Source organism: Eisenbergiella sp. OF01-20 (genome assembly GCF_003478085.1).
In the GTDB taxonomy this organism is placed as follows: domain Bacteria; phylum Bacillota; class Clostridia; order Lachnospirales; family Lachnospiraceae; genus Eisenbergiella.
Window position 1 is genome coordinate 115343 of sequence record NZ_QUES01000001.1, and the last position, 230686, is coordinate 346028.

224 protein-coding genes, 2 tRNA genes, 1 other RNA gene, 3 pseudogenes, 1 riboswitch and 1 other annotated feature (2 of these 232 cut by a window edge) are annotated in these 230686 nt (G+C 47.2%); of the genes and pseudogenes, 196 read left to right on the plus strand and 34 right to left on the minus strand.

The window, feature by feature from the left end; translation table 11 throughout:
- Positions 1 to 1610 carry the 3' portion of an alpha-N-arabinofuranosidase gene (locus tag DXA36_RS00555; protein WP_118675747.1) on the plus strand. 19 nt of this gene lie to the left of the window's left edge, so 1610 of the gene's 1629 nt are visible here — the last part of the coding sequence; its start codon lies off the left edge, out of view; it ends in the stop codon at positions 1608 to 1610.
- A gap of 16 nt (positions 1611 to 1626) precedes the next feature.
- Entirely contained in the window at positions 1627 to 3150 is a 1524-nt protein-coding gene (locus tag DXA36_RS00560) for an alpha-N-arabinofuranosidase (protein ID WP_118675748.1), read from the plus strand.
- A 113-nt stretch (positions 3151 to 3263) separates the two neighbouring features.
- On the opposite strand, the gene DXA36_RS32770 is transcribed toward DXA36_RS00560, so the two are convergent.
- Complete coding sequence (locus DXA36_RS32770) at positions 3264 to 3407, minus strand: hypothetical protein (protein ID WP_182478854.1); 144 nt, start codon at positions 3405 to 3407, stop codon at positions 3264 to 3266.
- Between the two features lie 237 nt (positions 3408 to 3644).
- On the opposite strand from DXA36_RS32770, the gene DXA36_RS00565 reads away from it, so the two are divergent.
- From DXA36_RS00565 to DXA36_RS00600, 7 genes are all read left to right on the plus strand, one after another.
- On the plus strand, positions 3645 to 4640 hold the full coding sequence (locus DXA36_RS00565) for an NYN domain-containing protein (RefSeq protein ID WP_118675749.1): 996 nt from the start codon (positions 3645 to 3647) through the stop codon (positions 4638 to 4640).
- A gap of 192 nt (positions 4641 to 4832) precedes the next feature.
- Entirely contained in the window at positions 4833 to 5792 is a 960-nt protein-coding gene (locus tag DXA36_RS00570) for a MurR/RpiR family transcriptional regulator (RefSeq protein ID WP_118675750.1), read from the plus strand.
- Positions 5789 to 7117, plus strand: a complete 1329-nt coding sequence (locus DXA36_RS00575; RefSeq protein WP_118675751.1) for an NAD(P)/FAD-dependent oxidoreductase — start codon at positions 5789 to 5791, stop codon at positions 7115 to 7117. Before DXA36_RS00570 ends, DXA36_RS00575 begins: the two co-directional genes overlap by 4 nt.
- A 55-nt stretch (positions 7118 to 7172) precedes the next feature.
- Positions 7173 to 7844: a (d)CMP kinase gene (cmk, locus tag DXA36_RS00580; protein WP_118675752.1), complete on the plus strand. Its 672-nt coding sequence runs from the start codon at positions 7173 to 7175 to the stop codon at positions 7842 to 7844.
- Between the two features lies 1 nt (position 7845).
- Complete coding sequence (ispH, locus tag DXA36_RS00585; RefSeq protein WP_118675753.1) at positions 7846 to 8694, plus strand: 4-hydroxy-3-methylbut-2-enyl diphosphate reductase; 849 nt, start codon at positions 7846 to 7848, stop codon at positions 8692 to 8694.
- Positions 8675 to 9862 carry a 30S ribosomal protein S1 gene (rpsA, locus tag DXA36_RS00590; RefSeq protein ID WP_118675754.1) on the plus strand — a complete coding sequence of 396 codons (1188 nt, stop codon included), beginning with the start codon at positions 8675 to 8677 and terminating at the stop codon, positions 9860 to 9862. The genes ispH and rpsA overlap by 20 nt, the downstream gene beginning before the upstream one ends.
- Positions 9863 to 10135: 273 nt before the next feature.
- Positions 10136 to 12361: a hypothetical protein gene (locus DXA36_RS00600; protein ID WP_118675755.1), complete on the plus strand. Its 2226-nt coding sequence runs from the start codon at positions 10136 to 10138 to the stop codon at positions 12359 to 12361.
- Here DXA36_RS00600 and DXA36_RS00605 read toward each other — a convergent pair.
- A complete protein-coding gene (locus tag DXA36_RS00605) occupies positions 12358 to 13467 on the minus strand; it encodes a ribonuclease H-like domain-containing protein (protein ID WP_118675756.1) in 1110 nt (369 codons plus the stop codon). The genes DXA36_RS00600 and DXA36_RS00605 overlap by 4 nt on opposite strands.
- Before the next feature lie 159 nt (positions 13468 to 13626).
- Between DXA36_RS00605 and rsxC the strand changes: the two genes are divergently transcribed.
- The 11 genes from rsxC to DXA36_RS00660 all read left to right on the plus strand — a co-directional run bounded on the left by rsxC (position 13627) and on the right by DXA36_RS00660 (position 23540).
- Positions 13627 to 14964, plus strand: a complete 1338-nt coding sequence (rsxC, locus tag DXA36_RS00610; protein ID WP_118676351.1) for an electron transport complex subunit RsxC — start codon at positions 13627 to 13629, stop codon at positions 14962 to 14964.
- Between the two features lie 12 nt (positions 14965 to 14976).
- Positions 14977 to 15909, plus strand: coding sequence for an RnfABCDGE type electron transport complex subunit D (locus tag DXA36_RS00615; RefSeq protein WP_118675757.1), 933 nt, complete (start codon positions 14977 to 14979; stop codon positions 15907 to 15909).
- On the plus strand, positions 15906 to 16520 hold the full coding sequence (locus DXA36_RS00620) for an RnfABCDGE type electron transport complex subunit G (protein WP_118675758.1): 615 nt from the start codon (positions 15906 to 15908) through the stop codon (positions 16518 to 16520). The genes DXA36_RS00615 and DXA36_RS00620 overlap by 4 nt, the downstream gene beginning before the upstream one ends.
- On the plus strand, positions 16513 to 17292 hold the full coding sequence (rsxE, locus tag DXA36_RS00625) for an electron transport complex subunit RsxE (RefSeq protein WP_118675759.1): 780 nt from the start codon (positions 16513 to 16515) through the stop codon (positions 17290 to 17292). Before DXA36_RS00620 ends, rsxE begins: the two co-directional genes overlap by 8 nt.
- Before the next feature lie 12 nt (positions 17293 to 17304).
- On the plus strand, positions 17305 to 17886 hold the full coding sequence (gene rsxA / locus DXA36_RS00630; protein WP_118676353.1) for an electron transport complex subunit RsxA: 582 nt from the start codon (positions 17305 to 17307) through the stop codon (positions 17884 to 17886).
- Positions 17887 to 17898: 12 nt separating this feature from the next.
- A complete protein-coding gene (locus DXA36_RS00635; RefSeq protein WP_118675760.1) occupies positions 17899 to 18756 on the plus strand; it encodes an RnfABCDGE type electron transport complex subunit B in 858 nt (285 codons plus the stop codon).
- Between the two features lie 2 nt (positions 18757 to 18758).
- Positions 18759 to 19781, plus strand: coding sequence for an aldo/keto reductase (locus DXA36_RS00640; RefSeq protein WP_118675761.1), 1023 nt, complete (start codon positions 18759 to 18761; stop codon positions 19779 to 19781).
- A 219-nt stretch (positions 19782 to 20000) separates the two neighbouring features.
- Positions 20001 to 20162, plus strand: a complete 162-nt coding sequence (locus DXA36_RS32775) for a hypothetical protein (RefSeq protein WP_182478855.1) — start codon at positions 20001 to 20003, stop codon at positions 20160 to 20162.
- 472 nt (positions 20163 to 20634) lie between these two features.
- Positions 20635 to 21927, plus strand: coding sequence for a TrkH family potassium uptake protein (locus DXA36_RS00650; RefSeq protein ID WP_334295091.1), 1293 nt, complete (start codon positions 20635 to 20637; stop codon positions 21925 to 21927).
- Between the two features lie 42 nt (positions 21928 to 21969).
- Positions 21970 to 22659 carry a potassium channel family protein gene (locus DXA36_RS00655; RefSeq protein WP_118675763.1) on the plus strand — a complete coding sequence of 230 codons (690 nt, stop codon included), beginning with the start codon at positions 21970 to 21972 and terminating at the stop codon, positions 22657 to 22659.
- Positions 22660 to 22694: 35 nt separating this feature from the next.
- Positions 22695 to 23540 (plus strand): DUF368 domain-containing protein, encoded by an 846-nt coding sequence (locus DXA36_RS00660; RefSeq protein WP_118676357.1) that lies wholly within the window; start codon positions 22695 to 22697, stop codon positions 23538 to 23540.
- Here DXA36_RS00660 and DXA36_RS00665 read toward each other — a convergent pair.
- Positions 23509 to 24588, minus strand: coding sequence for an FAD:protein FMN transferase (locus tag DXA36_RS00665; RefSeq protein ID WP_118675764.1), 1080 nt, complete (start codon positions 24586 to 24588; stop codon positions 23509 to 23511). The two genes, DXA36_RS00660 and DXA36_RS00665, sit on opposite strands and share 32 nt — an antisense overlap.
- Positions 24589 to 24905: 317 nt before the next feature.
- Between DXA36_RS00665 and DXA36_RS00670 the strand changes: the two genes are divergently transcribed.
- The 21 genes from DXA36_RS00670 (at position 24906) to DXA36_RS00760 (ending at position 52451) form a co-directional block, all read left to right on the plus strand.
- A complete protein-coding gene (locus DXA36_RS00670; RefSeq protein WP_118675765.1) occupies positions 24906 to 25529 on the plus strand; it encodes a cell wall hydrolase in 624 nt (207 codons plus the stop codon).
- Between the two features lie 78 nt (positions 25530 to 25607).
- A complete protein-coding gene (locus DXA36_RS00675; RefSeq protein WP_118675766.1) occupies positions 25608 to 26390 on the plus strand; it encodes a hypothetical protein in 783 nt (260 codons plus the stop codon).
- Positions 26375 to 26728 carry a hypothetical protein gene (locus DXA36_RS00680; protein WP_118675767.1) on the plus strand — a complete coding sequence of 118 codons (354 nt, stop codon included), beginning with the start codon at positions 26375 to 26377 and terminating at the stop codon, positions 26726 to 26728. Before DXA36_RS00675 ends, DXA36_RS00680 begins: the two co-directional genes overlap by 16 nt.
- A 130-nt stretch (positions 26729 to 26858) precedes the next feature.
- Positions 26859 to 27575 carry a LytR/AlgR family response regulator transcription factor gene (locus DXA36_RS00685; RefSeq protein ID WP_118675768.1) on the plus strand — a complete coding sequence of 239 codons (717 nt, stop codon included), beginning with the start codon at positions 26859 to 26861 and terminating at the stop codon, positions 27573 to 27575.
- Positions 27572 to 28882: a sensor histidine kinase gene (locus tag DXA36_RS00690; protein ID WP_118675769.1), complete on the plus strand. Its 1311-nt coding sequence runs from the start codon at positions 27572 to 27574 to the stop codon at positions 28880 to 28882. The genes DXA36_RS00685 and DXA36_RS00690 overlap by 4 nt, the downstream gene beginning before the upstream one ends.
- Before the next feature lie 14 nt (positions 28883 to 28896).
- Entirely contained in the window at positions 28897 to 29040 is a 144-nt protein-coding gene (locus tag DXA36_RS32780) for a hypothetical protein (protein WP_182478857.1), read from the plus strand.
- 272 nt (positions 29041 to 29312) lie between these two features.
- Positions 29313 to 30029, plus strand: a complete 717-nt coding sequence (locus DXA36_RS00695) for a LytR/AlgR family response regulator transcription factor (protein ID WP_118675770.1) — start codon at positions 29313 to 29315, stop codon at positions 30027 to 30029.
- The gene (locus tag DXA36_RS00700) at positions 30029 to 31336 is read left to right on the plus strand and encodes a sensor histidine kinase (RefSeq protein WP_118675771.1); all 1308 of its coding nucleotides are present in this window, start codon (positions 30029 to 30031) and stop codon (positions 31334 to 31336) included. Before DXA36_RS00695 ends, DXA36_RS00700 begins: the two co-directional genes overlap by 1 nt.
- Before the next feature lie 14 nt (positions 31337 to 31350).
- Positions 31351 to 31497 carry a hypothetical protein gene (locus DXA36_RS32785; protein ID WP_182478858.1) on the plus strand — a complete coding sequence of 49 codons (147 nt, stop codon included), beginning with the start codon at positions 31351 to 31353 and terminating at the stop codon, positions 31495 to 31497.
- Between the two features lie 91 nt (positions 31498 to 31588).
- Positions 31589 to 34465 (plus strand): type 2 lanthipeptide synthetase LanM, encoded by a 2877-nt coding sequence (gene lanM, locus DXA36_RS00705; protein ID WP_118675772.1) that lies wholly within the window; start codon positions 31589 to 31591, stop codon positions 34463 to 34465.
- Positions 34466 to 34745: 280 nt separating this feature from the next.
- The gene (thrC, locus tag DXA36_RS00710; RefSeq protein ID WP_118675773.1) at positions 34746 to 36239 is read left to right on the plus strand and encodes a threonine synthase; all 1494 of its coding nucleotides are present in this window, start codon (positions 34746 to 34748) and stop codon (positions 36237 to 36239) included.
- 348 nt (positions 36240 to 36587) lie between these two features.
- Entirely contained in the window at positions 36588 to 37853 is a 1266-nt protein-coding gene (locus DXA36_RS00715; protein WP_243114531.1) for an MFS transporter, read from the plus strand.
- 244 nt (positions 37854 to 38097) lie between these two features.
- On the plus strand, positions 38098 to 39630 hold the full coding sequence (locus tag DXA36_RS00720) for a DUF5605 domain-containing protein (RefSeq protein WP_118675775.1): 1533 nt from the start codon (positions 38098 to 38100) through the stop codon (positions 39628 to 39630).
- Between the two features lie 172 nt (positions 39631 to 39802).
- On the plus strand, positions 39803 to 41545 hold the full coding sequence (locus DXA36_RS00725) for a sensor histidine kinase (RefSeq protein ID WP_118675776.1): 1743 nt from the start codon (positions 39803 to 39805) through the stop codon (positions 41543 to 41545).
- A 74-nt stretch (positions 41546 to 41619) separates the two neighbouring features.
- Positions 41620 to 43974 carry an alpha-L-rhamnosidase-related protein gene (locus DXA36_RS00730; RefSeq protein WP_118675777.1) on the plus strand — a complete coding sequence of 785 codons (2355 nt, stop codon included), beginning with the start codon at positions 41620 to 41622 and terminating at the stop codon, positions 43972 to 43974.
- Between the two features lie 47 nt (positions 43975 to 44021).
- Positions 44022 to 45464, plus strand: a complete 1443-nt coding sequence (locus tag DXA36_RS00735; RefSeq protein ID WP_118675778.1) for an FAD-dependent oxidoreductase — start codon at positions 44022 to 44024, stop codon at positions 45462 to 45464.
- Positions 45465 to 45645: 181 nt separating this feature from the next.
- A complete protein-coding gene (locus DXA36_RS00740) occupies positions 45646 to 47331 on the plus strand; it encodes an extracellular solute-binding protein (protein WP_118675779.1) in 1686 nt (561 codons plus the stop codon).
- 98 nt (positions 47332 to 47429) lie between these two features.
- A complete protein-coding gene (locus tag DXA36_RS00745; RefSeq protein ID WP_118675780.1) occupies positions 47430 to 48353 on the plus strand; it encodes an ABC transporter permease in 924 nt (307 codons plus the stop codon).
- A 9-nt stretch (positions 48354 to 48362) separates the two neighbouring features.
- On the plus strand, positions 48363 to 49247 hold the full coding sequence (locus DXA36_RS00750; protein WP_118675781.1) for a carbohydrate ABC transporter permease: 885 nt from the start codon (positions 48363 to 48365) through the stop codon (positions 49245 to 49247).
- A 43-nt stretch (positions 49248 to 49290) separates the two neighbouring features.
- Positions 49291 to 50916, plus strand: a complete 1626-nt coding sequence (locus DXA36_RS00755; RefSeq protein ID WP_118675782.1) for a response regulator transcription factor — start codon at positions 49291 to 49293, stop codon at positions 50914 to 50916.
- A 29-nt stretch (positions 50917 to 50945) separates the two neighbouring features.
- Positions 50946 to 52451 (plus strand): carboxylesterase/lipase family protein, encoded by a 1506-nt coding sequence (locus tag DXA36_RS00760; protein WP_118676359.1) that lies wholly within the window; start codon positions 50946 to 50948, stop codon positions 52449 to 52451.
- A 181-nt stretch (positions 52452 to 52632) separates the two neighbouring features.
- Here the strand turns inward: DXA36_RS00760 and DXA36_RS00765 are convergent, their stop codons facing one another.
- On the minus strand, positions 52633 to 54003 hold the full coding sequence (locus tag DXA36_RS00765) for a citrate/2-methylcitrate synthase (protein ID WP_118675783.1): 1371 nt from the start codon (positions 54001 to 54003) through the stop codon (positions 52633 to 52635).
- Between the two features lie 319 nt (positions 54004 to 54322).
- On the opposite strand from DXA36_RS00765, the gene deoC reads away from it, so the two are divergent.
- The 33 genes and pseudogenes from deoC (at position 54323) to DXA36_RS00940 (ending at position 96366) form a co-directional block, all read left to right on the plus strand.
- On the plus strand, positions 54323 to 54985 hold the full coding sequence (gene deoC / locus DXA36_RS00770) for a deoxyribose-phosphate aldolase (RefSeq protein ID WP_118676361.1): 663 nt from the start codon (positions 54323 to 54325) through the stop codon (positions 54983 to 54985).
- 72 nt (positions 54986 to 55057) lie between these two features.
- On the plus strand, positions 55058 to 56854 hold the full coding sequence (locus tag DXA36_RS00775) for an aminopeptidase P family protein (RefSeq protein ID WP_118675784.1): 1797 nt from the start codon (positions 55058 to 55060) through the stop codon (positions 56852 to 56854).
- A 324-nt stretch (positions 56855 to 57178) separates the two neighbouring features.
- Complete coding sequence (pckA, locus tag DXA36_RS00780; RefSeq protein ID WP_118675785.1) at positions 57179 to 58783, plus strand: phosphoenolpyruvate carboxykinase (ATP); 1605 nt, start codon at positions 57179 to 57181, stop codon at positions 58781 to 58783.
- Between the two features lie 151 nt (positions 58784 to 58934).
- Positions 58935 to 59119: non-coding RNA, 6S RNA (ssrS, locus tag DXA36_RS00785), on the plus strand.
- Positions 59120 to 59270: 151 nt separating this feature from the next.
- On the plus strand, positions 59271 to 61919 hold the full coding sequence (locus DXA36_RS00790) for a SpoIID/LytB domain-containing protein (RefSeq protein WP_118675786.1): 2649 nt from the start codon (positions 59271 to 59273) through the stop codon (positions 61917 to 61919).
- A gap of 90 nt (positions 61920 to 62009) precedes the next feature.
- Entirely contained in the window at positions 62010 to 62837 is an 828-nt protein-coding gene (locus tag DXA36_RS00795) for a YihY/virulence factor BrkB family protein (RefSeq protein WP_243114532.1), read from the plus strand.
- Positions 62838 to 62920: 83 nt separating this feature from the next.
- Positions 62921 to 63203 (plus strand) — a binding site (T-box leader).
- Between the two features lie 87 nt (positions 63204 to 63290).
- Entirely contained in the window at positions 63291 to 64514 is a 1224-nt protein-coding gene (gene tyrS, locus DXA36_RS00800) for a tyrosine--tRNA ligase (RefSeq protein WP_118675787.1), read from the plus strand.
- 269 nt (positions 64515 to 64783) lie between these two features.
- On the plus strand, positions 64784 to 66805 hold the full coding sequence (locus DXA36_RS00805) for a helix-turn-helix domain-containing protein (protein WP_118675788.1): 2022 nt from the start codon (positions 64784 to 64786) through the stop codon (positions 66803 to 66805).
- Between the two features lie 221 nt (positions 66806 to 67026).
- Entirely contained in the window at positions 67027 to 68712 is a 1686-nt protein-coding gene (locus DXA36_RS00810) for an extracellular solute-binding protein (protein WP_243114533.1), read from the plus strand.
- A 179-nt stretch (positions 68713 to 68891) separates the two neighbouring features.
- Positions 68892 to 69845 carry an ABC transporter permease gene (locus tag DXA36_RS00815; protein ID WP_118675789.1) on the plus strand — a complete coding sequence of 318 codons (954 nt, stop codon included), beginning with the start codon at positions 68892 to 68894 and terminating at the stop codon, positions 69843 to 69845.
- A 13-nt stretch (positions 69846 to 69858) separates the two neighbouring features.
- On the plus strand, positions 69859 to 70752 hold the full coding sequence (locus DXA36_RS00820) for a carbohydrate ABC transporter permease (protein ID WP_118675790.1): 894 nt from the start codon (positions 69859 to 69861) through the stop codon (positions 70750 to 70752).
- Positions 70753 to 70764: 12 nt separating this feature from the next.
- Positions 70765 to 72198 (plus strand): sulfatase-like hydrolase/transferase, encoded by a 1434-nt coding sequence (locus tag DXA36_RS00825; RefSeq protein WP_118675791.1) that lies wholly within the window; start codon positions 70765 to 70767, stop codon positions 72196 to 72198.
- Positions 72199 to 72236: 38 nt separating this feature from the next.
- Complete coding sequence (locus tag DXA36_RS00830; protein ID WP_118675792.1) at positions 72237 to 73616, plus strand: sulfatase-like hydrolase/transferase; 1380 nt, start codon at positions 72237 to 72239, stop codon at positions 73614 to 73616.
- 100 nt (positions 73617 to 73716) lie between these two features.
- Positions 73717 to 75189, plus strand: a complete 1473-nt coding sequence (gene spoIVA, locus DXA36_RS00835; protein WP_118676367.1) for a stage IV sporulation protein A — start codon at positions 73717 to 73719, stop codon at positions 75187 to 75189.
- Between the two features lie 270 nt (positions 75190 to 75459).
- Positions 75460 to 76299: a purine-nucleoside phosphorylase gene (locus tag DXA36_RS00845; RefSeq protein ID WP_118675794.1), complete on the plus strand. Its 840-nt coding sequence runs from the start codon at positions 75460 to 75462 to the stop codon at positions 76297 to 76299.
- 42 nt (positions 76300 to 76341) lie between these two features.
- Positions 76342 to 76767 carry a cytidine deaminase gene (locus tag DXA36_RS00850; protein ID WP_118675795.1) on the plus strand — a complete coding sequence of 142 codons (426 nt, stop codon included), beginning with the start codon at positions 76342 to 76344 and terminating at the stop codon, positions 76765 to 76767.
- Positions 76768 to 76857: 90 nt separating this feature from the next.
- Positions 76858 to 78162 carry an amidohydrolase family protein gene (locus DXA36_RS00855; protein ID WP_118675796.1) on the plus strand — a complete coding sequence of 435 codons (1305 nt, stop codon included), beginning with the start codon at positions 76858 to 76860 and terminating at the stop codon, positions 78160 to 78162.
- Positions 78163 to 78261: 99 nt separating this feature from the next.
- Positions 78262 to 78930, plus strand: a complete 669-nt coding sequence (locus DXA36_RS00860; protein ID WP_118676369.1) for a response regulator transcription factor — start codon at positions 78262 to 78264, stop codon at positions 78928 to 78930.
- The gene (locus DXA36_RS00865) at positions 78927 to 79943 is read left to right on the plus strand and encodes a sensor histidine kinase (protein WP_118675797.1); all 1017 of its coding nucleotides are present in this window, start codon (positions 78927 to 78929) and stop codon (positions 79941 to 79943) included. The genes DXA36_RS00860 and DXA36_RS00865 overlap by 4 nt, the downstream gene beginning before the upstream one ends.
- 208 nt (positions 79944 to 80151) lie before the next feature.
- The gene (locus DXA36_RS00870; RefSeq protein WP_118675798.1) at positions 80152 to 80919 is read left to right on the plus strand and encodes an ABC transporter ATP-binding protein; all 768 of its coding nucleotides are present in this window, start codon (positions 80152 to 80154) and stop codon (positions 80917 to 80919) included.
- Positions 80909 to 83128 (plus strand): FtsX-like permease family protein, encoded by a 2220-nt coding sequence (locus tag DXA36_RS00875; RefSeq protein ID WP_118675799.1) that lies wholly within the window; start codon positions 80909 to 80911, stop codon positions 83126 to 83128. The genes DXA36_RS00870 and DXA36_RS00875 overlap by 11 nt, the downstream gene beginning before the upstream one ends.
- A 114-nt stretch (positions 83129 to 83242) precedes the next feature.
- Positions 83243 to 84613, plus strand: coding sequence for an NCS2 family permease (locus tag DXA36_RS00880; RefSeq protein WP_118675800.1), 1371 nt, complete (start codon positions 83243 to 83245; stop codon positions 84611 to 84613).
- A 238-nt stretch (positions 84614 to 84851) separates the two neighbouring features.
- Positions 84852 to 85355, plus strand: a complete 504-nt coding sequence (locus tag DXA36_RS00885; RefSeq protein ID WP_118675801.1) for a GreA/GreB family elongation factor — start codon at positions 84852 to 84854, stop codon at positions 85353 to 85355.
- A 31-nt stretch (positions 85356 to 85386) separates the two neighbouring features.
- Positions 85387 to 86169: an MBL fold metallo-hydrolase gene (locus DXA36_RS00890; RefSeq protein ID WP_118675802.1), complete on the plus strand. Its 783-nt coding sequence runs from the start codon at positions 85387 to 85389 to the stop codon at positions 86167 to 86169.
- A gap of 21 nt (positions 86170 to 86190) precedes the next feature.
- Positions 86191 to 87927: a MutS-related protein gene (locus tag DXA36_RS00895; protein ID WP_118675803.1), complete on the plus strand. Its 1737-nt coding sequence runs from the start codon at positions 86191 to 86193 to the stop codon at positions 87925 to 87927.
- A 15-nt stretch (positions 87928 to 87942) separates the two neighbouring features.
- Positions 87943 to 88416: a ribonuclease HI gene (gene rnhA / locus DXA36_RS00900; RefSeq protein WP_118675804.1), complete on the plus strand. Its 474-nt coding sequence runs from the start codon at positions 87943 to 87945 to the stop codon at positions 88414 to 88416.
- Between the two features lie 156 nt (positions 88417 to 88572).
- The gene (locus DXA36_RS00905; protein ID WP_118675805.1) at positions 88573 to 88752 is read left to right on the plus strand and encodes a hypothetical protein; all 180 of its coding nucleotides are present in this window, start codon (positions 88573 to 88575) and stop codon (positions 88750 to 88752) included.
- 196 nt (positions 88753 to 88948) lie between these two features.
- On the plus strand, positions 88949 to 89956 hold the full coding sequence (locus DXA36_RS00910) for a helix-turn-helix transcriptional regulator (protein WP_118675806.1): 1008 nt from the start codon (positions 88949 to 88951) through the stop codon (positions 89954 to 89956).
- Positions 89957 to 89984: 28 nt separating this feature from the next.
- Complete coding sequence (locus tag DXA36_RS00915) at positions 89985 to 91151, plus strand: pyridoxal phosphate-dependent aminotransferase (RefSeq protein ID WP_118676371.1); 1167 nt, start codon at positions 89985 to 89987, stop codon at positions 91149 to 91151.
- A gap of 426 nt (positions 91152 to 91577) precedes the next feature.
- A complete protein-coding gene (gene nrdD / locus DXA36_RS00925; RefSeq protein WP_118676373.1) occupies positions 91578 to 93749 on the plus strand; it encodes an anaerobic ribonucleoside-triphosphate reductase in 2172 nt (723 codons plus the stop codon).
- 1 nt (position 93750) lies between these two features.
- Positions 93751 to 94218 (plus strand): annotated as a pseudogene (nrdG, locus tag DXA36_RS00930) (anaerobic ribonucleoside-triphosphate reductase activating protein); the annotation flags it as partial.
- A 95-nt stretch (positions 94219 to 94313) separates the two neighbouring features.
- Positions 94314 to 94832, plus strand: a complete 519-nt coding sequence (locus DXA36_RS00935; RefSeq protein WP_118675809.1) for a deoxyuridine 5'-triphosphate nucleotidohydrolase — start codon at positions 94314 to 94316, stop codon at positions 94830 to 94832.
- Between the two features lie 55 nt (positions 94833 to 94887).
- The gene (locus DXA36_RS00940) at positions 94888 to 96366 is read left to right on the plus strand and encodes a spore germination protein (RefSeq protein ID WP_243114535.1); all 1479 of its coding nucleotides are present in this window, start codon (positions 94888 to 94890) and stop codon (positions 96364 to 96366) included.
- Positions 96367 to 96829: 463 nt separating this feature from the next.
- Here DXA36_RS00940 and DXA36_RS00950 read toward each other — a convergent pair whose 3' ends face one another.
- The 4 genes from DXA36_RS00950 to DXA36_RS00965 form a co-directional block, all read right to left on the minus strand.
- Positions 96830 to 97435 (minus strand): manganese catalase family protein, encoded by a 606-nt coding sequence (locus DXA36_RS00950; RefSeq protein ID WP_118675810.1) that lies wholly within the window; start codon positions 97433 to 97435, stop codon positions 96830 to 96832.
- Positions 97436 to 97442: 7 nt separating this feature from the next.
- Positions 97443 to 97724 (minus strand): spore coat protein CotJB, encoded by a 282-nt coding sequence (locus tag DXA36_RS00955; RefSeq protein ID WP_118675811.1) that lies wholly within the window; start codon positions 97722 to 97724, stop codon positions 97443 to 97445.
- Entirely contained in the window at positions 97721 to 97891 is a 171-nt protein-coding gene (locus DXA36_RS00960) for a spore coat associated protein CotJA (RefSeq protein WP_118675812.1), read from the minus strand. The genes DXA36_RS00955 and DXA36_RS00960 overlap by 4 nt, the downstream gene beginning before the upstream one ends.
- A 67-nt stretch (positions 97892 to 97958) precedes the next feature.
- Entirely contained in the window at positions 97959 to 98207 is a 249-nt protein-coding gene (locus tag DXA36_RS00965) for a GNAT family acetyltransferase (protein WP_118675813.1), read from the minus strand.
- A 194-nt stretch (positions 98208 to 98401) separates the two neighbouring features.
- Here DXA36_RS00965 and DXA36_RS00970 point away from each other — a divergent pair, with 194 nt between their 5' ends.
- The 5 genes from DXA36_RS00970 (at position 98402) to DXA36_RS00990 (ending at position 105614) form a co-directional block, all read left to right on the plus strand.
- The gene (locus tag DXA36_RS00970; RefSeq protein WP_118675814.1) at positions 98402 to 98641 is read left to right on the plus strand and encodes a FeoA family protein; all 240 of its coding nucleotides are present in this window, start codon (positions 98402 to 98404) and stop codon (positions 98639 to 98641) included.
- Positions 98628 to 100628, plus strand: coding sequence for a ferrous iron transport protein B (gene feoB / locus DXA36_RS00975; protein ID WP_118675815.1), 2001 nt, complete (start codon positions 98628 to 98630; stop codon positions 100626 to 100628). Before DXA36_RS00970 ends, feoB begins: the two co-directional genes overlap by 14 nt.
- Before the next feature lie 122 nt (positions 100629 to 100750).
- Positions 100751 to 102265 (plus strand): 4Fe-4S dicluster domain-containing protein, encoded by a 1515-nt coding sequence (locus DXA36_RS00980; RefSeq protein WP_118675816.1) that lies wholly within the window; start codon positions 100751 to 100753, stop codon positions 102263 to 102265.
- 39 nt (positions 102266 to 102304) lie between these two features.
- Entirely contained in the window at positions 102305 to 103765 is a 1461-nt protein-coding gene (gene gltX / locus DXA36_RS00985) for a glutamate--tRNA ligase (RefSeq protein ID WP_118675817.1), read from the plus strand.
- Positions 103752 to 105614: an ATP-dependent helicase gene (locus DXA36_RS00990; RefSeq protein ID WP_118675818.1), complete on the plus strand. Its 1863-nt coding sequence runs from the start codon at positions 103752 to 103754 to the stop codon at positions 105612 to 105614. The genes gltX and DXA36_RS00990 overlap by 14 nt, the downstream gene beginning before the upstream one ends.
- Positions 105615 to 105622: 8 nt before the next feature.
- Here DXA36_RS00990 and DXA36_RS00995 read toward each other — a convergent pair whose 3' ends face one another.
- Positions 105623 to 105964, minus strand: coding sequence for a DUF1292 domain-containing protein (locus DXA36_RS00995; RefSeq protein ID WP_118675819.1), 342 nt, complete (start codon positions 105962 to 105964; stop codon positions 105623 to 105625).
- Positions 105965 to 106367: 403 nt separating this feature from the next.
- Between DXA36_RS00995 and DXA36_RS01000 the strand changes: the two genes are divergently transcribed.
- Genes DXA36_RS01000 through DXA36_RS32790 form a run of 4 tightly spaced genes read left to right on the plus strand, consistent with a single transcriptional unit; the run spans position 106368 to position 110237 of the window.
- Complete coding sequence (locus DXA36_RS01000; RefSeq protein WP_118675820.1) at positions 106368 to 108272, plus strand: alpha-amylase family glycosyl hydrolase; 1905 nt, start codon at positions 106368 to 106370, stop codon at positions 108270 to 108272.
- Positions 108269 to 108844 (plus strand): DUF5662 family protein, encoded by a 576-nt coding sequence (locus DXA36_RS01005; RefSeq protein ID WP_279221531.1) that lies wholly within the window; start codon positions 108269 to 108271, stop codon positions 108842 to 108844. Before DXA36_RS01000 ends, DXA36_RS01005 begins: the two co-directional genes overlap by 4 nt.
- On the plus strand, positions 108837 to 109838 hold the full coding sequence (locus DXA36_RS01010; RefSeq protein ID WP_118675821.1) for a GGDEF domain-containing protein: 1002 nt from the start codon (positions 108837 to 108839) through the stop codon (positions 109836 to 109838). Before DXA36_RS01005 ends, DXA36_RS01010 begins: the two co-directional genes overlap by 8 nt.
- A 60-nt stretch (positions 109839 to 109898) precedes the next feature.
- Positions 109899 to 110237, plus strand: coding sequence for a hypothetical protein (locus tag DXA36_RS32790; RefSeq protein WP_182478859.1), 339 nt, complete (start codon positions 109899 to 109901; stop codon positions 110235 to 110237).
- A 116-nt stretch (positions 110238 to 110353) separates the two neighbouring features.
- On the opposite strand, the gene DXA36_RS01020 is transcribed toward DXA36_RS32790, so the two are convergent.
- The 3 genes from DXA36_RS01020 to DXA36_RS01030 form a co-directional block, all read right to left on the minus strand.
- A complete protein-coding gene (locus DXA36_RS01020) occupies positions 110354 to 112168 on the minus strand; it encodes a DUF6320 domain-containing protein (RefSeq protein ID WP_118676379.1) in 1815 nt (604 codons plus the stop codon).
- Between the two features lies 1 nt (position 112169).
- Complete coding sequence (locus tag DXA36_RS01025) at positions 112170 to 113111, minus strand: alpha/beta hydrolase (RefSeq protein ID WP_182478860.1); 942 nt, start codon at positions 113109 to 113111, stop codon at positions 112170 to 112172.
- A gap of 88 nt (positions 113112 to 113199) precedes the next feature.
- Entirely contained in the window at positions 113200 to 114108 is a 909-nt protein-coding gene (locus DXA36_RS01030; protein WP_118675822.1) for an RluA family pseudouridine synthase, read from the minus strand.
- A 258-nt stretch (positions 114109 to 114366) separates the two neighbouring features.
- Here DXA36_RS01030 and DXA36_RS01035 point away from each other — a divergent pair, with 258 nt between their 5' ends.
- The 7 genes from DXA36_RS01035 to DXA36_RS01065 all read left to right on the plus strand — a co-directional run bounded on the left by DXA36_RS01035 (position 114367) and on the right by DXA36_RS01065 (position 122802).
- Positions 114367 to 115956 carry an HlyD family efflux transporter periplasmic adaptor subunit gene (locus DXA36_RS01035; protein ID WP_182478861.1) on the plus strand — a complete coding sequence of 530 codons (1590 nt, stop codon included), beginning with the start codon at positions 114367 to 114369 and terminating at the stop codon, positions 115954 to 115956.
- Entirely contained in the window at positions 115934 to 117718 is a 1785-nt protein-coding gene (locus DXA36_RS01040) for an HlyD family efflux transporter periplasmic adaptor subunit (protein ID WP_118675824.1), read from the plus strand. Before DXA36_RS01035 ends, DXA36_RS01040 begins: the two co-directional genes overlap by 23 nt.
- 15 nt (positions 117719 to 117733) lie before the next feature.
- Complete coding sequence (locus DXA36_RS01045) at positions 117734 to 119389, plus strand: efflux RND transporter periplasmic adaptor subunit (RefSeq protein WP_118675825.1); 1656 nt, start codon at positions 117734 to 117736, stop codon at positions 119387 to 119389.
- Positions 119386 to 120714 (plus strand): ABC transporter permease, encoded by a 1329-nt coding sequence (locus DXA36_RS01050; RefSeq protein WP_118675826.1) that lies wholly within the window; start codon positions 119386 to 119388, stop codon positions 120712 to 120714. Before DXA36_RS01045 ends, DXA36_RS01050 begins: the two co-directional genes overlap by 4 nt.
- Before the next feature lie 13 nt (positions 120715 to 120727).
- Positions 120728 to 121303 (plus strand): hypothetical protein, encoded by a 576-nt coding sequence (locus DXA36_RS01055; RefSeq protein WP_118675827.1) that lies wholly within the window; start codon positions 120728 to 120730, stop codon positions 121301 to 121303.
- Positions 121304 to 121352: 49 nt separating this feature from the next.
- Positions 121353 to 122057: an ABC transporter ATP-binding protein gene (locus tag DXA36_RS01060; RefSeq protein WP_118675828.1), complete on the plus strand. Its 705-nt coding sequence runs from the start codon at positions 121353 to 121355 to the stop codon at positions 122055 to 122057.
- Between the two features lie 91 nt (positions 122058 to 122148).
- The gene (locus DXA36_RS01065) at positions 122149 to 122802 is read left to right on the plus strand and encodes a peptidoglycan-binding domain-containing protein (RefSeq protein ID WP_118675829.1); all 654 of its coding nucleotides are present in this window, start codon (positions 122149 to 122151) and stop codon (positions 122800 to 122802) included.
- A gap of 98 nt (positions 122803 to 122900) precedes the next feature.
- Here the strand turns inward: DXA36_RS01065 and DXA36_RS33940 are convergent, their stop codons facing one another.
- From DXA36_RS33940 to DXA36_RS01090, 5 genes are all read right to left on the minus strand, one after another.
- Positions 122901 to 123962 carry an ABC transporter substrate-binding protein gene (locus tag DXA36_RS33940; RefSeq protein WP_118675830.1) on the minus strand — a complete coding sequence of 354 codons (1062 nt, stop codon included), beginning with the start codon at positions 123960 to 123962 and terminating at the stop codon, positions 122901 to 122903.
- 35 nt (positions 123963 to 123997) lie between these two features.
- The gene (locus DXA36_RS33945) at positions 123998 to 124795 is read right to left on the minus strand and encodes an ABC transporter permease (RefSeq protein WP_118675831.1); all 798 of its coding nucleotides are present in this window, start codon (positions 124793 to 124795) and stop codon (positions 123998 to 124000) included.
- Positions 124792 to 125616 carry an ABC transporter permease gene (locus DXA36_RS01080; RefSeq protein WP_182478862.1) on the minus strand — a complete coding sequence of 275 codons (825 nt, stop codon included), beginning with the start codon at positions 125614 to 125616 and terminating at the stop codon, positions 124792 to 124794. Before DXA36_RS01080 ends, DXA36_RS33945 begins: the two co-directional genes overlap by 4 nt.
- Positions 125609 to 126682, minus strand: a complete 1074-nt coding sequence (locus DXA36_RS01085; protein ID WP_118675833.1) for an ABC transporter ATP-binding protein — start codon at positions 126680 to 126682, stop codon at positions 125609 to 125611. The genes DXA36_RS01080 and DXA36_RS01085 overlap by 8 nt, the downstream gene beginning before the upstream one ends.
- 64 nt (positions 126683 to 126746) lie before the next feature.
- Complete coding sequence (locus DXA36_RS01090; RefSeq protein ID WP_118675834.1) at positions 126747 to 127286, minus strand: helix-turn-helix domain-containing protein; 540 nt, start codon at positions 127284 to 127286, stop codon at positions 126747 to 126749.
- Between the two features lie 233 nt (positions 127287 to 127519).
- Here DXA36_RS01090 and DXA36_RS01095 point away from each other — a divergent pair, with 233 nt between their 5' ends.
- Positions 127520 to 128584 (plus strand): lactonase family protein, encoded by a 1065-nt coding sequence (locus tag DXA36_RS01095; RefSeq protein WP_118675835.1) that lies wholly within the window; start codon positions 127520 to 127522, stop codon positions 128582 to 128584.
- A gap of 50 nt (positions 128585 to 128634) precedes the next feature.
- Positions 128635 to 131001: a glycoside hydrolase family 3 protein gene (locus DXA36_RS01100; protein WP_118675836.1), complete on the plus strand. Its 2367-nt coding sequence runs from the start codon at positions 128635 to 128637 to the stop codon at positions 130999 to 131001.
- 77 nt (positions 131002 to 131078) lie between these two features.
- On the opposite strand, the gene DXA36_RS01105 is transcribed toward DXA36_RS01100, so the two are convergent.
- A complete protein-coding gene (locus DXA36_RS01105; protein WP_118675837.1) occupies positions 131079 to 131903 on the minus strand; it encodes a hypothetical protein in 825 nt (274 codons plus the stop codon).
- Positions 131904 to 132019: 116 nt separating this feature from the next.
- Positions 132020 to 133129: a chorismate synthase gene (gene aroC / locus DXA36_RS01110; RefSeq protein WP_118676383.1), complete on the minus strand. Its 1110-nt coding sequence runs from the start codon at positions 133127 to 133129 to the stop codon at positions 132020 to 132022.
- A gap of 201 nt (positions 133130 to 133330) precedes the next feature.
- Between aroC and DXA36_RS01115 the strand changes: the two genes are divergently transcribed.
- From DXA36_RS01115 to DXA36_RS01165, 11 genes are all read left to right on the plus strand, one after another.
- The gene (locus DXA36_RS01115; RefSeq protein ID WP_118675838.1) at positions 133331 to 134485 is read left to right on the plus strand and encodes an acyltransferase; all 1155 of its coding nucleotides are present in this window, start codon (positions 133331 to 133333) and stop codon (positions 134483 to 134485) included.
- Positions 134486 to 134584: 99 nt separating this feature from the next.
- Positions 134585 to 135736 carry a tRNA guanosine(34) transglycosylase Tgt gene (tgt, locus tag DXA36_RS01120; protein ID WP_118675839.1) on the plus strand — a complete coding sequence of 384 codons (1152 nt, stop codon included), beginning with the start codon at positions 134585 to 134587 and terminating at the stop codon, positions 135734 to 135736.
- Positions 135737 to 135884: 148 nt separating this feature from the next.
- Entirely contained in the window at positions 135885 to 136205 is a 321-nt protein-coding gene (gene yajC / locus DXA36_RS01125) for a preprotein translocase subunit YajC (RefSeq protein WP_182478863.1), read from the plus strand.
- A 364-nt stretch (positions 136206 to 136569) separates the two neighbouring features.
- Positions 136570 to 137667, plus strand: coding sequence for a 3-isopropylmalate dehydrogenase (gene leuB, locus DXA36_RS01130; protein ID WP_118675840.1), 1098 nt, complete (start codon positions 136570 to 136572; stop codon positions 137665 to 137667).
- Positions 137668 to 137695: 28 nt separating this feature from the next.
- Positions 137696 to 139360, plus strand: a complete 1665-nt coding sequence (gene ilvD, locus DXA36_RS01135; RefSeq protein WP_118676387.1) for a dihydroxy-acid dehydratase — start codon at positions 137696 to 137698, stop codon at positions 139358 to 139360.
- A 42-nt stretch (positions 139361 to 139402) separates the two neighbouring features.
- Positions 139403 to 141091 carry a biosynthetic-type acetolactate synthase large subunit gene (gene ilvB, locus DXA36_RS01140; RefSeq protein ID WP_118675841.1) on the plus strand — a complete coding sequence of 563 codons (1689 nt, stop codon included), beginning with the start codon at positions 139403 to 139405 and terminating at the stop codon, positions 141089 to 141091.
- 314 nt (positions 141092 to 141405) lie between these two features.
- A complete protein-coding gene (gene serC / locus DXA36_RS01145; RefSeq protein WP_118675842.1) occupies positions 141406 to 142488 on the plus strand; it encodes a 3-phosphoserine/phosphohydroxythreonine transaminase in 1083 nt (360 codons plus the stop codon).
- Positions 142489 to 142587: 99 nt separating this feature from the next.
- Positions 142588 to 143751, plus strand: a complete 1164-nt coding sequence (locus DXA36_RS01150; protein ID WP_118675843.1) for a phosphoglycerate dehydrogenase — start codon at positions 142588 to 142590, stop codon at positions 143749 to 143751.
- A gap of 218 nt (positions 143752 to 143969) precedes the next feature.
- The gene (locus DXA36_RS01155) at positions 143970 to 145211 is read left to right on the plus strand and encodes a DUF1015 domain-containing protein (RefSeq protein ID WP_118675844.1); all 1242 of its coding nucleotides are present in this window, start codon (positions 143970 to 143972) and stop codon (positions 145209 to 145211) included.
- 28 nt (positions 145212 to 145239) lie between these two features.
- A complete protein-coding gene (gene glgB / locus DXA36_RS01160) occupies positions 145240 to 147666 on the plus strand; it encodes a 1,4-alpha-glucan branching protein GlgB (protein WP_118675845.1) in 2427 nt (808 codons plus the stop codon).
- Positions 147663 to 148535, plus strand: coding sequence for a mechanosensitive ion channel family protein (locus DXA36_RS01165; protein ID WP_118675846.1), 873 nt, complete (start codon positions 147663 to 147665; stop codon positions 148533 to 148535). Before glgB ends, DXA36_RS01165 begins: the two co-directional genes overlap by 4 nt.
- A 162-nt stretch (positions 148536 to 148697) precedes the next feature.
- Here DXA36_RS01165 and DXA36_RS01170 read toward each other — a convergent pair whose 3' ends face one another.
- Positions 148698 to 149144: a GNAT family N-acetyltransferase gene (locus DXA36_RS01170; protein WP_118676389.1), complete on the minus strand. Its 447-nt coding sequence runs from the start codon at positions 149142 to 149144 to the stop codon at positions 148698 to 148700.
- Between the two features lie 338 nt (positions 149145 to 149482).
- Between DXA36_RS01170 and DXA36_RS01175 the strand changes: the two genes are divergently transcribed.
- Positions 149483 to 149555 (plus strand) — tRNA-Thr (locus tag DXA36_RS01175).
- A gap of 100 nt (positions 149556 to 149655) precedes the next feature.
- On the opposite strand, the gene DXA36_RS01180 is transcribed toward DXA36_RS01175, so the two are convergent.
- Positions 149656 to 150447 (minus strand): class I SAM-dependent methyltransferase, encoded by a 792-nt coding sequence (locus DXA36_RS01180; RefSeq protein ID WP_118675847.1) that lies wholly within the window; start codon positions 150445 to 150447, stop codon positions 149656 to 149658.
- Positions 150448 to 150476: 29 nt separating this feature from the next.
- On the minus strand, positions 150477 to 151061 hold the full coding sequence (locus DXA36_RS01185; protein WP_118675848.1) for a TetR/AcrR family transcriptional regulator: 585 nt from the start codon (positions 151059 to 151061) through the stop codon (positions 150477 to 150479).
- A 206-nt stretch (positions 151062 to 151267) separates the two neighbouring features.
- Positions 151268 to 151384: riboswitch (FMN riboswitch) on the plus strand.
- 157 nt (positions 151385 to 151541) lie between these two features.
- Between DXA36_RS01185 and DXA36_RS01190 the strand changes: the two genes are divergently transcribed.
- From DXA36_RS01190 to DXA36_RS01270, 15 genes are all read left to right on the plus strand, one after another.
- Complete coding sequence (locus DXA36_RS01190; RefSeq protein ID WP_118675849.1) at positions 151542 to 152123, plus strand: ECF transporter S component; 582 nt, start codon at positions 151542 to 151544, stop codon at positions 152121 to 152123.
- Positions 152124 to 152148: 25 nt separating this feature from the next.
- Positions 152149 to 152574 (plus strand): winged helix-turn-helix domain-containing protein, encoded by a 426-nt coding sequence (locus DXA36_RS01195; RefSeq protein ID WP_118675850.1) that lies wholly within the window; start codon positions 152149 to 152151, stop codon positions 152572 to 152574.
- A 245-nt stretch (positions 152575 to 152819) separates the two neighbouring features.
- A complete protein-coding gene (locus DXA36_RS01200; protein WP_118675851.1) occupies positions 152820 to 153086 on the plus strand; it encodes a DUF2589 domain-containing protein in 267 nt (88 codons plus the stop codon).
- A gap of 420 nt (positions 153087 to 153506) precedes the next feature.
- A complete protein-coding gene (locus tag DXA36_RS01215) occupies positions 153507 to 154292 on the plus strand; it encodes a PhzF family phenazine biosynthesis protein (RefSeq protein WP_118675853.1) in 786 nt (261 codons plus the stop codon).
- Between the two features lie 32 nt (positions 154293 to 154324).
- On the plus strand, positions 154325 to 154951 hold the full coding sequence (locus tag DXA36_RS01220) for an HD domain-containing protein (RefSeq protein WP_118675854.1): 627 nt from the start codon (positions 154325 to 154327) through the stop codon (positions 154949 to 154951).
- A 76-nt stretch (positions 154952 to 155027) separates the two neighbouring features.
- Positions 155028 to 155267 carry a hypothetical protein gene (locus tag DXA36_RS01225; protein ID WP_243114536.1) on the plus strand — a complete coding sequence of 80 codons (240 nt, stop codon included), beginning with the start codon at positions 155028 to 155030 and terminating at the stop codon, positions 155265 to 155267.
- Between the two features lie 31 nt (positions 155268 to 155298).
- Entirely contained in the window at positions 155299 to 155904 is a 606-nt protein-coding gene (locus tag DXA36_RS01230; RefSeq protein WP_118675855.1) for a histidine phosphatase family protein, read from the plus strand.
- A 189-nt stretch (positions 155905 to 156093) separates the two neighbouring features.
- Positions 156094 to 156435: an SdpI family protein gene (locus DXA36_RS01235; RefSeq protein ID WP_330424958.1), complete on the plus strand. Its 342-nt coding sequence runs from the start codon at positions 156094 to 156096 to the stop codon at positions 156433 to 156435.
- A 107-nt stretch (positions 156436 to 156542) separates the two neighbouring features.
- Positions 156543 to 156704 carry a hypothetical protein gene (locus DXA36_RS32795; protein ID WP_182478864.1) on the plus strand — a complete coding sequence of 54 codons (162 nt, stop codon included), beginning with the start codon at positions 156543 to 156545 and terminating at the stop codon, positions 156702 to 156704.
- Between the two features lie 42 nt (positions 156705 to 156746).
- On the plus strand, positions 156747 to 157268 hold the full coding sequence (locus DXA36_RS01245; RefSeq protein ID WP_118675858.1) for an NUDIX hydrolase: 522 nt from the start codon (positions 156747 to 156749) through the stop codon (positions 157266 to 157268).
- The gene (locus tag DXA36_RS01250; RefSeq protein ID WP_118675859.1) at positions 157256 to 157630 is read left to right on the plus strand and encodes a nuclear transport factor 2 family protein; all 375 of its coding nucleotides are present in this window, start codon (positions 157256 to 157258) and stop codon (positions 157628 to 157630) included. The genes DXA36_RS01245 and DXA36_RS01250 overlap by 13 nt, the downstream gene beginning before the upstream one ends.
- A gap of 271 nt (positions 157631 to 157901) precedes the next feature.
- Positions 157902 to 158153, plus strand: a complete 252-nt coding sequence (locus DXA36_RS01255; protein WP_147366528.1) for a hypothetical protein — start codon at positions 157902 to 157904, stop codon at positions 158151 to 158153.
- A gap of 77 nt (positions 158154 to 158230) precedes the next feature.
- A complete protein-coding gene (locus DXA36_RS01260) occupies positions 158231 to 158596 on the plus strand; it encodes a GNAT family N-acetyltransferase (RefSeq protein ID WP_182478865.1) in 366 nt (121 codons plus the stop codon).
- Positions 158597 to 158653: 57 nt separating this feature from the next.
- Entirely contained in the window at positions 158654 to 158854 is a 201-nt protein-coding gene (locus DXA36_RS01265; protein ID WP_118675862.1) for a hypothetical protein, read from the plus strand.
- A 2-nt stretch (positions 158855 to 158856) separates the two neighbouring features.
- Positions 158857 to 159351 carry a GNAT family N-acetyltransferase gene (locus tag DXA36_RS01270; protein WP_118675863.1) on the plus strand — a complete coding sequence of 165 codons (495 nt, stop codon included), beginning with the start codon at positions 158857 to 158859 and terminating at the stop codon, positions 159349 to 159351.
- 74 nt (positions 159352 to 159425) lie between these two features.
- Here DXA36_RS01270 and DXA36_RS01275 read toward each other — a convergent pair whose 3' ends face one another.
- Both DXA36_RS01275 and DXA36_RS01280 read right to left on the minus strand, forming a co-directional pair.
- Positions 159426 to 159905, minus strand: coding sequence for a hypothetical protein (locus DXA36_RS01275; protein ID WP_330424959.1), 480 nt, complete (start codon positions 159903 to 159905; stop codon positions 159426 to 159428).
- Positions 159892 to 160770 (minus strand): AraC family transcriptional regulator, encoded by an 879-nt coding sequence (locus DXA36_RS01280; RefSeq protein ID WP_118675865.1) that lies wholly within the window; start codon positions 160768 to 160770, stop codon positions 159892 to 159894. Before DXA36_RS01280 ends, DXA36_RS01275 begins: the two co-directional genes overlap by 14 nt.
- A gap of 408 nt (positions 160771 to 161178) precedes the next feature.
- Here DXA36_RS01280 and DXA36_RS01285 point away from each other — a divergent pair, with 408 nt between their 5' ends.
- Positions 161179 to 162465, plus strand: coding sequence for an aminotransferase class I/II-fold pyridoxal phosphate-dependent enzyme (locus DXA36_RS01285; RefSeq protein ID WP_118675866.1), 1287 nt, complete (start codon positions 161179 to 161181; stop codon positions 162463 to 162465).
- Positions 162466 to 162534: 69 nt separating this feature from the next.
- Here DXA36_RS01285 and DXA36_RS01290 read toward each other — a convergent pair whose 3' ends face one another.
- The 3 genes from DXA36_RS01290 to DXA36_RS01300 all read right to left on the minus strand — a co-directional run bounded on the left by DXA36_RS01290 (position 162535) and on the right by DXA36_RS01300 (position 166401).
- Positions 162535 to 164982 (minus strand): ABC transporter permease, encoded by a 2448-nt coding sequence (locus tag DXA36_RS01290; protein ID WP_182478866.1) that lies wholly within the window; start codon positions 164980 to 164982, stop codon positions 162535 to 162537.
- A 10-nt stretch (positions 164983 to 164992) separates the two neighbouring features.
- The gene (locus tag DXA36_RS01295; protein WP_118675868.1) at positions 164993 to 165691 is read right to left on the minus strand and encodes an ABC transporter ATP-binding protein; all 699 of its coding nucleotides are present in this window, start codon (positions 165689 to 165691) and stop codon (positions 164993 to 164995) included.
- A gap of 68 nt (positions 165692 to 165759) precedes the next feature.
- Entirely contained in the window at positions 165760 to 166401 is a 642-nt protein-coding gene (locus DXA36_RS01300) for a TetR/AcrR family transcriptional regulator (protein WP_118675869.1), read from the minus strand.
- A 341-nt stretch (positions 166402 to 166742) separates the two neighbouring features.
- Between DXA36_RS01300 and DXA36_RS01305 the strand changes: the two genes are divergently transcribed.
- Genes DXA36_RS01305 through DXA36_RS01325 form a run of 5 tightly spaced genes read left to right on the plus strand, consistent with a single transcriptional unit; the run spans position 166743 to position 170643 of the window.
- Entirely contained in the window at positions 166743 to 168350 is a 1608-nt protein-coding gene (locus DXA36_RS01305) for an amidohydrolase (RefSeq protein ID WP_118676393.1), read from the plus strand.
- A complete protein-coding gene (locus DXA36_RS01310; protein ID WP_118675870.1) occupies positions 168338 to 169120 on the plus strand; it encodes a nitroreductase family protein in 783 nt (260 codons plus the stop codon). The genes DXA36_RS01305 and DXA36_RS01310 overlap by 13 nt, the downstream gene beginning before the upstream one ends.
- Before the next feature lie 35 nt (positions 169121 to 169155).
- Positions 169156 to 169335: a DUF6472 family protein gene (locus DXA36_RS01315; protein ID WP_118675871.1), complete on the plus strand. Its 180-nt coding sequence runs from the start codon at positions 169156 to 169158 to the stop codon at positions 169333 to 169335.
- 16 nt (positions 169336 to 169351) lie between these two features.
- A complete protein-coding gene (locus DXA36_RS01320) occupies positions 169352 to 170176 on the plus strand; it encodes a threonine/serine ThrE exporter family protein (protein ID WP_243114537.1) in 825 nt (274 codons plus the stop codon).
- Entirely contained in the window at positions 170176 to 170643 is a 468-nt protein-coding gene (locus DXA36_RS01325; protein WP_182478909.1) for a threonine/serine exporter family protein, read from the plus strand. The genes DXA36_RS01320 and DXA36_RS01325 overlap by 1 nt, the downstream gene beginning before the upstream one ends.
- 101 nt (positions 170644 to 170744) lie before the next feature.
- Here DXA36_RS01325 and DXA36_RS01330 read toward each other — a convergent pair whose 3' ends face one another.
- A complete protein-coding gene (locus DXA36_RS01330) occupies positions 170745 to 171539 on the minus strand; it encodes a PHP-associated domain-containing protein (protein ID WP_118676397.1) in 795 nt (264 codons plus the stop codon).
- Between the two features lie 170 nt (positions 171540 to 171709).
- Between DXA36_RS01330 and DXA36_RS01335 the strand changes: the two genes are divergently transcribed.
- From DXA36_RS01335 to mutM, 24 genes and pseudogenes are all read left to right on the plus strand, one after another.
- Positions 171710 to 172672 (plus strand): phospho-N-acetylmuramoyl-pentapeptide-transferase, encoded by a 963-nt coding sequence (locus DXA36_RS01335; protein WP_118675873.1) that lies wholly within the window; start codon positions 171710 to 171712, stop codon positions 172670 to 172672.
- A gap of 176 nt (positions 172673 to 172848) precedes the next feature.
- The gene (locus tag DXA36_RS01340) at positions 172849 to 173811 is read left to right on the plus strand and encodes a prolipoprotein diacylglyceryl transferase (RefSeq protein ID WP_118675874.1); all 963 of its coding nucleotides are present in this window, start codon (positions 172849 to 172851) and stop codon (positions 173809 to 173811) included.
- 100 nt (positions 173812 to 173911) lie between these two features.
- A complete protein-coding gene (locus DXA36_RS01345) occupies positions 173912 to 174940 on the plus strand; it encodes a dipeptidase (protein ID WP_118676399.1) in 1029 nt (342 codons plus the stop codon).
- 26 nt (positions 174941 to 174966) lie between these two features.
- The gene (locus DXA36_RS01350) at positions 174967 to 175401 is read left to right on the plus strand and encodes a LytTR family DNA-binding domain-containing protein (RefSeq protein ID WP_118675875.1); all 435 of its coding nucleotides are present in this window, start codon (positions 174967 to 174969) and stop codon (positions 175399 to 175401) included.
- Positions 175402 to 175413: 12 nt separating this feature from the next.
- Positions 175414 to 175845 carry a DUF3021 domain-containing protein gene (locus DXA36_RS01355; RefSeq protein WP_118675876.1) on the plus strand — a complete coding sequence of 144 codons (432 nt, stop codon included), beginning with the start codon at positions 175414 to 175416 and terminating at the stop codon, positions 175843 to 175845.
- 165 nt (positions 175846 to 176010) lie between these two features.
- The gene (locus tag DXA36_RS01360; RefSeq protein ID WP_118675877.1) at positions 176011 to 177084 is read left to right on the plus strand and encodes a linear amide C-N hydrolase; all 1074 of its coding nucleotides are present in this window, start codon (positions 176011 to 176013) and stop codon (positions 177082 to 177084) included.
- Positions 177085 to 177334: 250 nt separating this feature from the next.
- Entirely contained in the window at positions 177335 to 177805 is a 471-nt protein-coding gene (locus DXA36_RS01365; protein ID WP_118675878.1) for a pyridoxamine 5'-phosphate oxidase family protein, read from the plus strand.
- 128 nt (positions 177806 to 177933) lie between these two features.
- A complete protein-coding gene (locus tag DXA36_RS33410) occupies positions 177934 to 178209 on the plus strand; it encodes a hypothetical protein (protein ID WP_243114538.1) in 276 nt (91 codons plus the stop codon).
- Positions 178210 to 178275: 66 nt separating this feature from the next.
- On the plus strand, positions 178276 to 178470 hold the full coding sequence (locus DXA36_RS33415) for a hypothetical protein (protein WP_243114539.1): 195 nt from the start codon (positions 178276 to 178278) through the stop codon (positions 178468 to 178470).
- Between the two features lie 51 nt (positions 178471 to 178521).
- Entirely contained in the window at positions 178522 to 178992 is a 471-nt protein-coding gene (locus DXA36_RS01375; RefSeq protein WP_243114540.1) for an HIT family protein, read from the plus strand.
- Between the two features lie 43 nt (positions 178993 to 179035).
- Positions 179036 to 179458 (plus strand): NUDIX domain-containing protein, encoded by a 423-nt coding sequence (locus DXA36_RS01380; RefSeq protein WP_118675880.1) that lies wholly within the window; start codon positions 179036 to 179038, stop codon positions 179456 to 179458.
- A 73-nt stretch (positions 179459 to 179531) separates the two neighbouring features.
- Positions 179532 to 179684, plus strand: a complete 153-nt coding sequence (locus DXA36_RS32800) for a hypothetical protein (protein ID WP_182478867.1) — start codon at positions 179532 to 179534, stop codon at positions 179682 to 179684.
- A complete protein-coding gene (locus DXA36_RS01385; RefSeq protein WP_118675881.1) occupies positions 179685 to 180203 on the plus strand; it encodes an HAD family hydrolase in 519 nt (172 codons plus the stop codon).
- Positions 180204 to 180368: 165 nt separating this feature from the next.
- Positions 180369 to 180800: a GNAT family N-acetyltransferase gene (locus DXA36_RS01390; protein ID WP_118675882.1), complete on the plus strand. Its 432-nt coding sequence runs from the start codon at positions 180369 to 180371 to the stop codon at positions 180798 to 180800.
- A gap of 31 nt (positions 180801 to 180831) precedes the next feature.
- On the plus strand, positions 180832 to 181350 hold the full coding sequence (locus DXA36_RS01395) for a GNAT family N-acetyltransferase (protein ID WP_118675883.1): 519 nt from the start codon (positions 180832 to 180834) through the stop codon (positions 181348 to 181350).
- Positions 181351 to 181423: 73 nt separating this feature from the next.
- Positions 181424 to 181705 carry a hypothetical protein gene (locus tag DXA36_RS34365; protein WP_182478869.1) on the plus strand — a complete coding sequence of 94 codons (282 nt, stop codon included), beginning with the start codon at positions 181424 to 181426 and terminating at the stop codon, positions 181703 to 181705.
- A 2-nt stretch (positions 181706 to 181707) separates the two neighbouring features.
- Positions 181708 to 181923 carry a hypothetical protein gene (locus DXA36_RS34370; protein WP_182478870.1) on the plus strand — a complete coding sequence of 72 codons (216 nt, stop codon included), beginning with the start codon at positions 181708 to 181710 and terminating at the stop codon, positions 181921 to 181923.
- 507 nt (positions 181924 to 182430) lie between these two features.
- Positions 182431 to 183246, plus strand: a pseudogene (gene mobP3, locus DXA36_RS32815) (MobP3 family relaxase); the annotation flags it as partial.
- Positions 183247 to 183478: 232 nt separating this feature from the next.
- Positions 183479 to 183934, plus strand: a complete 456-nt coding sequence (locus DXA36_RS01410; RefSeq protein WP_118675884.1) for a MarR family winged helix-turn-helix transcriptional regulator — start codon at positions 183479 to 183481, stop codon at positions 183932 to 183934.
- Positions 183931 to 184878, plus strand: coding sequence for a DUF1848 domain-containing protein (locus tag DXA36_RS01415; RefSeq protein WP_118675885.1), 948 nt, complete (start codon positions 183931 to 183933; stop codon positions 184876 to 184878). Before DXA36_RS01410 ends, DXA36_RS01415 begins: the two co-directional genes overlap by 4 nt.
- Positions 184879 to 184899: 21 nt before the next feature.
- On the plus strand, positions 184900 to 185031 hold the full coding sequence (locus DXA36_RS33820) for a hypothetical protein (RefSeq protein WP_279221533.1): 132 nt from the start codon (positions 184900 to 184902) through the stop codon (positions 185029 to 185031).
- A gap of 127 nt (positions 185032 to 185158) precedes the next feature.
- Positions 185159 to 185299: a hypothetical protein gene (locus tag DXA36_RS32820; RefSeq protein ID WP_182478871.1), complete on the plus strand. Its 141-nt coding sequence runs from the start codon at positions 185159 to 185161 to the stop codon at positions 185297 to 185299.
- A 1-nt stretch (position 185300) separates the two neighbouring features.
- On the plus strand, positions 185301 to 186188 hold the full coding sequence (locus tag DXA36_RS01420; protein ID WP_118675886.1) for a radical SAM mobile pair protein B: 888 nt from the start codon (positions 185301 to 185303) through the stop codon (positions 186186 to 186188).
- On the plus strand, positions 186151 to 187023 hold the full coding sequence (mutM, locus tag DXA36_RS01425) for a bifunctional DNA-formamidopyrimidine glycosylase/DNA-(apurinic or apyrimidinic site) lyase (RefSeq protein WP_243114541.1): 873 nt from the start codon (positions 186151 to 186153) through the stop codon (positions 187021 to 187023). Before DXA36_RS01420 ends, mutM begins: the two co-directional genes overlap by 38 nt.
- Positions 187024 to 187056: 33 nt before the next feature.
- On the opposite strand, the gene DXA36_RS01430 is transcribed toward mutM, so the two are convergent.
- The gene (locus DXA36_RS01430) at positions 187057 to 187944 is read right to left on the minus strand and encodes a LysR family transcriptional regulator (RefSeq protein WP_118675888.1); all 888 of its coding nucleotides are present in this window, start codon (positions 187942 to 187944) and stop codon (positions 187057 to 187059) included.
- A 125-nt stretch (positions 187945 to 188069) separates the two neighbouring features.
- Between DXA36_RS01430 and DXA36_RS01435 the strand changes: the two genes are divergently transcribed.
- The 8 genes and pseudogenes from DXA36_RS01435 to DXA36_RS01475 all read left to right on the plus strand — a co-directional run bounded on the left by DXA36_RS01435 (position 188070) and on the right by DXA36_RS01475 (position 197717).
- Positions 188070 to 189062 carry an alpha/beta hydrolase gene (locus DXA36_RS01435; RefSeq protein ID WP_118675889.1) on the plus strand — a complete coding sequence of 331 codons (993 nt, stop codon included), beginning with the start codon at positions 188070 to 188072 and terminating at the stop codon, positions 189060 to 189062.
- Between the two features lie 4 nt (positions 189063 to 189066).
- On the plus strand, positions 189067 to 189432 hold the full coding sequence (locus tag DXA36_RS01440; RefSeq protein ID WP_118675890.1) for a flavodoxin family protein: 366 nt from the start codon (positions 189067 to 189069) through the stop codon (positions 189430 to 189432).
- Positions 189433 to 189519: 87 nt separating this feature from the next.
- The gene (locus DXA36_RS01445; RefSeq protein ID WP_243114542.1) at positions 189520 to 191037 is read left to right on the plus strand and encodes an aldo/keto reductase; all 1518 of its coding nucleotides are present in this window, start codon (positions 189520 to 189522) and stop codon (positions 191035 to 191037) included.
- A gap of 258 nt (positions 191038 to 191295) precedes the next feature.
- The gene (locus tag DXA36_RS01450; protein WP_118675891.1) at positions 191296 to 192390 is read left to right on the plus strand and encodes an aldo/keto reductase; all 1095 of its coding nucleotides are present in this window, start codon (positions 191296 to 191298) and stop codon (positions 192388 to 192390) included.
- A 141-nt stretch (positions 192391 to 192531) separates the two neighbouring features.
- Complete coding sequence (locus tag DXA36_RS01455) at positions 192532 to 193149, plus strand: HAD family hydrolase (RefSeq protein ID WP_118675892.1); 618 nt, start codon at positions 192532 to 192534, stop codon at positions 193147 to 193149.
- Positions 193150 to 194108: 959 nt separating this feature from the next.
- A complete protein-coding gene (gene ltrA / locus DXA36_RS01460; RefSeq protein WP_118675893.1) occupies positions 194109 to 195572 on the plus strand; it encodes a group II intron reverse transcriptase/maturase in 1464 nt (487 codons plus the stop codon).
- 150 nt (positions 195573 to 195722) lie between these two features.
- A pseudogene (locus tag DXA36_RS01465) lies at positions 195723 to 196057 on the plus strand (group II intron reverse transcriptase/maturase); the annotation flags it as partial.
- Positions 196058 to 196610: 553 nt separating this feature from the next.
- Complete coding sequence (locus DXA36_RS01475) at positions 196611 to 197717, plus strand: SH3 domain-containing protein (protein WP_118675894.1); 1107 nt, start codon at positions 196611 to 196613, stop codon at positions 197715 to 197717.
- Between the two features lie 105 nt (positions 197718 to 197822).
- On the opposite strand, the gene DXA36_RS01480 is transcribed toward DXA36_RS01475, so the two are convergent.
- Positions 197823 to 198068, minus strand: a complete 246-nt coding sequence (locus tag DXA36_RS01480; protein WP_118675895.1) for a GlsB/YeaQ/YmgE family stress response membrane protein — start codon at positions 198066 to 198068, stop codon at positions 197823 to 197825.
- 76 nt (positions 198069 to 198144) lie between these two features.
- Positions 198145 to 199863 carry a glycoside hydrolase domain-containing protein gene (locus DXA36_RS01485; RefSeq protein WP_118675896.1) on the minus strand — a complete coding sequence of 573 codons (1719 nt, stop codon included), beginning with the start codon at positions 199861 to 199863 and terminating at the stop codon, positions 198145 to 198147.
- A 398-nt stretch (positions 199864 to 200261) separates the two neighbouring features.
- Between DXA36_RS01485 and DXA36_RS01490 the strand changes: the two genes are divergently transcribed.
- Positions 200262 to 201101, plus strand: a complete 840-nt coding sequence (locus DXA36_RS01490) for an HAD hydrolase-like protein (protein ID WP_118675897.1) — start codon at positions 200262 to 200264, stop codon at positions 201099 to 201101.
- Positions 201102 to 201109: 8 nt separating this feature from the next.
- Entirely contained in the window at positions 201110 to 202807 is a 1698-nt protein-coding gene (locus tag DXA36_RS01495) for a glycoside hydrolase family 3 protein (RefSeq protein WP_118675898.1), read from the plus strand.
- A gap of 66 nt (positions 202808 to 202873) precedes the next feature.
- Here the strand turns inward: DXA36_RS01495 and DXA36_RS01500 are convergent, their stop codons facing one another.
- On the minus strand, positions 202874 to 203707 hold the full coding sequence (locus DXA36_RS01500) for an ABC transporter permease (RefSeq protein ID WP_118675899.1): 834 nt from the start codon (positions 203705 to 203707) through the stop codon (positions 202874 to 202876).
- Entirely contained in the window at positions 203697 to 204467 is a 771-nt protein-coding gene (locus tag DXA36_RS01505; RefSeq protein ID WP_118675900.1) for an ABC transporter ATP-binding protein, read from the minus strand. The genes DXA36_RS01500 and DXA36_RS01505 overlap by 11 nt, the downstream gene beginning before the upstream one ends.
- A 320-nt stretch (positions 204468 to 204787) precedes the next feature.
- Between DXA36_RS01505 and DXA36_RS01510 the strand changes: the two genes are divergently transcribed.
- From DXA36_RS01510 to DXA36_RS01555, 10 genes are all read left to right on the plus strand, one after another.
- Positions 204788 to 205540 (plus strand): CPBP family intramembrane glutamic endopeptidase, encoded by a 753-nt coding sequence (locus DXA36_RS01510; protein WP_182478872.1) that lies wholly within the window; start codon positions 204788 to 204790, stop codon positions 205538 to 205540.
- A gap of 218 nt (positions 205541 to 205758) precedes the next feature.
- The gene (argH, locus tag DXA36_RS01515) at positions 205759 to 207189 is read left to right on the plus strand and encodes an argininosuccinate lyase (RefSeq protein WP_118675902.1); all 1431 of its coding nucleotides are present in this window, start codon (positions 205759 to 205761) and stop codon (positions 207187 to 207189) included.
- A gap of 97 nt (positions 207190 to 207286) precedes the next feature.
- The gene (asd, locus tag DXA36_RS01520) at positions 207287 to 208372 is read left to right on the plus strand and encodes an aspartate-semialdehyde dehydrogenase (RefSeq protein WP_118675903.1); all 1086 of its coding nucleotides are present in this window, start codon (positions 207287 to 207289) and stop codon (positions 208370 to 208372) included.
- A gap of 22 nt (positions 208373 to 208394) precedes the next feature.
- Positions 208395 to 210578, plus strand: a complete 2184-nt coding sequence (locus DXA36_RS01525; RefSeq protein WP_118675904.1) for a DNA topoisomerase — start codon at positions 208395 to 208397, stop codon at positions 210576 to 210578.
- 43 nt (positions 210579 to 210621) lie between these two features.
- A complete protein-coding gene (locus tag DXA36_RS01530) occupies positions 210622 to 211308 on the plus strand; it encodes a UDP-N-acetylglucosamine pyrophosphorylase (RefSeq protein WP_118675905.1) in 687 nt (228 codons plus the stop codon).
- 242 nt (positions 211309 to 211550) lie between these two features.
- Entirely contained in the window at positions 211551 to 212636 is a 1086-nt protein-coding gene (locus DXA36_RS01535) for an ABC transporter substrate-binding protein (RefSeq protein WP_118675906.1), read from the plus strand.
- A gap of 211 nt (positions 212637 to 212847) precedes the next feature.
- Positions 212848 to 213768: an ABC transporter permease subunit gene (locus DXA36_RS01540; protein ID WP_330424972.1), complete on the plus strand. Its 921-nt coding sequence runs from the start codon at positions 212848 to 212850 to the stop codon at positions 213766 to 213768.
- Positions 213761 to 214555, plus strand: a complete 795-nt coding sequence (locus tag DXA36_RS01545) for an ABC transporter ATP-binding protein (RefSeq protein ID WP_118675908.1) — start codon at positions 213761 to 213763, stop codon at positions 214553 to 214555. Before DXA36_RS01540 ends, DXA36_RS01545 begins: the two co-directional genes overlap by 8 nt.
- A 315-nt stretch (positions 214556 to 214870) precedes the next feature.
- On the plus strand, positions 214871 to 215563 hold the full coding sequence (locus tag DXA36_RS01550; RefSeq protein WP_118675909.1) for an iron-sulfur cluster assembly scaffold protein: 693 nt from the start codon (positions 214871 to 214873) through the stop codon (positions 215561 to 215563).
- Between the two features lie 15 nt (positions 215564 to 215578).
- Entirely contained in the window at positions 215579 to 216589 is a 1011-nt protein-coding gene (locus DXA36_RS01555; RefSeq protein WP_118675910.1) for a GGGtGRT protein, read from the plus strand.
- 122 nt (positions 216590 to 216711) lie between these two features.
- On the opposite strand, the gene DXA36_RS01560 is transcribed toward DXA36_RS01555, so the two are convergent.
- Positions 216712 to 217962, minus strand: a complete 1251-nt coding sequence (locus DXA36_RS01560; protein ID WP_006781060.1) for a tyrosine-type recombinase/integrase — start codon at positions 217960 to 217962, stop codon at positions 216712 to 216714.
- Positions 217963 to 218093: 131 nt separating this feature from the next.
- Between DXA36_RS01560 and DXA36_RS34160 the strand changes: the two genes are divergently transcribed.
- From DXA36_RS34160 to DXA36_RS01695, 27 genes are all read left to right on the plus strand, one after another.
- Positions 218094 to 218411 (plus strand): DUF6431 domain-containing protein, encoded by a 318-nt coding sequence (locus DXA36_RS34160; RefSeq protein ID WP_118020341.1) that lies wholly within the window; start codon positions 218094 to 218096, stop codon positions 218409 to 218411.
- Positions 218412 to 218997: 586 nt separating this feature from the next.
- The gene (locus DXA36_RS01570; protein WP_006781058.1) at positions 218998 to 219249 is read left to right on the plus strand and encodes a hypothetical protein; all 252 of its coding nucleotides are present in this window, start codon (positions 218998 to 219000) and stop codon (positions 219247 to 219249) included.
- 1 nt (position 219250) lies between these two features.
- Positions 219251 to 219670, plus strand: a complete 420-nt coding sequence (locus DXA36_RS01575) for a hypothetical protein (protein ID WP_054346215.1) — start codon at positions 219251 to 219253, stop codon at positions 219668 to 219670.
- Positions 219671 to 219911: 241 nt separating this feature from the next.
- A complete protein-coding gene (locus DXA36_RS01585; protein ID WP_054346217.1) occupies positions 219912 to 220139 on the plus strand; it encodes a hypothetical protein in 228 nt (75 codons plus the stop codon).
- Between the two features lie 150 nt (positions 220140 to 220289).
- Positions 220290 to 220514: a hypothetical protein gene (locus tag DXA36_RS01590; RefSeq protein WP_006781054.1), complete on the plus strand. Its 225-nt coding sequence runs from the start codon at positions 220290 to 220292 to the stop codon at positions 220512 to 220514.
- Positions 220515 to 220562: 48 nt separating this feature from the next.
- A complete protein-coding gene (locus DXA36_RS01595) occupies positions 220563 to 221030 on the plus strand; it encodes a hypothetical protein (RefSeq protein WP_054346218.1) in 468 nt (155 codons plus the stop codon).
- A gap of 180 nt (positions 221031 to 221210) precedes the next feature.
- Complete coding sequence (locus tag DXA36_RS01600) at positions 221211 to 221525, plus strand: hypothetical protein (RefSeq protein WP_006781052.1); 315 nt, start codon at positions 221211 to 221213, stop codon at positions 221523 to 221525.
- A gap of 58 nt (positions 221526 to 221583) precedes the next feature.
- The gene (locus DXA36_RS01605; protein ID WP_330424961.1) at positions 221584 to 221946 is read left to right on the plus strand and encodes a hypothetical protein; all 363 of its coding nucleotides are present in this window, start codon (positions 221584 to 221586) and stop codon (positions 221944 to 221946) included.
- A 60-nt stretch (positions 221947 to 222006) separates the two neighbouring features.
- Positions 222007 to 222240 (plus strand): hypothetical protein, encoded by a 234-nt coding sequence (locus tag DXA36_RS01610; RefSeq protein WP_054346219.1) that lies wholly within the window; start codon positions 222007 to 222009, stop codon positions 222238 to 222240.
- Between the two features lie 82 nt (positions 222241 to 222322).
- Positions 222323 to 222541, plus strand: a complete 219-nt coding sequence (locus DXA36_RS01615; RefSeq protein ID WP_054346220.1) for a hypothetical protein — start codon at positions 222323 to 222325, stop codon at positions 222539 to 222541.
- A gap of 63 nt (positions 222542 to 222604) precedes the next feature.
- Positions 222605 to 222675, plus strand: a tRNA-OTHER gene (locus DXA36_RS01620).
- Between the two features lie 55 nt (positions 222676 to 222730).
- The gene (locus DXA36_RS01625; RefSeq protein WP_054346221.1) at positions 222731 to 223048 is read left to right on the plus strand and encodes a hypothetical protein; all 318 of its coding nucleotides are present in this window, start codon (positions 222731 to 222733) and stop codon (positions 223046 to 223048) included.
- A gap of 22 nt (positions 223049 to 223070) precedes the next feature.
- A complete protein-coding gene (locus DXA36_RS01630) occupies positions 223071 to 223850 on the plus strand; it encodes a DUF6353 family protein (protein WP_054346222.1) in 780 nt (259 codons plus the stop codon).
- 46 nt (positions 223851 to 223896) lie between these two features.
- Positions 223897 to 224067, plus strand: coding sequence for a hypothetical protein (locus DXA36_RS32825; protein WP_006781047.1), 171 nt, complete (start codon positions 223897 to 223899; stop codon positions 224065 to 224067).
- A 36-nt stretch (positions 224068 to 224103) separates the two neighbouring features.
- Complete coding sequence (locus DXA36_RS01635) at positions 224104 to 224394, plus strand: hypothetical protein (RefSeq protein WP_007868850.1); 291 nt, start codon at positions 224104 to 224106, stop codon at positions 224392 to 224394.
- Positions 224395 to 224426: 32 nt separating this feature from the next.
- Positions 224427 to 225305: a DUF6273 domain-containing protein gene (locus tag DXA36_RS01640; protein ID WP_118675911.1), complete on the plus strand. Its 879-nt coding sequence runs from the start codon at positions 224427 to 224429 to the stop codon at positions 225303 to 225305.
- Positions 225305 to 226078 carry a DUF6353 family protein gene (locus DXA36_RS01645; RefSeq protein ID WP_054346224.1) on the plus strand — a complete coding sequence of 258 codons (774 nt, stop codon included), beginning with the start codon at positions 225305 to 225307 and terminating at the stop codon, positions 226076 to 226078. Before DXA36_RS01640 ends, DXA36_RS01645 begins: the two co-directional genes overlap by 1 nt.
- A 70-nt stretch (positions 226079 to 226148) precedes the next feature.
- Positions 226149 to 226415 (plus strand): hypothetical protein, encoded by a 267-nt coding sequence (locus DXA36_RS01650; RefSeq protein ID WP_054346225.1) that lies wholly within the window; start codon positions 226149 to 226151, stop codon positions 226413 to 226415.
- Positions 226416 to 226498: 83 nt separating this feature from the next.
- Positions 226499 to 226705: a hypothetical protein gene (locus DXA36_RS01655; RefSeq protein ID WP_007868844.1), complete on the plus strand. Its 207-nt coding sequence runs from the start codon at positions 226499 to 226501 to the stop codon at positions 226703 to 226705.
- Positions 226705 to 227307 (plus strand): hypothetical protein, encoded by a 603-nt coding sequence (locus DXA36_RS01660; RefSeq protein WP_054346226.1) that lies wholly within the window; start codon positions 226705 to 226707, stop codon positions 227305 to 227307. Before DXA36_RS01655 ends, DXA36_RS01660 begins: the two co-directional genes overlap by 1 nt.
- A 14-nt stretch (positions 227308 to 227321) precedes the next feature.
- Positions 227322 to 227582, plus strand: coding sequence for a DUF3310 domain-containing protein (locus tag DXA36_RS01665; RefSeq protein WP_054346227.1), 261 nt, complete (start codon positions 227322 to 227324; stop codon positions 227580 to 227582).
- Positions 227583 to 227584: 2 nt separating this feature from the next.
- A complete protein-coding gene (locus DXA36_RS01670; protein WP_054346228.1) occupies positions 227585 to 228544 on the plus strand; it encodes a DUF6353 family protein in 960 nt (319 codons plus the stop codon).
- A 70-nt stretch (positions 228545 to 228614) separates the two neighbouring features.
- The gene (locus DXA36_RS01675; protein WP_054346229.1) at positions 228615 to 229184 is read left to right on the plus strand and encodes a cell wall hydrolase; all 570 of its coding nucleotides are present in this window, start codon (positions 228615 to 228617) and stop codon (positions 229182 to 229184) included.
- A 119-nt stretch (positions 229185 to 229303) separates the two neighbouring features.
- Positions 229304 to 229468 carry a hypothetical protein gene (locus DXA36_RS01680; protein WP_007868827.1) on the plus strand — a complete coding sequence of 55 codons (165 nt, stop codon included), beginning with the start codon at positions 229304 to 229306 and terminating at the stop codon, positions 229466 to 229468.
- Positions 229458 to 230072 carry a hypothetical protein gene (locus tag DXA36_RS01685; protein WP_054346230.1) on the plus strand — a complete coding sequence of 205 codons (615 nt, stop codon included), beginning with the start codon at positions 229458 to 229460 and terminating at the stop codon, positions 230070 to 230072. The genes DXA36_RS01680 and DXA36_RS01685 overlap by 11 nt, the downstream gene beginning before the upstream one ends.
- Entirely contained in the window at positions 230072 to 230620 is a 549-nt protein-coding gene (locus DXA36_RS01690) for a hypothetical protein (RefSeq protein WP_054346231.1), read from the plus strand. Before DXA36_RS01685 ends, DXA36_RS01690 begins: the two co-directional genes overlap by 1 nt.
- A gap of 14 nt (positions 230621 to 230634) precedes the next feature.
- A protein-coding gene (locus DXA36_RS01695; protein WP_054346232.1) for a hypothetical protein crosses the window boundary here: on the plus strand, positions 230635 to 230686 show its start. The gene runs 161 nt beyond the window's last position; 52 of the gene's 213 nt are visible here — the first part of the coding sequence; its start codon is at positions 230635 to 230637; its stop codon lies beyond the right edge, outside the window.

A 230686-nucleotide genomic window follows, 5' to 3' on the forward strand; every position in this document is an offset into this window, starting at 1 on the left:
CTGTGCATCCGGATTACCGGATTGGAGAAATTGACAGGCGTCTGTTCGGCGCGTTTCTGGAACCCATCGGGAGCTGGGTATATGGCGGGATATGGAACCCGAAGCATCCCCTTGCCGATGATTACGGCTTCCGGAAGGATATATTGGAAATGACAAAAGAACTGGGTATTCCTGCGGTAAGGATGCCCGGAGGCAATTTTACCTCCGGATGGGAATGGAAGGATTCCATAGGACCCAAAGAAGAAAGAAAAAAGCATCTTGATCTGGCCTGGCGCCAATATGAAACAAATGAAATAGGTCATGATGAATATCTGGAATGGGCCAGACGGGTGAATACCGACCCTCTGTATACGCTGAACATGGGAACCGGGAGCATCGAAGATGCCCTGCACTGTGTGGAATATACCAATCATGAAGGAGGGACCTACTGGTCGGATTTGAGAAAAAAGAATGGTTATGAAAAGCCCCATAAAGTAAAGACCTGGTGCTTGGGAAATGAAATGGACGGTCCGTGGCAGATACGATCCTGGGAAAAGGATCCGAAGGGTTACGGCATAAAGGTTCATGAAACATCAAAAATTATCAAATGGATCGACCCTTCCTGCGAGACCGTTGTGGCAGGTTCATCCACGCCCAACAACAGAACCTATCCGGACTGGGATTTGAAGGTGCTGGGCGAATGCTACGACAGTGTGGATTATTTGTCCCTGCATTATTACCACAGTGCGCCGGAGGGGGATATAGGCGCGTATCTGAATGCTTCCAGTGTATTTGAGGATTTCATTAATACGGAAATAGCAGCGTGCGATTTGATGCAGGCCCATTTCCGTTCGCCCAGGAAAATGATGATTTCCTTTGATGAATACGGCTGTAATTTCAGCCCGCAGAGGCAGACGACCGTAGGCAGGTATGGTGCGGTTGACCGCAGTGCCTATCCCGAATTTTCCGCTCATATCAGCCGGCCCTTCCGTGTAAATGACCCGGCTTCCCCGGAACCGCCGGCACGGGGGGATTTCCTGGAAGCGCTTGCGCTGTCCTCCATATTGATGACTCTTGTACGGCATGCGGATCGTGTCAAAATCGGATGTATGACAGGAGGGCTGTTTGTAATCGGCAGTGATGAAGGACATGTGTGGAAGCAGGCAGGCTATTACCTGTTCGAATCGTTTATCCGGTATGCCAGAGGGATCTCCCTGCGTCCGGCGGTGGAATCTCCTGTGTACTCTGTAAATGGCTTTAACCTGAATGATTTCAACCAGACACCTGCATATACGGGAGTTCCTTTTATCGAATGCTGTGCTTCCCTGGAGGAAGCAAATGGCAGGGCGGCTATATTTCTCCTTAACCGTAACTGGGAAGAAGATATGGAAATAGAACTGGACATCAGCGGTTTTGCCGGGTATTGCATGGAAGGGCATACGGTGATCCATGCGCAGGATCCGCATGCGTATAACAGCTGTGACAACCAGAATGCAGTGATACCGGCGGAAGCGGCGGGTGACAGGCTGAAGGACGGGAAAATCTTTCTGCATGCCCCGGCCCTGTCCCTGCATATCATCCGTTTGGTGAAAGAAAATCTTTGCCCCGCAGGGCGTAATCGTAAAGCTTAGGAGGAAAACAGACATTTTGAAGAACGCAGAGGTTATTTATAACAGAAATTATACAATCGGGGAAGTGGACCGGAGAATGTATGGATCCTTCGTGGAACATCTGGGCCGCTGTGTTTATGACGGGATTTACCAGCCCGGTCATCCCGCGGCAGATGAATACGGTTTCCGCAATGATGTAAAGGAACTGATACGGGAACTGGGAGTAACGGCTATCCGTTATCCGGGAGGAAATTTTGTTTCCGGTTATGACTGGAAGGATGGGATCGGGCCAAAAGAAAATCGGCCGGTAAAAAAAGAAATGGCATGGAACGTCCTGGAAACCAATCAGGTCGGCACGGATGAATTCGCCCGTTTTGCCCGGGAATGCAGCGCCGAAGTACTGATGGCTGTAAATCTGGGAACCGGGACGCCTAAGGAAGCGGCCGAACTGGTGGATTACTGCAATACCGGAAAAGGTACCTTCTGGAGTGACTTACGCCGCAGCAACGGGACAGAAAACCCCCATGGCTTTAAGGTATGGTGCCTGGGAAACGAGATGGACGGAGAATGGCAGATAAACATGCTGAAGGCAGGGGAATATGCCAGAAAAGCAAAGGAAACGGCAAAAATGCTGAAATGGACAGATCCTTCTGCTGAGCTTGTTGCCTGCGGCACCTGTACGAATGAGGTAGGCCATAGTTCTTACGGGGATTGGGATCTGGCTGTTTTAGAGGAAACTTATGAGTATATCGATTACCTGTCCCTGCACCGGTATTATAATTACGACCCCCATAAACAGTTGTTTTACCCCATGCATGACGACGAATCGGATATCCCCTTCTTCTTCCGGGATTTAAAAGATTTTATCCGCACGATAATCAGCGCCTGTGATTTTGTAAAAGGGAAAAAACGCTCGGATAAGACCATTCATATTTCCTTTGACGAATGGGGAGTAATTACCGAAGCCGGAGCGGTGCCAGGGGGCGTGAGCCAGGAATTTGGTTTTGCCAACTTCCGGCAGCTGGATGCGGTGATATACGGCGGCCTCCTCTGCACCTTTTTAAATTATGCCGACAGGGTTAAAATCGCATGCCAGTCCCTGCTGGTAAATGAAGGCGGTATGATAACCACGGATCCCAACGGCAAAGCCATCCGTCAGGCCACCTATTACCCCTTTCAGGATGCAGCGGCATACGGCAGAGGAACTGCGCTTAAGGGAATTGCCAGGATGCCGGTAACAGAAACCGGTCATCACGGAGAACAGGAAACGGTCACGGCAGCCTGTGTGTACAACCAGGAAAAGAAGGAAATCACCGTATTTGCCATAAACTGTGAAATGCAGGAGGAAGTATCCCTGCAGCTTGCTTTTGAACAGTTCGGGGAACTGGAAGGGATAGAATGGCGCGAACTCTATGATAAGGATCCTTATGCAAAAAACACCTTTGACGAGGAGTTCCGTATAGTACCTGCGATAAAAGAACTGCCAGGCACCCAGGACGGCCGCATAACGGTAACATTGAAGGAACATTCCTGGAATGTACTGCGGTTTTGCGCGAAATGACCGTTCAAAGAATCTACAAAAAAGCGGAAGCCTTTTCTGGAAAGGTTTCCGCTTTTTTCAGAGTGTGTCAGCCGGTGATAAAGAATGCAGGGCATATTGTCATCTTAATATCATTATTTCATTAGCGGCGTTCCGAAACGCACTCTCCGGTAAATTTTCTGGATGATAACAACAGGAAGACTGACAACCAGATATACAGTGGAAAGGATTCCTGCAAGGCCACCCACAATCATGATGATAAGCATTCCGATATTCATATATATGTTCCCCTTTTTATTCAGACTTATTAATATCAGACCTATTTTAGCAATGTGCCCGGACAGTGAAAAGGTTTTTGACGGATGCTTAACACAATTCTAGCATCTTATTAGCAGTATCTTAGCGGGGCGCCGCGATAACTTCCTGCCGGTTTGGAAGCCAGCCTCGTGACTTTCCCGAAAAGCTGTGCTATACTTGTTAAGAAAACAAATACCGTGGGTGGGAACGGAGGAACTATGGAACGAGAAGAGGAAGAAAAGAAGCATTTTGCGGTCCTTATAGACGCGGATAATATCAGTGAAAAATATGCTTCAAGTATTTTTAATGAAATTGCGGATTACGGATATGCGTCCTATCGCCGTATTTACGGCAACTGGGCGAAAGGAAACGGCTGGAAGGAGGACACTCTCCTGGAGAATTCCATCAATCCAATCCAGCAGTTCAATTACACAATCGGAAAAAATGCCACGGATATGGCTATGGTCATTGACGCCATGGATATCCTTTATTCCGGCAAGGTGGACGGCTTCTGCCTGGTCACCAGTGACAGTGATTTTACCAAGCTGGCCATGCGTCTGCGGGAAGAACAGATGTATGTAATCGGGATGGGGGAATCCAAAACCCCGCTGGCGCTGACTAAGGCATGCAATAAGTTTATCCATCTGGATTTGATCTCCGGAGAGGTGGAGGACAAGAGCACGGAGAGCATCAAGACAACCGGAAGCGGAAGAAAGCAGAAAACACTGGCTGTTGAGGAGAAGCAGGACAGCACCGTTACTCCTATCAGCGAAATCGAAGAATCTATCATTACCTTTGTGCAGAACAACGAAAATAAAGGAAAGCCGACCTACCTGGGCGAGGTGGGAAGCAGGCTCTGCGATAAGTTCATTGAATTTGATGCCAGAAACTACGGCTACACCAAGCTGGTAACCCTGTTGAAGGACAAGTGTCCCAAGCTTGTTATTAAGCAGGAAGGGACCTCCTATCAGATAGAACTGAAAGAGCAGACGGAGCCGGAAAACCTGGAAAAGGAAATTATTGCTTTCCTGAAACGGAACGACGGGAAGGTGGACAACCTGTCTCTGGTGCTGGAGCAGCTTAAGAAAAAGCATCCGAATTTCAATCTTAACGATTATGGTTACAGCAGGATATCCAGTTTTTTACGCAGTTTTGATAAGATTACGGTACATGGAAATGCACTTATGCTGAAGGAAACGGCGCACAAGAAGTAAGAGAGAAGGAACGATAAGAAAGCCGGGAAGAAAGGAAAATCCCGGCTTTTTATAGTTGTCTCTCTTTTCGTTTGCTATCTTGACACCAATACAAGCAGTCTGTACAATGAATCTGTATGTTTGTCAATGGAAAACCAAATATCCGGCAGGTCACCTGCGGATATCTGGTACGCGGATAAAGAGTAAACAGGAATGGATAATAACTATGATATCATCACCAGAATAAACAAGGCATATTCCGGGATGAGCAAAGGGCATAAAAAAATTGCTTCTTATATAATGGAGCACTATGATCAGGCGGCCTTTATGACAGCGGCGGCTCTGGGAAAGGAGCTGCGCATCAGTGAATCCACAGTAGTCCGTTTTGCTGCCGGAATCGGCTATGACGGCTATCCGGGGATGCAGGCGGCGCTTGCCGCCTGGATAAAGAGTAAGCTGAATACGGTGGGGCAGGTGGGCGCCAGGTATGCCGGAAGCACCCAGTCGGAGGTGATCAGCAGCGTGCTGGAAAATGACAGGGAGAATATCCGGGTTACAATGGAAAATCTGGATTCGGCGGCTTTTCAGACTGCGGTGGATATCATCCTTGAAGCCAGGACCGTCTATATCGCAGGGATCCGAAGCTGTGCCCCTCTGGCCGAATTCCTCAGCTTTTACCTGAATATGATACGCGGTAACATCGTGCTGCTTAAGACTACAAGCTTGAGTGAGGTTTTTGAACAGATGCTGCGGATTGGGAAAGAGGATGCCATTATCGGAATCAGCTTTCCCCGGTATTCCATGCGTACACTGAAAGCTATGGAATTTGCCAATGACCGAAATGCCAAGGTGATTACCATAACCGACAGTGTGCATTCGCCCATGAACCTGTATTCCTCCTGTAATCTGCTGGCAAGGAGTGAAATGGTCTCTATCGTGGATTCCCTGGCAGCGCCCCTGAGCCTGATTAACGCTCTTGTGGTGGCCCTTTGCCTGAAACGGCCGGAAACCGTAAAGGAGAGCCTGGAAACACTGGAGGGGGCATGGAATAACTACCAGGTCTATTTCAATGACGAGATTAATTTTATCGATGAAGATACGGTCCTGTCCATCCCTTCCGTGAAAAAAAGCGGTAAAGAGACGGATGCGTCCATAACGGGAGAGCATATATGAGCAGGGTTTTGGTAGTGGGCGGAGGCGCCGCAGGAATGATGGCAGCGTTTGCGGCAGCAGGAAAAGGCCATAGGGTTATTTTATTTGAAAAAAATGAAAAGCTTGGCAAGAAAATTTATATTACGGGCAAGGGACGATGCAATGTTACCAATGCCTGTGACCTACAGGAGTTGTTTGACAATGTGGTCAGCAATTCCAAGTTTTTGTACAGTGCTTTTTATGGTTTTGATAACCATGCGGTGCAGCAGTTTTTTGAGAAAAGAGGCTGCCCGTTGAAAATTGAAAGAGGAAACCGGGTTTTCCCCGTATCGGATCATTCCTCGGATGTGATCCGGGCCTTGGCGGGAGAACTGGAGAAGGCGGGCGTGCAGGTACGGCTTCATACGCCGGTTAAAAGGCTTCTCATAGATAAGACGCAAGATGATGGTCCCGGCAGGATAAAAGGCATAACGCTTTTGTCCGGAGAAGAGGTATCGGGGGACGCGGTAGTTCTCGCCTGCGGCGGCCTTTCTTATCAGGCTACCGGATCTACCGGAGACGGCTACCGCATGGCACAGGAGGCAGGCCATTCCCTTGTCCCCTGCCTTCCTTCCCTTGTCCCTTTCCATATCAAAGAGGAGTGGTGCAGACAGCTGCAGGGGCTGGCATTGAAAAATGTAGCCGCCTCATTATATATAGAAGGAAAAGAAATATACGAAGGCTTTGGAGAAATGCTGTTCACCCATTTCGGAGTGAGCGGGCCGCTGATTCTGAGCGCCAGCAGCTATTATCAGACCGCGGCGGAAAAGCGGAGAAAGAAGAAAGAAAAGAAAGCAGAGAAAGCAGAGAAAGCAGAGAAAGCTGCATCTGCCGGAAGCGGAGAGAATGGTGCGCAGGCGGTTCTCAAGCTGGATTTAAAACCGGCCCTTTCCATGGAACAGCTGGATAAGAGAATCCTCCGGGATTTTGAGGATAATAAAAACAAACAGTTTAAAAATGCGGTGGACGGTTTGTTTCCCGCCCGGCTTGTCCCGGTGATGATTCAGCTTTCCGGTATTGATCCGGAAAAGAAGGTTCATGAGATAACGAGGGAAGAACGAAAATATTTCGCGGAATGTATCAAGGGACTGTCATTGACCGTAACGGGGACAAGAGGTTTTGAAGAAGCCATTATTACCCGGGGCGGTATTAAGGTTAAGGAAGTGAATCCCTCCACAATGGAATCGAAACTGGTATCCGGCCTGTACATGGCAGGGGAAATGCTGGACCTGGACGCACTGACAGGGGGCTTTAACCTGCAGATAGCCTGGTCAACCGGACATTTGGCGGGAGTGAGCATTCCCTGACGGAAAACACAAGAGGAAGCAGCCGAAAAGGCGGGTTGCACAGATAGGAGCAGATATGAGTTATAATATAGCTATTGACGGACCGGCAGGGGCCGGAAAAAGTACGATTGCCAAATTGCTTGCAAAGAAGCTGGGTTATGTATATGTGGATACCGGAGCTATGTACCGGGCGATTGCCCTGTATCTGCTCCGTGAAAAAGTACGGCCCGGGGACACGGAGGCTATCAGCCGCACCTGTATGGAGGCGGAGGTTACGCTGCTTTATCAGGATGGGGAACAGATGGTGCTTTTGAACGGGGAAAATGTAAATGGGCTTATCCGTACCGAGGAGGTGGGGAATATGGCCTCCAATGCATCCGCCGTTCCGGCGGTACGGGCAAGGCTGCTGCAGCTTCAAAGGGATTTGGCGGCCAGCGAAAATGTGATTATGGATGGCAGGGATATCGGCACCTGCGTTCTTCCGGATGCCGACGTGAAACTATTCCTGACAGCGGGCAGCGCCGTACGGGCCAGGCGCAGATACGAGGAGCTTCTGGCAAAAGGGATGCCTGGGAGCTTTGAACAGATAGAAAAGGATATTATTGAAAGGGATGCCAGGGACAGGAACCGGGAAATTTCCCCGCTGCGCCAGGCGGAGGATGCCTGTCTGGTAGATACCTCCGATATGGATATCCCGCAGGTGGTGGATACCATCCTGGAAATCTGCCGTCAGAAAGGGTGCATATAATATGGAAGTGATACTTGCGGAAAGTGCCGGCTTCTGCTTTGGCGTAAAGCGGGCTGTTGACAAGGTCTACGAACAGATTGCAGCCGGTAAGAAAATTTATACCTGCGGACCTATCATCCATAATGAATTTGTCGTACAGGATTTGGCAAAAAGAGGGGTGCAGGTGATCGAATCCGAAGAGGAACTGGAAGCGCTTAAAGAGGGGACGGTGGTGATCCGATCCCATGGAGTATCCAAAGCAATCTGCGAAAAAATAGAAAAACAGGGACTGGAATGCGTGGATGCCACCTGCCCCTTCGTAAAACGGATTCATAAAATCGTGGAAAAAGAAAGTGCGGCAGGCTGCCAGATAGTTATCATCGGAAATGCCGGACACCCTGAAGTAGAGGGGATCCGCGGCTGGTCACTCACGCCTGCAGCCGTTGTGGAGTCGGAAAAAGAGGCGCGGGAATTTGTCCCGGAAGCAGGGAAAAAACTATGTATTGTGTCACAGACGACATTTAACTACAATAAATTTCAAGAATTAGTTGAAATTTTTCTAAAAAAAGGTTATGATATTAGTGTTGTGAATACTATCTGTAACGCAACTGAGGAGAGACAAACTGAGGCAAAGGATATTGCAGCGAAGGTCGATGCAATGATTGTTATCGGTGGAAAGCACAGTTCCAATACAAGAAAACTGTATGAAATATGCTGCAGGGAATGTGCTCACACCTGTTTGATACAGACACTGGATGACTTGCATTTAGAACTACCCAAAGCTGTCCGCCTGGTGGGTATTACAGCCGGAGCGTCTACCCCGAATAAATTAATCGAGGAGGTTCAAAATTATGTCAGAATTAACTTTTGAACAAATGTTGGAGGAATCATTAAAAACTATACACGCGGGAGAGGTAGTCGAAGGTACGGTTATCGATGTTAAGCCTGAAGAAGTGATTCTTAACATCGGATACAAGTCGGACGGTGTTCTCACAAGGAACGAATATACCAACGATCCCGGCGTGGATATGACAGCGGTCGTAAAGCCTGGCGACAAGATGGAAGTTAAGGTTCTGAAGGTAAATGACGGAGAAGGACAGGTTATCTTATCCTACAAACGTCTTGCTGCCGACAGAGGAAACAAGAGAATAGAAGAAGCTTATAACAACCATGAGGTACTCACCGCAAAAGTGACCCAGGTATTGGACGGCGGTTTGAGCGTAGTAGTAGAAGAAGTCAGAATTTTTATCCCTGCAAGCCTTGTATCCGATACGTACGAAAAGGATCTGAACAAGTATGCAGGACAGGATATTGAATTCGTTATCAGTGAATACAATCCCAAGAGAAGAAGATATATCGGTGACCGCAAACAGCTCATCGTTGCCAAGAAAGCGGAAATGCAGAAGGAACTTCTGGAAAGAATCCATGAAGGAGATGTTGTGGAAGGAACCGTTAAGAATGTGACAGACTTCGGCGCTTTCATCGATTTGGGCGGAGCGGACGGACTGCTTCATATATCCGAGATGTCCTGGGGAAGAGTGGAACATCCCAAGAAAGTATTTAAGGTTGGGGATCAGGTTACCGTTCAGATCAAAGAGATCAACGGTAATAAGATCGCACTCAGCATGAAATTTGATGATGCGAATCCCTGGAAGAATGCTGCTGAGAAATATGCAGTTGGAAATGTGGTAACCGGCAGAGTGGCAAGAATGACTGATTTCGGCGCTTTTGTTGAACTGGAACCCGGAATTGATGCACTGCTTCATGTTTCCCAGATTGCAAAAGAGCATGTGGACAAACCTTCCGATGTTCTTAAGACAGGGGAAGAAATCACGGCTAAGGTAGTTGATTTCAATGAAGAAGATAAGAAAATCAGCCTGAGCATCAAAGCAATGCTTGCTCCCGAACCCAAGGAAGTAAAGGATGAGGAGTCTGTACAGGAAGAATCCGATGATGATGTGGTTTCTGTTGATATTGATGCCGTAATTGCTAAGCAAAAAGCGGAAGAAGAAGCTCCTGCAGAAGGTTCTGCTGAATAATCAAGAAGTTTTGTGGGCGGCATATGATGCTGTTTATGGGATGCGGTATATTCCGCGTCCCTTTTTTTGAATATAAGGATGGTTCGCGCAGTGCGGTGACAGAGGCATTGGTGAGGCATACGGCTGCAGCCTGGAGCTGCCGGAAACCATTGCGAATGGGGATAATATCTGCCATTTGCGGTATTATAGAAATAAATAAAAGTCCGAAGCCGGCAGAGGGGGACGGCTGCGCGGCAGAGATTAGCTTCTTAACTAACAATTCGGAGGATGACCATGAAAAAGAAGGTTCTGTATGTTGCAGCAGTACTGACTGCTTTGCTTTTTATCTGGCTGGGAAAGGAAGATAACAAGCCGCTGGTGCTAAAGGGCACGGATTTGAATCAGACGGCGGGAATCAGCGATTATACCGGTCTGATTGCTATTGATGAGTCGGCGGCGTATTTTGGCATGTTCGCCTACACGGATGATTATGTGCTGAATAAGGGGACTTATACCATACGTCCCGAATATTCCAATACTTCATCCGATAATATCATTGAAGTATGGGATAACGGCACCAAGGTGGCCCAATGGAGCCTGGAGAGCACGGACGGTGAGAAGACCACCAGGGATTACACCTTTACTCTCGATAAAGATTCCCAGCAGCTTCATATCCGCATTTACTATCAGGGCGTGGGAAGCCTGATATTGAATACCATGTCACTGGTGCCTCATGGGGCATTTTACCAGGACGCCCCGTATCTTATGGTTTTGGTAATCCTGCTGGCTGTTTCCGGGATTTTCCTTGCTTCCTACGAAAAAAAACATCCTTCCAGCAGGGAAAGAAAGGTTACCTTCCTGATTCTGGCAGGTCTTTGCCTGTATTCTTCCATGCCGCTTTTTATCCAGTCCTTTGCCCAGGCGGATGATGTATGCTATCATCTGCTGCGTATTGAAGGGCTGAAGGACGGTATGCTGGACGGCCAGTTTCCAGTGGTTATCTTTCCGGAGGCTCTGGCGGGAAACGGTTATCTGAACAGTATGTATCCCTACCTATTCCTGTATATCCCTGCTTTTTTACGGCTGTTGGGGGTATCGCTCGCCCTGTCCTATAAAACGCTGATTTTCCTTGCCAATATCGCTACGGTTGCGGTTATATATAAGGTGCTCAAATCCATGACCCCTTCCCGTTATGCCTGTATTCTGGGGACGGCCCTATATATCCTTCTGCCTTACCGGTTTACCAACATTTATGCCAGGGGGGCATTGGGCGAAACGCTGGCGCTGACTTTCCTTCCGCTCATTATCGGAGGCTTTTATCATGTTCTTATGGCGGATAAGAAAAAGTGGCCCTGGCTTGTCATAGGCTTTACCGGGGTGATTGAAAGCCATGTGCTGAGTACGGCGGCTATGGCTGTCATATTCAGCGTATGCTGTCTTTTATTTATCCGGGATCTCCTTCGGGACAAGAGATGGCTGGAAATGGTGAAGGCGGCCGGGCTTACCGTGCTTTTGAACCTGTGGTTCCTGGTTCCTTTCCTTTATTTCTTCCTGAAGGAAAACCTGTACCAGAAGGCCCTGGACTGGAGCGGCTTTTCGGAATACTCCATCAATGCTTCCTTTCTGGCGGATACCTTCCATACCAATGATTACCGTTTCCTCTCACTGGGACTGCCGGTTCTGGGCTGTGCAGGCGTGTGTGTGCTGAAACTGGTCTGCGAGAAAACGGAAGAAAAAAACGGGAAAAGAGATAAATTCCTGACATATCTTTTTGGCGGCGCCTGTGTGCTGACTTTCCTGGTAACCGGATATTTTGGAAGCAAGACGCTGAAAGAACTTATACCCGCCATAGAACCGGTCCTGCGCACCATACAGTTCCCCTGGAGACTGCTTGCGCCGGCCGGAATCCTGTTTATTTTCGCGGGTGTTATCTGGCTGTCGGAATCTGTGGTGTTAAAGCCGTACCGGAATCTGGTATTCGCATTCCTGGTGGGGGTCAATCTTCTGACCTGCCTGAACCAGCCCTATAACCAGAATAATTTTGCTTATAAGGATTATGATGATACCACAACCGTCGGGCACCAGGATAAGATAATCGGCATCCCCAAATCCGACGCAACGGTGATATACCCGTATGAATGGCGGATTGATGCACTTATGGATGATAAGCTGACCTCTGATTTGCAGCTTTCCGATGCCGAAAAGGTGACGGTGGAAACCTATGTGAAAGAGGGAACCCACGCAACCTTTACCTACCGGACTTCGGAGGAAGGGCAGTATGTGGATTTCCCTCTGCAGAAATATCTGGGGTTTGCGGCAGCGGATGAAAATGGGAAGGAGCTGGAAATCACCTATGGAAATAATTACCGGATACGGGCTATGCTTACCGGTGACGGACAAAGCCATACCGTAAGCGTGAGATACCGTCAGCCGGTGATATTCCGCCTGTCCCAGGCAGTTTCCCTGCTCACGCTTCTGTTCTGCATTGCTCTTGCAGCAAAGAAGAGGAGAAGGCGTTAACGCATCCCGTTCAGAATATGATGGGCATACAGGGACAGCCGGCTGCTGTCACCTAGGAAAGCTTCTTCCAGAAGGAAAAAGCTTTCCTTTTCTTTTGCCTCCCGGCGGAAAGCGGGCGTAAAAAGATCCTCCTGGGCGGGAAGCAGACGCTGGGGAAGGAAATCCCCTGTCTTTTTCGTGTAACAGGTTGCCGGCGTGGCCGGAATCCGGTGTGCTTTGTCCACAAAGACAGCAACGGATTTATGGATGGCTTCGTCCTCCTCCGGAAGATAGGAATAATTCTTGTAATCCGGATAAAAAAATTTCAATTCACCGGTAAATACCGGTATTTTTAAGGTTCCTGAATCCCTGCTCCCTGAAAAGAAGCAGCCTCCGCCATGAATGGAAAGCGGAACGGGAAGAAGAACCGGGAGCTGAAGGCGGACAAGAAGTTCTTTTTGGCGGTTCCCTGCATAATCTGTATCAATATCCAAATCGGCTCCTGCCGTCGTTGCAGGTGCGGAAAATAAAGCGGGGTAGGAAAGGATGGGGACTACGGAAAGCATGCCTCTGATATCGTCCGCATTGTGCAGCAGCAGTACCTCCAGAAGCCGATGGTCCCTTTCCTGGCGGTAAACCTTGTACAGCTCTATGAGCTGCCCGCCGTTAAAGGGATCCTCCCGGTTAAGCCCCAGGAATTCTTCCAGGGTTTTCTGCTTACAGTTGGAAAGCTTCAGCAAGTTCTTGAAGGGCGAAATCTGCCGGTAAATATCCGCCTGCTCCTTTTCTGTAAAAGGGACGGATTTCCCGTATTTTTTGCATTTGGCCTGAAGAAAGGGAACGTCAAAAGTCGTTCCGTTAAAATGTACCAGTTTTTTATAAGGAACCGAAAATTGCAGGAAAGCGTCCAGAATGGCTTCCTCCTCAGCCGTATTTTCTGCAAACCATTGATGCAGGGTCCACTTTTTATCCTGAATGACAGCGGCTCCGATCAGATAAATGGAAGCGCTTTTTGAGGAAAGCCCTGTGGTTTCAATATCAAAAAACAGGATATTTTCTTCCTTCCCCAGAAATTGCCCGATGGCCTTTTCACCGGCCGTATGTAAGGTTTGGATTCGTGTTTTCATACAATTAATATACCATATTTTTTGATTTTTATGTAGTAATTTGATGAAAATTAAGGTATGATTATGTTATGCTGTTACTGTTCCCGGGGTTAACGGGCAGGAAAACGCTATTTGGTTAACCGCGGGAAAAACATATTACAGAAAAGAGGGATAGCTAAAATGGCTAAGGCGAAGTTAACATTTATGGGCGGTATCCATCCTTATGACGGTAAGGAGCTTTCCAAGGATAAACCCATGAAAGCGGTTTTGCCAAAGGGGGATCTGGTGTATCCGTTGTCCCAGCATATCGGTGCGCCCGCCAAGCCTGTTGTGGCAAAAGGGGATCATATTCTGGCCGGTCAGAAAATCGGAGAAGCGGCAGGATTTGTTTCCGCGGCGGTTTTCAGTACGGTATCCGGTACGGTGAAGGCGATTGAGCCGAGACGGATTGTTACCGGCGACAACGTGATGAGTATTGTAGTGGAGAATGACCGCCTGTACGAAGAGGTGGAATACCCTCCGGTCAGACCATTGGAAGATCTGACAAAGGAAGAAATTATTAATCTGGTGAAGGAAGCGGGCGTTGTAGGTATGGGCGGCGCAGGATTTCCCACTCATGTAAAGCTTTCACCAAAGGAGCCGGAGAAAATAGAATATGTGATCGCAAACTGTGCGGAGTGTGAACCTTACCTCACTTCGGATTACAGAAGGATGCTGGAGGAACCCGATAAGCTGATCGGAGGCCTGCAGGTTATTCTGCGCCTTTTTCCTCAAGCGAAGGGAATCCTGGCGGTGGAGGATAACAAACCGGACTGCATTAAGCTGCTGGAGGAGATGACGGGGACACAACCGCGGATCACGGTTAAGAAGCTGAAAACCAAATATCCGCAGGGCTCGGAGCGCCAGCTGATCTATGCGGTGACGGGACGTGCCATCAATTCCTCCATGCTGCCTGCGGATGTGGGCTGTATCGTGGACAACGTGGACACGGTGGTGGCTGTTAACCGGGCTGTGCGGGAAGGCAAACCCCTCATGAACCGTATCGTCACCGTTACGGGGGATGCCATTGCCAATCCTCAGAATTTTATTGTGCGTATTGGAACGAACTATCATGAATTAATAGACGAGGCGGGCGGCTTTTGCAAGGAGCCGGTAAAGATCGTGTCCGGCGGCCCCATGATGGGCTTCGGGATTTTTGATCTGGATGTGCCTACCACCAAGACGGCGTCCGCCCTTCTCTGCCTGTCTAAAGATGAGGTGGGGGAACCTTCCGCCTGCATCAACTGCGGCAGATGTGTGGAGGCCTGTCCTTCCAGGCTGGTGCCCACGCTGCTTTCCACCTGTTCGGAGCACTATGATATGGAAGCTTTTGAAAAGTATGACGGCATGGAATGCTGTGAGTGCGGATGCTGCAGCTATGTATGCCCCGCCAAGAGACAGCTCACCCAGGCTATCAAATCCATGCGCAAGATGGTTCTTGCACAGCGGAAAAAAGCAAGTGCGGCAAACAGGAAATAGGAGGAAAGAGCAATGAGCGACTTGATGAAGGTATCATCCAATCCGCATATCAGATCCAAAGACTCCACAAGCAGAATAATGCTGGCAGTAATCATCGCCCTGCTGCCCACCACGATCTTTGGCATCTATAATTTCGGAATCAAAGCGCTGCTGATTGTTGCGATAACCGTGGCATCCACAGTGCTGACAGAATTTATTTATGAGAAACTGACCAAAAAGAAAAATACCATAGGTGACCTTTCCGCAGTGGTGACGGGACTTCTGCTGGCTCTTAACCTGCCGGTGAGCGTGCCCTGGTGGATCGGCATTATCGGCGGTGTGTTCGCTATTCTTGTGGTGAAGATGCTTTTCGGCGGCCTGGGACAAAACTTTATGAACCCTGCCCTGGGAGCCAGATGCTTCCTGCTGATATCCTTTGCCTCCATCATGACAAATTTCAACTGTGACGCCTATACCGGCGCAACGCCGCTGGCTGCGGTTAAGGCAGGGGAAAATGTGAATGTGCTGGATATGGTTATCGGACGGACGGCGGGAACCATCGGTGAGACTTCCATGCTGTGTATCGTTCTGGGGGCATGTCTGTTGATTTGGCTGGAAATTATCGATCTGCGGATTCCCGGCACCTATATCGTATCCTTTGTGATATTTATGGTTCTGTTCGGCGGCCATGGACCGGACCGGTATTATATCTCTTCCCAGCTCGCCGGCGGCGGACTGATGCTGGGTGCTTTTTTCATGGCGACGGATTATGTGACCAGGCCGGTCACCAAGAAGGGGCAGTACATATACGGTATTTTCCTGGGAATCCTCACAGGGATATTCCGGGTCTGCAGTGCCAGTGCGGAGGGTGTTTCCTATGCCATCATTCTGGGGAACCTGCTGGTGCCTCTTATTGAGAGGTTTACTCTTCCCAAAGCTTTTGGTAAAGGAGGAGAGCGGTCATGAAAAGTATGCTGAAGGATGCAGGGATTTTATTCCTGATTACGTTGATTTCCGGTCTTTTTCTGGGCCTTGTGTACCAGGTGACGAAGGATCCGATAGCCATACAGGAAGAAAAGGCCAGGATGGCGGCCCGTAAGGAAGTGTTCCAGGATGCCGACCATTTTGAGGACGGGCAGGGCTTCACGGAGGAATCTGCCCGGGAAGTGCTTGACGGCGGAGGTTTTACGGAGGCAGGCATCAATGAGTATGCCGCTGCTCTGGATAAGGACGGCAAGGTACTCGGCTATGTGATCACGGTAACGACGTATGAAGGCTATGGCGGGGATATTAAGTTTACCATCGGCGTGCGGGAGGACGGCACCCTGAACGGAATGTCCATCCTGTCCATTTCCGAGACTCCCGGTCTGGGAATGAAAGCAGAGGAGGTACTAAAGCCTCAGTTTGAAGGGAAGAAGGCGGAAAGCTATGTCTATACAAAGGACGGCGCTTCTGCAGAAAATCAAATCGATGCCATTACCAGCGCCACCATTACGACCAATGCGGTCACTAACGGCGTAAACGCCGGACTGTATTATTTTCAGACAGAACTGAAAGGAGGCAGCGGCAATGAATAAAGCGACCGAACGTCTCTATAACGGGATTATAAAAGAAAACCCCACCTTTGTGCTGACTCTGGGGATGTGCCCTACGCTGGCAGTCACCACATCGGCTGTTAACGGGCTTGGCATGGGCTTATCCACCATGGTGGTGCTGGCCTTAAGTAACCTGATGATCTCCATGCTGCGCAAAGTCATTCCCGATAAGGTCAGAATACCTGCCTTTATCGTAATCGTTGCCAGTTTCGTAACCATTGTACAGCTTCTTTTAAAAGCTTATGTACCGTTTCTGGACAGCGCCCTGGGCATTTACATCCCTCTGATCGTGGTAAACTGTATCATCCTGGGCCGTGCGGAAAGCTATGCCTCCAAAAATCCGCCTGTTCCGTCCTTGTTTGACGGCATAGGTATGGGACTTGGCTTCTCCCTTGCGCTTACCTGCATCGGGCTGGTGCGTGAGATTCTGGGGGCCGGCGAATTTTTCGGCTTCCCCATTCTGGGAGAAAAGGCACCGGTAATTTTCGGTTCCCATATCCTGCAGCATTATGTCCCCATCAACATTTTTGTCCTGGCACCGGGAGCTTTCTTCGTGCTGGCTGCCCTTACTGCCATCCAGAACAAGGTGAAGATTAACGGGGAGAAAAAAGGCAGGGATATGTCCAAAATCCAGTCCGGCTGCAGTGAGGACTGTATGTCCTGCAAGGATTCCGGCTGTTCCCGCCGCTTCTATGATACCTCTGCGGGGGAAGCGAAAGACGGACTGGCCGGAAAGAAAGAGGAGGGAAAATAAATGTTGGATCAACTGCAGGATTTATTGCTCATATTAATCGGTTCCTCTCTGGTAAGTAATGTTGTTTTGAGCCAGTTCCTCGGCCTTTGCCCTTTCCTGGGAGTGTCCAAGAAGGTGGAGACCGCAGCAGGAATGGGAACAGCGGTTATTTTTGTCATCACACTTTCCAGTGCGGTGGCGGGTGTGATTTACAAATATGCCCTGGTTCCCCTGAACATTACCTATCTGCAGACCATCGTATTCATACTGGTAATCGCGGCGCTGGTACAGTTTGTGGAAATGGTGCTGAAAAAATATATGGTTTCCCTTTATAATGCATTGGGTGTATACCTGCCTCTGATTACTACAAACTGTGCGGTGCTGGGCGTGGCCCTGACTAATGTGCAGAAAAAATACGGGATTCTGGCAGGGACTGTCAATGGGTTTGCAACCGCGCTCGGCTTTACGATTGCCATTATCATACTGGCCGGGATCCGTGAAAAAATGGCGTATAATGATGTTCCGGAGTCCTTTAAGGGGATGCCTGTTGTCCTGATTACCGCGGGGCTTATGGCGATTGCCTTCTGCGGCTTTTCCGGGCTGTCATTGAAATAGGAGGTGGTGTCTGTGAGTATATCGGGAATTCTGATTGCGACGGCAATCGTAGGCGGTATAGGGCTGTTTATCGGCCTTTTCCTGGGAGGCGCCGCAATCCTGTTTAAAGTAAAAGTCAATGAAAAAGAAGAAGCTGTCCTGGCACAGCTGCCGGGAAACAACTGCGGCGGCTGCGGTTATCCCGGCTGTGCGGGACTGGCGGCGGCTATAGCTGCGGGGGAAGCCCCCGTAAACGCCTGCCCGGTAGGCGGAGCGGCTGCAGGGAAGAAAATAGGAGCCATCATGGGCGTGGAAGCGGAGGATGGGGAGCGTAAGGTCGCTTTTGTCCAGTGCCGCGGAACCCGTGATAAAATAAAGGTGGACTATGATTATGTAGGTCTGCATGACTGCCGGATGCTTTCCTTCGTGCCGAATGGCGGGGCGAAATCCTGTAATTTCGGCTGCCTTGGCTATGGAAGCTGTGTGGAAGTCTGCCCCTTTGACGCCATCCATGTATTTAACGGCGTGGCGCAGGTGGACAGGGAGGCCTGCATGGCCTGCGGGAAATGTGTTTCCGTATGCCCTAAGAATCTGATAACCCTCATTCCGTATTCCGCCAAATATGTGGCGGCCTGCAGCTCCGGAGATAAAGGGCCTATCACCATGAAGGACTGCCGCGCCGGCTGTATCGGCTGCGGAATCTGTGCCAAAAACTGCCCGGAGGGCGCTGTCAGGGTGGAAAATTTCAATGCCACCATCGATCAGAGCAAATGTGTGGGCTGCGGTATCTGTGCGGATAAATGTCCCAAAAAGGTTATTGTGATGCTTTCCGGCAGACCGGTCTGTGCCGAAGCAGCAGAAGAAAACAGCCGGAAGAAAGAGGAGGTTTGATAATGGAAAAGGTGACTCTCGGGAAAACCGGGATAAATGTGAATAAAAATGGGTTTGGCGCTCTTCCTATCCAGAGGATAAGCGATGAGGATGCAGTTTTTCTACTCCGGAAGGCCCACGATAATGGAATCACTTTCTTTGATACGGCCCGTGCTTATACGGACAGTGAACATAAACTGGGTCTGGCGTTCCACGGCTGCTGGGATGGGATTTATGTATCCTCGAAAACGGCATCGGTTACCCCGGAGGGCTTCTGGAAGGATCTGGAGATTTCCCTTGCGCAGCTGCAGAGAGATTATCTGGATGTGTACCAGTTCCATAACCCGGCCTTCTGCCCCAAACCGGGAGATGGCAGCGGTCTGTACGAATGTATGCTGGAAGCGAAGGAACAAGGGAAAATAAAACACATCGGCATTACCAACCACCGGCTGGCAGTGGCGGAGGAAGCGGTGGAAAGCGGGCTGTACGATACCCTGCAGTTCCCTTTCAGCTATCTTTCCTCGGATAAGGAGCTGGAGCTGGTGGAAAAGTGCAGGAAATCAGAGATGGGATTTATTGCTATGAAAGCGCTTTCCGGCGGCCTGATCAATAATTCCGCCGCGGCTTATGCATACCTTTCCCAGTTTCCCCATGTGCTTCCTATCTGGGGGGTACAGCGGGAAAAGGAACTGGACGAATTCATAAGTTATGTGGATAATCCGCCTGCCCTGACACAGGAGCTTAACGATGTGATAACCCATGACAGGCAGGAGCTTCAGGGCGAGTTCTGCCGCGGCTGCGGATACTGCATGCCTTGTCCGGCCGGCATAGAAATTAATAACTGTGCCAGAATGTCTCTGCTGATCCGACGGTCGCCGTCGGCGGCACAGCTCACAGCCCAAATGCAGGAAAAGATGATGCAGATTGAAAAATGCCTCCATTGCGGTAAATGCAAAAGCAAATGCCCGTATAATCTGGATACACCGGCGCTGCTGGAACGTAACCTGAAGGACTATAAGGAAATTCTGGCCGGAAAGGCCTATTAAAAGGACGGGTTAAAATCTGCCTACTCTGTTGCTGACAGGGTGGGCATTTTTTATTTCCGCGGGCAACGAGCCAAACGAACGCGTGAGTGGGAAAACGAAGGTCTCCTTATATGCTTACCGGCAGCGAAAGACTACAGTTAAGTGGTAAATGGAAGAATTCTGCCCGGAATGTATAAAAATTTCATGGGGCAGGCTGCCGATCCAATGGAGGTAGCCAAAATGGATAAGGAAGAGGCATTGAAAATTATTGTAGCAAATGCTTGCTGTACACTGGAGAATTATTGTCATTTATGTCCGTTTTATGCGGATCCGCCTTCCAGGGAGTGTGAAGAGATGACAAGAGAAGATATTAAAAAAGCGATAGAAACCATACAAAAATAGTTACAGATAACTGATTATATCGGCAGCCTGTTTCCGCGACATCAACTAATTGTATGGGAATTATACCGGCCGGCCCCTGTAGCGATACAGGGGCTTATCTTTTAAGCTGAATAGTATTAGTTACCTGGCTGATGCGTTAAGAAAGCATTAAGCTTTCACGTATCTTATTGACCATCCGTAAACCTTTTCCTATAATTGATTCACGCTTCGGCATTCTTTCCGGCATAATTTCCGGAAAAGGATATTACAATAGAAGCAGGATAGTAACTGTGCAGGGACTGGACAGTTACGCAGGAAATAATGATTGCACATGCAGAAGGAGAAGACAGATATGGAGGAAGAGCCGGATACAGGACAAATTACAACGAAAGAAGGGAGCAGCAGGGGAAAAATAAATAGTAAGGAGGGGCATAACCTGCATGACGGGCACAATGGCAGGCTATGTTTTTTTATGCCGTTTTTCAGAAAAAGCCTGAATTACATAAAGGGGCAGCCGCCGGGCCGGATTATAGCGATGGGCTTTGCTTTTGTGATTCTGACAGGGGCGTTGCTGCTCATGCTACCCTGTTCCGTCAGGGAAGGCGCGCAGGTGACCTTTATAGATGCCCTTTTTACATCCACCAGCGCCGTATGTGTGACCGGGCTGATTGCCATTGACACGGCAGAGCATTTTACGGTATTTGGAAGAACCGTGGTGGCACTGCTCATCCAGATCGGCGGCCTGGGGGTAACCTCGGTGGGGGTCGGCTTCATTTTGGTGGCGGGAAAGCGGATTGGGCTGAAGGGGCGGACCCTGGTAAGGGAAGCCATGAATGTGAATACCTCCAAAGGGATGGTACGGCTGGTAAAAAATATACTGCTGATGACGCTTTGTTTTGAAGGTGCGGGTGCCGTCCTCAGTTTTCTTGTATTTGTCCGGGATTATCCGCCGCTGGAAGCGCTGGGCATCAGCCTGTTCCATTCGGTGGCCGCGTTTAATAATTCCGGCTTTGATATCCTGGGAGGGCTCAGGAACCTGATACCCTATCAAAGCAATGTGCTTTTGAATCTGACAACGAGCGGCCTTATTATATTCGGCGGTCTGGGATTTCTCGTTATCCTGGATATCCTCAGGAACCGCTCCTTCCGGAAACTGACGCTGCATTCCAAAATAGTAATTACCATGAGTCTGATTCTCCTTGCGGTGGGAACGCTGTCCCTGAAGGCGACGGAGGATATCACCTGGCTTGGCGCTTTTTTCCAGAGCGTTTCCGCGAGAACTGCGGGATTTTCCACGTATCCTATCGGAAGCTTTACGGATGACGGCCTGTTTATCCTGATTCTTCTCATGTTTGTGGGCGCATCTCCCGGATCAACCGGCGGAGGAATCAAAACGAGCACGCTTTTTGTTATGATCCAGGCAGCCCGCGGAGCGGCGGCAAATCAATATGCCGGAGCCTTTAAACGGAAAATACCGGAAGTGGTTATCAGTAAGGCTTTTATTATCACATTTCTCTCCTGTACCGTGGTTTGCATGGGAACCTTTGTCATGTGCCTGCTGGAACCGCACTATTCTTTTTTACAGCTGCTGTTTGAAGTGACCTCCGCATTCGGCACCGTGGGACTTTCGACCGGAATTACACCGGATTTGGGTATCCCCGGAAAGCTTGTGATTATACTGATAATGTTTATAGGCCGCTTAGGCCCGCTGACCATTGCGTCCCTATGGGCATTTAAGACCACGGCAAATGCCAGGTTTACGGAAGAAAGTGTAACAATCGGGTAGAGGGGCGGCATATCGCTGCAGAAAATATAGGAGACAATTAATATGAAATTGACAGGAAAGAATAAAAAAGCGGGAGAAACGGCATCCTATGGAGTTATAGGCCTGGGCCGCTTCGGTTCCGCGCTGGCCCTGCGGCTGGCGGAAGCCGGTAAAGAAGTCATTGTAGTGGACAGCTGCGAAAGCAAGGTAAAGGAACTGAGACAGTATACGGAAAATGCGTATGTGGCGGATGAACTCAGTACGGAGGTCCTGGAGGAAATCGGGATCCAGAACTGTGATACGGTAATTGTGGGCATCGGAGAAAAAATAGATACCTGTATCCTTACGACGCTTCATGTGGTTAACCTGGGAGTCCCTCGCGTGATCGCCAAAGCTATCAGCCGGGATCAGGGGGAAATTCTGGAAAAGCTGGGGGCGGAGGTTATCTATCCGGAACGGGATATGGCATTGCGGCTTGCCAAACGGCTGCTTACAGGAAGCGTGCTGGATAATATATCCCTGAACAGCGATGTGGAGATTGCGGAAGTGCGCCTTCCGGCTGTTTATGAAGGCAGAAGCGTGCTGGACATGGATCTTCGCAGACGCTTCGGCCTGAATATCATTGCGCTGCAGCATGACGGAAAGACGGAAATTGAAGTGGATCCGGAATACATTTTCCGGGAGGATGATATCCTTGTCATTATCGGCAAGGGTGAAAACATCCGCAAATTTGAAAAGGAAAAAGAAGAATAATGGAAACCGGCAAACGGCATGGAATGGAGGAATGTATGCAGGAAAAAAAAGATAACGGCATAAGCACGATTTTAAAAGGTTTGTGTGTGGGAGGGACCATGCTGGTACCGGGATGCAGCGGCGGAAGCATGGCTATGATTCTGGGCGTTTACGACAGGCTGGTTTCCTCAGTCAGCTCATTTATGAAGCATAAGAAAGAAAGCCTCTGCTTTCTGACGCTGTTTAGTCTGGGCGGAGGCCTTGGTATGTTACTTTTTGCAAGACCCATGCTCAGCCTGATGGAACGGTTTGAAATGCCTATGCTCTACTTTTTTATCGGGGCGGTTGCAGGAAGCGTTCCCATGATACTGAAAAAAGCAAGCTGGGAAAAGGGGGGCCTGGGAAAGCTTCTGTTCTTTTTGGTGGGAGCGGCGGTAGTGGGACTTTTTGCCCTTCTTCCCGCGGATACCTTTCAGGCGGATATGAGCGCCGGCCTGACCTCTTACCTGCTTCTCATACTTGCGGGAGTGATAGCGGCCATCGCCCTTGTACTGCCGGGAATCAGCGTTTCCTATATGCTTCTTCTCATGGGAATGTATGATACGGTCATGAAAGCTATCACACAGCTCCATTTACCCTACCTGATTCCCATCGGGCTTGGCCTTGCCCTGGGAGTGGTGGCGACGACCAAGCTGCTGGAAGGGGCGATGGAAAAATTCCCCGGTCCTGCTTATCTGTGTATCCTTGGATTTATGGCCGCTTCCATGGCCCAGGTGTTTCCCGGCCTTCCCACAGGAAGCGAATGGCTTGTATGCCTGCTGATGCTCGCCGCCGGATTCTTTCTCATCCGTTTCCTGGCGGAAGGGGAAATCAGGAAGTCCCTTCAGACAGCTTCCCGCTGAGACCGCTGCTGGGATGGAGCTGGTAATCTTCCGTAATAAAAACCGCTTCCGTGTCAGGGATTGCTTCTATCAGCTCCATACCCTCCGTCAGCCCCAGGACAAAACAGGTGGTGCTCAGGGCATCCCCTTCCATGGAGGAGCCGGAGAGTATGGTAACGCCAAGAAGTCCGTTTTCCACAGGATACCCGGTTTTGGTGTCCAGGATATGATGATATAGTCTGCCGCCCTGCCGGAAATACCGTTCGTAGACCCCGGAGGACACCAGGGAATGATCGGAAAGGGAAAGGGTGGCGATAGCTTTTCCCTGTTCATCAAAGGGCTTCTGCATGCCTATCGTAAAGGCGGAACCGTCCGGCTTATTTCCCAGGGCAAGCACGTTGCCCCCCAGATTGATCAGGGCGCTTTTTACCCCTTTTTCCAGTAAAAGCTCCTTCACTTTATCGGCGATATATCCTTTGGCAATAAAACCCAAATCGATCTGCGATAAAGGATCGGCCAGGGAAACCGTATTATTTTCAATATGAATATTCTCATAAGTAATATGAGGGAGAACAGATTGGATATCGGCATCAGCCGGTATCTTTTTTGGTTGCAGGACGGATCCGCCGGACGAAGCTTCCGTTTCCTGCGCATCTTCGTTTCCTGCCTGCCCGCTGAAGTTCCAAAGGTCGTCCAGCAAAGCTACGGTGGGATCGATCCTTCCCCCGCTTAACCGGGCATAATAACAGGCCTGTTCCAGAAGATAAACGGTTTCCCCGGACACCGTTACCGGCTCGCCCTGGCTGTGGTTGATGCGATAGATATCGCTTCCCTCCAGCGTACGGCTAAACAGCTTTTCATAGGTTTCACAGAGAGAAAAACAATCCTCCAGATAACCCGCATCCTCAGCACGGTAAACCGTAATAGATATCACCGTATTAAAATAAAACCCGGTCTTGGTCTGCGGCTCCCTTATCTGTCCGCAGCCGGTTAAAAAAATGTCTGAAAGCAGAAAAAACAAAATAAGGAAGGAACATGCTGTTTTATGTCGTATCATGCGATGCTTCATTGAGAACCTCTTTTTCCTGTGGAATAAAATAAGGATGTCCTGGAAATGGCGTAAATCCGGGCATTTTCCTCATGACGCTTATTATAACATGTTTTCATAAGAGGGACAAATCCTTCGTTAACCTGAAAACTTGTCTGAAAACAGATATATTTTGCGTACCCACTGTATAAAATATGAATATACTATTGAATAAGTATTACAAAATGATTACGTTTTGTAATTAGGACTTCACATATGCGGAAATCCGTTCTGTGATTTCCCCATGTGAGACAGCCAGGTTGTAACAAAAGCAACAGAAAGGTATGGTGTATTGATATATGCAGTATAAAAAATACGGACTGATTTTACTGGTTTCCAATTTGCTTGTTATCACGGCATGGATGTGCGCCCGTGGTGTGCAGATCAACAAAATCGTCTCCCAGGAGGCCTTCCGGGCTTCTTTTATGGAGGATATTGCCGAATACCAGGAGACAAGCTTCTGTTCCGTAGTCCCCGCCGCCGCTTCGGACCAGCGTGTCCTGGAATGCGGCGTGCTGGAAAAAAAGCCGGTATATCAATTGAGTGATACGGATTATAATGCACTGCTGAAAATAGTGGAAGCCGAAGCCGGCGGGGAAGACGAAAACGGAAAGCTGCTGGTAGCCAATGTAGTATTGAACCGGGTAAAGAGCGGTATCTTCCCCGACACGGTTACGGAGGTGGTCTACCAGAGAGAATTCGGCGTCTGCCAGTTCTCCCCGGTCAGCGACGGGAGAATCAACCGGGTAAAGGTGAGCGAGGAAACGAAAAGGGCCGTGGACAGAGCCGTATATGGAGAAGATATTTCCCAGGGCGCTTTGTACTTTGTGGCCCGTAAAGCGGTGGCCGCGGATAAAATGCAGTGGTTCGACAATCATCTCACCTGGCTTTTTGCATATGGGGGACATGAATTTTTCGGATAGAGGGAATAGCAGTTCATTGACGCGCTTTTTGTGGTATCGTATAATAAGATAATATACAAAAGGAAGCGGGTGGTGTGTATGCAAAAACGAAAATTAAGGGATGTTAAAGAAGAGTTGAATGTTGTACATGTGAGCCGCAGGGAAAGATTGGTTTCCAGATTTTCTTCCAAAGGAAATCAAATAAAATGGAGGTCTGGGGATAAATTTGTGAAGTTGAATTGTCTTGGATATGAGAATATAGCTGAGACATTGGTCTCATGGTTCCTGCATTTTACTAATATTAAGGAAGAGGATTATGTAGATTACTTTTCCTGCATGATTTATGAGGATGGAAAGCGTTTGGGTATAGGCTGCTATTCCTATGATTTTGTAAAAGAATATGAAGAGATAACTATAAAAGATTTGTTAAATGCAGGACTTCGATCTTTTTCGATTAGTTATGATGATCTGCGGGAATTTCTTATTGATGAAATAAAGCTGGATATTAAAAATTATATAGACCGTATTTTGTGTGTGGACTCGATTGTACGCAACGATGATCGGCACTTTGATAATATCTCTTTTTTATACAAAGATGGGGTTTATAAACCAGCTCCGATTTTTGACAATGGATCCTCTTGTATGTCAGATACTTTCAGTTATCCCTTTGAGGTTGACTTTGATATCAACTACACAAGTATCCAGGCAAAACCATTCCGGGCAGACTTTAAGTCTCAGATAGGATACGTAGACAGATTGATAGTGGATTATGACGGTTTTATAAACAGTATCCAATTTGACGCACAGGAGAGTATAAGGGCTTTAGAAGTAATAAAAAGAGGGCTTGCAGAAATGGAGGGTATATCATGGGAGAGAAGTTGATCTTTGATTTAATGTATAAGGATGAGGTTTGTTCCCATGTGGAAGTAGATTTGCGGACAAAAGAAATCGTCTGCAAGGAATATTCATCGGTTCCCCATCATGTTGTTTTTGGTAAAAGGCCTCATACAGTTGAAAATTTAAACCTGTTTTTTGAGCGCAGGTGTTTTCCGAAAGAAAGAGCAGACTGTCAGGAGCAATTAACCGCATTGGGGCTGATGCATTATAATCCATTGGATATTGTAAAGAAAACACATGGTGCCATGTACCAGGATTATATGTGGATTCGTTTTGAAGGGGAAAATCTCTCGTATAAGGATGTTGGCCAAAAAAATTTATAGAGGCGTTTTAAATAAAAACTATCATATCGTGCCATTTGAGGTCAAAAAAGTGCAGTTGAAGGACAAAAGGATTGATTTTCCAAAATTTCTGCTATGATAATGATGAAAAGCAGATAGGAGGAAAGAAGAATTGTTGAAAATAGCTTTGGTTGATGACAATACAGACTTTCTTCTGCTCCTGCGCAAAAAAGTGCATGCGTTCTTTGATGGCAGAAATGTTTTGTGCGAGGTCAGACTTTTCCCTAACCCGGAGGTTTTTTATTTTGATCTGGAAGAAGGATTTCATTACGATATCTGTATTCTGGACATAGAAATGCCTCAAATGAACGGCCTGGAGCTTGCAAGAAAAATCCGGGCCACTGCGCAGGCCACCTATCTGGTTTTCACTACCTCATATCTACAATATGCCGTGGAAGGGTATGAGGTAAGAGCTTTTTCCTATATCCCAAAGAATCTCCTGGAAGAGAAGCTGGATGCGGCTCTTCTGGGGATTTTTTGTGAAATGCAGAAAAATACAGAGAAATATTATTTTGTGGAAACGAATTCCCGTTTTGAGAGAATAGAATATAAAGAGATCATTTATGTATATAAGAACAATAAGAATGCCGTTTTTGTGCTGACGGACCGGGAGGTACCGGTACGCAAGACCCTGCAGGAGGTTTATCTGCAGCTTGATGCTGAAGAGTTTATGTGCATAGAAAGAGGCTATATCGTAAATGTCCAGCATATTGTTAAAATTGAAAGCAAGGAACTCACACTCAGAAACGGAAAGAAGCTTCAAATAGGCAGAACACATATCAGGGAAGTGAAAGAAGCTATTCACGGATATTGGAGGGATAGAATGTGATCTGGCTTAGAATAGCGCAGGGAGTGCTTTGTGCTGTTGAGGTATGCGGATTATATTTTTTGCTTCAGATTTTCTTTGATAAAAGATGGGATAACACCTGCAGTAATATTTTATGGATGATATCCGGGGCGGTACTGTTTGGATTGATATTTTACCAAAGAGATCAGGCATCTATGTATTCGCGGTATTTTATGCTCCTGTGTATTGTCTTGTCCGGGGCGGTCACCATGTTATGGTTTCAAATATCATGGGTAAAAGCTGTTCTGGTTACTGTTTTATATTTCGAGTCCTTATACTTTTCAGATATTTTTCTTGGTTTTATCGGACAGGCTCTGTACAGTCATGATTATTTTTTTGAGTATATCCAATTTGAATTAAGCAGTAAAAGAATCATTGTCATGCTGATCAGCAGAATGCTGTTATGCGCGGTAATATCCCTGTTTATCAGGCACAGAGCACTCGTGAGCAGAATATTTTCCAAATACATATTGATATTTGCGGGATTTGCCTTGCTGGAATACTTTGGATTATACTTCTGCGATCGGGTTTTTGTACCGGCCTTCGGCTTGCAGGAAAAGATTTATATTTATTTTGCATTTTTCCCTTTACTTATAACATTTACATTGATTATTATTCTTTTTTATATTGTATATATTGAAAAAAGAAATGAAATACGGTTGGTAAACAGCCAGAACGAAATGTTGGAAAAGAATTATCATGAGATGATAACTCTCTATCAAAATCGTGATAGAATTTTTCATGATATGAAAAATCATCTATCGGTTCTTTCCATGCTGATCGCTGAGCAGGATATAAATAAGGCTGAAAATTACATCAGTAAAATAAATGAACCCATTTTGGAACTGGAACATAAGAATTTTACAGGCAATCGTATTGTTGATATCATATTGAATGATAAACTGGAAAAAGCCAGGGCAATTGGTATTCATTTGAATATAAAAGTAGATAAACTTAATGAAGATAAAATCCAGGATATAGATTGGTGTGCGATACTGGCAAATCTTTTAGATAATGCAATAGAAGCATGCAGCAGGGTAATAAAAAAAGAGAAATGGATTGATTTAAGTATAATGCAGAATGATTATACTACCTTTATTGAAATCAAGAATACATATGAAGATAAGATAAAGACTTTAAATAATAAATTAGTGAGTAATAAAAATGATAAAAATCTGCACGGCATTGGAATGGAAAGCGTTCAGAATGCTGTAGAGAAATACAACGGTATATTTGATTATGGTTGGTGTGATGATATATTTACAATAAATATATCTCTATTTTATTAAAGGAGGAGTATCAAATGTTTAAGGAACGAGAACGTTTTATGTCTAAGGCAGGAGATGTAGATTTTGAACTGATGGAAATGAGCCATGAAGAAGATTTCAATTCGGACATTCCTGTGACTACTGAAAACACACCGGTTCTTACCTTCTACTGTTGCTAAGATCAAAGGAAAGGCAGGATGCCCAGCCGGGCATCCTGCCTTTCCTTTGGTAGTTCTGCCTATCTTTTGAGATAGCGTCGGAAAGTATAGCACACAGTTAAAAAATCAAGACTTGGAAATTTAAGGAAAATTTTATTTTTCTTCTTGGCACAATTATATTATAATTAAAAGTGCCGTTTGAGGTCAAAAACGTGCAGTTGGAGGACAAATGGATTAAAATTCCTTTTAACCTGATATGATTGGTTCGGAAAGCAGATAGGAGTGGGAAAGAGTTGGTTAAAATTGCTTTGGTTGATGACGATACAGACTTTCTTTTACTCCTGCGTAAAAAAGTGCATACGTTCTTTGATGGCAAAAGCATTTTGTGCGAGGTCAGACTTTTCCCTAACCCGGAGGTTTTTTATTTTGATCTGGAAGAAGGATTTCATTACGATATCTGTTTTCTGGACATAGAAATGCCACAAATGAACGGCCTGGAACTTGCAAAAAAGATCCGGGCGACTGCACAAACAACCTATCTGGTTTTCACTACTTCATATCTACAATATGCCGTGGAAGGATATGAAGTAAAAGCTTTTTCCTATATCCCAAAGAATCTCCTGGAAGAGAAGCTTGAGGCAGCTCTTCTGGGGATTTTTTGCGAATTACAGAAGAAAGATGAAAAGTACTATTTCGTTGAAACTAATTCACGCTTTGAGCGGATAGAATATAAAGAGATCATATATGTTTATAAAAATAATAAAAATGCCGTCTTTGTTTTAAACGATAGAGAAGTCCCGGTACGTAAAACACTTCAGGAGGTTTACGATCAGCTAGATTCGGACGAGTTTCTCTGTATAGAAAGAGGTTATATTGTAAATATAGAACATATTATCAAGCTTGAAAGCAAAGAGATTACTCTTAGAAACGGAAAAAAGCTTCAGATTGGCAGGACACATATCAGGGATGTAAAGGAAGCTATCCATGGTTATTGGAGGGATAGGATGTGATGTGGCTAAGAATAGCTCAAGGTATATTGTGTACCATTGAGATATGTGGTCTGTATTATTTGTATAATCTTTTCTTTGAACAAAAATGGGGCAGCATCTGGAGACGTATTAGTTATTTTATTACGCTCATATTATTTTGTGGCTTGACTATTTATCAAAGAGAAGTCGGTGGTATGTACTCTCGATATTTTATGTTTCTGTGTATTTTTTTTGCAGTATGTATCGGTAAGTTTTTTTATAAAGATAATTTAACAAGATGCTTATTAGTATCGGTGTTATACTTTGAATCTATTTATTTTTCTGATATATTTTTAGGATATATAGGACAAGCGTTATTAGACTCTATAGATTTTGTGAATTATGTTCAATTTGATTTAAATATAGAAAGAATTATAGTTTTAGCTATAAGTAGAATTTTTTTATTAATTGTAGTACTTATATTGAGAAGATATAAAAACCATTTTAATAATTTAATTACAAATTATCGAATGATTTTAGTTGGATTTACTATATTAGAATATTTAGGTTTATATTGTTGTGAACAGGTATTTTTTTCTGCATTTAGGGAAGCTGGAAAGATTTATGTGTACTTTGCTTTATTTCCTATTATTTTAGTATTGACTTTTATAATAGTTATTGTTTATTTAATGTATATAGAAAAGAATAATGAAATACAGTTGGTTAATAATCAAAATGAAATGTTAGAAAAGAATTATCATGAAATGCTTTTATTATATCAAAAAAGAGATAGAATATTTCATGATATGAAAAATCATTTATCTGTGCTTTCATTGCTAATCTCTGATAGAAATTTAGATAGGGCGGAAGAATATATTAAGAAAATTAGCGAACCTATTCTGGAATTGGAGCATAAAAAGTATACAGGCAATCGTATTGTTGATATTATTCTAAATGATAAATTTGAAAAGGCACGCAATAATGGTATTAGATTCATTATTAGCGCAAGTGATATAAAAGAAGGCATAATACAAGACATTGATTGGTGTGCAATACTTGCGAATATTTTAGATAATGCAATTGAAGCTTGTATAAACGTACAGAATATAGAAAAGTGGATTGAAATATCAATGAGTCAAAATGATTGTTCGACCATGATTAACGTATCAAATGTTTATAGTGGTGAAATAAAAATATCAAATAATAAACTTGAAAGTACTAAAAAAAATAAAATGCTTCGTGGTATTGGGTTAGAAAGTGTAAGAACTGCTGTAAACAATTATAATGGAATTTTTGAATACAATTGGCAAGCGGATATATTCTATGTTAATATATCATTATTTAATTAAAGGAGGAAAAACCAATGGGAAACGAAAGAGCAAAGTTTATGGAAAAAGCAGGAGATGTATTTTTCGAAATTGAGGAGTCATGTAAGAGTGAGATGGTAGACATACCTGAATTACTCTATAATACAGAATCAACTCCATTCCTTTCAATTTTCTGCTGCTAGGTAATTCGGAAAAAGGCAAGATGATCATTCGACATCTTGCCTTTTCTCTGCTTATAATAAAGCATAAATATACAATAAATTAGGTAAATATATGAAAAATAATGAAGTAAATAAAGAATCAAAAGTTGAGAGTTCAGTTACTGATTATTTAGAGGATAATATTGTTTCAAACCAAACCTATGGTGTGTTTTATCGCCCTTTTCTTGTAGAAACAAAGAGTAAATTTATAAAAGAATTAGGAACCTTCTATCGTTCCCATATGTTCTGCAAAGGGACTATAGAGCTTATACTCTCTCGTATCCATGCAATATGTGTAAGAACTCTTATTGTGGAAATGAGTATGTATAAGGCGGCTGGTCGGCTTGAAGGAAGTGACAGTTCTGAGGAATATGAATATTTCCAGACGAAGTTTCTTGGAAAAACGGAGTTGAGAGAAGAGCTTTTTGACGTATATCCTGTGCTGAAGCAAAATATTGAAAAGACGATAGGGCAAACTGCTGTTTTCTTAAGTACTATGTGGAAGCGCTTGATTGCTGATAAAAACGAAATAGAGAAAACAATTCTTAGAGGCGTACAATTAGGAAAGATAGTATCTGTTTGCACTATGGACTCTGATCTTCATTGTGGTGGGCAATGTGTGTTAAAAATAGAAACCGACAAAGGACAGAAATTTCTATATAAACCCCGCCCTGTTCAAACAGAAAAAGCTTTTCAGGTTTTATTAAATTATCTGTATAACGGGATTGGGATGGAAGGATATTCATATGAATGTATTCTGCGTGATAATTATGGGTGGGTGGAATTTGTGGAGGCCAGGGGCTGTACGGCACCGGAACAAATTAAAAACTATTTTTGTCGGCTGGGTGTGGGGGTATGCCTGAGTTATTTTTTGGGAACTGGAGATCTGCATTATGAAAACCTGATTGCTCATGGAGAATATCCGGTTCCGGTTGATGTAGAGGTGCTTAGTACGTTGGCGGGAGGTAAGGACAACTCAAAAGGAGGATATTCGGTTCTGTTCAGTGGTATTTTACCTGATCCTGCTAGAAAAACGCAGGTAAATGTACTCAATGGAGGGGAAGGGCAAAAAGCTGCAATTAAGGTTGCAAGAGTAATCAATGATAAGACTTCCGACATGAAAATTTCTTATGATTATCCGGAAATGCCTATCGCTAACAATCAGGTTATGATGCATGATGACAGAATTTCAGCGGTTGCATATGAATCCGATATCAGAGCAGGCTTCTGTAAGGCTTATTATTTTATTGTAGAGAATAAGAATGATTTTATTAGATTGTTTAAGAAGGAAAGCGCCGAATGCAGGGTAAGGGTGCTGCTGGAAAATACACAAAGATATACAATGCTTCTGTTTGGAAGCTATCATCCTATGATATTACAAAATGATAAAAAAAGAAGAGAATTGATGGAACATTTGTATGAAGGAAAGAAGAGTATTACCCCCAATGAAAAACAAGCTATAGAATATGGAATAAGGGATATGGAAGAAGGTGATATCCCTTATTATTATACAAAAATGGACAGTCATTCTCTATTTTCTTCCAGAGGTGAAGAAATAGAGAAATACTATACGGTATCACTGGATGATTGCGTCCGGTTTCGGCTGGAAAGATCAGTAGATTTGGATTGCCGAAGACAAGAGGGTATTATCCGGATGGTAATGGAATTATCCGGATACGGCAGTAATGAGTTTATTAATAGCCATTTTCCAATGATAAGGCCGAAGGAAGTAAAAAAAGAGAATAATAAGGTTCATTTCTTTCATAAGGCAATGGAAATTGCGGATCATATAGAAAAAGAAGCCCTTTGGGATAAAGAAAAACAGACAGTCAGCTGGATAGAACCGTTGCTGGCAGGAGTCAATGAGGAAAGAATATATATAGCAGAAGGAGATATGTATTTTTACAATGGTATGTCAGGTATTGCTGTATTCCTTTTTGGGATACAGCAAGCATGTGGAAGGCTGTCGGAGATCTGTAATGCTGTAAAAAATACACTGTTTCAATATACGGATAATTGCCTGATGGACAGAAATATGCTTTTAACTGAAAGTACGGGGATTTACTGCGGAGAAGCTTCATTATGTTATGCTTATCAGCTTTTGTTCCGTATGACCGGAGAGCAGACTTTTTTGGAATATGCCTGTAAACATACAGTACTGTTAACAGAACTTTTGGAAAAGGACACGTCCTACGATTTGGTTTACGGAAATGCAGGAGCTATTGTTGCACTATGTGAGATGTATTCTTTGACTCAGAACATGCAGTATCTCAAAGCAGCAGAAAAAGCTGGCGATATATTGGCTGATCATGCTGAAAGACAGAGCCATGGTGTTGGTTGGTTAAATAAATCTTCTCAGAAAGTATTAGCGGGAATGTCCCATGGCAACAGTGGTATGTTGCCTGGATTGGTAAAGCTTGGCTTTTTATTAAAAACGGATAAATATCAGAATTTAATCATAGGCTGTTTGAATTATGAAAGCAGTTTATATGAGGAAAAATATAATAACTGGGCAGATTTGCGTCAGGATGAGGCCGAAAGGTATCAGTCATATGCCTGGTGCCATGGCTTTGGAGGGATTACGGCGGCAAGGCTTGCCTGTTTGCCTTATGCAGGAAAGGCTTTGGAGCAACTTTTAAAGGAAGATCTTGTCCGTGCGAAGAAATGTTTCCTTTCTTTACAGATGAGAAAGGGAATGTGTCTTTGCCATGGAAACATGGGGATGTTGCTGCTTTTGGACAAATATCTGGAATATAATAACAGCAGTGATTTGGAAGCTGTAAAATCTCTTCTTGTATCCGCTTCTCTGAAGGAGCTGGAGTGTGATCATGTCATGCCACAGGAAAAATACGCAAAAGGATTGATGAACGGAATGGCTGGAATCGGTTATGCTTGTCTCAAGTTGGCTGGATTTTCTTCTTTACCTGATATTATGTTATGCAATATTTGATGAAAAAGGCAGTAGATTTGGGAATTACCTAAAATGAGATCACATGCAATTTCTTTTTATGAATATACAGATGGTGATAGTTTTATTTACTTTTGTCTTTGCAGGAAATACAAAAGTGTGTCAGAAACGGATTGCATCATGAAAGAATGTATGCTATACTGATGAACTGACGGGTAAAAAAGCAATATCTGCCATAGACACGCTTTGAAGTAGCCGGTTTACAGGATGGATATCATAGGAGAAAATAAGCCTGCCAGGCAGGCGGTGAGGAGATTGTGAAATGGAAATCTTATACAGGAGTACCAGAAGTAATGCGGCGGCAAGTGCTTCCCAGGCAATTCTGAAAGGACTTTCAGACGATGGGGGGCTTTTTGTACCGGAAAGAATTCCCGCATTGGATAAGACGCCGGAAGAATTAAGCGCTATGACCTATCAGGAAGTGGCTTATGAAGTGATGAAGCTGTTTCTGACCGATTTTACGGAAGAGGAACTGAAGAGTTGCATTGCCAGCGCTTATGACAGCAAATTTGACACAGAGGTAATCGCACCTCTTGCAGAAGCGGGCGGAGCATATTATCTGGAGCTTTTCCATGGCAAAACAATCGCTTTTAAGGATATGGCATTGTCTATTCTTCCTCATTTAATGATAACGTCGGCTAAGAAAAACCATGCCGATAAGGAGATTGTCATTTTGACAGCAACCTCCGGTGATACAGGTAAGGCGGCTCTGGCCGGCTTTGCCGATGTGCCGGGAACGAAAATCATTGTTTTCTATCCGAAGAACGGGGTAAGCCCCATCCAGGAGAAGCAGATGGTTACCCAGAAGGGGGACAATACCCTTGTAGTAGGTATCCACGGTAATTTTGATGATGCACAGACTGGCGTGAAACGGCTGTTTTCGGATAAAGAACTGGAAAAAGAAATGGCGGATGGGGGCTATCAGTTTTCTTCAGCCAATTCCATTAATATCGGGCGTCTGGTTCCTCAGATTGTTTACTATGTGTATGCCTATGCGCAGCTGTTGGCGGAAGGCAAGATTACTGCAGGAGAGAAGATTAACGTTGCGGTGCCCACCGGTAATTTCGGAAATATCCTTGCGGCCTTCTATGCGAAGAACATGGGGCTTCCCATAAATAAGCTGATATGTGCTTCTAATGAGAATAAAGTGCTGTATGATTTCTTTTCCACAGGGGAATATGACCGTAACCGTGAATTTGTGCTCACCAGTTCCCCTTCCATGGATATTCTGATTTCCAGTAACCTGGAGCGCCTTATTTACAGGATTGCCGGGGATGATCCGGTGAAAACACAAGCCCTGATGAAGGCTCTCAGCGGGGAAGGAAAATATGAGATCACTCCAAAGATGAAAGAGAAGCTGGGGGATTTCTATGGGAATTTTGCGAAAGAGGATGAGGCCTTTGGCAGGATTAAGGCTTTATATGAGGATACCGGTTATGTAATCGATACCCATACGGCGGTTGCTTCCGCAGTTTATGATAAATATAAAGAGGCGTCAGGGGATAGGGATACACTGACTGTAATCGCGTCCACAGCCAGTCCGTTTAAGTTCACAAGAAGTGTTATGCAGGCGATTGATCCGAAATACGGGGAGCTGACGTGGGGGGATTTTGCGCTTGTTGACGAGCTGTCGGCACTGGCGAATGTGGAAGTCCCTGAAGCAATTGAAGAAATCAGGACGGCGCCGGTGCTGCATACGACTATATGTGATAAAGACAAAATGAAGGATGCGGTAAAGGACTTCCTGAAGCTGTAAAATATGTATTTCGGTTAAACGGCGCAGTGCCGCGCAGGAACTGTGCAGCGTTTTACCTCAATCTGCAAAAAGCTGCGACTGCGGCGGATGAGGTTCGGACTACAGGAAAATTGATAATTGATATTATGTATAGAACATCCGGCAGCCGTTCTTTTTGCCGGGGAAGGTCAAGGCTATTACATTATTGATCTTTCCCGGCTGTTTTACTCTTTGCGAAAGGCGTAAATCAGCCTGAATTGTTATTTATATAGTAATGACAGTACAGCAGAAGCCGTTCAAAGTTTCTGAATCGAATGCGGAAGTTCAGCCGGTATATAGATTAAAAAAAGCAGCAGAATGGAGAGAGCAGTGAGTGCAGAACAAAAGACAAATAAAATACTAAACCATCCTTTACTGGAATTGCTGAAGCATAACAAAGGAAATCCAAGAACATTGATACTGATGGAGCCTCTATGGGGCATTCCATATAATTTAATCGCACCATTCGCCACACTGTACATGTATTCACAGGGAGTAACGGATGTTCAAATCGGACTGATTCTGTCGATTACTATGGTGTTTCAGGTGCTTTTTTCTTTCTTTGGCGGGATCTTAACGGATAAGCTGGGACGGAAATTTACAACTATGATGGGCGATTTCTTCGGATGGAGTATCGCCTGCCTGATATGGAGCATATCCAATAACTTCTGGCTCTTTTTGATTGCCATGTTATTTAACTGTTTTGAACAGATTAACCAGACCGCATGGTATTGTTTGCTGATTGAAGATGCGGAACCCAAAGATTTGCTGGGGATATATACCTGGGTAAATATAGGCGGTTTGATTGCAATCTTTTTTGCGCCGCTTTCAGGTTTGCTGATCAATTCCTTTACCGTAATTCCGGTCATCCGGGTTTTATATCTGGTTTTTGCGGTGAATATGTTAATTAAGGTAGCAGTTACTTTTCGTTATTGTAAAGAAACCCGGCAGGGAAAGATCCGGATGGCTGAGACGAAAGATACCTCTTTGTTACATATGTTATATGAATACAAGGAACTGATTCCTAAAGTATTGAAGGATAAGGAGGTTATGAAGGTACTGGCTGTCACCGTCATATTATATATCACGAATATGGTCAGCACTAACTTTTTCAGCTTATATGTGACGCAATGGCTGGACATAGAATCCCGTTATCTGGCTTTTTTCCCGATTCTGAACGCGGCCGTAATGTTGATTTTTATGATTGGTATACAGCACCGGCTGGAATTGGTAAAATTCCGGATACCCATGTGGATTGGTTTGGTATTGTATGCCGCAGCAGGAATTCTTCTGATACTGGCTCCAACAGGGAATATGCTGTTTGTTATTGTTTATGTCTTTGTTGCTGCAGTGGCCGGTTCACTTGTCATGCCCCGTAAAGATACATTGATTCAGCTGACTATTAATGCGGAGGAGCGCGCCAGAATTAATGCATTAATTATGTCCTTTACCATTGCATTTTCTTCCCCGTTTGGTTATTTTGCCGGATGGTTATCAAGCATTGACCGTCGGCTGCCATTTGTGTTTACATTTGTTTTATTCCTTGCGGCGATGATTATCGTGGGCCGAATCCGCGATCCTGAGTTCTCTAAGTAGCTGTTCGGCATCTGCCCGGGGTTCTATGGCAGTGCCCTGGGTTTTTTACCGAAAGATTATAAATAACCTGCCGCATATCATCCTGCCCCGCCGGGAGCGCCCTGATATGCAGCAGGTCAATTTTTGCCGGAGCAGGTCAAGAATGTCACATTGTTGATCTGCCCCGGCTGTTTTATACTTTATGAAAGATTTTAATTAGCTGGAAAATTCAATAAACCACAAAAACGGAGGAGAAAGAATAAAAATGTATCAATACGAAATGTTTGAATTACGCTTTACCGGAGAACCGCCCGGAGGTTCCCATGCGCTGTTCACTTTTCATACCATATTCTATCTGGGCAGCGAAGAAAAGGCCGCAAAAGGATTTTATGCAGGGGAAAATATCTACAAAGTACGTTTCCTCCCTCAAAAAACCGGCCGGTATTCCTGGAAAACCGAAAGTGTCATTCCTCTGAAAGGCTCCTTAACAGGGGAAGAGGAATGCCTGCCGGCAAGGACCGGAAGACATGGTATGGTAAAAGCGGAAGGCCTTCATTTTGTTTATCAAGACGGTACGAAGTATATTCCATTCGGAACCACTGTCTACGCGCTTGCCCACCAGAGTGAAGCGATAATTGAACAGACCATGCATACCCTGGAGCATACCCCTTTTAATAAGGTGCGCCATTGTATATTCCCAAAGCATTACAGATATAATCACAATGAGCCGCAGTATTTCCCTTTTGAGAGAAATGAGGAAGGGAAGTGGGACGTTCATAGCCCTTGTATGGACTATTGGGATCATTTTGAAAAAATTCTTGTTCGGCTCGGAGAAATGGGTATGGAAACGGATTTGATTTTGTTCCACCCTTATGATCGCTGGGGCTTTTCCCTTTTGCGCATGGAGGAATGGAAGATTTACCTGGATTATCTGCTCCGCAGGCTATCCGCTTATCCTTTTATCTGGTGGAGCCTTGCCAACGAATATGATCTGATGTTCAACCGTACAATGGAGGAATGGCATGAAATAGAGGAATTTGTCGCTGCTAACGACTGCGTCGGGCATTTGCTGAGCAGTCATAACTGTGTTCATTTTTATGATTTCACACGCCCTAACGTGACGCACTGTAGTATTCAGACGGATGGCATACATAAAGCGGCGGAATGGCAGGAACGGTATAAAAAACCAGTAGTTTTTGACGAGTGCTGCTATGAGGGCAATATAAATATGGCCTGGGGGAATATTTCCGCATTTGAGATGGTGAACCGTTTTTGGCGCGGCTGCATCCAGGGATCCTTTGTGACCCATGGGGAAACTTATGTTTCGGAGGATGAGGTGCTCTGGTGGGCCAGGGGCGGCCGGTTAAAGGGGCAGAGCGTGCCGCGGATTGCTTTCCTGAAGAACATTCTGTATAGCCTGCCGTCCCACCTTAGCCTCTGGAAAGAACCTGCTGTCATGGGGCCGGATGACAGGAATATCACGGCCACTGTTTTTGAAAGGCCTGAGGAGGCATATGAACGGTTCCACGCCTTGATAAATAAAGAGGAACGGGAGCTGTCCCAGGCCAAGGATGCCTGCTATTACGGTCAATGCGGGGAACAGGCCTACATTAAATATTTTGCGAGGCAGTGTGCAGCCCTGTGTTCCCTTACTCTGCCGGAGGACAAGAAGTATGAGGTTGAAATCATCGATGTCTGGGAAATGACAAGGACAACGGTGCTGGAAGAGGCCTGCGGGTGGGTTGAAGTCAGACTGCCGGGAAAAGAAGGAATTGCCGTAATGGCAAAACAGCTGTAGTAAGAGTCTCAAACCGCACAGTTGCCAAATGGCCCGCGGCACTTTCGGGAACGAAAAGGAGTGCATCTTGAATGCATAATCCGCTTCCTGTATACTGGATAGTATAGGATAAAAAAATGCCGTCCGGTTTCCCGGAGGGTATCGAAAAGGCTTCTGATATGGGGGAAGGGGCATGAAAAAGCAGGGTATGGTAAGTGTTTTCAAAAGGCTTTACATTCTTTTTGTAATTATCATAGTAATCATCTATGTGAGCACAATCCTAATTTTCCTGAAGTATGCGCAGCAGCAGCGGGATGTGGAAATCAACAGAATGCAGACCGCCGTTGTCCACAACGTATCGGCACTGGAGCAGCAGCTGGAAATTATTTATAATCTGGAACGTAATCTTGTCAGTGACGGAAGGATTTCGTCCCTGGCCTATGACATATCCCTGAACGGATATGAAAGGTCCCAGCTGATGCTGGGGCTGCGGAGCAATATCCAGGGCTATCAGTCTCTGAACAATATCATTAAGGATATCACCGTGATTTTTCCCAAACAGGAGATGGAACTAAGTGCGGCGGAGGGGCATGGCAGGAAGGAATATGTACCCACGCCCCGAAGCAGCGAAAATACGGCCCGGAGCCTGGTTTATGCGGACAGCCAGGTCCGGATGGAACTGCTGTATCCTCTGACCTATTCGACGGAAGAGGATTACGTTCCCGATTTCGGTGTGAGTATTACGCTGGCGGAGGACTATCTGCAGGGGCTTTTGGAGTTGTTTGGCAGTTCGGAACAGGCTGGCGCCTTTTTTGTATTGGATGGAGGGGAAGTGCTTGGTCAGCTGCCTGCGGGAAAGGAAGCCAAAGTACAGCTGATGGACTGCTGGTATCGGGCATGGGAAAAACAGGGCAGCGGGGAAAGCTTTCTCGGGAAGGGAAGGTGTCTGGGGACCAGCTATCTGTTTATGTCGGAAAGTATTCCCGGTTACGGGATTACCGTGGTTGCCTACCGCAGCGGCAGAGGAATAGGCAGTTCGGCAATGGTGGCTTTGTTTATGATGGGGGTGGTGCTCCTGGTCATCAGTATATTGTTTTTTGAAATCCTTTATCAGACCAATACTGCCGTGAATAAGCCGCTGAAAAAGGTGGTGCATGCGTTCGAACAGGTACAGGAGGGCAGTCTGGAAATCCGCATTTTCCATAAGCCCCAGGATGAGTTTCAATATATTTATTCGTCTTTCAACCGAATGGTGGAACGTATTCAGGAATTGATAGAAAATGTGAAGGAACAGGGAAGGCTTTTACAGAATGCGGAACTGATGCAGCTGCAGTCCCAAATCAATCCGCACTTTTTGTACAACAGCTTCTATCTAATCCGGATTATGGCCAAAAATGAATCCTACGAACAGATTATACAGTTCGTCACTTCCCTGGCAAAGTATTACCGTTTCCTGAATAAGGAGGTTGAGCAGAATATTCCGCTTGGCCGTGAGGTGGAGCACATGGAAAATTATATTGATATCCAGCAGATGCGGTTTGGGGATAAAATTACCGTAAATAAAGAACAGCTGCCGGAAAGCGCGGTCAGCTTCCTTGTTCCTAAGCTGATACTGCAGCCGGTCATTGAGAACGCCTATAACTACGGAATGGCCGATATTTTAAAGGACGGGCGGATCGCAGTTGCCTATTCCCTGGAGGGGCCTTATCTGTCCGTCATAATGGAAGACAACGGAGGCGGCGGGAGTGCGGAGAATATTGAGCGGATGCAGGAATATATCCGGGATTACCAGGGCCGTGCCGCCGGACATGCGCTGTCCAATATAGAACGCAGGCTGAAGCTGGCTTATGGAGAGACAAGCGGTATCCTGCTGGAACAAAGTGAACTTGGAGGCCTGAAGGTAATTCTGCGGATTGACATGAGGGTAAAACTGTAAACTGCACAATGCAGCCTTATGCGCCGTAACGGACAGCAGCTGGTCAACATGAGGTCAAAGGAGGAGGTACAATTATGTGGAACGAAGCGTTATGGCTGGGAGTGCCAAGGGTTGAGATTGAGGAAAAGAAAATATACCAGGGGGATATGAACGGGCGGTTCGCCTATTACCGTCTGGATTTTATGTTGGATCGGAAAGCGGAGCTGAAGGTGGATATTTCCGCCAATTCCCGCTACCGGCTGTGGGTGAACGAGCAGCCGGTGCTGTCGGGGCCTTGCCGCGGCGATCAGTTCAGACATTATTATGAAACGGTGGAGCTGGGCGGTTATCTGCGTACCGGGAAAAATGTGCTTGCCGTGCAGGTGCTTCTGTGCGACAGCATGTATGTAAAAGACGGCCCCACGGACAAACGGGCGCCGTTAAACAGCGTGGCAACCCTGCCGGCAGGCCACAGGCTCGCTGTGGAAGGAGTGCTGAAGGATGAGGAAGGAAATGTGCTGGGGGAGGTGACAACGGGAAAAGCATCCTGGAAGGTATGGCTGGACAATACTTTTTTTCTTACCAAGGAACCGGTGGTGAACGGGAATATGGGTGCGCTGACGGAGACTATTGATTTTAATACGGTTCCCGGAGGCTGGAGACAACGGGACTTTGACGACGGCAGCTGGCGTACGGGCGATGCGCTGGAGCCGGTAAAATGTGGCTTTGAGATGATGTTTGGTATTCTCAAGACCTTTATGATGGAGGAACGTCCGATCCCGCTGTTGTATGAGCGTCCGGCTGCTTTGGAGAAAGAACTGGGAGAAGGCGTGATGAAAGGGGCACCGTATGTGACAGTGCGGCCCGGAGAATGTCTGACTCTCCTGTTTGACGGAGAAGGCCTTTTCAACGCTTATTTCCGGTATCGGATGGAAGGAGGCGCAGGTGCGGAGATTTCCTTTACCTATTTTGAGAAGTTTACGAAGGGGATTGACCAGGTAAAAAGAGATGACTACATCAATGGAGAAATCGGGCAAAACGGGCAGCGGGACACAATCATACTGGACGGCGGCAGCTTGCTTTATGAACCTTTCTGGTACCGGACCATGCGTTTTTTGAAGATTGAAATCCAGGCGGCGGGGGAGGAAGTTCGTTTTTACAGGCCTGTGCTTTTAAAGACCGGTTATCCTCTGAATCCGGGCTCTTATGTTAAATCGGATGCTCCCTGGGTGGAGAAGGTTTATGACATGTGTGTGCACACTCTCCAGGGCTGCATGATGGAAACCTATATGGACTGCCCTTTCTGGGAACAGATGCAGTATCCTATGGATACCAGACTGCAGGCGTTGTTTACCTATGTGTGCAGCGAGGATACGAAGCTGGCAAGGAAGGCCCTTCGGGATTTCCATGATTCCATGCTGCCCATGGGACTGATTCAGGGCAGGGCGCCCAGCAATCCGAAGCAGGTTATTTCCACATTTTCCCTGTATTATATTTTTATGCTTCTGGAGTATTACAAGCGTACGGGAGATACGGATATACTGAAGCGTTACAGGACGGATGTGGATAACATCCTGGAATATTATGACAGGCATATCGGTCCGCAGGGACTGGTGGAAAAGCTGGGCTATTGGGATTTTGTGGACTGGCAGGAAAGCTGGCATAATACCATGGGACGTCCCGCCGCGGTACGAAAAGGCCCTTCCACTATTATCAACCTGATGTATGGACTGGCCCTGCTTGACGGAGCGGAAATTAATGAAGCCACAGGTAGGAGCGGCATTGCGCAGGAGTACAGAGAACGGCAGAAAAAAATCGTGGATTCGATCCGGTCCCTGTGCTGGGATACGGAGCGGGGAATGTACCGGGAAGGTCCCTCCTGCCAGGAGTTTTCCCAGCACGCCCAGAGCTGGGCGGTGTTGAACGGCATGCTTTCCGGAGAGGAGGCGCGTAAAGTGATGCGTATGACCTTTGAGGAAAAGGATGTGCTGCGCTGCTATTTTTCCACCTGCTATGAGCTGTTCCGCGCCTGTGAGAAGGCGGGCTGCTATGAGCTTACCGCCAGACAGATGGACTGGTGGATAGGACTGCTTGAGGAACACTGCCTCACCTGTCCGGAAACACCCTCCAATTCCAGAAGCGAGTGCCACGCATGGAGCGCGCTGCCTATGTATGAGCTGATCAGTGTCATGGGAGGCATCCGCAGGGAAGCGGGTAGACCGGCGCGAGTGGAGGTCTGTCCCCATTTGGACTATGTTCCCAATCTGGAGGGAGGTATGCTCACCGAGTACGGCCTGCTTACATTCCGCTATTATCCGAAGGAAGGCGGCACACAGTATGAGTTGACGCTGCCGGAAGGAATGGAAGGAACGTTCCGGGGATCCTGCGGACAAATCACTATGCTGAGGCACGGTAAAAATGAAATTTGGGAGCCTGCTTGCCTTGCATGAAAATATAGGATAGCGCCAGATTTGGTTCCGGCGGTGAGGAGGTATTTATGAATCAGACGGATGTGGTGATTATCGGTGCTGGAGGAGCGGGCATGATGGCCGCGCTTACGCTGGCGAAGGCCGGCGGCAGCTGTGTGGTGTTGGAGAAGGGAAAGCATTTGTCCGTGAGCAATGCTGCCAGGGCGGGAGGCCCTTCCCTGGCGGGTACCTTGCTGCAGGAGGAGGAAAACTGTATCGTTCCGGCGGAGACACTGTTTGGACATATGTATAAATTTTCCAGAGGCACCGTGGACGGCAGCCTGCTGTATCGGTGTATCAGAAACGGAAGGAAGGCGGAGGCTCTGTTAAGGGAAAGCGGCATTAAACTGCGGCTGACGGAGGATTTATACAGCGTGGGCTTCAGGGCCAGGCATTTTTTTGATACGCCTGCGCCGCAGCGGTGGGAGTTGCTTGCAAAGAAGCTTACGGAATATGGCGGCAGAGTAGTCCTGAATGCCTGTGTGGAGGATCTTTTGACGGAAAACGGCAGGATATGCGGCGTTTCGGCCGTTGACAGGCAGCGCGGGGAGCGGACGGAATATCATGGAAAAGCGGTCATTATCGCCAGCGGCGGCTATCTGGGAAATAAAGAGATGCTGTGTAAGCATTTCGGCGAAATCACCGTAGGCCCGCTGGGCAGCCGCCTCAGCGACGGGGCGGGGATCAACATGGCGCTGAAGGCCGGGGGCATGGAGGATCGCAGCTGGGGAATCTGTGCCGGGGAGTTCGGCGGCTATCACAGCAGGATGAAAGGACGCTTCCCCGGAAATATGCGCTGGGCTATGGCCGGAGGGCTGCTGGTGGACCGGGAGGGCCGTCGTTTTATGGATGAGCAGCTGCTGGCGGATCAGCCGCTGTCCGTGGGAGGAGAAGTGACCTTGCGCGCCGGAAACTATTATGCGGTGCTGGATGAAGCTTTTTACCAGGGCATACGTTCTGCCGGGTCGGTATACGGCTTTTATGGCCGGCCGGAGGAATGGAAGACTGGAAGGTCTGCCCTTGACAGGGGACCGTGGCCTTTCCCGGAAAATCTGGAAAGGGATATCAAAGAGGGCTGGGCCTTTCGCTGTGAAAGCCTTCAGGAAGCTGCACAGCATTTTTCCCTTCCTTTTCTGGAAGAAACGGTTACGCGCTACAACGCCATGTGCGAAGCAGGAGCGGATACGGAATTCGGGAAAAGCAGCTGGCTGCTGAGGCCGGTAACAAAGGCGCCTTTTTATGTATTTGCCTACGAACCAAGCGCCTGGTGCACCATAGGCGGCGTAAAGACGGATGCCTTCTGCAGAGTGCTTGACAGAAAGCAGAAGCCCATCCCCGGGCTTTATGCGGCGGGGGTGGATAACGGAAGCTGCTACTGCGTCCCTTACTATGATACGGAAGGGGCCTGCCTGGGGCTGGCTTTTACCAGCGGAATCACTGCGGCGGAGCACATTTTGGAATATAACAGTTAAGACAGATGAACCATCACTCGGCAACAGGTCAATTTTTGAACCGGGATATCAAGAAAGTTGCATTGTTGGATTCCGTTTTCCTTTTTATACTGGCCTTAGATGAAAAACACAGCTGTATAGGCAACGGACAGCTAAAGGAAAATCAACTTCGCAGGGCGGAGGAACACAAGGAGGAAAACAGATGAAGAAGAAAATTGCGTTATTACTGGCAGCGGTGATGACCGTGAGTCTGATGACGGGCTGCGGAGGAGATTCCGGCAGTGCACAGACAGCGGGGAACAGCGAATCAGTCAGTGCTGTTTCTGTACAAGAGGCGGATCCCAGATTCAAGTATGAGGAACCGGTCACCCTGACATCTTATTTTGAAATCTCACCGGCTTTGGGAGAGTTCAATAAGGAAGACATGCTTAATAGTGTTTACTACACCAGGATGACCGAAGAAACCAACATTTCCATAGACTGGCTTTGGTATGCGGCAAACACGCCGGATGATTCCCAGCAGAAGAAGAGCGTGGCCATTGCCTCCGGCGAAATCCCGGATTTCATGATTGTCAACAGTTCCCAGCTTTCCCTGCTTGCCAAGAGCGACCTGATTAATCGGAATATCGGTGAAGTATTTAAAAAGTATGCTTCCGATGAACTGATGGCATGGACGACCGGGGAGGGACAGGCCGCGTTGGAATCCGCAACGGATAAGGGGGAAATCATTGCGATTCCGCTGGTGGATTCCTCCATTGATAAATCGCCGTTGCTGTGGATCAGAAGAGACTGGATTAAGAAGCTGGGCCTGGAAATGCCGAAGAATCTGGATGACCTGTACAACGTCATGGTTGCCTTCCGGGATCAGGATCCGGATGGAAATGGAAAAGACGATACCATTGGCATGGTATTCCACAATAATTTCCTCAGTGCCGGACTGGGTGACGGCGTAGGCGTTTTCAATGGCTTCGGCGCTTATCCCACCGCCTGGATTGAGGACGGGAACGGCGGCCTGGTATATGGCTCCGTGAAGGAGGAAAATAAGGATGCGTTAAATTTCCTGGCGAAAATGTATCAGGAAGGGCTGATTGAACAGGATTTTTCCTCCAATGATGAGGTAAAGGCTTCCGAAGCGGCGGCTTCCGGACGGGCAGGAATCCAGTACGGCCTGATGTGGAATGCAAACTGGCCTCTGAATTCCACTGTGCAGAATGACAGTGAAGCCGACTGGGTAACCCTTCCTATACCCACGGCTTTGACCGAGGAAGCAAAGCCGCAGATTTCCCTTGCTATTACAGGGTACGTTGTGGTAAACAAAAAATGTGAGCATCCGGAAGCCGTGGTGAGAATGCTGAACTTCTGGGTTGACAAGTACGGATATTCAGGAGAAGAATATAACGATTATCTGGTGAAGGATGCCAACGATGTCCTGAATTTCCCTCTCCACTGGGTAATGCTTAAAACCTGGTTCCCTTTAAAGAATCTGACAATTCATAACAATATTGCGGCGGCGCTGGAGAGCGGCGACAGCTCATCCCTGAATGCCGAGGAACTGGTAAGTTATAATGACATCCAGAATTATCTGTCGGGTGATACCGTGACCAGCTACGGCGGTATGAAGACCTTCGGCAACGACATGTCGGCTTATGATACTATGAACGAATATTATGAGAAGGATATGTTCATGTGGGATAAGTTCACCACCGGCCCCACACCGACTATGGGCCAGAAGATGTCCACCGTGACGGATAAGGTGATGGAGTATTACACCAAGGTTATCATGGGCATTGAGACTACTGACAGCTTTGATGATTTTGTTAAGGAGCTGAATTCTCTTGGGCTTGATAAAATAACGGAAGAAGTAAATGAGTGGTACGCCAACAAGTAGTCGTTTAAGGGAGTGAGGCATAAAAAGGCGTGATAGTCCGGACAACGGAACTGCTGCCAAAAGGCTTCGCTCCCTTTTTCAGAGAGAAGGGGAATTCAATGAAACAGAAAAAAAGCCTGGGTACAATTATGAAGAGGGAATGGCCTCTGCATGTGATGCTGCTGCCCGCAATCATTTTATTACTTATATTTGCCTATCTTCCTATGGTAGGTATTGTAATCGCCTTTCAGGACTTTGTCCCGTCGGGAGGGATGAAAGGGTTTTTTACCTCCGAATGGGTAGGGCTTGATAATTTCAAATATATTTTCGGCATGAAGGATTTCCGGCAGGTATTGGTGAATACACTGGTCATTGCGCTTTTGAAAATTATTGCGGGCATTGTCGTGCCTCTGATTCTGGCCCTTATGTTAAATGAAGTAAATAACAAAGTGTTCAAGAAAGCAACACAGACGATCATTTATGTTCCGTATTTCCTTTCCTGGGTGGTTCTGGGCGGTATCCTGGTGGATATTCTTTCACCTACCGGCGGTATTGTAAATACTGCGATTACGGCGCTTGGCCATGAACCTGTCTTTTTTCTGGGAAGCCTGGAGACTATCCGGGGAACCCTGGTGGCTTCCGATGTATGGAAAGGCTGTGGTTATAATATGGTCATCTTCCTGGCTGCTCTGACAGCTATCGATCAGAGCCAGTATGAGGCGGCTAAGGTGGATGGTGCAGGTTATTTGAAACAGATGCTTTATATTACTCTGCCCGGCATCCTGCCGCAGATCATTTTGGTAACGGTCCTGGGCATGGGCAATATCTTAAACGCGGGTTTTGATCAGGTATTTAATCTATACAGCCCTATCGTTTATCAGAAGGCCGATATACTGGATACCTATGTGTACCGCCTGGGTATGCTGAATCTGCAGTACAGCGTTTCCACCGCAGTGGGGCTGTTCAAATCTGTGATTTCCTTTATCCTGATCGCCACATCCTTCACCCTTGCAAAGAAATTTGCAAACTACAGAATTTTTTAGGAGGCCGTTATGAAAATAAAATCATCTCCTGCAAGAAAGTCATTTCTGGTGGTCAACTATCTTCTACTGACGCTGGTAATGTGTATCTCCCTGTTTCCGCTGATCCATGTGTTCGCTCTGTCTTTAAGCTCCAACTCCGCGGCGCAGGCGGGCTGGGTTACTATATTCCCGGTGGATTTCACGCTGGATTCCTACCAGTATATTCTGGCAAAGCCGGAATTTTTCATATCCTTCGGTGTGTCGTTGGTCAGAGTGGTGCTGGGGACCCTGCTCAGCATAGGGCTGACAATCCTGTGCGCCTATGCCATGGCCCAGCCGGATGAAAGATTTCATGCAAGAAAATACTATGTCTGGGTGTTTCTGGTGACCATGGTATTCTCCGGCGGGCTGATCCCTTTGTTTATCGTAGTGAAATCCGTGGGAATTTACAACAGCATCTGGGCGCTGATACTGCCCGGTGCAGTACAGACCTTCAACATCATTCTGATGCTGAACTTTTTCAGGGGCCTTCCCTATGCGCTGACAGAATCCGCGCTCATCGACGGGGCAAGTCACTTCCAGATCATGACGAAAATAATTGTACCGGTATCCAAGCCCTCTCTGGCGACCGTGGGCCTGTTCACCATGGTGAATCACTGGAATTCCTGGTTTGACGGCATGATATACATAAGCGATACCGCCAAGTATCCGCTGCAGACCTACCTGCGCAATGTCATCCAGTCGGTGGATATCGCCAGCATCGACCTGACCAGTGTTGGTGCCATGACAAATGTTTCCCAGAAAACCGTGACGGCGGCGCAGATTTTCGTGGCGATTATCCCTATCCTTCTTGTTTATCCGCTGCTCCAGAAATACTTTATTACCGGTATGACACTGGGAAGCGTGAAGGAGTAACCAGGCGATATTGACCAAAATACAGCAGGAGTGAGAAGAGACGATGTACAGTGTATTGATTGTTGATGATGAAAAAATGATCCGGGATGACGTATATGGCCTGCTTTCCATGGAAGAATCCCTGGAGCTTGATCTGACGACGGCGGCCAGCGGTATAGAGGCGCAGGCTTTACTGGAAAAAAGAAAAATAGATATCGTGATCATGGATATCAACATGCCGCAGATGTCAGGTCTGGAGCTGTACGATATCGTCCGGGAAAGATGGCCTTTCTGTAAGGTCATCTTTCTCACGGGCTATTCTGACTTTGACTATGTATATAAGGTACATAAGCACGCAAAGTATGTGCTGAAGGCGGAAGAAGATGAAAAGATACTGGAGGCCCTGCGGGAGTCCGTGGAAGAAATCGAGAACAGCCTTCTGCTGGAACGGCTTACGGATCTGCAGCGGGAACAGCAGAAAAAACCGCTGATCCATGAAAGAAGCATGTTTTTGCGGGAGCTTTTTGACGGCTACAGGGGGCTGTCCCAGCTGACCGGGGAGCTGTCGGTACAGCTTGGGATCGCTCTGGATCCGGAAAAAGAAGTGTACTATATCCTTCTCAGGCATGAAGCCTGGTATTGTGAGAATTACCAGGAGCAGCAGAATGCGACTCAGGACTGCTACCAGCTGCTGGAACGGTATTTTCTTGACTTCATGCACGGCGCCTTTTTTGAATATAACAAGAACTATATTGTGCTTCTTATGCAGCCTGAAAAGCTTCTTCAGGAGGGCACTATTGTAAAAATGCTGGCGGGCGCGGGAGAATTGTTTCAAAAGGCGTTGAAAAAGAACCTGGGCAGGACAGCATCTATCCTGGTGGGGGAAAGGCCTGTCACCCTGTCCCAGCTTCTGCAGGAATTTATCGGCATATGTGATCGTATGATCTGGCTGTCTGAGGAAGAGCTGGTGCAGGAGGGGCTGCAGAAGGAGGCCCTGGCCAGGGAGACACTGCCCGACAGCAAAAAGCAGGAACTTATGCAGATGCTCTGGCGGCTGGAATATTATCTGGAGGGAATGGAAGAGGAAAATACCCTGGATGTGCTGCGCCAGCTGCAGACAGAGCTTCAGAGCGTTAAGAGCATGCATGATATGTTCGCCCTGGAGGTTTACTGTACCATCAGTTCCCGGCTGATCGGGTGGATCAAGCGCCTGGATCTGCATGAGGAGCTGGCGTTTCAGATTGGCACCATGAACCTGTATAACGTGTCGCTGCATGCCAACTGGCAGGATGCCTTCGGCTACCTGCGGCATGTGGCGGAGAGCATTTTTTCCCTGAAAAACCAGAGCGTGGAAAAGCAGACAGAAGATGTGGTGAATCATGTAAAGAAGTACATTGTGGAGCATCTGGACGGAGACACATCCCTGTACAATCTGGCGGAGCAGGTACATTTCAGCCAGGAATATCTGCTGCGGATATTCAAGAAAAAAGAAGGGGTTACCATCCTTTCATATATCAATGACTTAAAGCTGGCTGCTGCCAGGCAGCTGCTTACGGATTCGCAGCTGCAGGTAAAAGAGATTGCGGATCGGCTGGGCTTTGCCAGCCAGGGCTATTTCGGGCGTTTTTTCCGCAATAAGACGGGCCTTACACCCAATGCCTACCGGGAAGCGGAAAAGAGAAAAAATTAATTATGCAAGACAATACAAGGAGAGAGGATATGGACGATTATATAGCAGAGACAGTCTCAGGAAAAGTCAGGGGGTTTGCAGAGGACGGCCAGGTTGCTTTTCTTGGAATCCCTTATGCAAAACCTCCTGTGGGAGAACTGCGTTTTAAACGGGCGGTTCCGGCGGATGCCTGGGAGGGCGTGTTGGACGCTGCAGCATACGGCCCTAAAGCGGTACAGTATAATAACGGTGTATGTGAAGGCGCGGAGGATTGCCTGACTTTAAATATCAGAAAACCCATACAGGGAGATAACCTTCCCGTGCTGGTTTATATCCACGGCGGCGGCTATAACTCCGGCTGTGCTTCCGATGAGCTGTATCACGGAAAATCCTTTGTCAGCCACGGAATTGTGTATGTCAGCTTCCAATACCGTCTGAATGTATTTGGCTTTTATGATTTTACAGGCTATCCTGGCTGTGCGGATTTTGACAGCAACTGCGGCCTTTCGGATCATATTGCCGCTATGCAGTGGATTCATGAAAATATCCGCTCTTTTGGCGGCGATCCGGAAAGGGTGACGATAGCAGGGGAGTCTGCCGGAGGAACTTCCATGATAGCGCTGATGGCCGCGCCGGGGGCAGCGGGTACTTTCAGTCAGGTAATCGCTTCCAGCGCGCTTCCGGAATGCTTTTTCACCAAAGATACGGCAAAGAAGAACATAGACCTTTTTCTGGAGGGAATGGGCTGGACGGTTAAGGATCTGCCGAAGCTGAAAGAGATCGATGCCTTTGAGGTATTGAAGGGAAATGAATATGTGGCAAAAGAACATCAGTACCGCAATCCCGGTATTTTCCTGCCTACCGTTTCCATTGACGATCTTTTGCCGGAAAGGCCACTGGAGGCGATTGCACGGGGGAGTGCGGAAGGAATCCGGCTGATGATTGGCACCAATCTTCATGAAGGGACCATGTTTGTCCGCCCGGAGCAGACGAACTTTCCCAATTCCTGGGATATGATAAAGGAAATGTTTGCGAAGAACCAAAATGAAGCGGGTTTTGAACGGATACGGGAATATTATGAAAAAGAAAATGACGGCAGCGTCAATGGAGTGGAGATGGCTTTTATCAATTTTGCCACGGATTATGCGTTTCAGATGCCTGCGGTCAGGACGGCGCAGGCTCAGAAGGGGCATGGCCCGGTATGGATGTACCGTTACGAGTTCCTTTCACAGATGGCGCGCAAAACGGGAATGCTTTGTTCCCATGCCATGGATCTGCCGTGTGATTTCAACTGTCCGGAATTCGGCTTCAGCGCATTTGTCTTTCAGGAGGAGCCGAAGGATACGGTGGATAAAATCGTCAATGATGTGCATATGCGCTGGGTGGACTTTATAAGGACAGGTGATCCCGGAAAGGACTGGCCTCAGTATGCAGGCTATGATTCCCCGGTAATGATTTATGACCGGACATCGGGAACGAGGCAGTTGGACAGGACGGAGCTGATGGACGTGTGGGGCGATATGAGGTTTTATTCCCGGGGGCAACAAGCCAGGTAGCCATGCTTGCATGGATATTTGGCGGCGGCTGTGAGGCCCCGTGTTAAACAACGGATGCCGCGCTGCACGAACCATCCTTATGTCCAATAAAAAAGCCGGCGCTTTGATAGGCGCCGGCTTTTTATCATACCGGAGTACCGCAGGGTGCGGAAAAAGGAACCGGTTTTGTTCAGGCCTGCTTTCAGGTCCTGTCCGCGAGATTGATATAATCTCTTTCTTGACATATGGTTTTGTAGGCGGGACGGATGATTTTTCCGTTGTTTGCCAGTTCTTCCATACGATGTGCGCTCCAGCCAACCATTCTGGCAATGGCAAAAATAGGAGTGTACAGTTCGGTAGGCAGTCCCAGCATGTTGTAAACAAAGCCGGAATAAAAGTCCACGTTCACGCTTACGCCCTTGTACATCTGCCTCTCCCCGGATATAACCGTGGGGGCTAGCTTTTCCACCAGATTATAAAGCTCAAATTCTTTATGAAGCCCTTTCTCTTCGGACAGCTTTTCCACGAAGCTCTTGAGTATGATAGCTCTCGGATCGGATTTGGAATAAACCGCATGGCCGACACCATAAATAAGTCCTGCATGATCAAAAGCATCTCTGCTCAGCAGGCGTTCCAGATAACGGGATACCTCTTCTTCATCGGCCCAGTCGTTCACATTCTTTTTCATGTCCTCAAACATCTGCATAACCTTGATGTTGGCACCGCCGTGACGGGGACCCTTAAGAGAACCGATGGCAGCAGCCATTACGGAGTAAGTGTCTGTCAGGGAGGATGTAACTACATGAGTGGTAAAGGAGGAGTTGTTTCCGCCGCCGTGCTCCATATGAAGAATCATGCAGATATCAAGAATTCTGGCTTCCAGTGGAGTATAAGAGCTGTCGGGGCGAAGAATGTGCAGAATGTTTTCCGCCATGGAACCTTCCGTCATGGGCTGATGGATGAAAAGGCTGTTGCCGTCGTGATAATGGCTGTAAGCCTGATAACCATAGATGGATAACATAGGGCAGAGGCTGATGAGCTGCAGGCACTGTCTGAGTACGTTAGGGAGGGAAACGTCATCCGCCCTGTCGTCATAGGAATAAAGAGTGAGAATACTCCGGGCCAGTGTGTTCATCATATCCTTGCTTGGCGCCTTCATGATAATATCCCTCACAAAGCTTGTGGGGAGGCTTCTGTAATAGATGAGCAGCTTTTCAAATTCAGCCAGTTCCTGTTTATCGGGCAGCTTGTTGAAGAGCAGCAGATATGTAACTTCCTCAAATCCGAACCGATGATCCTTGTGGAACCCTTCTACCAGGTCGTTAACCTCATAACCTCTGTAAAAAAGGTGACCGTCGCAGGGGACCGATTTTCCATCCACCATTTTCGAAGCGCGTACATCGGAAATGTTGGTAAGTCCTGCCAGGACGCCTTTTCCGTTCAGGTCGCGAAGTCCTCTTTTGACATCGTATTTTGTGAAAAGCTCGGAGTCGATGACACCTGCTTCTCTGCTTAATTCAGCCAATCGTACGATTTCAGGAGTAACATCAGAATAGCTGTTGTGTTCTTCCATTCAATCAACCACCTTTCCTCATAATTTTAGTATGCCTGCTTTCCTTTCCATCCGGTCTTTTTATGGTTTGACACGTTAAAAAAGGAAAGTAGATAATTTACATAATAACATGGATACCAATTCGAAACAAGAAAAAATGTATTTATTTAGAAATATTTAACATTTTGTTCACGATTCGGGATAGCTTTTTTGTGCGTATTGTATTACAATAATAGGCGGCTTACAGCATATTTTCAGTGCGGCAGGCCGGAGGGTGCGGAATGCATTCTCAGGATAAAAAAGGAAAGGAAGGTATATGTAAATGGATAACAGGCATTCCATGGATAAAAAAGAAATAGTAAGACATATTGACCACACCCTTTTAAAACCCTATGCTGTATGGGAGGATATCCAGACACTCTGCCAGGAGGCAGTGGAATATCAAACGGCATCGGTATGCATCCCTCCCTGCTATGTGGAACGGGTGCACGATAAATTTAAAAATCTGAATATCTGTACGGTGGTGGGTTTCCCCCTGGGATACAGCGTGACCGCCGCAAAGCTTGCGGAGGTGGAAAAGGCTCTGAAGGACGGCGCCAACGAGATTGATATGGTAGTCAATATCAGTGATGTCAAGAACCGGCAGTTCGGAAAGGTCGAAGCGGAAATACGCACACTGAAGGAGGCCTGCGGCAGCCATGTGCTGAAGGTGATAATTGAAACCTGTTTTCTTACGGAGGAAGAGAAAATCGCCATGTGCCAAGCTGTGACGAAAGCCGGGGCGGATTATATCAAGACTTCAACCGGATTCGGCACCGGCGGCGCCACCCTTGCCGACGTAAAGCTTTTCAGGGAACATATCGGGCCTTTGGTTAAGATAAAAGCGGCCGGCGGCGTAAAGAGCAGAGAGGATCTGGAAATGTTCCTGAAGGCAGGCTGTGACAGAATAGGGACATCCTCTGCGGTAGGGCTTCTGAAAGGGGAAGAAGCGGGCGATTATTAGTCATAAACCCCGCCCGCGCGAAAAGAAGCGGGGGATTCCCCGTATAAGGAAACAGAAAAGGAGAAACAGATTATGAATCAGATAATCCGAAATCGGATAGCCGCACTCCGGGAGGCGATGGAACAGGCGGGCATGGATTTTTATATGGTGCCTACCGCGGATTTCCACAATTCCGAATATGTGGATCAGTATTTTAAGGTAAGAGAGTATCTTTCCGGTTTTACCGGCTCTAACGGAACGCTGGTGGTGAGCCGGGAAGAAGCGGGGCTTTGGACGGACGGCCGCTATTTTATCCAGGCTGAAAATGAACTGGAAGGAACGGGGATCACTCTTTTCCGGATGTTGGATGAAGGGGTTCCCACAATTAAGGAATATCTTCGTGATCGGATGAAAGAGGGACAGACCCTGGGTTTTGACGGCAGGGTGGTGGATACGGCCTTTGGCGTCGGCCTGGAAAAAGTCCTGGAAGAAAAGAAGATCGTTTTTGCATACGGAAAGGATCTGGCGGATGCGGTATGGACGGACAGGCCAGCCCTTCCCAGCCATCCGGTCATGGTACTGGACGAGGACATTTGCGGCAAGAGCGCAGGGGAGAAGCTGGAAGATGTGCGCAGGGCTATGGAGAAGGAGGGGGCGGATGCCTTTCTTCTGAGCAAGCTGGATGATTTGATGTGGCTTTTCAACGTCCGCGGCGGCGATGTGGAATGTAATCCGGTGGCTCTTTCTTATGCGTATATTACCGGGAAGGAATGCTTTTTCTTTCTCCAGGAAACGGAAGTGACGGAAGCGCTCAGGGCACATGCGGTTAAATACGGTATAACGCTGAAAGGCTATGAGGAGATCGTTCCCTTCCTGCAGGACAGGAAGGATAAGGAATGTGTCCTTTACGACGGGCGCAATACCAGCTATGCGCTATACCGTACCCTCCGGGAAAAAGGGGAATGCAGGGACGGCAAGAATCCCACGGAGCTGATGAAGGCTGTTAAAAACGAAGTGGAGCTGGCCCACATGGAGCAGGTCTATCTGAAGGACAGCGCGGCGGTATGCAAGTTTATATATTGGCTGAAGAAGAACATCGGGAAAATGAAAATTACGGAGGTTACCGCAGCGCAGTATCTGGATCATCTGCGGAGTGAAATCGACGGCTTTCTGGATCTTTCCTTCCCGACCATAAGCGGATACAAAGAAAATGCGGCAATGATGCATTATGAAGCAACGGAGGATAACTGCAAGGAACTGGCGCCGGAGGGTATGCTGCTGGTGGATTCCGGCGGACAGTACATGGGCGGGACGACGGATGTGACAAGGACGATAGTACTCGGCCCCGTTTCCCCGGAAATAAAGGAACACTTTACCGCGGTTGCGGTGGGAATGCTGCAGCTGACCAATGCCAGATTCCTGTACGGCTGTACGGGAAGAAATCTGGATATCCTGGCAAGACAGCCTATGTGGGACAGGAATATCGATTATAAATGCGGTACGGGCCACGGCGTGGGTTATATCCTGAATGTTCATGAAGGCCCTCAGGGAATCCGCTGGCGCTTTACGGAGTCCCAGACGGAAGCGGTTATCGAGGCGGGGATGGATGTGACTAACGAACCCGGCGTATATATGGAAGGAAGCCACGGTATACGGACGGAAAATGTAATGGTTGCGCGCAACGGGGTGAAGAACGGTGACGGACAGTTCATGTATTTCGATACCCTGACCTATGTGCCTATCGATAGAGAGGCCATTGACGTTTCTTGTATGCAGCCGGTGGATATTGAAAGGCTGAACCGTTATCATAGGGAAGTATATGAAAAAATAGAAAAATACCTGACGGAAGAGGAACGGGAATGGTTGGCGGATGTGACCTCGCCATTATAAAGTTTTAAGATATACATCAAGAAGGAAAAGTGCACCATAAAAGTAACAATTCAGACCGATCTGAACGGTTATCTTTTGTAAACGATTGCCCTGGATCAGAGCGTGGCAAATATTGACTTTTCATTTTTTATCTTGTATAATGTACATTGATTAAAAAAGCATAACATAGTCCTTTGCCCAAAGAAAACAATACGGCATGAAAAGTTCGGCTTATTACCGATTTTAAAATTTTCAGACTTGAGTGATGTACGGATATGGGATTGTATTTTGTTTGTTTAATCGTTCCTTACTATAATATAATAAAAGAAAGAGGATGAGTGCAAAATGTCAAACATTAATTTAAGTAAGTATGGTATTAGCGGAACAACAGAGATCGTATATAATCCTTCTTATGATGATTTATTTGTAGAAGAGACAAAATCCGATTTAACTGGGTATGAAAAAGGACAGGTTAGCGAACTTGGGGCAGTCAATGTTATGACCGGTATTTATACAGGGCGTTCACCTAAAGACAAATTCATTGTTATGGATGACAATTCAAAGGACACCGTATGGTGGACCTCTGATGAGTATAAGAATGATAATCATCCTGCAAGCAAGGAAGCATGGGATACCGTTAAGAAAATTGCTCTGGATGAACTTTCCGGAAAAAGACTTTTTGTTGTAGATGCATTCTGCGGTGCGAATAAAGATACAAGAATGGCTATTCGTTTTATTGTTGAGGTTGCATGGCAGGCTCATTTCGTAAAAAATATGTTTATCCAGCCTACAGCAGAAGAACTTGTAGACTTTGAACCGGATTTTGTTGTATATAATGCTTCGAAAGCGAAAGTTGAAAATTACAAAGAACTTGGTCTTAATTCCGAGACGGCTGTAATGTTCAATATCAGCAGCCGTGAGCAGGTTATTGTAAATACATGGTATGGTGGAGAAATGAAAAAAGGAATGTTCTCCATGATGAACTATTATTTACCTCTTAAAGGTATTGCTTCCATGCATTGTTCTGCAAATACAGATATGGACGGCAAAAATACCGCTATCTTCTTTGGACTTTCAGGAACAGGAAAGACTACCCTGTCAACGGATCCTAAGCGTCTTCTTGTTGGAGATGACGAGCATGGCTGGGATGACAACGGCATATTTAATTTCGAAGGCGGCTGCTATGCCAAAGTTATTAACCTGGACAAGGAATCAGAGCCGGATATTTATAAGGCAATTAAACGTGACGCACTGTTAGAAAATGTTACGTTGAATGAAGATGGAATAATTGACTTTGATGATAAGAGCGTTACTGAGAATACACGTGTTTCTTATCCTATTGACCATATTGATAATATTGTACGTCCTGTTTCTTCCGCTCCGGCAGCGAAGGATGTTATCTTCCTGTCAGCTGATGCTTTCGGCGTTCTTCCTCCGGTATCTATTTTGACTCCGGAACAGACAAAATATTATTTCCTGTCTGGATTTACAGCAAAACTTGCAGGTACGGAGCGTGGTATAACAGAGCCTACACCGACTTTCTCCGCTTGCTTTGGACAGGCCTTTTTGGAACTGCATCCGACAAAGTATGCTGAAGAACTGGTTAAGAAAATGGAAAAGAGTGGAGCAAAGGCATATTTAGTTAATACCGGATGGAACGGCAGCGGCAAGCGTATTTCTATTCGTGACACACGTGGTATCATCGATGCCATTCTTGATGGTTCCATTGCTAAGGCATCTACCAAGACATTACCTTTCTTCAATTTTGAAATTCCTACAGAACTTCCGGGAGTGGATCCTAAGATTCTTGATCCTCGTGATACATATGCAGATGCTTCCGAATGGGAAGTTAAGGCTAAGGATCTTTCACAGCGGTTTATAAAGAATTTTGCAAAATATGAAGGCAATGAGACTGGTAAAGCTCTGGTATCCGCAGGCCCTCAGCTGTAAAACATGGATAATGATTTCCCCGGCAGTTTCTGCCGGGGTTTTTCCTTGTTTTATTATGCAGCTTACTGGTCTGAGTGAACAGTAACTGCTTTTGTGCTAGATAAGACATAAAATTACAGTTGTATTTTTCCTACAGGTTGGATATAATATAACTAACCTGAAATGTTCGATAACTCTTGTTGTTTTGAACCTACAGTTACTTTAAACGGGACTCCTACATTGCCGCGTGGATGTCAGGCCCTCATTGCGCAGGGGAAGGCAGAAGCGTCGGTTGCGGTAACCCACCTAGCAGTCAGCTAGGAGTCAAAAGACAAGAGCCGGCATTTTGGGGATACAAAAGATAAGAGCAGCCGGTATTGGCTGCTTTTTTTCAAGTGTGCCCGCAGTCGCATGTAACAGTGTGTGAAATATACGGGTATCCGTTTGCGGGCGGTGCATTTGGATATAAGCTGGAAACGGATAGGATTCAGGGATGTAAGGGGAGTATATGGAAAGAGGCGGAAGACAGGGAAGCAGCAGGAGAACCGGTCGGGAAACAAGGCCGTCAAATGAGAACACCCATAATTCGGAGGTGCCGGGACATAACAAATTCCTGGATGCGAAGAAGGAAGCGGACAAAAGAGAAGCGGAGCGCAGGCGTAAGAGCCGTATAGCAGGAAGCCGTTCCATGCGTATGGCCGCAGGCGGCAGATCCTATCGTCCGCCGGTCATGAGAAATCCCCGCAGCTATGCAAACCGGTCCGGCGGTTATGGAAATGCTACATACCGGAAGAATACCTCAGGAGGCCGCTGGATGAAGCTGGCAGTCATTGTTTTGGGTGCGGCACTGTTAATCCTCCTGTTAATCCGGGGAATCATGGAAATAACAATCCCCCGTACGGAAGGGGAGTATCTGTCCCTGCAGGAGGCCGGAAATATGGCCTGGCTGCTGGCGGACACCGGAGGAATATCCGACAGCAGGGCGCTGGCGGCTGTTTTTACGGAAGATGCGGCGGCTAAAAGTGACGGCATGCTGACCTTTGCCCAGTGGAAACAGATTGCGGCGCTCTTTCCTGACTGCAGCTATGAATTACCCGGGGGCTACCGGAATAAGGATAAGGTCCTTCAGGAGGACTGGTATTCCTATTTTGATGCGGCGAGGGCTGTTTATGATACGCAGGGAAGAATCCGGGATATCGATCTGACTCCTATCGGCATGGGGAGTTCCGTTACAGACAGCGAAGGGAACCCATTGGAAGAGAATGCTCTGATTTCCATGGAAAGTGCATATACTTATATGACCGACCGGATCCGGGACTGTTTATTCCAGCCTGTAGTTGCTGTGGAACGGGAGGGCGTTCTGTATGCGCTGCGGGATAAGACGGGCACGCAGACGGAAATCCCCAATATCTGGATTATGGAGGTGGAAGAGGATTCCCTCCGGTGCTTCTGGAATGATTATGAAATAGCAATTGCAGCACCCGGCGGGAAGGCGGCCGGGCTGGGGGCCTCCCGCGAGCAGGTGGCGGATCTGCGCTTTTCCGGCGGGCAGCTTTCCGGTGTGGCTATGCATACGGATAAGGTATCCGGCAAGCTTCTGAAAATCCGTGACAACGGGGCGGAAGTGGAAGGCCAGGGCTTTTATCCGTTTGCGGATAATTTAAAAATATATCGGCTGTATGGTAAACTGAAACGATACTATACAACAGATCTGTGCATCGGTTATGATTTTACTGATTTCGTTATAGAAAACGGAGAGATACAGGCCTGTCTGGTGGTGAAAGAAGAGGCCATGGAAAATATCCGTGTGCTTGTAAAAACCTCGAATTTCGGAAGTGCTTTCCATGATACGCTGGAGCTGAAGGCGGATTGCGATCTCACGGTAATTACGGGGCCTTATGACTCGCAGCAGACCACGGTCGTACCCGCCGGTGAAACACTCACTATCGGCAGGGACAGTGCGCTTTTTACAGCGGAACGGATCCGGATTGAGCCTGCGGTCCTGACCGGGCATATCAGTCTTTTGAATGTGGGAAGAAGCCAGGGGGTGCCGTCCTACCGGGGAAGCCTGGAGCTGGAAAAGCAGCAGGATGGGATTGTGGTCATTAATGAGGTCCTGCTGGAGGAATATCTGTATGCAGTGGTTCCCAGTGAGATGCCGTCCTCATATCCGCTGGAAGCGCTGAAGGCCCAGGCGGTATGTGCCAGGACCTACGCCTATGCAAAGATGCTGCACGCCGGGCTGCCGGCTTACGGCGCCCATGTGGACGACAGCGCCGGATTCCAGGTTTATAATAATATTACGGAAAATGTAGAAACAACAAAAGCGGTCAAGGAAACTAAGGGGCAGCTGCTCTATTATGGCGATCAGCTGGCGGAAGCCTATTATTATTCCACATCCTGCGGTTATGGAACGAACACGGGAATCTGGCTGAATTCCGTGCCGGATAATTTCCCCTATCTGCAGGGGAAAGCGGTTAATGTAGCGGGGGTTACGGATGCCCAGGGGGATGCCATTGATGAGACCATAAGGGAAGATGATATCCAGACGGCGGAGGCCATGACCGAAGAAACCAGCTTTGAAGCGTTTATCCGCGGAACCAGGGATTCTGATTTTGAGCGGGAAGAGGCCTGGTACCGCTGGACCTATCAGGTGGAACAGCTGGACAGCACTCTTTTGTATGCCAATGTAGTCAAACGCTATGACGCAAGCCCGGGAGCGGTTTTTGTGAGGCAGGCAGACGGCAGCTTCGTGAATCAGGCGCCTGTGGATCCGGGGAGGATAACCGATATCCGCATCGCGGCCAGAAATGACGGGGGCGTGGCGGAGGAACTTGTGATTGAAGGGGAGAACGGCGCTCTGATGATAAAATCAGAACATAATATCCGTTATGTTCTGAGTGACGGCACGAGCAAGGTAATCCGGCAGGATGGCAGCGAATACAATACGACCACGCTGCTTCCCAGCGCGTTTATCGTGCTGGAAACCGTGAAAGAAGATGGTTATGTGACAGGATATAGCCTGATTGGCGGAGGATTCGGCCACGGAGTTGGCCTGAGCCAGAACGGTGCGCGCAGCATGGCTTCGGATGGCTGTGACAGCGAATCCATATTGGGATTCTTTTATGAAGGAAGCAGCGTAAGGGCGGTCTATTGACCGCCCGCCTGCGGAGGAAGCAAGTCCTGCCGGGATGGAAAGGAAACAATTCAGGCTTGTCTGAACGGTTACAAGGAAAGGAAAAACAGGATGATAAGGATTTATAGAATTCTGAAAGGGTTCGGAAGGCAGATGACCCGTGCGAATGTAAATGCATATGCGGCAAGTACGGCATTTTTCCTTTTTTTGTCCCTTATACCCATGCTTCTGCTGATTTGTTCCATTTTGCCCTATACGCCGATTAAAAAATCGGATTTGATAACAGCCATGACACTTTTGCCCCAGACGCTTTCCCCGCTTCTGACCTCCCTGATCCAAAGTATTTATGACAGTACCTTTGGGGTAATCAGTATAGCGGCTATTGTGACGGTCTGGTCCGCGGGGAAGGGTGTTCTGGCCCTGATGAGAGGTCTGAATGCCATGAACGGTGTGGTGGAGGACAGAAACTATGTACTGCAGAGGATTATCGCTTCTTTTTACCTGATTATATTTCTGATAACTATTATCTTTCTGCTGATTGTAATGGTGTTCGGAAATCTGTTTGCGGACACCATAGTCAGGCATGTGCCACAGATGGAAGAGCTTTTTGCCCTGCTCCTGCATTTCAGGGGGTTGTTTTCCTGGTGTATGATGACTCTTATTTTTGCAGTGATGTATACCTACATTCCCAACTGCAGGCTGAAATATTCCCACCAGATACCGGGCGCGGTCTTTTCCTCTACCACATGGAATATTTTTTCCTGGGGATTTTCCGTGTACATCCAGCATTTTAACGCCTTTGATATGTACGGGAGCCTGACGACCATCATTATCGTAATGCTCTGGCTCTATTTCTGCTTTTACCTGTTCCTGATTGGGGCGCATATTAACAGATTCCTGACGCCCTTCCGCCGGATACGCGAAAAGGAAAAAAGATAAAGGATGCAGATAAAAAAGGGCTATTGACAGGAACAGGGGATTGTGTTACATTAACGGTAGTTTATAGTGAAATGAATCATTTTCTAAAAACTGTGATGGGAAGAAGTAAGGAAAAGAGGAACCTACAGAAAGCGGCCGGCAGATGAGAGGCGCAGGAGAGGCTTTCCCGAATACATCCCGGAGTTTCGCACCCAAATCATGTGAGAGTAGGCTGTGACGGAGAGCAACCGTTATTTTGCGAAGAGTATCACTGGTATATGAACGGACTGCAGGCCGGATATAGAACAGTCGTACTTGAAGAGGCAGACGGCGTGAGCCGGCTGTGAACAAAGGTGGTAACACGGGTATCTGACACTCGTCCTTTTTTCCGGATCATTCCGGGAAGAAGGATTTTTTTGTTTTCAGGTATTCGGGAAAGTACTGAACCGCTGCAAAGAAAAGGAGAAAAGAAAAATGCAGGTATTTGAAGAATTAAGAGCCCGCGGCTTATTGGCGCAGCTCACGGACGAAGAAGAGATACGGGAGCTGGTGAATGCAGGCAAAGCAACCTTTTATATTGGTTTTGATCCCACGGCGGACAGCCTTCACGTGGGACATTTCATGGCTTTATGCCTGATGAAAAGACTGCAGATGGCGGGGAACAAGCCCATTGCCCTTTTGGGGGGCGGAACCGGGATGATCGGGGACCCTTCCGGCAGAAGCGATATGCGTACCATGATGACTAAGGAAACTATTGATCATAACTGTGAGTGCTTCCGGAAGCAGATGAGCAAATTTATTGATTTTTCCGAAGGAAAGGCTATTTTGGCCAATAACGCAGACTGGCTTTTGGATCTGAATTATGTGGAACTGCTGCGTGAAGTGGGCGCATGTTTTTCCGTTAACCGCATGCTGACTGCAGAATGCTACAAGCAGCGTATGGAAAAGGGATTAAGCTTCCTGGAATTCAACTACATGATCATGCAGAGCTATGATTTCCTTATGCTTTACAAAAAATACGGCTGCAACATGCAGTTTGGAGGGGATGACCAGTGGAGCAATATGCTGGGCGGAACGGAGCTGATCCGCAGAAAGCTGGGCAAGGATGCTTATGCTATGACGATTACCCTGCTTTTGAATTCCGAAGGAAATAAGATGGGCAAGACCCAGAAGGGTGCCGTATGGCTGGATCCCAACAAGACCTCTCCCTTTGAATTCTACCAGTACTGGAGAAATATTTCTGATGCGGACGTACTCAAATGTCTCCGTATGCTCACGTTCCTTCCGATTGAACAGATTGACGAGATGGATAAATGGGAAGGCAGCCAGCTTAACCGGGCAAAGGAAATCCTTGCTTTTGAACTGACCAAGCTGGTGCATGATGAAGAGGAAGCGGGTAAAGCACAGGAAAGCGCAAGAGCCCTCTTCGGCGGCGGAAATACGGCGGAAATGCCTACCGCACAGCTGTCGGAAGCGGATCTTACGGACGGCAGTATCGATATCCTGGATCTGCTGGTGAAATCCGGTCTGGTGGCCTCCCGTTCCGAAGGACGCCGTGCGGTGGAGCAGGGCGGTGTGACTATGGAAGGGGAAAAGGTTGCGGATTTCCGTGCTGTGTTTGCGGGAGAGGACTTCCATGGTGAGGGTAAGATCCTTAAGCGCGGCAAGAAGAACTTCAAACGTATTGTAATTCAATAACAAGGGTTCATACAGATCTGTGCATGTACGGCGCAGATTGTAAGAAGCCAAGCGGAAACAGGTAACCGGCCTTTTCTTCCGCCGGCCATAAATGTATTTATGGCGGCGGAAGGGAAGGTTTTTTTGTGCCTTTATGTATGCGGAGGTCCCCTATCGTTCAAATGCATGAGGTTATGTTCAAAAAACAAAGGTAGAGGGGGAAAAGGGATTCCGGTATAATAAATTATGGGGAAATAGAAGAGTTTATATAAAGACCGGGGAGTGGGGAAATGGAAAAAAGAAATAAAAATGTCAGTTATCTGCGGTTTGTAATCACCTATAATATCGTGCTGCTGATTCCGCTTCTGCTTGTGAGCTTCAGTGTATTTTACATGGTGCACACACAGCATTATAAGAAAATCATGGATGAGACCGCCCTGTCGGCGGAGCGGCAGGCGGATTATTTCAAGCAGCAGATAGCGGTAATCAGTGCCTATAATGCGGACTGCCGCTACAGCAAAATCTACAACCGGCAGTATTCCGAGAAACCGCCGGTATCCTATCTGGAAATGGCGGAGGATCTGAAAAAGAAGGAAAGCACCTTCCCTTTTGCGGACAGTATGTATTATTACATCTGTGACGGGGAGAAGAAGATCATTTCATCCGGAGGGACCCTTACGGAGGAGCTGTTCTTTTCGCGGATTTGCCGTTTGGACAGAAATCTGTTCAGCCGCATGGAGGACAGGGGATTGTATGCGGTGAAAGCGGAGCTTTACGGAGGCAGCAGTACGGGAATTGTGATTATCTGCCCTTTGGTAACCTGGGTGGAAAAAGGGAAATCCGATACCCAGTATCTTTTATATGTGATCCGGGACAGCAGGCTGATGGAACAGTTCGGCGGCACCGGGCTGCCCTACGAGGATATTACTTTGATCTCTTTTCAGGATCAGGTGCTTTTTTCTTCCAGGGAAGGCGATAACCGTATGCTTCTGGAAGGGGAGAGGGGCTGGGAAACCCTTCTGGATGGGGAAGAGTACTACACGAATGTCACGGATATGGGTTCTGGTTTTGCCGCCATGACCTTTGTGTCCAAAGCGGAAATATCCAGAAGCGCCGTAAGCTATTTTAAAGGCTACGGAATCTGGATACTCTGTTCCGTTTTTGTGGGGCTTTTCCTGGCATTTTATTATTCCGGGAAAAAGTACCGGTCGTTCCGAAGTCTGCTGGACAATAATGAAATGCTGGAGGAGGAAAGGAACCTGCTGCGGACGGAAAACTGTCTTTATGAGCTGCTTACAAAGGAAGTGAAACCCGGGGACGAGCTTTGGGAGCGCTGTCTGAGAAGCTGTATCCATATTAACAGAAGGCATTTGTTTTTTGCCGTGTTCCCGCAGATAGAAGAAAACAGGGAGCTTTATGAACTGTTCGGCAGCCAGATGAATGAATACAGCGCTTCCACGGCCTACCGTGTCGTGCTGTTTGAAGAAATGTATGTGTACCTGGTCTGTTCCGATGAATCCATCGGGGAGATCACCCGCAGGCTGGAAAAGCTTTCCGGGAACGGCGTGAAGCTGGGAGTGGGAAGGATTACATCGGATGTGAGCAAAATCCGCCTTTCTTATGAGGAAGCGAGAAAGGAGCTGCGCCGGGAACAGCATCAGGAGCAGCAGTTCCCGGAGCAGGAACTGAAGGCGCTTAAGGAAGCGGCGGGGCTTTCCGATACGGTGCGTACGGTCATCCTTCTTTCCGAACTGAAGGATATCGTTTCCGAGGTCAAGGAAAGCATGGCCCTGTGCATTGCCTGGGAGGTGATGCATATTCTGAACCGGGAGCCCGGCGAGTTTTTTTCCGGGAAAGAGGACGCTGAGCTGACTAAAGAGGGGATGGATCGTTTTTTTGACCGGATGATTGGGGAGCAGGCCGACCTTTCCCGGGAAGAGGATGGGAATGGCAGCGATGCCTTCCAGGGGAATTACAGGAAAAAAAATATCGCGGATATCCTGGACTATATCCATGCACATTATCTGGATGATAATTTTACTGTGAAATATATGGCGGCCTATTTTGATACGTCCGTTTCCAATCTCAGTCATTTCTTTAAAAAAAATATGCAGGTCAGCATTTCCCAGTATGTGGATAAGATAAAGCTGGATCGGGCCAAAGAGCTGCTGGCCGGCAGTGATAAAAAGATTTCGGAAATAGCCCGGCTCCTCCGGTACGGGAACAGTACCGTATTTATAGAGATGTTTAAGAAATATGAAGGGATAACACCGGGAGGGTACCGTGAAAATGTATGGAAAAGCAGGATGTAGGTATATCGGTTTGGTGAATCGATACAAGAGAAAAGGATAATGGTAAGCAGGACTGTATGATATGCATGAGAGAAGGATAAAGTGCAACAGCAGGAGATAGCCGGAATGCGTAAACAGGGGTATGCTACAGACATCTTCCGAAAGGGCCGGCGGTGAGGCCGTCCGGTTCTGTGTCGGAAAGGGATGTAACAGATGTCGGTGTATTTATAGGAGGGATTGTTTTGAAAAGAAAAACAATGACAAAAACAGGAGCCATAGTAATGAGTGCGGTGCTTCTGGGCAGTACCCTGATGGGATGCGCAGGAAAGGCAGGAACGTCGGGAGAGGCCCAGGGGGATCCAAAAAAGGAAACGCAGGCACAGTCCCGGGGGGAAGCGGAAAGCAGTGCGGACAGCAACTTCAATGCAGAAGGGCTTCCCATTTTAAAAGAAAAGGAAACCTTCACCATTGCGGTTCCTCAGAGAAGCACTTTGAAGGCGGCCGCGGATAAGGCTTGTGTGATAGCAGCGGAGGAAGCGACGAACATACATATTGAATGGGTGGAAATCCCTCAGTCGGGCTGGCAGGAAAAAATCAACATCATGTTCAGTACGGACAGCCTGCCGGACGCGGTGCTGGGCGATGTGGACATGGCGAGGAATTACGAACAGCTGGCGCCCCTGGACGACTATCTGGAAAGCTATGCACCTGCCGTTACCGCCTTTTTTGACAGCAGGGACGATTATCCGGCAAGCCTGGTTGCGCCGGATGGTAAAATCCACTGCCTGCCCATAGGGGACGAATCCACCCAAAATATCATTGATTCCCAGTTCTGGATCAATACGGACTGGCTGGAAGCGCTGGGGAAGGAAATGCCGCAGACACCGGAGGAGTTCAGGGATGTGCTGGTGGCTTTCCGGGACGGAGATCCCAATGGCAACGGCGCGAAAGACGAAATTCCTCTTACCTTTGCAAAAGCCTGGGGCTGGGGAACGGCAATGGAAAACCTGTTCGGGCCTTTCGGCGTTGTGGAGAATGAATACCATGTATTCACCAAGGACGGAAAGGTGACCTTCAGCGCAGGAGAACAGGGATATTATGATGCTCTTGTATGGATGCACGATTTATACAAGGAAGGTCTGATAGACAAGGATGTTTTTACCATGAGCGATGAGCAGTACAGCGCAAGAGGGGCCTCCGGGGATATTATCGGAGTGATGGCCGGTTATTCCGGAGATGAATGCAGCGTGGACAATGGGGCCGCGGGGGAAGGCCGTTATCAGGCAGTTCCCGTCCTTAAAGGAAAAGACGGAACCCAGATGGTGGGAATCAATAATGTGACCAAAATAGGCGGCTTTGCCATCAGCAGAAACTGTAAGAATCCGGAAGCGCTGGTACGCTGGTATGATTATATCAATTCCACATTGGAAATGGCCCTTACCTGGGGCAGGGGCGCGGAAGGCGTATGGTGGGAAATCCTGGAGGAAAACGGAAAAGAGGTTCCCCAGTTCCTGACCATGACACCCGAGGTCCTGGAGGCCAACGGCGGCTACAAATCGGTTCCCGAGTACCGGAATGCGGAGAGCTTTGCGGGATCCACCCCTTCCCTTTGGAGAAATGAATACGATCAGGCGCTGCAGTATGATGATAAATGGCCTCATGACTGGAAGCTTCAGGCGGTTAAGGAACAGATACCCTTCGGTGTAATCGGCCTGCCCGCAGGGACGGCAAGCCTGGAAAATGCGGAAAGAAGGGCGATTCTGATTGCCGATATTGATACCTATCTGGAGAAGTTTATTGCGGATTCCGTGATTAACGGTATTGATGAAGAAAAGTGGAACGCTCATCTCAAAAACCTGGAAAACCTGAAAGCAGAGGAATATACCGCGCTTTGCCAGGAATATGTGGATTCCTATTCCGGGAAGTAACCTTTCATGCCCGGTTCACCGGGCATCACCATGCATGAAAGCTGCAAGGCGGACAGGAAGTGCGCGCAGTTGCGTCCTTCCTGTCCGCCGGCAGGTGAAATGGTACACGGGAGGCCGGAGTGATATGCACAGGAGCATATGACCCGGCCTTTCCCGGTTTTAGATAGAGGAGGAGCAGTATGACAGGCAGTAAGTCCTTGAAACGATCCGGCAGAAGAAGAAAAGGCGCCGGAAGAAGCAGTATGCGGCTGTTGAAAAAAAGCTGGGTGTGTTATTTATTTATCCTGCCCATGCTTATTTATATTATTTTATTTAATTATCTTCCCATGTACGGGATCCAGCTGGCCTTTAAGGATTACCGGGCCTTAGACGGAATCTGGGGAAGCCCCTGGGTGGGCTGGAAACATTTCCAGACCTTTTTCGGCTCTTACCAGTTCAAGGATTTATTATGGAACACGCTGGCGCTGAGTATTTATTCCCTGGCGGCAGGATTTCCCCTTCCCATCCTGTTTGCGTTGTTTTTAAATTATGTGACCAATGCCAAAGGAAAGAAAGCGGCACAGATGATCACCTATGCGCCGCATTTTATTTCCACCGTTGTTTTCTGCGGTATGATCCTGATTTTCCTGGCAAGCGACGGGATCGTGAACCAGATCCTGGCCCTGCTGGGGCTCGATCCGGTGGCGTTCCTGTCCAATCCCAGGAATTTCCGGCATATTTATGTATGGTCCGGCGTGCTGCAGAGTATAGGCTGGGGGTCCATCATGTACATATCCGTGCTGACCTCCGTGGGGCCTGAGCTGCATGAGGCGGCCAGGGTGGACGGGGCCACCAAATTCCAGCGCATGCTTTATATTGACATCCCTTCCATTGTACCCACCATGGTTATCATGCTCATAATGAGGGCCGGGGAAATCATGGATGTGGGGTTTGAAAAGGCTTTCCTTTTGCAGAACAGCGTCAACCTGGATTATTCGGAAATCATATCCACCTATGTATATAAAATTGGTATCCAGAGCGGCCAGTTCAGCTATTCTGCGGCCATCGGCCTGTTTAACAATGTAATCAACCTGATTCTTCTGCTGGCGGTGAACCGGATTGCCCGCAGGACGTCGGATGTGAGCTTATGGTAAGGGAGGAAGAGCGATGCTTTTAAAATGGAAGAACAACCGATCGGATTATTTGTTTACCTTTATCGTTTATGCCAGTGTAACCCTCATATCCCTGCTGATTCTATATCCCCTGCTGTTCGTTGTGATTGCGTCCGTCAGTGATCCCGATTTGGTGGCATCGGGGCAGGTGCTGTTCTGGCCCAAGGGTATTACGCTGGAAGGCTACCGTTATATTTTCCGGGATCAGAGGATTTGGAGCGGTTACTATAATACCATCCGCTATACCTTTTTCGGTACGCTGGTCGCGCTGACGATTACCATCCCGGCTGGTTATGCCCTGTCCAGAACCGATATGGCGGGGCGGGGATTCGTGATGAAAATGCTGATTGTGACCAAATATTTCTCCGGGGGCCTGATTCCCACCTATCTGGTGGTAAAAGGGCTGCATCTTGTTAATACGCCCTATGTACTCATGATTCTCGGATCCTTTTCTGTGTTTAACCTGATTCTGTGCCGTACCTTTTTCCTGAATACGATGCCGCCGGAACTACAGGAAGCGGCGGAAATAGACGGCTGCAGTATTTTCCAGTACTTTATAAAAATTGTCCTTCCCTTATCCAAAGCCATTATAGCAATCATGGTTCTCTACTATGCGGTAGGGCACTGGAATTCTTTTTTTAACGGTTTGATTTATGTGAGCGATGCCAAATTATATCCGCTGCAGCTTATTCTGCGTGATATCCTAATCAGCGGCCAATCGGTGGATCCGTCGGTGACCGATCCGGAAGCCGTCGAGCTGATGAAGCAGATTGCAAGGACGATCAAATATGGCGTGATTATTGTTTCTTCCCTGCCGGTGCTGGTTTTATACCCTTTTGTGCAGAAGCATTTCGTGAAGGGCGTTATGATAGGTTCCCTGAAGGGATAGGAGGAAGAGAGGATGAAGAAACAGCCTAATATTGTATTTATTCTTACCGATGACCAGGGGGCCTGGGCGATGCACTGTGCCGGAAATGAGGAGATCGTAACGCCTTCCCTGGACCGCCTTGCTTCACAGGGAATCCGGTTCTCCCATTTTTTCTGCAGCTCACCCGTCTGTTCACCGGCGAGGGCTTCCGTGATGACGGGAAAAATGCCCTCCGCCCACGGGGTGCATGACTGGATTGCAGGCGGTAATATGGATACTGCGGCGTATCCCGAAGCCGCGGGGCATGCGCATTTCCGGAAACCGGATCAGGGGATCGATTATTTGGAAGGGCAGAAAACCTATGTGGAATACCTGGCGGAGGCCGGATACCGGTGCGCCTTAAGCGGAAAATGGCATCTGGGTAACAATCCCTGCAGGAAACAGGGATTTTCCCGGTGGTTTACCATCGGGACGGGAGGCTGCAGGTATTTTCATGGAGATACCTTTGAAAACGGTCATTTTACCAATGAAAATCAATATATAACGGATGTGATTACGGACAAGGCGCTGCAATATCTGGAAGAGCTGGGGCAGGGGGATGCCCCTTTTTATCTGAGTGTCCATTACACGGCGCCCCATTCCCCCTGGGAGGCGCAGGAGCATAAACCCGAATACCTGAAGCTTTATGAAAACTGCAGATTTTCCTCCGTGCCGGAGGAACCTCTTCACCCGTGGCAGATAAATACCTGTCCCATTGGGGATACGCCGGATAAGCGCAGGGAGAACCTGACCGGATATTTTGCCGCGATAACCGCCATGGATGCCGGAGTGGGGAGAATTCTGGATTATCTGGATAATACGGGGCTTTCGAAGGATACGGTGGTTATTTTCACCTCCGACAATGGAATGAATATGGGGCATCACGGCGTTTGGGGAAAGGGCAACGGAACTTATCCTCCCAATATGTATGATTCTTCCGTTAAGGTGCCGTTTCTGCTGTCTGCCCCTTTCCTGGAACACAGAGGGATTGTGACGGAACGGATCGCCGTGCAGTGTGATATTTTCCCCACCCTGCTGGAGCTTGCGGGCTGCTGTTATCGGCCGGCGGACCAGCAGCCGGGCAGAAGCCTGGTCCCTTTTCTGAAGGGAGAGGAAGGGGAAGAAGAAGATATCTTTATCTGTGATGAGTATGGCTTTGTGCGTATGCTCCGTACCAGGAAGGAAAAGCTGGTGCTCCGTTATCCCCAGGGGCCGGATGCCTTTTATGATCTGGAAACGGATCCGGAGGAACGGGACAACCGTATAGGGGACAAACGATATGAAGAACGGATCGGTGAAATGAGAGGGCGGCTGGAGGAATGGTTTGCCGCATACAGCCGGGATCCTTATTGCGGAAAAGAGCTGCCGGTAACCGGCAGGGGGCAGAGAAAGCGCTGCTGGGAGCAGGACGCATTTCTTCCCCTTTAAAATGGCGGGCCTGACGGTAACAGATTAGGAGATGACGGATGAAAAATGTGTTGATTCTTATGACCGACCAGCTCAGAAGGGATGTTCTGGGCTGTTACGGGGGAAAAGAGGTGGAAACGCCTTATATCGATTCCCTGGCGGAGGAAGGAATCCTGCTGGAGAACTGCTATACCCCCAGCGCGGTATGTACCCCTTCCCGGGGATGTTTTATGACCGGAAGATATCCCCATAACAACGGGGCGCTATCCAACGGGCGGCCTGTGGGAGCGGGGGAGCATGGCTTTGCGGAGGCATTTTGCAGCGCCGGCTATAGGACCGGCTATGCGGGAAAATGGCATCTGGGGGATCACCGGGAGCGGGGGGAGAGTCTGGAGGGCTGTAACCGGCTGGGTTTTGAATGCTGGGATTACCAGGTGGAATTCGGACACTGCAAATCGGTGGAACGCAAAGACGGCCGGCTTATTCTGTCCGGTCAGGTGGGGGATGAACGTTCCTATACCACGGACTGGCTGGCGGATGAAACCATACGCTTCCTGAAAGAGCAGCGAAAAGAGCAGCCTTTCCTTTTTATGGTGAGCATGCCGGATCCCCACCAGCCCTTCCGGGTCCGTAAACCTTATGATACCATGTTCGATCCGCTGGATATGGAAATCCCGGAAACTTTTTATGAGGAAAAGCTCCCCGACTGGGCGGAGGAGGACGAATGGGGCCGGCACCATTATTTTCCCGCCGGCCTTTTTGAACGGGAGGACCACTTCCGGCGGCTGAAGGCCCAGTATCTGGGAGCGGTGAAATGTATTGACGATAATGTGGGGAAAATTCTGCATGCGCTGCGGAAAGAAAACCTGCTGGAAAAGACCGTGGTGATTTTTACCACGGATCATGGGGATTATCTGGGCGAGCACGGGCTGATGGAAAAAAACAACCTGTATGAGAGCGTATACCATATCCCCATGCTGGTCCGTCTGCCGGAATGCAAAAAGGCGGGTTTTCGCAGTCCCGCCTGGCTTCGGATGACGGATTTTGCCCCCACACTTGCCGGGCTGCTGGGTATTCCTTACAGCTATCCCTGTGACGGGGAGGATTTGTCCGGGGAACTGCTGGCAGGAAAAGAAGGGAGGAAGGAGGTCTGCATCTTTCCCAGCGACGTGCCGAGAACAGGGATCATTACGGAGGAATATGAACTGGCCTATGTGGGCAGAGGCTACCGGGGCGGTATGTTTCATGATCATATCCTGTTTGACAGGAAGCGGGATCCCCTGCAGCGGGAGAACCTGTACGGAAGGCCGGAATATGCGGGCATTACGGAGGTTCTGAAGGAAAAAATCAAAGAATACCATAGAAGGTACCATACCCCCGATACCCTGCTTCCCCGGGAGGTGTGGAGCAGCGGCGGTTCCGACAGAGCTGTGCAGTAAATTCACAGTAAGATTACGCTTTTTTTGCATAATCATTCCCTTTCCCTGCATATATTGGTAACAGCTAGGCAAGCGGAAGGGGATTTATATTATGGACACTTTGCATACACAAAATTTATACAAAGACATTCAGCTTCGTACCGGCGGAGAAATCTACATCGGCGTGGTAGGACCCGTGAGAACCGGGAAATCTACCTTCATCAAACGCTTTATGGATCTGATGGTACTGCCATACATTGCCGACGAATCGGAAAAAGTACGCGCACAGGATGAACTTCCCCAGAGTTCGGGAGGAAAAACCATAACTACTACGGAACCCAAATTCATACCCAAGGAGGCGGCCCAGATCACCCTGAGCGGCGATGTGAATGTCAAGGTGCGTCTGGTGGACTGTGTGGGCTTTATGGTGGACGGCGCTGCCGGGCACATGGAGGATGAGGAAGAGCGTCTGGTGAAAACGCCCTGGTTTGACTATGAGATCCCCTTTACCCAGGCGGCGGAAATCGGAACCAAAAAGGTTATCAACGACCATTCCACGATAGGGATTGTGGTGACCACGGACGGCAGCTTCGGGGAATTGAAACGGGAAAACTACATAGCGCCGGAGGAGAAAACCATCCAGGAGCTGAAAAAGCTGCATAAACCCTTCCTGGTGCTGGTGAATTCGGAGCGCCCCTACGGAGAGGATGCTATCCATACGGCTGCCGCGATCCAGGAAAAATATCAGGTGACGGCGATACCGGTCAATTGTGAACAGCTGAAACGGGATGACATCAACCAGATTATGGAAAAGGTGCTGTACGAGTTCCCGGTGACCATGATAGAATTTTACATGCCGAAATGGGTGGAAATGCTGCCGAACACCCATAAGCTGAAAGCGGATTTAATAGAGAAGATCCGGACGCTTATGGATGGCATTGACACGGTAAAGGATGTCATCAATACCCAGGTGGCGGTAGACAGCGATTACATCAAACGGTGTATTGTTGAAAAAATCAATATGGCGGACGGGAGCATCCGGGTCGTTCTGGATGTGGATGACAAGTATTATTATGAGATGCTCAGCGAACTGATCGGCGAAAATGTATCCAGTGAATACCAGCTCATTTCCGTATTGAAGGAAATGTCCAAGATGCGCAGGGAATACACCAAGGTACTCCATGCCATGGAATCCGTGCGGCTCAAGGGCTATGGGGTGGTCACGCCGGAACGGGCGGAGATCAAGCTGGATAAGCCGGAGGTCATCAAGCACGGAAACAAATTCGGCGTGAAAATCAAAGCGGAAAGCCCCTCTATCCATATGATAAAAGCAAACGTGATTACAGAAATCGCCCCTATCGTGGGAACCCAGGAACAGGCGGAGGATCTGATCAGCTATATTGCGGATGCGGAAAAGGATTCCGAGGGTATCTGGGAAACCAATATTTTCGGGAAAACGGTGGAACAGCTGGTTAACGACGGAATCACCGGCAAGATTTCCATGATTGGTGACGAAAGCCAGGTGAAGCTCCAGGAAACCATGCAGAAGATCGTAAACGACAGCAATGGCGGAATGGTCTGCATTATCATTTGACGGCTACGGCAGCAGTCCGGACTTGTCTGAACTGTTACCGGCATAATACGGGACGGACCGGAAGGCGGATGCCTTCCGGTTTTCTGCGTGTATCCGGCGGACACGCACCCAACCGGTATTTGCAGGGGAGGCGGGAAAACAGCGGGCAGTTGTTTTTTGGGGGAAGTCTGCTTTTTTATCTAGGAATCCTGACGGGATTCTGCTATACTGGTTGCAGAAACGGATTTGCATCTGAAAAACTGTTTTTAATTCTATGTAAGGAGGTCATATATGAATCCTGTATATGATAAACTGGTAAAATGCTACGAAAGTGTAAAGCAGAAAATCGATTTACAGCCGGAGGTGGCAATTGTACTCGGATCCGGCCTGGGCGATTATGCCGATGATATCCGCGTGGAGGCGGAGCTGGATTACCATGATATTGAAGGCTTTCCGGTTTCCACCGTACCGGGACACGCAGGAAAGTTTATTTTCGGTTACGTGGGCGGGGTACCGGTAGTGTGTATGAAGGGAAGAGTGCATTACTATGAAGGCTATCCCATTTCCGACGTGGTCCTGCCCACCCGGCTGATGAAGCTGATGGGAGCCAAAGTGTTGTTTTTGACCAACGCCTCCGGCGGCATCAATCCGTCCTTTACGGCAGGGGATTTTATGATGCTGACCGATCATGTTTCCCTCTGGGCGCCGAATCCGCTGATTGGTGCCAACCCGGACGAGCTGGGCGTGCGTTTCCCGGATATGACGCATGTATATGACGAGGATCTCCGGGCGCTCATCCGTGAAGCGGCCGCAGAACAGGGAATTAGCCTGAAAGAAGGCATTTATGCCCAGCTTACGGGGCCTTCCTTTGAGTCGCCTGCGGAAATCAGGCTGCTGCACAAACTGGATGTGGATGCGGTGGGGATGTCTACCGTTGTGGAGGCCATTGCCGCAAACCATATGGGAATGAAAATCTGCTGCATATCCTGTGTATGCAATCTGGCGGCAGGGATGACCGATAACCCGCTCACCCATGAAGAGGTACAGGAGGCGGCCAACGCAGCGGCACCTGCGTTCAAGACGCTGGTAACGGAATCGGTAAAGAAATTCGGGGCTGCGCTGAAGGGCTGAAGAAAGACGGAAACGGGATTCTGCCGGAAGAAAGGAAAGGGCATGACGGATTACAGAAGGCTGATAAAGGAAGCGATAAGGGCCAGGGAAAATTCCTATGCGCCTTATTCCGGTTTTTTTGTGGGCGCCGCCCTGCTGGCCGCCTATGAAAAAGACGGAGAGCCGCTTATATTCACGGGCTGCAATGTGGAAAACGCGGCATATACCCCTACCAACTGCGCGGAAAGGACCGCTTTTTTCAAGGCGGTCAGTGAAGGCGTGCGCGCTTTCCGGGCGATAGCGGTGGTGGGAGGAAAGCAGGGGGCATTAACGGATTACACCACGCCCTGCGGGGTATGCCGGCAGGTGATGATGGAATTCTGCAGCCCGGATACCTTTGAAGTGATTGTGGCGGTATCGGAGGATGACTACAGGGTTTATACGCTGAAGGAACTTCTGCCGGAGGGGTTCGGCCCGGCTGATCTGTAGGCCAAAGAACAGCCGCCGTAAATTGTCCGGTAAAATAACGAACTGTGAGTAACAGGTAAGGATAATGGATAAAAAGGAGACTGACCGAATATGAAAATACGCTTGTACAACGCCCGGATTATGACAATGGATGGAGACTGCGGGCTATTGCAGGGGGAACTTTGGGTGGAGGATGACAGGATCCTCTATATCGGGGACGGCACGGATTTGGATGAATTCTGTAAGAGGACAGGGAGCATCGGGCTGATTGCGGACAAGGAAATTGACTGTGACGGAAATGTGCTGATGCCGGGCTTCAAGGATGCCCATACCCATTCCGCCATGGTGGCCATGCGTTCCTTTGCGGATGACATGCCGCTTCAGGAATGGCTGAATACCAAGATTTTCCCGCTGGAAGCCAAAATGACGGAGCAGGATAACTACGACCTCACACAGCTCGCCATCCTGGAATACCTCACCACCGGCGTGACCTCGATATTTGATATGTATTTATCCCCGAAGGATATTGCCCGGGCCTGTGTGGATATGGGAATGCGCTGTGTGCTGGTGAGCGGGCTGAATAAGTTCGGGCCGGCCCTTGAGGTGATGGAGGAACGTTACCGCACCCTGAACGGGATGCACCCCCTGATTTCCTATATGCTTGGCGTCCATGCGGAATATACCTGTTCCAGGGAGCTTTTGGAGCAGGTGTCGGAAATGGTTCACAAATATAAGGCGCCGCTTTTCACCCATCTGTCGGAAACCAGGACGGAAACGGATGAATGCCTGGAGCGTTATGGGATGACCCCGCCGCAGTTCCTGGATTCCCTGGGATTGTTCGATTACGGCGGAGGCGGCTACCATTGTGTCTACTTCACGGAAGAGGATATGGACCTTTTTGCCCGGAAGGGCCTTCATATCATCACCAACCCCGGATCCAACACCAAGCTGGCAAGCGGAGTGGCGCCTATTACCCGCTTCATGGAAAAAGGAATTCATGTGGGAATCGGAACGGACGGCGCTTCCAGCAACAACTGTCTGGATATGTTCCGGGAAATGTTCCTGACGACAGGGCTTGCCAAGCTGCGGGAAAAGGATGCATCCGCCGTGGATGCGCAGGAGGTGCTCCGCATGGCTACGGTAAACGGGGCAAGGGCTATGGGCCTTCCTGACTGTGATATCCTGGCGGAGGGCAAGAAGGCGGATATTATTATGATTGATCTGCATCAGCCCAATATGCAGCCCCTGAACAATATCCAAAAGAACATTGTTTACAGCGGCAGCAAACAGAATGTGAAGATGACTATGATTGACGGGCAGATCCTCTACTATGACGGCAAATTCCTCTGCTGCGATGATGTGGAGGGCCTGTATGCAAAAGCTAACGAAATCATAAACCGGCTCAGTGCGCAGTAACCTGCCATGCCCGATCCAACGGGCGGCACTATGTATGAAAACAGCCGGGCCGGCCGATGCCTGCGATACAGAGCCGACAGGGGAAGAGAGGAGGAGCGGATGAATTACAGGATAATGTTGGTGGAGGATGATCCTGTTATCCGGAAGGAATTAGGTACGCTTCTGCGGGGGAACGGCTATGAAGTGGGGATGGTGACGGATTTTTCGGATACCCTGGGGCAGATTCGGGAATGGCAGCCTCATCTGCTTCTTCTGGATATCAATCTGCCCGGGGAGGACGGGTTTAAAATCTGTTCGGGATTCCGCACCTTTTCTACGGCGCCGATTATTTTTGTCACCAGCAGAAATACGGATATGGATGAACTAAACAGTATTATGCTGGGCGGTGACGCTTTTATTACCAAACCCTATCATGTGGCGATCCTCCTTGCCAGGATCGCTTCCCTTTTAAAAAGATCCGTTCCCTCCGGGAAGGCGGAGAGCCTTGAACACCGGGGGCTGTGTCTCTGCCCGGAGAGCGGCAGGATGGCCTGTGCGGGAAAGCAGGAGGAGCTGACGAAAAACGAAATGAAAATTCTGGTTTATCTGTTCCGCCATGCGGGAAAGATCTGTTCGCGGGCCGATATCGTGGAATATCTGTGGGATAACCGGATATACGTGGATGACAACGCGCTGAGTGTGAACATATCCCGGATACGGGAAAAGCTCGCCAGGCTGGGGCTTACGGATTATATCCGCACGAAGCACCGTCAGGGGTATCTGATATGAAGGGAACGGATTATATAAAAGACCATCTGTTCCTTCTTATATTCCAGGCGCTTGCGATGATCCTGCTGGCCCTTTTTCTTTCCGCAGTGGGAAATGGGGCGGGTACGGTGGGATTTATCACAGCCTGCTGGCTGCTGCTGATCACCGCCTGGCTGTCAGCGGATTACCGGCTGCGGAAAAAGAGGCTGGAGCGGCTGTTGAAGCTGGCAGATGCTCTGGAAGAACGGTACCTGATAGCGGAAGTTATGGATAAGCCGGCACGGGCGGATGACCGTGTTTATTACCGGATCTTGTCCATGGCGGGGAAGTCCATGCTGGAGCAGGTAACCGCGGCAAAAAGGGAGCGCAGGGAGTACCGGGAATACATTGAACAATGGATCCATGAGATTAAAACGCCTCTGACGGCCCTGAAGCTTCTTTGCGGCAATAATAAATCCGAAGTGACACGCACCATGCTGCTGGAACTGGAGAAGCTGAATCATTTCGCGGGCCAGGCCCTTTATTATGCCCGCAGCGAAACCGTGGAAAAGGATTATCTGATAAGGGAAATCCTGCTTTCGGATATCATCCATCAGGCAGTATCGGATAACAAACAGCTTCTTATGAGCAATGGGGTGCGGATCCGTCTGGAGGTCTGCGGCCATACGGTTTTTACCGATGAAAAATGGGCGGTTTTTATTCTGAATCAGATCATCGGTAATGCGGTGCGGTACCGTCGGGAAAATCCGGAGCTTTTGTTTGACGCCGTCCGCACGGAGGAAGGAACGGCATTAAGGGTACATGATAACGGGATAGGAATCCCGCCCGAAGATCTGCCGCGCATTTTTGAAAAAGGGTTTACCGGTACAAACGGACGGCTCGGCAATTCCTCCACCGGGCTGGGGCTTTATCTGTGCAGGAGGTTATGTGCCAAGCTGGGAATCGGCCTTTCCGCCGAATCGGATGGAAACGGTACCGCAATAACGCTTGCGTTTACCCGAAATTCTTTCTGCCGGCTGACGGAGGAGGGATAGTATCCCGCCCGAAGTACGGCGTTCCGCTTGGAAAGCCTTTCCCGCATATGTAAGCACGGACACCGGAAGCGCAGTGATACTGCGCTTCTTACATTTTTGTAAGAACAAGGAAAGAAAAATAGATACCAACCCGCCCGCCCTGCTGCTACAATAAGGTCGTTTCCCAAAAAACAGGCAAAGGCCGCCCGGGCGGCAGAAGAGAGGCAAGATGGAGGATATATTAAAAATCTGCAATATCGAGAAGTATTACGGTAATTCGGGAAGTCTGACAAAAGCGCTTTCCGACGTGAGCTTTCAGGTCAGGGAAGGAGAGTTTATAGGGATTATGGGCGCGTCCGGTTCGGGAAAGACCACGCTGCTCAATTGTATATCAACCATTGATACGGTTAGTGCAGGCCATATATTCCTGGACGGCAGAGACGTGACCGAAATCGGGGAACGGGATATAGCAAGGTTCCGCAGGGAGAACCTGGGATTTATCTTTCAGGAGTTCAATCTGCTGGATACCCTCACCATACGGGAAAATATAACCCTGGCCCTCACCATCAACCGGGTGCCGGCCGGGGAAATTGACGGGCGGGTTGAAAAAATGGCGGATAAACTGCATATCCGGGATATTCTGGATAAATACCCTTATCAGGTTTCCGGTGGCCAGAAGCAGCGCTGTGCCTGTGCCAGGGCTATGATTAACCGTCCCAGGCTTATTCTGGCGGATGAACCGACGGGCGCACTGGACAGCCATTCCTCCCGGATGCTGCTGGATACCATGCGGGATCTGAACGAGAGTCTTTCGGCAACTATTTTAATGGTGACCCATGATGCTTTTACCGCCAGCTATGCCGGCCGTATTCTGTTTTTAAAGGACGGACGGATATTTACGGAAATTTTGCGGGGGAATGACAGCCGCCGCCGATTTTTCGGTAAAATCCTGGATGTCGTAACTATGCTGGGAGGTGATCTGGCAGATGTACGTTAAACTGATTCTCAGGAATGCCAGACGTTCCATCGGTGATTATCTGATTTATATCGTGACGCTGACCCTGTGCGTCGCTATGTTTTATGCTTTTTTATCCATATCGAGCAGTTATTACAAGCCGGAAATCGGGGCACAGTTTGATCTGAGCCTGCTGGGGAATAATATGAAAGCGGCCATATGTGTCATAACGCTGCTGCTTCTTTTTTTGATCAGATATGTCAACCAGTTTATGATTTACCGGAAACAGAAGGAATTTGCCATACAGACCATTATGGGGATGGAACAAAAGCTTACCGCCAGGCTGTTTTTCTTCGAAACCCTCATTATGGGAGGGGCGGCCCTGCTGATAGGCTGCCTTCTGGGAGGCCTGCTGGCACAGCTCATCACGGCGATGCAGCTTTCTTCCATGGGCTATCCCTACCGGATTATCTGGACACTGTACCCGGATACCCTGCTCCTGACGGCAGTTTTCTTCCTGGTAAGCTTTGTGGGAATCGGGCTTTTTAATATAAGGACGATCCGTAAAATTAAGGTCATCGATATGCTGCAGGCGGATAAAGTGAACGAAACGCTGAAGAAGAGCAGATGGATGCACGGCATTATTTACCTGTTTGCCCTTTTTCTTTTGATGGTGCTGGCGGCAGGTATCAGCAAGAGGTATTTCTATTTTGATCCCAGGCTGCCGGGCTTGGTCCATGTGATGTTTGCCGCCAATATAGGGGCGCCGGCCCTGGGGCTTATGCTTGTTGTCCTTTTCCCCGCAGGAAGGCTGCTGCGCAAGAAGATGGATATTACCGTCCTTACCGGCTGTCTGCTTGCGGCAGATCTGCTGCTTATTGTGAGCGCAGCCAGTGTACCGATCCTGCAGCAGAAATATTCGCTCGCCCTGGGGAAGGGGACAATAAACCTTTATGCCATGTTCATCCTCGCGGAAATCGGCTTTGCCGTCTGCGCTTTCATGTACCTGACAGGAAACCTTGTGGAGAGGAAAAAGAAAAACAGGCAGTGGGCCTGCCGGGAGGAAAATCTGTTTTTCCTGGGACAGATACAGACGAAGCTGAGAACCACCACCAAAACTATGACACTCATCTGTCTGACCCTTATGGTATCCATCGGGCTTTTCCTGTCCATTCCCGCCCTTGTGGGCTGGGCATCGGGCTATCTGGAGGAAAGAGCGGTATTCGATATCCGTATGGCGTCAACCTATAACCGAACCGAAAAGGTGGAGGAACTTCCGGATACCGGGTATGGGTTTGTGACGGATTTCCTGGAGGAAGAAGGAATCGCTGTCGCGGATGATTGTACCTTGTCCGTTTATTTCCCAAGGGAAGAGCTTTTTTACAACCGGCTGAAAAGTGATTTCCCGGTACTTGCGGTATCCCTTTCCGACTACAACCATCTGCGCCGCATGGTGGGGCTTGATGCTGTCTCGCTGGAAGAAGGGACATTCACCACACAGTGGCGTTCCACCGCGTCGGAGGAAGAGGTGGAAGCCTTTCTTGACGGACATCCGTCTGTGGAAACGGATGCAGGGACGCTTCGTCCCGCACCGGATAACGCGCATCATGCAGGGATTAGTGAGAATGTTTATAATCTGTATACAGATGTTATATATGTATTCCCGGACAGTGTGTGCGGGAAGCTGCTGGCAGCGGAAAGACAGAGATACATAAATACCGCAGAGCCTGTCCCTTATGAGACCTGCGCCAGGCTGGAGGCTTTGTTTGGAGAGACACTGCCTACAGATATAAACAGGGATGGGGTTATCTATCTGATACGGACCCGTTCCATGGAGGTGAGCGATACCACCACAGGTATTTTCATCCTGAAAACGAGTATGACCTATGCCGCCGTGGTGCTTTTTATCATTTGTTTTACCATTTTAGCACTGCAGCAGCTTCTGGATGGTTCCCGGTATTCTTACCGGTTCGGCGTCCTGCGGAAGCTGGGGGTGGAGGATACTCGTATCAACCGCCTGATTTTCAGGCAGCTGGCTTTCTGGTTCGGCCTGCCTGTATGTATGGCAGCAGCAGGTGCGGCTATATTTGCCGTGTATTTTTTCCGGACGATTTCCGTCCAGATCAGCGCCTATGTGGGGACGGGAAAGCTGATGGTGCAGGTGGGGGCGGTGGTTGTGATCCTGTCGGTTCTCCTGGCCTGTTACTTCATCAGTACCTGGATACTGTTCCGGCGGCAGGTTTTTGAATAAAATGACAAAATCCGGCAATTTAATCGTGGACATTCTGCATCTTTCAGTATACAATTAATAACGTGTTCTTTCTTTATATTACATAACTTCAACACAATCTTAGGAGGTAGGGAGATGTTAGAAAAGTTCTTCAAACTGAAGGAAAACAAAACCGATGTCAAGACAGAAATCATGGCCGGTATTACCACGTTCATGACCATGGCTTACATCCTTGCAGTGAACCCCAACATCCTTTCCGCGACAGGAATGGATGCCAATGCGGTGTTGATTGCAACAGCACTTGCAGCTTTTGTGGGCACGGCCATGATGGCTCTGTTTGCAAATTATCCGTTTGCTTTGGCTCCCGGTATGGGGCTGAATGCCTATTTCGCTTATACCGTAGTCCTGAATATGGGATATTCCTGGCAGATTGCTTTGATGGCCGTGTTTGTGGAAGGTCTTGTTTTTATAGTCCTTTCCCTGACCAATGTCAGAGAAGCTATCTTTAATGCCATTCCCATGACCCTGAAATCTGCAGTCAGTGTTGGTATTGGTTTATTTATCGCTTTTATCGGCCTGCAGAATGCGAAAATCGTTATTAACAGCGATGCCACTCTGCTTACCTATCAGTCCTTTAAGGGAGATACCTTCCCTTCCGTTGGTATCGGCGCCCTTCTTGCCCTGATCGGCGTTCTTGTAACCGCAATCCTTCTTGTCAAGAAGGTAAAAGGCGGAATCCTGTTCGGTATTATTATCACATGGGTGCTTGGGATCCTCTGCGAACTGGTTGGCATTTATGTTCCCAATCCGGATGCGGGAATGTATTCCGTTATCCCCTCCGCAATAGTGAGCTTTGATTTCAGTTCCTTCGGACAGACCTTCGGACAGGTGTTCAAGGCAGATTTCGGCGGCATAAAAATCCTGGATTTCATTGTGGTTATGTTCGCGTTCCTGTTTGTTGACCTGTTTGATACCCTGGGAACCCTGATCGGTGTGGCTTCCAAAGCGGACATGCTGGACAAAGACGGCAAACTCCCCAGAATCAAAGGCGCTCTGATGGCGGATGCGGTTGCAACCAGCGTTGGTGCAGTTTTCGGTACTTCCACCACCACGACCTATGTGGAAAGTGCATCCGGGGTAACCGAAGGCGGACGTACCGGCCTTACGGCGATTACCACAGGTATCCTGTTCCTGCTCGCCCTGATTTTCTCACCGCTGTTTCTGACCATTCCTTCCTTTGCGACGGCCCCGGCCCTGATCATCGTAGGTTTCTATATGATGGGCGCAGTTGTGAAGATTAACTTTGACGATATGGCGGAAGCCATTCCGGCATTCCTCTGCATCATTGCTATGCCTCTTGCTTACAGCATTTCCGAAGGTATCGCCATCGGTGTTATTTCCTGGACACTGCTGAACCTTCTGACAGGAAAGGCAAAGGACAAGAAGATCAGTGTGCTGATGTATGTCCTTACCGTATTATTTATCCTGAAATATATTTTCCTGTAAGTATTAGGGCAGGAAAGATATAACAATAGTAATAAAAAGGATCCGCTGCGGGAATATGGCAGGGATCCTTTTTTTGCCTGTAATCCGGAAGGGGAAGCGGAAAGGGAACGGTTCGGACCTGTCTGAGCGCTGACTGAAAAACATAAATTTTTATAAATTTTCAGGGAAGGATAAACAGAAGGAAAAATGTGTGGTACAATATCCCCGAAACCATAGGTACAGGCAAAGGGGTGGCAGAATGCATAACCAATTAACCGAAAATGATATAAAACGAATGAAAGAAGAGATAGAACACCGGAAGCTGATAGTGCGCAAGGAGGCGCTGGAGGCGGTAAAGGAAGCCAGGGCGCAGGGAGATCTGAGTGAAAATTTTGAATATTATGCGGCAAAAAGGGAAAAGAACAGGAATGAAAGCCGGATCCGTTTCCTGGAACGTATGATTAAGACCGCGGAGATCATCCCGGAGGATTCCAAAGAGGATGAAGTGGGTGTGAACAATACGGTGGAACTTTTTTTTGAAGAGGATGAGGCGGTGGAAAAGATGAAAATCGTCACCACGATGCGGGGAAATTCCCTGGAAGGCCTGGTCAGCACGGAATCCCCAATCGGCAAGGCGCTTCTCGGGCATAAGGTGGGAGAGCGGGTCTATGTGGAAGTAAACAGCAGCTATGGCTATTATGTGGTAATCCGTTCCATTGAAAAAACGGTGGATGACGGTTCGGATAAAATCAGAAGCTTTTAATAAGACAGGGGAGAAACAGAAGGGCAGAATTATGAAAATTACGTATATCGCACACAGCGGTTTTTCCGTGGAACTGGAAAAGCATGTTCTGCTGTTTGACTATTTTACAGGAGAGCTTCCCGTATGGGATAAACAGAAAACCATATTGGTATTCGTTTCCCACAGGCATCAGGATCATTTTAATATGAAAATTTTCGGCCTGCGGGAACAATATCCCCATATCCATTTCTTCCTGGGCGGGGATAGTAAGCTGAGCCGTTCCCAGATGGAACGCAAAAAAGCGGATCCGGATGCGCTTACGGATGCGGCCTTCATGAAGGCCCATACACAGTTGGTTTACGGGGAAGGGGATGCGGCTGCGGAAGTCCGCACCCTGAAGTCCACGGATGAAGGGGTGGCTTTTCTCGTGGAAGCGGAAGGGAAAACCTTTTATCATGCCGGGGACTTAAACTGGTGGCATTGGGAGGGGGAAGCGCTTTCCTGGAACCGGAACATGGAAGTGAACTATAAAAGGGAAATCGACAGCATTTCCGATATCATGCCGGTGGGAAAACAGTTCCCTCCTGAAAAACCATGTGGCCATGGAAGGCCTCATTTCCATGTGGCATTTGTGCCCCTGGATCCCAGGCTGGAAGCGGCATACGGTTATGGCATGGACTATTTCCTCCAGAAAACGGATGCCGAACATGTATTCCCTATGCATATGTGGGAGGAATACGGTTATATTTCCAAATACAAGGAAACGGAAACGGGCCGGCTTTATGCGGACCGGATTATGGAAATAAACGGGCGCGGAGACGTGTTTGAATTATAGGAGGCAGGAAGGAGACGAGGTATGGGATGGCTGACAGTGCTGGCAATAGGAATCGGAGTGGTCCTGGCCGTGTTCCTCAAAGGGGCGGCCGATGAAAAAAATAAGACGAAACGCCTGAAAAGGCTGATACATGACGGATTCGGCAGGGAGCCGGACCGAGATTACGGGGAAGAGGAACTTTCCAGTATTCCCGGTTATTACTCCGCGCATAGCAAGAGCGGGCAGATTGATGATATTACCTGGAATGATTTGAGCATGGATACGCTTTATTTCCGGATGAACCACACGTATTCCTCCGCAGGGCAGGAGTATCTGTATTATATGCTGCGGACACCTGAAATGCAGGAGGGGGAAATGGAAACCGCGGAAAGCGGCGGAATATCCATGGAAGAGAAAATCCAATATTTTTCCGATAATGAGAAAAAACGGGAGGAACTGCAGTATGCCTACATGCAGCTTGGCAGAAGCGGCAAGTATTCCGTATATGATTATCTGGCGTATCTGGACAACCTGGGAGAGCGCAGCAGCCTGTTTCCTGTTATCATTGACCTGCTTTTTATTCCTGCTATTGTGACTATGGTGGCGTCGCCGCCCTTTGGCATGCTTTTCCTGTTCACCTTATTTACCATAAATATTTATGGATATATGAAACAAAAAGGGGAAATTGAACCTTATCTGACCAGCTTCGCTTATGTGCGCCGTATCCTGGACTTTTCCAAACGGCTGTCCTCCATAGATATTCCGGTGCTGAAGGCGGAATGGGCCGAGCTGAAGGAGCTGGAAGGCAGATTTGGCAAATTCCGTTACAGCGCCATGCTGGGAATGCGCGGGAGCAGTATGGCGGGAGATCCGCTTTCCCTCATTTTGGATTATATCAATATGCTTCTGCATCTGGATATCATCTGCTTTAATTCCATGCTGCGCGAGGTGAAAAAGCACGGACAGGATATCGACAGGATGATAACGATTGCAGGAAGGGCGGAATGCTATATTGCCATCGCTTCCTATCGTGCCGGCCTGCTTCAGGGCTGGTGCGCCCCCCGGCTGGCGGAAGCCCGGAGAAGGGAACCGGGTGCGGGAACGGACGGATCCTGCGGTTTCCTGGAAATGAAGGGCCTGTACCATCCGCTTCTGGAGGAGGCGGTCAAAAACGATATCAGCGTACACCAGGGAGTCTTGCTTACCGGTTCCAACGCCTCCGGCAAATCAACCTTCCTGAAGGCGGTTGCCGTAAACGCTCTCCTTGCCCAGACGATCCATACCTGTGCCGCCGATTCCTATCAGGGGGATCGGTACCGGATTATGACTTCCATGGCCCTGCGGGACGATCTGGAGGGAGGAGAAAGCTATTATATCGTGGAAATCAAGTCTCTGAAACGGATTCTGGATGCTGCCAGGGAACCGGAGAGTAATCCGATCCTTTGTTTTGTGGATGAGGTGCTGCGGGGAACCAATACGGTGGAACGTATTGCGGCCTCCACCAAGATCCTCCAGAGCCTTCACCGGCCCGGCGTACTTTGCTTTGCCGCCACCCATGATATCGAGTTGACGGAACTGCTGGCAAAATGGTATGATAACTATCATTTTGAAGAAGAAATTGCGGAAGGAGATATCCTGTTCAATTATGTGCTGCGGACCGGTAAAGCGGTGAGCCGCAATGCTATCCGCCTGCTGGGGATTATCGGATATGAAGAGGCTATTATTAAAGAGGCGGAAAGCCTGGCGGGTCATTTCCTGGAAACGGGAAACTGGACATAAAAAGGGAGAAAACCTATGAATGTGACGATTTATACGGACGGGGCCGCGCGGGGGAACCCGGAGGGACCCGGAGGCTACGGCACCATCCTGCAGTATGTGGATCCGAAGGGGATGCTTCACGAAAAGGAGCTTTCCGGAGGATATGTGAAAACCACCAATAACCGCATGGAGCTTATGGCGGTTATCGCTGGCCTGGAAGCGCTCAACCGCCCCTGCCGGGTGGAGGTGATATCCGATTCCAAATATGTGACGGATGCCTTTAACAAGCATTGGATAGACGGCTGGCTGAAAAAAAACTGGAAGGGCGCATCAGGCCCGGTGAAAAATGTGGATCTTTGGAAACGGCTCCTGAAGGCGGCCGAACCGCATGAAATCACTTTTACCTGGGTAAAAGGCCATGACGGCCACCCGGAAAACGAACGCTGCGACGGCCTGGCAACCTCCGCAGCGGACGGGGACGGCCTGGCGCAGGATACCGGCATTATTTAGCTGGTTACAGGTGTTACCTTTGGGGAGCGAAAAGGTAATTTTGGATACTTGACGCTTCCATCTGTTCAATGGTATGATAGACCTAGTTGTAAAGGAACCGGACAAGTTCCGGTCTATAAATCTACAGTCCTGTAAGTCAGGCAAGGGGTTTGAAATATGACAAATTTTACGTTGTTTTTTAATTCGTTTTTATCTTATCTGCTTCTTTTTGTGCTGATTGCGGTATTGGCTGTCATTGCCTGTTTTATTGGTATCAGCTTCCGGAAGAAGAAGGATGCCAGGGATGCCGCAACGTCCGCAATGTCTCAGGCGGATACCCAGGACGGGCAGTCCTGACGGAAGAAGATTTTTTGTAACTGCACAGACCGTAAGAGAGTGATTCAAAAGTGCAAAAATCCCCGTCGCCGGAATCGGTTTGGGATGGATTTCTGCAGGAACGGTATAGATACGGAACAGTTATGATTTATTACGTTTGTATTAACCAGAAGAGTGGGGTGTCCCGCTCTTTTTTGTGAGTAGTGCGGAGAAAACCATGCCAAAATCATCTAATCAGAAGCTGAAGCTGCTTTACCTGCTGAAAATACTGCGGGAAGAGACGGATGAGGAGCATTTCCTCAACTCCCAGCAGCTGATCGACCGTCTGGGACAGTTTGATATCAGTGCGGAACGGAAAAGCATTTACGATGATATTGCCCGTCTGATGGATTTCGGGTATGATATTGTACATGTGAAAAACAAAGGCGGAAGCGGCTATTATCTGGGAAACCGCGAATTTGAACTGCCGGAACTGAAGCTTCTGGTGGATGTGGTACAGGCGTCCCGTTTTATTACCCTGCGCAAATCCAGGGAGCTGATACGTAAGCTGGAACAGTTTGTAAGCAGTAAAGAAGCCCTGCAGCTGCAGAGGCAGGTTTATGTGGCGGGCCGTGTGAAAACCGATAATGAAAGCATTTATTATAATGTGGATTTTATCCATCGGGCGATACAGGAAAACCGGAAGATCTCTTTCCAGTATATGGAATGGACCCTGGATAAGAAGCTGGTCCCCAGAAAAGGCGGGGGCAGGTACATAATCAGCCCGTGGGCGCTGTCCTGGAACGATGAAAATTATTATCTGATCGGTTATGACGGGGAAGCCGGCCTGATGAAGCATTACCGGGTGGATAAGATGGGAACGATACAGCTTACCCATGAGGAAAGAGAAGGCGGCAGTGCCTTCGGGAACTTTGATATCGCCGCCTATACCAATAAAACCTTCGGCATGTACGGCGGCAGGGAGGAAACAGTAGCCCTTGTTTTTTCAGACCGGCTGATCGGGGTGGTCATGGATCGGTTCGGCAGGGATACCGATATCAGAAGGCTGCAGGAAGGAACCTTCCGGGTCCGGGTAAAGGTGGCTGTGAGCGGCCAGTTTTTTGGCTGGCTGACCGGCCTGGGAACCGAAGCGAGGCTCGCGGGACCAGGAAATGTGGTGGAAGAATACAGAGACTATCTGAAAAAAATATATGACCGATATGAGGAAGGCCGTCCGGGGCAGTGAAATGCCGGACGGCAGAATGGAGGAGAGAATGGAGCTTCGTTTTGCATCCAGAATGAAGGACTATGAAGAAGGCATTTTCCAGGTGCTGAATGAGAAGAAGGAGGAACTGGTGCGGCAGGGGCGGACTGTGTATAATCTTTCCGTCGGCACACCGGATTTCCAGCCCCGGCAGGATATTATGGACGCGGTGGCAGAGGCGGCCCGCAGGCCGGAGAATTACAAATATGCGCTGCGTGATCTGCCGGAACTGACGGAAGCGGTTATCGGCCGCTACCGGAAACGGTATGGCGTAAAGCTGGAGCCGGAGGAAATCATGTCGGTATATGGTTCCCAGGAGGGGATTGCGCACATCGGCCTGTCTCTGTGTGACAAGGATGATATTGTGCTTGTACCGGATCCCGGTTATCCTATTTTTGCAATAGGACCTTCCCTGGCAGGAGCCAGGCTCATGACCTATGATTTGACGGAAGAAAACCATTATCTGCCGGATCTGGAGGCGTTGGGAGAGCTGGCAGACAAAGCCAAATTTATGATTGTATCCTATCCCATGAACCCTATCTGCAAGTGCGCACCCCGCAGCTTTTATGAAGCGCTGATTCCCTGGGCAAGGAAGCATGAACTGCTTATCATTCATGACAATGCGTATTCGGATATCATCTATGACGGGCGGAAGGGGATTTCTATTTTGTCTGTCCCGGGGGCAAAAGAGGTGTGTGTGGAATTTTATTCCCTCTCCAAATCCTTTAACTATACAGGGGCCAGGATGGGCTTTCTGACAGGAAATAAAGAACTCGTACAGAATTTTAAAAAACTCCGTTCCCAGATTGATTACGGAACCTTCCTTCCCGTGCAGTACGGGGCCATTGCGGCCCTGACAGGGCCGGACGAGCCGGTGCTGGAGCAGTGTGAAGAATATAGAAAACGGCGGGATGCGCTTTGCGGGGGATTCCGTTCCATCGGCTGGAATGTGCCGGACAGTGAAGGGACCATGTTCGCCTGGGCGCCGATACCGGAAGGTTTTGAAGACGATACGGCATTTGTCATGGAGCTTATGGAAAGGACAGGTGTCCTGTGTACGCCGGGCAGCAGTTTCGGTAAACTGGGGAAAGGACATGTGCGTTTTGCGCTGACCCTCCCGGTGGAAACCATCACCCAGGCGGTACAGGCTGTTAAGGAAAGCGGTATTCTTCCGTAACGGTTACCTGTTGTCCGACAGAAAAAGGGAAATGCTTCCCCAGGTGTTGACACAGGGAGCTGATTCTATTATACTTATATCTGCATACAAGATATAGTATATGAAGTGCTGCAGACGACAGGATATGGTATTATCCTGTCGGCAAAAACAGCCGGAACCTGCATTCCGCAGGGATTGCAGGATACGGATGACAATACAAAAGGTAACGTATGACCGGATGAGGGAAACTATGCCGGGGTGCTCCGGACGAAGGAGACACTTCCCGAAGCTGCTTCCAGCAGGCCGGATTTTTTGCCCGTTTTGTGTGACTGTGCAAGCAAGCCGGTGAATCATCGGAAGTCATGGATCTCAGGACAGACCGGCAGTCAGGAATACGTGCCAAAAGAGCGCAGATAGGAGAGAAAGATGGATACTACGGTGCAGGGAATGAAAGAAAAGGAAGGTCAGGATTACGGCAGCGAATATAAGACCAGGCTGGATGTGAAGGTGGTCAAGAAGGATGGGACCAGAGAATCCTTTAATGTGCAGAAGGTGGTTAACGCGGTGGGCAAGAGCGCATACCGTGCCCTTACCAAGTTTACGGATGAAGACAAAAGAAAAATATGCCGTTATGTGATTGAAAAGGTGGACGAGCTGGAATGCCGTGAAATCCCCATCCCTGTTATGCATAATATTGTGGAAAGCGCACTGGAGGAGGTAAAACCCATTGTAGCCAAGAGCTACCGGGATTACCGGAACTACAAACAGGATTTTGTCCGCATGCTGGACGATGTTTATAAGAAGAGCCAGTCCATTATGTATATCGGGGACAAGGAAAACGCCAATACTGACTCCGCCCTGGTTTCCACGAAAAGAAGCCTGATTTTCAATCAGCTGAACAAGGAGCTGTACCAGAAGTTTTTTATGACCACGGAAGAGATACAGGCCTGCAGGGACGGCTATATTTATGTCCATGACATGTCCGCCAGAAGAGATACCATGAACTGCTGTCTGTTTGATGTGCGCAATGTCCTTTCGGGCGGTTTTGAAATGGGCAATATCTGGTATAATGAACCCAAGACCCTGGACGTGGCCTTTGACGTAATCGGCGATATCGTGCTCAGTGCGGCGAGCCAGCAGTACGGCGGCTTTACCGTACCCAGCGTGGATCTGATTCTGGAGCCGTATGCGCAGAAATCTTATGAAAGAGATTTGAATAAATACCTCGCCCTGGGTGTTCCCGCAGAAAAGGCAGAGGAAGTGGCCTACCGGGATGTGGTGAAGGAAATGGAGCAGGGCTTCCAGGGCTGGGAGTACAAGTTCAATACCGTAGCCAGCAGCCGCGGGGATTATCCGTTTATCACGGTAACGGCAGGAACCGGGACCGGCCGTTTTGCCAAGCTGGCGACCATGTCCATGCTGAATGTGCGCCGGGAAGGGCAGGGGAAGGACGGCTTCAAAAAGCCGGTGTTGTTCCCCAAGATCGTATTCCTGTATGATGAAAACCTGCACGGCGCCGGAAAGCCGCTGGAGGATGTGTTTGAAGCCGGCGTAAGATGCTCCGCCCGGACGATGTATCCGGACTGGCTGAGCCTGACCGGTGAAGGTTATGTGGCGAGTATGTATAAAAAATACGGGAAAATCATTTCCCCTATGGGATGCCGCGCTTTCCTGTCCCCCTGGTATGAAAGGGGAGGAATGCATCCCGCGGATGAAAAGGACGTTCCGGTATTCGTGGGCCGCTTCAACATCGGAGCCGTTTCCCTCCATCTGCCCATGATCCTGGCTAAGGCCAGACAGGAGAGCAGGGATTTTTATGAGGTGCTGGATTATTACCTGAACCTTATCAGGCAGCTGCATATCCGTACCTATGCTTATCTGGGTGAAATGCGCGCTTCCACCAATCCCCTTGCCTACTGTGAAGGCGGTTTCCTGGGTGGAAACCTGAAGCTTTCCGACAAGATCAAACCCCTCCTGAAATCCGCAACCGCATCCTTCGGCATTACGGCGCTGAATGAAATGCAGATGCTCTATAATGGTAAATCCCTGGTGGAGGACGGCCAGTTCGCCCTGGAGGTAATGGAGCATATCAACAGCAAAATCAATGAGTACAAGGAACAGGACGGCAACCTTTACGCCATTTACGGAACCCCTGCGGAGAATCTGTGCGGGCTTCAGGTGAAACAGTTCCGGAACAAATACGGGATCATAGAAGGTGTTTCCGACAGGGAATATGTGAGCAACAGCTTTCACTGCCATGTGACGGAAGAAATTACCCCTATTGAAAAGCAGGATAAGGAAGGACGTTTCTGGAATCTGTGCAACGGCGGCAAGATCCAGTACGTGAAATATCCCATAGACTATAATACGGAGGCGGTAAAGACCCTCATCCGCAGAGCTATGGAAAAAGGGTTTTATGAAGGAGTAAACCTTTCCCTGGCTTACTGTGACGACTGCGGCCATCAGGAGCTGGAAATGGATGTGTGCCCCAAATGCGGAAGCCATAACCTTACAAAGATTGACAGAATGAACGGCTATCTGTCCTACTCCAGAGTCCATGGGGATACCAGGCTGAATGATGCCAAAATGGCCGAAATCGCGGAAAGGAAATCGATGTAACATGCGCTACCACAACATTACAAAGGATGATATGCTCAACGGCGACGGCCTCCGCGTGGTTCTTTGGGTATCCGGCTGCGAGCATTGCTGCAAAGAATGCCAGAATCCCATTACCTGGGATCCGGAGGGCGGCCTGCCCTTTGACGAAGCTGCCAGAAAGGAAATCTTCGGACAGTTGGATAAATCATATATTTCCGGTATCACTTTTTCCGGCGGAGATCCCCTTCATCCTGCAAATAAAGGGGATGTGCGCAGTCTGATGAAGGAAATTAAGGAAAAATATCCCGATAAAACCATCTGGCTGTATACCGGGGATGTATGGGAGCATTTATACCGGGATTCCCTCATGCAGTATGTAGATGTGCTGGTGGACGGGGAATTTGAGATTGCAAAGAGAGATGTGAAACTGATGTGGAAGGGCAGCTCCAACCAGAGGGTGGTCGATGTGCAGGCGTCCCTGAAACAGGAAAACCCGGCGGTGCCGGTCCTTCACAGCCCGGATTATCCATGCACGGAGGATACTTTACAGATGACGGCGGACGGACAGAAGGAGAGGAGATCAGGATGCGGAGAATAGCAAAATTTATGAAGGTGAGCAGGGAACAGTTTTTCTCTGATTTTAAGGATTCCTTTCCGGCTTATACGCAGGAACAGATCGACGGTATCTACGAGGCTTTAAGGCTGCCTGCCAGGGCAACCAGCGGCAGTGCGGGCTACGACTTTTTTACTCCGGTTTCGCTGGAACTCAAGCCTGGGGAGACGGTTAAAATCCCCACGGGCATCCGCGCTTCCATGCAGCCGGAATGGGTGCTTCATTTGTATCCCAGAAGCGGGCTTGGATTTAAGTTCAGGCTGCAGCTGAATAACACGGTGGGGATTATAGACAGCGATTATTTCAACAGTGATAACGAAGGCCATATTTTTGCAAAGATAACCAATGATTCCAACGAAGGGAAGGTGCTGAAGCTGCAGGCCGGCGAAGGTTTCATGCAGGGTATTTTCCTGGAATATGGAATAACCGAGGATGATGATGCCGGCGGCGTGAGAAACGGCGGCTTCGGAAGCACGACACAGAGCGTATAACCAGACTCCTTTCCGGACAAACTATATCTATATGTCCGGAAAGGAGTTTTTATATATGGTAATGGAAAAGAAGCATTCCATGGAAGAGAAACATTCCACGGAAGAAAAGATGTCCACAAGCCTGGAAACAAATATGGCTTACCTGAATAAAGTCATTAAGGCGGATAAGAATTTTGACGTGATCTACCGGGTGATACAGATTGGCGGAAAAAACGCCTGTATTTATCTGATTGACGGTTTCTGCAAGGATGAAATGATGCAGAAGCTGCTGCAGCATTTTATGGATATGACAGAGGAAAATATGCCGGAAAATGCCCATGAAATGTCAAAGAGCTTCGTGCCTTACGTGGAGGTGGATCTGAAGGATACCTGGGAAGAACTTCTTTACAGCCTGATGTCCGGCGTCTTTCTGCTGTTTGTGGACGGTTTTGACAAATGTATCCTGATAGATTCCAGAACTTATCCCGCGAGAGGGGTGGAGGAGCCGGAAAAAGATAAGGTGCTCAGAGGATCCAAGGATGGCTTTGTGGAGACTATTGTTTTTAATACCGCCCTTATCCGCAGACGAATCCGTTCCACCGATCTGGTGATGGAAATGATGCATGCCGGGAAAAGCTCCAAGACGGATATTGTGCTTTGTTACATGGATACCCGTGTTGATCACGCTTTTCTGGAAAAAATCAGGGATAAAATTAAGAATATCCAGGTGGATGCGCTGACCATGAACCAGGAAAGCCTGGCAGAATGCCTTTATGACAGAAGGTGGTATAACCCTTTTCCTAAATTCAAATTTACAGAACGCCCGGATACGGCATCCGCCCAGGTTCTGGAGGGTAATATCATAATTCTGGTGGATAATTCCCCTTCGGTGCTGATTATGCCAACCTCTATTTTTGATGTGGTGGAGGAGGCGGATGATTATTATTTTCCGCCCATAACCGGTACGTATTTAAGGCTTTCCCGCTTTATTATCGCCATACTGACCTATCTGATGACTCCTACCTTTCTGCTTCTGATGAAATATCCGGATTTGATACCGAAAGGCTTTGAATTCATTATGGTGAGGGATACGGTAAATATTCCCCTTATCTGGCAGTTCCTCATTTTGGAGCTGGCTATCGACGGCCTCCGCCTGGCGGCAGTCAACACGCCGAATATGCTGAGTACCCCCCTGAGTGTCATGGCGGCGCTGGTGCTGGGTGAATTTTCCGTAAACAGCGGCTGGTTTAATTCCGAAGTCATGCTGTACATGGCGTTTGTGGCTATAGCCAACTATACCCAGTCAAGCTATGAGCTGGGTTACGCCCTGAAATTCATGCGTATTATTAACCTGATACTCACGGCTGTTTTCGGGGTTTGGGGCTACGGGGCAGGCATCCTTCTTGCCGTCGTATTTATGGTTACAAACCGTACCGTGTCCAACCAGAGCTATATTTATCCCGTCGTACCTTTCAATGCCAGACAGCTTGCCAAAAGGCTTTTCCGGCTGCGGCTTCCGGGAGCGCTGGATCCGGTGGATAAAAAGGGAAACTAACAAGAACAAAATAAAAATGGACCCGATGCCGTGCAGCAAGTGCGCGGCATGATCGGAACACTAATAAATACAGGTGCCCGCTTTTCCGGTGCCTGTATTTTATTTTGTGGGAACAGCCCGTCCCATGCTAAAACAGGAAGAATGTACAAAAGTTATAGTAGGAGAGGATGGCGCAGGGCACAAAGGACCGTCTGAACTATAACCCGCGATTTGGTAAAAGGAAGATTCAGTATCCGGGAGTGTATGAGAAACACAATAGGCCCCACGATTGGCGCCCGTTCCGGTCCGGGGACGGTGGCGCTGTTCTTCCTGGGGGATAACAGGTAGGGAGTTCAGGGGTGGTATAGATAATGAAACAAAGACAAGACCCGGGCTGATAGGCCCGGGCTGCTGTATGAAGATAGGTTAACTCTTGCATTTGTCGAATTCAGGGTTAGAAGGCAACGCCTTCAACCCGCCAAGGTTAACTCTTGCATCTGTCGAATTCAGGGTTGAAGGCGTAGAAGTTTTTGCTGTCGAGTTTATCCTGGACGATGCGGAGAGCTTCTCCGAAACGCTGGAAATGTACGACTTCACGCTGACGCAGGAATCGGATGGGGGCGGCAACCTCTGGATCCTTTACGGTTCTTAAGATATTGTCGTAGGTGGTACGGGCCTTCTGCTCCGCAGCCATATCCTCGGTCAAGTCGGAGATGATATCTCCTTTTGACTGGAATTCACAGGCGTTGAAAGGAATTCCGCCAGCGGCCTGAGGCCAGAGAGCGGTGGTATGGTCGATATAATAAGGTCCGAAGCCGGAATTTTCAATTTCTTCCATGGACAGATTTTTGGTCAGCTGGTATACGATGGATCCGATCATCTCGAAGTGCGCCAGCTCTTCTGTCCCTATGTCGGTAAGCAGTCCGGCAACTTCTCTGTACGGCATGGTATAACGCTGGGAGAGATAACGCATGGAAGCGCTCAGTTCTCCGTCCGGTCCACCGTATTGGGAGATAATAAACTGTGCCAATTTTGCGTTGGGCTCCTTGATATTTATCGGAAACTGCAGTCTTTTTTCATAATTCCACATTTACGTTTCACACCCCTTCCCATGGCAGAGGCGCAAGGCCCCAATTCCATTCCCTGTTATTCGGATCCGCAGTTGCAAGGTTAAGCGGAAAATATTTGGTGGCAAATTCCGCAGACATCTTATTCAGCATCCGATTGTAATAGTTGAAATAATTCAGCGCTTCTCTGTCAAAGGGATGGGTATCCAGATATTCGGTGAGCTCTACCACTACAAAGCTTACGATGCTGATGTTGTGCAGGCTGCGTTCCTGCTCCGGGTTCGCGCAAGGCGGGCAATTCTGACAACTCATTTCACACATCTCCTTCCAGTAAAAGGTTTGATTAATTCAGGAAAGATTGTGCCGCATGTAAAGGCTTCGTCCAGATCCTCACAGATGTTGGTCATATGCTGCCAGGGAACATAAGCCATAGCTATGGGAAACTGTTCGAAACATTCGTCATAGTTATAATCCTGCATAAAACTCCTCTCATATACTACATATTTATTTAATATTATGATATGTGGAGAGTTTGCCTTTTGCTACTTAATAACGCCCTTTTTCATGCTGTTCATTCAGCCAGCGGATCAGTTCCGGCATGGATTCCGGGGTATTCGGAAACTCCCTGGTGACCTTCTGTTCCTCCGGTGTTTTCACATAACAGAACTTATCCGGGTATACTGTGGCGGAAAGCTGGTCCCCTTTTTTCGTGAGATAATACCGCATTCCCTGATAACTTCCTGTCTGCGGCTCCTTCTGGATGAAGTTATACGATATTTCTTCTTTTCTGATCATGAAACGTCCTTCCTTTCCCTACATGCAGAACAGTATAGCATTTTTTAAATGGAAAGAAAAGCTGTGGTGAAAACGGCAGCGCAAAAATCTGTAACAGTTCTCTGCGTAAGGTGGTTGACATTTCCATAAGGGGAGAATATAATCCTAATTGAGAATGATTATCAAATAACTTACAGAGGAAGGACGAAGCTACCATGACACTCTATGAAGGGCAGGTAGGAGGCCAGTATTTTGTGGAAGATATCGGGATAGAACAGGGTATCTCCAGAAGGCTTCAGGCATTGGGTTTAATCGAAGGAACGAAGGTAAAAATGCTGAACCGGAAAAGGAACGGTTCGCTGATTATTTATGTGAGAGGAACACGGCTTGCCCTGGGAAAGCATATCACCTCCGGTATTGTTGTGAAGGGGGTGGAAACAGATGAGAAAGGATAATCATGTACATGTAGCGTTTGTGGGGAATCCTAACTGCGGAAAAACCACATTGTTTAATGCGATCACGGGATCCAAGCTGAAGGTGGCTAACTGGCCGGGGGTCACCGTGGAAAAATATGAAGGGAATCTCCAGTATGAAGGGTATGATCTGAAGCTGGTGGATACCCCTGGTATATATTCCCTGACTTCTTATACCATTGAAGAAAAGGTAACCCGCAGATGCGTGCTGGACGACGACATCGAGGTAATTGTCAATGTGGTTGACGCTTCGTGTCTGGAAAGAAATCTGTATCTTACCTTACAGCTGCTGGAGTTGGGAAAGCCTGTGATACTGGCTTTAAATATGATGGATATTGTGAAGGAACGGGGGATGGAGATTGACATGCACCGTCTGCCGGAGATGCTGGGGGATATCCCTGTAGTCCCTGTTTCCGCCGCGAAGCGGACAGGTCTTGACATTCTGATGCATGCGGTGGTGCATCATTACGAGGAAGGACCCAAAAAGGATATTCTGGATTATGGGGAAGAGGTGGAAGCGAAGCTTTCTGCCCTGGAGGAGCGAATGAAATCCAGCTATCCCAATCATTCTTCCGTACGCTGGCATGCGATAAAGCTTCTGGAAAACGACGAGGAGGTTAAGAAGGATCATCCTCTGGAGGTGGAAGCCATAGCGGATCACAGCTATGAAAAAGAGATTACGGCAAAAAAATATGAATATATTGAGAAAATAATCGAAGAGGTACTTTTTTACAGAGACAGGAAAGCGGCAAGTACGGATCGGATCGATAAGGTGCTGACCCATCCCATATGGGGTGTCCCGGTTTTCCTGTGTATTATGGCCCTTGTATTTTTCCTGACCTTTTTTGTAGGGGATTTCCTTAAGGGCGGACTGGAATATGCCCTTGCTGTTTTTTCTGATTTGATGCGGGCCGGACTGGAAGGGCTTCATGTGGCCGGCTGGATGGTTTCCCTTGTAGTAGATGGCGTGATTGCAGGCGTAGGCGGCATTCTGACCTTTGTTCCCAACATTTTCATTTTGTTTCTGGCGCTGGCGGTTCTGGAGGACAGTGGTTACATGGCCAGGGTCGCTTATGTCATGGACGGCATTATGGGTAAAGTGGGATTATCCGGGAGAGCTTTCCTTCCTATGGTTCTTGGCTTCGGCTGTACGGTTCCGGCTATCATGGCCACAAGGGCCCTGGAAACGGAGCATGACAGAAGAAGAACGATGATTGTGACTCCCTTTATGTCCTGTTCGGCCAGGCTCCCTATTTACGTGCTGTTTTCGGAAATGTTCTTCCCCCAGTGTGCCATGCTGGTGGCTTTCTCCATGTATGTCATCGGAATGGTAATGGGTATCCTGGTGGCGCTTGTGCAGCATAAGCTGGAAAAAGGAAAGGTCAACCAGTCTCTGATGATTGAACTTCCGGAATATAAAAGGCCCAATGCGAGGACCATACGTACCTATGTATGGAACAAGCTGAAGGATTATCTGACGAAAGCGGGAACTACCATATTCATCGCTTCCATAATTATCTGGTTCATCCTGAATTTTGGAGGAAAAGGTATGGTGGCGGATCCTTCCGAAAGCTTCGGCGCCGCCCTGGGCAGGCTCCTGGTTCCGGTTTTGAAGCCCGCAGGGCTTGGGTTATGGCAGATTGCGGTCGCCCTGATATCCGGAATATCTGCCAAAGAGGTTGTGGTTTCCTCCTTCTCCGTATTATTCGGTGTATCCAATGCCAATTCCGCGGCGGGTATGGCATCCATTATTGAAAATATCAGGCAGTTTGACCCTTCCTTCGGCGGGCTGAACGCGTTCTGTCTGATGCTTTTCTGCCTGCTTTATGTTCCCTGTGTGGCTACCATAGCAACCATTAGAAAAGAAAGCGGTTCCTGGAAATTCACTTCGGCGGTAATGGTTTTTCAAATCGGACTTGCCTGGCTGGTAAGTGTGCTTGTATTCCAAATCGGCAGTTTTTTTCTGTGATAAATTCTTGATTTAGTGGCCGGTTTGTGTAAAAATAGGAAAAGATGGAAATGCTTAAACATGGAAATGCTTAAATATGACAGCAAATACAGCCATTACAAATACAGGAATGGAGGACGCAGGTGAGAGGAATTGACACACAGGTAAGGCAGATCCGCAGGCGTGTCTTTAAGGAGATTGCCAATCTGGCGTATACTTCCGAGAATCTTAAGGATGATGCGGAAGAACTGCCTTATAAAATTGTAGGAGCGCAGGCTCCGGCTTACAGAGACAGTATTTACAGGGAGAGGGCCGTGGTGACGGAACGGATCCGTATGGCAATGGGGCTTTCCCTCAGACCGGAAAATGTGCCGGTGCACCTGACACAGGGTCTGGATGAGAGTGATATTGATCAGAAATATTACGAACCGCCGCTGGTGCAGGTTATTCCGTCCGCGTGTAATGCCTGTCCGGTGAACCGTTATATAGTGACGGATAAATGTATGGGCTGTATGGCCCATCCCTGCCGGGAGGTATGCCCCAAGGAAGCGGTTTCCATGATAAACGGAAAATCCCATATTGATCCGGAAAAATGCATCCGGTGCGGAAAATGCAAGGCTATCTGCCCTTATGACGCTATCAGCCATCAGGTGCGCCCCTGTGCCCTGGCCTGCGGCGTAGGAGCCATTGAAAGCGACGATCAGGGCCGTGCAGTCATAAATGAAGAAAAATGTGTTTCCTGCGGACAGTGTATGGTGAACTGCCCGTTTGGAGCCATCGCGGATAAGTCACAGATTTTCCAGCTCATCCGGGCTATCCAGTCCGGCAGGAAAATCATAGCCCAGGTTGCGCCTGCTTTTGTAGGGCAGTTCGGCCCGGGAGTAACGCCGGATATGCTGAAAACCGCCTTGAAACAGCTGGGCTTTGCAGATGTCTATGAGACTGCCATCGGAGCCGACATCGGGGCTGCTGCGGAAGCGGAACATTATGTCCATGCGGTGGCAACCGGGGAACTGCCATTTCTGCTCACCTCCTGCTGTCCGTCCTGGTCCATGCTGGCTAAGAAGTTCTTCCCGGAAACCATCGATAATATTTCGCATGCCCTGACTCCTATGGTGGCAACGGCGCGCAGGATCAAAGCAGAGCACCCGGAGGCCCGCGTGGTGTTTATCGGCCCCTGTGCGTCCAAAAAGCTGGAGGCTTCCAGAAAGAGCGTCCGTTCCGATGTGGATTTTGTGATTACCTTTGAAGAATTAGCAGGTATGTTTGATGCCAAAGGGATTGAACTGAAGGGGGTACGGGCGGAGGATAAGCTGGAAGATGCAACAGGAGCGGGCCGCGGCTACGGTGTGGCGGGAGGCGTTGCCAGCGCTATAGAAGCCTGTATCCGGGAATATTACCCGGATGTGGAGGTGAATATCGAGCATGCGGAAAGCCTGGCCGAATGCCGGAAAATGCTGATGCTGGCAAAGGCAGGAAAGAAAAACGGCTGCCTGATAGAAGGCATGGCATGTCCGGGAGGCTGTATTGCGGGAGCCGGAACCAATATTGCGATTCCCCAGGCCATGAAGGAGGTAAATGCCTTTAAGTCTGCGGCGGAGAAGAGGATTCCCGATATTTCTGCGGCGGAAGAAGAGAAAGCACTGATGAATAAATAAGTAACAGTTCAGAAACTGGGAAAGCGAAGGATAAGACAAGTGACAAAAATAAGAACCCGTTTTGCACCAAGCCCCACAGGACGTATGCATGTGGGAAATCTGCGTACTGCTTTGTATGCCTATTTAATCGCCAAGCATGAGGGCGGCGATTTCATTCTGCGTATTGAAGATACGGATCAGGAACGGTTTGTGGAGGGGGCTGTGGACATCATTTACAGAACCCTGGAAAAGACAGGCCTCAGACATGACGAAGGCCCGGATAAGGACGGAGGCGTCGGCCCTTATGTCCAGAGTGAACGCCAGGCCTGCGGACTCTATCTGGAATATGCGAAAAAGCTTGTGGAAAAAGGGGAAGCCTATTACTGTTTCTGCGACAAGGACAGGCTGGCTACCCTGACCCGTACGGTAGCGGGGAAGGAAATTAATATCTATGACAAACACTGCCTCAGCCTCACCAAGGAAGAGGTGGAAGAGAAGCTGGCAGCAGGCGTTCCCTATGTCATCCGTCAGAATAATCCCACGGAAGGCACCACTACCTTCCATGATGAAATCTATGGGGACATCACTGTGGACAACGCGGAGCTGGACGATATGATCCTGATTAAATCCGATGGCTATCCCACCTATAATTTTGCCAATGTCGTGGACGATCACCTTATGGGGATCACACATGTGGTGAGGGGAAATGAGTATTTGTCCTCTTCTCCCAAATATAACAGGCTTTATGATGCTTTCGGATGGGAGGTGCCTGTTTATGTGCATTGCCCGCTGATTACGGATGAGGAGCATCATAAGCTTTCCAAGCGCTGCGGCCATTCCTCCTATGAGGATCTGGTGGAGCAGGGTTTTTTGACGGAAGCTATTGTTAACTTTGTGGCGCTTCTTGGCTGGAGCCCGGAAAATAATGAAGAGATCTTTTCCCTGGAGGAACTGACCCGGGAATTTGATTACCGTCATATGTCAAAATCCCCGGCGGTATTTGACTATACCAAATTGAAATGGATGAATGGGGAATACATCAAGGCTATGGATTTCGACCGGTTTTATGAGATGGCGGAGCCGTACCTGAAAAAAGCGCTGCCGGGGAACATAGATTATAAGGCTGTTGCGGAAATGGTAAAGACCAGAATCGAAGTATTCCCGGATATCGAGGAAATGGTGGATTTTTTCGCGGCGCTGCCGGCATATGATGTGGCAATGTACACTCATAAAAAGATGAAAACCAACAGTGAAAGCTCCCTGGAGGTGCTGACCGAGCTGCTGCCCATCCTGGAGGCCCAGGAGGATTACAGCAATGACGCACTGTACCAGGCGCTGGTTTCCTATGTGGAGAAAAAAGGCTGTAAAAACGGCTACGTGATGTGGCCCGTCCGTACTGCGGTTTCCGGAAAGCAGATGACGCCCGCAGGAGCTACGGAAATTATGGCTGTTCTTGGAAAAGAAGAATCTCTCGCCCGTATCCGTACGGCAATTGAGATGCTGCGGAATGCCTGTGCATAAACCCACAGAAACCCAGGACAATAACCGCGGCCAGATAGAAGCAATAAAGCACGGAACCGGTCCCCTGCTCGTCCTGGCAGGGCCCGGTTCCGGAAAAACCTTCACGATCATCCAGAGAATTCTGCATCTGGTGGAAAACAGGGGCGTGGATCCATCCTCCATCCTTGTGATAACCTTTACCAAGGCCGCGGCAAAGGAAATGAAGGAACGCTTTCGGGCAAAAACGCAGGGGAAGCAGTATCCGGTAAACTTCGGAACCTTCCATGCAGTCTATTATCACATTCTTAAAACCTCTTATCATTACCGTTCCGGTACTGTTATCTCCGATTATGAAAAAAAAGAAATCCTGAAAACCATATTATCCGACCCCTCCTGTACCTGTCAAAATCCAGACGGCCCCGCTTCCGCGGACGAAGCGATAGAAAACCTGCTGGCTGAAATAAGCCGGTTTAAAAATAACGGGTGCTGTGCACAGGCGGGAGAAAGGCAGATGGAAGAATTCACTTCGGTTTTCCGGGCATATGAAGAAGAACTGCGGGGGAGGGGGAAGCTGGATTTTGACGATATGGTGCTGAAATGTCACAGCCTTCTTACAGACAGACCTGCTATCCGTAAAGCCTGGCAGGATAAATTCCGTTATATTCTGGTGGATGAATTCCAGGATATTAACCCGGTCCAGTATGCAGTGCTGCGTATTCTGGCATTGCCGGAAAACAATCTGTTCATTGTTGGGGATGACGATCAGTCGATTTATGCATTCCGGGGAGCCAGGCCGGAAATCATGCTGGGTTTTCTGAAGGATTATCCGGATGCGGGGAAGGTACAGCTGGAAAAAAACTACCGCAGCACACCCGAAATTATAAAGAGCGCGGGACAGCTGATTGCTGTTAACCATAATAGATATGCGAAAAAAACCGAGGCGGCAGCCGAAGGAGGGCAGCCGGTAATTTACCGCAGCTTTGCTTCCAGGGAGGAGGAAAACGAAGAAATTGCCGGAGAAATCGCAAAAGAGAATAACGCTTCCATGCAGGCGCTGCGGGAAACGGCTATTATATACAGGACCAATCAGGATGCCTGCGCGATGGCCGGAAAACTGGCGGAGAAAGGGATTCCCTTCCGCATGAAAGAAAAAATCAAAAACCCATACAGGCAAAGGGTGCCTCAGGATATTCTGGCCTATTTGGAATTCGCCCTGGGAGGGCAGTACCGAAAAGATTTTTACCGGATCATGAATAAGCCCGTGCGCTATATCAGCCGGAATGCCGTTCCCGGAGAGCGGGTGGATTTCGGAGAACTTCTTATCTTTTACAGGGAAAAACCGTATATGAAGGATACGCTGCGCCGGCTTCAGCTGGATACGGAACGTATCAGGCGGATGGATCTGTTTGCAGCGGTAAATTATATACGCAAGGGAATGGGCTACGACGATTATCTCCGGAAAATGGAGAGGGAGGAAGGGAAAGAAAAGGGAGCCTTATTGGGGGAAGCGGAATGGATGCAGCGGCAGATGAGAAATTTCGCCTCTCTGGAAGACCTTGTGAACCATATTCTGATCTGTGAAAAAGAACTGGAAAAGGCAGGGCGGGATCCGGATATGCGGGACGGCGTATATATCCTTACCATGCATGCCTCCAAAGGTCTGGAATTCAACACCGTATACATACCCGACTGCAATGAGGGAGTCATTCCCCATAAAAAAAGCATGAAGGGAGAATCGGTGGAGGAAGAGCGGCGCATGCTTTATGTGGCGATGACCCGGGCCCGGCATAAGCTCACCCTGTCCTATGTGTCCGGAACAAAAGAAGAACCGGGATTTCCCTCCCGGTTCCTCACTGAGCTTGGCAGATAAACGCCGGCTTATTCATCCTCAGGATCAATCAGTTCATCGAATTCACAGCTGTCCAGATATTCATCGAACGCATCAGCCACCATTTCGTATTCCTCGTCATCCTCAATAAAACGCAGCTCCGGCTCTTCGTTAGGATCCTCTTCGTTCTCCGTATAGCCGTAGAACCAAACCTCCCCATCCTCATTCTGACCGTTTTCATTCAGCGGAAGAAGTACGATATAGCTCTTTTCGGCCACATCCAGAATTGTAATAACCGCACAGTTGACAAGTGTGCCGTCTTCAAGCTCCAGCTCCACGCTCATTTCTTCTTCAGGTTCGCCTGAAGGCATATTAATATTATCCTCGCTCATGAATAATCCTCCATATATAATTATCAGCAGCACCTTCATTCTAACCGATGTTTGTCCCGGATGCAAGATAAACTGGTAAGAGATGGTGATGTATGATATAATGTCCACAGAGTGGACATTATATCATTGCGCATCCGGTTTCTGCGACTGCAGCAGAAAACCGGGCGCTAAAATCCCCCGGAGGGCATGTCCGCGCAGCGGACATGGTATAATGTCCACAGAGTGGACATTATATCATTGCGCATCCGGTTTCTGCGACCGCAGCAGAAAACCGGGCGCTAAAATCCCCCGGAGGGCATGTCCGCGCAGCGGACATGATATGATGTCCACAGAGTGAACTGGTATTTCCACGGACGGCGGTCTGCCGCCGGAATTTGTATGATAAAGACAGGAGAGTACCCATATGACAGCAAGACATAACTTTAAAATTCTCCCCGGGACACCATACCCTATGGGGGTATCCCTTACCGCTGATGGAAAAGTCAACTTTGCCGCCGCACTCCATACCAAAGAAGAATGCGGTGTGCTTTTATATCTGCATGCGGCGGGCAAGCCGGTGCATCTGCCTTTTACGGAAAAAAACCGTGTGGGGAATATTTACTGTATGCAGCTGGAAGGGCTTGCCGATGTCAGCTTCCAGTATAATTTTTATGCGGGCGGGGAGATTATAACCGACCCGTATGCGGAGGTCATATATGGAAATGAACGCTGGGGCAGGCAGGCGGAGCCCAGGCTTCGCGGCGGGATAAGCCGCCGCGGCTATGACTGGGAGAATGATGCGCCCCTGATGACCCCACTGTCGGATACCATCCTCTATCTGATCCATCCCAGAGGCTTTACGCGCCATACCTCTTCCGGGGTAGAGCAGAAGGGAACCTTTGCAGGGCTGGCGGAGAAGATACCTTATCTGAAAGAGCTGGGGATAACGGCTGCCGAACTGATGCCTTCCTATGAATTCCTGGAGCTGGAAAAGCCGGAACACCGGGAAAGAAGTATGGCGGAAGCCAGGACTCATTATATGGATCCGCCCGCAGAAGAGGACGAGCCTCCCCGGATTAATTACTGGGGCTATAAAAAGGGTTATTATTTTGCACCCAAAATGTCTTATTCCGCATCGGACTGCCCGGCGGAGGAATTCAAGGATATGATCAAGCAATTCCACCAGAACGGTATTGAGGTCATAATGCAGTTCTATTTTCCCGCCGATGTAAAGAGGGCCTATATCCTGGAAGTGATCAAGCACTGGGTATTTACTTTCCATGTGGATGGTTTCCATCTTTTGGGGATCCATATGCCTACAGCCCTTCTTGCCACGGAACCTATGCTTGGAAATACCAAGCTCTTTTACACGGAAATCCCCTGTCAGGAAATCTATGACAACAATGATATTCCGGTATATAAAAATCTGGCGGCCTATAATGATGATTTTATGTATGCCGCACGGCATTTCCTGAAAAGCGACGAAGGTTCTCTGCAGCCTATGCTGGGCCTGCTTAAGAAAAACCCTAAGCAGACCGGTGTCATCAACTATATTACAAATTATTCCGGATTTACACTGGCGGATCTTGTAGCCTATGACAGAAAGCATAATGAGGCAAACGGAGAGGAGAACCGGGACGGGGAAACCTATAATGTGAGCTGGAACTGCGGCGCTGAAGGGAAAACAAGAAAGAAATCCATACTGGATTTACGCTGGAAGCAGATGAGAAATGCCATGCTGATGCTGCTTACGGCGCAGGGAACGCCCATGATAGTGAGCGGGGATGAATTCGGCTTCAGCCATGGGGGAAATAACAATCCATACTGTCAGGACAATAGCGTATGCTGGCTGAACTGGAAGCTCACGGAGTTAAACCGGGAATTCCTTGCTTTTGTCAGAGAGGCGATTGCCTTCCGGAAGAGCCATCCTGTGCTTCACCGGCCGGAAGAGCCGACAATGATGGATTATATTGCCTGCGGCTACCCGGATCTGTCCTTCCACGGAGAAGAAGCCTGGAAGCTGGACGCTGATAATCTGAGCCGTCAGGCGGGCCTGATGTACTGCGGCTGTTATGCCAAGGTGGACAGGAGGAACGATGACCATTTCCTGTATCTTGCATATAATATGCATTGGGAAGAACACGATTTTGCTCTGCCCGCCCTTCCTCCCGGAATGAAATGGGCCAAGGTGCTGGATACGGCTTCCGGGGCACAGGAAGAGGGAGAAAACGGGAAAACGGCCGCCGTATCAGGGCGCTCCATACAGATATTTGAAAGCAGAGAAAAAACGGGTAAAGAAAAGCAGAAGGCAGGACAGAAAAAGAAGTGACAACAGGAAAGAAGGCTTGGAAGCATTTTAAGACAATCACCCACCATAAATATCTGGTAATGAAGGGGTGTTTTGCGGTGGGATTGTATAAACAGGGGCTTACCCATGACCTCTCCAAATATTCCCCATCGGAATTCCTGGTGGGGGCCAGGTATTTTCAGGGGGACAGGAGTCCCAATAATGCGGAGCGTGAGGAAAAAGGCTATTCCAGCGCATGGCTCCATCATAAAGGAAGAAATAAGCATCATTATGAATATTGGATAGATTACAGCATAAGGGAGGTACCGGGAGGTATTGCTCCGGTGGAGATGCCGGTTCCTTATGTGGCGGAAATGCTGATGGACCGGATAGCGGCATCCAAAGTGTACAAAGGGAATAAGTATACGGATGCGGATCCCCTCTTATATTTCCAGTCGGCTAAAGAGATCCCCATAATGCATGAACATACAAGGAAGCTGCTTCTTCGGCTTCTTACCATGCTGGCTAAACAGGGGGAAGAGAAGACCTTTGCCTATGTGAGGGGAATGCTTCTTAAAAGGAAAAACAGGGAGACGACGGACAGGAATGGATAATTTTAAAACGCCGGAAGAGTTTTGTAGATTTTTATGGCATTGTTATCTGGAGCAGCGGGATATGCGGGATCTTAAGGAGGTGGCGGATGAGCGCCTCACCGTTATCGGAACCGGATCCCATGAAATAAGCAGGAACAGGGCGGAATTCCTGGAAGCGATGGACAGGGAACTGGAGAAATGGGATGGTGTATTTCTGATAGAGGACGAGTGGTATCAGGCCACCGAAATCCGGGAAAACCTGTACAGTGTCATCGGAGAGCTGAAAGCAAAGGAAAATGCGGAAGACAGGATTATCTATGACTTCAGCTTCCGCTTTTCCGTTCTCGTGGAAAAAAAGGAGGGAAACTGGTTTTTGCTGCAGATCCATCAGTCTATGCCCGATGTCAGCCAGGGTGATGATGAATTTTTCCCTCACAGGCTGATAGAACAGGAGAACCGTATCTTTCAGGAGAAGCTTACGGAAAAGACCCGGGAACTGGAAATGACAAACCGGCGTTTCCTTTATGAACTGCGTCATGATGAGCTGACAGGCCTTCTGAAGAGATATTGTCTCGAGGAAATGGTGGAAAAGTCCATGAAGGAGTGCGGACAGGGAACTCTTCTGATGATTGACATAGATGATTTTAAAAAAGTAAACGATACCTTCGGACATCCTATGGGCGACAAGGTGCTGGTAGCTTTGGGGGAATGTCTCAGAAAGAATTTTTCACAGGATCTGGCGGGACGGATCGGCGGTGATGAGTTTATCCTGTATCTGGCCTGTGACGGAAAAAGCCAGGAAACCCTGCGGGACAAGCTTTCCCGGCTGCGGGAGGACTGGGACGGGGTGATAGGAAAGCTGAAGCTGTCCTTCCCGGTGACCTTCAGTGTCGGTGTGGCCCATTACCCTTCTGACGGTGATAATTACCGCGTGCTTTGGCCGGTGGCGGATAAGGCCCTGTATGAAGCCAAGAAAAGCGGTAAGGATAAAGTGTGCTTCGCTTCGGAAAGTTAGGAAAAACAGTGGAACCAATGTGTCTCCTTTTACATATAGTACTGTAAAGGAGATGAGAATATGAACTGTTTATACTTATTATTACTTTTATGCTGCTGCGGCCAGTCCGGTAACTGCGGCTGCCAGAACAACAACTGCTGCCACGATCATTGTGGCTGCAACTGCGGACATCAGTGCGGCTGCGGCTGTCAGAACAACAATTCCTGCGGCTGCCAGGGCAATAACAACTGCGGTTGTGTTTCCCCCTGCATGGATACCCCTGCAAGGCCCTCATGTCCCTGTGCGGATGTAAGACCTGAGCCTATTATTCCCAGGCCTGAACCCAGACCCAGGCCGGAGCCTATGCCCAGACCTTACCCTACATTCAGCGATGGAAAGACCTGCGGCTGTGAAGAATAACAAAAAGGCATCGGTTTAGAATGCCATAATAGGGAAACAGAAAGCGGCGGCTGTACAATTAGTGCAGACGCCGCTTTCTGTTATTTACGCAAACTTCGCAGCTGCCAAATGGCTTTTTAAAAATGCAGTTTTTTGTATAATTCAGAGAACATGTCTTTCCCTTTGAATATAAGAAGCCCGGTCAACAGAAGGAAGCTGATTCCGCTGCAGAGCACGCACAGGTACTTTACGTGGGCTGCTCCCAAAATCAGGAGCAGTGCAGGAAGAAGGCCGTACAAGCCTGCCAAAATGTAGTAAATCATATATTCCTGCACCTTCAGCCGCTGAACCCTGGTAATAATCAGCATGGATAACTGGATGAGCAGACAGACGGAAGGCAGCACGTAGTCTACAGACCAGCCATGCCGTCCTGTGGCATAATCCCAGATCAGACACACGCCGGAGATGAGAAGCATCTGCCAGATGGCGTTTTTCAGAAGATTATGCCTTTTGAAAAAGCCAAGGGCCAGAGCGAGCCACATGCTTAAGGAGCCGCCGATGACATAGGCGGACCAGCGCAGGGAAGGCGTGAAAATCAGATTCACCATAACCGCCGCGCAGGCGGCTGCGATACAGCCAAAGGAAAACCATTGGAAAAAGCGCAGCCCCTTATACTCCACGGTTTTCCTGGCAGGAAAGCGATCTTCCAGGATAGTGGACTCCACGCCGAAGCTCTTCAGGAGCCGGAAAAAGTTCCGTTCCACATTCTGGTTCTGGAAGCCGGAAGCAAAGCTGAGAACCAAATCATCCGCAAAGGAGCACATGCTCAGTTCTATTTTAGGCGTGCTGGTAAAGACACCGAACCGGCTGATATAAGAAGCATATTCTCCGGGCATGGATACCACGCCGAGGTTGGAAAAAACAGCTGTCACATCTTTTTTAGCAAATTGGACACCCAGCTGCATGCCCAGATTTTTCAGTTCCAGGGGGAAAATACGCAGAAAAGGGTTTTGCTCCAGGCTCATAAGGCTGCTCATCCTCCGCCCCAGCCTGTCTTTCGTCAGCTCTTCACGGAAATAGAAGGCAGTTGCTTTTACCACATCCGCAAAAGAGAAATTTTCCTCAGCAAACAGATAACCCGGTTCGATCCATCCGAAGAAATTCAGCATGGAGGAGGACGGGAAATATTTCCGAAGATTGACAGGAACCATGAGGATGACGGGCTTTCTGCGCTGCCGCCTGCTGCATTCCTCATGAATCGCACACAGAAAGACCGCTGTCAGGAAAACGGTCATGGAAACGCCGTACTCTTTTGCTTTCTGTAACAGTGCATGGCAGGAAACCAGCCCTTCTGTGACGTTCAGGTGTCCATAACCTGTCCGCACACCGGATATCTGATAGGCGTGCGCCTTTTTTTCCTTCTTTCCGCCTGCTTTGGTATAATATTTGGAAAATCCGTCGGATTCCTGGTCCTCCGGGGTCATATCTTCCTCTGTAAATGAGATATCGGGCAGGTTTGCATCTTGGTACTTCAGAAGCAGATAGTTTTTTACCAGCTCCTTCAGGAACTGTATGGCGCCGGTGCCGTCCGTGAGGGCATGGAACACTTCAAAATTAATGCGGTTTTTATAATAGGTAACCTGGAAGAGCAGGGTTTTTCTGTCCCTGATATACAGATTCAGACAGGGAGGCTCCGTCTCTTCCTTTACCTCCGGTTTCAGTTCGCTCTTTTCCAGGTAATACCAGAAAAGTCCCTTGCGCATGACGGAAAGGAAAACGGGATATTTGTCAATCGTTTTATCCAGGGCAGCCTGAAGCCTGCCGCCGTCTGCAGGCTCCTTAAGCTCACAGTAGAAGCGGAATACCCGGGTATCCTTTTTGCTGCTGGTAGCCGGGAAGATTTTTGCGGCGTTGTCCAGTTTTCTCCAATACGATCCTTTGGTGCCAAACACTTTATTCATTCTCCTTCAGAAATTGATTGATAATCGTGTAGCTTTCCTGTACATGGAAATATTTGATGCCCAGGGCAAAAAAGCCGTGGAGGGCATCCTGGATTCTGTGGATTTCCACCTCATTACCGGCATCCTTCAGCCTTTTTCCATACCATTCCCCTTCGTCCCGCAGGGGATCGAACTGGGCCGTGAGAATCAGGGTACGGGGCTGGCCGGACAAATCCGGTTCCAGGATCGGGGCAAAATAAGGATTCTGCCGATCCGCCCCGTCACTTTGGTAATAATCCAGGTACTGGCACAGCTTCTGCCTGGTGAGCAGAAAATCACTGCCGTTTTCCCGGACGGAGGAAAAAGGGGAGGCTTCTGAATAATCATTGCTCACAGCCGGATAGATGAGGATTTGCTGACGGGGCATGAACTCGCCCCGATCCCTTGCCATCAGAGAAAGGGCGGCAGCCAGGTTCCCTCCGGCGCTGTCTCCGATTAGGGTGATACGGGAGGGATCCACATTCAGCAGAAACCGGTTGGTATAGATGGCTCTGGCCACTGCATAGCAGTCCTCCAGCCCCGCGGGGAACCGGAATTCCGGAGCCAGCCGATAACCGACGGAGACCACCACATGACCGGTATCCTTAGCCAGTCCCGCGCATACTCTCGTATAGGTATCCACGCTTTCCGTAATCCAGCCTCCTCCATGGAGAAACAGAAGTACCGGCAGTGTATTTCCCTCCATCCCGTTCTGTACGGGAAGTTCTTCCCCCGGAAGATAGATCCGGGTAGGGACCTCAAAGGATCCGTTATAGATTCTGGTATCTATGGTTTTGTAAAAACGCCTGAGCGGATCGATAGCCTTGATATTGGCAAAGGCCCGCGAGGACTGCACATTTATATCCCCGTAGGAAAGAGCCTTCAGGACGGTACGCATTGCTCTGTTTATTGCCATCTGTTAGTTTACCCATATTCTGCGGCGCAGAATTCCTTTTCATAAAAAAGCATAGCACTATCTGGAAAAAAAGTAAATGGACACTGTGTCAGACTTCTCTGCCCAAGTAACAATTCAAAGCCTGTTTCATATCCTCCGGCAGGGGAGAAGAAAAATCCAAAGGCTTTCCTGTAATGGGGTGGGAGAATTCCAGACGGCAGGAATGCAGCGCCTGGCGGCGTATGAGGGCGGTATCCGGATTGTATAGGAAATCGCCGATGATGGGATAGCCGATGTACTTCATATGAACCCGGATCTGGTGGGTACGGCCCGTTTCCAGATGAAGCGACAGCAGGGAACAGCCATTTGCTTCCTCCAGCACCCTGTAATGGGTCACGGAAGGCTCCCCGTTCCGGAAATCTGCCATCCGCCGGATGGCGGAGTCCGGATCCCTTCCCAAAGGGACGTTTATTGTGCCGCAGGAGGGGAGGCCGGTGCCGCTTACAATAGCCAGATATTCCCGTCTTATTTCCCTCCCTGCAGCCATGGCCGACAGAATCCCGCCGCTTACCATATGCTTGGCAATAATAGTCAGGCCGGTGGTGTCCCGATCCAGCCGGTTGATGCAGCGAAAGACAAAAGGGATATCCTGTGCGGAAAAATACCAGGCCAGACCGTTTGCCAGGGAATTTTCATAATTATTCAGAGACGGATGGATTGGCATATCCGCCTCTTTATCCAGGATCATGAGATCCTCATCCTCATAGACAATATGGAGAGGAAGAGGAACGGGAGGGATTTTTTCGGAGACCCTGTCCTCAAGGATATTCACAGTAAGAAAGTCTCCTGCCTTCAGCGGCTGGATTACATAAACAGGCCTGTTGTTCAGCAGGATCCCCTGTTCATATTTCTTCAGATGCACCAGATTCTGGCCGGAGTAGCGTCTGCGTTTCAGAAATTGCTTTATAGTAAGGCCTTCTTCCTCGGCCCCGATTTCATATTGGATTGTCCGGTTCATTTTTTCTTTTTCCTGTCTGCTGTTGTGCGCCCTAAGCGTGCCTGTACCCAGTATATAGTATTTGGACCAAAGCTGCACTCTTAAAACCTGATGAACACAGAATTTTCACATTTTAAACAAATATTAGAAACATTTTCCCGTTAAAATCAAATAAGCTTAACATGTAAATTATTAACATGTATATGGTTAGCTTGTTAACAAAATTGTTTCAAGAACGGATCATCTGAAGAAATGAGAATACCATTGAGGAGGAGACGGATGAAGATGACGGATAGGCTGAAATGCCTGGACAGAAAAAAGAAGATTGCCTTAGGGGTAATCCCTATACTGACACTGATGCTGTTGGGCGGTGTTATTTTTTGGCTTATGCGAAAGGACGGGCAAAACCAGGCAGGGCCGGCGGGCGGGCCGGAGATGGCGGCGGGATTTGGCGAAAATGTGATATCGGCAAGCGGCAGTACCTCTGTAGGGATGCAGGAAGAAACCTTCGATTTGGATTACATAGAAACGGAACTGAAAATTGAGGAGGTATTCCTGTCCGGCGGTGATGAAGCGGAAGCGGGGACCCCGATTCTGAAGCTGTCGGAGGAAAGCGTGGAAGCGGCCCGGAGAGAACTGGAACAGAAAGCGGTGGAGGCAGCCCTGAATTACAGGCAGCAGCTTCTGGACAGTGAAGAGGAAACGATAACTGCAAAGCAGACCTATGATACCAGTGTTACAAATGGGAAATATGCTTCTTATACCTATGAAGAATCCCTGAAGGAGTATGCGGATAAAATCAGTGATCTGCAGGAACAGGTGGAAGAAGCACAGGAGCTGGTGGACGAATATACCGACTCCGTGGAAAACGATTATTATTATACCTATTATGAAGTGGCTGAAAAAAAGGAGGAATTTGAAAAAAGCTTTTCCGCCCTGATGCAGCTTTATGAAGAATGGGATGTGGCGGGGCTGGAGGATCATTACAGAACCGTTTCGGGAAGTGCGGGAAACAGCGCTTCTTCATCAGACCAGTCTTCTTCCGGCCAGTCCGCTGCTTCCGGGCAGCAGGTATCCGGCGGGGGGCAGATGGGAGGAGGGAATAACCCTGCCTCGGAAAATAACTACACCAAGCTTACGGTATACAATATGCTGGATGAAGAGGTCCAGGAAAATGAGAAGCTATATGACCAGGCCGTAGAAGAGTATGAAGCCGCAAAGAAAAAAGCGGCAAGCTCCCTGTCCCAGGCGCAGACGAACCTCAAGCTGCTTAACACCCAGCTGGAGGAAGCACAGATTGCATACGATAAACAGCAGGTCAGCAGTCAGAGCGATTATGATGCCGCAGCCGCAGAGAGCAGTTCGGCGCAGGAGGTCTATGAAGCCGAACTGAGCCGGATAGAGGAAGAGACCAGTGTGGCTTTGAATGAAAAAGAAGAAGCGGAGGAAAACCTTCAGGAATTTGAAGAACAAATAGGGGATGGTTATTTGTACACACAGAATGCCGGGACCATTATGATGGTGGGAGTAAGAAAGGAATCCGCACTTTCCGGGAGCAGTATGGTGCTTGCCTACAGCAACCCGGAATCCGTAACCGTGACAGCATCCGTAGATCAGTCATCGATTGCATCCATTGCCATCGGTGAAAGCGCTGTGGTGGAAATTTCCGATTATGGTACCTTTCAGGGAAGAGTGGGGAAAATCAATCCCGTTTCCCAGTCCGACAGCAAATCCAGCATCTATTACTCCGTTACCATAGAACTGTCCGGAGATATAAGCGGGCTTTCCCAGAACCTGTCGGCTGCCGTATATTTCGGAATCCAGGAATCGGAAGAGGAGACTGTAAATGAAACACAAACACAGGAATAAAAAAGTTGTCGTAAAGCTGGTTCTGGCCGGAACCGCATTTCTTGCGCTGGCCGCGGTATGCGTCTATACGGTTTTCATACGCCCGAACCTTACCGCAGAAACCGTAATTTATATGGAAAGCCAGGTACAATCCGGCAGTCTTGTCCAGGGAATCATAGAGAGCGGAAGTATAACGCTTCAGGAAAGCTATATCCGCTATGATCTGGATATTAATTATTCGGAAGATGAGGAAGAGGACGACGAGGAGGAAGAAGCGAGCCGTTATCTGCAGATAGAGGAGGTATATGCCGTACAGGGCCAGCGTATGCAGGAAGGGGATCCGCTGTTTAAGCTTTCCCAGGACAGTATTGCTGCGGTAAGGCGGAAGCTGCAGAAAGCCAAATCGGAGGCACAGCTGGATCTGGCTGATGCCAGAAGTGAATACAGTTCCCAGGCCAGAAGTGCCAAGAGCACCTACAGCACTTCCAAAGCGGAAGCGGATACCGCGTCCCGTACCTATGAGACTTCTGTAAACCGCCTGCAGCAGGAAATAGAATTACTTTATGGGGATATCCAGGTATTGGAGGCGGAAATCAATGATTATAACGAAAAGCTGACAGATGAGGATACCCTGGAGGAATACAGTGACTTGAAATACGCTTATGAAAAAGCGGAGAAGAAACTGGAAGAAACGGATGCCTCCAGTGTTGCCGCCTACACCGCTAATTATTCCAGCTTTCAGAGTGCAAAAACAGCGTTTGAAGCATTGGACGATACCCTGCAGGGCTATCGGGACAGTATAGAAGAAAACCAGGAGCAGATTCTGGAAAAACTGGAGCAGATAAATACCTCCCAGAGCAGCCTTGCCCAGGAAGAAATGACCGCGCAGCAGACCTATGACAGCGCGGTGCTGGGAGGAAACCTGGCGGGGGATATCTATGGCTATACCCTGGATTCCCTCCAGGATACCGTGGATGAGGCGCAGGCGGCTGTGGATGAGGCCGGGGAACTGCTGGAGGAGTTCGAAGCCTTTGTGGGGGACGATGGGATCCTTTACGCGGACGGAACCGGCCTGGTTACGGATATTGCTTATGAAGCCGGCGATAAGCTGATGAATACAGGGGTCATGCTCTCCTATGCGGCCCGGGATGCCTATACCATAACCATTGATGTATCGGAAGAGGACATTTCCTATATCAAGGTAGGTGACACGGTAGATATTATATGCAATGCCTATCCGGATGAAACGTACGAGGGGACAGTGGCAGCGGTAACCACTTCCGCGGACAGCGGCTATTCATCCACAGTCAACTACCCGGTAACCATACAGGTAGAGGGGGATACCGGCAAGCTGTACGGAGGAATGACGGCGGATATTACCTTTGTCACGGACAGCGTGGAAGACGTACTCTATATTTCGGCAAAAGCAGTTGTCACGGCAGAAGATGGAAGTACCGGTGTTTATGTGAAAAACAGCGAAGGGGAAATGGAACTGAAGCCGGTGGAAACCGGATTTTCCAATGGCTCCGAGGTGGAAATAACAAGCGGTCTGTCAGAAAGAGATACGGTTTACATTGCCAGTACAGTGAGTGCGGGACAGAACGAAGAAAGCCTGAAGCAGTCCGGATCCGGCCGGACGGATGGAAATGCGGGAAGCGTGCCGGAGGGAGAAGAAAGCGGGCTGCAGGGATTTCCGGCCGGCATGGAGGCGCCGGGGAGTAATTCCCTGGGAAATTCCCCGCAGGGGGGCGCTCCGGATTTCAGCGGCCCGGGAATGCCATAAGGGAGGAGGACATATATGAAGAAGATAAATAAGAAAACGCTATGGATTGGATCCGGCCTCTGCCTGGTATTGGCTCTTGGCTGCGGAATCGGTTATTGGGTAGCATCCGGTGATGACGAGATCACCTACCGGGAAGTCCTGGTGGAATATGGAGAACTGACCGTAGGGCTGGAAGAAAGCGGCAATGTGACGGTGGGGACAACGGAACAGACCTTTGATCTGGATCTGAGTGCATATACAGGAGGAAGCACAGACAGCTTTTCCTGGGGACAGGGCGGAAATATTTTTCAGGGGATGGGAGGAAACAGCAGTTCCGGCTCCCCTTCCTCCTCTTCCTCTTCCCGGAATCTGGTGGTGGAAGAGGTGCTTATAAAGGAAGGACAGGAGATTACAAAGGGGGATCCGGTTTACCGGATTACGGAAGAGAGTATCCATACTATACGGGAAGAGCTGCGCAGCGATGTCTCTGATGCGGAGGTTACTCTGGCAAAGACCGGCACCCAGAAACAGATGACGGAACTGGAAGCCAGGCAGGATTATGAAACCAATGTGGCCTATGGGACCCTTGCGGATGCGGAATACCAGAACGCGGTGACAGCGCTTGCCGATGCCGTTGCGGATAAGGAAGAGCAGATCGCGGATAGCAGGGAAGAACTGGAGGAGCTGAATACCCTTCTGGCGGAAAAGCAGGCCGATCTGGAAATGGAGAAAAAGGTTCTGGAAAATGGGGAATATGTGGTGGACACTACGGAAATCGTTTTCGATGCCTATGGATGGATCACGGCGGAAAACGCCAGGGAAGAGGCGGCGGCAGTGGTGGAGGAGCTGGAAGCTACGATAGAGGAAACCACGGACTCTATCCGGGATAAGGAGAAGGAACTGGCGGAACTGGAAGAAAGCCTTACAGGCGCTAAACGGGATCTGGAGCTGGGGCAGATAGAAGCCCGGGCCCAGCTGGATAAGCGGAACCTGGCATACCAGACAGCAACAGAGGCTTATAATGTGAGTGTGGAACGCAGCGATTTCGATGCGCAGACAGCCCAAGCGGACTATGACGATGCAAAGGGCAAGCTGGATGAATTCGATGGTTATCTTACCGATAATGTGATTGCGTCCGGCTACAGCGGTGTTGTTACGGAGGTCTCCCTGGAAGCAGGGGATACGGTGAACGCAGGGAATACGCTGTTGATTCTGAATGATTATGATGAGGTTACCGTAACGGTTTCTGTTGAGGAATCGGAACTTGCCAATATCAGGGAAGGGGATTCCGTGAATGTTTCCATCGCTTCCTATCCGGATGACGAATTTACCGGGGTTGTGGAGGATATCGGCGAATCCGCCTATAACAGCTCCACCGGGACCACCTATGTGGAAATCAGTGTGAAGCTGGGAGGAGAAACATCCAAGCTTTACGAGGGGATGACGGCACAAATCACATTTATAACGAAAGAAACGGAAACCGTAACCTATGTATCCAACCGGGCCATAATCCGGGAAAATGGGAAATCTTATGTAAAACGCAGATTACCCGCGTCCGAAAAGGAGCCGGACGGCGCCATTATCAAACAGGAGGTAACCACGGGATTCTCAGATGGTATTAACGTGGAAATCAAGGAAGGACTTTCCGAGGGAGATACGGTCCTGATAGAAAGTAAGGTGAGCGATTCATGAAAGTGACAGAAATACTGCGGCTCGTCTGGCTGAATTTATCGGCTAACAAATCTAAGGTCATTCTTACCTCAACAGGAATTATTGTAGGCGCAGCCACCATTATGCTGGTAATTGCCATTGGGACAGGAGGAAAGGAAGAGGTTGCGGAACAGTTTAAAAACCTGAATGCCGGCGCTATTGATATTTCCTATGAATACCAGGGAAACAGCGGGGGCGGAATGCCCGGAGGAGGCGGCGCAGGAATGCCCGGCGGGGGAGGCGGGGGAATGCCCGGCGGCGGTTTCGCAGGAGGAGGCGGTTTCAGCTTCGGAGGCGGCATGTTCATGATGGAGCAGAGTCGGAGCAATACGGAACGGATAACCCTTTCGGAGGCCGATATGGAAGACCTGGAAACCTTTGTGCCGGGGATTGCCCAGACTACCATGAGCTTTTCTATGACATCCGCCGTGGATGGAGGAGAGCTGGAAAGCAGTATGAATTACACGATAGCGGGCGTACAGAGCAATTATGCGGGTATCAGCAATCTGCAAATGGCTTTGGGCGATTTCCTTACAGACGACAACAATACCTATAAGGAAAAAGTCTGTGTCCTGGGATACAATGTGGCAAAAGCGGTATTCGGAAGCGTATATGATGCGTATGACGGCACGGTTTATATTGATAACCGGCCCTATCAGGTGAGCGGGATCATCAGCGAGATGGGAACCGTAGCGTCCGGAATCAGTCCGGATGACGCCATATTCATTCCTTATAATACCGGGGTTAAATATTTATCCAGCACCAGTGTCAGTCCCACCATAACGGTTATAGCTGAGAATGTAAATGATGTGGATGCGGTAATAACCAACATAGAACAGGTGCTGGCGGAAAGCTATCCCAACGCGGAATTCACAATTTCCGATGCAGGAAGTAAAATGGAGGCGGCGTCCAAATCCAATGATACGCTGACCATGCTGCTCATCTGTATGGCGGTAATCGTATTTATTGTAGGCGGCCTTGGTATCATGAACGTCCTGTTTGTTTCCGTAAAGGAAAGGACGAATGAGATCGGCATCCTGAAAGCTATCGGCTGCTGTAAAAAGGATATCCTGGTGGAATTTTTGATGGAGGCCAGCTGTATCAGCCTGGTGGGAGCGGTTTTGGGAGTCATGCTGGCACTTGGGATAACACCTGCTCTGGAATATTTCGGTGTGAGAGTGGAGCTTTCCGTTCTGGGTGCGGTGCTGTCCCTTATATTCGGGGTCCTTACCGGTACGGTCTTTGGGTTCTATCCGGCTTACCAGGCATCCAATCTGATTCCGGTAGTGGCTCTTAACCATGAATAGAGGAGGGAAACAGATGGAGCAGAAAAAGGGCAAAAAGAAGAAAAAAGGGAAAAAGAGGATCGTTATTGGTGCGGTATTCTTCTGCCTTATCACAGCCGCCGGAGGGGCTCTTTTCTGGCAGAAGCAGGAAGCGGATGCTTCGGAAAGCGAAACTGTGATCGCCGCAGGGGAAAAAGAAGAAATCATGTATGCCCGGATCGACAGCATTGTGGGAAATGAGCTGGAGCTTTCCCTGGCGGAACAAGCGGCAGCGGATACCGGGGAAAAAGAAAGCGGCCCGGATGGGGCGGCCCGGAAAGAAGAAAGCGGCATGCCGGAAGCCGGCGTACAGCCCCCAGCCTTCGGGCAGGATAGCATGGCAGCGGGAAACCAGCCTGCCGGCTTCCCGGAAGATATAGGAGGAGCCATGAACGCGGCTGCCTATACGCTCACGGGAGAAACCAAAAGCCTTGAGGTACCGGTAGGTACACAAGTGATTACCAAGCTGGGGGTGGCCACTACTTTTTCCCGGCTGTCCTCCGGTAATATCATCGCTGTTTTACTGGAAGAAGGAACCGATAATATTCTGAAAATATGGATTGTATCATAGCGTGTACGCAAGGAAGCGTAAAGCAGCAGATACATGGCAGGGAGCCTAAATGGAAAAAGACAGGGAATTCATGATTTTAATAAACAATATCAACAAAGGCTACATGCTGGGAGAAGAAAAAGTGCCGGTTCTGAAGAATGTATGCTTTCAGGTGAAGAAAGGGGAGTTTGTGGCAATACTCGGTCCCTCCGGATCGGGAAAAACAACGCTCATGAACATTATCGGCTGTATGGATATCGCCGATTCCGGGGAATATTACCTGGACGGAAATGCCATCCACGAAATGGAAGAGAGTGAATTAAACGATGTAAGAAACAAAGAAATCGGGTTTATTTTCCAGAATTATCAGCTGATACCCACTTATAATATTCTCCAGAATATCATAATGCCCCTGGTGGTAAGGGGGATGTCCTCCGGCGAAGCGGAAGAAAAGTGTATGGATACCATCCGCCTTTTAGGGCTGGATCACAGGCTGCGCCATAAGCCCTCCGAACTGTCCGGAGGGCAGAAGCAGCGTGTCTCCATTGCCAGAGCCCTGGTGGGAGAACCCGCCATCCTTCTGGCGGATGAACCTACGGGCGCCCTGGACAGTGTAAGCGGACAGGAAGTGCTGAAGCTGTTCGGAAAGCTGAATGCTATGGGGCATACCATTGTCATGATTACCCATGACCTGAACGTAGCCAAAGCGGCAGGGCGTATCGTGCACATTATTGACGGGGAACTGAGCGAGGAGGAAAGCCGGGAGGGGGAATGAGAACCCGGGCAGGTGAAAACACGGGGAGCAAATTTCGTTTACTTCACAGGGATTATCCTTTATAATTAGGTACAAGAGGAGGACTTGGCCTATGAATAAAAAGATAGTTCTGACATGTCTGGCAGCAGGCATTCTTATGTGTATGCTGCCGGCCCAAAAGGTAAACGCGGCAGAGAACCAGACTGCGGAGGATTATTATTATCAGCTGCTTATAAGCGGGTCGTATCCTTATAATACGCCGGCGAATACAGGAAATGCAGGAGCCGGTGTTCCGGTTATGCCGGCAGGGGGATGGGAGCAAATGGTATCGCTGGCGAACCAGCAGCTGACACAGGCTGTGGCGCGGCAGCAGGCTTTGGAGGCCACCCGCCAGAATCTGGACGGACAGCTTCAGGCGGCGGCCCAGGCGGTAGTTCAGGCCCAGGCGGCTTTGACGGCGGCCCAGCAGGCCTATGCATCCGCGCTTCAGGCAGCGGCCTACAGCCAGCAGGCGGCGCTTTTAAACCAGCAGGCCGCACTTGGCAATCCGGGTGCGGGAAATACGCAGCTGACGGCAGCGGCCCTGCCGGCGGAAACGATTCTGCAGGTACAGAATCTGCTCACTTTTTATGGCTGCGCCTGCAGCCCTACCGGGGTGTACGATGTTCAGACACAGGCGGCCCTGATTGCGTTCCAGACTAAGTATGGGCTTGTGGTGGACGGTACGATCAATGCCCAGGTATTACAGCTGTTCGGATTAGGATAGAAAGAAGGAGCCAAAAAGAGCGTAAGCTGTCCGGTTGAACCGGAAGCTTGCGCTCTTCTTGGTTTCTGTTCTTTGGATGCCGGGGCAGCCGGGCGGGGTCAGCTGGATTTCACTTCCTTCCACAGCTCATTATAAAGGGAATCCGCATCATCTCCCAGATAAGTAAAGGTCTCCAGATTATGGTATTCACTCAGATTGGGGAAGGCAATTTTGGAATTCCGGATGTCTTCGTCCTCAATCAAATCCCTGGCGGCATCGTTGGGAGTGGAGTAGGTGATATACTCAAAATTTTTCAGGGCAATATCGGGGCGGCACATAAAATCAATGAATTTTTCTGCATTTTCCATATTGGGAGCATCTTTGGTAATTACCCAGGAATCGATCCAGACATTGGTGCCTTCCTTGGGAACCACATATTCCAGATCCGGGTTTTCCCTTTGTGTATAAATTGCTTCACCGGAATAAATAACGCCGATAGCAGCCTCATTGCCAATCATTTTATCCCTGACCTGATCGATGACATAGGCCTGTACAAGGGGTTTCTGGGCAATGAGGGAATCTCTTGCCGTATTCAGCTCATCCGGATTGGTGGAATTCATGGAATAGCCGTTCAGCTTCAGGGCTACCATGAACGCATCGCGTACGGAATCCTGCATCAGAATATTGTCCTGATACTTTTCATCCCATAGAATGGCCCAGCTGTCTACCGGATCCTCCACCATGGTTTTGTTGTACAGGATACCTACGGTTCCCCAGCAATAGGGCACGGAATATTTATTTTCCGGGTCAAACTGGCGGGACTGTTCCCAGTATTGGTCCCCGATATTTTTTTTCGCATTGGGAATGTTGTCAAAATTCAGTTCTGCCAGCAGGTCGTTTTCAATCATCTTCTGAATCATGTAATCGGACGGGCAGACCACATCATATTTGGAAGCACCTGCTTCTATTTTAGGATACATGATTTCATTGGTTTCGAATTCATCATAGATGACCTTTATCCCTGTTTCCTCTTCAAACATGGTGATGGTATCCGGATCGATATACTCGCCCCAGTTATAGACCACCACCTCCCCGCCGTCGGCGGCGGAAGCAGAACCGCAGGCTGTAAGGGGAAAAACAGCCAGAGACAGCGCCAACAATAACGATAGACCTTTTTTCATTTGCTTTCCTCCTGGTACGGAACCTCAGACGGTTCCTAATTGGTGCCGGCCGCCTCTTTTTCCTGTTTGGCCGGGGCTTTGTTTACAAGTAAAAGTAATAGGAGCACAGTTACAAAAATCAAAGTGGACAGTGCGTACATCTCCGGTTTTATCCCTTTCTTGACCTCCGTATAGATTTTGGTGGAAAGGGTATCAATCCCGGGGCCTTTGGTGAAATGGGTGATGATAAAATCATCAAGGGACATGGTAAAGGCCATGAGGAAGCCGGAAAGGATGCCGGGCAGCAGATCCGGAAAAACCACCTTAAAAAAAGCCTTTATCCGGGAAGCCCCCAAATCCATAGCCGCCTCATAGGTGCTTGGATTGAGCTGTTTCATACGGGGCATGACGCTCAAAATGACATAAGGGATATTGAAGGTAATATGGGACAGCAGGATTGTGCCGAACCCAAACCGTACGCCCAGGCTGATAAACAGCAGCATCAGTGAAATACCCGTAACAATTTCCGCATTCAGCATGGGAATATTGGTGATTCCCATCATAATGGCCCGGTTCCTTTTCTTCATTCCATGGATGGCGATACATGCAATGGTCCCGATCACGGCAGCGATTGCGGCGGAAAAAAACGCAATGAGCAGCGTGTTAGAAAGCGCTTCCAGTATGATGCTGTTCCGGAACAGCTGAAAGTACCATTTCAGGGTGAACCCTCCCCATTTGGCCCTGGTGCGGCTCGCATTGAAGGAGAGAACCATCAGGGTGACAATGGGGGCATAAAGAAATAGGAAAATAAGGGCGATATAAATTTTGCGCAGTACATTTCTTTTTGTTTTCATAAGGTCTGGCCCTCCCCTTCCTTATCAAAGACAGAGGTGATAATCATATTCAGGATAATGAATATCATTAACACAATAGAAAGACCGCTTCCCAGATGCCAGTTGCTTGCCTGGGTGAATTCCTGTTCGATCACATTGCCGATGAGCAGGATTTTGCTTCCACCAAGCAGATTGCTGATGACGAAGGTGGTCAGCGCGGGGACGAACACCATGGTGATACCGCTGATAACTCCGGGCAGGCTCAGGGGAAACGTCACGCGCAGAAAGGTCTGTATCCCGCTGGCCCCCAAATCCCTTGCTGCATTCAGCACATTCGGATCGATTTTTATAAGCATATTATAAATAGGAAGCACCATAAAGGGCAGGAAATTGTATACCATACCCAGCACAATGGCCGACGGTGTGTTGATGATATTCAGGGAAGGCAGATGCAAAAAGGAGAGGATGGAGTTAATGACACCCGTTTTCTCCAGCAGGGTCTGCCATGCCAAAGTCCTGAGAAGAAAATTCATCCACATGGGAAGAATGAATATCAGAACGATGAAGCTGTGCTGGTTCACGTTCATGTTTGCCAGAATCATGGCAAGGGGGTAGGCCAGCAGAAAGCAAACAAAAGTGCTGATCAGGGACAGGGCGATAGAAAGCCACAGGGCCTTGGAATGCTCCGCACTTGCGATTGCCGTTACATTGGCCAGCGTAAAAGCTCCGGTTTTATCGGTCAGCCCGTAATAAAAAACCATACACAAAGGGATGATGATAAAAGCAACGGACCAGAGGAGATACGGCCCCGATAACAGATGCTTATACTTTTTATTATTCATCAACTGCCGCGGCCTCCTCATCCTCAGATTCCGGTTTGTGCATGATCTGGATATTAAACGGATCCACTTTGATTCCCACCGGTGTGCCTACCGGATACATGCCGGTGGAATGTACCAGCCATTCAAAGCCATTGGCGGTGACCTCCATCTCGTAATGGACGCCTTTGAAGATCAAGTGGGTGACCACACCCTGGATAATGCCGTTTTCCGGAGCCGTCAGTTCCACATCCTCCGGACGGATTACCGCGTCAACCGGTTTATTTGTCCCAAAGCCCGTATCCACGCAGGGAAATTTGGCGCCGAGTATCCGCACCAGCTTATCCTGGAGCATTACCGCGTCAAAAATATTGCTGTCGCCGATAAAATCCGCCACAAAGGCGTTCTCCGGCTCATTATAGATATCCTCCGGCGTGCCGATCTGCTGGATGTATCCCTGGTTCATGACGACGATGGTATCCGACATGGTCAGGGCTTCCTCCTGATCATGGGTAACGTATATAAATGTGATGCCAAGTTCATTTTTCAGGCGGATAAGTTCATACTGCATATCCTGGCGGAGTTTCAGATCCAGGGCGCCCAGCGGCTCATCCAGAAGAAGGACCTTAGGCTCGTTTACAATAGCTCTGGCGATGGCAACACGCTGCTGCTGCCCGCCGCTCAGGGAGTCGGGCATACGGTTTTCATAACCGTCCAGATTCACCAGCTTCAGGGCATACTTTATTTTATCCTTGATGTATGACTTGCTCTTTCCTTTGATTTTCAGGCCAAATGCTATGTTTTCCGCAATATTCATATGGGTGAAAAGAGCATATTTCTGAAAGACGGTATTCAGCTGCCGTTTATTCGGGGGAAGATTGGTAATATCTTTTCCGTCAAAAAGAACCTGCCCCTTGTCCGGCGATTCAAAACCTCCGATAATCCGAAGGGTAGTGGTTTTGCCGCATCCGCTTGGACCCAGCAGGGTCAGAAACTCATTTTCCCGGATATAAAGACTCATATCGTCCAGAATAATGGAAGAACCAAAAGATTTTGTGATATGCTGCAAATCAATCAGTCTGTTGCTCATATGTATGCTCCGTTTCTCCGCTCTGCGGTGGTATCTAAGGGTCTGAAGTACCAGGGAATCTGCCTTAAAAACTGGGAGGGCTGCTTACCCATATGAGGGAAGCGCCGGTTTTCTCACTGGCGGTGAGATAATGGGTGGAATTGGGGGTAAAATAAAAGGATTCCCCCTTTTTGGCGCGGATGGCCCGCTTTCCTATATGGATGGTTACGCTGCCGCTCAGGATATATCCGAATTCCTCCCCTTCATGGGGATTATCGGGATATGTGGATCCTCCGGGCTCCAGAGTGAGCCGGATTGGCTCCATGATATTCTTCTGGGCATTGGGTATGATCCACTCCGTTTTATTTTTGCAGGATTCATCCGTTTTTTCGAAATAATCGGAAGAGGAGAAAACGATCTGTTCCTCTGTCTTTTCGCTGAAAAATTCATTGAGGTCCGTCCCGAGCACCTGAAGGATATCCACCAGCGTGGCAATGGACGGGGAAGTGAGATCCCTTTCCAGCTGGGAGATAAATCCCTTGGAAAGCTCAGCCCTGTCGGCAAGTTCCTCCTGAGTGAGGCCCTTCTGGACCCGAAGCTCCTTTAATTTGTTTCCTATTTTCATAATCGGCTACCGGCCTTTCCTGAAAAGAACATATAATAAACTAAAAGTTTACTGACACTAAACAAGACGCTGATCCCCATTATACTGAATTCCTGTTAAATGTCAATGCCGTAAATAAAAATTTGGACAAAAAAGATTAACAAAATCAATGGGTTATGATAAGATGAATTTAGCAAAATGACCTGCAAAGGGATGCCGATTAGCAAGGTAAATCACAACAGGAGGCTGAAGAGATGGGACAGGACAAATATGTGGCTTATGTATCCTCGTATACGACCGGTGACCGGAAGGAACATGGGATCACGGTATATGATGTGGATATGGCGAAAGGAAGATTCTCCGAAAAGGAGAAGATTAAAATTACAAATTCTTCTTATGTTACGATTTCCCATAATAAGAAGTATCTGTATTCCATTACTGACTTTGGTGTGGAATCGTATAGGATAAAGGAAGACGGCGGGCTTCAGGTCATCAATATGGGCTCCATCAATGGGATGAGAGGCTGTTATGTTTCCACGGATTACGAAGATAAATATATTTTTGTGGCTGGTTATCATGACGGCAAACTTACGGTGCTGCGTATCAATGATGACGGCAGCGTGGGAGAGATAACGGAAGAGATTTATTATAAGGGGCTGGGAATTGTGGCTGAGCGGAATTTCCGCCCTCATATAAGCTGTGCAAAAATGACCAGGGACAACCATTATCTGTGTGTTGCGGATCTGGGAATGGATCATACGAATGTATACCGTCTGGATCACGTCAACGGAAAGCTGAAGCTGGTGGACGTCATCCGCAGTGATCTGGAGAGCGCTCCCAGACATCTGAAATTCAGCAAGGACGGGAAGTTTCTCTATATTGTCCACGAACTGAAAAACTGTATTGATGTGTATACGTACCGGGAGGAAAGAGATAATCCCTTTTTTGAGAAAATACAGTCCGTCAGCACCCTGAACAATTATCATGCGGGAGGTTCCACTGCCAGCGCACTGAACCTTTCGGACGATTACAGATATCTGTGCAGCTCCAATGCGGGTGACAACAGCGCTGCTGTTTATAAAATTGAACCCAAGACAGGGATTTTAACCAAGCTTCTGTGTCTGCCGGTGAGCGGGGAATATCCCAAGGACGTAGCTCTGTTCCCGGATAATAAGCATCTGGTTTCCCTGAATCAGGATTCGGGTACCCTCACCTTTTTTACAACGGATTTGGAAAAAGGGCTGCTCGTTATGAACGGCCCGGAAATGAAGATTGCGCAGCCGAACTGTGTGATTTTCCATAAGGTTTCCGGGAACTGAGACAAGCAGGCTTTTTATAGACTAAATATAGTAGGGAGGAATTAAAGTTCATGGAAAAATGGACAAGGATCGCACATCAGCCCTGTCTGCCGATGGGTAAAAACGGCACTTTGGTGACAGCCTGTGAGGAGCATATCCAGCTGTCGAGACGGGCGGCCACGGAGGGCATGGTGCTGCTGAAAAATGAAAACGGGGTATTGCCGCTGAAAAAAGGATGCAAAGTAGCGCTTTTTGGAAAAGGGCAGATTGATTATGTCAGGGGAGGCGGCGGAAGCGGAGAGGTTACGACCTCTTATACCCGGAATATCTATGAGGGCCTAAAATGTAAGGAAGAAGAGGGTAAGCTTCAGGTATTTGAGGCGCTTTCCCGTTTTTACGAAGAAAATGTGAAGCAGCAGTATGCGGAAGGGACAGAAAACGGCAAGACCGCAGAACCTGCAGTTCCGAAAGAATTGCTTCAGGCGGCAAGGAGATTTACGGATATCGCCGTGATCACGATCTGCCGTTTTTCCGGGGAAGGCTGGGACAGAAAAGGGATTCCGGGAGACGGTGATTTTTACTTATCGCCCCAGGAACAGCAGATGGTAGACACTGTGACGGCGGCATTCCCCAAAGTGGCGGTAATATTGGACGTCGGCGGTATGGTGGATTCCTCCTGGTTCAGGGATAATGCCGGCATACAGGGTGTCCTGCTGGCATGGCAGGCAGGGATAGAAGGCGGGCTTGCCATTGCGGATATCCTTTGCGCGGACGCCAATCCTTCCGGTAAGCTGGTGGATACCTTTGCCGGATCCTTTGACGATTACCCGTCCTCTGCCGGTTTTAATGATTCCGAGGATTATGTGGATTATACAGAAGATATTTATGTGGGATACCGGTATTTTGAAACCATTCCCAACGCTGCAAAGAAGGTGAACTATCCTTTCGGCTACGGGCTGTCCTACACCTCTTTTTCCATAAAGAATTGCTGCGGCCGTCTGGAAAACGGGACAGAAGGGGTACAGATCGTTGTGGAAGCCAGTGTGACCAATATCGGAGATCGTGCGGGCAAGGAAGTGGTACAGCTTTATTACAGCGCTCCCCAGGGAAAGCTGGGTAAGCCGGCCAGAGTGCTGGGGGCTTTTGCTAAAACCCGCTGCCTGCAGCCGGGGGAAACGCAGCAGATTACGCTGCGGCTGGCAGCAGATTCCATGGCCAGCTATGACGATACCGGTAAAAGCAGGAAATCCGCATATGTTTTAGAAGCTGGGGAATATTCCTTCTATTTGGGCAATTCTGTGAGAAATACGGAAAAAGTTCCTTATGTATATAACGAAGACACGGACAGAGTGGTCCTTACGCTCCGGGAACGTGTGGCCCCCCGCCAGCTTGCCAGAAGAATGCTGGCAGACGGCAGTTTTGAAGAACTTCCGGTGCAGAAGGAACACACAAGGGAAACCTTCCCCGGTTTTGTGGAAGGCAATCCTCCCCGCAAGGGGCAATGGGCAGGTGATGCAGCTGCCGCGGTGCGCGGAACCGGCGCGCCGGATAAGAAAGCGATGCTCATTGATGTGGTGAACGGGGAAGTAACCATGGAAGAATTCCTGGCACAGCTCACAAACGGAGAGCTTATCGACCTGCTTTGCGGCCAGCCTAATACCGGCGTGGCGAATACCTTTGGTATGGGAAATCTTCCCGAGTACGGAGTGCCCGCCCTGATGACGGCAGACGGCCCTGCCGGTGTGCGGATCAAACCGGGTATGGGGGTATGCACCACCGCATGGCCCTGCGCAACCCTGCTGGCATGTACCTGGAATCCGGATTTGGTATATGAAATAGGCGCCGCGGGAGCAAGGGAAATGAAAGAAAATAACCTTGGCGTATGGCTTACCCCTGCCATGAATATCCACAGAAGCCCTCTGTGCGGAAGAAACTTTGAATATTATTCCGAAGATCCTCTGATAGCGGGAAAGATGGCCGCCGCCAAGGTGAACGGAATCCAATCCGAACATATCGGTGCCAGCGTGAAGCACTTCGCCTGCAACAATAAGGAAACGAACCGCAAGGCCAGTGATTCCCGCGTATCGGAGAGAGCCCTTCGTGAAATCTACCTGAAAGGCTTTGAAATCGCTGTTAAAGAAGCGCAGCCCTGGACGCTCATGACCTGCTATAACCTGGTGAACGGCCAATATGCATCGGAAAGGGAAGACCTGCTCACAGGCATTCTCAGAGAGGAATGGGGATTTCAGGGCATGGTTACCACAGACTGGTGGAACAAAGCTTACCAGTACAAAGAAATCAAGGCCGGAAATGACTTGAAAATGGGATCCGGTGATCCGGATGAAGTGCTTGAGGCATTAAAGGAAGGCAAGGTATCCCGTAAAGAAATCGAGACCTGTGCCGCAAGGATACTGGAAACGATAATGAAACTGGATTAATGGTGCGCAGAAAACGGGAGCCGTAAAAGGCTCCCGTTTCCTGCGGCCGTCCGTGAGATCCCGCGCGTAGCATATCGTTATATTTTGCTCCTGCGCCGGTCGGCTATGTAGTTTATGAGGAATAATATTAGTACCGGGATCCCGTTGATCACCAGGGTAAGCCAGGTTGCAAACGGTGAATCCGTTATATAATTATAGACAGTCGGAAGAAGCCCCATCACCAGATAACAACACACAGGTAAAATAAAATTCTTTGCGTCAGAGGCTGTGGACAGATACCATTTACTGACTGCGAATATAACTAAGACGGCAGCGAACATCACACCAAATGCGCCCATATCTGTCACTGCTGCATTTATATCCGTACCGAGAATCAGGGTGAGTATCATACCGGAAACAGAAAACATGACACCCCCGGACAATGCGGAAATGAGCGGAATTTTATATTTATGCAGGAACGGACATTTGAACTTTGACGGATTAGCTACCATAAATGAGAAAAGCAGGGTTTGGATCAGAATCTCAGGAGCCCCCTTTATATGAAAGGCAAGGGGCAGCTGTGTATAAATTATTCCCTCAATGGAACAGGGCGCCGGCCCGGGGGTATTAATAATACCAATAACAGCGATGATTCCCCACAGCTTCAGCCAGCCGTACGTTGTCTCAATAACGCTTTTCTTCAGAAGCAGCAAAACAAAACCAAACAGAAGTCCCCGGATAATCTGGAACACAGGGCCTGCCAGACTGGAAGCGCTGTCAACGGGCCGCATAAAATATTTGGTGTTCCCATACTGATACAGCTCGTCATAATGGAATAATGTCATAAAAACAATTCCGCACAGGATATAAGTTACGACATGAGTGACCGTTACCCGCAAAACAAATCTTGTATTTTCTTTCATTCATAAACCTCCCGCAGATTTTTCTCTTGTATTACGAGTATACTACATGACGCTGCGTCACATACAAGCCGTTTCTGCGGAAAAAAGAAAAGAAAACGGAATCACTGGAAATTCTTTTATTCTCTCCGGCTTCCATAAAATTGGCGGAGACTGTCCATACGGGAGGGAATCCCGGCGAAAAGCAAATCCACAAGTGTAAGGGCGATCATGGATTCCACCACCACCACAGCCCTGGGAACAATAACTGGATCATGGCGCCCCTTAATCTGTACCACAATATTTTCCCCATTCTTATTTATCGTCTCCTGCGGAGAAAAAACAGAAGGCGTCGGTTTAATATGAGCCCGTACAATAATAGGGGAACCGTCACTCATACCGCCGAGGATCCCCCCGGCATGATTTGTCTTTTTACCTGGCATACCATTTTCCATATGGAAAGCATCGTTGTTTTCCGTGCCTGTGGAACCTGCGGCAGCACAGCCGTCACCTATCTCCACCGCTTTTACCGCCCCAATGGACATGACCGCCTTGGCAAGACAGGCATCCAGCTTATCAAATACCGGTTCCCCTATACCTGCCGGCATTCCGTCCACCCGGCATTCCACCACACCCCCTGCGGAATTATGATTTGCCATACATTCTTCCAGATAAGCTTCCGCCTTTGCAGAGCTTTCCTCATCCGGCATACAGGTAGGAGTCATGCGGACTGCCTCGGCCCGGAATTTGTCCATAGCAGCAGATACCGGCCCGATGCTCTTCGTATAAGCGCACAGGCGGATACCCAGTTCCTTCAATATAAGAGAAGCAACGGCCCCTCCTGCCACACGCCCCGCCGTTTCACGCCCGGAAGAACGTCCGCCGCCCCGGTAATCCCGGAAGCCGTATTTGGCGTCAAAAGTAAAATCCGCGTGCCCCGGCCGATAATAAGATGCGATTTCGCTGTAATCACCGGAGCGCTGGGATGTATTCGGAATCATCAGACAGACAGGGGTTCCCGTTGTCTTACCTTCAAAAACACCGGAAAGGATACTCACCTCATCCCCCTCCTTCCGGGGCGTGGAATACCGGCTTCCTCCCGGCTTGCGCCGGTCGAGATATTCCTGGATATCCCCTTCACACAAAGAAAGCCCCGCCGGGCACCCATCAATAACAACGCCGAGCGCCTTTCCGTGGGACTCCCCCCATGTAGTAATCTTAAAATACGTACCCAATGTATTTCCTGCCATAAAAGTATCCTCCAAACAGCTATAGCTGCCTATAAATTCCTGATATACGCGTTCCTGTAAAACATTGCCTAAATTATAGCGTATTATTAACAGCCAGACAAGTGTACACTTAAAAATCTTGAACCATAACATCCGATATGGTATCATAAAAAACAATGTACCTGCGCCCCCATGCAGGATAGGAAACAGAAAGGATAAGCAATGGAAAAACAGAAAAACACAGGAAAAGAAAGATTGCCTAACGTGGAGCTTTTGCGTATTTGTTCCATGCTGATGATAGTAGCAATGCACGTAATTAACCATGGAAACGTGCTGGATACCTTGCAAAGGGGAAGCGTTTCCTATTTCCTCATATGGATCCTGTTCGGGATATCCTTTGTCTCCATCAGCAGCTATATCCTCATCAGCGGTTATTTCCTGTGTGAAACCTCTTTTTCCTTTAAACGCCTTTTTCGTCTGGAAGGGCAGGTATGGTTTTATTCGGCAGCCCTTTACATAGCGGCAGTGCTGATACTGCGTCAGCCTATGGATATGTCGTCCCTGATAGCCGCTGTTTTTCCGGTGTTATCCTGCGAATATTGGTTTGTCACTATGTATGCCGGCATGCTTTGTCTGTCCCCTTTTTTGAATAAACTTCTGCTGGGGCTGTCCCGGAAACAGTTTCGTCTGCTGCTGGGCTTTTTGTTTGTCCTGTTTTCCCTGTGGCCCAATGTGTTTTTCTTTTCCCCGGCCCTGAATTTCGGCGGAGGAAGCGGTGTGGTGTGGTTTGTGACCGTTTATCTTTTCGGCGCATACCTGAAACGGTTTTATGTTCCAGACGGGAGGACAGGCAGACATTTCCTCCATTTCTCCGCGGCAGCCCTCCTGATACCGGCAAGCCGGTTTGCAATCGAACTGCTGCTGGCCACCCCTTTGGGAAAAATAGGCTTTCTTCAGGATCTCATGTGGGGGTTCAGCCTGTTTTATCAATACAATTCCGTCCTTGTGTTTGCGGCGGCCCTTTTGCTTTTCGTGGCGTTTTTGAATTTGGAAATAAAAACGGGATGGCTGCGGCGGCTGATTCTGGCCGCCGCCCCATTAAGCTTCGGTGTATATCTGATTCATGACAATCCTAACTGGAGAGGCGCTCTGTGGGAGTGGATCAATCCCTCCCGGATGGCGGGAAAGTGGTATCTTGTGCCGGGAGTGCTGGCGCTTGCGGCAGGGATTTTCCTGTTATGTGCCCTTCTGGAAAAGCTGCGCAAAACGGCGGCTTTGCTGCCGGGACGGCTGAGAAAAAAGAAAGAGGACATCGGGTGGCTGGGACGGCAGGTTCGGAAACTGGATGAAAAGCTGCTCCGTGATAACGGGATGTAGCTGAGAAAACAACGGATGCCTCCTTCACGGGGCGTGTTTATGTTCACGACGGCCTTATGCTTTGTATACCGGCCGCAGATTTATAAAAGGAGAATATCAATGTATCGTTTGCTGAAACAGGAAGGAAGAGCCAAAAGAGGGGAACTGGTAACCGTTCACGGGACGGTTCAGACCCCTGTATTTATGAATGTGGGAACCGTTGCTGCTATCAAGGGAGCGGTTTCTACCGGGGATTTGGAACAAATCAAGACCCAGGTACAGCTGTCCAATACCTATCATCTTCATGTCAGACCGGGGGATAAAATAGTAAAACAGCTGGGGGGACTTCATAAATTTATGTCCTGGGACAAGCCTATCCTGACGGATTCCGGCGGATTCCAAGTGTTTTCCCTGTCCACCCTCCGCAAAATTAAGGAAGAAGGCGTTTATTTTAATTCCCATATAGATGGAAGGAAGATATTTATGGGGCCGGAAGAAAGCATGCAGATCCAGTCCAATCTGGCATCCACTATCGCCATGGCTTTTGATGAATGCGCGCCGGCCAAAGCGGAGAGGGGTTACGTGGAAAATTCGGTGGCCTGCACTACCCGGTGGCTGGAACGCTGCAAAACGGAAATGAGCCGTCTGAACGGGCTGGCGGACACGATTAATAAGAAGCAGCTGCTGTTCGGGATCAACCAGGGAGCTATATATGCGGATATCCGGATAGAACATGCCAAACGAATCCGGGAACTGGATCTGGACGGCTATGCCGTAGGAGGGCTGGCTGTTGGAGAGACCCATGAAGAAATGTACCACATCCTGGATGAAACCGTGCCCTATCTGCCTGCAGATAAGCCCACCTATCTGATGGGGGTGGGAACACCCGCCAATATCCTGGAGGGCGTGGAACGGGGGATTGACTTCTTCGATTGTGTATACCCATCCCGAAACGGCCGCCATGGGCATTTATACACCAATCAGGGTAAGATAAACCTTTTCAATGCCAAATTTGAACTGGACGACAGGCCGATAGAGGAAGGGTGCGGATGTCCTGCCTGCAGCAGGTATTCCAGAGCCTATATCCGCCATCTGCTGAAGGCTAAAGAAATGCTGGGGATGCGCCTCTGCGTTCTCCATAACCTGTATTTTTACAATACCATGATGGAAGAAATCCGGGATTCCCTTGACCGGGGGGAGTTTTCCTCCTACAAAAAAGCGAAGCTGGAAGGTATGAGCCGCCGGCAGAGTGATTCTGGACTGTTACCGTAATATTCTAAAATTTTTTTAAACTGGATAAAAGGGCTTGCCCCTTGTCCATTTTTTGTGTATGATGTCTTTTAGAAATGTATGCGGTTATGTAGTATACAGTTAAATTTACAGGGCGTATCCAGCCTGACGTAGGAGGAATTAAGAAGAAATGGGAATTTTAGCGAGTGAAGCTGCAACAGCAGGAACAGGAAGCATGATTGGCGTTATCTTGATGTACGTTGTTATTTTTGGTGTATTCTTTTATTTTGTAATGTACCGCCCTCAGAAGAAAGAACAGAAAAAGATGAATACCATGCTTTCTTCCCTTGAAATCGGGGACAGTATTCTGACCAGCAGCGGGTTCTACGGAGTCGTTATCGATATAACAGATGATACCGTTATTGTGGAATTCGGAAACAACAAGAACTGCCGTATCCCTATGCAGAAATCATCAATTTCTCAGGTTGAGAAGGCAAATGCGGACGAATAACCATATATTCCTCTGCTGAGAAGGAGAAGCGGCCTTTGGCAGCAGATGGCGGGACAGGTTTGTTATGTCGGCAGCTCTCAGGTCTAAGGCGGAAATGCTTTGTCCCAGGACAAGCTTTTCCGTTTTTTGCAATCCGGATGGATCGGGAGAGGATAGGGCAGGGGATATACATTGTGGCTATGAAAGAAAGCATTTCTATTCCTGCAGGTTATTACAGCTATATCGAAAGGGTATGGCTGTTTTTTAATGCCCCCGGTTCTTTTTGTTGAAATTCTGCATATTTTGGTCTATGATTATAAAAAGACTGAAAGCGCAGGCGTAAGAACGTGCTGAACGCGCCAGGAAGAAGGGATGGAGGAACGTTATGGAATTACATATCGGATGTATACCGGGCGATGGAATCGGACCGGAAATTGTGAAGGAAGCGAAAAAGGTGCTGGACAAGGTGGCGGTAAGGTTCGGCCACACGATACAATATACGGAAATTCTTCTGGGGGGAGCCTCCATTGACGTACACGGCGTGCCCCTGACTATGGAGGCGGTTGATGCGGCGAAAAAGAGTGATGCTGTGCTGATGGGTTCCATCGGCGGGGATGCCAATACCTCGCCCTGGTATAAGCTGCCGCCCCAGAAGCGCCCGGAGGCGGGGCTTCTTGCCATAAGGAAGGAACTCGGGCTGTTTGCCAATCTGCGTCCGGCCGTTTTGTATGAAGAACTGGCAGAGGCCTGTCCTCTGAAAGAAGAAATCAGCAGGGCCGGATTTGATATGATGATCATGAGAGAACTGACCGGGGGCCTGTATTTCGGGGAAAGAAGGACTACGGTGGAAAACGGCGTGCGCACGGCGGTGGATACCCTTACCTATAATGAAAAGGAAATACGCCGTATTGCCGTAAAAGCCTTTGATATAGCTATGAAACGCAGAAAGAAAGTAACCAGCGTCGATAAGGCCAATGTCCTGGATTCTTCCAGACTTTGGCGGGATGTGGTCAATGAAGTGGCAAAGGATTACCCGCAGGTGGCGCTTTCCCATATGCTGGTGGATAACTGTGCCATGCAGCTGGTTAAGGATCCGGCCCAGTTTGATGTGATACTGACGGAAAACATGTTCGGTGATATCCTTTCCGATGAAGCGAGTATGGTGACGGGTTCCATCGGTATGCTGGCGAGCGCCAGCCTGAACGATACCAGCTTCGGCCTGTATGAGCCAAGCCATGGAAGCGCACCGGATATCGCCGGAATGGACATTGCCAATCCTATTGCCACTGTTCTGAGCGCGTCCATGATGCTTCGGTACAGCTTTAATCTGACGAGCGAAGCGGATGCGGTGGACAAGGCGGTGAAGCAGGTGCTGAAAAGCGGATACCGCACGTCGGATATTATGTCCGCGGACTGTAAAAAGGCAGGCTGCAGGCAGGTGACCTGTTCCGAAATGGGTACACTGCTTGCGGACAGAATATAAGGAATTCCTGAAAGGAGAAGAGGACCCTATGAGAAGTGATTCAGTCAAGGCGGGAGTGCAGCAGGCACCCCACAGAAGTTTATTCAACGCGCTGGGTATTACGGAGGAGGAGAGACAGCGTCCCCTTATCGGAATTGTCAGCTCTTATAATGAAATTGTTCCCGGACATATGAATCTGGATAAGATTGTGGAAGCCGTTAAAATGGGTGTGGCCATGGCGGGCGGGACTCCTGTTGTGTTCCCGGCCATCGCTGTATGCGACGGTATTTCCATGGGACATATCGGGATGAAATATTCCCTGGTTACCAGGGATCTGATTTGTGACAGTACGGAATGTATGGCTATGGCCCACGGTTTCGACGGACTGGTTATGATTCCCAACTGTGATAAAAATGTTCCCGGCCTTCTGATGGCGGCGGCAAGAATCAATATCCCCGCTATCTTTGTTTCCGGAGGCCCGATGCTGGCAGGACACGTATGCGGCCATAAAACCAGCCTTTCGTCCATGTTTGAAGCGGTCGGCAGTGTGGCGGCAGGTACCATGTCCATGGAGGAACTTCAGGAATTTGAAGAGAAAGCCTGTCCTACCTGCGGCTCCTGCTCCGGCATGTATACCGCAAACTCCATGAACTGTCTGACAGAAGCTCTTGGTATGGGACTTAAAGGGAATGGCACCATTCCTGCGGTTTATTCTGAGAGAATACGTCTGGCAAAGCATGCCGGCATGCAGATCATGCAGCTGGTGGAAAAGGACATCAGGCCCAAGGATATCATGACGGAAAAGGCGTTTATGAATGCTTTGACCATGGATATGGCTCTTGGCTGCTCCACCAATTCCATGCTTCACCTTCCTGCCATTGCACATGAAGCAGGGGTAGAGCTTAATATGGAAATTGCCAATGAACTTTCTTCCAGGACGCCGAACCTGTGCCATCTGGCTCCGGCAGGCCCTACTTATATGGAGGATCTGAATGAAGCGGGCGGCGTTTACGCGGTCATGAATGAATTAAATAAAAAGAACCTGTTATATACGGATTTAATTACTGTGACAGGAAAAACCGTAGCAGAAAACATTGCGGGCTGTATGAATAAGAACCCGGAGGTAATCCGCCCGATAGAGAATCCTTATTCCCAGACCGGCGGCATAGCCGTACTGAAAGGAAATCTGGCTCCGGAAACTGCTGTGGTTAAGCGTTCGGCGGTTGCGCCTGAAATGATGGTCCATGAAGGGCCTGCCAGGGTATTTGACTGTGAAGAGGATGCCATTGCCGCTATCAAGGATGGAAAGATCGTCCCCGGAGATGTAGTGGTAATCCGCTATGAAGGCCCCAAGGGAGGCCCGGGTATGCGGGAGATGCTTAATCCTACCTCGGCGATAGCCGGAATGGGAATGGGATCCACAGTGGCCCTTATTACCGACGGACGTTTCAGCGGTGCTTCCCGCGGGGCCTCTATAGGCCATGTTTGTCCGGAAGCCGCTGTGGGCGGACCTATTGCACTGGTTGAGGAAGGGGATATCATCAGCATTAATATTCCCGAAAACCGTTTGGATGTGAAGGTTTCCCGGGAGGAAATGGATAAAAGGCGTGCGAAATGGCAGCCCAGGCAGCCTCAGGTAACTACCGGGTATCTGGCAAGATACCAGAAGATGGTTACAAGTGCCAACCGGGGAGCTATCCTGGAAATCAAATAAATAAGAAGCACAGGCCGCGGAAGCGGCGGAACGGAGGAATGCATGCAGCTGACTGGAGCGGAAATCATTGTCGAATGTCTGAAAGAACAGGGTGTGGATACGGTATTCGGTTACCCCGGAGGAACGATTCTCAACGTCTATGACGCCCTGTATAAACATCAGAAAGAAATCTTTCATGTGCTGACCTCTCATGAACAGGGAGCGGCCCATGCTGCGGACGGCTATGCGAGAGCTACGGGAAAGGTGGGTGTTTGTCTGGCTACCAGCGGCCCCGGCGCCACCAATCTGGTCACAGGGATTGCCACTGCTTATATGGATTCCATTCCCATGGTGGCGATTACCGCCAACGTAACGCTTCCTATGCTTGGGAAAGACTCATTCCAGGAGGTGGATATTGCAGGTGTCACCATGCCGATTACCAAACACGGCTATATTGTAAAGGATATCAGTATCCTGGCAGATACCCTGCGCAAGGCGTTCCGTATTGCGGCATCCGGCCGTCCCGGTCCGGTGCTGGTGGACGTTACCAAGGATGTCACCGCCGCTTTGTATGAATATATCCCCAGAAAGCCGGAGAAACCGGAGTGGGTAAATAAATATACCGAAGAAGATGTGGAAAATGCGCTGAAGCTGCTCACCAGAGCGAAAAAACCTTATATCCTTGTGGGCGGAGGCTCCGTATTATCAGGGGCAGCCGATCAGGTCAGGGAATTTGTCGCTAAGATGGATGCACCTGTCTGTGATACCCTGATGGGAAAGGGCGCTTTTGACGGGCATAATCCGCTGTATACCGGCATGATAGGCATGCATGGAACCAAGACGTCCAATCTGGGTGTCAGCGAATGTGATCTTCTTATCGCTCTGGGAGCCCGTTTCTCCGACCGCGTGGTGGGTAATGTCAATAAGTTTGCCTCCCATGCCAGGATCCTGCATATTGATATCGATGCGGCGGAAATCAACAAAAATGTGCATGCGGATGCATCGCTTGTCGGGGATCTTAAAGGTATCCTGGATATGGTAAACAGCCGCCTTCCCCAGCTTTCCCATGAGGAATGGACATCCCATATAAAAGGATATATGGATAAATATCCGTTGAAATATGATAAAAGTGCACTCAGCTGCCCTTATGTAATGGAAGAGCTGGATCGGATAACAGGCGGAAATGCGGTAATCACTACGGATGTGGGGCAGCATCAGATGTGGGCGTCACAGTATTACCGCTATTCAAAACCCCGTACTTTTATTTCATCAGGCGGCCTGGGTACCATGGGGTATGGGCTGGGAGCCTGTATCGGTGCCAAGATGGGAAGGCCGGATAAAATCTGTGTGAACGTAGCGGGCGACGGCTGTTTCCGAATGAATATGAACGAACTTGCCACGGCAAGCAGATACAATATCCCTGTAATCCAGGTGGTGATCAACAACCATGTACTGGGGATGGTGCGGCAATGGCAGACCCTTTTCTATGACCACAGATATTCCCAGACCATCCTCGCGGATAAGGTGGATTTCTGTAAGGTTGCGGAGGGCCTTGGCTGTATGGCAATCCGGGTGACACAGAAGGAGGAAGTGGCTCCCGCTATTGAGAAGGCAATCGCCGCAGACGGACCGGTGCTTATCGAGTGCGTAATACCGGAGGATGATAAGGTATTTCCTATGGTTTCTCCCGGCGAAGCCATCAGTAAGGTTTTTGACGGGGATGATCTGGCTTCCGGAAATGCGGTACAGTAGCGCCGGAAGAAAGCCGAAGCCTTTAGGGAAGAAACAGCCATGCCGGGCACAGTATTGCTGAGCCCGGCATACTTATACATAAGGTACCCTTACCGGTATTGTTTTCCCGAATGGTAAAATTCACGGTCTTTTTTGCAGAAAATACGCATAAATTGTTTAACGTAGTAGTTGACTAAAGTGATGGTACTATGTAAAATAGACGGTATCGGGCCGCAGGAATACAGCCGGCGGCTGGAGATTGAATATGGGGAGGAGAATTCCTCTGCTCACCAGAGGATTCGCATTTTGCTCCGCAAAACAAGGAGGAATAAGAAGTGGGAAGAGTTTACAATTTTTCAGCGGGACCGGCAGTCCTGCCTGAGGAAGTATTGAAAGAAGCTGCAGAAGAAATGATGGATTACAGAGGGTGCGGCATGTCCGTTATGGAGATGAGCCACCGTTCCAAAACCTATCAGACGATCATTGATGAAGCGGAAGCGGATTTGAGGGAGCTGATCGGTATTCCTGATAATTATAAGGTACTTTTCCTGCAGGGCGGAGCGAGTCAGCAATTCGCCATGATTCCTATGAATCTTATGAAAAATAAGGTGGCGGATTACATTGTTACCGGTCAGTGGGCGAAGAAAGCATGGCAGGAAGCTTCCAAATACGGTAAAGCTAATAAAATTGCCTCTTCCGAAGACAAAACCTTCTCATACATACCGGATTGTTCCGATCTCCCTGTTTCAGAGGATGCGGATTACGTATATATTTGTGAAAACAACACCATCTACGGAACCAAATTCAAAACACTGCCTGATACCAAGGGAAAGACACTGGTGGCGGATGTGTCCTCCTGCTTCCTTTCCGAACCGGTGGATATCACCAAATACGGAGTCATGTACGGCGGTGTGCAGAAAAATATCGGTCCTGCCGGTGTTGTGATCGTCATCATCCGGGAAGACCTGATTACGGAAGATGTGCTTCCGGGGACCCCTACCATGCTCCAGTACAAAACCCATTCGGATGCGGGTTCTCTGTATAATACGCCTCCCGCTTACGGGATTTATATCTGCGGCAAGGTGTTCAAGTGGCTGAAGAAAATGGGCGGTCTGGCAGCTGTAAAAGAGTTAAATGAGAAAAAAGCGGCTATCCTGTATGATTATCTGGATGAAAGCAGGCTTTTCAAGGGTACCGTGCGCAGGGAAGACCGCTCCCTTATGAACGTTCCCTTTATCACCGGCAGCGAGGAGCTGGATGCCAAATTCGTGAAAGAGGCGAAGGAAGCCGGCCTGGAAAGCCTGAAGGGCCATCGAAGCGTTGGCGGTATGCGTGCCAGCATATATAATGCGATGCCTGTTGCCGGCGTGGAGAAGCTGGTGGAATTCATGAAAAAATTTGAAGCCGAAAACGTCTGATCAGGCGGCGGTTTCATTCCTACAGGGAGCGAACCGGACGGATGTGCGGACACATCTGTCTGGCTGACAGAATAACTGGAAAATAGAGGAGAGTCCCTTATGTTTAAATATCTTTGTCTTAATCCCATTGCTAAAGTGGGGCTTGATGTGTTTACGGAAGAATATGTAAAGACAGAAAATGTGGAGGAAGCGGACGGCATTTTGGTAAGAAGCGCCTCCATGCATGATATGGATCTGCCGGAGAATCTCCTGGCCGTAGCCAGGGCAGGAGCCGGTGTGAACAATATTCCGCTGGAAAAATACGCGTCCAAGGGTATTGTTGTTTTCAATACGCCGGGAGCCAATGCCAATGGGGTGAAGGAAATCGTGATCGCGGCCATGCTGCTGGCTTCCCGTGATATCGTTAGCGGGATCAACTGGGTGGAGGCCAATAAGGATAACCCGGATATCGCCAAAGAAGCGGAAAAAGTAAAAAAGAACTTTGCCGGAACGGAAGTACAGGATAAGAAGCTGGGAATTATCGGCCTGGGCGCCATAGGTGTGAAGGTTGCCAATGTGGCAAAGCATATGGGCATGGAGGTATATGGCTATGATCCTTATGTTTCCGTTGACGCCGCCTGGAATTTAAGCCGTGATGTAAAACATGTTATCAATGTGGATGAGATTTATGAAAACTGCGATATCATTACCATCCATGTTCCGCTTCTGGATTCCACAAGGGAAATGATCAATAAAGAAGCTATCGCCAAAATGAAGAAGGGTGTGATTCTGCTGAATTTCGCCAGAGACCTTCTGGTGGATGAAGAAGCTGTCCTGGCCGGAATTGAAGAAGGAAAGGTGCGCAAGTATGTGACGGATTTCCCCAATCCTACCACGGCAGGCAAACCGGGCTGTATCGTAATCCCCCATCTCGGAGCCTCCACAGAGGAATCGGAAGATAACTGCGCGGTAATGGCGGTCAGGGAACTGAAAAACTTCCTGGAAAACGGAAATATCAATAACAGCGTAAACTATCCCTCCTGTGATATGGGAATCTGTAACCAGGCCGGCAGAATTGCTATTTTCCATTTGAATGTGGCGAATATGATTACCAAATTTACCGCATTGTTCGGAGATAACGGCATTAATATTTCCGATATGACCAACAAGTCCAAAGGAGACGTTGCCTATACCATGCTGGATGTGGAGATGCAGCCAAGCGGGGAAATTATCAACACGCTCCGTTCCATACCGGGTGTTATCCGAGTGCGGGTTGTAAAATAGTATACATGTTATTCCTGAGTACAGGCGTGAACTGGATCTAAATTTTTCAGTTTCCATTTATACGTCCGAAGCGGCCATTTTATGCCGCTTCGGGCGTTTTTTTCGTTTACAGCCTCTTTGTGACCCCTTGTAACGGAAAAGAGAATAAGTTATACTTATTTATGAAAACCTGACATATGCATTGCCGGGTAAAATAACGAAATAACGGAGGTACGAGGATGGCAGAAATCAGACCGTTCCGGGCATACAGGCCGAAAAAAGGCCTGGAGCAGCGGATTGCAGCGCTGCCTTATGACGTATATAACAGAGAAGAAGCCAAGATTGAGGTAACCAGGGAACCGCTTTCCTTTTTGTCAATAGACAGGGCGGAAACCCAATGCGGTGACGACGTGGATATTTATGCGGACTGTGTATATGAGAAAGCGTCAAAGCTGCTGTGGGATAGGGTGCAAGACGGCAGCTTCGTGCAGGAGGAAATACCGGTTTACTACATATATGAACTGGTGATGGACGCCCGTTCCCAGACTGGAATCACGGCCTGTGCAGGTGTGGATGATTACCTGAACCAGGTGATAAAGAAACATGAGAATACCAGGGCGGATAAAGAAGCCGACCGTATCCGCCATGTGGATGCCTGCGGCGCACAGACCGGCCCGATTTTTCTGGCATACCGTTCCCAGCCGGCTATTAATGCGGTGGTGGAGCAATATAAGGCGGGAGAGCCGCTGTATGATTTTGTTTCCCCGGACGGAGTTGCCCACCGGGTATGGGTGATAGACCGGCCGGATGACGTGGCATTGATAAGGAGTACTTTTTCCGGGGTGGGAGAAATCTATATTGCAGACGGCCATCACCGCTGTGCTTCAGCGGTAAAGGTATCCGAAAAGCGCAGGCTGGAAAACCCGGATTTTACCGGAGAGGAAGAATTTAATTTCTTTTTGTCCGTGTTGTTTCCCGACGATCAGCTTATGATTATGGATTATAACCGGGTGGTAAAAGATCTGAATGATTTGACAAAAGAGGATTTTCTTGGAAAAATCGGGGAATCCTTCCTGATAGAGGAATTACAGACCGGCATGGACGGCAGGCCGGAACGGAAAGGCACCTTCGGCATGTATCTGGATGGAAACTGGTACCGCTTAACGGCAAAGAAGGAAATCCTCTCAAAAGATCCGGTGAAGGGACTGGATGTATCTATCCTGCAGGATCATCTGCTGGGGCCGGTTCTGGGGATCCGGGATCCTAAAACGGATAAACGGATTGATTTCGTGGGAGGAATACGCGGAATGCAGGAACTGGTAAGAAGAGTGTCAGAGGACTGCAGGGTGGCGTTTGCCATGTATCCCACGTCTATCGGGGAGCTGTTTGCGGTTGCGGATGCCGGTCTTTTGATGCCGCCGAAGTCCACATGGTTTGAACCTAAATTAAGAAGCGGGCTTTTCATTCACAGCCTGCGGTAAATATAGCAAGAAAGTTGAGGAGAACGGGATGAAGGATAAATTGTATAAGCTGATGAACTGGCCCGAAATCGAAGCCGTTATCTATTCGGAGGAGGATAATCCGCACAGGCTGCTGGGACCTCATACGGCAGGAAGCTCTATACTGCTCCAGACCTTTCAGCCGGGCGCGCAGCAGGTCACAGTGGTGATTGCGGAGAACGGAAAGGAAGTTCAGATGGAGCTTGCCGATGAAGCGGGTTATTTTGCGGCGCTGATTCCGGGAAAGAAGCTTGGAGATTACACCTACAGGGTGGAATATCCGGACGGACGCACGGAGGAAATCACTGACCCTTACCGGTTCGGCCCGATCATATCCAAAAAAGACACAGATCTTTTTGCCGCAGGTACCCATTATGAAGCTTACAAAATGCTGGGAGCCCATATATGCAGTGTGGATGGGATAAAAGGCGTACATTTTGCCCTCTGGGCACCGAACGCGCTCCGGGTGAGTGTTGCGGGAGACTTTAACAACTGGGACGGCAGAGTGCACCAGATGCGCAGGCTGTGGGATTCCGGCATATTTGAGATTTTTATCCCGGGGGATCTGGAAGGACAGAACTATAAATATGAATTAAAGGTGAAGGGAGGCCTTACCTATCTGAAAGCGGATCCCTATGCTTTTGCACAGCAGCTGCGCCCTGAGACGGCATCCGTTATCCGGGAAATTTCCGGCTTTGCCTGGGAGGATGAGGATTGGATCGCCCGGAGGGCAAAAACAGATTTTGCAGAGGAACCGGTTAGCGTTTATGAGCTTTACCTGGGTTCCTTCTGTAAGCCGGAAGAGGGGAGAACCTACTGCAATTACAGAGAACTGGCCCCGGAAATAATCACTTATGTGAAGAAAATGGGATATACACACATTGAGCTGATGCCTATCATGGAGCACCCCTTTGACGGCTCCTGGGGATATCAGGTAATCGGTTATTATGCGCCGACGGCCAGGTATGGCACGCCGGAGGATTTCATGTATTTCATGAATGAAATGCATAAAGCGGGAATCGGTGTGATTCTTGACTGGGTGCCGGCACATTTTCCCAGGGATACCTATGGCTTGTCTGCGTTTGACGGAACCTGTCTTTATGAGCACCAGGATCCCAGGCAGGGTTCGCATCCCCACTGGGGCACGCTGATCTATAACTATGGAAGACCCCAGGTCTGCAATTACCTGATTGCCAATGCCCTGTTCTGGATCGAACAGTATCATGCGGATGGGATCCGGATGGATGCGGTGGCCTCCATGCTGTATCTGGATTACGGTAAAAAAGACGGGGAATGGGTAGCCAATATCTATGGCGGAAACCAGAACCTGGAAGCTATGGAGTTCCTCAAGCATGTGAACAGTATGATTCATAAGCGCGGGAAAGGGGCTTTATCCATAGCCGAAGAATCCACAGCCTGGCCAAAGGTGACAGGAAGCCTGGAAGAGGACGGCCTGGGTTTTGATATGAAGTGGAATATGGGCTGGATGAATGATTTCCTGAGTTATATCAGGCAGGATCCCTATTTCCGTTCCGGATGCCACAATGAGCTCACCTTCAGCATGGTTTATGCCTACAGTGAACATTTTATGCTGGTGCTTTCCCATGATGAGGTAGTGCATGGGAAGGCTTCCATGATCGGGAAAATGCCGGGCAGCAAAGAGGAACAGTTTGAAAACCTGAAGGCCAGCTATGGCTTTATGATGTGCCATCCCGGGAAAAAACTGCTTTTTATGGGCCAGGATATCGGGGAATACGACGAATGGAACGAAGACCGCAGCGTGGAATGGGAGCTTCTGGAGAAACCGGAGCATAAAGGGCTGAATGAATTTGTGAAGGAGCTGAATAACCTGTACAGGACACAGCCTGCCTTATACCGTAAGGATACCAGCTGGGACGGATTTGAATGGGTGAACTGCATCAATGCAAATGACTGTATCCTCTCCTTTGTGAGAAAGGCGGACAAGCCGGAGCAGCAGCTTCTGGTGGTGCTGAACTTTGCCAATGTGGAAAGAAAGAATTTCCAGGTGGGAGTGCCCCTTAACGGAAAATATAAGGAAATCCTGAACTCGGACGCCAAAGCTTACGGAGGCGAAGGAAGAGTGAACCCCAGGATGAAGCCCGCTCTGGAGGAACCTTTTGACGGCAAGGATTATTCCATTAAAATGAATCAGGCTCCTCTGAGCATAAGTATTTTTTCCTACCAGCCCTACACAAAAGAGGAACTGAAGGAAATAGCTAAAAAGAAAGCGGAAAAAGAAAAAAAAGCAAAAGAAGCGGCAAGAAAGAAACAGGGCGCCAAAAAAGCCGCTCCTAAATCCCTGAAGGAAGAACTGGCTGACAAGGTTTTTAAGGCCGATGCGGCCATTTCCGAGAAGGGGGAGGTAGAAAAGCCGGTCAAGGTGGTTAAAACCCGTAAAAAGGCGGAGAAAGAATGAATAAGTTCATAGTATTGACAGCAGATATCACGGAAGAACTGGCCCTGGGGCAGAAACTGCTAAAAGCGGCGCCCCAGACCATGCTTGACTTGTTAATCCGCGTGGTGATCTGTGTAATAGTTTTCCTGATCGGATCCCGCATTATCAACCTGATACGGAAATTGACATCCAATGCGCTGAAAAGGGCAAACGCAAGTAAAGAAGCAAAGCAGTTCCTGGATTCCACACTAAAGGTGGGGCTGTATGCTTTTCTGATTTTCCAGATAGCCGTTAAGCTGGGGATTGATGCCACCACAATAGCCACGGTCCTGGGATCCGCCACCGTCACCATCGGACTGGCTTTCCAGGGCAGCCTGAAAAACTGCATAGGCGGTATTCTTATCATGCTTCTCCACCCCTTCCGCGTGGGGGACTATATTATTGAGGACAACCACAGGAATGAAGGCACGGTTTCCGAAATCACCATTTTCTACACCAAGCTGGCGACTATCGATAATAAAATTATCCTTCTGCCAAATGGGGCTTTAGCGGATACCAGTATCACCAATGTAACCAATGAGGATAACAGGAGGGTGGAACTGAAGGTGGGGATTTCTTATCAGTCGGACATCCGCAGGGCGAAGGCGGTTATCAACTCCCTGATAGAAGCCAACGACAGAATCATGAAGGATAAGGAGTACCGGATCTTTGTGGATGATCTGGGAGACAGCTCCGTGGTAATCGGCATGCGGTTCTGGACCAAAACAGAGGATTACTGGCCGGTGCGGTGGGATATGCTGGAAGATATTAAATATGCCTTTGACGAAAATGGCATTGGGATACCCTTTCCTCAGATGGATGTGCATCTGGATGAGTTGGAGAGGGTATGAAAATGTGCCGGTTATGATAATTTGGAATGGGGAAACGAAGCTGCCGGCAATAAGGATGCCGGGGAATGGTTAGCAGCCGGTTCCTTTGCAGGACGGGTCCGATACCGCTTTCGCATCGGACCCGTCTGCCCGCTGCGGCAGGCTTTTGATAAGTGTCATATTTTATAGAATTTTACTCAAATACACCATATCTGTTAAGGGGATACCATCTTCAATCATTGGATGGTCGTAGTTATCTGTGAAGAAGTTCTTAATTCTATGGGAAATACAGAAACCATTTTTCCGGTAAAACTCTATAATCCATGGGACGTCGCCTGTTCCCACAAGCATTGTCGAATACCTGCCCTTGTAATACAAAAATATATGGTTTAAAAGTTTACTTCCATATCCTTTTCCATGCCATTTTTCATAAGTGGCTATATTTTTCAGTTCACAGACGCCATCGCTCTCCTGTGTAACCACGCAGACACTTTTCAGTCCATTATCATCTAAGGCAAACATTTCTCCCCGATGTAAATATTTCCCTATCATATTTATATCTTCATCGGCAAGCAAGAGAAGTTCTATATAATTATTTTTATCGCTTTCTTCGATTTTAGTTATCTTCATGTTATCCTCTATTCTGTTCTGATTGATTATATAACTATCAGTAATGTGCATTCGCTTTTAGCTGCCTGTCCTGCTTTCCCTTATTGGTCATTCCCCCTTTCGTTGTATATAATTATATGAAAGGCTATCGGTATTGGCAAGTTTAATGCGAATAAAACAAGATTTTCTGAAGGAAATTATTGCTTGATTTTATGGAAGCAGACGGGAATGGTTTAATCCTTCTTCGGTTGTAAACAAAAAAACTAAGATTTGTTTAAAAAGAAAAAATTAGTATAAAAAGAAAAAAGGTACTTGTCAAAAAGGGAAATAACATTTATAATAAAGAGCGTCGGTGATTTGCTGGAATAGCGCAGTTGGTAGCGCAACTGATTCGTAATCAGTAGGTCGAGGGTTCGAGTCCCTTTTCCAGCTTTACCAAATCAGTCAAAATAAAAAAGCTTAGTTATGGCAGTTTTGCTGTCACAACTAAGCTTTTTTAGCTTCCCGGATGATGTATTACGGAAGCTATAACTTATTTTCTGAATATGTCAATCGTGTGACTTGAAATTCCCATAAGATCTTCCCGTTCACAAGTAGCATAGTGATATTTCAGATATAATTCAAATGTGTCATCGTCCATCGCATCAACTGCTTCACGCATACACAGGGCAAAACCATCGGAAGCGACATAATGAAGCCGGGTTACCGGGAATACAGACATCAGATCATCAATGTTTTCTTTACGGACAAGTTCAAACAGATCCTTTGGTTCGGATTTTGTGTCAAAGGATAGGGGATCAATAAGACCTTTCCTGATATAGCCGGCGACGTTAAACTGCCCGCGCTGGAAGCCTTCGTCCAGGATACAGCTGTCAGATATCACATAGGCAGCAAAAATTACACCTCCTGGCCTGGTAACACGTATGGCTTCACGAAGAGCCTGCTGTTTATCTTTTTTATTGTAAAGATGATACAGTGGGCCCAGTAACAGTGTTATATCATATGTATTGTCCGGAAAAGCAGATAAGTCCAATGCATTTCCCTGAGTGATGGTTATGTTTTCCTTTGGCTGGGTATGACTGCGGAAGACTTCTATATTGTGTTCCACCAGTTCCACTGCATCAACCTCATATCCCCTGCGGGCCAGGGCATGGGAATACCGGCCGGTTGCGGCACCGATTTCAAGGAGCCGGTCATCCGGTTTGATGTACTTTTCAATATAATGCATAGTAGTCAGAAATTCAACGGATCCATGCTTGAATGCCAGCCGGTTATCCTCGTCGTAATGACTGTAAAAGTCTGTCAGATATTGATTGGTGGTCATGATATACTCCTTATCTTATTGAAATAACCTCAAAAGGAAATGTTCCTGTCCTTTTCCTGTCTTATAAAAGCACTTAATACATTGTCTATCATTTTTTCGGTATTTTCCCGGTTCAATTTTATTTTATCCCCTGCTATTAAAACAGCGATACCATGTGTGTACAGATATAAATCAAGAAATATGATTTTGGCACGTTCTAATTCTACTCCGATGGTTTCTGAAAAAAGGCGGGCTTTATTTTCGTTGCCGATCTCCTGATAAAAATCCTTCGCCTCCGTCATTTTTAAATCAATATCATTAATAAACAGCAGCTTAAACAAATGCGTTTCCTCCTGCGCAAAAGCAATGTATGAAAGAGGAAGTATTAAATAAGGCTTTACTTTTTGGGAATTCCTGTAAGTGATGACATACTGTTCATAATATTCATATGCAAAGGCGAGGAAATCAGTTTTTAGTTCTTCCATGTTTTTATAGCAGGTAAAGATCGGCCGGGTAGAGCACTGGAGCTTACCCGCAATACTCCGCGCATTAATAGTCTCAAATCCGGACTCCCTTGTCATATCCAAAACAATGTCCAGAATCATTTCCTTTGTTATTTTTGCTTTAGGCGGCATATATGTTTTATCCTCCCTGGTATGTTCGTATACAACATATGTTACATAACTATTGTTACATATAAATATGCATTATGTCAAGAAGAGATTTTGTATTTGGGTACTGGGAGAATATCTGTAATTGTCCCGGTTTCATCCCGGTTTTCTTGAAAGTATTGTACTACTTTGGAGGGCATGTTATATTGATACAAACAAATGAATATTAATAATGTCTTCAGGGCAGGGTGAAATTCCCGATCGGCGGTAAAGTCCGCGAGCGTGAAAGCGCAGGATTTGGTGAAACTCCAGAACCGACAGTATAGTCTGGATTGAAGAAGGTGTGTTGAATGTCAGGGGCGAGTCTGGCTATTTTTACACTCTTTTTCCGTCTGCTTTGCATGGGGTAACCCCGTTCTGACGGCATTATCAATACACCTGGAAAAGTAACGCCTGAAAGATATTATTATGCTTTCAGGCGTTACTTATTTTAGGAGGTATCATATGAACAGTAAAACAAGGAAGCTGACAACAACAGGTATGCTTTGTGCCCTCGCTTATACGGCGGCGGCCGTAGGGCGCATACCTATCGTACTTTTTTTAAAGTACGATCCGAAAGACATTATTATAGCAATTGGGGGGCTGCTTTTCGGTCCGCTCACCTCATTCGTAATTACACTTCTTGTGTCTTTTGCTGAGATGTTAACGATCAGCGAAAACGGGGTGTTAGGATTCCTTATGAATGTTGTTTCCAGCTGCTCCTTTGCGTGTACGTCTGCTGTTATTTACAGGAAATGGCGCAGACCGTCCTCTGTTGTTAAGGGACTTCTGTGCGGCTGGGGAGCGATGGTTGGAATAATGCTGTTGTGGAATTATTTTATTGCACCTGTTTATATGGGGTATCCAAGAGAAACCGTAGCGAAATTGCTGCTTCCTGCCTTTCTGCCTTTTAACCTGATAAAAGGCGGGCTGAATACGGCAGCTACGATGCTGTTGTATAGGCCTGTTGCTTCGGCGCTCCGTCGCTGCCATCTTACAGAACTTCCTGTCCCCGAAGAAACGGCACGAAATACCAGGAACGGTTGAAACAGGAAAGAACAGGAGATAATTTATGAAAGTATTAATTTATAAAACCGATGATACCGATGAAATATTGTATCGGAAATTGATGGAACTGGCTTCAGAACATAAGGGGAGAATAGAAGTCATATCTTCTATCACCACACCTTCCCTGTCATTTCCGGAATTGACAATAGACTGTGAAAAGCGTCGGGTGTATCATAAGGGAAAAGAAGTCCGTCTGACCCGGCTTGAATATGATGTACTTTATCTTCTTGCTCTGCATACGGGGCGAAGCGTAACAAAAAAACTGATTTTTGACACTGTCTGGGGAATGGAAAGTGAAAATACGGGTAAGGTGGTAGCGAATACGGTTTCCAATCTGAGAGGGAAACTGGAAGAAGACCGGCAGAATCCGGTTTATATCCATTCTGTTTTCGGAGGATACCTCTTTTGTGATCAAAGTCAACATTCATAACCTGCAGCGGATAATAGTAATACAGAGAAAATAGAGAGAAGCGTATAATCACAGATGATTTTATGGTAGAATAGAAAAGGTAAGTCATAAAGAAGACGCCCGTGCATAAAAAGAAGGAGCAGAAACGGCATTGCGGAGGCGGCATGAGGAAAGGAACCGGGAAAAGGATATAGGATGAGGCAGTAACTGTTACATAGTATCTCAGAAAACGGATAAAAGCATAATAAGATTCAAAGGAGAGAGAAATGGAAAAAAATATGGATAGTATAATTCCTGTCCCTAATTTACAGATTGATGAGGTTAATGTTTTATTTGATATGGAAATAAAGGAAACGGAACGGGTGACGGAAGAACGGGGATGTGAGTGTTGTGAAGGTAATAATCCTCTTTTTTATGACGATTCAGATAATTGTATGTTTGTTAACAGCGTAGGTGAGCTTTTTATTATTGTGAAAGGAAACAGTATTAAGACAAGAGTGAAATACTGTCCTAATTGCGGAAGAGTATTATAGAACAGGGTTGGGAAATGAGTTGAGGTGATGAGATGGCTAAAGACAGAGAAACACCGTGTAAATACTATATTTGTGCGGGAAAATGTGAAAAAGGAAGGGAAGCGGATCACAAAGGTTATTGCCAGAGATGTGATAAGTATTTTCCGCGTGCAAAGGTCAGGCATCTAAACCTGAAAAAGCAAAAGTTAGATAAGATGAGAAGGAATGAAAAAGATGAATGATAGAACTTTAAGGAAAATATAATACTGTGGATTAAGCATCTATCGTTCAGGTAATGCTGCTGTTGAATCAGGAGTTCGTTACAGGAAGCAAAATAGGACTGATGCCGGATATCCATGCGGGAACCGGCAGATTAATGAGCCGTTCCCAGGCCAAAGTAACTTAAGGCCGGCGGAGAATGACCGGAAAGATGGAGGAATTATGAAATACTATATCGTAGATGCTTTTACGGATGAGCTGTTCCGGGGAAATCCGGCTGGTGTCTGTCTGTTGGAAAAGGAACTGCCGGATCAGATAATGCAGAAAATTGCATACGAAAATAATCTGGCAGAGACCGCCTTCCTGTTAAAAAAGGAAAATACGTATTATCTGCGATGGTTTACCCCTGAAGTGGAAATAGATTTATGCGGACATGCTACGCTGGCAACGGCGTTTGTTGTCATGAATTATGTGGAACCGGGCCTGATGAACCTGGATTTTGAGACCCAGAGCGGGAAATTATCGGTAGAAAGGGCAAATGATTGGTATACAATGAATTTCCCTGCCAGGATGCCGGTAGAAACCAAGATAAATCCATTGTTGGAAGAGGCACTTGGCTGCAGAGTCCTGGAAACATATTTATCAAGAGATCTCCTCGTTCTGGCGGAAAGTGAGAAAGTTGTTGAAAATTTGCAGGTAAATAGTAATAAACTTGCAGATATCAGTAAAGATATTGCTTTTGCTGTCATAGTTACAGCAAAAGGAACGAGCTGCGATTTTGTATCACGTTTTTTTGCTCCAAATGCAGGAGTCAGTGAAGATCCGGTCACCGGTTCTGCGCACAGCACATTAATACCCTTTTGGAGCCGCAGGCTGGGCAAAACCAATATGACAGCGAAGCAGCTATCTCCCAGAGGCGGAATCCTGATATGCGAAGATTTGGGCGAAAGGGTAAATATCAGCGGAAAAGCGATCTGTTATCTGGAAGGTGATATTGTGCTTTACTGAAGAAGCTGCTGAACAAAAAGGAGATAAATGCGATGCTGCCAGATAAAAAAACTGCGGAAGAAGAATTGCAGATAGCAGAGGCATTAAATCCCGGTCCATGGACGAAGCATTCTATTAATGTAGGGATTGCTGCACGCAATATTGCCGGAAAGATACCAACAATGGACGCGGAAAAAGCATATGTTTTAGGTGCGCTGCATGATATTGGACGGAGAGTGGGAGTAGTTGATACAACTACTCATGTATACGAAGGATACCGGTATTCCAGTGCCAGACATTGGGACGAAGTTGCCAAAATATGTATGACGCACTCTTATCCGTTGATGGCACAGGAATTTGATGATGTACCGGATACCGGGGAAGAAAAAGAAATAAAGGAATTTATTGAGACCTGCAGCTGTGATGATTATGATTTGCTGATTCAATTGTGTGACAGTCTTGCCGTTGATTATGGCTTTTGTATTCTGGAAAAACGGTTTGTAGATGTTGCGCGCAGGTATGGTATTTGGAAAAATTCAGTCGAAAGATGGAATGCTACATTTGCTATAAAAGAGTATTTCGAAAGCAAAATGCACGGTTCCGTTTACGACGTATTGCCCGATATTGGTAAGACAACATTAATCTGTCTGCCCCCCTGGAAACCGCCGGCCGGTACATAACATATGATCCTCAGATTATGTTCCGTCTGGAGTCAGAACAGCAGGATTAAAACAGTGGCTTAGAAATGAGGAGAAAATGAAAAATTTTATTATAGCAGCATTGCCATGGATAACAATAGGGATAGCCGTTGCGGTTATCTTTGCATTCAAAAGCCGCAGGACAGGGGAGGAAGACCAAAACTGCATGACTGAGGGAATGTGTATTGGTATGTGCCTGGGTGTGGCAATAGGAAGCACAGGGATTATCAGCATGGCATTAGGTATCAGCTTAGGTATGCTGATAGGAGAAGTGATCGGATATAAGATAAAGAAATAGGGTACTTACTGTCCGGAAAGCGGGTGTAAATATGAATATTTATCTGCTGCGGCATGGTGAAACCGATTGGAATTGCGAGGGACGGCTGCAGGGACATGAAGATGTTTGGATGAACCGAAAGGGAATAGCCCAGATTGAAAATGCCGCAGAAGCATTGGCGGGATTAGCTGTTACTTTAGATGCCATTATTACAAGCCCTTTGGTGAGAGCAAGAAAAAGCGCAGAAATAGTTGCTGATAAAACAGGATATCAAAAAGATAAGATTGTGATTGATCCTCTGTATATCGAACGCAGCTTCGGCCTGGGGGAAGGGCTGACGGTAGAAGAGCGGCGGCAAAAATACATGGATGATACCTATCCTGAAATGGAATCCATGATATTGCTTTTAGAACGGGCCAAGGCAGCTTTCCATAACACAATAAATAGGTATCATAAGGAAAATAATATTCTGATTGCCGCGCACGGGGCTATTCTGAAAGCTGTAATTACATCATTTACAGAAGGGAAAATTGTATATAAAGCGGATAATGTACAAATAGAACCGGGAAGTATTCATATGATACAATATCAAAAAAATACAATCGGCTTATTTAAATACAGCTTTACCGAACAAACCTTTTTTGAGATTCATTTCTGATAACGATGCAAGTTTATATAATAATACTTTTGTCCGGGATATAATATCCACATGCGGAAACTACAGGATGCGTTGCTTTTCCTGATAAGCACCATCCTTACAGAAAGGACAATGAATATGTGGTTTTGGTTTTTTATGTTTGTTTGCAATCTTTTAGTCCCCATAACTTTGATAGCAGGAGGTAAAATTATGCAGCGGCATCCTCCAAAGTCTGTTAACTGCATCTGCGGTTATCGCACCTCCATGTCGATGAAGAATGAGGATACCTGGATTTTTGCACAGAAAACTTGTGGGAAATTGTGGTGGAAACTGGGCTGGATCGTCCTTGTCCCATCGGTTATCATCCAATTCCCTTTTTATAAAAGTGACGAGGATGTAATAGGTCTGGTGGGAGGCATACTCTGTACGGTTCAGTGTGTCATATTGGTTGCATCGGTCTACCCTGTTGAAAAAGCATTAAAAAAATATTTTAATAAGGATGGAACCAGGAGAGGGGCATATCCGCCCGATACTGCCGGAAAAATTCGATAGCTATTATACATGTAAAACGGTATAATGTAGAAACGGAGGAATTCAGGATATCCTGCTATTTTCAGCAGCGGAGGATGAGTATTAACATATGTGAGGAGGAGATAAAGATGCACAAAGAGTATATGCTTAGTTGTTTCAATTTAAGTAAAATGGAAGATGAAGAAGACTTTTTTGAGTCTATCGATGAGATGAAAACCTATATTGAACAGGGCGGGGAAGATATAATCGTTGAAGGAACCTATCATTTGGATGAAATCAGCATTAATTAATTGTAGTAGTTTACTGCCCTACATATAGTAAAGGGATAAAAAATGAGTATATTATATGCATTTGGGGAAAGAAAACAAAAATATGTTATAGAAAAGGAAAGTGTTCGGGGAATTTTAATTGATAAAGAGGGCCGCCTTCTTATGTTGACTTCCCTAAAGTATGGTGATTATTGTTTACCTGGTGGAACAAAAGAAAAGGGCGAAAATGATGTAGACACCTTGGTAAGAGAAATACGAGAGGAAACAGGATATGAAGTCGACATTTCTACGTTAAAAGAGTTTGGGCAAGGAGAACTTTGGAAAACTGATGATAAAAGGAAGAATACGGATTTTCATCAGATCAACTGGTATTATTTTTTTCAGGGTAAACCCCAATGGAACCAGAAATTAACAGATAATGAAAAAAGTCAGGGGATTAATGTTATTCTTATTTATCCGCAGGATGCAATAGTGAGGAACAGAGAATTGCTTCCTCTGGGATATCATTGGATTCCCAGAGAATTAGCAGTATTGGAACAGATAAATGGAGTATTAACGACGCAGGGGGAATTGTGGAAAAAGTGACAACGCAGGTGATTCAGTTGGAGCATGATATGTGGGAGGCGGCGCTGCATAAAGATGCGGAGGCCTTCAGTAAGCTGGTTTTGCCGGAAGCTGTGATGGTATGCGGGGGATATAGATGTTCAGGAAGTGAATATGCAGGTTTCATCCGGGATTTTGATATCAGCAGATATTCGATTTGTGATATGGAGGTTATCAGCGCTTCTGATAAAGAGGTAACGCTTCATTATGTACTGAGAGTGGAGGCTGATAATGCGGATGCTAAGGATTTGGAAGGACTGTTTCATGTTGTATCTATATGGAAGAGATGCGGGGACACCTGGAATTTGATGTTTAATATGGATTCAAGGATAGCCCCGGTATGACTTGCCGTTACTGTTCACGGCTGTGCGCCCGGGGAGATTCCTCCCGGAATGGAATGAACGTAACCGTTAACCTTTGGCAGATAGTGTTAACTTATTTAGTTGACTTTAAATAATGAAACGTATGTTCTTGAAATCTCCGGACATTTGTGTTAGCATGAATACAAACAAATGTTCGGATTTTTGCTGAAAGGGATGGCTGGGAACTGTTGTATGAAGGGTGCGTCTATCAGGCAGCATGGAAATCTGATACAAGAAAAAGGAGTCACTGCATTTGATGGAAAACAACATAATGAATCCTCCGGTAGAGCTTGAATGGGGACCTGCTGAAATCGTTCTCGCTTATAATGACAGCCGGAATACGAAAAAGGTAGCTAAAACGTACTGCATTACAGATAAGGAGGTAAAGGAAATACTAAAAAAAGCCAAAATAAAAATCCTTCCTGTAAAAGAAAAAATAGTTTCTGATGCGGAACAGGCACTAAATGATATCGGTATGAGTCAGAAGGATTTTTACAAAAGTTAGTTTGCGGCAAGAATTGCGGCATGGTAAAGAGCTGTTATATATATGGAAGGATGTATGGTAGAGTAAAGGGAGAAAATATGAATATAATTGTGAGGTTGGAACAGGAGGGGGATTACAGAAGGGTAGAAGAAATAACGCGGGAAGCTTTTGACGATCCCTTTTACCCGGGGCGGGATAAAAGGAATGATATCGGGTGCCCGTTTGAGCATTGGATGGTGCATACCCTGCGGGAAAAGGATGGGATTAAGGAATTGAGTTATGTGGCGGTAGCTGATGGTAAAATAGCCGGGCATGTGATTTACAGCCATGCTTATATTGAGACACCGGACGGACAGCGGGTTCCGGTGCTTAATTTCGGCCCGCTTAGTGTTCACCCATCTTATCAGCGCAAGGGGATAGGTAAGGCACTGATGAGATCAACAATTGAACAGGCAAAGGACTAGGGGTACGGCGCAATTGTTTTTTTCGGACGGCCTGAATATTACCCGAAGCTAGGGTTTGTGGAAGCGGCGGTATTCGGTATTACCGACTGCAGCGGAAATAACTATCCGGAACTTATGGCGATGGAGTTAAAGAAGGGATATCTTGATTCTGTGGAAGGGAAATATCAGGAATCATCCATATATGATGATTCTCTGAATAAAGAAGCTGTCAGGGAGTACGATAAGCAGTTTCGTTCCGGGGAAGCCGGGAAGGAGTAGCTATGGAGTTGGTAAATGTTAAGGAAGATAACAGGGAACTTGTAAATTCATTTATCAGGGATCATTGGTGTACCACTGAAATGGCATTGCGGGGAAAGCTTATAGACATGACCCTGGTAGATGGAATCATGGCATTGGACGGGAAACGGAATATTACCGGGCTTGTAACATATATGATAAGGAACGCTATATGTGAAATCACATCGCTCGACAGCCTGGAAGAAAACAGGGGAACGGGAACAACTCTGGTACAGGAGGTAATCCGTATTGCGAAAGAACAGAAATGTGGGAAAATTGAAGTGATTACTACCAATGATAATATAAACGCCCTGCGATTTTATCAGAAGAGAGGTTTTGACATGGCGGGCTTTTATTATAATTCCCTGGAGGTATCCCGTAGGCTGAAGCCGGAAATCCCCCTGATTGGAGAGAATGGGATTCCATTAAAGCATGAAATACTATTTGAAATGCTGCTTGATGGGCAGGAGACAAGATAAGCAGGAGCGATGGCGGAAGCAAAGAAAAACGGGAGATTTCCGCGCAATTCTGCGGTCTCTCCCGGTATAGACAGCTAAAATCTGGATTTTTCATAATTGTAAGCAATGCTTGTCCCTACTAGAACATCTTCGATCTTTTCGATAATAAGCCAATCATCCATATTTCCCTGATGATCAAACATAAGGGGGGAAATTTCCTGAACCTTTTCAAATTCAACAAGACACAGGCATTTTTTGTGCCATCGTTCTTTTTGTTTCTCTGATAAGTTTAGTTTTGCCTGATTTTCTTCCAGTATCCGGCAGATTTCTTCTTCTGTTAGTTTAACATAGTTCTGTACATCCTTAACCTTCGCTTTGGCAGTAATCATCATGCTCCCTTTTTCCATAAAATAGAGCTCTTCACCCTGAAAGACCCGGCTGTGAGGAATTTTTCTACCGGCGGCGCCTCGGATTACCATTGTTTTTGTACCGGACAGTATCTTATCCAGAACCTTTTCCCCTTTTTTTCCTGTATTATCGCAATAAACTAAATGTACCATTTCATCTCTCCTCAATAATAGGTATCCATATTTGACTTAAGTAGTTGTCATCATAACTGTTGCCGGCACTGTACCATTCCAGCTCCGGGCAGTCTGCATGCTCGAAGGGATAATTAAGCAGCCATTCTTCCGTAAGAAATTTCCAGCCGTTTTGAATGGCCTGCGGGACTGCGCCTTTGCAGTCGAAGACCGCCCAGGTGGCAGCCGGCAGAATAATTTCCGTATCCTCATTCCCGGCCCGGTGCGAGGATTCCACTGCGATCATGTAATCAATTGCATCAGAAGTAATCTCATAGCTGCCGAATATACCATAAAGGCCCCCGGGATTACCGTTATCTATGGCAAGCAATTGAGCTATGGAGCCGTTTTGCTGGCACTTGTTCCAGAATTCCGGAATGCCGGTGGATTGCTGTCCATTACCGTTTATTCCCGCCGTTTTTTTGACTTTTGTATGCCTGCCTATGAGCCGGAAGGATGGTCTGTCCACTAATTTCCAGGAATACTGCCGGGGCAGTGTAACCTGCATTTTGGGGAATACCCGTAATTGGGCATCTGCTTTACGTGACTGTGCAGGAGAAATACCATGAAACTGCTGAAAGGCCTTGGTAAAGGATGTCGGTGATTCATAGCCGTATTTGTAGCTGATATCCACCACTTTACACTTGGTACTTTTTAAGTCATAGCCGGCCAGGGTTAATTTGCGGAAACGTATATAATCGGCAAAGCTGATTCCGTTCATATAGGAAAAAACCTTCTGGAAAAAAGAATAGGAACAGCCGGCAAGCCGGGATATTTCATCCGGCAGAATCGGTTCTTCCGTTCGCTGAAGGTGATGTTCCACATAATCAATGATGGATTGTAGTTTTTCCGTCCATTCCATTCTGCTGTCTCCTTTCGTAAATAGTGTATCCATTTTACCATTAATAATGAGCGGGCGCATCTCATTTTACGTACCCGCAGGATAGATAGGCTGGCGGACGGAAGATTCCTAACCATGTCTTTTTTCATAACAGTCCAGACAGGCCTGAACTGTTCCTTTTTTTCTGCGGGGAAAGAAGGGGAAAAACGGAAATACTTGACAATGGCTGCAAAGTGTGCATAATATTATAAGAAAAAAACCTGTAAGTAGTTATCAACCATGAATCGCGCAAAACAGCATAAAAACTGGATGGAAAATTTGTCCGGAAGGAAGTGTCCTTTCCGGCGCTATCAATTGTGTGGAAGGGGCTGATTTCAAGTAAAATCAGCTCTTTTTTCTATAATTATGAGGAAAAGAAGGAGAAGTGGAATGAAGGCGTACAAAGACAGAAGCAAGGAAGAACTGCTCACTCTCAAAAATGAACTGGAAGCGGAATACAAGAAGTTTCAGGAATTAGGCTTGAAGCTGGATATGTCCAGAGGAAAGCCGTCGGCAGAACAGCTTGATATTTCCATGGGAATGATGGATGTTTTAAACAGCTCTACCGATTTGAAGTGCCGTGAAGGAATTGACTGCAGAAACTACGGTGTAATCGATGGTATTCAGGAAGCAAAGGAATTGCTGGCGGATCTCATTGAGGTACCTGCAGATAAGATTATCATTTACGGGAATTCCAGTTTGAACGTGATGTACGATACGGTAGCCCGTTCCATGACTCATGGCGTAATGGGAAGTACGCCCTGGTGTAAGCTGGATAAGGTAAAATTCTTATGTCCTGTTCCCGGCTATGACCGGCATTTTGCCATTACCGAATATTTTGGAATTGAAATGGTGAATGTGCCTATGACTCCGGAAGGTCCGGATATGGATATGGTTGAAAAACTGGTAAGCGAGGATGCGGCAATCAAAGGAATCTGGTGTGTGCCCAAATATTCCAATCCGCAGGGAATTACTTATTCGGACGAAACTGTACGCCGTTTTGCCGGGTTGAAGCCTGCTGCTGAAGATTTCCGTATTTACTGGGATAATGCTTATAATGTACATCACCTTTATGAAGATGATCAGGACAATATTCTGGAAATCCTGTCAGAGTGTGAGAAGGCAGGCAATCCGGATATGGTTTACAAATTCAGCTCCACCTCCAAAATCAGCTTTCCTGGTTCCGGTGTGGCGGCAATTTCCGCTTCTTATAATAACCTGAAGGATATCAAGAAGCAGATGTCTATCCAGACCATTGGCCATGATAAACTGAACCAGCTGCGTCATGTCAGATATTTCAGGAATCTGGACGGAATCAAAGTTCATATGATGAAGCATGCAGCAATTATGCGTCCCAAATTCGAAACAGTGCTGGATATTCTTGAGACAGAGCTGAGCGGACTGGAAATCGGTTCCTGGCTGAAGCCCAAGGGAGGGTATTTTATTTCCTTTGATGCGCTGGACGGCTGTGCCAAGGCTATTGTAGCAAAAGCCAAAGAGGCCGGTGTGGTTATGACCGGTGCCGGGGCTACCTACCCATATGGCAAGGATCCGCATGACAGCAATATCCGTATTGCTCCTTCTTTCCCTCCTATGGAAGAACTGCTTCAGGCAACCAAACTGTTTGTACTCTGCGTGAAGCTGGTAAGTGTTGATAAGCTTCTGGAAAGTAAATAAAAAATGGATTACACCGGGCCGCGTTTTATGTGCCCGGTGTTTTTGGCTGCTATTTTTCGGGAAGCTTCCTTATTCTCTGTCTTTCAAAACCTGGGCAGGATTCATTGCCTTAAGTTTTTTCAGCAGAAGGGTACGGATTATTGCGTAGCATAACAGGATTCCGCCATAAACAAGGGGATAAAGGGCAAAGGGCCATGTTAAATCAATTCCGCAGGCAATGTTGGCAATAAATGTGGGATATACGGTATCCATGAGCAGCTTGGTAAGGGGAAGCATGACCAGGGCAGCCGCCGCAATGAGGAGGAAGCTTCCGTCCAGATACAGCTTTCGAAGTTCTTTGCTGCGGTAACCGAAAATTTTCATGAGGGAGATACTGTAGCCGGAACGGTCGGTCATTACCTTCATCATCTGATACAGGACAATCAGGAACACCAGTGTGGAAACCGCAATAAGCATGGTCATAAGCGGTTTCATGATTTCCATGAAAATTTCGGAGCTTTTTTCCACATCTTCTTTTGTGGAAACCGCATATAAGCGGCCCGGTTCAATATCCAGGGCGGTATCGGAGTATACTGCATTATAATAGTTTTCATCCCGGCGGAACAGGGAACGCATACTGCCGATATCCATAAAACAGCATAAACCGGTGGAATAAGGGACGATTTCCGTTACGGTAAAGCCATACAGCCATTCATTTACATCATCCTTCAGTATCAGTTCGTCACCCGGTGACAGTCCGTATTTGGACGCAACGGAAGAAGAAATACAGATCTCATTTTTTCTTGTTTCGGAAAAGGATGGAAAAAAAGGATTGTCATCCGACAGACCTATAATACGGATTTCCATGGGAACCCCCATGACATTCTTTTTCAAACCTTCAATATACGCCGGATATCCTCCTTCCGGAACCGTTTCGGACGGATACTTGTATTGATATAGAAAGGTATAAAGGGTATCGGCGGTATTTTGGAGCTTTACGTTGCGGCATAACGAATAGCAGTTCAGGCCCAGGATTAAAATCAGCAGGGAAACAAACATTCCTGCCAGTATGGCAAAGCTGCTGCGCCGTTCCCGCATAAGCTGTTGTATCTGAAAGGTTCTGAAATAAGACAGACGACGGACGGGGACAGGTTTTCCCTTTCCTCCGGCAGGTTCTTTACGAAGAAGGGAGAGAGCGCTCCTGCCCAGCCTTTTTTGAATCAGAACCCGGGTTACGGCAAAAGCGGTTACAGGAGGCAGCAGGAGGCCATAAGCAAGAAGCCAAAGGCTATAGCAGGTATCTGCAGCCGGGGTGGAGTAATAAGTGTAGGATTCTCCGGTCATCATGGAGATTCCTATCCGGGAGTAGCCCAGAGCCGTACCGGCAGCTCCGCCGAGAAGACACAGCAATACCGGAAGCATGGTATAATGCCGGAGCAGCAGTTCCTTTTTCAGCCCCAGTGCATAGAGGGCGCCGATGATCGTACTTTCCTGGTCAATGGAATGTATGATAAAAACGGAAATACAAAAGGTAATCAGGAGGAGCACGATGATTCCGGCCATCATCCCGATTTTTATATTGGTTTCCAGATCCCGTTCCGCCGCTTTTATACGCGGATTATCCTCTTGTCTTACAAAATCCGTGAGATTTTCTATTTCTTCGGGAAAGGTTCGGCTTAAGAGCGCATCCGCCTCTGCCCGGAGTTCTGCCGCTGCGCAGCCGAACGCTTCCGGGCTGCCTGAAAGGGTACCTGCTTCCTTAAGAAGCCCTTCCAGGCCATCGGACAGGGCATCCCGATCTTTCCTTTCTCTGTGTACCAGTTCCTGGAAATAAGGATCTTTTACTTCATCAGGATCGATCTTAATATCCATAAGAATATCCTTCAGCTGCATGTGGGTCATGTTTTTGCCGAGAAGATAGCTGTAACGGTATTCTTCCGCCTGAATGGCTTTCCCTCCGGCAAGCAGGTCATCATAGGCGTCGGGAATAACAAAGGCGGTTCCGAAAACCTTGCCGTCGGATGACATATCGGACATATTCTGCAGACAGTATTCATAATCGGCACTGGTACCGATGCCGGTAACAGCAAAATCGGATCCGCCTATTTGCAAGGTGTCGCCGAGAGAAAGATCATGAGCGGCAGCATAAAGCCGTTCCACAACGATTTCTCCCGGTGCATGAGCCAGGGAACCCTCCGACAGTTCCGCCAGATTGATGGTTTCCCGGTTTTTCATGATCCGGAGTGTGGAACCGTCCTCCATCAGAAAATCAAGATGGAAGCATTCCTCCAAGAGGATTCCCTTATTCTCCAGGTTGCGGAGACTGGTTTCTGTCAGCGGTACAAATACACGGAACTGTCCATCCTCCAGGCGGGCGGCTTCTGCCTTATTATTTACAGTTTTAATTACGCTTACTGCGGAGCCAATGGTACCCACCACGATGAACATGCAGAGGATAATGAGTAAAAGCAGGGCCATATAGCGGAAAAAATTAGTTTTCATATCCCGCAAAGTACGTCTGAACAATAGTTTCTGCATCGTAATCCTCCTACCAGGTGAGAGAGGAAGCCGGCATCCGGACCTCATTGTCATATTCTTTGAAAATCTGCCCGTCCTTTATCTGAATCACCTTATCGGCCATACCCCGGAGGGCATCGTTGTGGGTGACAAGCAGCATCGTGGTGCCGTACCTTTGATTGATTTTCTCCAGGAGTATCAGGATTTCCTTGGCTGTTTTGGTATCCAGCGCACCGGTGGGTTCGTCACACAGCAGCAGCCCCGGATTTTTAATCAGTGCCCTGGCGATGGCGCAGCGCTGCTGTTGACCGCCGGATAGCTGGGATGGGAATTTGTTCCTGTGCTCCGTAAGCCCCAGCGTATCCAGAAGCTCCTGCATGGCAAGCGGCGATTGTGACAGGTAGCTGCATACCTGGATGTTTTCCTCTGTCGTGAGATCGGGGATCAAATTATAAAACTGGAACACAAAACCCAGGGTATCCCTCCTGTAATCGGCCAGTTCCTCCGGATTCAGACGGGTGATTTCTTTCCCGTCAATACAGATCCGTCCGCTGTCCACCGTGTCAAGGCCGCCCAAAGCGTGTAAAAGGGTGGATTTACCGGAACCGGATGGACCAAGTATCACACAGATACGGCCCCGGCCTATCCGGGTGCTTACTCCGTTCAGCACCTGGACAAAACTGCCTCCCTGGCCGTAGCTTTTCCTTACATCACTAACTTCTACAAACATAAAAGACCTCCTCTGATAAATAACAGTGTTATGTAAATGTTATTTAAAAAGGACCATTGCGGCCCTTTTTATAATTGAATACCGGTATCCGGAAGGACGGAGAGAAATCCGCCCCGGAGAATGCGTATCATAATTTTCAGCTGTTCTTTTGCCTGCATTTTATCCAGATTATGGGAGAGGATATGCAGCACAGCGTCTATCTGAAGATGGGAAAACCAATGAATGGTACATTCATTAAAAATCCGGCTTTCCGGAAGCTTCGGATGGGCAAGGGTGAGAAGAAGCAGCATTTGCTCATCCATCATCCGTATTAGGCGGTCGAAAAAGGACGTCACAAGGGGATGTTCCCGGTTGCTTAAAACAATCCGGCAGATTTCCTGATTGGCAAAGTAGAGATCAAAGAATTCATCCGCTATCCGGAAATCCTCCGATTCCCCCTTGACGATATTCACATCGGGACTATTCTGTTCCACTTCATAGTGCATTTTCATAAGCTTCAGAAGGCGGTCGGTAACAGGGGCGATCACATTCCTGAACAGATCCTCCTTATCCCGGAAGAAAAAATAAAGTGCCCCGGTAGTTACATCCGCCCTGGCACATATCCGGCGCAGTGAAGCCTTCTCAAATCCATATTCCCCGAATTCACAGACTGCGGACTGCAGCAGCCTTGATTTGGTTTCCTCTGGTACCGTACCTGAACGTCTGGTCATCTATCCTCCTGTCCGCCCGCCTTCGGACATTTCTTTTATCCGCGGAAGAAGCTGGTTGTAGTAAAATAACACTGTTATTTTAACTTTATTCCCGGATTTTGTCAACTCCATTGTTTATTTTTCTGTAAAAAGAAGTATAATGGTTACTGTCCTCAGTACTGTGCATTTACTGCACAGTATGTGAGAAAGTGATTCAAGGGTGTATAAATCCTATCGCCGAAGGCGATTTTAAATGGATTTATGCATGTTACTGGTCACGGAGTAAACAGTAACGTATAATGAAGGCAATGAGTTGTCCATGAGGGGAAATGAATCTGCCAGTGAGCAGAACGGAGGCATATATGGAAAAAAAATTGTATTACGGCGGACCTGTCCTTACAATGAAAGCGGAAAACGATTATGCAGAGGCCCTGGTGACGGAAAACGGGCGGATTGCGTATGTGGGAAGTCTGGAAAAGGCAAACGAACTATGTGATGAGAGTACCTGTAAAGTAAACCTGCAGGGGCATACGCTTATGCCTGCCTTTATAGATCCTCATGGACATATTTCCATGGTGGCCCAGTTTGCGGCCTTTGCGGATTTGTCCGAGTGTACGGATTTCGCCCAGATCCTGCAGAAACTGAAGGCGTATCTGCAGGAAAAGAAAACGGGACCGGAGGGGATCCTTATGGGCTTCGGCTATGACCATAATTTCCTGAAGGAGCAGAGACATCCGGATAAAACATTGCTGGATCAGGTATCCTCACAGATTCCTATTTACATCATGCATACGTCCAGCCATATGGGAGTTGGCAATTCGGCCATGCTCGCCCTGGCGGGAATTGACAGCAGTACACCTGATCCGAAAGGGGCCAGGTTTGGCCGTATGCCGGGGAGTATGGAACCGGACGGTTATGCGGAGGAAGCGGAAGCAATCGGCCGTATGCTTATGACCGCCGCACCAAGGATAAAACTTGACATGCAGGCCCAGATTGCGGCGGCCCAGGAAACCTATCTGAAAAATGGAATTACAACCTGCCAGGACGGGGCAGCGGGAGCCGGCGATGTGAAGAATTTTGCAGAAGCAGCAGAAAATGGCAGTCTGGTTATCGATGTGGTTTCCTATCCGGTTATGGGCGGAGATACCGGAGAGCTGCTGAAAAAATACGCCGCTTATGACAAGACCTACCAGAACCGTTTCAAAATCGGCGGGCTGAAAATTGTTCTGGATGGATCACCCCAGGGAAAAACGGCCTGGCTGACGCAGCCCTATGAAGGGGAAGGGGAGTACAGAGGCTATCCGGCGAAAACCGATGAAGAGGTATATGGATATGCGAAAGAGGCCATTGACAGGGGGGAGCAGCTGCTCGCCCATTGCAATGGGGACGCGGCATCGGATCAGTTTCTGGATGCCTATGAAAAAGCGCGGATGGACAGCCAAAATCCGGATAAACAGGAGCTGCGTCCAGTGATGATCCATTGTCAGACGGTAAGGGATGACCAGTTGGACCGGATGGCGCTGCTTGGAATGATACCGTCCATTTTCGTGGCGCATACCTATTATTGGGGGGATATTCATCTGAAAAATCTGGGAAAAGAAAGAGGAAGCCGGATCAGTCCGGCCCGCTCTGCCTTTGATCGGGGGCTGAAAGTAAATTTTCATCAGGATCCTCTTGTCGTACAGCCCAAAATGCTGCATACTGTATGGTGCGCCGTAAACCGGATTACCAGAAGCGAAGTCCCGATAGGGCCGCAGCAGCGGGTAAGCGTATATGAGGCGTTGGAAGCGGTAACTATCAACGGGGCCTATGCCTATTTTGAAGAGGACAGAAAAGGGACACTGGAGGAAGGGAAACTTGCGGATATGATAATCCTCAGTGATAACCCCATGACGGTTCCCTCTATGGAAATAGGCAGTATCCGGGTACTTGAGACAATAAAAGAGGGTGTGGTAAGATGGAGAGAATAAATAATGAGACAATAGACCTGCTGATGGAGCGTAAATCCATGCGGGTATATGAGGATAAACCGGTGCCGCAGGAGTTAAAAAGACAGCTTCTTGAGGCTTCCCTGCGTGCTGCCACGGCGGGAAACATGACATTATACACGATAATCGATGTTACGGATCAGGCGCTGAAGGATAAGCTGGCGGTTACCTGTGATAACCAGCCCTTTATTGCGGCGGCGCCCCTTGTCCTTATCTATTGTGCGGACTACAGCAGGTGGTATCAGGCTTTCTGCCGGGTGGAGGAAGAGGTGCGCAGACCTTCTTATGGTGATTTTATGCTGGCGGCAGAAGACACGATAATTGCTGCACAGACGGCCGTCACCGCGGCGGATGCCCTCGGGCTTGGCACCTGTTATATCGGGGATATCCTGGAAAATTATGAAATCCACAAACGGCTGCTTAAGCTGCCCGCTTATGTAATGCCTGTCGCCATGGTGGTGGGCGGGTATCCTGTCAGACAGCAGAAGGAGCGTAAGCAGACCCCGCGCTTTGCGCTGGAAGATATTGTTCATGATAACCGGTATGACAGAGAAAAATCCGCCCGGATGATGGAGATGATCGAAGAAAAAGAGAACTGGCGGGGAGAGGAACTGGCCCCTCGGCTGCGGGCTTTCTGTAAACGGAAATGGAACAGCAGCTTCAGCGAAGAAATGTCACGTTCGGTAAAGGCCATGCTGGATGCCTGGATCGATCCGCAAGACGAAGAAATGGAAGATGGTAAAGGCTGCTGAGAGAAAAGCCGCAGGCAGAAGAGAGGAAAGAAACGATGGCATCAGGGAATTGCGAGTGCTGTGTAAACTATAAATACGAGGAGGATTACGACTGCTACATATGTGATATGGATCTGGATGAGGATGAGATGGTACGTTTTTTAAGTGCATCGTTTGATAATTGTCCTTATTTCCAGCTGGAGGATGAATACCGGATAGTGAGAAAGCAAATGTAGCGGAAGCGGAGGAACGATGGAAGAGACAGGAATGGAATCCTCATTGGACCGTTTGCAGGCGGACGATACCGGGCGGAGCCAGGTGTTAGAGTGTGCCATGCAGGCGGGAAATATATTGCTTCAGAACGGGGCGGAAATTTTCCGTGTGGAAGAAACGATAACCCGGATGTGCCGTCATTACGGTGTGGAATCTGAAAGCGCGTTTATATTAAGCAATGGTATCTTTATCACTGCGGGGAATGAAAAGGAATCCTTTTATGCCCAGGTCCGCCATATCCCTGTGCGGGGGGCACAGCTGGACAGAGTGGCGGCGGTGAACCAGCTTTCCAGAGAAATTGTGGAAGGCCGTTATACGATAGAGGAAGTGCGGGAACAATTAAAACAGATAGAAAATATGCCCCGTAAAACCAAGCGGATGCAGGTCCTGGCATCTGCGGTGGGAAGCGCCTGTTTCTGCCTGATGTTCGGCGGTAGCTACAGGGACTGTCTCGGCGCATTCATTGCGGGTTTTCTTCTGTATATTTATGTGCTGGAACTGAGCCAGCCCAGAATGTCGAAAATCATCGGGAATATCGGGGGCGGAGCGCTGGTAACCCTGCTGTGCATTTTTATGTACCGGATCCATCTTGGAGACGCCCTGAACCACATGATCATCGGCGCCATAATCCCTCTTGTTCCGGGAATTGCTTTCACCAACGGGATAAGGGATATAGCAGACGGCGATTACATTGCAGGCTCCGTCAGGATGCTGGATGCCATTCTGGTATTTTTATGTATTGCGGTAGGCGTCGGCGCGGTCATTACGGTGTACCACCGGCTTACAGGAGGAATGCTGCTATGATTGTGACACAGGTCTTTGCTGCCGCATTGGGAACGGTTGCCTTTGCCCTTCTTTTCGGCGTTCCACGCAAATACTATCTTTACTGCGGCTTTATCGGCGGGGCGGGATGGCTGCTTTACTGCATTCTGGAGCCGCTGCTGAGTGCGGCGGAAGCTACTTTTTTTGCCACGGTACTGGTCATCTTTCTTTCCCGGATGGGAGCGGTGAGGGAAAAATGCCCGGTTACGATTTTCCTGATTTCCGGAATTATCCCTTTGGTGCCGGGGGCGGGGATTTACTGGTCCGCCTTTTACATGGTTACCGATCAGCTTACGGAGGCCGGGGAGGCGGGGTTTGCCGCGGTTAAGGCGGCGATAGCCATCGTACTGGGGATTGTCTGTGTATTTGAGCTTCCCCAGGGAGTATTCCGGTTTGTGAGAAAGAATCGCGGGCCCGGGGAAAGCAGAAAGAGCAGAGAAAAAGGGTGATCCCCCTTATCTGCTCTTTCCGGCTGTATATACGAATGGCACGGAAAAGGCGCCATCCGTTTTCTCTGTATTCAGTTTATATGGGATCTGACTGCGGATCGTCAGATTTGAGCCTCCCGATCCGAATATTCAGCTCTCAGCTTGCGGTTCCGTTTATGGGTTTTAACCAGGGTGAAAAATTTATTGTAGAACCAGAAGGAGTATACCAGGACGGTATTTACCTTTCCGATTTTTTCCTTGGTTGTCCTGCGGTAAAGCGTACCGCCGCAGCCCACGACCTCCTGCGCCTTAATGCAGTTGATCAGGTCGGTTTCCGTCTGCACCGTATCAGGCACCTCCGTGTAGGCCAGGCCCACACAATCCATTTTATGGGCATCACTGCCGCCTATGCCCGGCTTATGGTATTTCGCGGCAAGACGGCAGGCGGTGGCATTGGACTCTTCATCTTCGCAGGCATTGAAAACCTCTACAAAATCAAATTGTTCCACGATTTTAGGATCCCGGCGATAGGTTCTGGTATTGCGGAAACTCATGTATTTTTCTCCGCAGGGATGGGCAGGGCCGAGAATACCGCCGTAAGAGTGGATAATGGAAATCAGGATATTAAGAGGCAGGCCGCGCAGCTCCAGAATACGGAGCTTTATGGTTTCCGGAACAATCACCAGAATATGTCCGGCACCCAGGGTATCGTACTCAATACCCTTGAAAACCTTGAAATCAGTATATTTTTTATCCTTCAGGTTTTTCTTCCAATAGCGGTAGCCGTTGTAGGTATCATGGTCAGTGATAACCATCCCCCCGAAGCCTCTTGACTGCAGCAGCTGTATATATTCCTCCATGGAGACTCTGCTGTCTATAGAGCCTTCTTTTACATGGCAATGCATGTCGATTTTCATAACAGGCATACCTCCTTTAACATTATTATTGTAGCCTTTTTCCCCGGATTTGAAAAGGGTAAAAGACAAGAATTTATTGAAATATATCATTCCATTTTGGACATGTTAATGATAGAATATGTAAGAATGGCTGGAACATTCAATCTTTTCAGAAAGGTAACAAATAACAGATGATAAATTTTATCGCCGGGGAAGCCGGAATCAAGACCACAGCATTTATTGGTATCTTATTTGCCTTTGCGGCAACCTGTCTTGTGATGGGGAAAGGAATGGGAATGCTGCCCAGGGATCAGGGAAGGGAATATGCAGTGGACGGAAAAAAGTCTGCCGGTAAACCGAGAGGAGCCGGATTTTTATTTGTCCTGGTTTTTATTGCGGCAGCCCTGCTTTTCGGACAAGTGGGACGTGAGATGATAATTTACCTGATTCTCACAGGAGCAGCCATGATTACCGGGTTCCTGGACGACTGTGCGAAAACACCCTGGGGGGAATATAAAAAAGGGTTTTTGGATTTGCTGATCGCGGTGATGGTGGCAGTTACTTTCCTGAACTTTAATTCCAATGAGGTGACCGTACTTCTTACAGGCGGCTCGTTTACCATTCCGCCGGTATTATTCGGAATTCTTGCGGTGGTGCTTGTCTGGGTTTCCATCAATGTGACGAACTGTTCCGACGGCGTGGATGGTCTGTCGGGGACACTCACAATTATAACGCTGATGATCATTTATCTTGTGGACCTGCTGCAGAGCAGGGGGGACAGCTTTTCCTATCTGATTCTTTTGTTCTGTGTCTGCATCCTGGGATATTTATGGTATAATGCCACCCCCAGCAGGCTGATGATGGGGGATGCAGGTTCCCGGGCTATGGGGCTGTTTATCAGTATCGCGGTATTAAAGACGGGAAGCCCGTTTCTGTATATCCCTGTGGCTCTGGTACTCATTCTGGACGGCGGGCTTGGCCTGGTTAAGGTTTTCCTGCTGCGTTTCCTGAAAATAAGGATTTTGACGAAAGTGAGGACACCCCTTCATGATCAGGCGAGAAAGGTATGGGAATGGTCCAATACCCAGACCGTTTTCCGTTTCGCTATTATACAGATTATGCTGGGCGCGGCAGTTATTTTTATTGCTTTGTAAGAGAATAGAGGGTGTAGATAAAAAAGTCTGGCGTCCCCCGACAAAAGATGCGGGGTTGCGCTGGTGGGGGAAGAATGGTAGAATAGCAGATAAGCTTTCTATGCCCCGGCCCGGTCCGGCAGGCGGAAAAAGCCGTTGGCACAACGTATATTCTGCACAGGGAAAGGAATAAGTATATGAAGAACGAACTGTTTTCCATCGGACCGTTTACCATCTACGGCTATGGACTGATGATAGGAATCGGTATTATTGCTGCTTACCTCACTGCTGAGAGCAGGGCGAAGAAGCTGAAGCTGGATCCGGATAAGATTTTCGGTCTGGTCATCTGGTGCCTTATCTTTGGTTACCTCGGCTCTAAAATCCTGTTCTGTATTACCGTTATTGATAAGATCATTGCTGATCCGGCATATATCCTTCATTCGCTTCAGAATGGATGGGTGGTGTATGGAGGCCTGATAGGCGGTATCCTGGGCGGATACCTGTACTGCAGGCATAAGAAAGTGAATTTTATGTCTTATTTCGATCTGGCGGTGCCTTCCGTTGCTCTTGCCCAGGGCTTCGGCCGTATCGGCTGTTTCCTGGCAGGCTGCTGTTACGGACGGGAGACCAGCAGTGCTTTCGGCATAACCTTTTCACACTCTGATTTTGCCCCCAATGGAGTGTCACTTATACCTACCCAGGAAATTTCCAGTGTTCTGAACTTCCTGAACTTTTTTATCCTGATTACTATAGCAAAGAAGAAAAAAGCGGAAGGCCAGGTTGGCGGTTTTTATCTGATCTTTTACAGCATCGGCCGGTTTATTCTGGAGTTTTACCGCGGCGATTTGGAAAGGGGAAATGTGGGAAGCCTTTCCACCTCCCAGTTCATCGCCATCTTTACTTTAATCGCCGGAATTCTTTTGGTAGCGGGCACACAGATCATGGCGAAAAAGGGAGTAAAAGCTTTTATGGTAGGGCCGGACGGAACTGCCTGGTTGGAAGAAAATGCTGCAGATGAAAAGGAAGAGGAGACAGAGGATAATTCGGAAGAGGTCTGTGAGGCCGGAAAAGCAGCGGAAGAGGACGGCGGTGCCGGAACGGCGGAGCGGGAGGACGGAAACGGCGGTTCAGAACCTGCGGCCGGAGAAAAAGAGGAATAGAGGAATCAGAAAGAGGAAAAGGGCGGAACAGCTTCGGGGCTGCTGCCCTTTTCCTTCCATCAAAGCAATAGGGAACTACGTAAAAAGGAAGGAAATAAAAATGAAGATTGCGGATATGCATTGTGACACCATTTCAGAATTGCTCGAGATAAGGAGAAAAGGGGATGCCGCCGGAATACAAGAGAATACGCTGCGTTCGAACCGGTTACATATTGATCTGGAAAAAATGAAAAAGGCAGATTACCTGCTTCAGAATTTTGCTTTATTTGTTCATCTGGGCAGCTGTGACAATCCTTTGGAAGAAGTCCTGGAGCTTGCAGATGTTTACTATGAGGAACTGGATAGAAATAAAGACTGCATCCGTCCCGTATACTCCTATGCCGATATTGAGAAAAACAGGAAAGATGGACTTTTGTCCGCCATGCTGACAGTGGAAGAGGGCGGCGTGTGCAAGGGAAATCCGGCTTTTCTGCGCACCTTGTACCGATTGGGAGTACGGATGCTCACACTTACCTGGAATTTCCCCAATGAGCTGGGCTGGCCTAATCTGGAAATGCCCGGAGAGGGTGTGGATCCCCAAACCTTCCGTCCGGATTTCCGGAAAGCCAACACGGTGCAGGGGCTGACGGAAACCGGTGTCGCTTTTGTGCAGGAAATGGAACGGCTGGGGATGATTGTGGATGTTTCTCATTTGTCTGATGCCGGCTTTATGGATGTGCTGCGGGTGACGAAGAAACCCTTCGTGGCGAGCCATTCCAATGCAAGAGCCGTCTGTTCCTGGGCGCGCAATCTGACGGATGATATGATCCGTATGCTGGCGGAGCGGGGCGGCGTAACCGGCCTGAATTTCTGTCCGGCTTTTTTGACGGATGTGCCGGAAGGAGAAGCTACTTATGGATCCATCGCTGCTATTGTGGAGCATGCGAAGCATATTGTCAATGTGGGAGGTACGGACTGCCTGGGCCTGGGAACCGATTTTGACGGCATCCGGACACATGATGAACTGCCGGACGCTTCCTGTATGCCGCTGCTGGTGGATGCTTTTGGTAAGGCCGGATTTACATCTGCCCAGATAGATAAGATCCTTTCGGGGAATGTATTGCGGGTTTATAGGGAGATTTTAGTGTAATTGACGTAAAACTAGGAGGGAAACCGGTGAAAATCGTTATTGAGGAGCCAGGCGATCAGGAGGAGGATCAGGTTATATTCAGATGCCGTGAAATGTCACCGGAGCTTCTCCGCGTGCTTGCTCTGCTGAAAACGCAGGATGGTCTTGTGGCATATGATGGAAACCGGATTCACCGTATACCTCCTGCAGAAGCCTACTATATAGAAGTTATGGAAAATAAGACCTTTCTTTACTGCAGGGATGAGGTTTATGAATTGAAACAGAAGCTTTATGAGCTGGAAGAGTGTCTGGCAGGCAGTGATTTGCTGCGGGTATCCAAATCCGTAATGTTGAACCTGAGCAAAATAAGATCTCTCAGCCCCGCCTTAAACGGCAGGTTTGAAGCAGTTCTGGATAATGGTGAGCGGATTATTATATCAAGGCAGTATGTGAGCGGCTTAAAAAAGCGGCTGGGAATCTAGGAGGGAAGGAAAATGCAGATAAAAGATTTGCTGAAAGCGATGTTTCAGTCTTTTTTTGTAATAACAACGGGTGTGACTATGGCTATGTACCTAACCTGCCTGCTGCTTTATCCGGATACGGTTCTGACTCCCGGTGATATCGGGGGGATTTTTCTTGTTGCACTGCTTTGTGATGTATCTTTTCTTGTTTTTGCGTCCCGAAAGGAGCTGGGCAAAAAACAGATGGCGGTACGTTTCTGTATCCATATCCCTTTAGTGCTTGCTATTGTTTTGGGCTTTGCCTGGAAATGGGACTGGGTAAACATAGACAAGCCTTTGGAGGTTGCTGTCTTTGTCCTGCTGATATTAGGCGTTTATGCAATAGTACTTGCGGTTGGGTACCGCCAGGATAAGAAAACCGCCGATAGGTTAAATGACAGCCTGAAAAAAAAATATCATTCTTAACCGGTTTTGGGGACGGCAGCTTGCCGTCCTTTTTTTGCAGCTTACCGTGCAGTTACCGCATCCTGCTGTCCGCCGTGTTGCGGCGGGAAAATGACTGCGCTATACTGGCCTGGATGTAAAAATAACGGCGGTGTGTAAGGCCGGAACAGGCGGGAGAAGAAAGTCATGCAAAACGAAAAGAAACGGAAAAGTAACCGATTGCTGACAGGGGTTGGTGTCGCCCTGCTGTTGCTGCTTCTTGCAGCAGGGGGAGCCGGGTTCCTCTTTCGGGAGGAGCTGGGTATCATCCGCAACATACGGGTGGAGGACGGGGAAATTCCTCTGTATTATATGGAAGTAAAGGGGGAGTATCATTTTGACGAATTTCTGGAAAAGGGAGGTGCTTCTTCGGATCAGGAGGTGGGAGCCTTTTTAACGGACTACATCTCGAAAGGGTTTTATCCGGTGGGGGTAGAGGAAAGCGGACCGGCCTGCAGCGTGATTTCAGCAGTGAATGAAAAGGGAGAGCATGTCTGGGGAAGGAATTTCGATTGGAACGGTTCGGTACCGATTATAGTGAAATGTATCCCGGAAGAGGGCTATGCATCCATAGCGACCTGCGATTTCCAGAATATTACGGGAAGTATAGAAGTAAAGCCAGACAATATGATGAATAAAATGCTGGCAATCGCAGCACTTTACGTTCCTATGGACGGGGTAAATGAAGCCGGTTTGTGCGTTGCGGATCTGGAAGTCAATGAAGGGGGTATGGAAACAACAGATACCGATAAAACGGATTTAACCATTACTGCCGCAACCCGGCTTATTTTAAATCGTGCGGCTACCGTGGAGGAAGCGGTGGCACTTCTTGGACAGTATGATATCTATGCTTCCGGCGGAATCAGCCATCACCTGGCTATCTCCGATGCCTCGGGGACTTCGGTGGTGCTGGAATTTGTGGACGGAGAAATGCTTCCCATAACATCTCCCTATGCCACTAATTTTAACCTGGCGGGCAATGACAGCTCGGCAGGGGGAGAAGGATCACAGAAACGTTATGAAAGCCTGTGTTCGGTGTACGCAGAGAGGGAAGGGATACTCACATGGCAGCAGGTGAAGAAGGCGCTTGTGGATGTATCGCAGATGGAAGGGGAATGGACTACACAGTGGTCCATGGTATATTCCCAGGACAGCGGAAAGCTGGGTTATTGGTTCCGTGGTGATTATGACAGGGAGTTTGTATACCAAATCGGAGAATGAGGGCGGGGCCTATCGCTGTAATTTATGCAGCGGCGGGCCTCTTTTTTTCTGAACGGAGGAAGGCTTTTTAGCATGGGATATTCAACAGGCAGATAGATATAACCAAAACAGATACTTCCGGCTGTTAGGGTGCTCCCTTAGCTGTTTGTTTCCAGTACTGAACACTTGTATTTTGACAAACAGGGCTTGCATCCTTGTAGTATCCCCTTTAAAATAGAAAAAGATATGGTACCGGGAAGGAGAAACACAGATGAGGAGAAAAGACAGGGAAGTGACGGATTATGGAAAAATAAGTAAAGTGATCGCTGCCAGCCATTGCTGCCGGTTGGGCTTTTATGAGGAAGGCGAGGTTTATATTGTTCCCATGAATTTTGGATATGCGGAAGAAGACGGCAAGCGTATCTTCTATTTCCACAGCGCGAAAGAAGGGCGTAAGCTGGATTTGATATCCAGGACACATACCGCCGGATTTGAGCTGGATACCAATTACCGCCTTCATGAGGGAGAAACCGCCTGCCAGTATTCCGCAGGTTTCCTGAGCATTATCGGAACGGGGCATGTGGACTTCGTGGAGGCGGAAGAGGAGAAGAAGACGGCTTTGCGGGCAATTATGCTGCATAATACAGGAAAAGAAGAATGGGAGTTTTCGGATTCTATGTTGGATGCCGTCCGGGTCTTTAAAATGGAGGTGGTGAAAATCTCCTGCAAGGAACACCTATAACTCACACTCAGCTCTGACAATTAAAAAATTAAAATAAAAAACCTCCCACTTTACGTGGGATTGCGAGATAATAAAACTGACCAAAGAATTATTTCTTCGCAACCGCATAAAGAAAGGAGGTTTTTATCATGAAAACAAAAGCAAAGATCACCAGAAAAGATACGCGGGAACACCTGGCTCAGTTTCATCTGGCATGTGAACTGGTAAAGGTGATCCATCACTATTTCTCCGGGCTCCTGTCCCTGTTAAAGAGACTGGAGGATCCTCGCGGCCAGAGGTATATCACTTACGAGAGCCATGTCTTACTGATGGCACGCATCCTCTCCTCTATATTTTACATCAGCAGCATGAGAAATACAAGTCAGGAATTCAATTCGGATACTATGATCGAAAATATCGGATAGCTGTGTGGAAGGCCGGAGCTCCCGGAGCTGCCCTACTGGGAGACGGTAAATGACTATCTTAAGAGGTTGGATCCTAAGAGTCTGTACCGTATCCATAGAAAAGGTACCCCGGAGGAATACCGGGAATACTACTACTATGTATTGAAGGCAAAACTCGTGCTGCGGGAAGATATACTTGTGAGCATCATGACAGAGTTTGTAGAAAACGAAGGTAGTGAGGTTGAAAAACAGGACTGTGAGCGGAAAGGTATCTGTAGATAAACTATGAGCCAAGGAGGGTGGACATTTAGATAAATCGGATGTTGGAGGGATATGATGATAGAATGTAGTTGGTGTAATCTAAATGAAGAAGACAGGCAATATTTACTATTTGACAGTGAATATTGGTTTGTTTTTTTGGCAGATGAGCAAGACTATGTTGGACGCTCGATTTTAGTTTTGAAAAGGCATTGTGGTTCTATAGCGGAACTAACAGAAGATGAGTGGAAAGAACTTAGGTATCTTATCAAACATTTAGAGACATGTTTAAAAATAACCTTAGGTGCTGATTTTTGTAACTGGAGTTGCCTGATGAATAGCTTCTTTAAAGATTCTGTACCTAATCCACATGTCCATATTCATGTTAGACCAAGGTATAGAAATTCTTTAGTAATTAATGGAAATATTTACAATGACAATGAATTTGGTCACCATTATGCCTTAAAAAAGAAAGAACAGATTAAGGAACAAGATAGAAAGATGGTATATCAAACTATGAAATCGTGGCTAAATTCGCAAATTTGAAGTTATAGAAAGGTACGATGATAGATTTTGATGGGAAAATTAAATGCACAAAATATTTGGAATAAAAGAAAATGTTAAATATGTTACTAGAAAAGGTGCATATCTAATTCTTATTCATGATAATCAAGTTGGTATAGTTCAAACACCAAAAGGATTTTTCTTAGTGGGTGGAGGCTTGAAAAGTGGAGAAAACCATAATGAATGTGTAAAAAGAGAATGTATTGAAGAAGTTGGATGTGACGTTTCTGTAAAAAATAAGGTGTGCTCTGCGGAAGCATATTGTGTCCATCAAACAATAGGATATTTTCATCCAATTCAGACCTATTATGTTGGTGAATTGCTTTCAAAAGTATCTGTTCCTGTAGAAAAAGACCACTTTTTTTTGTGGATTGAATATGACAAAATAAAAGGAAAAATGTTTGTTGAAATGCAAAATTGGGCATTAGAACAATATTTTAGTGAATAAGGAACTGCGATACAACTTCCGGTTTGCAGAGCTGTGAAGCTGTGAAGATTAGAAGTTGGAGGTGGGAAATTTTTTGAAAGTTGTAGTTTTTGATTTGGGCGGGACGTTAATGCAGTATGCAGGGATGCCTGTTTCGTGGGTAGATTATTATTGTCAGGGATTTGATTCAATTATTCAAAAATCCAACAGCAGTATTTCTAAAGAAGCCGTTAAAGAATCACTTTAAATGTTAAAGGAATTCAATCCCAGAATACATTATAGGGAAATTGAATATTCAGCAGTTTTTATTTTTACTAAGATATTAGAGCATTGGCACATCGATATTCCGGTGCAAAGTTGTATAGATATTTTTTGGGAAGGATTAAAGTTAGAGGTTGAAATATATTCGGACACTTTGGATGTATTACAAAAACTAAAGGAAAATGGTTATGTGATAGCAACGCTTACTGATTTACCCAATGCAATGCCTGATGAAATTTTTAAAAGGGACATATCAAAATTGCTTGGCTTTTTCGATTATTATATTTCCTCTTCTGTTGCAGGATATAGGAAGCCAAATTGTAAAGGACTTCAAATGATAGCTGAAAAATTTGACATTCCGATTACAGAGTTGGTTTTTGTTGGTGATGAAGAAAAAGACAGAAAAACAGCTTCTAATGCTAATTGTAAATTTGTTCAGATACAACGTACAAATAAGAAAGATGAGAACATTAGTAGTTTGTATGAATTATTAGAAATACTGTAGCAGAGAGCAACTTCCAGTTGAACAGATATAAAATGATTATGATTGGAAGCCAGTTTCTAACGAGGTGCTTTGAACGGCATTAACAGAATGAACAATAGAAAGAAAAATGGGAAGAAATGGGCAAAAACTTAATTACAGAACGGATGATTTTAAAAAGCATATCTTATTCAGACCTACACCCACCCCGAGTATGAAGGACTTTACCGTTGGATTTTAGTGAGAAAGACAGATAAACGAAAAATGGGAACTTGCGGTTTTCACTGTTTTAATAAAGAGGAAGGAACGATTGAGATAGGGTATGACTTGCAGGAAGAATTTTGGGGAAATGGATATATGCAAGAAGCTTTGAAGGAAATAATAGGATATGGAATGGAGAAAATGATGTTAAAGCAGATCTATGCGCATATATATTTTGGCAATGAAAAATCCATTGCAGTTTCTGAAAAGCTTGGCTTCATCAAAAGCCAGGAAGTGTATAATTACACATTAGGGAATAAGGACTATTTGCATCATATATATTTTTGGGATTGCAGCAACCTGAAATTAGGCAAAAACAGGAAAACTGCTCATAACACAAGTGGCGAAAATAGATTATAGAAAGGTTCGTAGAAACGGAGGTGAGAAGAAAATGGAGATATTTATTGATGAAATTATATTAAGGACCGTTACAGAGGGTGATATTGAAGAAATTGCAAGGATGTGGGACTGCCCCAATGAAGTGACAATAGAAGATGCTTATCAGGCGTTAAAATATATGGAACAGACTCATAATAAAAACCGCCCGAAGGCAATCTGCCACTTATGCCTTGCTGTATTTCAAAAGAAGAACCCAAAAAAGATAATAGGATGGTGTGGATTAGATGGGGAAGCAGAACCAGGAAAGACGGTTTTATTTTATAATATAGATAAGGAATTCCGAAATAGGGGTTATGCAACACAATGCGTTATAGAATTACTAAAATATGCTTTTGAGGGTATGGAGTATGATGTAATTTATGGCGGCTGTTCCAAAGACAATTATGCATCCTATAGAGTCATGCAAAAAGTGGGTATGAGAAATGATGCCTTTTATGAAAATGGGGATCCTGTTTTTTGCATAGATAAGGAAGCTTATCACTATGAAGTAAAAAAGGTTATGGAAAAGTAACATAACCTAATTGAACTGTCTTCAGCATCAATCAGAAATGGTTGGTGCTTTTCATTTTGAAGGGGGAAAACAGATGGCCAAAATCATTTTTACTTCCAGTTACACGAAGGACACACCACCAGCCCATCTGGAAAACTATGTCCGTTACATCAGCACCAGGGAAGGGGTAGACAAGATAGACGAAAGCAAAAGCCATTTATCCGCTTCAAAAAGTCAGAAAAGACTCATCAAACAGCTGCTTCAGGATATTACAAAGGCTAATGAATTATTAGAGTATAAAGATTTCTGTCAGAAGCCTACCATGGGGAATGCTTCTGCGTTTATTTCCTGTGTGCTGGAACAGAACATGGATTGACTTTGAAAAAGAAAAATTATATAGACTACATTGCAAACCGCCCCCGCGTGGAACGGATAGGAGGGCATGGGTTATTCACAGATGCAGGCCGGCCGGGCTATGACCGCGGGGAACAATGGATGGCGCTGCTCCGTTCCAAACGTGCCATGCTCTGCCGGGAAATGAAAATCGACAGTGCCAGTCTGCGTTGGTATGCGGCGTTGCTAAAAATACTGTAATCTATAACCCTTTTCACCTATTTTAACATAGCAGTTGCTAAAAATAATGTAATCTATAGACCTTTTCACCTATTTTAACCTAGCAGTCGCTAAACATACCATGTTCTATAGCTCTTTTCACCTATTTTAACCTAGCAGTTGCTCGGTTAAAATAGGTGAAAAGGGTTATAGAACATGGTATGTTTAGCAGTTGCTCGGTTAAAATAGGTGAAAAGGGCTATAGAACATGGTATGTTTAGCAGTTGCTACGTTAAAATAGGTGAAAGGAGCTATAGGACATGGTAGGTTTAGCAGTTGCTCGGTTAAAATAGGTGAAATGTGCTATAGAACATGGTATGTTTAGTAGTTGCTATGTTAAAATAGGTGAAAGGAGCTATAGAACAAGGTATATTTAGCAGTTGCTACGTTAAAATAGGTGAAAGGAGCTATAGGACATGGTAGGTTTAGCAGTTGCTCAGTTAAAATAGGTTGATAGAATGGTAGCTGGGTTAGCAGTACCACAATGAGGGGCATTATCCCCATGTGCACTTGATGGTTTATTCCGCTAAGGACAATGACGGATATCTCACTGAAAAATCCATTGAGGCCATGCGTTCCGAACTGGCACACGATATATTCCGGCAGGACTTCGCACATATATATGAAGAACAGAACCAGGCCAGTGAGGAGTTAAAAGCAGGTGCCGCTGATGTTATAAGGGATCTGATGGAGACGTTGCAATCCGGCACACTGGCCAGCCCAGAGATAGAGCAGATGATGATACGGCTGTCAGAACGCCTGCAGAATACCGGCGGCAAAAAGGTGTACGGATATCTCAAACGGGATATAAAGAACCTGATTGATAACATCATGGATGAGCTGGCAAAGGACAGCAGGGTGGATGCCTTATATCAGGCATGGGGAAAATACCAGAACGAAATACTTTTGATGTATCGGAATGAGGTACCCCCTTTGTCTCCATTATCACAGCTGCCTAAATTTAAGAGTATTAACAATATGGTGATTGCCGAAGAACTGAAGCTGGGCAGTCACTATATTTCATTTGAAGTTGATTTTACAGAGCCGGCAGTACCTGACGATACCGTGGCGGAGCTGGGAGAGGAAGCAGCAGCTGAAATAATTCCTGAAAAATACGAATCAGACGAGTCCGCCATTGCCAGAGGGAGGAGACCCGGGAATAATAAATGGTGGAGCCGGGAGTACAAGCTTGCCAGACAGTTTGCGCTTGACTGTGTGCGGATACAGGTGAAGGCAGAACCTGGCTGGCGTAAACAAGCAGAACTGCTCTGGATAAGGGAATCGATTATACAGAGTATGGGATAAAAGGAGTATCAGGAAACAGAAGTTCCTGAAAACAAATTGGATAATTCTATAGGGATGAAAGGGAGAGACATATTCCAACTATTCCGTAATTAAAGAGGAAAGATTTAGAAAAATGACGTGCTGGATCCTTTTGCTTTGAGCTTAAGAAACAATTGACAATATGACCAGAAACATCTATAATTACTATAGTAAATAAATTGACTGTAAATAAATTTACCGAAGGAAAATGAATATGACAAAAAACGATAAACGGAACGCATATCTGTATTGTAAGTTTCGTGATGAGCAGTTTGCCCTCTATGATGAGTACGCCAAAAAGAATGGAATGCTTATGAAAACCCTGCTCGTTCTGAATGTTCTCTATTATGCCAAAACTGGCATGACACAGCGGGATATTTGTCAGAAAACATTTCAATCAAAACAGACAGTGAATTTGATTATTAAAAATCTTTTAAATGATGGGTACATTACTGTTTGCGAAGACCCGGATAACGGGAGAAATAAACTTGTGGCAATGACTGATAAAGGACGGGCCTATGCGAAGGTACCGGTTACACACATCACGCATTCGGAGGATACTGCAATGTCCATGTTCACACCGGAGGAACAGGAGCAGCTAATCAGCCTGTCAAGGAGATTTACAAAAAACTTGACGGATTTAATCAATGGAAGCGGGGATGAAACATGATACTTAACACAGGCGGCAGAACAGACACTGTTCAATATTATACAAAATGGCTTTTAAAACGATTTAAAGAAGGCTATGTGCTTTCGCGCAATCCTTTGTTCCCAAACAAGGTTACTCACTATGAACTAACCCCGGATAAGGTAGATTGTGTTGTATTCTGCTCTAAAAATTATGAGCCGATACTAAATGAACTGAGGGGCGTTACAAGCAAATTCAACACCTATTTTCACTACACCATAACCGCTTATGGTAAGGACATGGAACCCGGTGTGCCGACCATAAAAAAAAGTATGGAAACGCTGAAAAAGCTATCGGCCATTGTTGGAAAACAACGTGTTGCATGGCGGTATGACCCTGTGCTGCTGACAGGAAAATATACGATTCAAACACATCTGGATACCTTTGAGAAGATGGCAAAGGAGCTTGCTCCTTTCGTTGATCGTTGCATTTTCAGCTTTGTAGAGATGTATAAAAAGCTGGAAACCAATATGCCGGAGCTGATACCGCTTACAGATACGGACAGGGCTGTCCTGGCAAAAGGTTTCGGAGAGACAGCCGCAAAATATGGTTTATATATTCAGACCTGCGGAACAAACGGTGAATATTCGCAATACGGGATACATTCTTCCGGGTGTATGACACTTGATATTCTTGGTGGTGCAAACGGTATTGTGTTTAGGGACTTAAAACACAAAGGAATGCGTCAAGGCTGCCATTGTATCGACAGCCGTGATATCGGTGCATACGATACCTGTCTGAACGGCTGTAAATACTGCTACGCAAACAAGAATCCCAAAAAAGCATTTGAGAATTACAAGTACCATGATCCGGATTCCCCGCTTCTTTTAGGGCATTTAAAGGAAACGGATACCGTTCAGGAAGGAATGCAAAAGACCTATCTAAAAGGCGGTATCACCTTCGGACAGCAAGAATTGGATTTGTAAAAGAGAAAAGAGGGAAACGGAATGGAATTATTTGAGGCCATCAAGAAAAGAAGAATCACCAGAGAATTTTCTGATAAAGAAGTTGAATTCTCGTGTATTGAATCCATGATTGAAGCCGGCACATTGGCCCCGACAGAAGTATTTATCAGTTAATAGGCTGTAAAAGAGGATACGCTCTCCCTTGTATCATTGGTGTCGGACATCCAAGTGAAACAGCCTATTATCCGGAAGAAGCAGAGTTTGATAAAAATAGAATTCATATAAATCGGTGGTAATGGCGATGGAATTTAATGAAGTTATCAATAAAAGAAAAACCAGCAGAGAATTTACAAATAAGGAAGTGGATTTTGAAGCCATAAAAAGTATTCTGGAGCAGTACGATACATATCCGGAAAAGCAAATGTATATGGGGAAATGGTAAAATGGAGCAGCTTATTATTAAACAAATCGAAACAAAAAATGTGCTGACCAAGTCTAATCTTCCCGTCAGTGATTATTCCGTTAATCCCTATGTAGGTTGTACTCACGCCTGCAAATATTGTTATGCAAGTTTTATGAAGCGCTTTACCAATCACACGGAGCCTTGGGGCGATTTTTTAGACGTAAAGATATGGCCTGCAATCAAAAATCCGCAGAAATATGCTGGCAAGGAACTGTTCTTTGGCTCTGTTACAGACCCCTACAATCCGCAGGAAGAAATTTGCCTGCGTACCCGCACATTACTGGAGCAGCTGCAAGGCAGCGGGATTACGTTAAGCATACAGACCAAATCCGATTTGGTTCTTCGGGATCTTGATTTGATAAAAACCTTTCCGGATGCAAGAGTTGGGTTCAGTATCAATACACTTGATGAAGCCTTTAAGGACGATATGGACAAGGCGGTCAGTATTCAAAGAAGATTGTCTGCGATGAAACAGGTTTATGAAGCGGGTATAAGAACCACCTGTTTTATATCACCTATTTTTCCGGGTATTACAGATGTTCCGGCTATCATTGACAGAGTAAAGAATCAATGCAATCTGGTGTGGCTGGAAAACCTGAATCTTCGCGGCAGCTATAAGTCAGCCATAATGGAATACATCAAAGAAAGACATCCTGACCTGATTTCGTTATATGATGAAATCTATCGGAATGGCAGCCGGTTTTATTGGGAAACCCTGGATCGTAGTATCCGTTCCTATGCGGAAGAAAACAGGCTGGAATATGTGCGTGCTGATGACAGTATGAAAAATCCGTTTGATGCCCCGCCTGTTATTGTAAATTATTTCTACCATGAAGAAATCAAAAAAACTGCAAGGAAAGGTGGTTAATGAAATGCCAGAAATGCCTGAAGTTGAAGTAATCAGAAGAATCCTTGAGCCACAGCTTAAAGATAAGCAAATTACAGATGTTGAAATTTTGAACAAGCAGGTTATTGCTTATCCCGATGAAAATATCTTTGCAGAATTGCTTACAAAGCAGACAATTAGGAGTATGAGCCGCAGAGGAAAATATCTTACCATTCATTTTGATAATGGGGACAGTCTTGCGCTCCACCTGAGGATGACGGGACAGCTGCTTGTAATGCCGCAGGATATGCCGGTTGAAAAGCATACGCATCTACTTGTAACTTTATCTGACGAGATGCAGATCCGCTACATAGATGTGCGCCGTTTTGGCCGGTTTTGGTATCTGAAATCCGATGAAGCTGATACTCTCACAGGGCAGGATAAGCTGGGAACAGAGCCTTTAGATGATGCGCTTACCCCATCCTATCTGAAATATAAACTTGCCAAAAGAAAAAAAACAATTAAAGAGATGTTGCATGACCAGTCCATTGTGGCCGGTATCGGGAATATTTACTCTGATGAAATACTATTTGCTGCAGGAATTTATCCGGAAACGAAGTGTACGGATTTGGAAGATTCCGACTGGAACAGGCTATCTGCAAAAATAAAGGAAGTCATTGCCTGGGGCGTTGATGTCAATAAAATGACTCCTGAGGAATACCTTGCAGGTAAGGGAAAGGAATACCGCAATATTCCATATTTGCGTGTTTACGGCCGTCTTGGTCAGCATTGCGGAGATTGCGGGACGATAATAGAAAAAATAACCATAGGTGGGCGCAGCAGCTGCTTTTGCCCGGTTTGCCAGAAAAAGCTATGATGGTAGCGCAAATACTTAATGTTGTCTGAAAAGTTAATTCAAAACATTGTTGAAGTTCTCACGGAGCCTTTTCAGGAAAAGTTCTGCTATCGGGGTGAAAACCTGGTACTTTTTCCATATCAGGTATATGTTTGATTCGAGCTTAGGCGTAAGAGGGCGGAAAACAAGGCCTGTATCGGGATGCGTGTCAATGAGATGCTGGAATGTTAAAAGGTAGCCAAGCCTTTCTTTAACAAAGAGTGAACCATTATAAGATAAACGGAACGATCCTTCAAGGTGCAGTTTATCCATACGGTTGCCACACCATTTAGGAATGTCATAGTTCCAACTTTGTTCGGAACAAAACAAGGGAAGCCCAATGAGGTCATCGACACAGATGGCCTCTTTTGCTGCCAGCGGACAATCCGCAGGCATGACAATACCCCACAAATCAACGCCGGGAAATGCTAAATAGTGGTATTTTGCCTGGTTGGGTTCCTGTACCAGTACCGCAAAATCAATTATTCCTTTGTCAAGTTTTTCTGTGACCTGTTCTGTGTCGCCGCTGGTGATATGGTAATGCAAGTCCGGGTATGCCTCTTTGAATTTTCGGATAACAGAAGCAAGATGTCTGATTTGATAAGATTCTGCCAGGCCAAAGTAAATATCCCCGCCTAAAACGTCATCTAAGGTCTGAAATTCTTCCGTGATTTTGTCAGCCAATTTGATCAAATCCGCAGCCCGTTTTCGCAGCAAAATTCCTTCTTCTGTTAGTTGGATACTAAAACTGTGCCGTGTGAACAGTTTTTTTCCAAGCTCATCTTCCAGGGTTTTTAGCTGCTTGGAAAGTGTAGGCTGGGTAACGTGAAGCAGTTCTGCTGCCCTTGTCATATTTTCTTCTCTTGCAACTGCAAGAAAATATCTCATGGTTCTAAGTTCCATATCTCTGCTCCTTTTAATGATATTCATAAATTTCATATCATGATATAAAGTATAGCCATTAGCAGCTCAAAAATCAAGAAAGTATAATAAAGACACAACAAGTAGAGAAAGGATGAGAATATAAAATGAGGAAACTTAAATTAACAAACGAATGGGACAAAACATTTCCTCTAAGTGAAAAGGTGAACCATCGCAAGGTGACGTTCCATAACCGTTACGGTATTACACTGGCGGCAGATCTCTATGAACCTAAAGCGGCATTTGGGGAACTGGCGGCGATTGCGGTATGCGGACCATTTGGCGCGGTTAAGGAACAGGCGGCTGGCCTGTATGCTCAGACCATGGCAGAGCGCGGTTTTCTCACGATTGCATTTGACCCCTCCTATACTGGTGAAAGCGGCGGGGAACCCCGGTATATGGCTTCACCGGACATTAACACCGAAGATTATCAGGCGGCGGTAGATTTCCTTTCTGTTCAGGACAATGTTGACCCGGAAAAAATCGGCATTATTGGTATCTGCGGATGGGGCGGTCTGGCTCTGAATGCAGCTGCATTGGATACCCGTATTAAGGTGACAGTAGCCTCCACGATGTATGATATGTCCCGTGTCAATGCTAACGGTTATTTTGATGCGGTGGATTCTGCTGATGCCAGATATACGAAAAAAGCGGCCATGAATGCGAGGCGGACTGCCGATTATGAAAATGACAGCTATGCTCTGGGCGGCGGTGTTGTTGACCCGCTCCCCAATGATGCCCCTTTTTTCGTGACAGATTATCACGACTATTACAAAACCGGGCGCGGATATCATAAACGCTCCTTAAATTCCAACGGAGGATGGAATCAGATTGGATGTATGTCATTTATGAACCAGCCGATTTTACGGTACAGTAATGAAATCCGCAGCGCTGTATTGGTAATTCATGGGGAGAAGGCCCATTCCTGCTATTTCAGCCGTGATGCGTATGCGGCTATGGTAAAGGATAACCTTTACACGTATAATAAGGAATTGCTGATGATTCCGGATGCCGTTCATACGGACCTGTACGATGGTGGCGGAAAAGATGCCATTCCATTTGATAAAATCCAGACATTCTTCATGGAATATCTGAAATAAGCGGATAGTCAATAAATGGCTGGCGAGAACTGAAACAGCGGACGGCTTTGTATTTGAAACGCCTGTATCTTACGGGCATCCCGGCGGATGTATTCAATCAGTGCTTGACCGGATGTTTTACGCCCGGACAGATTTATTTGAACATAAGCCGGAAGCCGCAGTTGCGTCGGCCCGAAGGGGCGGGACGACGGCAGCATTGGAGGCGCTGAACAAGTATCTGACGATTGCACAGATGGCCGTACCTGGTTCTACTTATTGGAACATGGTTCACGGCACGACACCGGAAGAGGTGCGTCAGGATTTAGGGGATGCAGATCATGTAGAGCTGCCACAGGCGGAAAGAACCTATACGACGAATTTTATCAGATAAATTCGTGGATGGGAAGAAGTAGTATCATAGGTAAATCTGTAACAAAGTAGTTGAGAAGCAACGAGCCTGCAATAGGAGGTGAAAGCCATGTTAAAACAAATATTAGCTTTTTTTCTTACCGCTACTATGGTAATAACATTAACTGCTTGTGATGTAAATTCTTATGGGCAGTCTGCAAACTCTGACGAATCATTTTCAGAAGCGGAATTTTATGACAGTCAAGATAAGACGGAGGGGGAAATCATCAGTGACCAATTTGAGACAGAGGAGGATCGTAAAGTGTTAACAGTTTATTTCTCCTGTTCAGGTACTACGGAGCAATTAGCACAGTATGTGTCTGCTATTTTAGGGGCGGATCTGTATAAAATTACACCAGAAGAACCTTATAGTGAACAAGACCTGGCTTATTATACAAATGGACGGGCAGACAAAGAGCAAGCCGATGCTTCCATACGGCCTGCAATTTCCAGCAGCGTTGAAAATATGGGGCAATATGATATTGTACTGATTGGCTATCCGATTTGGCATGGGCAGGCTCCGAGAATTATTAGTACCTTTTTGGAAAGCTATGATTTTTCGGGGAAAATGATTGTTCCATTCTGCACTTCCCATAGCAGTGGAATTGGTACCAGCGATACGGATCTGCATAATTTGGCTGAGACAGCAAACTGGCTGGCCGGACAAAGGTTTTCAGGAGATACTACGAAAGGCGAGATTGCAGAGTGGATTGACGATATTGAACTGCTTCAGAAAGAAGGTATGGTTTCACACGTCCGGAAGTTTGATTTTGAGAGCCAAACAGTGATGTTAAACAGTGGTTATGAGATGCCGATTAATGGTTTGGGGACATATAGCCTTCACGGTGACGAGTGTATTGATTCTGTAAAATCTGCTTTGTCAAATGGCGTGCGACTTATTGATACTGCGTCTGTTTACGGAAATGAGGAGGAAGTCGGCCAGGCTGTCCGGGAGGCAATCGATGAAGGAATCATCAGGCGTGAGGATATTTTTGTTACCACAAAAATCTATCCGGGCAGTGAGATGGAAAACCCGGAGCAGTCTGTTCAGTCGTGTTTGGATCGGCTGAACATTGATTATGTGGATATGATGCTCTTACATCATCCTGACGGCAATGATGTAAAGGCATATAAAGCGATGGAGCAGTTTGTGAAGGACGGGAAAATCCGATCTATTGGATTATCCAACTGGTATGTAGAAGAACTGACGGAATTTCTGCCACAGGTTGATACGGTGCCGGCACTAGTTCAGAATGAAATCCATCCCTATTATCAGGAGAATGATGTAATCCCATTCATTCAGGATTTAGGTATTGTGGTGCAGGGCTGGTATCCACTTGGCGGCAGAGGACATACAACGGAATTGCTTGGCGATGAGGTGATAACTCAAATTGCAGAAGTACATGGAAAATCTTCGGCACAGGTAATACTGCGTTGGAACCTGCAGAAAGGCGTAGTGGTTATTCCAGGTTCCAGCAATCCGGATCATATTCGTGAGAATACAGAATTATTTGATTTTGAACTGTCGGAGGATGAGATGAATCAAATGAATGCGCTGGATCGTGGTGAAAAGCATGATTGGTATTGAAACAGTAAATGGAATATAATACCTACTTTTTATATTTCGCAAGCCAACTTGCCATCCGGGCCTTCTTTTTTGGTATGAATTTTTTCTGTTCCGGCGGCAATGGCAGTCTCATAAAGTTGCTTTAATAACGGAGCAGCAGGAGGGATGGGAATTGCGGCAGCAAAGAAATTCGCAGAATAGGGTGCAGCAGTAGTGCTTTCCAAAGAGGATGTATGGAACATGCTGATCCAGGCAATATGACGGAAAGGTGGTATTTGTATGAAATATCGAAAATTATCTCACGGGGAAGAACAAATAAGCATTATCGGTATGGGTGCTTCTGTAATCGGTGAACAGCCTGATAAGAAGATTATCGAAATGGTACAGTTTGCATTGGATGCGGGAATCAATTATTTTGACTTGGCCGGCGGACACGCAAGTATTTTTACGGCATATGGGAGAGCCTTAGAGGGGCGAAGAAAAGAGGCCATGCTGCAAGTGCATTTTGGGGCAAACTATGTAACCGGCGAATATGGATGGACAACCAATCTGAGTACGGTCAAAAAATCCATTGACTGGCAGCTTAAAAATCTGAGAACAGATTATATTGATTTTGGATTTATCCATTGTCTTGATGAAGAGACGGACCTGATTACTTATGAAAGGAACGGTGTGCTTAGATTTATCATGGACTTAAAGGCACAGGGAGTAGTAAAGCATATCGGTCTTTCAACCCACGCTCCGGAACTTGCAAACAGGGTGCTGGACAAGAATATTCTCGATATGCTGATGTTTTCCATCAATCCAATGTATGATTATGGGCAGGGAGACTTCGCAATCGGAAGCGATGGTGAAAGGCAGAAGCTTTACGGGCGATGCGAAAAGGAGGGAGTTGGCATCTCTGTTATGAAACCATTTAATGCGGGGCAGCTCCTGGATGCAAAAAAATCCCCCTTCCATCAGGCGTTGACTACAGCACAGTGTATCCAGTATGCACTTGATAAACCGGGCGTTTTGACTGTATTGGGCGGTCCAGGTAATGTAAAGCAGCTGAAAGAAATTCTTTCTTACCTAGATGCATCGGAGGAAGAACGCGACTATTCTATCATTAGTACGCTTACACCCGATGAGTCAGTTGGAAAATGTGTTTATTGTAAGCATTGTCACCCGTGTCCTGCAGGTCTTGACATCGGACTTATCAATAAATATTATGACTTGGCGCTGTTAGGAGACACCTTGGCAAAGGAACATTATTTGACATTAGAAAAGACAGCATCTGACTGTATAGCCTGCGGACACTGCAATAAAAGATGCCCTTTTAAGGTACTACAGATGGAACAAATGGAAGAAATCAGGAAATACTTCGGGAAATAAGTTGATATAATTATAAGAAAATGTAAGTCCGAAAATGATCATACCGGGGAATTTGGGATAACGGTGGATAAGGTATCATCGGACAGCTACTTGGCCGGGAACAGATTTACAGTGCTGTTCGGAAATTGATAAGGAGTAAAAATGATAGAGAATATATCCTGGGTATTTTTCGACATTGGTTCAACTATTATCAACGAACAATTTGCATATGAGCATAGATTTAAAGAAATTGCCGAAGCTGCAAATATATCTTATTATAAAGTGTATCAAATGGTGATTAATTACTATAAGCAAAATAAAAAAGGTGATTTAGAAGTTGCCAGGGCATTAGATGTTACCCTATCAAAATGGCATAGTGAAGACGAAGTGTTATATGAAAATGCCTCCCAATGTTTGGAAATAATAAAGAAAAAATATAAGATTGGTATTATTGCAAACCAACCATTTGGCACAGTAGAACGTTTAGAGAAACATGGGATATTACAGCACATTGATTTAGTGATTGCATCTGCCGAAGAGGGAGTTGCAAAACCAGATAAGCGGATATTTGAAACGGCATTAGAACGTAGCGGATGTAAATCTGAAAACGCAATAATGATTGGAGATAGAATTGACAATGACATCGTTCCGGCAAAAAGTTTGGGTTTTCATACTATTTGGATAAAGCAGGGGTTTGGACAGTATTGGAAGGTGACATGTGAGCAAGAAAAACCTGATTATACGGTAACCTGTTTATCGGATATAATTTTAATCCTTTAAAACAACTTCCGTTTCTTAAAGAGAAAGCATGATTATTTATTTCTTCTAAACTTTTGCAATTGAATATTCGTCTTTCATCGTTTGCGGCCCATCAAGCAGTAAGTCTTTCCTAAAGATTTGCTGCTTTTTTTATGTGTGCGCCTGGCGGCGCCCGTTTCTAACGGGTGTAAGCCCCGAATCCGCCCGGCAGTGGAAAGGATATAGCCGAAGCCCAATAACTGCACGGAATCACGGGGGATAAATGTGGCAGATGGATGGAGAGAAAGAAACGTGTGGTACCCAGGGAGGTCTGCAAGGAATGCTCTGAAAGGGGCAACCGCTGCTGGAAGGCAGCGCTGAACTTGCAGAAGTCAGCAGAGGCCATAGTGTGCGACTTGAAAGTCGCTGTTTGGATTGTGCAATAAGCACTGCCACTTCCATTTCGTGGTATTTCTACCGCATAGTGCCCAGTAAGCAATGAACGGTGCGGAGCAGCGGGACAAAGTGAGAAAGACGGTAGCCATAACCGTCCTATTGCGAGAAAAAAATGTGCATGGCTAACATATGTGAACTGTTGTAAGGGCCGTCAGTCGTGTGAAAGGTGAAAGATTGGCTGATACACCTTGGCTAAAAGAGCACGGAGCCGGGGGTATGGTAATTACTATGGTACTATATCGAAATGGACAGAGCGCTCCCGGTCTATAGACAGAACCTAAACACATTAGAATTATTCAGGCAGCGGAACAAGGTAAACCCTATACGCTCCCATTGGGTAGGCAAATCATAAGAGATGCACAATGCGTAGAGGGCAGAGGATACCGGAAAAAGCGAAAGCCAGGGTGTAATGCCTAGGATAGGGATTCAAGATTTGTCCCACCCGAAAGGGGAGCAGACTTCCGGTGCGTATCGATTACATGAAAGATTTGGAATCTGTGTATGTACCAGGTTCAAAGACACGAAAGTGAGGACAGTACAGACGAATGAAACTGCAATGGAAAGGGATAGATTGGAAACAGGCAGAGGAAAACGTTAACAGGCTACAAATCAGGATTGTAAAGGCAACATTGGAACAAAAGTGGAGGTTGGTAAAGAGGCTACAATACCTTGTGACACATTCATTTTATGCGAAAGCCTTGGCGGTAAGGAGGGTAAGCACAAATAAAGGGAAAAAGACACCAGGAATTGACGGCGTCGTGTGGAGTACGGACAGAGAAAAGATAGAGGCAGTAATGCGGTTGAACCCTCAGACATACCATGCATCGGCTCTGAAACGGGTGTACATCGAGAAATTTGGCAAGAAAGAGAAACGTCCGCTGGGAATACCAACAATGAAAGACCGGTCAATGCAGGCATTACAGCTCCTGGCACTGGAACCAGTGGCAGAGACCACGGCAGACAGGATTTCGTTCGGATTCAGGAAATACCGGAGCCCGGAAGATGCAAGAGAATACGCATTCAGTGTTCTGAGCAGGAAAGATTCAGCGCAATGGATACTGGAAGGCGATATAAAAAGCTGCTTTGACAAGATAAGCCATCAATGGATAGCAGACAACATTCCAACGGACAAAAGAATCCTGAAAGAGTTCCTGAAGTGCGGCTATGTAGAAAAAGGGAGGCTATACCCTACAGAGGAGGGGTCACCACAAGGCGGAGTCATTTCACCAACTTATGCAAACATGGTGTTAGACGGACTTGAGCCGATGATACTGGGAGTGTATTGGGCAAGTAAGAAAGGAACGGTAAGTGTTAAGAATAACCGGAATAAGGTACATGTGGTCCGTTTTGCTGATGACTTCATAGTGACAGCCGCTAATAAGAAAGCACTAGAGGAAATCCGGGAGATGATAAGCGATTTTCTGGTGCCAAGAGGTTTGAAACTGTCGGAAGAGAAGACACTGATAACCCACATAGATGACGGATTCGATTTCCTGGGGTGGAACTTTAGAAAGTATAAAGGAAAACTGATAATAAAACCATCGAGGAAATCAGTTGAGAAAGTGACAAAGGCAATCAGCTGTATTATAAAAGATAACCACACTGCCCCACAGGAAATGCTAATCCGCAAGTTAAACGAAGTCACAAAAGGATGGGCAGATTACCACCATTCAGCATGTGCAAAAAGCACATATGGGAAACTTGACCACCGGATATGGGAAATGCTATGGAAATGGGCAAAAAGGAGACACCCAAACAAAGGAAAACACTGGATAAAGGAGCGATACTGGAAAACCCATAAAGGGAGAAAGTGGAGCTTTATGACAGAAAAGAATATCTTGTTCTTAATGAGTGATATGCCAATCGTACGAAAAGGACAAATAGCAATGAACAAAAACCCGTTTCTGGAGAAAGCGTACTATGAAGAGAGGTCAAGAAGGCACCGATATAATCGAAAGAAGGCAATAAGTTCCAATAGAGCCGCGCAAATAGGATACTATGCGTTATAGATACGTGAGCGGAATGCGGTGAAAGCTGCACGTTCCGTTCTTTGGGGAGGGAGAGACCGCAAGGAATCCCCCTTACCCGACAGCTGTTTTTTTAGTAAAGGGCCGAATCAATAGGAGTCTTTAGTACGACTTGGAAAGGGGGAATGAGCGATGGGTGCAGAAAACACGGAAAGCTGCTCACAAAGAGATAGCGCGGAACGCAAAGGGTATGTGAGAGCGCACCGCTCGTTCAACCGGATATGGAAGGTAAGGGACAGTGCGGAGCCAGATATCTTGAGTAAGATACTGGATAAGGATAACCTGAACAGGGCTTACAAGAGAGTGAAGGCAAACAAAGGAGCGCCGGGAATAGATGGAATGACCATCGAAGAAGCGCTATCATGGCTGAAGGAACACAGCCACGAACTCGTAGAGAGAATCAGGAAAGGGAAATACGGCCCATCTCCTGTAGGAGGGTGGAAATCCCGAAGCTGGAAGGTGGATTAACGGTATACACACTTTTACATACCGTTAAAACCAGTATTTAAGCTGTGTGGCAGGGTAGGGTTACATTTTATAGACCGAACCCACGAGCAACCTTGACAGCCTCAACGAAGCGGTGAACCTGAAATCTCTTTCAAAAAACGTCAGGATAAAACGGTGGTTCTGGTTTCCCACAGACAGTCCACCATGCGTTTAGCCGATGTTGTTTATTCCGTGGAACAGAGGAGGGTGAGTTGATGAGAATAAAAAAGACTGTTGTTTTTGGTAACAGGCGGCATTTGCCTGGTGCTTGGAAGTGTGGGTATGCTACCTTGTTTATTTCCTGGCGGGGGTGAAAACAATCCGGGAAAATCAGGAAAGCGAAGCGGCCCTGTAAAGGTAGCCGCTTCCTGGAAACCGTAGCTATTTACCGGTAAGTTACGATTCATGAAACCTTCATAATATCTTAAGCTTTCCTTATATGGACAACGAATACGGCATATGCTATGATTAACTGCATGGGATTTGTTTGCTGTGGCCCGGAAAAGGCCGGAAACGTTTACAAAGGAAGCAGTTATGGATGATAAAAAAAGAACATCAGGAAATCATAGAAGAAAAAAGAAAAAACACAGTTATGGGGCAGCGATGTACCCGACCCTTGCCGTGAGATGGATTAAGAAAAATAAGACAATGTCTATAGCCCTGGCGGCGCTGTTGATAGTGGTGGCAGGTACCGGTATTCTGGTAGGCTGGGGAATGGGAAAAGGCAGGACGCAGAAGACGGCGGGGGAAACACAGGAAGCTATGGCGGGTTCGGTTACACCTGCGGAGGAAACGGGAGAGCAGCAGGAGAGCGCTGCGGCCCCTTTGCTGGAAAATGAATACCCGGAGGTCAATGAGCTGATTACCAAGTACCATCAGGCGCTGCAGTCGGATGATATGGAAACCATAAAGACACTGTTGGATTATGCGGAGGACAAGGAACTGCTTCGTATGCAGGAGAACGGTTCTCATATTGAATCCTATAACAATATTGTTTGTTATACCAAACCGGGCCTGGATGCGGACAGCTATGTGGTATATGCCTGTTATGATGTGAAGTTCATCGGATTTGATACCCTGGTGCCCGGGCTGACCCCGTTTTATGTCAGCCGCGAGGACGACGGGACGTATTATATCCGGGACTGGGAGCATAACCCGGAAGAGGCGGCCTATGCCAATGAGGTGACTGCACAGGAGGATGTGGCGGCTCTGTATGAGCGCATTAAGAATGAATCTGCACAGATACTGGAAGGAGATGAAGCCCTTTCCCAATATCTGTCCAGCTATCTTAACGATATGATGGTAGCGGTTGGAGAAGCGCTGAAGGAGCAGGAGAACACGCCGGAAACCACGGAGGTACCTGCAGAAAGTACGGCATCTGCGGAAAGTGAAAGCCAACAGGCACAGGAGCCTTCCCAGCCTTCACAGCCCGCCCCTGTTGCGGCAAAGGTCCCCAACAGTGGGGAATTCACGGTATCGGAAACCGTAAATGTCAGAAAGAGCGCGAATGAGAATTCGGAAAGAATCGGTGTCTGCTATTCCGGTGAAAAGCTGGAAATACTCATGAAACAGGCAGACGGCTGGACCAGGGTCAAGTTCAACGGCCAGACAGGGTATGTGAAATCAGATGTTTTGAAATAATAACGTAACAGTTACCTGATAGAAGGATAAAAAACGGAAAAAGGAACCGCATGTCAGCGATGACATGCGGTTCCTCTGCGTTACTTATCAAGATAATCGTGCTTCTCAGCTCCGGCCGAATAACTTCTTGCCGATAAAAATAAAAAGACATGCGCCGATTACAGAAACAATCAGGTTTGCAAAAAAACCGCTGGCATAAAAACCGACCAGACGGAACAGAAAGCTTCCGATCATTCCGCCCACAATTCCCGTAACGATGTTGCGCAGGGTACCGCCCTGTGTATTCATAATTTTACTGGCAATCCAGCCGGCGATAGCACCATATACAATAGATAAAATGAAAGATAACATTTACAGGCCTCCTTTATCGTGTGTCTGTTACTATCATATACATTTCCGTAAGAAAAAGCAATATAGATTCACGAAACTATTTTCCGTTTATCACTCGGTTTATTTCCCTGTTGCATTTTTCGCGTAGGGAGAGTAGCCAGGCGGCTTCGTGAGGATACTTACTGAAGGAGACAGGAGTTTCCAGTCCATCCTCCAGCATACGGAGAACACTTTCCCTGTCGGTCAGCTGTTCCAGAAGCTGCAGCGCCCTCATATCCTGCAGACCCTCCATAAGGACCTCTGCCCTGAGGGAAGCAACAGGGCCGTCCTCCCCCGGATATACCAGAAAGGCATCCCCGGAAGGAAACGCACAACCGGCATCGGTCACGCAATAGGGGTTGATGGAACGACGGGAAAGCATAGTATTCCAAAAATTAAATCCCCACTGAAGAAATCCCTGCATCTGGAATTTATAAAGCTGTATGCCCAGGATACGGTTCCTCTGAGACGGCATGCAGAAAAAGCGGTTTGCCACTTCCCGGTATTGACCGCAGCAATAATACGTCCACAGTCCCGGTACCTGATGTGCAAGAAAAGGCTCTATATGGTTATTACTGCATACAGGAATCCCTACAAGGCCCTGCTCGTAGAATTCATAATCAGACAGGGCATCCATGATAGGAAGACCGTCAATCTGAGACTCCAGAAGACTTTTGGCATACAGATAGGCAGGAATATGCTCTTTATTCGGTTCATCAGATACATGGAAATAGCAGCGTTCCTGTAACTGATGGCTGCGTATAAAATCCATAAGACAGGGCAGGAACGCTTCCAGGAATTCCCGGTACGCATCACTCGCCGCGTCGGTATCCCAGCCGAAAATCTGTTTGAGACATCCCTTTTCACTGGACGGAGATCCCGTCCGGGAAGTGGAGCAGCCATCTTTTTGCAAAGGAGAACCTTCCATAGCCATAATCTTTGGTGCATGCCCGGCTCCCCACTGGGTAAATAAATGGGAAAATTCCAGATAACAGATATGGCAGCGTTCGCATAGTGCCAGCCAGCGTTCCAGCTTTTCAAAGGAAAAGGTATAACCGTTCTCATCCCGATAAACGTCAATTAACTGTACCGTGGTGCGTTCTCCTCCCGGCGCCGTATCCAGAGGAGGCGTGAAAAGAGGGGTGAGGATCATATTGATACCGTACCGTGCGGCAGCTTCCATATATTGAAAGGTAAGCTCCCAGTATTCTTCACTGAAAACAGGGATTTTGTACCAGTCTGCAATGCAGTCCGTATGGAACCATTCCGTATGGATCAGGGTCTGCTCCGGAAGGAGGGCATTCAGACGTTCCAGCTGAAAGCCGCAGCAGCCCAAGACCGTACCGTCCTCTCCAAGGATGGAGACTGTCAGTTCATAGGAGCCGGCAGGAAGGGAGCATTCCGCAGGTACAGTGATCCACAGGCTTCTCCATTGTCCGGGAAGCAGAGTGATGTCCTCTGTGCCGGGATAAAGAGGATCCGGATACAGCCCGGGTGTATTGCGTAGAAGAAAATTGTCGCCGTCCGGGAAAATGGGAAGCTCACTGGGAGCAAGTCCTACCTGCCTTACGGTAACGGCACCGGCTAAGGAGCCGGATACAACTACCCGGGCATGAAAGGTAAGCGGTCCCTCCCAATAATACGCGGTCTGAAAGGAAAAACGTTCATTCAGAAGGCAGGAGGCCCCGGTGTATGCAGTCTGTGGATGGAACGGCTCATCCGGGAAAATTTTTTCCAGAGAACTGACGGTAAGTAAAGTGAGTTTGTGTTCGCTCATATGGTTTCCCCCTCGTATTGATTCATTATGGAACAAGGATAGCAAAAATCACGGAAAAACGCCATACTGCGGCTGAAAATGGAGCGAAAAGTGCAAAGAAAAGTGCCGATATGGATACCGGGAAAAAGACGCTTCCGGAGCTTCCTTTCTTCTGGTACTCCCACACGTTTGCTAAAGGCTGCCTGCGTACTCACAGGGCGTGCGGCCCGTGAGTTTTTTGAAGGTTAAAATAACTCGGACTGGAAAAAACGCAGCACTTCCCGTTCACAGATGTTGCCGCATGGTTTCGCGTAAAGCTTCCTGCAGAAACAATAAGGCACATATTTCCTTCCTTTCCGGGAAATATTAGAAAAAGGAATGGATCAAACCAGAATATCGGATATAGGAAAGGAGAGGGAATGGAATTTACCAGAAAGCACGATTACCTGATTTGTGTGGATTCGGACGGGTGCGCCATGGACACCATGGACAGCAAGCATATGCTTTGCTTTGGCCCCTGTATGGTAGAAGAATGGAATTTACAGCCGTGGCAGGATAAAATTCAGGAACAGTGGAATAAAACAAACCTCTATTCCATGAACAGAGGGATTAACCGTTTTCAGGGACTTGCGGTAGCGCTGGAAGAAGTGGATAACAGCTGCCGGCATATTCCGGGACTTGAAGCGTTGCTGGCATGGACGGCGTCTGCACCGGAGCTTTCCAACCAGGCGCTTGCAGGGGAAATTCCAAAATGGGGCGCAAAAGAAGGGCAGGCTTTAAAAAAAGCATTGTCCTGGTCGGAAAAGGTGAATGTAAAAATCAATGCACTGCCGAAGGAAATACTGCAGGCTTTTGACGGAGTGAAGGAAGCGCTGGAAGAGGCCAAAAAGCAAGCGGATGTGGCGGTGGTCTCCTCTGCCAATCGGAAAGCAGTAGAGGAAGAATGGGAGCGTTGCGGACTTCTTTCCTGTACAGATATTCTCCTGACACAGAATGACGGATCCAAGGCACACTGTATAAGCGAACTGCTGAAGCTGGGTTATGAAAAGACAAGGGTAATGATGATTGGCGATGCTCCCGGGGATGAAAAGGCGGCAGGGATCAATGGGATCCTTTTTTTCCCTGTTCTGGTGAAACGGGAAAGGAAATCCTGGGAAAAATTCAGGACAGCCGTGTTCCCGGCTTTTATCCGTGGGGAATGCGACGCAGGCATGCAGGATGGATGGACAGAAGAATTTCACAGCAATCTGAAAGGATAATACGGGATATGGTTGATTTAACAGGAAAGCCTTATTACCTCAAAGAAGAAGACATTAAATGGGTGGAAGAAACAATCAGAGGGATGTCCATTGAGGAAAAGATAGGGCAGCTTTTTGTATACATGGTCAAGAGCAGGGAGCCGGAGGACATGAAATCCGTTTTGGATCGGTTTCATGTAGGCGCAATCCGTTATCATAATGCCCCCAAAGAAGTGTTATATGAACAAAACCGTTTTCTACAGGAAAACAGCAAAATCCCGCTGCTCATTGCCTCCAATTGTGAAGCAGGGGGCAATGGAGGAATAGAAGGGGGAACCGCGGTGGCAAACGGCGCCGCCATTGCAGCTGCAGATTCCGAAGAGCTGGCTTATGAAATGTCCTGTGTAGGAGCTTCGGAAGCGGCGGCGGTAGGCTGCAACTGGAATTTTGCACCGGTGGTGGATCTCCTGTTTAACTGGAGGAATACCATTGTGCAGACAAGGGCCTTTAATGACAGTACGGAAGATACCATCCGTTATGCCAGGGCTTTTATGCGCGGTGCGGGGGAAAAGGGGCTGGTTACCTGCTGCAAGCATTTTCCGGGTGATGGCACAGAGGAAAATGACCAGCATCTGTTGATGGGCATAAATAATCTTTCCTGTGAGCAGTGGGACAGTACCTTTGGCCGGGTCTATAAGGAATTAATCGAAAATGGGGTGATGACCATCATGGCGGGCCATATAGCCATGCCAGCCTATCAGAGAAAATTCCGCCCGGAAACCAGGGCGGAGGAAATCCTTCCTGCCACTCTTTGTCCGGAGCTGATAACCGGATTATTAAAGGAAAAACTGAAATTCAACGGCCTGGTGGTGACGGATGCCTCCCATATGATAGGGATGACCGCTGCCATGCCGCGAAGGGAGCAGGTACCGCGGGCTATCGCCGCAGGCTGTGACTGCTTTCTGTTTTTTAATGACTGTGAAGAAGATTTCGGATATATGCTGGAAGGATACCGGAAGGGAATCCTTTCGGAAGAACGCCTGCAGGATGCCTTATATAGGATACTGGGGGTAAAAGCCGCTGCCGGTCTGCACCGTAAGCAGGCGGAAGGGAAGCTGATGCCGTCGGAAGAAGCGCTGGAGGTGGTGGGATGCAAGGAACACCAATGGATAGCCCGGAAAGCAGCAGACCGGTTTATTACATTGGTTAAGGATACCGGGCATAGCCTTCCTCTTACAATCCAAAAGGCCAAAAGACTGAAGCTGGTATTTATCGGCGGGGAAGGGATGGTGGTTGCTGGGAAACTGATAAAGGACAACAGTGAAGAGGTGAAAAAGAACCTGATCCGCCTTCTGGAGGAGAAGGGTTTTGAAGTGGACGGGCAGACTCCTGCAGAAAAGGGAAAGATGGAGGAATTCCGGGCACGCTATGATGCCTGTATCGTAGCCCTGCATGTCACAGGTTTTGCCCAATATAATGCCATGCGTATCAAATGGGCGGCTCCGGCTGACCAGCCCTGGTATGTTTCCGAAATACCCACGGTTTTTCTTTCTCTTGGTTTTACCAACCACCTGATAGATGTGCCGATGGCAAAAACCTATATCAACGCATATATGGATACGGAAACGGTGATGCACGCCGCCATTGAAAAGATAATAGGGGAATCCAAATTCAAAGGTCGATACCAGGAAAATGTATTCTGCGGCAGGTGGGATACAGAAATCTGAAAAAATAAGTATTTCTAAAACACGGTTCCCCGTATGCTTTTCAGGGAGCCGTGTCTTTATTTGCCTTTATATTCTTTTTTTGCACCAATGCTCCAGCCACTGGATGATCTGGTAAAGCACCATGGCGATGACGCATAGAATTATAATGGAAGTAATTACCATATTGAGCTGGAATACCTGGCTTCCATATATGATCAGATAACCGAGCCCTCTTCTTGCCGCCAGGAATTCACCGATAATGACGCCAACCAGGGCCAGGCCGATATTTACCTTCATTGTACTCAGGATTATGGGAACGGAACCGGGCAGAACCACTTTGAACAGTGTTGTTCTCCGGTTGCCTCCCAGGGTATAAATGAGCTTGATTTTTTCTTCATCCACCTGGCGGAAGCCGGTATACAGATTGATGATAGCTCCGAATATGGCTACGGAGATACCGGCAACGATTATGGTATTCATCCCGGTACCCAGCCATACAATAAGCAGCGGCGCCAGGGCGGATTTGGGTAGGCTGTTAAGCACAACCAGATAAGGCTCCAGAATTTCCGTCAGCCGGGAAGAGTACCACAGCAGTGTCGCACAGATCATGCTGAAGGCAAACACCAGAAGGAAGCTGAGTATGGTTTCATAAAGGGTTACTCCGATATGCGTGAATAAGGAGTTCTTTTGCAGCATAGTAATAAAACAGGTAACGACTCTGCTGGGGCTGGAAAAGAAAAAAGAGTCAATGAGCTTAAAATCAGCACACAGCTCCCAGACAGCCAGGAATACAATAAGAATGAAGAAACGCATAAAGGTAACCATTCTGTGATGTCTTCTGTGATCCGCAACAAAACGCTCCTGGGCGGAGGCGGAAAGCTCTGCCGGAGTCATGTTTTTATTTGTTTTTTTATGATTCATCTGTCAGTTCCTCCCAAAGCTGATTAAAATAGTCCTTGAATTCAGGCGCATTCCTGGAAGCAAGCAGCGAGTCATCCTTAAGGGTGAGGTGGATAGGGATTTCCGCTTTTACCCGTGCGGGACGGTTGCTGAGTACAATGACCCTGTCAGCCAGGCTGACTGCTTCCGACAGGTCATGGGTAATCAATATTGCGGTTTTTCCGGCGGAACGTATGATACGGCAGATGTCCGCAGATACGGTAAGGCGTGTCTGGTAGTCAAGGGCACTGAAGGGTTCGTCAAGAAGAAGAATTTCCGGCTCCAGAGCCAGGGTACGCACGAGGGCTGCACGCTGTTTCAGGCCGCCGGATAATTCACTTGGCTTTTTATGAAGAAAGGGCGAAAGTCCGTAGTCATTTACCATAGAAAGGACATTTGCCTTTTTTTCCGGTGTCAGCTGTTTATTGATTTCCAGTCCAAGGGTAACGTTTTTATAGATATCCCTCCATTCGAACAGATGGTCATGCTGGAGCATGTAACCGATTCCCGGCTTCTTGTCATGAGGGTCTTTCGTATAAAAAGTAATATCGCCGGATTCAGGCTGCAGCAATCCGGCAATGAGGGAGAGAATCGTTGATTTTCCGCAGCCGCTGGGACCGACGATGGCCAGGAATTCTCCGGTTCGGACCGAAAAGGATATATTGTCGAGTGCTTTGATTTCCCCGTTCAGGCTATGATAGGAGAAAGCTATATTTTTCAATGAGAGTATGATGTCTTCCATGTCAATCCTCCAATCTGGCCGGAAAAGAAAATACCGGGTCCCATAGTGGCAATTCGGTTCCGGTCAGTTATATAACATATCATATGAATCCGGCGGGAATTTGTTCCTTGCCGGTATTTTTTCAGGGATGCCGGCATAAAATGATGACTTCGTGTTCGGCCGGTGAGGTATGGAAATCTTGTAATAAGGCGGTAAAGGGTGGTGCGGGACAGCGGAAAATGATAAAATAGAAATAACTGTAAAGATACGGAACCGTTAGAGACAGAAAAATGAGAAACCAATTGCGGACAGAATGACGTCGTGATATGAGGGGTGTGCTTATGCGGGGATGGAAGCTTGGATGGGAAATTCTGTGGCCTGTTTTATGGTATCTGGGGATAATGGCCGCGGCGGCTTTGGTATGTCCGGTGAAGTTTTCCGTGCTGGAGGTGGCAGGGCTGGCCGCGGCGGCGACTGCGCTGACGCTGCTGGCGGGGGAGCGGATATTCCGGGGAAGAGGGTTTCAGGAAATAATGCAGGGGGGCAGCAGGGCGCTGGGATATGGCTGGCTGCTGATACCGGCGGGAATTGCCGTATGTATTATGATGAATGGGCTGCTTGTGCTTTCCGGGCTGGAAAGTCCGTCAGGCATGTATGATGGAAGGGCGGATATGGTATATGGCAGCAAGGTATGGGAACAGCTCCTCATATCCTGTATCATGATTCCCTTTACGGAAGAACTGGTATTCCGTGAAATGGGATACGGAAAGCTGCGCAAGGAATGCAGAACGGCATTGGCGGCAGGAATTACGGCGTTGCTGTTTGGAATCTATCATTTTCAGCTGGTCCAGGGAATGTATGCTGTCTGCCTGGGGCTGCTTCTGGCTGTTGCTTATGAGAGGTGCGGCGGTCTGCCGGCGGCCTTTCTCGTACATGCGGTTTCCAATCTGACCTCCGTGGTCCTGGCGATGGAAGAGGACAGAAGCTGGCTCTGGGAGAAAAAGCTGTTTGTGGTTTCAGTGACTCTGGTTTCCGGCTTTCTTCTCGGCATGTGTGTCCGCCGGATGCGGAATGCCGACAGTAACAGATGCTGATGAACCGTTACGAAGAAACTTTCAGAAGAAACTTTATGTCAATAACTTTATTGCAATAAAGTTCATTTTATGGTAGTATCATTTTTAAATTGAAAATATAAGGTACTTTTTATCGAATCAAATACCCTGCAACAATCGCCGAATGGGTGCCGGGCGCATCCATTCGGCTCGTTGCTCGCGGGAATACAGGGCCGGTTTTTGGCGGAACGGAGGATATTATGGCACAGCTCTGGGGCGGACGTTTTACGAAGGAAACGGACAAGCTGGCATATCAGTTCAATGCGTCCATTCATTTTGACAAGCGTTTTTTTGAGCAGGATATTGAGGGAAGCATTGCCCATGCGGTGATGCTGGAAAAACAGCAGATTCTCACACAGGCGGAAAAGGATGCCATTGTAAAAGGACTTATCGGAATCCGGGAGGATGTGAAGGATGGCCGGCTGGTTATTACGGATGCGTATGAAGATATCCACAGCTTCGTGGAAGCTAATCTGATTGACCGTATCGGTGATGCAGGCAAGAAGCTGCACACGGGAAGAAGCCGGAATGATCAGGTCGCTCTGGATATGAAGTTATACATACGGCAGGAAATATTGGAAACGGATGCTTATTTGAAAGAGCTTCTGGAGACGCTTATCAGCCTGATGGAAGATAATCTGGAAACCTACATGCCCGGCTTTACCCATATGCAGAAGGCGCAGCCCACCACCCTGGCCCATCATTTGGGGGCTTATTTTGAAATGTTCAAGAGGGACCGGCTGCGGATGAAGGACATCTTTATGCGGATGAATTATTGTCCGCTGGGTGCGGGTGCGCTGGCGGGTACCACGTATCCCCTGGACAGAAGCTATACGGCTTCGCTGCTTGGTTTTGAAGGGCCGACCCTGAACAGTATGGATTCCGTATCCGACAGGGATTATCTCATTGAGCTATTGTCGGCTCTTTCCACTATTATGATGCATTTAAGCCGTTTTTCTGAAGAAATTATCACCTGGAATTCCAACGAATATCATTTTGTGGAAATAGATGATGCCTATTCCACAGGCAGCAGCATTATGCCCCAGAAGAAGAATCCGGATATTGCCGAGCTTACAAGGGGCAAGACCGGAAGGGTTTATGGTGCGCTCATTTCCATGCTCACTGCAATGAAGGGAATTCCTCTGGCATATAATAAGGATATGCAGGAAGACAAGGAAATGACCTTTGATGCCATTGATACGGTAAAAAGCTGTCTGGTTCTTTTTACCGGAATGGTGCGGACCATGCGTTTTCATAAAACCTATATGGAAAAAAGCGCTGTAAATGGTTTTACCAATGCCACGGATGCGGCGGATTATCTGGTGGGAAAGGGAGTCCCGTTCCGGGATGCCCATGGTATTATCGGCCGTCTGGTGCTGTACTGCATAGAAAAGAATACGGGTATTGATGCGCTAAGCCTGGAAGAGCTTAAAACGATCAGCCCTTGTTTTGAAGAGGATATTTATGAGGCGGTTTCCCTGAAAACCTGCGTGGAAAAAAGACTGACTCTCGGAGCGCCGGGGATGGAAGCCATGAAGGAAGTCATTGCAATAAATAAGGAATATCTGAAGGAAGAGTGGGAGCTTCAGCCCGGCATTCTCAAACAGCCGCTGGAGAAACAGGTTCTGTAATTATCTTTATTTAGAATACGCAAACTTCGCAGAGGGCCATTTGGCACCTGCGAAGTTTGCGTAGAATATAATTTTAAGAAAGATGAGGAGAGAAAAAATGAGTGAAAAACTGAAGGTTGGTATCTTAGGCGGAACCGGTATGGTAGGGCAGCGTTTTATATCCCTGCTGGAAAACCATCCCTGGTTTGAGGTGACCACGATTGCGGCAAGTCCCCGATCAGCCGGTAAAAGCTATGAAGAAGCGGTGGGCGGCAGATGGAAGATGACTTCCCCCATGCCGGAAGCAGTGAAAAAAATAACGGTTATGAATGTCAACGAAGTGGCTAAGGTTGCCGCCAAGGTGGACTTTGTTTTCAGTGCTGTGGATATGACCAAAGAAGAAATCAAGAAGATTGAAGAAGAGTATGCCAAAACGGAAACGCCTGTGGTTTCCAATAACAGTGCACACCGCTGGACGCCGGATGTCCCTATGGTGGTACCGGAAATCAATCCGGAGCACATGCAGGTTATTGAATTCCAGAAAAAGCGCCTCGGTACCACAAGGGGATTTGTGGCAGTAAAGCCTAACTGTTCAATCCAGAGCTATGCCCCCGTACTTACCGCATGGAAGGAGTTTGAGCCGACGGAGGTGGTTGCGACGACATACCAGGCGATCTCCGGAGCGGGCAAGACCTTTAAGGACTGGCCGGAAATGGTGGGAAATATCATTCCTTACATCGGCGGTGAAGAAGAGAAAAGCGAGAAGGAGCCGCTGCGTATCTGGGGTAAACTGGAAAACGGCGTGATCGTTCCCGCGGTATCTCCTGTTATTACCTGTCAGTGTGTACGTGTTCCGGTTCTCAACGGACATACGGCCGCTGTCTTTGTGAAGTTCAACAAAAAACCGACCAAAGAGCAGCTGATTGAAAAGCTGGTGAACTTTAAGGGTGTGCCTCAGGAGCTGGAGCTTCCCAGCGCCCCGAAGCAGTTTATCCAGTATCTGGAAGAAGATAACCGTCCGCAGGTGAGTATGGATGTGGATTATGAAAAAGGTATGGGAATTTCCGTAGGCCGTCTGAGAGAAGACACGGTTTATGACTGGAAGTTTATCGGACTTTCCCATAACACGGTCCGCGGAGCAGCAGGCGGCGCCGTTTTGTGTGCGGAACTGCTGAAAGCACAGGGCTATATTACTAAAAAATAAGTCCTGGTAAAAGAGGTATAATTTGGGCAAGGATTTATTTATTGCGGAGAAACCGAGTGTTGCCCGCGAATTTGCAAAAGCGTTAAAATACAATATGAGCAACCGGGACGGCTATATGGAATCGGAACAGGCTATCGTTACCTGGTGCGTAGGGCATTTGGTGACCATGAGCTATCCGGATGCTTATGATCCGGAACTGAAAAGGTGGACGTTGAAAACACTGCCTTTTATTCCGGAGGAATATAAATACGAGGTAATACCCGGGGTACAGAAGCAGTTTGACATAGTAAGCGGCCTGCTCAACCGGGAGGATGTGACAAGAATATATGTATGCACCGACTCCGGACGGGAGGGCGAATACATTTACCGCCTGGTGGAGATGCAGGCAGAACTTCAGGGAAAAGGCGCCGGTAAGAAGGAAACTGCCGGAGAACATGGAACCTCCGGAACGCATGGAACCTCCGGAATCCTTGGAAAAGAACGGCGGCGTGTCTGGATCGATTCCCAGACGGAAGAAGAGATACTGCGGGGCATCCGGGAGGCGAAGGAATTATCCGCCTATGATAATTTATGTAACGCCGCCTACTTACGGGCGAAGGAAGATTATCTTATGGGCATCAATTTTTCACGTGTCCTGACGCTGAAATACGGTACACCAGTGAAAAATTATCTGAAAGCGGAAAAAGCAGTCATATCCGTGGGACGGGTAATGACCTGTGTCCTTGGAATGATCGTGAACCGGGAACGGGAAATCAGGCAGTTTGTCAAGACACCTTTTTACCGCGTTACAGGCCGCTTTGCCGTCGCTTCCGCAGACGGACAGACAAATGGAGGGCGCAGTTTTGAAGGGGAATGGAGGGCGGCGGAGGGTTCCGCCTGGTTCCAGTCTCCGGCTTTATATAAGGAAAATGGCTTCAAACAAAAAGAGGATGCGCAGAAGCTGCTTTCTTTTTTGGAGGAAGAACCAAAAGAAGCGCCTGTAATTGAGAAAATAGAAAAAAAGAAAGAACAGAAAAATCCGCCGCTCTTGTATAATCTTGCGGAGCTGCAGAATGACTGTTCCAAGTATTTCAAAATAAGCCCGGATGAAACGCTGCGTATCGTGCAGGAGCTTTACGAAAAGAAGCTGACCACCTATCCCAGAACGGATGCCCGTGTGCTTTCAACGGCCGTGGCAAAGGAAATACACAAAAATATCGGCGGGCTGCGCGGATTTCAGCCGGCTGGTGTTTTTGCGGCCCGGATTCTGGAGCAGAAAAGCTGGCAGGGGATAGCAAAAACCAGATATGTCAACGATAAGCAGATAACGGATCATTATGCTATTATACCCACCGGACAGGGCCTGGGGGCTCTTTCGTCTGTTTCCGGGACAGCGGCAAAGGTATACGAAATCATTGTGAGAAGATTCTTAAGTATTTTTTATCCGCCTGCCGTTTACCAGAAAATATCCCTGGTAAGTATCATGAAGGGAGAACGTTTTTTCTCCAGCTTCAAAGTACTGACCGATGAAGGTTATCTGCAGGTAAGCCAGTTTTCTTTCGCCAGAAAAAAAGAGGAAGCACCCAAAACTGAGGAAGGGAAAAAAGAAGGGCAGGAAAATGACAGCCAGGAAGAAGATATCCGGTGTGACGCGGATTTCCTGAAGGTGCTGCAGGGCCTGAAAAAAGGGGAGAAGCTTTCCTGTGAAGGGCTGGAAATCAAGGAAGGGGAAACGTCCCCGCCGAAGCGCTACAATTCAGGAACCATTATCCTTACCATGGAAAACGCAGGACAGTTTATCGAAGATGAAGAACTTCGCGCCCAGATAAAGGGGAGCGGCATCGGGACCAGTGCCACAAGGGCCGAAATCCTGAAAAAACTGGTATCTATCCAGTATCTGGCATTAAATAAGAAAACACAGATTATCACTCCCACACAGATGGGGGAGATGATATATGATGTTGTATCCGATTCCATAAAGCCCTTGCTGAATCCGGCGCTTACGGCAAGCTGGGAAAAGGGCCTTACAATGGTGGCGGAGGGGACGATAACAGAAGCGGAATACATGAAAAAGCTCACTGATTTTGTGGGGAGAAGAACAAATATTGTAAAACAGCTGAACAACCAGCAGATTCTGTACCGGCAGTTTGATGAAAATGCGAAATACTATGTGAAACAGCCTGCCAGGGCCGCAGCCCGTCAGAGCGAACCGAAAAAGGAAGCTTGAAAACCGGGAAGTTACGTGTGGTATTACACAGATAGGAGCAGACATGGAACAATGTAAAATCAGTAATCTGTATGACTTGAAGGAAACGATTGCAGCACCTGTATTGGAAGGCCGCACCTACCCATGGGAGGTCCTGCCTGAAATCAAAGCCTTTATCCTGGAACTGGGCAAAACGCTCCCTGCCGATAAATTTGATAAAATCGGAGAGGATGTCTGGATTGCCAAAACGGCTAAAGTAGCGCCGAGCGCGAATATCAACGGCCCGGCTATTGTGGATGAGGAAGCGGAAATCCGCCACTGCGCTTTTATCAGAGGAAGTGCCATTGTGGGAAAGGGCGCAGTCGTAGGTAACTCCACGGAGCTTAAAAATGTAATTTTATTTAACAAGGTACAGGTTCCTCATTATAATTATGTGGGAGACAGTATTCTGGGATACAAATCCCATATGGGAGCCGGTTCCATCACATCCAATGTAAAAAGTGATAAAACCCTTGTTGTCGTAAGGTGCAATGGAGAAGAATGCCATACAGGCCTGAAAAAATTCGGCGCCATGCTGGGAGATCATGTAGAAGTGGGATGCAATTCCGTCCTGAATCCGGGTACTGTGATAGGCAGGGGGACCAATATTTATCCTACCTCCATGGTAAGAGGTTTCGTGCCTGCCGACAGTATTTATAAAACAAAAACAGAAATATCCGAAAAGTGCCATGACGAAGGAAAAACCGACTGACAGGCAGAGGAAATGACAGGAACCGGCGGAACGTTATCTGCCGGTTCTTTTTTCATACAACGGACGACACACGGAACGCGGCATCCGCTGCTTTTCCGGCGGCAGGCCGCGTTATTATACGGAACGAGCGAATATGGAAAATTGTATTGACGAATATATATTTTTCGTGTATAGTTACTGTTAGACGCGTTAATGCTTGCACGCGCTAAAGCGTCAAACTGCAAAGAAAAGAGGAAAATGTTATGAAAAGGTTATTGGCAATCGCAACCGCCTTTACTATGACGGCAGTTATGCTGGCAGGCTGTGGAAGCAATACACAGGACAGCGCATCCAACACTTCTGCAGCGTCGGAACCCGCCGCACAGGAATCCGTCCAGCCGGAAGCGGCAGAGAGCACGGCGGCGGAAACGGGAGAAGCCGCAGGTGCCCAGGCAGATGCGGATAAGGTATACCAGATTGGAATCTGCCAGCTATTACAGCATGATGCCCTGGATGCCGCAACCCTGGGCTTCAAAGAAGCAATGATTGAGAAGCTGGGAGAAGATAAGGTAAAATTTGATGAACAGAATGCATCCGGTGATTCCGCAACCTGTGCAACAATCATTAACCAGTTTGTATCCGCAGATGTGGATCTGATTCTGGCAAATGCCACGGCATCCCTGCAGGCCGCCGCAGCAGGAACCGGCACGATCCCTATTCTGGGAACTTCCATTACCGATTATGCAACCGCGCTGGAAATCGACAGCTGGAACGGTGTTACAGGCAAGAATATTTCCGGGACATCGGATCTGGCTCCCCTGAAGGAACAGGCCGCCATGCTCAACGAGTTGTTCCCGGATGCGAAAACAGTAGGTCTGTTGTATTGCTCTGCAGAAGCGAACTCTGTATACCAGGCAGATACGATCCAGGCCTTCCTGGAGGAATATGGATACACCTGCAAGACCTATACTTTTGCAGATTCCAATGATATCGCTTCTGTAACGACCAATGCTGCCGGAGAATGCGATGTTATCTACGTTCCCACCGACAATACCTCAGCTTCCAATACGGAAGTGATCAATAACGTATGTCTCCCTGCAGGCGTTCCCATCATCGCAGGCGAGGAAGGTATCTGCAAAGGCTGTGGTGTTGCAACCCTGTCCATCAGCTATTATGATATCGGATACAAGGCCGGTGAAATGGCAGTGGATATCCTGGTTAACGGCGCAGACATTACAACAATGCCGATTGAATCTGCTCCCAATGTAACCAAGGAATACAACGAAGCTATCTGCAAGGAACTGAATATTACGGTGCCTGACGACTATGTGGCCATCAAGGCAGAATAACCAGTAGCTCCTACATAACGTGAAATGCGGATGTGTGCCTGTCGGGCACCCCACAAAAGCGGTTAAAAAGCCCTGCTTTTTTGCCGCTTTTTGTCGTCCGCCGCATTTTTAACAAAAAAAGAGATATCTTTTCAGAATGATTTCCTTTATAATAAATACCTGTGAAGCCTAAAATATATGAAGATACGGGGAGGAAAATGACGTGAACATTATGTCACTCTTTAACGCGCTGCCAGGCGCCTGCGCCCAGGGCCTTATCTGGGGAATTATGGCAATAGGGGTCTATATTACCTATAAGATTCTGGATCTGGCAGATTTGACTGTAGACGGTACCATGGCTACAGGAGGGGCCGTATGTATTATGATGATACGTGCAGGCCATTCTATCGGGATTTCCCTTTTGTTTGCGGTGCTGGCCGGTGCCCTGGCGGGACTTGTCACCGGTATTTTCCATACGACTATGGGAATACCTGCCATTCTTGCCGGAATACTGACGCAGCTGGGCCTTTATTCAGTTAACCTGAGAATTCTGGGAAACAGCTCCAACCAGGCTGTGGGAGTAGATAAATACGATTTACTTGTTTCCCTGCGCTATATTAAAGACGTACCTTTTTATCAGAACACTATTTTGATATGCATTGTTATTCTGATTATATTGATTGCCCTGCTTTACTGGTTTTTCGGTACGGAGCTCGGCTGTTCCATCCGTGCAACCGGATCCAATCCCAACATGTCCAGAGCCCAGGGAATCAATACGAACTTCTGTAAAATCCTGGGCCTCATGCTTTCCAATGGAATCGTGGCTTTCGCCAGCGCGCTGTATGCCCAATACCAGGGCTTTGCGGATGTAAACATGGGACGCGGAGCCATTGTTATCGGTCTGGCGGCTGTAATCATCGGTGAAGTTATCTTCAGCCGTGTGCGCGGTAATTTTGCTTTCAAACTGTTTTCAGCAGCGCTGGGAGCGATTATCTATTATATCGTCCTTCAGGTGGTACTGTGGCTGGGCCTGAATTCCAATGACCTGAAGCTGTTCTCCGCCCTGGTAGTGGCCCTGTTCCTTGCGATACCTTATCTGAAGGGACAATATTTTAAAAAGCCGGCTAAAAAAGGAGGTGCTCCTCATGCTTAGTTTATCCGGGATTACCAAAACATTTAATGCGGGTACCATCAACGAGAAAACAGCTCTGAACGGTTTATCCCTTGAACTGGAAGAAGGGGATTTCGTTACTGTTATCGGAGGAAACGGCGCCGGAAAATCCACCATGCTCAATGCAGTGGCAGGTGTCTTTGCCGTCGATGAAGGCAGCATTACCATAGACGGCATCAATGTAACCAAGCTGCCGGAGTATAAACGTGCCAAATATCTGGGCCGTGTATTCCAGGACCCTATGACGGGAACTGCAGCAAACATGCAGATAGAAGAAAATCTGGCACTGGCATCCAGGAGAGGGAGCTTGCGTACCCTGCGTTCCGGAATATCCCAAAAGGAACGCGCACAATACCAGGAACAGCTTAAAATTCTGGAACTGGGCCTGGAATTCCGCATGACCAGCAAAGTCGGCCTCCTTTCCGGCGGACAGCGCCAGGCACTTACCCTGCTTATGGCAACCCTGAAAAAACCCCGCCTTCTTCTTCTGGATGAGCATACGGCCGCGCTGGATCCCAAGACAGCCGCCAAGGTGCTGGAAATCACGGAAAAAATAGTGGAGAGGGATCAGCTCACCACTTTGATGATTACACACAATATGAAGGATGCGATCGCTCATGGGAACCGCCTTATAATGATGCATGAAGGACGGGTTATTTATGATGTGGCAGGAGAAGAGAAGAAGAAACTACATGTATCCGATCTTCTTAAAAAGTTCGAACAAGCCAGCGGAGGAGAATTTGCCAACGACCGCATGATGCTGAACTAAAGCCAAGGGATGATATGGCGGTCGTTTAAGACCGTATGATGCTGAACCAGGTATTATTGATATTCAAGAAGAAAAGCAGGAGCGGCGGCCGGGCGGGCCGCCGTTTTGTCTCTTTCCGTATCCTCGACAAATCTTTGACAATTTTTTTCAAAAAGGCTGGATTTTTGACCTGAAATATGAGAAAATAATACGAGCGATTAGGGACAGGTACTTTTGCGGCCTTTTTGCCGTCTGAGTATTTTGTTTTCAATAAGGTACCTTTTATCAGGTACCACTGTTTGCTAATACAATCTACATATCGAAAGGAGTTTTCACATGATCTATTCAAAAGAAGTTGAAGAAATGTGTCCAGTAGCACAAGGCGTTGCTCACGGCTGTGCTCCGATCCCTGAAGAAGCAAAATGGGTAAAATCCAAAGAAGTTAAAGACATTTCCGGCCTTACACACGGTATTGGCTGGTGTGCACCTCAGCAGGGAGCCTGCAAGCTTACTCTGAACGTTAAAGAGGGTATTATCCAGGAAGCTTTGATTGAGACAATCGGATGCTCCGGTATGACTCACTCCGCAGCTATGGCAGCAGAGATCCTTCCGGGAAGAACGGTTCTGGAAGCTTTAAATACAGACCTTGTATGTGATGCTATCAATACCGCTATGAGAGAGCTGTTCTTACAGATCGCTTACGGCAGAACACAGAGCGCGTTCTCCGAAGACGGACTTCCTGTAGGCGCAGGCCTGGAAGACCTTGGTAAAGGCTTAAGAAGCCAGGTTGGTACCATGTATGGTACTCTGAAGAAGGGGCCCCGTTATCTGGAAATGGCCGAAGGCTATGTGACCGGTATCGCCCTTGACGAAGAAGATCAGATTATCGGCTACCAGTTCGTAAGCCTTGGAAAGATGACAGACTTTATCAAGAAGGGCGACGATCCCAACACAGCTTATGAGAAAGCAAAAGGTCAGTACGGCCGTGTTGCTGATGCTGTTAAGATCATCGATCCGAGAAAGGAATAAGAGGAGGTAGCGGAAATGGCTTTATTTGAATCATATGAAAGACGTATTGATAAAATCAATGCCGTATTGAACAGCTACGGCATCGCTTCCCTTGAAGAAGCTGAAAAAATCACAAAAGATGCTGGACTCGATGTATACGACCAGGTTAAGAAAATCCAGCCTATCTGTTTTGAGAATGCTTGCTGGGCTTACATCGTAGGCGCTGCGATCGCAATTAAGAAAGGCTGTAAAAGAGCGGCTGATGCAGCAGCAGCAATCGGTGAAGGCCTTCAGGCTTTCTGTATCCCCGGTTCCGTTGCGGATACCCGTAAGGTAGGTCTCGGACATGGTAATCTTGGAAAGATGCTTCTGGAAGAAGAAACTGAATGCTTCTGCTTCCTGGCAGGACATGAATCCTTTGCAGCAGCGGAAGGTGCTATCGGTATAGCAGAAAAAGCAAACAAGGTACGTCAGAAACCCTTAAGGGTTATCCTGAATGGTCTTGGTAAAGATGCTGCTCAGGTTATCTCCAGAATCAATGGATTTACCTTTGTAGAGACTGAATATGATCCTTATACAAATACCGTTAAGGAAGTATATCGTAAAGCTTATTCCGAAGGACTTCGTGCAAAGGTTAACTGCTATGGCGCAAACGATGTTTGTGAAGGCGTTGCTATCATGCACAAAGAAGGTGTAGATGTTTCCATTACAGGTAACTCCACCAATCCCACCAGATTCCAGCATCCCGTTGCAGGAACCTATAAGAAAGAATGCCTGGAGCAGGGTAAGAAATACTTCTCCGTAGCTTCCGGCGGTGGTACAGGCCGTACACTTCATCCCGATAACATGGCGGCAGGCCCTGCTTCCTATGGTATGACGGATACGATGGGCCGTATGCATTCCGACGCACAGTTCGCTGGCTCTTCTTCCGTTCCGGCTCATGTGGAAATGATGGGGCTGATTGGCGCGGGCAATAACCCGATGGTCGGCATGACCGTGGCTGTTGCGGTTAGCATTGAGGAAGCGGCGAAGGCTGGGAAATTCTAGGAAATCCAGTAAAATTAAGGATTTAAGATGTTGTTAAAAGTAGAAAAAAGTAGGGAAATGTATGTAACTCATACATTATCCCTACACTACTTCTACACCCATATTCCTACACTAAAAACAAGCTATTTTATTTTTTCTATATCTTCTCTCAGCCATTCCAAATCTCGGACAGTATAAGTAGATTCTGTTATGTCTTGTATGGTATGTCCAACCATTTCTTTAAGTGCATACTCATCCATACCGGATTTTTTTCCCATCGTAACAAAGGTTGTTCGTGGATCATGAGGTCTATGATTCGGGTTTAGATTCAATTGACTAATCACTTTTTCAAAACGATTAGCGTATTTGTCGTACGTTACAGACCAGGAACCGGAATGTGTCTGTCCTTTATCATTAAAAAGATATTCACTATTGATAGAAATTGCAAATTTATAATTACGTTCAACGAATTTTAGGATTCTTGGATGAATAGGAACTATCCGTTGCTTCCCTGCTTCTGTCTTCATTCCAGCTTGCATATACCTTTTTTCTAAATTGACCTCGTCCAACCGTAAGGTAGCGAGTTCTTGCGGGCGCCAACCCATATAACATTGAATGAGAATCCAATCAGCAAATTTTACATTATCAACATTTTGCCACAAAACTTTCATTTCATCATCGGTAAATGGAAAGTGTTTTTTCTTGTTTTTCTCTATTTCAACAATAATGTCTCCAGAAATTTCAAATGTTCTTGCATAATTCATAGGAACGATTTCATACTCAAGAGCGTAGTCAAACATAGTATTAAATAAAGATTTTATTCTGGATTTTGTACTTGGCGATGGATGGATTTTTTCTCCTTTCTTTTTTCCTCTCGTTTCGATTCGAAATCCCTCTTCCATACATCCTTTAATGTGTCGAGCCCTAACATCTTTTGCGCGCATATCGTATATGGAAGAACAATATGTCCATGCGGAATTTACAGAACGTATATAAGTATCAGATGCATCTTTTAAGTATTCACTGAGCCATTTTTCATACAGTTCCTTTATCGTAATATCTGGTTCCAGATCATACGGGTTTTTATTGTATTCCACCAGGGCCGTATATGCATCATTGTACGTTGGAAAATATGACTCCGGTTTTAATGGTTTACATATTGGACGTCCGGTGGATGTCTTTCCAACTGTGACCATAGCTCGAAAGGGGTTCCTGAGATTCCGATTTTTGATTTCGCTTATCTGTCCGAAACCGTTAGGAAGTCGCCTTCGCTTGTTATTTTTGCTTCGAGGCTTTCGTTGTTTGATATCGGGTTGTAGCGGATAGCCACAATGCGGGCAGAAAGTAGCTTTATCGCTAACCTGTAGATCACACTCGGGGCATTTTATCAACATTCTCAATACCTCCTTAAATATTTTATAAATCGAGATTTTTGTGCGGCAAGGTTGATTTATCATCAGTAATCATATATGATAGTGTAGGAATTGTCAACTCCTACACTTAAACTTTTTAAAGGGATGGATATATGGTTAGCAATGAGGAATTAACCTGCCGGAATTGCGGAGTAAGGTTAAAGAGGTACGATAATGTATTGAGAATTGTTCGGACTAAAGGAAGAAAAACTTCATGGGTAAAAGTAAATCGGTTTCGTTGTCCTTCCTGCGGACAGATACGCAGAGAATTGCCGGATTATATTTCCCGTTATAAGCAGTACGAAGCCGAAGTGATTCGTGGCGTACTAGAGGGATTCATTACCTGCGAGACATATGGATATGAAGATTATCCATGCGAGATGACGATGGCTCGATGGAAGAATTCGCAAGAATTACAACTCCTTTTGTGAAAGACAAAATCGAAAGGAGATTCAGGATGTCAAAAGAGGAAAAACACTTACAAACTAAGATTCGTATATTCGAGGATATGCTTTTACGATGTAAGAATTTTGGTCAGGCAGAAGCGATTCAAATTGAATTGACAAGAATGAGAGCAAAACTACAAAAATTGTATTTCAAGAGAATGGAGTCCTAACAAGGGCTCTTTCTTTTTTATCGTTTGGAGAACTATTTTTAAAGGGATGGAGAATGGTTAAAAATCAAAAGAAGCCGTTGGTGGCGGCTTCTCGTGATGAATTACTTTGTGTAGCATTGCCTGTAATTCATAGGCTTTTTGGTGTCTTTATTCTTCAGAAGGAAAACCAGGTACTCGGGTAAAAGTTTGGATTCCTCTTTCGGCTTAAAGCACTTAGAATAAGAGACGTACTGCTTTTTGACCAATGACCATCACCTCCATCCCTTTAAAAATAGTTCCCCTTTCGATACTTTACATTCTAACTGTGGTTTTTCATTCAGTCAATGTAAATAGCCACTGAGGTTGTTTTAACAAATTGCGGTTCTTATCCTAGAATAGCCGTTGAAAGGAGGTAACAGCCAATGGAAGAAATTATATTTGCGCCGGGGTCTGTTCCGGTAGCGGTCGTTGCCAGGGTGTATGGGAAAGATGCTTCCTGGGTTCGAGCCGGTATCATATCCGGATGGCTTCCTATTGGAAAGGCTACTAGAAACGGAAAGTTGATTACCAATATTGAAGAGATGAATTCGAAGTATGGACGCATTAACTTTTATATTTCTCCGAAGCGGCTCTGGGAAGAAACCGGATATTTATGGAAAGGAGAGAAGCGTTAATATGGGAACAACGATTCGCCCGGAATTATCTGAGAAAAATCCATATTGGATTGAACGTCATCGCTACTATGAACTGAAGCATTTCTGTTTACAGTATCCGATATGGAAGAAAGCATACGCCGCCCTGGATGGGCTTAGCCGGCGGCCTTCTGATATGGAAGTATTTTCAAAGAACAGGGTGGTTGGCGATCCGACTGCTCGATGTGCAGAAGCTCGATCTCACTATTTAGAGCGTATGAAGACGGTCGAGCAAACGGCGATTGCGACAGATGCGGAACTATCTAATTATATTTTAAAAGGCGTAACCGAAGGGTGGTCCTACGATATATTGAAAGCTAGGTTAAATATTCCATGCTGCAAGGATGTTTATTACAACTTGTACAGACGGTTCTTTTGGTTACTGAATAAAGCGAGGGATTGAAATGAAGATTGTAGACATAGCAGTCAAGAAAGTCTATCGCTTCAACTGTCCGAATTGCCAGAGTCGATTGGAGGCGGACAGCAAAGAGGTTGTGGACATCGGAGGAAAGGTGTGTAAATTCCATTGCCCTGTGTGTCGGAAAGAACGATATATTGCCTGGTCCGACATGAGGAAGAAGATCGTGTATGAGGGCGATGGAACGCAGAAATAACATCTCCTATTGTGAAAGGAGGTTAAGTTCATGGATACTGAGAACAAGGTTTTAACTTATGCCACAGCTTTTACAGTCGTTGCGGGAGGCGTTTTAATGCTATCGTTGGTACCTGCCGCGTTGGGAATTAGACAAGTACAAAGAGCACAAGCGTTTAGTTTACTAGCGGATGGAAACCGAACGATGTCGTTATCAAAAACATACGATGCGAAAGCAGCGGCGATGCAACTAAAAACCGTTGTCGATCAAGTGATTTAACACCGATAAAGATTGAGCCAGCAATGGCTCTTTCTTTTTATCCTAGGTTAAAACACAGTACCAAGGTATCTGAAAGACATGCTATGTTGATATTTGAAAAAATCCCGGGTGGGAAATTTAGAAAAATCTTTTTGAAAGGCGGGATGGAATATGGAGCTCATTCTTTGCATGATTGTTGGTATCATTATCGGAATTGTTTTCGGACGACAGGTATTCCGAAGGGATGTCGTTGGTTCGCTGCGAATCGATCAATCTGATCCGGACAGCGGACCTTATTTGTTTTTGGAGCTGTCCCATAAGGGAGCGGATGCGATATATAAGAAAAGATATGTAGTCTTGAAAGTCAACATCAAAGATTATATTTCGCACGAATAACAAGTCCTTTTATGGAACAGTTAATGAATTCACGAAAGGAGAACTAAAATGAGTGAAAACATCAAAGAATTACTGAATGAGGAGATAGCAGCGGAGATTCAGGCGATATCTTCTCTGAATTCGGGTAGCGAAGAGAAATCAAAGGCTATAGAGGATCTGGCAAAGCTGTATCGTTTGAGAATTGAGGAAACTAAAAGTGAGCTGGACGCAGAGGATAAGCGAAGCCGGCGTACGTTGGAAAGTGAAGCGAATGTCCGAGAGAACGAGATTAAGAAATCACAGTTGGACGAACAGATCAAAGCTGACGTACAGGATGAGCAGTATAAGCGTTCTCAGCTTGACGAGCAAGTGAAGGATCGATATTTCAAACTGGGGATTGCAGCGGCAGAGCTTCTCATACCACTGATGTTCTATGGCAACTGGATGCGGAAAGGATTTAAGTTTGAAGAAACGGGAACCTATACCTCAATAACATTCAGAGGATTGTTCAATCGTTTTAGACCGACAAAGAAGTAATTAACCGGTCAGAAATGAGGAGGGCGTGATTTATACATGTCCTCTTCGTTTTTGCGTGATTTTTACAGACGCTATTATGGAAAGGAGATGCTACAAAGAGCTCTTTGTCTCTTGACCGTACACCGGAAGAAACCGTACAATAATAGCGGTTCTTTCGAAAAACGAAAGGAGATAATATTTATGAGCCACAAAATTATCAAACCCGAAGGTATTGAATTGATTGAGTACCTGAATAACGGATATGCGATTTGTAATCGGTGTGGAGCCGTCATGAGGCAAACAGAAGATCCGAAGACTGGATGCGGAGTTTATATCTGTCCATCGTGTGGATTAAAGGTGGACGAAGAGGATTACGAGTATGAGTCCGATGAAGAAGTAGAATGGACGGAAGAAATGCTCGATATGGAACAAGGAGATATTCCGCCAGCCGGATGCAGAGCCTGCGGAGGACCATATCCGTATTGCAAAACGTCATGTAAGCTATTTGATGACTAAAAATATTATTGAGAGAAGGTCTATGCTTCGGCATAGGCTTTTTCTTTTTGGAGAATAAATGATGCGATACCATTATGAAAAGCCGAACATCTATTTATCGATGTACGGGAAAGTATATTTTTGTAATCATCCGGTCTATCATTGCTGCACATTGTTTCAAATCGGAGAAAAGGGACTGGCAGTTATCCAGCAGCGATTTGATGGGAAAACGAAGAGTACCTGGTGGGGAGAAGTAGACCCATGGATTACAGATGATTTATATTTACACCCACTTTTTAAGAAATATTTTGATATGCGTTCAGGGATGGCTACGGACGGGCTTTATCCTACTGTAACGATTCGCCAGATTATGTGGGCTTTGAAAATGAAGCCGATTAAGAGGGAACGATGGGAGACTGTTTTTGACAGACGGGATATTTAGTTCGCAAAATTTACATCTTCCTTTATGAAAACAAAGATTTATTTATGAAAGGAGATCACTATGGAAATCCAGAAAACGAATAACATACCTGATGAGGACATTCAAGCATTAAGTTGGTTTGCAAATGCTTGCTACACCAAAGGATGTAGAGATACTTTGATTGGCGTAGGAATAGGTGCAGCTCTAACTATTGTTGGATGTATCGGAGCAGAGGTATATTACACATGGAAGGAAAAGAAAGAATTGAAGAAATCCATAAATGATTTTTGTACGTTTGTTGAAGAGGAGTCCTAGCAAGGGCTCTTTCTTTTTACTTCGCAAAAATCACAGCTCCTTTTATGGAAAACTGATTAAAAGCGAAAGGGGTTTAAGGGTGATGGATGAAATGAAAATCAGCTCAAAATTTACACGGATGTTGCTTTCGAAATTAGCAAAAGGGGTATTACATAAAAAACTGGGATATAACGTGGATATCCAGTTAAACGAGTTGAATGCTTCGATTTCAGACGAGAAAGCGCACGTACATGTAAGTATTGATGCGGATATGAGCAAAGAAGAACTCATGATAATTCTGAAGAAAATCGGTTTAAATTAAGAGGATTGAGCCAGCAATGGCTCTTTCTTTTTACTTCGCAAAATTTACAATTCCTATTATGGAGAAACAGTTAGCTCATTGGTAGAGCGCCACACTTCCGTGGAGGTAATCGGTTCGAGTCCGATACTGGTTCTCTTTTTATTTTTTTATCAATCAAGAAAGGGGGATTTTAAGGAGGTGGTCAGAAATTTGAGTTTGGACGAATTGGCGTTGATTCTATGCGATATGTACGAAATGGACGAATGGTTACCAAATCCGGTATTCGACAAGAAAGAGTTCACTAGGGTGAGCAATACATTGTGGGCGATTGGAGAATTTCGAAATTATGTAGCTGATCATATTTTTTCCCAGACCCAAACGTCCATAAAAAATTTAGAAGCGATGGCTCAATCATTTACAGAAAAAATGGATGACTTTGCTTCTATGAATCAACAGAACAGTTCTATATTTACCACCGCTAAGATGGTTGGAGAAAATATTCAAGATCTGTTATATGCCATGGAATAGGATAAAACGAAAGGAGAACATTATGCAAAAAGTTAAAATCTTGAAAAGAGTCGGGCGTCAATTATATCGCTCATCTCCGACAATTTTAACGGTAGTAGCTTCTATTGGAGTCATTGCAACAACCATTACGGCTGTTCAGGCAACCCCTAAAGCAATAAAACTGTTGAAAGAGGCAGAGCTGGAGAAGGGCGAAAATCTAACTAAATTAGAAATCGTCCGAGTAGCGGGGCCGACTTATATTCCTTCTGTACTGCTGGGAGTTTCAACTATTGCTTGTATCTTTGGAGCGAATGCATTAAATCAAAAGAAACAGGCTTCTTTGATGAGTGCATACGTTATGCTCAATGAATCCTATAAGCAATATCGGAAGTCAGCCAAGACAGTTTACGGAGAGGATGCGGATGATAAAATCCATGCGGAAATGGCGAAAGATGCCATGGTGTCTTCCTACGACTGGGGTTATCAGGTTTACAACATGGACATGGATTCTGAAAGTGAACGGTTGCTTTTCTATGATCTTGCCTCAAAGAAGTATTTTAGAACCACAATGGCAGCGGTGTTAAACGCTCAATATCATGTAAATCGGAATCTTTCCATTAAAGGCGATTGTTCATTAAATGAATACTTGTCATTTTTAGGTGTCGAAGGCATAGACGGAGGCGATGAACTCGGATGGGATATCAGCTATATGGTAGAAGAAATGGATTGCTATTGGTTGGATTTTGATAATTACAAATCAACGTTGGAAGATGGCTTGGAGTGCATCATTATAGACACGATGGCGGTCAACAAATTTGAATGATTCGCAAAAATTACAGACCGTATTATGAAAAGGAGGCTAATGCTTTATGAAAAACAAAAATTTTATCAAAGCCATTGGGATTGCAGTTACGGTGATCGGATTTGGAGTAAGTATTCTTACCGATTGGGTAAACGAAAAGAAAATGGATGAGAAAATTGAAGAAAAGGTAAACGAGGCACTTGCCAAAAAAGATGATGAAAACGAAGAGGAGTCCTAACAAGGGCTCTTTCTTTTTAGTTTGGAGCAAGTGCTGATGAATGATGAGGCTATTCAAAAAATCATGAATTATACGAATATGCATCTGTTTGAACCGGGAGAAAATTGGCCTAAATCAGCCATTATGGAACGTTCGTATGAACGGTGGGCGGTTGACGAGATTCTACTGGCCATTATGGATCATCCGATGACAGAAGCCGATTTAGTGATAGAAGGGTTTATATTGAAAATGGAACTTTTTCTTTACCTGTCGGAAAATCCAGCAAATAACCACATATTTCAAGTTGCAGAAAATACGGCCGAGACACTTCTCGGTCTTATTTTATAACCACAAATTTTATTTTCGAAAGGAGAAACATTATGAAGGCATTAAGAAAGCAGAAAATCGAAACAGCAAACATTCAGGTAGGAGATCAGATGGTCATTCCGCTGGCAGAGCTTGGAGAGTTTACCGCGACCGCTCACAAGGTTACGGACGAGGGCGTCATGTTTATATTTGACGAATATGTTACCTGCCGGCCGATGAATAACTGCTCTACAAAAAAAGGCGGGTTTGAAAAGTCCGATCTGAAGAAGTGGATGGATACAGTTCTGTTTATGGCGTTTCCAGAAGAGTTGCGTGATAAGATTTACGGACTTACTATTCCAACTGTTGGACAGATTGTTGGTCACGAAGACGAATGGGATAACAAGAATCTGGAACCAGATAGCGATGAACAGCTGCCTTTGATGAAAGAGTGCAAGAATCGAATTGCTTGTTTTGAAGATCAGCTTACGTGGGGATGGCTGAGAAATGCTACAAAAGAGGAGTTTTCTTCGGCTTATTTCGCTTATGTGAGCAGCGGTGGCAATGCGAACTGCTCCGGCGCTTCGTCCTCTTTTGGGGTTCGTCCGGAATTCTGGTTGGTTAAGCAGGAATCCAGGGGCCCTGTGCCCCGTAGATCTGGCCGTTATCCTTGGGGCTTTGATGCTGGTTCAGAAGACATTCTGCATTATTGTCAGAATGATGTAATGGTTACAAAAGAAGCAGCGTTAAAGATGGAAATTTGGAATAAAGAAAATGAGATTGATACTCTGAAAAAGGAAATTGAGAAGTTAGAAAAATATAAGCAGTACGATAAAGCAACAGCGGAAACCAAAGTAATTATGGACAGCTTTGTTCGTGCCGGCTTTACTGAGAATCAGGCTCTTGACATGGTTAAAACGATATTCAGTGTGATATTTGGAGGAATGAGATAATGAATAAATCGAACATATCAAAAGTTTTGTCGTCAGTTCGAACATCCATGGCAAAGCACAGCCCTGAAATTCTTACAGGAATTGGTATTGCCGGTATGATCACAACGACTGTCATGGCGGTCCGGGCAACGCCGAAAGCACTGATTCTCATTGAGGAAAGAAAAGAGGAAATTGGAGCCGAGGAGCTTGAAGTCGCGGATGTGGTAAAAACAACTTGGTTATGTTATATTCCGGCAGCGATTACGGGAACCCTCTCCATTGCATGTTTAATTGGAGCCAGCTCAGTAAACGCTAAACGGAATGCAGCACTTGCAACGGCATATACCTTATCGGAATCCGCTCTCAAGGATTATCAGGGAAAAGTCGTTGAGATGTTCGGAGAGAAGAAGCACGAAACTGTGAAAGATGCCGTTGCAAAGGATAAAATCGAGAAAAATCCAGTGGTAACAAGAGAGGTAATCATTACAGAAAAGGGAAATACGCTCTGCTATGACGCGATTTCTGGCAGATATTTTAAAGGCGATATCGACAAAATTAAGAAAGCGGAATGTGAATTAAATCGTCAGATGCGCGATGAGATGTATGTATCCTTAAATGATTTCTACTACGAAGTCGGTCTGGATAATATCAAAATCGGCGATGAGTTGGGATGGAATATTGATAATGGGTATATTAATCTATCATTTAGTTCTCAATTGGCCGGCGATGGAACTCCCTGCCTGGTGATTGATTACAGTATTGCTCCGAGATACGATTTCAGTGAGCTGATGTGACGCGCGAAAAAAACAGTGGCTTTAATGGAAGAAGAACCACACATTTTCAAAAATTGAAAGGAGAATAAACATGGAAACCAATGAAATCATGAACAACGAAGAGGTTATGGAGACAGCCACAGAGGAAATCGTTAAAGCGAGTTCTGGTAAGGGGGTTAAGGTTGCGGCCGGTATCGGTTTAGCCGTACTTGCAGGTGTTGTAATCTACAGGTATGTTGGTAAGTCGATGATTGCCAAAATCAAAGCTCAGAAGGAGCAGCAGATTATCGATGCTGAGTGGGATGAACCCGAAGAACCAATCATTGAGAATGAAAAAGAGGATTCCGAAGAAGCCTAAACGAAAAAATGTGTTTCAACACGAGGGAGAGTACCTGTAACAAGGTGCTTTCCCCTTTTTTCTTTTATCCGGAGGTGAAATTTATGAACATGTATTCGTATGATGGCCCAGTTATGGAATTTGACAATTGTGTTGCAAATCGCTGGATTGCTTCTACACGGGCAGTTTCAGAAAAGAAAGCAAGGTCAAACCTTACTTATCAGTTTAAAAAGAAAAACAACCGACTTCCGGGTACAAAGATTATATTGCCTGGAAAGATCAGTTTGGTGAGCGGAAAGGAGACAACTTAATGGAGGAATATAAGCCGAATTCCCACAAATCAAAGGAGGAGCAGAAAAATCTTGTTCCTGAAAAACGTGTAGAGAAAGTGATTTCCGGGACGGTAAAATCAAAGAAAAAATCAGAAATGCAGAAGTTTGCAGATGTATTCATTTCTGAAGATGTCAATAACGTAAAATCTTATATTGTGATGGATGTTCTGGTGCCGGCAATAAAAAAGGCAATTTCCGATATAGTTACCAATGGTATTGATATGATCCTCTATGGAGAAACTGGGAAGTCAAAAAAGAACTCTACAGCATCCAAGGTATCCTATCAGAAGTATTACGACAGCGGAAAGAAAGATTATACAGCACCGAAGAGCCGGACGAGCTACGAATATGATGAGCTTTTATTCGAAACTCGTGGAGATGCGGAATCGGTATTAGACGCCATGAACGAAATTATTGCACAGTATGAGGTAGTTAGTGTTGCAGATCTTTATGATTTGGCAAACGTGTCCAATGACAATTATGCTGCCAATAAATACGGATGGACTGATATTGCTGGATGCAGGGCGGTTCGAGTAAGGGATGGTTATATTTTAAAATTGCCTAAACCAACGCCGTTGTAAAGGAGGGATTCAAGATGTATGAGTCAAAAGACAGGATGGTATCTCATCCGGATCATTATATTTCCGAAACGGGTATGGAAGTTATTGATGTAATCGAAGCCTTTACTTCTGATTTAAAGGGGATTGAGGCTACCGATACCGCAAACATCATCAAATACGCTTGCCGTTGGAAGAAGAAAAACGGAGTCCAGGATTTGGAGAAAATCCTTTGGTACACGCAGCATCTGATCGACCATTTAAAGAAAACAGAAAAAGTAGAAGAGGAGAATAAATAATCATGAAAAAAGCAGAGATTGTAAAGAGCATGAATGGTTTTCTTAGTAAAACCAGTTTCCAGTTAAAGAAGCATAGTCCGGAGATTCTCGTTGTGGCTGGAGTTATCGGCGTGGTTACAAGTGCGGTAATGGCTTGTAAAGCAACGACAAAAGTGGGTGAAATTCTGGACAAGACAAAAGAAGATGTCGAAACAATTCATAAATGTGAAGCAGACGAATCCGTGAAGGAGCGGTATTCCAGCGAGGATGCCCAAAAAGATTTGGCGATTGTTTATGTTCAGATCGGTATGAAATTTGCCAAACTGTATGGGCCTTCAGTCATACTCGGTGCATTGTCAATCACCAGTATTTTGGCATCTAATAACATTCTTCGTAAGAGAAATGTAGCTCTAAGTGCGGCTTATGCAGCTATTGATAAAGGATTTAAAGAGTATCGCAGCCGTGTGATCGAACGATTTGGCGAAGAGGTTGACCGTGAACTGAAATATAATCTCAAAGCCAAAAAGTTTGATGAAACGGTTATCGATGAAGAGACTGGAAAAGAGAAGAAAGTTAAGAAGAATGGTTTTGTGGTAAGTCCGGCGGATATCAGCGGTTATGCCAGATTCTTTGAAAAGTACACGCAGGATGAGGATGGAAATTCCATTCTTAATCCTCATTGGGAAAGCAACAATGAATATAATTTGATGTTCATCAAAGCCCAAGAGCGTTATGCAAACGACTTGTTGAAAGCAAAGAAGCGCGTATTTCTGAATGAAGTCTATGAGATGCTCGGACTTCCGAGAACAAAAGCCGGACAGATTGTTGGTTGGGTTTATAATCCGGAAAATTCTAAAGGAGATAATTACATTGATTTCGGTCTGTATTCTGATAATCTAAGTTATTCGGATTATGTCAATGGATTCGACCAGGCAATCCTTTTGGATTTTAATGTGGATGGGAACATCTGGGATTTGATGTGAGAGATAAATTTATAACTATCCCTAGGAGTTATTACGATTCTTGGGGATAGTTTTTATTTGGGAGGAATTTATGCGCAAGTTAATCAAAGTAATAGCGGTTCCGATCTTGTGTGGTATCGTGATAGCATCTTCGTTCTTTGTATCCGAATTTCACTCAGAAGGGGAAGACGTTGTAGCAATACCTAGGGCCAGCGTTGTCGAAAAGACAGAACCGGTTATTACAGTTTTGCAAGAGGAATCCATTCCAATTGCCACTGAGGAAATGGAGGGATCAGAAGAAGTTATACCGAAAATGTCGAGAGAAGATGTAGAGTTAATCGCCCTAGTTACTATGGCAGAAGCCGAAGGTGAATGTGAAGAAGGAAAACGCCTTGTTATCGATACTATATTGAATCGGGTAGATTCCGAACATTTTCCCGATACGGTATATGAAGTGGTTTATCAACCGAATCAATTTTCATCTATGTGGAATGGTCGAGTGGACAGGTGCGAAGTCCGAGCGGATATTTGTGACCTTGTCTATGAGGAACTGGAGTCAAGGAGCAATTACGATGTTGTATTCTTTACGGCAGGAGAATACAGTGCGTATGGCGTTCCGATGTTCCAAGTTGAGAATCATTATTTTTCAAGGTATGAGTGAAGAAAGGAGAATCATCATGCGTAATCTTTTAGCATTTGTGTCTTATACACTGGCGGCAATGTCCGGTATCTGCTTTGTTGGTGGAATTGCAATTCTATCAACGGGAAGGGAGCATTGATATGGACGGTCTGGAGAATGTGATATCGGTACTGGACTATGTTCTGGATACTAAGAGAAAAAGACATATTATGGGAGGCATTCTGTTGAGTGTCTCCTTTCTTTTTGGCGGTTTGGCAATAACCGTAATGACAATTAAAAACGAGGAGGAAGAGGATGAGCAGTAAAGGAATGGTTTTCCTTGCTTTTATTGCTGGAGCAGGGATGGGCTCTGTATGCACATGGCAACTGCTGAAACGGAAATATGAGTTGATTGCTCAGGAAGAAATTGATTCTGTGAAAGCGGCTTATGCCACAAGAGAGAGTATAGAAAAGGCCGGAAAGAGTTTCGTAGAAGGCTTTCGGGACGGACTTAAAGTAGCAGAAGACAGAACTCCGAAGGAAGAGGGTGATGTGGACTTCAAAAAGTACGCATCTATCATCCGGAAAGAGGGTTATACGGATTATTCCAGAAGTGTCGAGGAAAAGAAAGGAGAGGCGTTTGTGGAAAAGCCTTACGTCATTTCACCGGAGGAATTTGGTGAATTTGAAGAGTATGAAAAAATCAGCCTCACTTACTATGCAGACGAAGTCCTGGCTGATGAAAATGATGAAGAGGTAGACGATGTGGATGAAATTGTCGGCGAGGAATCCCTGAACCATTTTGGTGAATATGAGGATGACTCCGTATTTGTCCGAAGTGACCGGTTAAAGTGTGATTATGAAATCCTGCTTGACCAGAGAAACTATTCCGATGTTGTAAAAACAATGCCACATCGAATGGAGGAGTAATGACAAAGAACGAGCTTAATGATGCATATTTTAACTGGATGTATCAGCTTGTATTTGATGGAAGATATTCAAAGAAATTGTCGTATCAAAAGCTTTTAAGAGAGCTGCATCGAATCGAATTTACTTACAGTATTCCGATGGATGGAAATCGGGCGGAAGATGGAGTGGATTTAAGGTATCGGTTTGGTTATGAAACCGGATACAGCAGCTCTATGGTTTCCACCTATTTGGATAATCGGACTTGCAGTGTGCTGGAAATGATGATCGCGCTTGCGATTCGGTGTGAAGAACATATTATGGACGATCCGGACATCGGAAACCGAACTGGACAGTGGTTTTGGAATATGATTGTAAACCTTGGTCTAGGCTCTATGAACGATTCCAAGTTTGACCAGAATTATGTCGAGGACGTTATTCAGAGGTTTCTGAATCGAAAGTATAGCCGCAATGGTGACGGTGGGCTGTTTACCGTAAATCACAGCCGATACGATTTGAGATCTGTTGAAATCTGGTATCAGATGTGCTGGTACTTAGACGAAAATACTTAGAAGGAGAGACTACTATGAGCCACAGCGAAGTAATGAAGTGGTTTGAACTTTATTTTCCAGATTATT

Excerpts from the sequence above, each read along its gene's own strand:
- DXA36_RS01315 (WP_118675871.1), top strand. The coding sequence starts at position 169,156 with ATGGCATCAGGGAATTGCGAGTGCTGTGTAAACTATAAATACGAGGAG.
- DXA36_RS01030 (WP_118675822.1), bottom strand. The coding sequence starts at position 114,108 with ATGAACCGGACAATCCAATATGAAATCGGGGCCGAGGAAGAAGGCCTT.
- DXA36_RS33820 (WP_279221533.1), top strand. The coding sequence starts at position 184,900 with ATGGAATTATTTGAGGCCATCAAGAAAAGAAGAATCACCAGAGAATTT.
- DXA36_RS00775 (WP_118675784.1), top strand. The coding sequence starts at position 55,058 with ATGAATCAGATAATCCGAAATCGGATAGCCGCACTCCGGGAGGCGATG.
- DXA36_RS00905 (WP_118675805.1), top strand. The coding sequence starts at position 88,573 with ATGACAAATTTTACGTTGTTTTTTAATTCGTTTTTATCTTATCTGCTT.
- ilvD (WP_118676387.1), top strand. The coding sequence starts at position 137,696 with ATGAGAAGTGATTCAGTCAAGGCGGGAGTGCAGCAGGCACCCCACAGA.
- feoB (WP_118675815.1), top strand. The coding sequence starts at position 98,628 with ATGAGAAAGGATAATCATGTACATGTAGCGTTTGTGGGGAATCCTAAC.
- DXA36_RS00680 (WP_118675767.1), top strand. The coding sequence starts at position 26,375 with ATGGGAGAGAAGTTGATCTTTGATTTAATGTATAAGGATGAGGTTTGT.
- DXA36_RS33945 (WP_118675831.1), bottom strand. The coding sequence starts at position 124,795 with ATGAAAACAAAAAGAAATGTACTGCGCAAAATTTATATCGCCCTTATT.
- DXA36_RS00670 (WP_118675765.1), top strand. The coding sequence starts at position 24,906 with ATGCAGTATAAAAAATACGGACTGATTTTACTGGTTTCCAATTTGCTT.
- DXA36_RS00990 (WP_118675818.1), top strand. The coding sequence starts at position 103,752 with ATGCCTGTGCATAAACCCACAGAAACCCAGGACAATAACCGCGGCCAG.
- ispH (WP_118675753.1), top strand. The coding sequence starts at position 7,846 with ATGGAAGTGATACTTGCGGAAAGTGCCGGCTTCTGCTTTGGCGTAAAG.
- DXA36_RS01610 (WP_054346219.1), top strand. The coding sequence starts at position 222,007 with ATGGAAATCCAGAAAACGAATAACATACCTGATGAGGACATTCAAGCA.
- DXA36_RS00755 (WP_118675782.1), top strand. The coding sequence starts at position 49,291 with ATGTACAGTGTATTGATTGTTGATGATGAAAAAATGATCCGGGATGAC.
- pckA (WP_118675785.1), top strand. The coding sequence starts at position 57,179 with ATGTCAAACATTAATTTAAGTAAGTATGGTATTAGCGGAACAACAGAG.
- DXA36_RS01590 (WP_006781054.1), top strand. The coding sequence starts at position 220,290 with ATGGAGCTCATTCTTTGCATGATTGTTGGTATCATTATCGGAATTGTT.
- DXA36_RS32780 (WP_182478857.1), top strand. The coding sequence starts at position 28,897 with ATGTTTAAGGAACGAGAACGTTTTATGTCTAAGGCAGGAGATGTAGAT.
- DXA36_RS01345 (WP_118676399.1), top strand. The coding sequence starts at position 173,912 with ATGAAGATTGCGGATATGCATTGTGACACCATTTCAGAATTGCTCGAG.
- rsxE (WP_118675759.1), top strand. The coding sequence starts at position 16,513 with ATGAATAAAGCGACCGAACGTCTCTATAACGGGATTATAAAAGAAAAC.
- DXA36_RS01500 (WP_118675899.1), bottom strand. The coding sequence starts at position 203,707 with ATGAATCATAAAAAAACAAATAAAAACATGACTCCGGCAGAGCTTTCC.
- DXA36_RS01310 (WP_118675870.1), top strand. The coding sequence starts at position 168,338 with ATGGAGAGAATAAATAATGAGACAATAGACCTGCTGATGGAGCGTAAA.
- DXA36_RS32785 (WP_182478858.1), top strand. The coding sequence starts at position 31,351 with ATGGGAAACGAAAGAGCAAAGTTTATGGAAAAAGCAGGAGATGTATTT.
- DXA36_RS00720 (WP_118675775.1), top strand. The coding sequence starts at position 38,098 with ATGTATCAATACGAAATGTTTGAATTACGCTTTACCGGAGAACCGCCC.
- DXA36_RS01615 (WP_054346220.1), top strand. The coding sequence starts at position 222,323 with ATGGATGAAATGAAAATCAGCTCAAAATTTACACGGATGTTGCTTTCG.
- DXA36_RS00660 (WP_118676357.1), top strand. The coding sequence starts at position 22,695 with ATGCAGGAAAAAAAAGATAACGGCATAAGCACGATTTTAAAAGGTTTG.
- DXA36_RS01285 (WP_118675866.1), top strand. The coding sequence starts at position 161,179 with ATGAAGGCGTACAAAGACAGAAGCAAGGAAGAACTGCTCACTCTCAAA.
- yajC (WP_182478863.1), top strand. The coding sequence starts at position 135,885 with ATGGGAATTTTAGCGAGTGAAGCTGCAACAGCAGGAACAGGAAGCATG.
- DXA36_RS01495 (WP_118675898.1), top strand. The coding sequence starts at position 201,110 with ATGGTTGATTTAACAGGAAAGCCTTATTACCTCAAAGAAGAAGACATT.
- DXA36_RS00960 (WP_118675812.1), bottom strand. The coding sequence starts at position 97,891 with ATGCAGGATTATAACTATGACGAATGTTTCGAACAGTTTCCCATAGCT.
- DXA36_RS01410 (WP_118675884.1), top strand. The coding sequence starts at position 183,479 with ATGACAAAAAACGATAAACGGAACGCATATCTGTATTGTAAGTTTCGT.
- DXA36_RS01090 (WP_118675834.1), bottom strand. The coding sequence starts at position 127,286 with ATGAAAATAGGAAACAAATTAAAGGAGCTTCGGGTCCAGAAGGGCCTC.
- DXA36_RS01480 (WP_118675895.1), bottom strand. The coding sequence starts at position 198,068 with ATGTTATCTTTCATTTTATCTATTGTATATGGTGCTATCGCCGGCTGG.
- DXA36_RS01355 (WP_118675876.1), top strand. The coding sequence starts at position 175,414 with ATGCAGATAAAAGATTTGCTGAAAGCGATGTTTCAGTCTTTTTTTGTA.
- DXA36_RS00665 (WP_118675764.1), bottom strand. The coding sequence starts at position 24,588 with ATGAAGCATCGCATGATACGACATAAAACAGCATGTTCCTTCCTTATT.
- tyrS (WP_118675787.1), top strand. The coding sequence starts at position 63,291 with ATGCAGGTATTTGAAGAATTAAGAGCCCGCGGCTTATTGGCGCAGCTC.
- DXA36_RS01585 (WP_054346217.1), top strand. The coding sequence starts at position 219,912 with ATGGATACTGAGAACAAGGTTTTAACTTATGCCACAGCTTTTACAGTC.
- DXA36_RS01595 (WP_054346218.1), top strand. The coding sequence starts at position 220,563 with ATGAGTGAAAACATCAAAGAATTACTGAATGAGGAGATAGCAGCGGAG.
- DXA36_RS01225 (WP_243114536.1), top strand. The coding sequence starts at position 155,028 with ATGAAAAATTTTATTATAGCAGCATTGCCATGGATAACAATAGGGATA.
- DXA36_RS00575 (WP_118675751.1), top strand. The coding sequence starts at position 5,789 with ATGAGCAGGGTTTTGGTAGTGGGCGGAGGCGCCGCAGGAATGATGGCA.
- DXA36_RS01690 (WP_054346231.1), top strand. The coding sequence starts at position 230,072 with ATGACAAAGAACGAGCTTAATGATGCATATTTTAACTGGATGTATCAG.
- DXA36_RS01415 (WP_118675885.1), top strand. The coding sequence starts at position 183,931 with ATGATACTTAACACAGGCGGCAGAACAGACACTGTTCAATATTATACA.
- DXA36_RS32775 (WP_182478855.1), top strand. The coding sequence starts at position 20,001 with ATGGATAAGGAAGAGGCATTGAAAATTATTGTAGCAAATGCTTGCTGT.
- rsxC (WP_118676351.1), top strand. The coding sequence starts at position 13,627 with ATGGCTAAGGCGAAGTTAACATTTATGGGCGGTATCCATCCTTATGAC.
- DXA36_RS00965 (WP_118675813.1), bottom strand. The coding sequence starts at position 98,207 with ATGATCAGAAAAGAAGAAATATCGTATAACTTCATCCAGAAGGAGCCG.
- DXA36_RS33410 (WP_243114538.1), top strand. The coding sequence starts at position 177,934 with ATGAAAACAAAAGCAAAGATCACCAGAAAAGATACGCGGGAACACCTG.
- DXA36_RS01605 (WP_330424961.1), top strand. The coding sequence starts at position 221,584 with ATGATGCGATACCATTATGAAAAGCCGAACATCTATTTATCGATGTAC.
- DXA36_RS00825 (WP_118675791.1), top strand. The coding sequence starts at position 70,765 with ATGAAGAAACAGCCTAATATTGTATTTATTCTTACCGATGACCAGGGG.
- DXA36_RS01185 (WP_118675848.1), bottom strand. The coding sequence starts at position 151,061 with ATGCCGCCTAAAGCAAAAATAACAAAGGAAATGATTCTGGACATTGTT.
- DXA36_RS01055 (WP_118675827.1), top strand. The coding sequence starts at position 120,728 with ATGGAGCAGAAAAAGGGCAAAAAGAAGAAAAAAGGGAAAAAGAGGATC.
- DXA36_RS01170 (WP_118676389.1), bottom strand. The coding sequence starts at position 149,144 with ATGAAGATAACTAAAATCGAAGAAAGCGATAAAAATAATTATATAGAA.
- DXA36_RS01360 (WP_118675877.1), top strand. The coding sequence starts at position 176,011 with ATGCAAAACGAAAAGAAACGGAAAAGTAACCGATTGCTGACAGGGGTT.
- DXA36_RS00845 (WP_118675794.1), top strand. The coding sequence starts at position 75,460 with ATGAATCCTGTATATGATAAACTGGTAAAATGCTACGAAAGTGTAAAG.
- DXA36_RS01040 (WP_118675824.1), top strand. The coding sequence starts at position 115,934 with ATGAAACACAAACACAGGAATAAAAAAGTTGTCGTAAAGCTGGTTCTG.
- DXA36_RS01395 (WP_118675883.1), top strand. The coding sequence starts at position 180,832 with ATGGAGATATTTATTGATGAAATTATATTAAGGACCGTTACAGAGGGT.
- DXA36_RS01675 (WP_054346229.1), top strand. The coding sequence starts at position 228,615 with ATGCGCAAGTTAATCAAAGTAATAGCGGTTCCGATCTTGTGTGGTATC.
- DXA36_RS01560 (WP_006781060.1), bottom strand. The coding sequence starts at position 217,962 with ATGTTGATAAAATGCCCCGAGTGTGATCTACAGGTTAGCGATAAAGCT.
- leuB (WP_118675840.1), top strand. The coding sequence starts at position 136,570 with ATGGAATTACATATCGGATGTATACCGGGCGATGGAATCGGACCGGAA.
- ltrA (WP_118675893.1), top strand. The coding sequence starts at position 194,109 with ATGAAACTGCAATGGAAAGGGATAGATTGGAAACAGGCAGAGGAAAAC.
- DXA36_RS32790 (WP_182478859.1), top strand. The coding sequence starts at position 109,899 with ATGAACTGTTTATACTTATTATTACTTTTATGCTGCTGCGGCCAGTCC.
- DXA36_RS32770 (WP_182478854.1), bottom strand. The coding sequence starts at position 3,407 with ATGAATATCGGAATGCTTATCATCATGATTGTGGGTGGCCTTGCAGGA.
- DXA36_RS00740 (WP_118675779.1), top strand. The coding sequence starts at position 45,646 with ATGAAGAAGAAAATTGCGTTATTACTGGCAGCGGTGATGACCGTGAGT.
- DXA36_RS01380 (WP_118675880.1), top strand. The coding sequence starts at position 179,036 with ATGCACAAAATATTTGGAATAAAAGAAAATGTTAAATATGTTACTAGA.
- deoC (WP_118676361.1), top strand. The coding sequence starts at position 54,323 with ATGGATAAAAAAGAAATAGTAAGACATATTGACCACACCCTTTTAAAA.
- lanM (WP_118675772.1), top strand. The coding sequence starts at position 31,589 with ATGAAAAATAATGAAGTAAATAAAGAATCAAAAGTTGAGAGTTCAGTT.
- DXA36_RS01630 (WP_054346222.1), top strand. The coding sequence starts at position 223,071 with ATGCAAAAAGTTAAAATCTTGAAAAGAGTCGGGCGTCAATTATATCGC.
- cmk (WP_118675752.1), top strand. The coding sequence starts at position 7,173 with ATGAGTTATAATATAGCTATTGACGGACCGGCAGGGGCCGGAAAAAGT.
- DXA36_RS01685 (WP_054346230.1), top strand. The coding sequence starts at position 229,458 with ATGAGCAGTAAAGGAATGGTTTTCCTTGCTTTTATTGCTGGAGCAGGG.
- DXA36_RS01365 (WP_118675878.1), top strand. The coding sequence starts at position 177,335 with ATGAGGAGAAAAGACAGGGAAGTGACGGATTATGGAAAAATAAGTAAA.
- DXA36_RS32795 (WP_182478864.1), top strand. The coding sequence starts at position 156,543 with ATGCACAAAGAGTATATGCTTAGTTGTTTCAATTTAAGTAAAATGGAA.
- DXA36_RS00935 (WP_118675809.1), top strand. The coding sequence starts at position 94,314 with ATGCGGAGAATAGCAAAATTTATGAAGGTGAGCAGGGAACAGTTTTTC.
- DXA36_RS01655 (WP_007868844.1), top strand. The coding sequence starts at position 226,499 with ATGAACATGTATTCGTATGATGGCCCAGTTATGGAATTTGACAATTGT.
- DXA36_RS01195 (WP_118675850.1), top strand. The coding sequence starts at position 152,149 with ATGAAAGTATTAATTTATAAAACCGATGATACCGATGAAATATTGTAT.
- tgt (WP_118675839.1), top strand. The coding sequence starts at position 134,585 with ATGTATCGTTTGCTGAAACAGGAAGGAAGAGCCAAAAGAGGGGAACTG.
- mutM (WP_243114541.1), top strand. The coding sequence starts at position 186,151 with ATGAAGAAATCAAAAAAACTGCAAGGAAAGGTGGTTAATGAAATGCCA.
- DXA36_RS01670 (WP_054346228.1), top strand. The coding sequence starts at position 227,585 with ATGAAAAAAGCAGAGATTGTAAAGAGCATGAATGGTTTTCTTAGTAAA.
- DXA36_RS01490 (WP_118675897.1), top strand. The coding sequence starts at position 200,262 with ATGGAATTTACCAGAAAGCACGATTACCTGATTTGTGTGGATTCGGAC.
- DXA36_RS00750 (WP_118675781.1), top strand. The coding sequence starts at position 48,363 with ATGAAAATAAAATCATCTCCTGCAAGAAAGTCATTTCTGGTGGTCAAC.
- DXA36_RS00870 (WP_118675798.1), top strand. The coding sequence starts at position 80,152 with ATGGAGGATATATTAAAAATCTGCAATATCGAGAAGTATTACGGTAAT.
- DXA36_RS01550 (WP_118675909.1), top strand. The coding sequence starts at position 214,871 with ATGATCTATTCAAAAGAAGTTGAAGAAATGTGTCCAGTAGCACAAGGC.
- DXA36_RS01305 (WP_118676393.1), top strand. The coding sequence starts at position 166,743 with ATGGAAAAAAAATTGTATTACGGCGGACCTGTCCTTACAATGAAAGCG.
- DXA36_RS01455 (WP_118675892.1), top strand. The coding sequence starts at position 192,532 with ATGATAGAGAATATATCCTGGGTATTTTTCGACATTGGTTCAACTATT.
- DXA36_RS00700 (WP_118675771.1), top strand. The coding sequence starts at position 30,029 with ATGTGGCTAAGAATAGCTCAAGGTATATTGTGTACCATTGAGATATGT.
- DXA36_RS00760 (WP_118676359.1), top strand. The coding sequence starts at position 50,946 with ATGGACGATTATATAGCAGAGACAGTCTCAGGAAAAGTCAGGGGGTTT.
- DXA36_RS01065 (WP_118675829.1), top strand. The coding sequence starts at position 122,149 with ATGAATAAAAAGATAGTTCTGACATGTCTGGCAGCAGGCATTCTTATG.
- DXA36_RS00655 (WP_118675763.1), top strand. The coding sequence starts at position 21,970 with ATGAAATTGACAGGAAAGAATAAAAAAGCGGGAGAAACGGCATCCTAT.
- DXA36_RS01505 (WP_118675900.1), bottom strand. The coding sequence starts at position 204,467 with ATGGAAGACATCATACTCTCATTGAAAAATATAGCTTTCTCCTATCAT.
- DXA36_RS00995 (WP_118675819.1), bottom strand. The coding sequence starts at position 105,964 with ATGAGCGAGGATAATATTAATATGCCTTCAGGCGAACCTGAAGAAGAA.
- DXA36_RS01235 (WP_330424958.1), top strand. The coding sequence starts at position 156,094 with ATGCAGCGGCATCCTCCAAAGTCTGTTAACTGCATCTGCGGTTATCGC.
- DXA36_RS01025 (WP_182478860.1), bottom strand. The coding sequence starts at position 113,111 with ATGGCAATAAACAGAGCAATGCGTACCGTCCTGAAGGCTCTTTCCTAC.
- argH (WP_118675902.1), top strand. The coding sequence starts at position 205,759 with ATGGCACAGCTCTGGGGCGGACGTTTTACGAAGGAAACGGACAAGCTG.
- DXA36_RS01330 (WP_118676397.1), bottom strand. The coding sequence starts at position 171,539 with ATGAAAATCGACATGCATTGCCATGTAAAAGAAGGCTCTATAGACAGC.
- DXA36_RS32825 (WP_006781047.1), top strand. The coding sequence starts at position 223,897 with ATGAAAAACAAAAATTTTATCAAAGCCATTGGGATTGCAGTTACGGTG.
- DXA36_RS00605 (WP_118675756.1), bottom strand. The coding sequence starts at position 13,467 with ATGAAAACACGAATCCAAACCTTACATACGGCCGGTGAAAAGGCCATC.
- DXA36_RS01645 (WP_054346224.1), top strand. The coding sequence starts at position 225,305 with ATGAATAAATCGAACATATCAAAAGTTTTGTCGTCAGTTCGAACATCC.
- DXA36_RS01640 (WP_118675911.1), top strand. The coding sequence starts at position 224,427 with ATGAAGGCATTAAGAAAGCAGAAAATCGAAACAGCAAACATTCAGGTA.
- DXA36_RS00915 (WP_118676371.1), top strand. The coding sequence starts at position 89,985 with ATGGAGCTTCGTTTTGCATCCAGAATGAAGGACTATGAAGAAGGCATT.
- DXA36_RS01680 (WP_007868827.1), top strand. The coding sequence starts at position 229,304 with ATGGACGGTCTGGAGAATGTGATATCGGTACTGGACTATGTTCTGGAT.
- DXA36_RS00890 (WP_118675802.1), top strand. The coding sequence starts at position 85,387 with ATGAAAATTACGTATATCGCACACAGCGGTTTTTCCGTGGAACTGGAA.
- DXA36_RS01375 (WP_243114540.1), top strand. The coding sequence starts at position 178,522 with ATGATGATAGAATGTAGTTGGTGTAATCTAAATGAAGAAGACAGGCAA.
- DXA36_RS01420 (WP_118675886.1), top strand. The coding sequence starts at position 185,301 with ATGGAGCAGCTTATTATTAAACAAATCGAAACAAAAAATGTGCTGACC.
- DXA36_RS01190 (WP_118675849.1), top strand. The coding sequence starts at position 151,542 with ATGAACAGTAAAACAAGGAAGCTGACAACAACAGGTATGCTTTGTGCC.
- DXA36_RS01245 (WP_118675858.1), top strand. The coding sequence starts at position 156,747 with ATGAGTATATTATATGCATTTGGGGAAAGAAAACAAAAATATGTTATA.
- DXA36_RS01165 (WP_118675846.1), top strand. The coding sequence starts at position 147,663 with ATGAATAAGTTCATAGTATTGACAGCAGATATCACGGAAGAACTGGCC.
- DXA36_RS00745 (WP_118675780.1), top strand. The coding sequence starts at position 47,430 with ATGAAACAGAAAAAAAGCCTGGGTACAATTATGAAGAGGGAATGGCCT.
- DXA36_RS01450 (WP_118675891.1), top strand. The coding sequence starts at position 191,296 with ATGAAATATCGAAAATTATCTCACGGGGAAGAACAAATAAGCATTATC.
- DXA36_RS01180 (WP_118675847.1), bottom strand. The coding sequence starts at position 150,447 with ATGACCACCAATCAATATCTGACAGACTTTTACAGTCATTACGACGAG.
- DXA36_RS00765 (WP_118675783.1), bottom strand. The coding sequence starts at position 54,003 with ATGGAAGAACACAACAGCTATTCTGATGTTACTCCTGAAATCGTACGA.
- DXA36_RS01220 (WP_118675854.1), top strand. The coding sequence starts at position 154,325 with ATGCTGCCAGATAAAAAAACTGCGGAAGAAGAATTGCAGATAGCAGAG.
- DXA36_RS01535 (WP_118675906.1), top strand. The coding sequence starts at position 211,551 with ATGAAAAGGTTATTGGCAATCGCAACCGCCTTTACTATGACGGCAGTT.
- DXA36_RS01100 (WP_118675836.1), top strand. The coding sequence starts at position 128,635 with ATGGAAAAATGGACAAGGATCGCACATCAGCCCTGTCTGCCGATGGGT.
- DXA36_RS01215 (WP_118675853.1), top strand. The coding sequence starts at position 153,507 with ATGAAATACTATATCGTAGATGCTTTTACGGATGAGCTGTTCCGGGGA.
- DXA36_RS33940 (WP_118675830.1), bottom strand. The coding sequence starts at position 123,962 with ATGAAAAAAGGTCTATCGTTATTGTTGGCGCTGTCTCTGGCTGTTTTT.
- DXA36_RS01095 (WP_118675835.1), top strand. The coding sequence starts at position 127,520 with ATGGGACAGGACAAATATGTGGCTTATGTATCCTCGTATACGACCGGT.
- DXA36_RS01035 (WP_182478861.1), top strand. The coding sequence starts at position 114,367 with ATGAAGATGACGGATAGGCTGAAATGCCTGGACAGAAAAAAGAAGATT.
- DXA36_RS00830 (WP_118675792.1), top strand. The coding sequence starts at position 72,237 with ATGAAAAATGTGTTGATTCTTATGACCGACCAGCTCAGAAGGGATGTT.
- DXA36_RS01385 (WP_118675881.1), top strand. The coding sequence starts at position 179,685 with ATGTTAAAGGAATTCAATCCCAGAATACATTATAGGGAAATTGAATAT.
- glgB (WP_118675845.1), top strand. The coding sequence starts at position 145,240 with ATGAAGGATAAATTGTATAAGCTGATGAACTGGCCCGAAATCGAAGCC.
- rnhA (WP_118675804.1), top strand. The coding sequence starts at position 87,943 with ATGAATGTGACGATTTATACGGACGGGGCCGCGCGGGGGAACCCGGAG.
- DXA36_RS01575 (WP_054346215.1), top strand. The coding sequence starts at position 219,251 with ATGGGAACAACGATTCGCCCGGAATTATCTGAGAAAAATCCATATTGG.
- aroC (WP_118676383.1), bottom strand. The coding sequence starts at position 133,129 with ATGGCAGGAAATACATTGGGTACGTATTTTAAGATTACTACATGGGGG.
- nrdD (WP_118676373.1), top strand. The coding sequence starts at position 91,578 with ATGAAAGAAAAGGAAGGTCAGGATTACGGCAGCGAATATAAGACCAGG.
- DXA36_RS00895 (WP_118675803.1), top strand. The coding sequence starts at position 86,191 with ATGGGATGGCTGACAGTGCTGGCAATAGGAATCGGAGTGGTCCTGGCC.
- DXA36_RS01230 (WP_118675855.1), top strand. The coding sequence starts at position 155,299 with ATGAATATTTATCTGCTGCGGCATGGTGAAACCGATTGGAATTGCGAG.
- DXA36_RS00820 (WP_118675790.1), top strand. The coding sequence starts at position 69,859 with ATGCTTTTAAAATGGAAGAACAACCGATCGGATTATTTGTTTACCTTT.
- DXA36_RS01300 (WP_118675869.1), bottom strand. The coding sequence starts at position 166,401 with ATGACCAGACGTTCAGGTACGGTACCAGAGGAAACCAAATCAAGGCTG.
- DXA36_RS00940 (WP_243114535.1), top strand. The coding sequence starts at position 94,888 with ATGGTAATGGAAAAGAAGCATTCCATGGAAGAGAAACATTCCACGGAA.
- DXA36_RS00675 (WP_118675766.1), top strand. The coding sequence starts at position 25,608 with ATGCAAAAACGAAAATTAAGGGATGTTAAAGAAGAGTTGAATGTTGTA.
- DXA36_RS01000 (WP_118675820.1), top strand. The coding sequence starts at position 106,368 with ATGACAGCAAGACATAACTTTAAAATTCTCCCCGGGACACCATACCCT.
- DXA36_RS00910 (WP_118675806.1), top strand. The coding sequence starts at position 88,949 with ATGCCAAAATCATCTAATCAGAAGCTGAAGCTGCTTTACCTGCTGAAA.
- DXA36_RS01555 (WP_118675910.1), top strand. The coding sequence starts at position 215,579 with ATGGCTTTATTTGAATCATATGAAAGACGTATTGATAAAATCAATGCC.
- DXA36_RS00955 (WP_118675811.1), bottom strand. The coding sequence starts at position 97,724 with ATGAGTTGTCAGAATTGCCCGCCTTGCGCGAACCCGGAGCAGGAACGC.
- DXA36_RS01060 (WP_118675828.1), top strand. The coding sequence starts at position 121,353 with ATGGAAAAAGACAGGGAATTCATGATTTTAATAAACAATATCAACAAA.
- rpsA (WP_118675754.1), top strand. The coding sequence starts at position 8,675 with ATGTCAGAATTAACTTTTGAACAAATGTTGGAGGAATCATTAAAAACT.
- DXA36_RS34365 (WP_182478869.1), top strand. The coding sequence starts at position 181,424 with ATGGCCAAAATCATTTTTACTTCCAGTTACACGAAGGACACACCACCA.
- DXA36_RS00790 (WP_118675786.1), top strand. The coding sequence starts at position 59,271 with ATGGAAAGAGGCGGAAGACAGGGAAGCAGCAGGAGAACCGGTCGGGAA.
- DXA36_RS01290 (WP_182478866.1), bottom strand. The coding sequence starts at position 164,982 with ATGCAGAAACTATTGTTCAGACGTACTTTGCGGGATATGAAAACTAAT.
- DXA36_RS01260 (WP_182478865.1), top strand. The coding sequence starts at position 158,231 with ATGAATATAATTGTGAGGTTGGAACAGGAGGGGGATTACAGAAGGGTA.
- DXA36_RS34160 (WP_118020341.1), top strand. The coding sequence starts at position 218,094 with ATGGTTAGCAATGAGGAATTAACCTGCCGGAATTGCGGAGTAAGGTTA.
- DXA36_RS00600 (WP_118675755.1), top strand. The coding sequence starts at position 10,136 with ATGAAAAAGAAGGTTCTGTATGTTGCAGCAGTACTGACTGCTTTGCTT.
- DXA36_RS01155 (WP_118675844.1), top strand. The coding sequence starts at position 143,970 with ATGGCAGAAATCAGACCGTTCCGGGCATACAGGCCGAAAAAAGGCCTG.
- DXA36_RS01050 (WP_118675826.1), top strand. The coding sequence starts at position 119,386 with ATGAAAGTGACAGAAATACTGCGGCTCGTCTGGCTGAATTTATCGGCT.
- ilvB (WP_118675841.1), top strand. The coding sequence starts at position 139,403 with ATGCAGCTGACTGGAGCGGAAATCATTGTCGAATGTCTGAAAGAACAG.
- DXA36_RS01545 (WP_118675908.1), top strand. The coding sequence starts at position 213,761 with ATGCTTAGTTTATCCGGGATTACCAAAACATTTAATGCGGGTACCATC.
- DXA36_RS00730 (WP_118675777.1), top strand. The coding sequence starts at position 41,620 with ATGTGGAACGAAGCGTTATGGCTGGGAGTGCCAAGGGTTGAGATTGAG.
- DXA36_RS01660 (WP_054346226.1), top strand. The coding sequence starts at position 226,705 with ATGGAGGAATATAAGCCGAATTCCCACAAATCAAAGGAGGAGCAGAAA.
- DXA36_RS01115 (WP_118675838.1), top strand. The coding sequence starts at position 133,331 with ATGGAAAAACAGAAAAACACAGGAAAAGAAAGATTGCCTAACGTGGAG.
- DXA36_RS01320 (WP_243114537.1), top strand. The coding sequence starts at position 169,352 with ATGGAAGAGACAGGAATGGAATCCTCATTGGACCGTTTGCAGGCGGAC.
- DXA36_RS01010 (WP_118675821.1), top strand. The coding sequence starts at position 108,837 with ATGGATAATTTTAAAACGCCGGAAGAGTTTTGTAGATTTTTATGGCAT.
- DXA36_RS00640 (WP_118675761.1), top strand. The coding sequence starts at position 18,759 with ATGGAAAAGGTGACTCTCGGGAAAACCGGGATAAATGTGAATAAAAAT.
- DXA36_RS00570 (WP_118675750.1), top strand. The coding sequence starts at position 4,833 with ATGGATAATAACTATGATATCATCACCAGAATAAACAAGGCATATTCC.
- DXA36_RS01150 (WP_118675843.1), top strand. The coding sequence starts at position 142,588 with ATGTTTAAATATCTTTGTCTTAATCCCATTGCTAAAGTGGGGCTTGAT.
- DXA36_RS00795 (WP_243114532.1), top strand. The coding sequence starts at position 62,010 with ATGATAAGGATTTATAGAATTCTGAAAGGGTTCGGAAGGCAGATGACC.
- DXA36_RS00885 (WP_118675801.1), top strand. The coding sequence starts at position 84,852 with ATGCATAACCAATTAACCGAAAATGATATAAAACGAATGAAAGAAGAG.
- DXA36_RS00615 (WP_118675757.1), top strand. The coding sequence starts at position 14,977 with ATGAGCGACTTGATGAAGGTATCATCCAATCCGCATATCAGATCCAAA.
- DXA36_RS01430 (WP_118675888.1), bottom strand. The coding sequence starts at position 187,944 with ATGGAACTTAGAACCATGAGATATTTTCTTGCAGTTGCAAGAGAAGAA.
- DXA36_RS00875 (WP_118675799.1), top strand. The coding sequence starts at position 80,909 with ATGTACGTTAAACTGATTCTCAGGAATGCCAGACGTTCCATCGGTGAT.
- DXA36_RS00950 (WP_118675810.1), bottom strand. The coding sequence starts at position 97,435 with ATGTGGAATTATGAAAAAAGACTGCAGTTTCCGATAAATATCAAGGAG.
- DXA36_RS00805 (WP_118675788.1), top strand. The coding sequence starts at position 64,784 with ATGGAAAAAAGAAATAAAAATGTCAGTTATCTGCGGTTTGTAATCACC.
- DXA36_RS01635 (WP_007868850.1), top strand. The coding sequence starts at position 224,104 with ATGAATGATGAGGCTATTCAAAAAATCATGAATTATACGAATATGCAT.
- DXA36_RS00565 (WP_118675749.1), top strand. The coding sequence starts at position 3,645 with ATGGAACGAGAAGAGGAAGAAAAGAAGCATTTTGCGGTCCTTATAGAC.
- DXA36_RS01540 (WP_330424972.1), top strand. The coding sequence starts at position 212,848 with ATGTCACTCTTTAACGCGCTGCCAGGCGCCTGCGCCCAGGGCCTTATC.
- DXA36_RS01105 (WP_118675837.1), bottom strand. The coding sequence starts at position 131,903 with ATGAAAGAAAATACAAGATTTGTTTTGCGGGTAACGGTCACTCATGTC.
- DXA36_RS01530 (WP_118675905.1), top strand. The coding sequence starts at position 210,622 with ATGGAACAATGTAAAATCAGTAATCTGTATGACTTGAAGGAAACGATT.
- DXA36_RS01270 (WP_118675863.1), top strand. The coding sequence starts at position 158,857 with ATGGAGTTGGTAAATGTTAAGGAAGATAACAGGGAACTTGTAAATTCA.
- DXA36_RS01200 (WP_118675851.1), top strand. The coding sequence starts at position 152,820 with ATGGAAAAAAATATGGATAGTATAATTCCTGTCCCTAATTTACAGATT.
- DXA36_RS00855 (WP_118675796.1), top strand. The coding sequence starts at position 76,858 with ATGAAAATACGCTTGTACAACGCCCGGATTATGACAATGGATGGAGAC.
- DXA36_RS00860 (WP_118676369.1), top strand. The coding sequence starts at position 78,262 with ATGAATTACAGGATAATGTTGGTGGAGGATGATCCTGTTATCCGGAAG.
- DXA36_RS01340 (WP_118675874.1), top strand. The coding sequence starts at position 172,849 with ATGAAGAACGAACTGTTTTCCATCGGACCGTTTACCATCTACGGCTAT.
- DXA36_RS00880 (WP_118675800.1), top strand. The coding sequence starts at position 83,243 with ATGTTAGAAAAGTTCTTCAAACTGAAGGAAAACAAAACCGATGTCAAG.
- DXA36_RS01600 (WP_006781052.1), top strand. The coding sequence starts at position 221,211 with ATGAGCCACAAAATTATCAAACCCGAAGGTATTGAATTGATTGAGTAC.
- DXA36_RS01570 (WP_006781058.1), top strand. The coding sequence starts at position 218,998 with ATGGAAGAAATTATATTTGCGCCGGGGTCTGTTCCGGTAGCGGTCGTT.
- DXA36_RS01085 (WP_118675833.1), bottom strand. The coding sequence starts at position 126,682 with ATGAGCAACAGACTGATTGATTTGCAGCATATCACAAAATCTTTTGGT.
- thrC (WP_118675773.1), top strand. The coding sequence starts at position 34,746 with ATGGAAATCTTATACAGGAGTACCAGAAGTAATGCGGCGGCAAGTGCT.
- DXA36_RS00815 (WP_118675789.1), top strand. The coding sequence starts at position 68,892 with ATGACAGGCAGTAAGTCCTTGAAACGATCCGGCAGAAGAAGAAAAGGC.
- DXA36_RS01475 (WP_118675894.1), top strand. The coding sequence starts at position 196,611 with ATGGATGATAAAAAAAGAACATCAGGAAATCATAGAAGAAAAAAGAAA.
- DXA36_RS01045 (WP_118675825.1), top strand. The coding sequence starts at position 117,734 with ATGAAGAAGATAAATAAGAAAACGCTATGGATTGGATCCGGCCTCTGC.
- DXA36_RS01650 (WP_054346225.1), top strand. The coding sequence starts at position 226,149 with ATGGAAACCAATGAAATCATGAACAACGAAGAGGTTATGGAGACAGCC.
- DXA36_RS01280 (WP_118675865.1), bottom strand. The coding sequence starts at position 160,770 with ATGGAATGGACGGAAAAACTACAATCCATCATTGATTATGTGGAACAT.
- DXA36_RS01435 (WP_118675889.1), top strand. The coding sequence starts at position 188,070 with ATGAGGAAACTTAAATTAACAAACGAATGGGACAAAACATTTCCTCTA.
- DXA36_RS00725 (WP_118675776.1), top strand. The coding sequence starts at position 39,803 with ATGAAAAAGCAGGGTATGGTAAGTGTTTTCAAAAGGCTTTACATTCTT.
- DXA36_RS00735 (WP_118675778.1), top strand. The coding sequence starts at position 44,022 with ATGAATCAGACGGATGTGGTGATTATCGGTGCTGGAGGAGCGGGCATG.
- DXA36_RS01485 (WP_118675896.1), bottom strand. The coding sequence starts at position 199,863 with ATGAGCGAACACAAACTCACTTTACTTACCGTCAGTTCTCTGGAAAAA.
- DXA36_RS01510 (WP_182478872.1), top strand. The coding sequence starts at position 204,788 with ATGCGGGGATGGAAGCTTGGATGGGAAATTCTGTGGCCTGTTTTATGG.
- DXA36_RS01445 (WP_243114542.1), top strand. The coding sequence starts at position 189,520 with ATGTTAAAACAAATATTAGCTTTTTTTCTTACCGCTACTATGGTAATA.
- asd (WP_118675903.1), top strand. The coding sequence starts at position 207,287 with ATGAGTGAAAAACTGAAGGTTGGTATCTTAGGCGGAACCGGTATGGTA.
- DXA36_RS01335 (WP_118675873.1), top strand. The coding sequence starts at position 171,710 with ATGATAAATTTTATCGCCGGGGAAGCCGGAATCAAGACCACAGCATTT.
- DXA36_RS00970 (WP_118675814.1), top strand. The coding sequence starts at position 98,402 with ATGACACTCTATGAAGGGCAGGTAGGAGGCCAGTATTTTGTGGAAGAT.
- DXA36_RS01080 (WP_182478862.1), bottom strand. The coding sequence starts at position 125,616 with ATGAATAATAAAAAGTATAAGCATCTGTTATCGGGGCCGTATCTCCTC.
- DXA36_RS00620 (WP_118675758.1), top strand. The coding sequence starts at position 15,906 with ATGAAAAGTATGCTGAAGGATGCAGGGATTTTATTCCTGATTACGTTG.
- DXA36_RS01295 (WP_118675868.1), bottom strand. The coding sequence starts at position 165,691 with ATGTTTGTAGAAGTTAGTGATGTAAGGAAAAGCTACGGCCAGGGAGGC.
- DXA36_RS00865 (WP_118675797.1), top strand. The coding sequence starts at position 78,927 with ATGAAGGGAACGGATTATATAAAAGACCATCTGTTCCTTCTTATATTC.
- DXA36_RS32820 (WP_182478871.1), top strand. The coding sequence starts at position 185,159 with ATGGAATTTAATGAAGTTATCAATAAAAGAAAAACCAGCAGAGAATTT.
- DXA36_RS01665 (WP_054346227.1), top strand. The coding sequence starts at position 227,322 with ATGTATGAGTCAAAAGACAGGATGGTATCTCATCCGGATCATTATATT.
- DXA36_RS00850 (WP_118675795.1), top strand. The coding sequence starts at position 76,342 with ATGACGGATTACAGAAGGCTGATAAAGGAAGCGATAAGGGCCAGGGAA.